This window comes from Sphingopyxis sp. JAI108 (assembly GCF_013410105.1).
GTDB lineage: Bacteria > Pseudomonadota > Alphaproteobacteria > Sphingomonadales > Sphingomonadaceae > Sphingopyxis > Sphingopyxis chilensis.
The window spans coordinates 1,801,587-2,030,999 of sequence record NZ_JACCCJ010000001.1; the positions used below are offsets into that span (position 1 = coordinate 1,801,587).

At 64.8% G+C, this 229,413-nt stretch carries 209 protein-coding genes and 2 tRNA genes (2 of these 211 running past the window's edge); 87 read left to right on the forward strand and 124 right to left on the reverse strand.

The genetic code is table 11. The features are described 5' to 3' along the window. Both HDC29_RS08745 and HDC29_RS08750 read right to left on the reverse strand, forming a co-directional pair. A protein-coding gene (locus HDC29_RS08745; RefSeq protein WP_179496241.1) for an anti-sigma factor crosses the window boundary here: on the reverse strand, positions 1–348 show its start. 366 nt of this gene lie to the left of the window's left edge; only the first 348 of its 714 coding nucleotides appear in the window; its start codon is at positions 346–348; the stop codon falls past the left edge of the window. Continuing rightward, positions 345–833: an RNA polymerase sigma factor gene (locus tag HDC29_RS08750; protein WP_179497397.1), complete on the reverse strand. Its 489-nt coding sequence runs from the start codon at positions 831–833 to the stop codon at positions 345–347. The genes HDC29_RS08745 and HDC29_RS08750 overlap by 4 nt, the downstream gene beginning before the upstream one ends. Positions 834–956: 123 nt before the next feature. Between HDC29_RS08750 and HDC29_RS08755 the strand changes: the two genes are divergently transcribed. Together HDC29_RS08755 and HDC29_RS08760 are read left to right on the forward strand one after the other, a co-directional pair. Next, the gene (locus HDC29_RS08755) at positions 957–2,225 is read left to right on the forward strand and encodes a S8 family serine peptidase (RefSeq protein ID WP_179496243.1); all 1,269 of its coding nucleotides are present in this window, start codon (positions 957–959) and stop codon (positions 2,223–2,225) included. A gap of 92 nt (positions 2,226–2,317) precedes the next feature. Next, on the forward strand, positions 2,318–3,166 hold the full coding sequence (locus HDC29_RS08760) for a hypothetical protein (RefSeq protein ID WP_179496245.1): 849 nt from the start codon (positions 2,318–2,320) through the stop codon (positions 3,164–3,166). 79 nt (positions 3,167–3,245) lie between these two features. On the opposite strand, the gene HDC29_RS08765 is transcribed toward HDC29_RS08760, so the two are convergent. The 10 genes from HDC29_RS08765 to HDC29_RS08810 all read right to left on the reverse strand — a co-directional run bounded on the left by HDC29_RS08765 (position 3,246) and on the right by HDC29_RS08810 (position 11,636). Further along, complete coding sequence (locus HDC29_RS08765; RefSeq protein WP_257018127.1) at positions 3,246–3,641, reverse strand: YciI family protein; 396 nt, start codon at positions 3,639–3,641, stop codon at positions 3,246–3,248. Beyond that, positions 3,581–3,757, reverse strand: coding sequence for a hypothetical protein (locus HDC29_RS08770; protein ID WP_179496247.1), 177 nt, complete (start codon positions 3,755–3,757; stop codon positions 3,581–3,583). The genes HDC29_RS08765 and HDC29_RS08770 overlap by 61 nt, the downstream gene beginning before the upstream one ends. Beyond that, the gene (locus HDC29_RS08775; RefSeq protein ID WP_179497400.1) at positions 3,754–4,518 is read right to left on the reverse strand and encodes an MBL fold metallo-hydrolase; all 765 of its coding nucleotides are present in this window, start codon (positions 4,516–4,518) and stop codon (positions 3,754–3,756) included. Before HDC29_RS08775 ends, HDC29_RS08770 begins: the two co-directional genes overlap by 4 nt. Positions 4,519–4,531: 13 nt before the next feature. Further along, positions 4,532–5,308, reverse strand: a complete 777-nt coding sequence (locus tag HDC29_RS08780; RefSeq protein WP_179496249.1) for a TatD family hydrolase — start codon at positions 5,306–5,308, stop codon at positions 4,532–4,534. Then, complete coding sequence (gene metG, locus HDC29_RS08785; RefSeq protein WP_179496251.1) at positions 5,308–6,891, reverse strand: methionine--tRNA ligase; 1,584 nt, start codon at positions 6,889–6,891, stop codon at positions 5,308–5,310. Before metG ends, HDC29_RS08780 begins: the two co-directional genes overlap by 1 nt. 38 nt (positions 6,892–6,929) lie before the next feature. Further along, positions 6,930–7,922, reverse strand: coding sequence for a DNA polymerase III subunit delta' (locus HDC29_RS08790; RefSeq protein WP_179496253.1), 993 nt, complete (start codon positions 7,920–7,922; stop codon positions 6,930–6,932). Then, positions 7,910–8,533 (reverse strand): dTMP kinase, encoded by a 624-nt coding sequence (gene tmk, locus HDC29_RS08795; protein WP_179496255.1) that lies wholly within the window; start codon positions 8,531–8,533, stop codon positions 7,910–7,912. Before tmk ends, HDC29_RS08790 begins: the two co-directional genes overlap by 13 nt. Positions 8,534–8,608: 75 nt before the next feature. Beyond that, positions 8,609–9,583 (reverse strand): D-alanyl-D-alanine carboxypeptidase family protein, encoded by a 975-nt coding sequence (locus HDC29_RS08800; RefSeq protein WP_179496257.1) that lies wholly within the window; start codon positions 9,581–9,583, stop codon positions 8,609–8,611. Between the two features lie 6 nt (positions 9,584–9,589). Then, positions 9,590–10,588, reverse strand: coding sequence for a septal ring lytic transglycosylase RlpA family protein (locus tag HDC29_RS08805; RefSeq protein WP_179496259.1), 999 nt, complete (start codon positions 10,586–10,588; stop codon positions 9,590–9,592). Then, positions 10,572–11,636 (reverse strand): lytic transglycosylase domain-containing protein, encoded by a 1,065-nt coding sequence (locus tag HDC29_RS08810; RefSeq protein WP_373562777.1) that lies wholly within the window; start codon positions 11,634–11,636, stop codon positions 10,572–10,574. The genes HDC29_RS08805 and HDC29_RS08810 overlap by 17 nt, the downstream gene beginning before the upstream one ends. Positions 11,637–11,780: 144 nt before the next feature. Between HDC29_RS08810 and HDC29_RS08815 the strand changes: the two genes are divergently transcribed. Then, positions 11,781–11,870, forward strand: a tRNA-Ser gene (locus HDC29_RS08815). Here the strand turns inward: HDC29_RS08815 and HDC29_RS08820 are convergent. Both HDC29_RS08820 and HDC29_RS08825 read right to left on the reverse strand, forming a co-directional pair. Then, positions 11,871–12,962 carry a flavin reductase family protein gene (locus HDC29_RS08820; protein ID WP_218844312.1) on the reverse strand — a complete coding sequence of 364 codons (1,092 nt, stop codon included), beginning with the start codon at positions 12,960–12,962 and terminating at the stop codon, positions 11,871–11,873. Positions 12,963–13,076: 114 nt separating this feature from the next. Continuing rightward, positions 13,077–14,057 carry a nitronate monooxygenase family protein gene (locus HDC29_RS08825; protein WP_179496261.1) on the reverse strand — a complete coding sequence of 327 codons (981 nt, stop codon included), beginning with the start codon at positions 14,055–14,057 and terminating at the stop codon, positions 13,077–13,079. A gap of 122 nt (positions 14,058–14,179) precedes the next feature. Between HDC29_RS08825 and HDC29_RS08830 the strand changes: the two genes are divergently transcribed. The 8 genes from HDC29_RS08830 to HDC29_RS08865 all read left to right on the forward strand — a co-directional run bounded on the left by HDC29_RS08830 (position 14,180) and on the right by HDC29_RS08865 (position 22,758). Further along, a complete protein-coding gene (locus tag HDC29_RS08830) occupies positions 14,180–15,361 on the forward strand; it encodes an acyl-CoA dehydrogenase family protein (protein ID WP_179496263.1) in 1,182 nt (393 codons plus the stop codon). Positions 15,362–15,464: 103 nt separating this feature from the next. Continuing rightward, a complete protein-coding gene (locus HDC29_RS08835) occupies positions 15,465–16,559 on the forward strand; it encodes an acyl-CoA dehydrogenase family protein (protein ID WP_179496265.1) in 1,095 nt (364 codons plus the stop codon). Then, positions 16,556–17,761: an acyl-CoA dehydrogenase family protein gene (locus HDC29_RS08840; protein ID WP_179496267.1), complete on the forward strand. Its 1,206-nt coding sequence runs from the start codon at positions 16,556–16,558 to the stop codon at positions 17,759–17,761. The genes HDC29_RS08835 and HDC29_RS08840 overlap by 4 nt, the downstream gene beginning before the upstream one ends. 12 nt (positions 17,762–17,773) lie before the next feature. Beyond that, positions 17,774–18,556: an SDR family NAD(P)-dependent oxidoreductase gene (locus HDC29_RS08845; protein ID WP_179496269.1), complete on the forward strand. Its 783-nt coding sequence runs from the start codon at positions 17,774–17,776 to the stop codon at positions 18,554–18,556. A 24-nt stretch (positions 18,557–18,580) separates the two neighbouring features. Next, positions 18,581–19,831: an acetyl-CoA C-acetyltransferase gene (locus HDC29_RS08850; protein WP_179496271.1), complete on the forward strand. Its 1,251-nt coding sequence runs from the start codon at positions 18,581–18,583 to the stop codon at positions 19,829–19,831. A gap of 118 nt (positions 19,832–19,949) precedes the next feature. Continuing rightward, the gene (locus HDC29_RS08855) at positions 19,950–21,080 is read left to right on the forward strand and encodes a CaiB/BaiF CoA-transferase family protein (RefSeq protein ID WP_179496273.1); all 1,131 of its coding nucleotides are present in this window, start codon (positions 19,950–19,952) and stop codon (positions 21,078–21,080) included. Positions 21,081–21,172: 92 nt separating this feature from the next. After that, positions 21,173–21,976: a crotonase/enoyl-CoA hydratase family protein gene (locus tag HDC29_RS08860; protein WP_179496275.1), complete on the forward strand. Its 804-nt coding sequence runs from the start codon at positions 21,173–21,175 to the stop codon at positions 21,974–21,976. A gap of 2 nt (positions 21,977–21,978) precedes the next feature. Continuing rightward, positions 21,979–22,758 carry a tyrosine-protein phosphatase gene (locus tag HDC29_RS08865; RefSeq protein ID WP_179496277.1) on the forward strand — a complete coding sequence of 260 codons (780 nt, stop codon included), beginning with the start codon at positions 21,979–21,981 and terminating at the stop codon, positions 22,756–22,758. Positions 22,759–22,762: 4 nt separating this feature from the next. Here the strand turns inward: HDC29_RS08865 and HDC29_RS08870 are convergent, their stop codons facing one another. The 4 genes from HDC29_RS08870 to HDC29_RS08885 all read right to left on the reverse strand — a co-directional run bounded on the left by HDC29_RS08870 (position 22,763) and on the right by HDC29_RS08885 (position 27,604). After that, the gene (locus HDC29_RS08870; protein ID WP_179496279.1) at positions 22,763–24,097 is read right to left on the reverse strand and encodes an amidohydrolase family protein; all 1,335 of its coding nucleotides are present in this window, start codon (positions 24,095–24,097) and stop codon (positions 22,763–22,765) included. 73 nt (positions 24,098–24,170) lie between these two features. Beyond that, positions 24,171–24,791, reverse strand: a complete 621-nt coding sequence (locus HDC29_RS08875) for a phosphatase PAP2 family protein (RefSeq protein ID WP_179496281.1) — start codon at positions 24,789–24,791, stop codon at positions 24,171–24,173. Between the two features lie 130 nt (positions 24,792–24,921). Next, the gene (gene lpdA, locus HDC29_RS08880; RefSeq protein WP_179496283.1) at positions 24,922–26,319 is read right to left on the reverse strand and encodes a dihydrolipoyl dehydrogenase; all 1,398 of its coding nucleotides are present in this window, start codon (positions 26,317–26,319) and stop codon (positions 24,922–24,924) included. A 1-nt stretch (position 26,320) separates the two neighbouring features. Then, positions 26,321–27,604, reverse strand: a complete 1,284-nt coding sequence (locus HDC29_RS08885; protein ID WP_179496285.1) for a pyruvate dehydrogenase complex dihydrolipoamide acetyltransferase — start codon at positions 27,602–27,604, stop codon at positions 26,321–26,323. 159 nt (positions 27,605–27,763) lie between these two features. On the opposite strand from HDC29_RS08885, the gene HDC29_RS08890 reads away from it, so the two are divergent. Then, positions 27,764–28,219 carry a universal stress protein gene (locus HDC29_RS08890; RefSeq protein ID WP_179496287.1) on the forward strand — a complete coding sequence of 152 codons (456 nt, stop codon included), beginning with the start codon at positions 27,764–27,766 and terminating at the stop codon, positions 28,217–28,219. Here HDC29_RS08890 and HDC29_RS08895 read toward each other — a convergent pair. Next, on the reverse strand, positions 28,216–28,608 hold the full coding sequence (locus HDC29_RS08895; protein WP_179496290.1) for a hypothetical protein: 393 nt from the start codon (positions 28,606–28,608) through the stop codon (positions 28,216–28,218). The two genes, HDC29_RS08890 and HDC29_RS08895, sit on opposite strands and share 4 nt — an antisense overlap. Positions 28,609–28,728: 120 nt before the next feature. Between HDC29_RS08895 and HDC29_RS08900 the strand changes: the two genes are divergently transcribed. Continuing rightward, positions 28,729–29,511, forward strand: coding sequence for a helix-turn-helix domain-containing protein (locus tag HDC29_RS08900; RefSeq protein ID WP_179496292.1), 783 nt, complete (start codon positions 28,729–28,731; stop codon positions 29,509–29,511). A 15-nt stretch (positions 29,512–29,526) separates the two neighbouring features. On the opposite strand, the gene HDC29_RS08905 is transcribed toward HDC29_RS08900, so the two are convergent. The 5 genes from HDC29_RS08905 to phaR all read right to left on the reverse strand — a co-directional run bounded on the left by HDC29_RS08905 (position 29,527) and on the right by phaR (position 34,930). Then, entirely contained in the window at positions 29,527–31,845 is a 2,319-nt protein-coding gene (locus HDC29_RS08905; RefSeq protein ID WP_179496294.1) for a ribonuclease R family protein, read from the reverse strand. A gap of 61 nt (positions 31,846–31,906) precedes the next feature. Then, on the reverse strand, positions 31,907–32,392 hold the full coding sequence (locus tag HDC29_RS08910) for a DUF6644 family protein (RefSeq protein ID WP_179496296.1): 486 nt from the start codon (positions 32,390–32,392) through the stop codon (positions 31,907–31,909). A gap of 10 nt (positions 32,393–32,402) precedes the next feature. Beyond that, complete coding sequence (locus HDC29_RS08915; RefSeq protein ID WP_179496298.1) at positions 32,403–32,753, reverse strand: DUF6152 family protein; 351 nt, start codon at positions 32,751–32,753, stop codon at positions 32,403–32,405. Between the two features lie 71 nt (positions 32,754–32,824). Continuing rightward, entirely contained in the window at positions 32,825–34,351 is a 1,527-nt protein-coding gene (proS, locus tag HDC29_RS08920; RefSeq protein ID WP_179496300.1) for a proline--tRNA ligase, read from the reverse strand. A 42-nt stretch (positions 34,352–34,393) separates the two neighbouring features. Further along, positions 34,394–34,930, reverse strand: a complete 537-nt coding sequence (gene phaR, locus HDC29_RS08925) for a polyhydroxyalkanoate synthesis repressor PhaR (protein ID WP_179496302.1) — start codon at positions 34,928–34,930, stop codon at positions 34,394–34,396. Between the two features lie 596 nt (positions 34,931–35,526). Between phaR and HDC29_RS08930 the strand changes: the two genes are divergently transcribed. Then, the gene (locus tag HDC29_RS08930; RefSeq protein WP_373562778.1) at positions 35,527–38,463 is read left to right on the forward strand and encodes a TonB-dependent receptor domain-containing protein; all 2,937 of its coding nucleotides are present in this window, start codon (positions 35,527–35,529) and stop codon (positions 38,461–38,463) included. An 89-nt stretch (positions 38,464–38,552) separates the two neighbouring features. Here the strand turns inward: HDC29_RS08930 and alr are convergent, their stop codons facing one another. Beyond that, positions 38,553–39,599, reverse strand: a complete 1,047-nt coding sequence (gene alr, locus HDC29_RS08935) for an alanine racemase (RefSeq protein ID WP_179496306.1) — start codon at positions 39,597–39,599, stop codon at positions 38,553–38,555. A 45-nt stretch (positions 39,600–39,644) separates the two neighbouring features. Beyond that, positions 39,645–41,270, reverse strand: a complete 1,626-nt coding sequence (locus HDC29_RS08940; RefSeq protein ID WP_179496308.1) for an MFS transporter — start codon at positions 41,268–41,270, stop codon at positions 39,645–39,647. A gap of 104 nt (positions 41,271–41,374) precedes the next feature. On the opposite strand from HDC29_RS08940, the gene HDC29_RS08945 reads away from it, so the two are divergent. Next, a complete protein-coding gene (locus HDC29_RS08945; protein WP_179496310.1) occupies positions 41,375–42,139 on the forward strand; it encodes a cyclase family protein in 765 nt (254 codons plus the stop codon). Between the two features lie 69 nt (positions 42,140–42,208). Here the strand turns inward: HDC29_RS08945 and HDC29_RS08950 are convergent, their stop codons facing one another. From HDC29_RS08950 to HDC29_RS08995, 10 genes are all read right to left on the reverse strand, one after another. Beyond that, on the reverse strand, positions 42,209–42,616 hold the full coding sequence (locus tag HDC29_RS08950; RefSeq protein ID WP_179496312.1) for an MAPEG family protein: 408 nt from the start codon (positions 42,614–42,616) through the stop codon (positions 42,209–42,211). A 110-nt stretch (positions 42,617–42,726) separates the two neighbouring features. Continuing rightward, positions 42,727–43,098: a tRNA-binding protein gene (locus tag HDC29_RS08955; RefSeq protein WP_179496314.1), complete on the reverse strand. Its 372-nt coding sequence runs from the start codon at positions 43,096–43,098 to the stop codon at positions 42,727–42,729. Positions 43,099–43,204: 106 nt separating this feature from the next. Continuing rightward, positions 43,205–45,211, reverse strand: a complete 2,007-nt coding sequence (locus HDC29_RS08960; protein ID WP_179496316.1) for an acetyl/propionyl/methylcrotonyl-CoA carboxylase subunit alpha — start codon at positions 45,209–45,211, stop codon at positions 43,205–43,207. Beyond that, on the reverse strand, positions 45,211–45,438 hold the full coding sequence (locus HDC29_RS08965) for a hypothetical protein (RefSeq protein ID WP_179496318.1): 228 nt from the start codon (positions 45,436–45,438) through the stop codon (positions 45,211–45,213). Before HDC29_RS08965 ends, HDC29_RS08960 begins: the two co-directional genes overlap by 1 nt. Further along, positions 45,438–46,478 carry a biotin synthase BioB gene (gene bioB / locus HDC29_RS08970; RefSeq protein WP_179496320.1) on the reverse strand — a complete coding sequence of 347 codons (1,041 nt, stop codon included), beginning with the start codon at positions 46,476–46,478 and terminating at the stop codon, positions 45,438–45,440. Before bioB ends, HDC29_RS08965 begins: the two co-directional genes overlap by 1 nt. Before the next feature lie 19 nt (positions 46,479–46,497). Then, positions 46,498–46,944 (reverse strand): hypothetical protein, encoded by a 447-nt coding sequence (locus HDC29_RS08975; RefSeq protein WP_179496322.1) that lies wholly within the window; start codon positions 46,942–46,944, stop codon positions 46,498–46,500. After that, a complete protein-coding gene (gene scpA / locus HDC29_RS08980) occupies positions 46,941–49,088 on the reverse strand; it encodes a methylmalonyl-CoA mutase (protein WP_179496333.1) in 2,148 nt (715 codons plus the stop codon). The genes HDC29_RS08975 and scpA overlap by 4 nt, the downstream gene beginning before the upstream one ends. Before the next feature lie 184 nt (positions 49,089–49,272). Beyond that, positions 49,273–49,710, reverse strand: coding sequence for a methylmalonyl-CoA epimerase (mce, locus tag HDC29_RS08985; RefSeq protein WP_179496343.1), 438 nt, complete (start codon positions 49,708–49,710; stop codon positions 49,273–49,275). A gap of 10 nt (positions 49,711–49,720) precedes the next feature. Beyond that, positions 49,721–50,470, reverse strand: a complete 750-nt coding sequence (locus HDC29_RS08990) for a hypothetical protein (RefSeq protein ID WP_179496345.1) — start codon at positions 50,468–50,470, stop codon at positions 49,721–49,723. A 127-nt stretch (positions 50,471–50,597) separates the two neighbouring features. Then, complete coding sequence (locus HDC29_RS08995; RefSeq protein ID WP_179496347.1) at positions 50,598–52,130, reverse strand: acyl-CoA carboxylase subunit beta; 1,533 nt, start codon at positions 52,128–52,130, stop codon at positions 50,598–50,600. 137 nt (positions 52,131–52,267) lie between these two features. Here HDC29_RS08995 and HDC29_RS09000 point away from each other — a divergent pair, with 137 nt between their 5' ends. Further along, the gene (locus HDC29_RS09000) at positions 52,268–53,677 is read left to right on the forward strand and encodes a short-chain fatty acyl-CoA regulator family protein (RefSeq protein ID WP_179496349.1); all 1,410 of its coding nucleotides are present in this window, start codon (positions 52,268–52,270) and stop codon (positions 53,675–53,677) included. On the opposite strand, the gene HDC29_RS09005 is transcribed toward HDC29_RS09000, so the two are convergent. The 3 genes from HDC29_RS09005 to pgi all read right to left on the reverse strand — a co-directional run bounded on the left by HDC29_RS09005 (position 53,674) and on the right by pgi (position 57,689). Then, positions 53,674–54,690 (reverse strand): NAD-dependent epimerase/dehydratase family protein, encoded by a 1,017-nt coding sequence (locus tag HDC29_RS09005; protein ID WP_179496351.1) that lies wholly within the window; start codon positions 54,688–54,690, stop codon positions 53,674–53,676. The genes HDC29_RS09000 and HDC29_RS09005 overlap by 4 nt on opposite strands. A gap of 39 nt (positions 54,691–54,729) precedes the next feature. After that, complete coding sequence (gene gor / locus HDC29_RS09010) at positions 54,730–56,076, reverse strand: glutathione-disulfide reductase (RefSeq protein WP_179496353.1); 1,347 nt, start codon at positions 56,074–56,076, stop codon at positions 54,730–54,732. Positions 56,077–56,183: 107 nt separating this feature from the next. Then, entirely contained in the window at positions 56,184–57,689 is a 1,506-nt protein-coding gene (gene pgi, locus HDC29_RS09015) for a glucose-6-phosphate isomerase (protein ID WP_179496355.1), read from the reverse strand. 278 nt (positions 57,690–57,967) lie between these two features. Here pgi and lepB point away from each other — a divergent pair, with 278 nt between their 5' ends. Genes lepB through era form a run of 3 tightly spaced genes read left to right on the forward strand, consistent with a single transcriptional unit; the run spans position 57,968 to position 60,353 of the window. Beyond that, a complete protein-coding gene (gene lepB / locus HDC29_RS09020) occupies positions 57,968–58,786 on the forward strand; it encodes a signal peptidase I (RefSeq protein ID WP_179497406.1) in 819 nt (272 codons plus the stop codon). After that, the gene (gene rnc, locus HDC29_RS09025) at positions 58,783–59,463 is read left to right on the forward strand and encodes a ribonuclease III (RefSeq protein ID WP_179496357.1); all 681 of its coding nucleotides are present in this window, start codon (positions 58,783–58,785) and stop codon (positions 59,461–59,463) included. The genes lepB and rnc overlap by 4 nt, the downstream gene beginning before the upstream one ends. After that, on the forward strand, positions 59,460–60,353 hold the full coding sequence (era, locus tag HDC29_RS09030; RefSeq protein WP_179496359.1) for a GTPase Era: 894 nt from the start codon (positions 59,460–59,462) through the stop codon (positions 60,351–60,353). Before rnc ends, era begins: the two co-directional genes overlap by 4 nt. Here era and HDC29_RS09035 read toward each other — a convergent pair. The 5 genes from HDC29_RS09035 to plsY form a co-directional block, all read right to left on the reverse strand. Continuing rightward, positions 60,350–61,474 carry a lipase family protein gene (locus HDC29_RS09035; RefSeq protein WP_179496361.1) on the reverse strand — a complete coding sequence of 375 codons (1,125 nt, stop codon included), beginning with the start codon at positions 61,472–61,474 and terminating at the stop codon, positions 60,350–60,352. The genes era and HDC29_RS09035 overlap by 4 nt on opposite strands. Before the next feature lie 114 nt (positions 61,475–61,588). Next, complete coding sequence (gene topA / locus HDC29_RS09040; protein ID WP_179496363.1) at positions 61,589–64,138, reverse strand: type I DNA topoisomerase; 2,550 nt, start codon at positions 64,136–64,138, stop codon at positions 61,589–61,591. Between the two features lie 80 nt (positions 64,139–64,218). Beyond that, positions 64,219–65,805, reverse strand: coding sequence for a VWA domain-containing protein (locus HDC29_RS09045; protein WP_257018129.1), 1,587 nt, complete (start codon positions 65,803–65,805; stop codon positions 64,219–64,221). Positions 65,806–65,910: 105 nt separating this feature from the next. Then, complete coding sequence (gene dprA / locus HDC29_RS09050) at positions 65,911–66,996, reverse strand: DNA-processing protein DprA (RefSeq protein WP_179496365.1); 1,086 nt, start codon at positions 66,994–66,996, stop codon at positions 65,911–65,913. Then, positions 66,993–67,595 (reverse strand): glycerol-3-phosphate 1-O-acyltransferase PlsY, encoded by a 603-nt coding sequence (gene plsY / locus HDC29_RS09055; protein ID WP_179496367.1) that lies wholly within the window; start codon positions 67,593–67,595, stop codon positions 66,993–66,995. The genes dprA and plsY overlap by 4 nt, the downstream gene beginning before the upstream one ends. 133 nt (positions 67,596–67,728) lie before the next feature. On the opposite strand from plsY, the gene murI reads away from it, so the two are divergent. The 4 genes from murI to HDC29_RS09075 all read left to right on the forward strand — a co-directional run bounded on the left by murI (position 67,729) and on the right by HDC29_RS09075 (position 71,911). Next, a complete protein-coding gene (gene murI / locus HDC29_RS09060; protein WP_179496369.1) occupies positions 67,729–68,532 on the forward strand; it encodes a glutamate racemase in 804 nt (267 codons plus the stop codon). 137 nt (positions 68,533–68,669) lie between these two features. Next, positions 68,670–69,890 (forward strand): 5-aminolevulinate synthase, encoded by a 1,221-nt coding sequence (gene hemA / locus HDC29_RS09065; RefSeq protein ID WP_179496371.1) that lies wholly within the window; start codon positions 68,670–68,672, stop codon positions 69,888–69,890. Further along, complete coding sequence (locus HDC29_RS09070; protein ID WP_179496373.1) at positions 69,887–70,576, forward strand: nitroreductase family protein; 690 nt, start codon at positions 69,887–69,889, stop codon at positions 70,574–70,576. The genes hemA and HDC29_RS09070 overlap by 4 nt, the downstream gene beginning before the upstream one ends. Positions 70,577–70,648: 72 nt before the next feature. After that, positions 70,649–71,911, forward strand: a complete 1,263-nt coding sequence (locus tag HDC29_RS09075; protein WP_179496375.1) for a YceI family protein — start codon at positions 70,649–70,651, stop codon at positions 71,909–71,911. 24 nt (positions 71,912–71,935) lie between these two features. Here the strand turns inward: HDC29_RS09075 and HDC29_RS09080 are convergent, their stop codons facing one another. The 4 genes from HDC29_RS09080 to HDC29_RS09095 form a co-directional block, all read right to left on the reverse strand. Further along, positions 71,936–72,595 (reverse strand): class I SAM-dependent methyltransferase, encoded by a 660-nt coding sequence (locus HDC29_RS09080; protein WP_179496377.1) that lies wholly within the window; start codon positions 72,593–72,595, stop codon positions 71,936–71,938. Positions 72,596–72,598: 3 nt separating this feature from the next. Beyond that, positions 72,599–73,816 (reverse strand): DUF3419 family protein, encoded by a 1,218-nt coding sequence (locus HDC29_RS09085; protein WP_179496379.1) that lies wholly within the window; start codon positions 73,814–73,816, stop codon positions 72,599–72,601. 144 nt (positions 73,817–73,960) lie between these two features. Then, a complete protein-coding gene (locus HDC29_RS09090) occupies positions 73,961–74,407 on the reverse strand; it encodes a hypothetical protein (protein ID WP_179496381.1) in 447 nt (148 codons plus the stop codon). Positions 74,408–74,453: 46 nt separating this feature from the next. After that, the gene (locus HDC29_RS09095; RefSeq protein ID WP_179496383.1) at positions 74,454–75,443 is read right to left on the reverse strand and encodes a threonine/serine dehydratase; all 990 of its coding nucleotides are present in this window, start codon (positions 75,441–75,443) and stop codon (positions 74,454–74,456) included. 63 nt (positions 75,444–75,506) lie between these two features. Between HDC29_RS09095 and HDC29_RS09100 the strand changes: the two genes are divergently transcribed. From HDC29_RS09100 to HDC29_RS09115, 4 genes are all read left to right on the forward strand, one after another. Further along, the gene (locus tag HDC29_RS09100; RefSeq protein ID WP_179496385.1) at positions 75,507–76,715 is read left to right on the forward strand and encodes a saccharopine dehydrogenase family protein; all 1,209 of its coding nucleotides are present in this window, start codon (positions 75,507–75,509) and stop codon (positions 76,713–76,715) included. A gap of 134 nt (positions 76,716–76,849) precedes the next feature. Next, on the forward strand, positions 76,850–77,935 hold the full coding sequence (locus HDC29_RS09105; RefSeq protein ID WP_179496388.1) for an alpha/beta fold hydrolase: 1,086 nt from the start codon (positions 76,850–76,852) through the stop codon (positions 77,933–77,935). Then, entirely contained in the window at positions 77,932–78,282 is a 351-nt protein-coding gene (locus HDC29_RS09110) for a DMT family protein (RefSeq protein ID WP_179496390.1), read from the forward strand. The genes HDC29_RS09105 and HDC29_RS09110 overlap by 4 nt, the downstream gene beginning before the upstream one ends. Before the next feature lie 24 nt (positions 78,283–78,306). Further along, positions 78,307–79,479, forward strand: a complete 1,173-nt coding sequence (locus HDC29_RS09115; RefSeq protein WP_179496392.1) for a carboxynorspermidine decarboxylase — start codon at positions 78,307–78,309, stop codon at positions 79,477–79,479. A gap of 27 nt (positions 79,480–79,506) precedes the next feature. On the opposite strand, the gene HDC29_RS09120 is transcribed toward HDC29_RS09115, so the two are convergent. Further along, positions 79,507–81,165 carry an FAD-dependent oxidoreductase gene (locus HDC29_RS09120; protein ID WP_179496394.1) on the reverse strand — a complete coding sequence of 553 codons (1,659 nt, stop codon included), beginning with the start codon at positions 81,163–81,165 and terminating at the stop codon, positions 79,507–79,509. A gap of 256 nt (positions 81,166–81,421) precedes the next feature. Between HDC29_RS09120 and HDC29_RS09125 the strand changes: the two genes are divergently transcribed. From HDC29_RS09125 to HDC29_RS09145, 5 genes are all read left to right on the forward strand, one after another. After that, complete coding sequence (locus tag HDC29_RS09125) at positions 81,422–82,615, forward strand: type III PLP-dependent enzyme (RefSeq protein ID WP_179496396.1); 1,194 nt, start codon at positions 81,422–81,424, stop codon at positions 82,613–82,615. Positions 82,616–82,704: 89 nt separating this feature from the next. After that, the gene (locus tag HDC29_RS09130; protein ID WP_179496398.1) at positions 82,705–84,036 is read left to right on the forward strand and encodes an MFS transporter; all 1,332 of its coding nucleotides are present in this window, start codon (positions 82,705–82,707) and stop codon (positions 84,034–84,036) included. 74 nt (positions 84,037–84,110) lie between these two features. Next, a complete protein-coding gene (locus HDC29_RS09135; RefSeq protein ID WP_179496400.1) occupies positions 84,111–85,265 on the forward strand; it encodes a CaiB/BaiF CoA-transferase family protein in 1,155 nt (384 codons plus the stop codon). A 66-nt stretch (positions 85,266–85,331) separates the two neighbouring features. Beyond that, positions 85,332–85,763 carry an MAPEG family protein gene (locus tag HDC29_RS09140; RefSeq protein ID WP_179496402.1) on the forward strand — a complete coding sequence of 144 codons (432 nt, stop codon included), beginning with the start codon at positions 85,332–85,334 and terminating at the stop codon, positions 85,761–85,763. 12 nt (positions 85,764–85,775) lie between these two features. Then, positions 85,776–86,210 carry an MAPEG family protein gene (locus HDC29_RS09145; RefSeq protein WP_179496404.1) on the forward strand — a complete coding sequence of 145 codons (435 nt, stop codon included), beginning with the start codon at positions 85,776–85,778 and terminating at the stop codon, positions 86,208–86,210. Positions 86,211–86,213: 3 nt separating this feature from the next. On the opposite strand, the gene HDC29_RS09150 is transcribed toward HDC29_RS09145, so the two are convergent. Genes HDC29_RS09150 through HDC29_RS09185 form a run of 8 tightly spaced genes read right to left on the reverse strand, consistent with a single transcriptional unit; the run spans position 86,214 to position 95,987 of the window. After that, entirely contained in the window at positions 86,214–87,413 is a 1,200-nt protein-coding gene (locus tag HDC29_RS09150) for a class I SAM-dependent RNA methyltransferase (protein ID WP_179496406.1), read from the reverse strand. A 1-nt stretch (position 87,414) separates the two neighbouring features. Continuing rightward, positions 87,415–88,767: an NAD(P)H-hydrate dehydratase gene (locus HDC29_RS09155; RefSeq protein ID WP_179496408.1), complete on the reverse strand. Its 1,353-nt coding sequence runs from the start codon at positions 88,765–88,767 to the stop codon at positions 87,415–87,417. A 32-nt stretch (positions 88,768–88,799) separates the two neighbouring features. Further along, on the reverse strand, positions 88,800–89,189 hold the full coding sequence (locus tag HDC29_RS09160) for a hypothetical protein (protein ID WP_179496410.1): 390 nt from the start codon (positions 89,187–89,189) through the stop codon (positions 88,800–88,802). Beyond that, entirely contained in the window at positions 89,186–91,045 is a 1,860-nt protein-coding gene (ilvD, locus tag HDC29_RS09165) for a dihydroxy-acid dehydratase (RefSeq protein WP_179496412.1), read from the reverse strand. Before ilvD ends, HDC29_RS09160 begins: the two co-directional genes overlap by 4 nt. A 59-nt stretch (positions 91,046–91,104) precedes the next feature. Then, positions 91,105–91,836 carry an N-formylglutamate amidohydrolase gene (locus HDC29_RS09170; RefSeq protein WP_179496414.1) on the reverse strand — a complete coding sequence of 244 codons (732 nt, stop codon included), beginning with the start codon at positions 91,834–91,836 and terminating at the stop codon, positions 91,105–91,107. Further along, entirely contained in the window at positions 91,833–92,681 is an 849-nt protein-coding gene (locus HDC29_RS09175; RefSeq protein ID WP_179496416.1) for a 4-(cytidine 5'-diphospho)-2-C-methyl-D-erythritol kinase, read from the reverse strand. Before HDC29_RS09175 ends, HDC29_RS09170 begins: the two co-directional genes overlap by 4 nt. Beyond that, positions 92,678–94,315 carry a tetratricopeptide repeat protein gene (locus tag HDC29_RS09180; protein WP_257018130.1) on the reverse strand — a complete coding sequence of 546 codons (1,638 nt, stop codon included), beginning with the start codon at positions 94,313–94,315 and terminating at the stop codon, positions 92,678–92,680. The genes HDC29_RS09175 and HDC29_RS09180 overlap by 4 nt, the downstream gene beginning before the upstream one ends. Before the next feature lie 16 nt (positions 94,316–94,331). Next, positions 94,332–95,987: an electron transfer flavoprotein-ubiquinone oxidoreductase gene (locus HDC29_RS09185; RefSeq protein WP_179496418.1), complete on the reverse strand. Its 1,656-nt coding sequence runs from the start codon at positions 95,985–95,987 to the stop codon at positions 94,332–94,334. A gap of 118 nt (positions 95,988–96,105) precedes the next feature. Between HDC29_RS09185 and HDC29_RS09190 the strand changes: the two genes are divergently transcribed. From HDC29_RS09190 to HDC29_RS09205, 4 genes are all read left to right on the forward strand, one after another. Next, positions 96,106–96,894 carry a uracil-DNA glycosylase family protein gene (locus tag HDC29_RS09190; protein WP_179496420.1) on the forward strand — a complete coding sequence of 263 codons (789 nt, stop codon included), beginning with the start codon at positions 96,106–96,108 and terminating at the stop codon, positions 96,892–96,894. A 12-nt stretch (positions 96,895–96,906) separates the two neighbouring features. Next, entirely contained in the window at positions 96,907–98,673 is a 1,767-nt protein-coding gene (locus tag HDC29_RS09195; protein WP_257018131.1) for a lytic transglycosylase domain-containing protein, read from the forward strand. Next, positions 98,663–99,187 (forward strand): molybdenum cofactor biosynthesis protein B, encoded by a 525-nt coding sequence (gene moaB / locus HDC29_RS09200; RefSeq protein WP_179496424.1) that lies wholly within the window; start codon positions 98,663–98,665, stop codon positions 99,185–99,187. The genes HDC29_RS09195 and moaB overlap by 11 nt, the downstream gene beginning before the upstream one ends. Positions 99,188–99,263: 76 nt before the next feature. After that, positions 99,264–100,322 carry a PA0069 family radical SAM protein gene (locus HDC29_RS09205; RefSeq protein ID WP_179497412.1) on the forward strand — a complete coding sequence of 353 codons (1,059 nt, stop codon included), beginning with the start codon at positions 99,264–99,266 and terminating at the stop codon, positions 100,320–100,322. On the opposite strand, the gene HDC29_RS09210 is transcribed toward HDC29_RS09205, so the two are convergent. The 10 genes from HDC29_RS09210 to tpiA all read right to left on the reverse strand — a co-directional run bounded on the left by HDC29_RS09210 (position 100,319) and on the right by tpiA (position 112,679). After that, positions 100,319–101,923 carry a long-chain fatty acid--CoA ligase gene (locus HDC29_RS09210; RefSeq protein WP_179496426.1) on the reverse strand — a complete coding sequence of 535 codons (1,605 nt, stop codon included), beginning with the start codon at positions 101,921–101,923 and terminating at the stop codon, positions 100,319–100,321. The two genes, HDC29_RS09205 and HDC29_RS09210, sit on opposite strands and share 4 nt — an antisense overlap. A gap of 77 nt (positions 101,924–102,000) precedes the next feature. Beyond that, positions 102,001–105,489 (reverse strand): DNA polymerase III subunit alpha, encoded by a 3,489-nt coding sequence (dnaE, locus tag HDC29_RS09215; protein ID WP_179496428.1) that lies wholly within the window; start codon positions 105,487–105,489, stop codon positions 102,001–102,003. A 39-nt stretch (positions 105,490–105,528) separates the two neighbouring features. Then, on the reverse strand, positions 105,529–106,005 hold the full coding sequence (locus tag HDC29_RS09220; RefSeq protein ID WP_179496430.1) for a glutathione peroxidase: 477 nt from the start codon (positions 106,003–106,005) through the stop codon (positions 105,529–105,531). A gap of 1 nt (position 106,006) precedes the next feature. After that, entirely contained in the window at positions 106,007–106,540 is a 534-nt protein-coding gene (locus HDC29_RS09225; RefSeq protein WP_257018132.1) for a hypothetical protein, read from the reverse strand. A gap of 32 nt (positions 106,541–106,572) precedes the next feature. After that, positions 106,573–107,250 (reverse strand): ABC transporter ATP-binding protein, encoded by a 678-nt coding sequence (locus HDC29_RS09230; protein ID WP_179496432.1) that lies wholly within the window; start codon positions 107,248–107,250, stop codon positions 106,573–106,575. After that, positions 107,243–108,493 (reverse strand): lipoprotein-releasing ABC transporter permease subunit, encoded by a 1,251-nt coding sequence (locus HDC29_RS09235; RefSeq protein ID WP_179496450.1) that lies wholly within the window; start codon positions 108,491–108,493, stop codon positions 107,243–107,245. Before HDC29_RS09235 ends, HDC29_RS09230 begins: the two co-directional genes overlap by 8 nt. A gap of 435 nt (positions 108,494–108,928) precedes the next feature. Beyond that, positions 108,929–109,612: a Crp/Fnr family transcriptional regulator gene (locus tag HDC29_RS09240; protein ID WP_179496452.1), complete on the reverse strand. Its 684-nt coding sequence runs from the start codon at positions 109,610–109,612 to the stop codon at positions 108,929–108,931. A gap of 27 nt (positions 109,613–109,639) precedes the next feature. Then, the gene (locus HDC29_RS09245) at positions 109,640–111,271 is read right to left on the reverse strand and encodes a CTP synthase (RefSeq protein WP_179496454.1); all 1,632 of its coding nucleotides are present in this window, start codon (positions 111,269–111,271) and stop codon (positions 109,640–109,642) included. Positions 111,272–111,376: 105 nt separating this feature from the next. After that, complete coding sequence (secG, locus tag HDC29_RS09250; protein ID WP_179496460.1) at positions 111,377–111,829, reverse strand: preprotein translocase subunit SecG; 453 nt, start codon at positions 111,827–111,829, stop codon at positions 111,377–111,379. Positions 111,830–111,929: 100 nt separating this feature from the next. Further along, positions 111,930–112,679 carry a triose-phosphate isomerase gene (tpiA, locus tag HDC29_RS09255; RefSeq protein ID WP_179496462.1) on the reverse strand — a complete coding sequence of 250 codons (750 nt, stop codon included), beginning with the start codon at positions 112,677–112,679 and terminating at the stop codon, positions 111,930–111,932. 179 nt (positions 112,680–112,858) lie between these two features. On the opposite strand from tpiA, the gene HDC29_RS09260 reads away from it, so the two are divergent. Both HDC29_RS09260 and trpE read left to right on the forward strand, forming a co-directional pair. Then, positions 112,859–114,805 (forward strand): peptidylprolyl isomerase, encoded by a 1,947-nt coding sequence (locus HDC29_RS09260; RefSeq protein ID WP_179496464.1) that lies wholly within the window; start codon positions 112,859–112,861, stop codon positions 114,803–114,805. A 2-nt stretch (positions 114,806–114,807) separates the two neighbouring features. Next, positions 114,808–116,325, forward strand: a complete 1,518-nt coding sequence (gene trpE / locus HDC29_RS09265; protein ID WP_179496466.1) for an anthranilate synthase component I — start codon at positions 114,808–114,810, stop codon at positions 116,323–116,325. A 73-nt stretch (positions 116,326–116,398) separates the two neighbouring features. On the opposite strand, the gene HDC29_RS09270 is transcribed toward trpE, so the two are convergent. Genes HDC29_RS09270 through HDC29_RS09280 form a run of 3 tightly spaced genes read right to left on the reverse strand, consistent with a single transcriptional unit; the run spans position 116,399 to position 119,962 of the window. Then, the gene (locus HDC29_RS09270) at positions 116,399–117,769 is read right to left on the reverse strand and encodes a HAMP domain-containing sensor histidine kinase (protein ID WP_179496468.1); all 1,371 of its coding nucleotides are present in this window, start codon (positions 117,767–117,769) and stop codon (positions 116,399–116,401) included. Next, the gene (locus HDC29_RS09275) at positions 117,766–118,689 is read right to left on the reverse strand and encodes a hypothetical protein (RefSeq protein WP_179496470.1); all 924 of its coding nucleotides are present in this window, start codon (positions 118,687–118,689) and stop codon (positions 117,766–117,768) included. The genes HDC29_RS09270 and HDC29_RS09275 overlap by 4 nt, the downstream gene beginning before the upstream one ends. 58 nt (positions 118,690–118,747) lie before the next feature. Next, positions 118,748–119,962, reverse strand: coding sequence for a hypothetical protein (locus HDC29_RS09280; protein WP_179496472.1), 1,215 nt, complete (start codon positions 119,960–119,962; stop codon positions 118,748–118,750). A gap of 304 nt (positions 119,963–120,266) precedes the next feature. Between HDC29_RS09280 and gyrA the strand changes: the two genes are divergently transcribed. From gyrA to HDC29_RS09295, 3 genes are all read left to right on the forward strand, one after another. After that, a complete protein-coding gene (gene gyrA / locus HDC29_RS09285) occupies positions 120,267–122,933 on the forward strand; it encodes a DNA gyrase subunit A (protein WP_373562796.1) in 2,667 nt (888 codons plus the stop codon). After that, positions 122,930–123,241 (forward strand): DUF952 domain-containing protein, encoded by a 312-nt coding sequence (locus HDC29_RS09290; RefSeq protein WP_179496474.1) that lies wholly within the window; start codon positions 122,930–122,932, stop codon positions 123,239–123,241. Before gyrA ends, HDC29_RS09290 begins: the two co-directional genes overlap by 4 nt. Positions 123,242–123,368: 127 nt before the next feature. Continuing rightward, the gene (locus HDC29_RS09295) at positions 123,369–125,441 is read left to right on the forward strand and encodes an amidohydrolase family protein (RefSeq protein ID WP_179496478.1); all 2,073 of its coding nucleotides are present in this window, start codon (positions 123,369–123,371) and stop codon (positions 125,439–125,441) included. 221 nt (positions 125,442–125,662) lie between these two features. On the opposite strand, the gene HDC29_RS09300 is transcribed toward HDC29_RS09295, so the two are convergent. From HDC29_RS09300 to nadC, 3 genes are all read right to left on the reverse strand, one after another. Further along, positions 125,663–125,827 (reverse strand): hypothetical protein, encoded by a 165-nt coding sequence (locus HDC29_RS09300; protein ID WP_257018133.1) that lies wholly within the window; start codon positions 125,825–125,827, stop codon positions 125,663–125,665. A gap of 155 nt (positions 125,828–125,982) precedes the next feature. Beyond that, on the reverse strand, positions 125,983–126,699 hold the full coding sequence (locus HDC29_RS09305; RefSeq protein ID WP_179496482.1) for a ribonuclease T(2): 717 nt from the start codon (positions 126,697–126,699) through the stop codon (positions 125,983–125,985). Continuing rightward, the gene (gene nadC / locus HDC29_RS09310) at positions 126,686–127,534 is read right to left on the reverse strand and encodes a carboxylating nicotinate-nucleotide diphosphorylase (protein WP_179496484.1); all 849 of its coding nucleotides are present in this window, start codon (positions 127,532–127,534) and stop codon (positions 126,686–126,688) included. The genes HDC29_RS09305 and nadC overlap by 14 nt, the downstream gene beginning before the upstream one ends. A gap of 91 nt (positions 127,535–127,625) precedes the next feature. On the opposite strand from nadC, the gene HDC29_RS09315 reads away from it, so the two are divergent. Then, positions 127,626–128,762, forward strand: coding sequence for a nitronate monooxygenase family protein (locus HDC29_RS09315; RefSeq protein ID WP_179496486.1), 1,137 nt, complete (start codon positions 127,626–127,628; stop codon positions 128,760–128,762). Between the two features lie 37 nt (positions 128,763–128,799). On the opposite strand, the gene HDC29_RS09320 is transcribed toward HDC29_RS09315, so the two are convergent. After that, positions 128,800–129,246: a peptidylprolyl isomerase gene (locus tag HDC29_RS09320; protein WP_179496488.1), complete on the reverse strand. Its 447-nt coding sequence runs from the start codon at positions 129,244–129,246 to the stop codon at positions 128,800–128,802. 158 nt (positions 129,247–129,404) lie between these two features. Here HDC29_RS09320 and mgtE point away from each other — a divergent pair, with 158 nt between their 5' ends. Beyond that, positions 129,405–130,850, forward strand: a complete 1,446-nt coding sequence (mgtE, locus tag HDC29_RS09325) for a magnesium transporter (protein WP_179496490.1) — start codon at positions 129,405–129,407, stop codon at positions 130,848–130,850. Between the two features lie 221 nt (positions 130,851–131,071). Then, positions 131,072–131,200, forward strand: coding sequence for an entericidin A/B family lipoprotein (locus HDC29_RS09330; protein WP_179496492.1), 129 nt, complete (start codon positions 131,072–131,074; stop codon positions 131,198–131,200). Positions 131,201–131,215: 15 nt separating this feature from the next. Here the strand turns inward: HDC29_RS09330 and tatC are convergent, their stop codons facing one another. From tatC to HDC29_RS09375, 9 genes are all read right to left on the reverse strand, one after another. After that, the gene (tatC, locus tag HDC29_RS09335; protein ID WP_179496494.1) at positions 131,216–132,022 is read right to left on the reverse strand and encodes a twin-arginine translocase subunit TatC; all 807 of its coding nucleotides are present in this window, start codon (positions 132,020–132,022) and stop codon (positions 131,216–131,218) included. Next, complete coding sequence (gene tatB, locus HDC29_RS09340) at positions 132,019–132,411, reverse strand: Sec-independent protein translocase protein TatB (RefSeq protein ID WP_179496496.1); 393 nt, start codon at positions 132,409–132,411, stop codon at positions 132,019–132,021. The genes tatC and tatB overlap by 4 nt, the downstream gene beginning before the upstream one ends. Before the next feature lie 32 nt (positions 132,412–132,443). Next, positions 132,444–132,677: a twin-arginine translocase TatA/TatE family subunit gene (locus HDC29_RS09345; protein ID WP_179496498.1), complete on the reverse strand. Its 234-nt coding sequence runs from the start codon at positions 132,675–132,677 to the stop codon at positions 132,444–132,446. A gap of 25 nt (positions 132,678–132,702) precedes the next feature. Then, positions 132,703–133,296 (reverse strand): SMC-Scp complex subunit ScpB, encoded by a 594-nt coding sequence (gene scpB / locus HDC29_RS09350; protein ID WP_179496500.1) that lies wholly within the window; start codon positions 133,294–133,296, stop codon positions 132,703–132,705. Next, entirely contained in the window at positions 133,293–134,066 is a 774-nt protein-coding gene (locus HDC29_RS09355) for a ScpA family protein (protein WP_179497416.1), read from the reverse strand. Before HDC29_RS09355 ends, scpB begins: the two co-directional genes overlap by 4 nt. Positions 134,067–134,073: 7 nt before the next feature. After that, entirely contained in the window at positions 134,074–135,081 is a 1,008-nt protein-coding gene (nagZ, locus tag HDC29_RS09360) for a beta-N-acetylhexosaminidase (RefSeq protein WP_179496502.1), read from the reverse strand. Between the two features lie 107 nt (positions 135,082–135,188). Beyond that, complete coding sequence (locus HDC29_RS09365; protein WP_179496504.1) at positions 135,189–135,938, reverse strand: SPOR domain-containing protein; 750 nt, start codon at positions 135,936–135,938, stop codon at positions 135,189–135,191. After that, positions 135,938–137,665 carry an arginine--tRNA ligase gene (argS, locus tag HDC29_RS09370; protein ID WP_179496506.1) on the reverse strand — a complete coding sequence of 576 codons (1,728 nt, stop codon included), beginning with the start codon at positions 137,663–137,665 and terminating at the stop codon, positions 135,938–135,940. Before argS ends, HDC29_RS09365 begins: the two co-directional genes overlap by 1 nt. Before the next feature lie 136 nt (positions 137,666–137,801). Continuing rightward, complete coding sequence (locus tag HDC29_RS09375) at positions 137,802–138,473, reverse strand: hypothetical protein (RefSeq protein WP_179496508.1); 672 nt, start codon at positions 138,471–138,473, stop codon at positions 137,802–137,804. A gap of 174 nt (positions 138,474–138,647) precedes the next feature. Between HDC29_RS09375 and ispH the strand changes: the two genes are divergently transcribed. From ispH to rnhA, 3 genes are read left to right on the forward strand one after another with little or no spacing between them, the layout of a single operon-like run. Beyond that, positions 138,648–139,628, forward strand: a complete 981-nt coding sequence (ispH, locus tag HDC29_RS09380; protein WP_179496510.1) for a 4-hydroxy-3-methylbut-2-enyl diphosphate reductase — start codon at positions 138,648–138,650, stop codon at positions 139,626–139,628. After that, positions 139,628–140,590 (forward strand): homoserine kinase, encoded by a 963-nt coding sequence (gene thrB, locus HDC29_RS09385; protein ID WP_179496512.1) that lies wholly within the window; start codon positions 139,628–139,630, stop codon positions 140,588–140,590. The genes ispH and thrB overlap by 1 nt, the downstream gene beginning before the upstream one ends. Beyond that, positions 140,587–141,045: a ribonuclease HI gene (gene rnhA, locus HDC29_RS09390; protein ID WP_179496514.1), complete on the forward strand. Its 459-nt coding sequence runs from the start codon at positions 140,587–140,589 to the stop codon at positions 141,043–141,045. Before thrB ends, rnhA begins: the two co-directional genes overlap by 4 nt. A 35-nt stretch (positions 141,046–141,080) precedes the next feature. On the opposite strand, the gene HDC29_RS09395 is transcribed toward rnhA, so the two are convergent. Then, positions 141,081–141,257 carry a DUF1508 domain-containing protein gene (locus HDC29_RS09395; RefSeq protein ID WP_179496516.1) on the reverse strand — a complete coding sequence of 59 codons (177 nt, stop codon included), beginning with the start codon at positions 141,255–141,257 and terminating at the stop codon, positions 141,081–141,083. An 86-nt stretch (positions 141,258–141,343) separates the two neighbouring features. Then, a complete protein-coding gene (locus tag HDC29_RS09400; protein WP_179496518.1) occupies positions 141,344–142,474 on the reverse strand; it encodes an FAD-binding oxidoreductase in 1,131 nt (376 codons plus the stop codon). A 98-nt stretch (positions 142,475–142,572) separates the two neighbouring features. Here HDC29_RS09400 and HDC29_RS09405 point away from each other — a divergent pair, with 98 nt between their 5' ends. The 7 genes from HDC29_RS09405 (at position 142,573) to HDC29_RS09435 (ending at position 149,654) form a co-directional block, all read left to right on the forward strand. After that, on the forward strand, positions 142,573–143,055 hold the full coding sequence (locus HDC29_RS09405; protein WP_179496520.1) for a prepilin peptidase: 483 nt from the start codon (positions 142,573–142,575) through the stop codon (positions 143,053–143,055). Positions 143,056–143,109: 54 nt separating this feature from the next. After that, entirely contained in the window at positions 143,110–144,150 is a 1,041-nt protein-coding gene (gene cpaB / locus HDC29_RS09410; protein WP_179496522.1) for a Flp pilus assembly protein CpaB, read from the forward strand. A gap of 1 nt (position 144,151) precedes the next feature. Beyond that, entirely contained in the window at positions 144,152–145,633 is a 1,482-nt protein-coding gene (locus HDC29_RS09415) for a type II and III secretion system protein family protein (RefSeq protein WP_179496524.1), read from the forward strand. A gap of 25 nt (positions 145,634–145,658) precedes the next feature. After that, positions 145,659–146,300: a CpaD family pilus assembly protein gene (locus HDC29_RS09420; RefSeq protein ID WP_179496526.1), complete on the forward strand. Its 642-nt coding sequence runs from the start codon at positions 145,659–145,661 to the stop codon at positions 146,298–146,300. Continuing rightward, a complete protein-coding gene (locus HDC29_RS09425; protein ID WP_179496528.1) occupies positions 146,297–147,568 on the forward strand; it encodes a pilus assembly protein CpaE in 1,272 nt (423 codons plus the stop codon). The genes HDC29_RS09420 and HDC29_RS09425 overlap by 4 nt, the downstream gene beginning before the upstream one ends. Positions 147,569–147,625: 57 nt before the next feature. After that, positions 147,626–148,594: a type II secretion system F family protein gene (locus HDC29_RS09430; RefSeq protein WP_179496530.1), complete on the forward strand. Its 969-nt coding sequence runs from the start codon at positions 147,626–147,628 to the stop codon at positions 148,592–148,594. A gap of 103 nt (positions 148,595–148,697) precedes the next feature. Continuing rightward, positions 148,698–149,654, forward strand: coding sequence for a type II secretion system F family protein (locus tag HDC29_RS09435; RefSeq protein ID WP_218844454.1), 957 nt, complete (start codon positions 148,698–148,700; stop codon positions 149,652–149,654). A 60-nt stretch (positions 149,655–149,714) separates the two neighbouring features. Here the strand turns inward: HDC29_RS09435 and HDC29_RS09440 are convergent, their stop codons facing one another. Beyond that, positions 149,715–150,716: a fumarylacetoacetate hydrolase family protein gene (locus HDC29_RS09440; protein ID WP_179496533.1), complete on the reverse strand. Its 1,002-nt coding sequence runs from the start codon at positions 150,714–150,716 to the stop codon at positions 149,715–149,717. 61 nt (positions 150,717–150,777) lie between these two features. Then, complete coding sequence (locus tag HDC29_RS09445; protein WP_179496535.1) at positions 150,778–151,191, reverse strand: hypothetical protein; 414 nt, start codon at positions 151,189–151,191, stop codon at positions 150,778–150,780. A 149-nt stretch (positions 151,192–151,340) separates the two neighbouring features. Between HDC29_RS09445 and HDC29_RS09450 the strand changes: the two genes are divergently transcribed. Then, a complete protein-coding gene (locus HDC29_RS09450; RefSeq protein ID WP_179496537.1) occupies positions 151,341–152,564 on the forward strand; it encodes an ATP-binding protein in 1,224 nt (407 codons plus the stop codon). Here HDC29_RS09450 and HDC29_RS09455 read toward each other — a convergent pair. Next, the gene (locus HDC29_RS09455) at positions 152,561–153,877 is read right to left on the reverse strand and encodes an aspartate aminotransferase family protein (RefSeq protein ID WP_179496539.1); all 1,317 of its coding nucleotides are present in this window, start codon (positions 153,875–153,877) and stop codon (positions 152,561–152,563) included. The genes HDC29_RS09450 and HDC29_RS09455 overlap by 4 nt on opposite strands. A 240-nt stretch (positions 153,878–154,117) precedes the next feature. On the opposite strand from HDC29_RS09455, the gene HDC29_RS09460 reads away from it, so the two are divergent. From HDC29_RS09460 to HDC29_RS09490, 7 genes are all read left to right on the forward strand, one after another. Further along, entirely contained in the window at positions 154,118–155,464 is a 1,347-nt protein-coding gene (locus HDC29_RS09460; protein ID WP_179496541.1) for a glutamine synthetase family protein, read from the forward strand. 14 nt (positions 155,465–155,478) lie between these two features. Further along, a complete protein-coding gene (locus HDC29_RS09465) occupies positions 155,479–156,747 on the forward strand; it encodes an FAD-binding oxidoreductase (RefSeq protein WP_179496543.1) in 1,269 nt (422 codons plus the stop codon). A gap of 14 nt (positions 156,748–156,761) precedes the next feature. Beyond that, positions 156,762–158,153, forward strand: a complete 1,392-nt coding sequence (locus HDC29_RS09470; RefSeq protein ID WP_179496544.1) for a glutamine synthetase family protein — start codon at positions 156,762–156,764, stop codon at positions 158,151–158,153. 92 nt (positions 158,154–158,245) lie between these two features. Beyond that, positions 158,246–159,352 carry a PotD/PotF family extracellular solute-binding protein gene (locus HDC29_RS09475; protein ID WP_179496546.1) on the forward strand — a complete coding sequence of 369 codons (1,107 nt, stop codon included), beginning with the start codon at positions 158,246–158,248 and terminating at the stop codon, positions 159,350–159,352. Between the two features lie 22 nt (positions 159,353–159,374). After that, positions 159,375–160,280: an ABC transporter permease gene (locus HDC29_RS09480; RefSeq protein WP_179496548.1), complete on the forward strand. Its 906-nt coding sequence runs from the start codon at positions 159,375–159,377 to the stop codon at positions 160,278–160,280. Further along, the gene (locus HDC29_RS09485; protein ID WP_179496550.1) at positions 160,280–161,122 is read left to right on the forward strand and encodes an ABC transporter permease; all 843 of its coding nucleotides are present in this window, start codon (positions 160,280–160,282) and stop codon (positions 161,120–161,122) included. Before HDC29_RS09480 ends, HDC29_RS09485 begins: the two co-directional genes overlap by 1 nt. Before the next feature lie 2 nt (positions 161,123–161,124). Continuing rightward, positions 161,125–162,255, forward strand: coding sequence for an ABC transporter ATP-binding protein (locus HDC29_RS09490; RefSeq protein ID WP_179496552.1), 1,131 nt, complete (start codon positions 161,125–161,127; stop codon positions 162,253–162,255). Positions 162,256–162,395: 140 nt separating this feature from the next. Here the strand turns inward: HDC29_RS09490 and HDC29_RS09495 are convergent, their stop codons facing one another. The 4 genes from HDC29_RS09495 to HDC29_RS09510 form a co-directional block, all read right to left on the reverse strand. Further along, positions 162,396–163,331, reverse strand: coding sequence for a DUF808 domain-containing protein (locus HDC29_RS09495; RefSeq protein ID WP_179496554.1), 936 nt, complete (start codon positions 163,329–163,331; stop codon positions 162,396–162,398). A gap of 20 nt (positions 163,332–163,351) precedes the next feature. Next, a complete protein-coding gene (locus HDC29_RS09500; protein ID WP_179496556.1) occupies positions 163,352–164,725 on the reverse strand; it encodes an aspartate aminotransferase family protein in 1,374 nt (457 codons plus the stop codon). A gap of 118 nt (positions 164,726–164,843) precedes the next feature. After that, entirely contained in the window at positions 164,844–165,584 is a 741-nt protein-coding gene (locus HDC29_RS09505) for a gamma-glutamyl-gamma-aminobutyrate hydrolase family protein (RefSeq protein WP_179496558.1), read from the reverse strand. Positions 165,585–165,628: 44 nt separating this feature from the next. Then, positions 165,629–166,600: an ROK family protein gene (locus tag HDC29_RS09510; protein ID WP_179496560.1), complete on the reverse strand. Its 972-nt coding sequence runs from the start codon at positions 166,598–166,600 to the stop codon at positions 165,629–165,631. A gap of 230 nt (positions 166,601–166,830) precedes the next feature. On the opposite strand from HDC29_RS09510, the gene HDC29_RS09515 reads away from it, so the two are divergent. From HDC29_RS09515 to HDC29_RS09530, 4 genes are all read left to right on the forward strand, one after another. Then, complete coding sequence (locus HDC29_RS09515; RefSeq protein ID WP_179496564.1) at positions 166,831–170,046, forward strand: autotransporter domain-containing protein; 3,216 nt, start codon at positions 166,831–166,833, stop codon at positions 170,044–170,046. A 236-nt stretch (positions 170,047–170,282) separates the two neighbouring features. After that, complete coding sequence (locus HDC29_RS09520; RefSeq protein WP_179496565.1) at positions 170,283–170,804, forward strand: RNA polymerase sigma factor; 522 nt, start codon at positions 170,283–170,285, stop codon at positions 170,802–170,804. Beyond that, on the forward strand, positions 170,794–171,732 hold the full coding sequence (locus tag HDC29_RS09525) for a FecR domain-containing protein (protein ID WP_179496566.1): 939 nt from the start codon (positions 170,794–170,796) through the stop codon (positions 171,730–171,732). The genes HDC29_RS09520 and HDC29_RS09525 overlap by 11 nt, the downstream gene beginning before the upstream one ends. Next, on the forward strand, positions 171,714–174,227 hold the full coding sequence (locus HDC29_RS09530; protein WP_257018134.1) for a TonB-dependent receptor: 2,514 nt from the start codon (positions 171,714–171,716) through the stop codon (positions 174,225–174,227). Before HDC29_RS09525 ends, HDC29_RS09530 begins: the two co-directional genes overlap by 19 nt. A 127-nt stretch (positions 174,228–174,354) precedes the next feature. Here the strand turns inward: HDC29_RS09530 and HDC29_RS09535 are convergent, their stop codons facing one another. The 7 genes from HDC29_RS09535 to HDC29_RS09565 form a co-directional block, all read right to left on the reverse strand. After that, positions 174,355–175,494 carry an acyl-CoA dehydrogenase family protein gene (locus tag HDC29_RS09535; protein ID WP_179496568.1) on the reverse strand — a complete coding sequence of 380 codons (1,140 nt, stop codon included), beginning with the start codon at positions 175,492–175,494 and terminating at the stop codon, positions 174,355–174,357. Between the two features lie 111 nt (positions 175,495–175,605). Further along, a complete protein-coding gene (locus tag HDC29_RS09540) occupies positions 175,606–176,799 on the reverse strand; it encodes an acyl-CoA dehydrogenase family protein (protein ID WP_179496570.1) in 1,194 nt (397 codons plus the stop codon). Positions 176,800–176,947: 148 nt separating this feature from the next. Next, on the reverse strand, positions 176,948–177,847 hold the full coding sequence (locus HDC29_RS09545) for a PAS domain-containing protein (RefSeq protein WP_179496572.1): 900 nt from the start codon (positions 177,845–177,847) through the stop codon (positions 176,948–176,950). A 97-nt stretch (positions 177,848–177,944) separates the two neighbouring features. Then, positions 177,945–179,573, reverse strand: a complete 1,629-nt coding sequence (locus HDC29_RS09550) for a TadG family pilus assembly protein (RefSeq protein ID WP_179496574.1) — start codon at positions 179,571–179,573, stop codon at positions 177,945–177,947. A gap of 2 nt (positions 179,574–179,575) precedes the next feature. Next, positions 179,576–180,019: a TadE/TadG family type IV pilus assembly protein gene (locus tag HDC29_RS09555; protein WP_179496576.1), complete on the reverse strand. Its 444-nt coding sequence runs from the start codon at positions 180,017–180,019 to the stop codon at positions 179,576–179,578. Positions 180,020–180,178: 159 nt separating this feature from the next. Then, positions 180,179–181,054, reverse strand: a complete 876-nt coding sequence (gene yghU / locus HDC29_RS09560) for a glutathione-dependent disulfide-bond oxidoreductase (RefSeq protein ID WP_179496578.1) — start codon at positions 181,052–181,054, stop codon at positions 180,179–180,181. A gap of 73 nt (positions 181,055–181,127) precedes the next feature. Then, positions 181,128–182,306: a CoA transferase gene (locus tag HDC29_RS09565; RefSeq protein ID WP_179496580.1), complete on the reverse strand. Its 1,179-nt coding sequence runs from the start codon at positions 182,304–182,306 to the stop codon at positions 181,128–181,130. Between the two features lie 143 nt (positions 182,307–182,449). On the opposite strand from HDC29_RS09565, the gene HDC29_RS09570 reads away from it, so the two are divergent. Beyond that, the gene (locus HDC29_RS09570; RefSeq protein ID WP_179496582.1) at positions 182,450–185,692 is read left to right on the forward strand and encodes an amidohydrolase family protein; all 3,243 of its coding nucleotides are present in this window, start codon (positions 182,450–182,452) and stop codon (positions 185,690–185,692) included. Between the two features lie 92 nt (positions 185,693–185,784). Continuing rightward, positions 185,785–185,874 (forward strand) — tRNA-Ser (locus HDC29_RS09575). A 65-nt stretch (positions 185,875–185,939) separates the two neighbouring features. Here the strand turns inward: HDC29_RS09575 and HDC29_RS09580 are convergent. Further along, a complete protein-coding gene (locus tag HDC29_RS09580) occupies positions 185,940–186,566 on the reverse strand; it encodes a Yip1 family protein (RefSeq protein ID WP_218844315.1) in 627 nt (208 codons plus the stop codon). A gap of 179 nt (positions 186,567–186,745) precedes the next feature. Here HDC29_RS09580 and hspQ point away from each other — a divergent pair, with 179 nt between their 5' ends. Beyond that, complete coding sequence (gene hspQ / locus HDC29_RS09585; RefSeq protein ID WP_179496584.1) at positions 186,746–187,120, forward strand: heat shock protein HspQ; 375 nt, start codon at positions 186,746–186,748, stop codon at positions 187,118–187,120. 7 nt (positions 187,121–187,127) lie between these two features. Here the strand turns inward: hspQ and HDC29_RS09590 are convergent, their stop codons facing one another. Further along, complete coding sequence (locus HDC29_RS09590; RefSeq protein WP_179496586.1) at positions 187,128–188,000, reverse strand: ABC transporter permease; 873 nt, start codon at positions 187,998–188,000, stop codon at positions 187,128–187,130. Positions 188,001–188,118: 118 nt separating this feature from the next. Here HDC29_RS09590 and HDC29_RS09595 point away from each other — a divergent pair, with 118 nt between their 5' ends. Together HDC29_RS09595 and HDC29_RS09600 are read left to right on the forward strand one after the other, a co-directional pair. Next, complete coding sequence (locus tag HDC29_RS09595; protein WP_179496588.1) at positions 188,119–188,799, forward strand: GcrA family cell cycle regulator; 681 nt, start codon at positions 188,119–188,121, stop codon at positions 188,797–188,799. Between the two features lie 10 nt (positions 188,800–188,809). Further along, on the forward strand, positions 188,810–189,208 hold the full coding sequence (locus HDC29_RS09600) for a PaaI family thioesterase (protein ID WP_179496590.1): 399 nt from the start codon (positions 188,810–188,812) through the stop codon (positions 189,206–189,208). Positions 189,209–189,265: 57 nt separating this feature from the next. On the opposite strand, the gene HDC29_RS09605 is transcribed toward HDC29_RS09600, so the two are convergent. Then, the gene (locus tag HDC29_RS09605) at positions 189,266–190,099 is read right to left on the reverse strand and encodes an outer membrane protein (protein ID WP_179496592.1); all 834 of its coding nucleotides are present in this window, start codon (positions 190,097–190,099) and stop codon (positions 189,266–189,268) included. Between the two features lie 171 nt (positions 190,100–190,270). On the opposite strand from HDC29_RS09605, the gene parE reads away from it, so the two are divergent. The 4 genes from parE (at position 190,271) to HDC29_RS09625 (ending at position 194,764) form a co-directional block, all read left to right on the forward strand. Beyond that, positions 190,271–192,250, forward strand: coding sequence for a DNA topoisomerase IV subunit B (parE, locus tag HDC29_RS09610; RefSeq protein ID WP_179496594.1), 1,980 nt, complete (start codon positions 190,271–190,273; stop codon positions 192,248–192,250). An 83-nt stretch (positions 192,251–192,333) separates the two neighbouring features. Then, complete coding sequence (locus HDC29_RS09615; protein WP_218844316.1) at positions 192,334–192,864, forward strand: sigma-70 family RNA polymerase sigma factor; 531 nt, start codon at positions 192,334–192,336, stop codon at positions 192,862–192,864. Then, positions 192,861–193,448, forward strand: coding sequence for a hypothetical protein (locus tag HDC29_RS09620; RefSeq protein WP_179496598.1), 588 nt, complete (start codon positions 192,861–192,863; stop codon positions 193,446–193,448). Before HDC29_RS09615 ends, HDC29_RS09620 begins: the two co-directional genes overlap by 4 nt. Next, positions 193,448–194,764, forward strand: coding sequence for a serine hydrolase (locus tag HDC29_RS09625; RefSeq protein WP_179496600.1), 1,317 nt, complete (start codon positions 193,448–193,450; stop codon positions 194,762–194,764). The genes HDC29_RS09620 and HDC29_RS09625 overlap by 1 nt, the downstream gene beginning before the upstream one ends. On the opposite strand, the gene HDC29_RS09630 is transcribed toward HDC29_RS09625, so the two are convergent. Genes HDC29_RS09630 through uvrC form a run of 7 tightly spaced genes read right to left on the reverse strand, consistent with a single transcriptional unit; the run spans position 194,765 to position 201,357 of the window. After that, positions 194,765–195,556 (reverse strand): LysR family transcriptional regulator, encoded by a 792-nt coding sequence (locus tag HDC29_RS09630; RefSeq protein WP_179496601.1) that lies wholly within the window; start codon positions 195,554–195,556, stop codon positions 194,765–194,767. It lies immediately after the preceding gene. Beyond that, on the reverse strand, positions 195,553–195,954 hold the full coding sequence (gene apaG / locus HDC29_RS09635; RefSeq protein WP_179497422.1) for a Co2+/Mg2+ efflux protein ApaG: 402 nt from the start codon (positions 195,952–195,954) through the stop codon (positions 195,553–195,555). Before apaG ends, HDC29_RS09630 begins: the two co-directional genes overlap by 4 nt. A 17-nt stretch (positions 195,955–195,971) precedes the next feature. Continuing rightward, positions 195,972–197,177: a PLP-dependent aspartate aminotransferase family protein gene (locus HDC29_RS09640; protein WP_179496603.1), complete on the reverse strand. Its 1,206-nt coding sequence runs from the start codon at positions 197,175–197,177 to the stop codon at positions 195,972–195,974. Positions 197,178–197,181: 4 nt separating this feature from the next. Next, on the reverse strand, positions 197,182–198,228 hold the full coding sequence (gene leuB, locus HDC29_RS09645) for a 3-isopropylmalate dehydrogenase (protein WP_179496605.1): 1,047 nt from the start codon (positions 198,226–198,228) through the stop codon (positions 197,182–197,184). 48 nt (positions 198,229–198,276) lie between these two features. Beyond that, positions 198,277–199,029, reverse strand: coding sequence for a DNA repair protein RecO (gene recO, locus HDC29_RS09650; RefSeq protein WP_179496608.1), 753 nt, complete (start codon positions 199,027–199,029; stop codon positions 198,277–198,279). Next, positions 199,017–199,409 carry a PaaI family thioesterase gene (locus HDC29_RS09655; RefSeq protein WP_179496610.1) on the reverse strand — a complete coding sequence of 131 codons (393 nt, stop codon included), beginning with the start codon at positions 199,407–199,409 and terminating at the stop codon, positions 199,017–199,019. The genes recO and HDC29_RS09655 overlap by 13 nt, the downstream gene beginning before the upstream one ends. A gap of 13 nt (positions 199,410–199,422) precedes the next feature. After that, the gene (uvrC, locus tag HDC29_RS09660) at positions 199,423–201,357 is read right to left on the reverse strand and encodes an excinuclease ABC subunit UvrC (protein ID WP_179496612.1); all 1,935 of its coding nucleotides are present in this window, start codon (positions 201,355–201,357) and stop codon (positions 199,423–199,425) included. A 71-nt stretch (positions 201,358–201,428) separates the two neighbouring features. Between uvrC and HDC29_RS09665 the strand changes: the two genes are divergently transcribed. Then, positions 201,429–202,148, forward strand: a complete 720-nt coding sequence (locus HDC29_RS09665; RefSeq protein ID WP_179496614.1) for an SDR family oxidoreductase — start codon at positions 201,429–201,431, stop codon at positions 202,146–202,148. 159 nt (positions 202,149–202,307) lie between these two features. Here HDC29_RS09665 and HDC29_RS09670 read toward each other — a convergent pair whose 3' ends face one another. From HDC29_RS09670 to HDC29_RS09690, 5 genes are all read right to left on the reverse strand, one after another. Beyond that, a complete protein-coding gene (locus tag HDC29_RS09670) occupies positions 202,308–203,447 on the reverse strand; it encodes a zinc-binding dehydrogenase (RefSeq protein ID WP_179496616.1) in 1,140 nt (379 codons plus the stop codon). Between the two features lie 74 nt (positions 203,448–203,521). Next, the gene (locus HDC29_RS09675) at positions 203,522–204,271 is read right to left on the reverse strand and encodes a 3'(2'),5'-bisphosphate nucleotidase CysQ (RefSeq protein ID WP_179496618.1); all 750 of its coding nucleotides are present in this window, start codon (positions 204,269–204,271) and stop codon (positions 203,522–203,524) included. 2 nt (positions 204,272–204,273) lie between these two features. Then, positions 204,274–206,187, reverse strand: a complete 1,914-nt coding sequence (gene cysN / locus HDC29_RS09680; RefSeq protein ID WP_179496621.1) for a sulfate adenylyltransferase subunit CysN — start codon at positions 206,185–206,187, stop codon at positions 204,274–204,276. Further along, complete coding sequence (cysD, locus tag HDC29_RS09685) at positions 206,187–207,116, reverse strand: sulfate adenylyltransferase subunit CysD (RefSeq protein ID WP_257018137.1); 930 nt, start codon at positions 207,114–207,116, stop codon at positions 206,187–206,189. The genes cysN and cysD overlap by 1 nt, the downstream gene beginning before the upstream one ends. Positions 207,117–207,174: 58 nt before the next feature. Then, positions 207,175–208,077 carry a LysR family transcriptional regulator gene (locus HDC29_RS09690; protein ID WP_179496625.1) on the reverse strand — a complete coding sequence of 301 codons (903 nt, stop codon included), beginning with the start codon at positions 208,075–208,077 and terminating at the stop codon, positions 207,175–207,177. A 101-nt stretch (positions 208,078–208,178) separates the two neighbouring features. Here HDC29_RS09690 and HDC29_RS09695 point away from each other — a divergent pair, with 101 nt between their 5' ends. From HDC29_RS09695 to HDC29_RS09710, 4 genes are read left to right on the forward strand one after another with little or no spacing between them, the layout of a single operon-like run. Next, on the forward strand, positions 208,179–209,348 hold the full coding sequence (locus tag HDC29_RS09695; RefSeq protein WP_179496627.1) for an isovaleryl-CoA dehydrogenase: 1,170 nt from the start codon (positions 208,179–208,181) through the stop codon (positions 209,346–209,348). Then, positions 209,345–209,695: a hypothetical protein gene (locus HDC29_RS09700; RefSeq protein WP_179496629.1), complete on the forward strand. Its 351-nt coding sequence runs from the start codon at positions 209,345–209,347 to the stop codon at positions 209,693–209,695. Before HDC29_RS09695 ends, HDC29_RS09700 begins: the two co-directional genes overlap by 4 nt. Continuing rightward, a complete protein-coding gene (locus tag HDC29_RS09705; RefSeq protein WP_179496631.1) occupies positions 209,692–210,111 on the forward strand; it encodes a VOC family protein in 420 nt (139 codons plus the stop codon). The genes HDC29_RS09700 and HDC29_RS09705 overlap by 4 nt, the downstream gene beginning before the upstream one ends. After that, a complete protein-coding gene (locus HDC29_RS09710; RefSeq protein WP_179496633.1) occupies positions 210,108–210,395 on the forward strand; it encodes a hypothetical protein in 288 nt (95 codons plus the stop codon). Before HDC29_RS09705 ends, HDC29_RS09710 begins: the two co-directional genes overlap by 4 nt. A 20-nt stretch (positions 210,396–210,415) precedes the next feature. Here HDC29_RS09710 and HDC29_RS09715 read toward each other — a convergent pair whose 3' ends face one another. Continuing rightward, positions 210,416–212,500, reverse strand: coding sequence for a M13 family metallopeptidase (locus HDC29_RS09715; protein ID WP_179496635.1), 2,085 nt, complete (start codon positions 212,498–212,500; stop codon positions 210,416–210,418). 146 nt (positions 212,501–212,646) lie between these two features. On the opposite strand from HDC29_RS09715, the gene HDC29_RS09720 reads away from it, so the two are divergent. Genes HDC29_RS09720 through HDC29_RS09735 form a run of 4 tightly spaced genes read left to right on the forward strand, consistent with a single transcriptional unit; the run spans position 212,647 to position 217,395 of the window. After that, a complete protein-coding gene (locus HDC29_RS09720; protein ID WP_179496637.1) occupies positions 212,647–214,245 on the forward strand; it encodes a carboxyl transferase domain-containing protein in 1,599 nt (532 codons plus the stop codon). 5 nt (positions 214,246–214,250) lie between these two features. After that, a complete protein-coding gene (locus tag HDC29_RS09725; RefSeq protein ID WP_179497424.1) occupies positions 214,251–216,092 on the forward strand; it encodes an acetyl/propionyl/methylcrotonyl-CoA carboxylase subunit alpha in 1,842 nt (613 codons plus the stop codon). Beyond that, positions 216,092–216,544: a MaoC family dehydratase gene (locus tag HDC29_RS09730; protein ID WP_179496639.1), complete on the forward strand. Its 453-nt coding sequence runs from the start codon at positions 216,092–216,094 to the stop codon at positions 216,542–216,544. The genes HDC29_RS09725 and HDC29_RS09730 overlap by 1 nt, the downstream gene beginning before the upstream one ends. After that, positions 216,544–217,395 carry a CoA ester lyase gene (locus HDC29_RS09735; RefSeq protein WP_179496641.1) on the forward strand — a complete coding sequence of 284 codons (852 nt, stop codon included), beginning with the start codon at positions 216,544–216,546 and terminating at the stop codon, positions 217,393–217,395. The genes HDC29_RS09730 and HDC29_RS09735 overlap by 1 nt, the downstream gene beginning before the upstream one ends. Here the strand turns inward: HDC29_RS09735 and HDC29_RS09740 are convergent. The 5 genes from HDC29_RS09740 to hisI all read right to left on the reverse strand — a co-directional run bounded on the left by HDC29_RS09740 (position 217,392) and on the right by hisI (position 222,203). Further along, positions 217,392–218,918 carry a phospholipase D-like domain-containing protein gene (locus tag HDC29_RS09740; RefSeq protein WP_179496643.1) on the reverse strand — a complete coding sequence of 509 codons (1,527 nt, stop codon included), beginning with the start codon at positions 218,916–218,918 and terminating at the stop codon, positions 217,392–217,394. The genes HDC29_RS09735 and HDC29_RS09740 overlap by 4 nt on opposite strands. Before the next feature lie 10 nt (positions 218,919–218,928). After that, positions 218,929–220,731, reverse strand: coding sequence for an acyl-CoA dehydrogenase C-terminal domain-containing protein (locus HDC29_RS09745; RefSeq protein WP_179496645.1), 1,803 nt, complete (start codon positions 220,729–220,731; stop codon positions 218,929–218,931). 79 nt (positions 220,732–220,810) lie between these two features. Further along, complete coding sequence (locus HDC29_RS09750) at positions 220,811–221,230, reverse strand: MerR family DNA-binding transcriptional regulator (protein WP_179496647.1); 420 nt, start codon at positions 221,228–221,230, stop codon at positions 220,811–220,813. Positions 221,231–221,296: 66 nt separating this feature from the next. Then, positions 221,297–221,836: a hypothetical protein gene (locus tag HDC29_RS09755; protein WP_179496649.1), complete on the reverse strand. Its 540-nt coding sequence runs from the start codon at positions 221,834–221,836 to the stop codon at positions 221,297–221,299. Next, positions 221,823–222,203, reverse strand: coding sequence for a phosphoribosyl-AMP cyclohydrolase (hisI, locus tag HDC29_RS09760; protein WP_179496651.1), 381 nt, complete (start codon positions 222,201–222,203; stop codon positions 221,823–221,825). Before hisI ends, HDC29_RS09755 begins: the two co-directional genes overlap by 14 nt. Positions 222,204–222,341: 138 nt before the next feature. On the opposite strand from hisI, the gene purF reads away from it, so the two are divergent. From purF to HDC29_RS09775, 3 genes are all read left to right on the forward strand, one after another. Then, a complete protein-coding gene (gene purF / locus HDC29_RS09765) occupies positions 222,342–223,799 on the forward strand; it encodes an amidophosphoribosyltransferase (protein WP_179496653.1) in 1,458 nt (485 codons plus the stop codon). Positions 223,800–223,809: 10 nt separating this feature from the next. After that, positions 223,810–224,538: an SDR family NAD(P)-dependent oxidoreductase gene (locus HDC29_RS09770; protein ID WP_179497426.1), complete on the forward strand. Its 729-nt coding sequence runs from the start codon at positions 223,810–223,812 to the stop codon at positions 224,536–224,538. A gap of 63 nt (positions 224,539–224,601) precedes the next feature. Next, positions 224,602–224,988 carry a hypothetical protein gene (locus tag HDC29_RS09775; RefSeq protein WP_179496655.1) on the forward strand — a complete coding sequence of 129 codons (387 nt, stop codon included), beginning with the start codon at positions 224,602–224,604 and terminating at the stop codon, positions 224,986–224,988. A 36-nt stretch (positions 224,989–225,024) separates the two neighbouring features. Here the strand turns inward: HDC29_RS09775 and HDC29_RS09780 are convergent, their stop codons facing one another. From HDC29_RS09780 to HDC29_RS09795, 4 genes are all read right to left on the reverse strand, one after another. After that, the gene (locus HDC29_RS09780; protein WP_179496657.1) at positions 225,025–226,200 is read right to left on the reverse strand and encodes a serine hydrolase; all 1,176 of its coding nucleotides are present in this window, start codon (positions 226,198–226,200) and stop codon (positions 225,025–225,027) included. Positions 226,201–226,219: 19 nt separating this feature from the next. Next, complete coding sequence (locus tag HDC29_RS09785; protein WP_179496659.1) at positions 226,220–227,500, reverse strand: cyclopropane-fatty-acyl-phospholipid synthase family protein; 1,281 nt, start codon at positions 227,498–227,500, stop codon at positions 226,220–226,222. Positions 227,501–227,577: 77 nt separating this feature from the next. After that, positions 227,578–228,531: a metal-dependent hydrolase gene (locus tag HDC29_RS09790; protein ID WP_179496661.1), complete on the reverse strand. Its 954-nt coding sequence runs from the start codon at positions 228,529–228,531 to the stop codon at positions 227,578–227,580. 16 nt (positions 228,532–228,547) lie between these two features. Then, positions 228,548–229,413 carry the 3' portion of a 2-oxoacid:ferredoxin oxidoreductase subunit beta gene (locus tag HDC29_RS09795; RefSeq protein ID WP_179496663.1) on the reverse strand. The gene runs 172 nt beyond the window's last position, so 866 of the gene's 1,038 nt are visible here — the last part of the coding sequence; the start codon falls outside the window, past its right edge — the gene reads right to left on this strand; its stop codon occupies positions 228,548–228,550.

A 229,413-nucleotide genomic window follows, 5' to 3' on the forward strand; every position in this document is an offset into this window, starting at 1 on the left:
CGCCCAAGGGCGCAGTCCGATTGTCAGGCCGAGCACCAGCGAAGCCGCAATGGCGCTCCAATGAACGCCGCTGAAGTATGTGAAGCGCGCGCCTCTGACGCTGCGGCGATCGGCCAAGCTCGTATCGACCTTGTCATCAACCGCGAGCAGCGACCGGAGTCGTTCGGGAACGGCCTCTTCCGCAATGGGAGCATAATGCCCGGTCAGCCGCGCTTTGAGCGCGCGATGGCGTGCGATCTCCGCCGCGAGTGCTGCATCGTTGGCTGCCTCGCGCTCAATCCGGCGTGCGGTCAGATCGTCGAGTTCGCCGTCGACAAAAGCAGCGACGGTGGCGGGATCAAAGCTCATGCCGCTTCTCCAAGATAGAACATCAGGGCTTCGCGCCCCCGCGCAAGGCGCGAGGTCACGGTACCGACCGCCACATCGAGCATCTCCGCGGCTTCGCGATAGGCATAGCCTTCGACAAGCACGAGCATCACGACTTCGCGCTGTTCGTCGGGAAGCCGGGCCATTGCGCCGTCGACATCGCCACGGAGCGCCCCTGCCTCGACCTCGGAGGCGCCCTCGCCCGCGACCTGTGTGACTGCGTCGTCGATTGGCGCATGAACACCGCGCCGGCCCGCGGCGCGGCGTTCGTCGATCCAGAGATTGCGGGTGATGCGGTACATCCAGCTGTCCAGTCTCGTTCCTTGTTGCCATTGATCGCGCGATTTCAGCGCGCGTTCGATCGCGGCCTGGCACAAATCGTCGGCATCGCTCTGATGGCGCGCCAATCCGCGCGCGAACCGGCGCAGGCGCGGCAATAATTCGACCAGTTCCTCTTCGAAGCGCATATTCGCCTTTTCGCTGTGTCTGAGGAAGAAACGACGCCACTCTATCGTTTCTTCCATGGCATGCTAAATTTTTCGGGCGCGGCTGGTTCGCCGCCTTCGCCCCCGCCGATATGAGGAGTTTCAATGCGCGCCTTGATCGCCCTGCCCATGATGCTCTCGCTTCTCTCCGCCGGGATCGCTGCGCATGCCGATGCCCAGATCGCATTGCCACCGGTCCAGCTTCCCGATGCCGCGCGCACCCTGCCCTCGCTGCCGGACATCAGCAGCGAGCCGCTCGTCGCTGTGCGCAATACGCTCGCGCAGTTGCGAATCGACCGGATCGCCGCGCTGCTCCGGGACAATCGCGACCGCATCGAACCCGACCGCGACGGCCAGCCCGCAGTGCGCGGCATAGTCGTGGCAACGGGTGTCGACGAAGCGATGATCGCGCGCGCGGCCAAGGAAGGGTTCCGGCTGATCGACCGCGAGCTTGTCGAAGGCATCGACCTCGACATAGCTCGCTTTGCGGTTCCTGAAGGGAACAGCCTCGCTCGCGCGCAAAAGAAGCTTTCCAAGCTTCTGCCCGAGGCCGAAGTCGATGCCGATCATATCTATTTCACAAGCGGTCCCGGTGGGACTCTTTCGGCCACGGCATTGGCGATGGCGGCGACGCCCGGCCAAGCCCGGCTCGGATTGATCGACGGCGGGGTTGCTGCGCATCCGTCGGTCGCCGGTCGCGTCGAGCAGCGCGGCTTCGCGGCTGGTGCGCCTTACGCCAGCCGCCACGGCACCGCCGTGGCATCGCTGCTCATCGGCAGCGGATCGGTTCGGGGGGCGGCTTCCGGGCAGCGGCTCCTGGCGGCCGACGTCTATGGCACCGATCCGGCGGGTGGGAACGCAAGCGCCATTGCGCGCGCACTGGGCTGGTTGGTACAGCGCGGCGCCGCGGTGACGACGATCAGCCTTGTCGGGCCCGACAACAAGCTGCTGGCGAGCGCCGTATCGCGCGCGCAGCAGCGCGGCATGTTGATCGTCGCCGCGGTCGGCAACGACGGCCCGGCCGCTCCGCCCGCCTATCCCGCTTCCTATAAGGGCGTGTTTGCGGTGACCGGCGTCGATGCAAGGAATCGCGTCTTGCCCGAGGCGGGCCGGACGCAACACATCGACTTCGCTGCGCCGGGCGATGCCGTGCTTGCCGCGACCGACGTCGATACGACCGACCGCCTGCGTGGCACCTCATTCGCCGCGCCGCTCGTCGGCGGACGCCTTGCCCTTCGCTACCCGGCACCGGCGATCGACCGGATCGGGCCGGCGGTATCCGCGCTGGTTTTCGAAGCCCGCGATCTCGGCAAGAAGGGCCGCGATAAGATTTACGGTCACGGGCTCATTTGCGGAGATTGCGGCCGTCGCTGACCGGTTTCGAATAATTTCGGAAGAAATTCGAACCCGCCATCGTTCTTCCTTCAGGCCCTCCCCTCCGGGCCGCAAGACGAAGGAGAAGGATAATGGCACATCGTATTTTCACGCCGGCTCTCGCGCTCGCCGTGTCGAGCATGGCATTTTCGGCCCCCGCTTCGGCGCAGTTGCTCGGCGGTAATGGCGGACTGAGTGGCGGCTTGGGCGGCACGCTCGGCGGCACGCTCGGCAATCCCACCGGGCCGATCGGCGGGACGCTTGGCACAGCGGGCGATATCACCGGATCGGGCCGCGGCGAAGCCGATGTCGATCGCCGCTCGGGTCGAGTTCAAGGCAAGGGTCGCGCCGATGCGAATGGCAAGGGTTCAGCCAATGGCGACGCGAACCTGCTTGGTCGCACGGTCGGCGGCAACGCCAGCGGCGCGGGCTCCGCATCGGGTAGCGGCAGCCTCGACGCGCAGGCCGTCGGCACCGATTTCGTCGGCCAGACGGCCCGCGGCGTTGTCGGCACCGCCCGTGACACCGCTTCGACCGCAACCGGCACCGCGCGCGGTGCGGTCGGGACTGTCCGCGATCGGACCAATGGCGCGCTGTCGGACGTCTCAGGCAGCGCCGCCGCCGCCGGTTCGATCGCGGGCAGCTTCCAGGGTAGCCTGGGCCAGCTCGCAGCCGCGGGCAGCGGCGCCGCCACCGGCAACGGCATGTTCGCCATCGCGCCGGGCATGCCCGTCACCGATCCGCGCGGCAAGGTGATCGGTTATGTCCAGGAACTGCGCCAGACCGGCAGCGGGGTCGTCCAGGCCGTGACGGTCGAGGTCGGGGACCGGGTAGCGACCCTTCCCGCCGCCAGCTTCGCCGGCTCGGGCGACGTGCTCGTGACCGGGATGACCAAGGGCCAGCTGAAGAAAGCGGCCGAGCAGCAGCAAACCGGCGAGTAAGGCAAATGGGGCGATCGGCGATGACCCCAATGACGCCGATCGACGACTGGGCGGGCCGCCGTGCGGCCCGCCCCTATTCTCAGCTCGCGGGATCGTACATGAACTCGCGAAGCTCTTGCGAACACCGGCAAGCGACCGCGATTTTCCTCGCCCATTCGACAGCCTCCCTGCGGGTCGGCAATTCGAGCACCGCGAACCCGCCCTTGATGCGACTGCCCGGATAGATTTGCGTCGATACCAATCCTTCGCTGGAGACCAGCACCGGCTCGACCTGCTCGTCGATTCCGCCGCCGAACACATATACGCCGGCCGCCTTGGCTTCCTCGATCACCGCGTGGGCGGCGGCGGACACTTCGGGCAGTTCTTCGTCGGTGACCATCATGGCCTCACTCGGGAAAGAAATCAGATATTTCGTCATGCCATCATCTGCCATGTCCGGATCACGAGAAATACAAGCCCGAAGATCGCGACCCATGCGAGCGCCATCTTGAGCCAGTCGGCCATGGGCAACCGCCGGGCGAGTAGCGAGCTTAGGACCAATGTGAACGCGCCCGCGAACCACAGCGTCTGAACGACGGTATCACCATTCATAGCTGAACCTCCAACCCGTCATAGCCCGGTTCTATCCCAGTGGGCAATTCGGCCGCAAGATCTTCATAATCCATGGTATTATCCATATGCGTGATGATCGCGCGCGGGTTGCCGACCTTCGCCAGCCCCTCCAGCGTCATCTGAAGGTGCGGATGTGTCGGGTGGGGATACCGGCGTAACGCATCAATCACGAACAGGTCGACGCCTTGAAAAAAATCGACCATCTCGTCCGTAAACTTCGAAAAATCAGTGGCATATGCGATCTTGTGCGCACCGTCGCTGAAGATCAGGCCGCTCGCCTTGATCGGCCCGTGCGGCATTTCGATGGCCGACACCTCGATCGGGCCGATCGACTGGTGGTCCTGGAGATCGATCGGATCGACCGATGCCGGATATCCCGCATTGCCGGCAAAGGCGTAGGTGAAACGCCATTTCAATATGTCGAGCACGTGATCGCGCGCATAGACCGGCACCGCCGAGCGGCGCAGGTGCATGACCTGACGCAGATCGTCGAGACCGTGAGTGTGATCGGCATGCTCGTGCGTCCAGATGACGGCGTCGATCTCCCCGACACCCGCGTCGAGCAGCTGCAGGCGCATGTCGGGGCTCGTATCGACGAGAATGCGGAAGCCGCCCAGCGATATCATGATCGATGCACGGCTGCGCAAGTTTCGCGGATTGTCGGGGTCGCACTGTCCCCAGTCGTTGCCGATCCGCGGCACGCCCGAAGAAGTCCCGCAGCCCAGGATCCTGAGCTTCATGGGTGCTTTGACGTCATGGCGCCGCCTTGTTGAAAAGCGCGTAGAAATTGGCGCTCGTGGCTGCGGCGAGGGTGTCCGTGTCTTCGCGGCGGAGGTCGGCGAGGAATGCCAGCGTGTCGGCAACGAAGGCGGGTTCGCCGGTCTTGCCGCGATGCGGGACAGGCGCAAGGAAGGGCGAGTCGGTTTCGATCAGCAGCCGGTCCCGCGGCAGCCATTTGGCGGTCGCCTGAAGGTCCGCGGCATTCTTGAAGGTCACGATCCCCGAAATTGAGATAAAGAGGCCGAGGTCGAGCGCCTTGCGCGCGAAATCGTCGCTCGCGGTGAAGCAGTGGATCACGCCGGTGAAGGCCGCGCGCGCCATCTCCTCGCCGAGCAGCGCCAGCGTGTCGGCTTCGGCATCGCGCGTATGGACGATGATCGGCAGGCCGGTCTCCTGCGACGCGTGAATGTGACGGCCGAAACTGTCCTGCTGGCGCAGGCGGTCGCTCTTGTCGTAATAATAGTCGAGCCCCGTCTCGCCGATCCCGATCACACGCGGATGCGCGGCGCGTTCGACCAGCTTCGCGGTATCGACATCGGGGTGATGGTCGGCGTCGTGGGGATGAATACCGACGCTCGCCCACACATCGTCGTTCGCCTCGGCGGCTGCGAGCACATCGTCCCATTCGCTTTCGCGCGTCGCGATGTTGAGCATCGCGGTAACGCCCCTTGTCCGCGCGCGCGCCAGCACCTCGTTCTGCTGTTCGGCGAGGCCCTTGTAATTGAGGTGGCAATGCGAATCGACGAGCATTACGCCTCTCCTTCCCCTTCTCCCTCAGGCAATTCGAGACGGGGGAAGATCGGTACAGGTTGACCGACCGCGAAACCGCTCGCGACAAGCTTCGCGAACCAGCCGGTATCGGCCAACGCCGCGAAATCGCGCTCGTCCTCGGCGATGCCCATCTGGTCGAGCAGCTTGTCGGCCGCCGTGGGCACAACCGGGCGGATCGCGATCGCGAGCGTGCGCACGGCCTGGAAAAGCGTCATTAACACGGCGCGCATGCGGTCGGGATCTGTCTTGCGCAGCGCCCATGGCGCCTGTGTGTCGACATATTGGTTGCAGGCGAAAACGGCGCGGATCCAGTCTTCGATTCCAACCGAGAATGCGAGCTGGTCGAATTCGCGCGGGAGGCGGACCGCAGCCATGTCGGCGAGGTCGGTCAACAGGTCAATATCATCTTCGGAAGGCGCATAGTCGTCCGAAAGTTTGCCATCCAGATTCTTGAAAATCATGGATAGGCTGCGTTGTGCCAGGTTCCCGAAGCTGTTCGCGAGGTCGGCGTTGGCGGTGCGCACAATCGCTTCGGCCGAATAGCTGCCGTCCTGGCCGAAGCTGACTTCGCGGAGCAGATAATAGCGCAGCGCATCGACGCCGAACCGGTCAGCGAGCGCCATCGGATCGACGACGTTACCGAGCGACTTCGACATCTTCTCTCCGCGATTGAGCAGGAAACCGTGTCCGAACACCTGCTTTGGCAGCGGCAGGTTGGCGCTCATCAGGAAGGCCGGCCAGTAAACCGTATGAAAACGGACGATATCCTTGCCGATCATATGGATATTCGCGGGCCAGAACTTCCCGAAATCGCTGGTCGGATCGGGGTATCCCAGTCCCGAAAGATAGGTCGTCAGCGCGTCGACCCAGACATACATAACGTGCCCCGGCGAGCCCGGCACCGGCACGCCCCAATCGAAGCTGGTGCGCGAAACGCTGAGATCCTTGAGCCCGCCTTCGACGAAGCGCAGCACCTCGTTCCGCCGGCTTTCGGGGCGGATGAAATCGGGCTGCTCCTGGTAGAGCGCGAGCAGCCTGTCCTGATAATTCGACAGGCGAAAGAACCAGCTTTCCTCGACGGTCCACTCGACCGGCGTCCCCTGCGGAGAAAGGCGGGTGCCCCCTTCCCCGTCGCTCAGTTCGCTTTCATCGTAAAAGGCCTCGTCGCGAACCGAGTACCAGCCTTCGTAGCGATCGAGATAAAGATCGCCGTTGGCCTCCATCGCTTTCCAGATCGCCTGCGACGCCGCGTGGTGCGCCGCGTCGGACGTGCGCATGAAATTGTCATAGCTGATATTCAGCTTGGCATACATCTCACGGAAATATCCCGACATTTCGTCGGCAAGGTCAATCGTTGCGCGGCCCTGGTCTCGCGCGGTCTGGAACATTTTAAGCCCATGCTCGTCGGTGCCGGTAATCAGCCGAACATCGCGGCCCCGCGCGCGCTGGAAACGCGCCATGACATCGGTGGCGATCGCTTCATAGGCATGGCCGATATGCGGACGACCATTGGGGTAGCTGATCGCGGTGGTGATGTAGAAAGGTTCGTTATTTTCGGACATGCGCGCGCCTTAGCGGCTGGCGCGCGCAAGGGAAAGCGTCAGCGTGTCGCCTTATCCTGTCGCGGCGCCAGTTCTGCGAGGCAGTTACCGATTTCGAAGCCAACCATCGCGCCGTCATAGGATCCGCGGATTGCGTCGCGAACCGTGCGTTGGACGCGATCCCACTGCGCGAGAACCGACGCAATCTGGTCGACGGGGCGCTCGCGCGCGATGCGCGAGAGCAGGCCCGGCACGATATCGATCACCAGTTCGAGGCGGGCGCGATTGCTGGTGCCGCTGACCTCGCGAGCGAGGGCTTCGCGCAGCCTGTTCTCAGGATCGCCGCCCGCCGCGATCGCCAGCAATTTTTTCTCCATGACCGCCACGTCGCTGTCGATGAGTGCAAGCGCCTTGCCGGGAACCCCGCCCGACGCGGCAACGATCGCGCGCACCTCCTCCATCTCGATCATCGGACGCAGATCGTGCAGCCACGATGTCATGACGTCACGAGCAGCAGGTTGAAAACGCAAGGCTCTGCATCGCGAGCGGATCGTCGGTAACAGGCGTCCCGGTGAGTGGCTGACGAGCAGGAAGAGGGTCTTCGCAGGCGGCTCTTCAAGCGTCTTGAGCAGCGCATTCGCCCCATCGGTTTCGAGGTCGTCGACCGCATCGACGATGATCACGCGCCACTCGCCGAGCGACAGCGACAGATGCAGGCGGCGGATCATTTGCCGGACCTGTTCGATCGTGATGTTTCGCGCGAGCTCCTTTGCCTTGTCCTTTGGCTGGCGCGCGAGACGCAGGATTTCGGGGTGATTGCCGGCATCGACCAGGCGTGCGGCGGCATCGTCGCCACGATCATCGAGAAGAGGAGGCGCCTTGCCTTCGCCGCTGCGCCCGTGGGTGACGAGAAAGCGCGCAATCCGCTCGGCAAAAGCTCCCTTCCCCATGCCCTGCGGCCCCGCCAACAGCCACGCGTGATGGACGCGCCCGCCCTGCCACGCTTCGAGGAACGCCTTTTCGGCCTCCTGATGGCCGATCATGGTAGCCATTCCGCGAGGTCCGCGAGGATTGCCGCGGTCACCTCTTCGGCGGCCCGGTCGGCGTCGATGATCCGCCAGCGATCAGTTTCAGCCTGGGCCATTTCGACAAAGCGCGCGGTGAGGCGCGCCTGATAGTCGAGCGGTTTGTTACCCATGCGATCGTTACCCCCCCGCTCCGCAAGTCGCCGCGCCGCCTCATCGGGGCTGACGGTGAGCAGAAATGTGCGGTGGGGCATCAATCCTTCCGAACCAAAGCCGTGCAGCGCAAGAAGGTCGGCATCGGTTATCCCGCCCCCGCCGCCCTGATAGGCCCGGCTCGAATCGACGAAACGGTCGCTTAGCACCCAGGCGCCGCGCGACAACGCCGGCCGGATCGTGCGCGCGACATGATCGGCGCGCGCGGCGGCGAAAAGCAGGGCTTCGCTTCGTGCGTTCCAGCGGTCGTCGCTGCCTTCCATCAACAGCGACCGGATCGCCTCGGCGCCGGCGCTGCCGCCCGGCTCACGCGTTGCGACGGCCTCGATGCCGCATGCCTCCAGAGCCGCGGCGACCGAACGGATTTGCGTCGACTTGCCGACGCCCTCGCCGCCTTCCAGCGTAATGAAGCGGCCGGGTGTCACGTCGTTAGCCCGTGAAAGATGAACATGGAAAGCGCATCGTGCATGGACCGGCCGTAACCCGGCAGGTCGCCTTTGTCATCTCGCCGCGGTAGCGTCTGCCCGGCCTTTCGACGTACCGCTGCGCCGGTCTTGCGTCGCAATCGGCAGATCGAGGTGAGCAAAGCCCCAATTCATGAGCCGTTCCGCCTCTTCGCGGCGCGCCTTTTCGCTGGGCATGCCGGCTACGACCATGACCAGGCGGCGACCATCGCGCTTCGCCGAGCCAAGAAAGCAATAGCCGGCTTCCGACGTATGCCCCGTTTTGAGCCCGTCCGCGCCTGCAAAGCGGCCTAGAATGGGGTTGCGGTTCGGCTGGACGATCGGCTTGCCGTCGGGCGATATCCCGTGCCGGAACTTCGGGATCGAAAAATAGCGGCCATAAGCGCCCGGATGATCGCGGATCAGCCGGTCGGCAAGGAGGACAAGATCGCCCGCGCTGACCTTGGTGACGCCGCCGTCGGGCCAGCCGCTTGCGGTACCGAATCGACTCGACTTCATGCCAATCTTGGCCGCCATGTCATTTATTCGCTTGACGAAAGCGGTCTCGCTGCCATCGATGCCAACGGCGAGAACCGATGCCGCATCATTCCCCGAAACGGTGATCAATCCCTTGAGGAGGTTGTCGACCGACACCTTTTCGCCCGCCCGCAGGAACATGGTGGAACTGCGGCTGCGCGCGCTCCACATCTTCCACGTCGCATCCTCGACGGTAAAGAGCTTGTCGCGCGATAATTCACCCTTTTCGATCAGGTCGAGTACGACATATGCGGTCATCACCTTGGCCATCGACGCCGGGGCGAAGCGCTTGTCGGCTCCACGCGAGAAGAGAATCCGGCCCGAATCGAGATCCTTGAGCATCACGATGGGCGCTTCGGTCGTATAAGGTGCGTGCGCGGCCGGCGTGCTTTTCGCTTGCGCCTTGCCCGCCGATGTCGCCGGATTCGAAAGACCCAACGCCAAGCCCGACAAGAGAATCGCAGCGGTTCGGCGGAGCAGGATTGGATTGCTCATATCCGGTCAGCGGCTACGTCGGACCATGGCATCGCCGAAGCCCTTCGCTTTCGCCGTGCCAAGCGCGCCGCGGGCCTCGGCGTCGCTCGCGAACGGGCCCATCCGCACGCGCCACAGGTTGCCGGCTTTGGTGACATGCCCGCTGACCGATTTCGCAGCGGTATTGGCGCGGCTTTCGGTGCTGAAGGCGCCTACCTGTACGAAATAATTGCCGGTAGCGGTGACCGCAGGTTTTGCCGCCGCGGTCCCGGGCTTGGCGGTCTGCGCCGGTTTTGCGGGCTCGGCCTTGGGCGCGGGCATTTTCGTTCCGGGACCTTCGACGATGAAGCGGTCTTTGCCGGGCTTGCCGGTCGCCGATACGATCGCCGGACTGGCGGGCGCCGACGCCGTTTTCGGTACCGGCAATTCCTTCGCCTTGGCGCGAAGGATCGCCAACAGCGACTGGGGTGTGGCGATCCTTTCGCGGACGGGCTTGCCGGCACGAAGCTGCGCGCGCTCGGCCACTGGCGGGTTGGTGCGGCGTACGCGGACAGCGGTGACGCCATCAACCACACCGAGCTGTTCCGCCGCGCCCCGCGACAGGTCGATCAGTCGGTCGGTGACCATCGGGCCACGGTCGTTGACGCGGACAAGGATCGTCCGTCCGGTATCGAGCGCCGTCACCTCGACATAGCTCGGCAGCGGCAGCGTCTTGTGCGCCGCGCTGATGCCGGCAGGATCGAAGGTCTCACCGTTCGCGGTCGGCTTTCCGGCGAGATCATCGCCATACCAACCCGCATAACCGACCTCGTCATAGTCGGCGACGTCGGTCGGCGTATAGGTCGCGTCGGCAATCTTGTAGGGATCGCCGATCGTGACCGGCACATCGACCACCCCGGTTTCCGCCGTCGCAGGCACCGGCTTCGTCGTCGGCCCGCTGTCGCGCGCACCGCCTAAACTACCGCAACCGGACAGCATCAGCGCCGCCCCGGCCATCAGGCCCCCGCCCCTAACGATCGATTTCATCCGCCAGCAACCCCACAGACAATGCGTAAAAATTGGAACAATTATAGTCCAGTATCGCACGATAGTTACCGGTCAGCAAATAGGCGGTCCGGCCAGGGCCGTCGGGTTCGAGCAAAGTCGCCTGCACATTGCCGTCGGGCCAGCGTCCGCTGACCGGTTGAATCCCCGCCGCACGCCATTCGGCGATCGAACGCCAGCGGCTGTGACGGTCAAAGACGCGCGGGCAACGCGTCGGTGTCAGCCGATTGGCGACCGCGCCACGGTTGAAACTCGCGGGGACGGTGACGGCGACCCCCCACGGCTGCCCCGCGCGCCAGCCGGCATTGCGGAGGTATGAGCCGATCGATTCGATCGCGTCGGCTTCGCTCGACCAGATACGGGCGACGCCGTCGCCGTCGCCGTCTTCGGCGACGCGCAAATAGACCGACGGCAGGAATTGGGGATAGCCAAAGGCGCCGGCCCAGCTGCCTTTCAGCGCGCTGCGCGGCACGCCGCGCTCGACCATGACCATCGTCGCGATCAACTCGGGTTCGAAAAGGCTGCGCCGGCGCCCTTCATAGGCGAGCGTCGCGAGTGCTTCGGGCAGGTCGAAATTACCCGTTACCTGGCCATAGGCGGTCTCGTGACCATAGATGGCGATCATGATGCTCGTCGGCACGCCGGTGCGCTGCTCGATACGAGATAATAGCGGAAGCAACCGGTCGTGGACGCGGCGCCCGCCGCCGATGCGCGCCGCATCGACATGCTTTACCCTATAGGGCGCGAAGGCGGGGATCGGGGTGTTCGGGTTCGGCGGGCTGCCCAGATTGTCGCGGTCGAGCGCAACGACGCGCGCATTGTAGAGCAGCCCCGCCGTGACGCGATCGAAAGTGGTGCGCGAGACGCCGCGCGCCTGCGCCTTGGGCCATAGCGACTGGACATAAGTATCGAATCCGGCATCGCCGCTCTGCGCGTGAAGCGGCGCCGAAGCGGTGAGCATCCATGCCGACAGGAAGGCGGCGGCGATCCCGAAAAGGCGTCCGGTTCCGAAACGTATAGCTTGCATCATGTCCCCACCCATAGGGCGTGTGTCGCACAGATGCGAGCGGCTTGGCTAGGTCGCGGCGGGACGAGGCGAGTCATTCGCGCGATGGGTCGAGCGGGCAAGGTTTCGCTTGCCGCCGGGCGCCCGCGCGCTATGGCGGCGGCGCAAGGACAGGTGGCCGAGTGGTTTAAGGCAGCGGTCTTGAAAACCGCCGTGGGTGCAAGCTCACCGTGGGTTCGAATCCCACCCTGTCCGCCATCATGCAAAATGCAGCCGGCGATATTTTCCGCGAAAATAGAGCAGCGGATCGCGGTGCGGCTCGAACTGCGCGCGGACGACGCGGCCTACAAGGATGAAATGATCGCCCGCCTCGTGCAGCGATTCGCGCTGGCACTCGAACGACACGAGCGAGCCACCGAGTAATGGCACGCCCGTTTGCCCCGGCGCCCATGGCTGGTTGGCGAAGCGATCCTCGCCCTTGGCGGCGAAGCGGTTCGACGTCGGTTGCTGGCCGATCTGGAGCACGTTGACACCGAAATGCGCCGCGTCGCGGAGCGCCGGCGCGGTTCCGGCCGTGTTGGCAATACACACAAGCAATAGTGGCGGATCGAGCGAAACCGAGGTGAAGCTGTTCGCGGTCAGGCCGACGGGCGTCCCGGCGTCGTCGAGCGCGGTGACGATCGTGATGCCGGTCGCAAAGCAGCCCATCGCGTCGCGCAGTGTGCGCGGGTCCGATCCCGCCTTGAACTCCATCGCCTCGCGCGGCTGGCGCCGTTCGAGGAATTCGAGAAGCTGTCCGAGGAGTGCTTCGTTGCGGTCGGACGCGAGCTCCAGGTCGCATTCGTTTATGTCGGCGCTCTCGCCCATGATCAGCGCGGCGTTGAACGCATCGCTGACCGCGCTGCCCTGCGCGGGTGCAAAACCGCCGCGAACGACGAGTGCGGGGATGGCCAATCGAGCGGGCACGTCGTTCGCGATCGCTTCTTCGTCGACCGGCATGTCGACCAGCACCAACCCGGCGGCCAGAAGGGCGCCATCGAGCGCCAGCGCGCGCGTCGCTATCCATCCCCCGCGCCCGGCGGTCACGACAACGGGGCGCGAACCCATTTGCGCGAGCACCGCGCGCATATCCTCGATATGCGGATCAAGTCCGTCTGCTTCGCTTGCTTCGCGTAGATCGAGATTGACGACGCGCCGCCCCGAAAGCACCAGCGCATCGGCGACGTCGCGCCACGCGGCACGGCCCTGCCCGACATCGGGTATGAGCAGCACGGCGGGATCATTTTCGTCGCCCAGCATATCGGCAAACAGGGGAACGCCGCCGAAACCCTTATATTCGATGAGGCTCAAATATCCCCCTTGCCGCGCCGGCGGGCATTGACGCCGGCGGGCTCCGATATGATCAAGTTGCGAAGAATCGGATCATATCGAAAGCCTTCGCGACGCGCCAGCACGCCGGACGAATTAGGCGCGCATCGATGCCAGCCGCTGATCGACGATCGCGTCGGCTTCGGCGATGATCCGGTCGATCAATTGCTGGCAAGTCGGGATATCGTGGATCAATCCCTGCACCATCCCGGCCCAGAACACCCCTTTGCTGAGGTCGCCGGTCTCTAGCAGTTCGCGCCCCGCCTTGCCGTTTACCAGCTCCGCGACATCGGCGAAGGTGGCGTCGGGCACCGCGAGGCGGCGCACCACCTCTTCGCTCACCGCGCTCTTGCCGACGCGCGCGGTGTTCTTGAGGCTGCGGAAGATCAGGAAGCTGCCGCGTTCGTCATTGTCGATATACGCCTGTTTCACATTGTCGTGAATCGGCGCCTCGACCGTGGCGCAAAAGCGCGTGCCCATGTTGATGCCCTCGGCGCCGAGCGCCAGCGCCGCGACCAATCCGCGACCGTCGCCGAAGCCGCCCGAGGCGAGCATCGGGATCTTCACCTTGTCGGCAGCCGCGGGGATCAGGATCAGGCCCGGAATATCGTCCTCACCGGGGTGACCCGCGCATTCAAAGCCGTCGATAGAAATGATGTCACAGCCCGCGCGTTCGGCCGACAAGGCGTGGCGCACCGCGGTGCATTTGTGGAGGATCGTGACGCCATGCGGCTTCAGCATCTCCCATATCTCGCGCACCGCCTGCGTGCCCGCGGTCTCGACGATCTTGACCCCGCCGTCGATGATCGCTTGGGCATAGGCTTTGTAATCGGGCGCGTTGATCGTCGGAAAGACCGTCATGTTCACGCCGAAAGGCTTGTCTGTCATCGCGCGGCAGCGTTCGATCTCGGCGCTGAGCGCCGCCGGCGTCGGCTGGGTCAGCGCGGTCAAAATGCCGAGACCGCCGGCGTTCGACACGGCGGCGGCGAGTTCGGCATAGCCGACGCTCTGCATCCCGCCCTGGACGATCGGATGCTCGATACCCAGCATTTCGGTGATGCGTGTCTTGAAAGCCATTCTCGATCCCTCCTTGACGGTGCTGCCCTTACGGCATCTTCGCGCCGATCCATGAAATAACTTGACGCTTACGTCAACGTCGGGTTGACTTGGGAAATAGTTAGGCAACGAAGGGAATCGGGATGGCGGCGCGTGAAGGCATATCGGATCGGGCGCTGGCGATTGCCGCAAAGGTCGAAAGCTTCGTGCGCGAAATCGTCGTTCCCTACGAGCGCGACCCGCGCCGCGACCATCATGGGGCACCGACCGACGAACTGGTGATGGAAATGCGCGAACATGCGCGCGCAGCGGGCGTGCTGACCCCGCACATCCTCGGCGACGGCGATCATTTGAACCAGCGCGAGACGGCGGTGGTGCTGATCAAGAGCGGCCTGTCGCCGCTCGGCCCGCTCGCGTGCAACACGATGGCGCCCGACGAGGGCAATATGTACCTGCTCGGCAAGGAGGGCAGCCCGGAGCTCAAGGAACGCTTCCTGAAGCCGATGGTCGAGGGCCGCGTCCGCTCGGCCTTCTTCATGACCGAGCCCGCCGAGGACGGCGGAGCGGGGTCCGACCCGTCGATGATGAAAACCACCTGCCATCTCGACGGCAATCACTGGGTCGTCAACGGCCGCAAGACCTTCATCACCGGCGCGCAGGGCGCGCGCGTGGGCATCGTCATGGCTAAGGCTGAGCAAGGCGCGTGCATGTTCCTCGTCGACCTGCCCGATCCCGCGATCCGGATCGACGATGTACCGAACACGATCGACAGTTCGATGCCGGGCGGCCATGCAACGCTGACGATCGACAATCTCCGCATCCCCGCCGACCAGATGCTGGGCGAAGCCGGCGAAGGCTTCCGCTATGCACAGGTGCGCCTCTCCCCCGCCCGCCTGTCGCACTGCATGCGCTGGCTCGGTGCGTGCATCCGGGCGCACGAGATCGCGACCGACTATGCCAACCGCCGCGAGGCTTTCGGCAAGCCGCTGATCGAGCATGAGGGCGTCGGTTTCATGCTCGCCGAAAATATGATCGACCTGAAACAGGCCGAGCTGATGATCGACTGGTGCGCGGGCATCCTCGACACCGGATCGCTTGGTACAGTCGAAAGCTCGATGGCGAAGGTCGCGGTGTCCGAAGCGCTGATGCGCATCGCCGATCGCTGCGTCCAGGTAATGGGCGGCACCGGGGTCACCGATAAGACGATCGTCGAACAGGTGTTCCGCGAAGTCCGCGCCTTCCGCATCTACGACGGCCCGACCGAGGTCCATAAATGGAGCCTCGCCAAGAAGATCAAGCGCGACTGGAAGGCAGGGCTTGCCTGACAGGGTCGCCCGTTGAGCCCATGGGCTCGCAGCGTCAAAACACTTGACGTTTACGTTAACGTTCGGATGATGACCGAAACCATAAGGGTAGAGGAACGGGCCGATGTCGATTTTGTACGACGAAGGGCAGCAGGCGATCGCGACCGAGTCGCGGCGCGCGCTTGAAGCGCGGGTCAGCAAGGACGATCTGCTGCCGCTACTCCAGACCAGCGGCAAATATCATGACGGTTTCTGGACGACGGCGAAGGAGCAGGGCTGGACCGCCCTCGCGCTTCCAGAGGTCTATGGCGGGCTTGCGCTCGGACTAGTCGAGCTTGGCCTGATCGCGCATCAGGCTGGGCGCTCGCTAAGTGGCGCGCCGTTCCTGACATCGAGCTTTGGCGCCGCCAAGGCAATCGAGCTTTATGGCAGCGACGCGCAGAAGGTGCGCTGGCTGCCTGGGCTCGCGAGCGGCGAGACGATCGGCGCGGTCGCCTTCGCGTCGGGTCCCGACCCCCTTCCCGCGCGCGCCGCTGTCACAGTGAGCGCCGGCAAGGCGAACGGCACCGCCGTCGGCGTTTCGGGCGGATTGTTTGCCGACGTTGCGGTCCTCTTCGCCGATGAAGGCGGCTTGCCTGCTCTCGCGATCGCCGACCTTGCCGGAATCGAAAGAAGGGCGGTCGAAAGCTTCGACAACAGTCGTTGCATTGCCGATCTGGTTCTGGCCAGCACGCCAGCCGAAACCCTCGTCGCCGGCGACGCGGCCCGCGCTGCGGCCCTCCACATCCTTGCATTGCAAGCCGTCGTGACTGCGCATGAACAGACGGGCGGCGCGGAGGCGCTGATGGAAATCGCACGCGACTATGCGCTGACGCGCAAGGCGTTCGGCCAGCCGATCGGGGCGTTCCAGTCGATCAAGCATCGCATCGCAGAACTCTACGGCCTGGTCGAACTCGCGCGCGCCAACGCCATCCACGCCGCGGCGCGCGAGCAGCAGGACGATTTCATCATTGCTGCGGCCGCCGCGCGCCTATCGACGACCGAGGCCTATGACACGGCGGCGCGCGACTGCATCCAGATTCACGGCGGTATCGGCGTGACGTGGGAGATCGGGCTGCACCTTCATATGCGCCGCTCGCGCACGCTCGCGCTCGAACAGGGGAGCAGCATCTTTTGGGAGGATTTGCTCGTCGACCGGCTGGCAGGAGCAGGCGCATGACCGATCTCGAAACCTATCGCGTCAAGGCTGCGGAATGGTGCGAAACGATGGTGCCGGCGTTCGGCAAGGCGGCGCGCAAAGGCCTTGGCGTCGATGACGACCTCGCGCTCGGCCGCCGCTATCAGAAGGCGAAATTCGACGCGGGCTATGCCGGCATCAACTGGCCGACCGACCTCGGGGGCCAGGGCCTCGGCCATATCGAGAAGATCACCTTCGAAGCCGAGGAGATGAAGCACGGCTTTCCGAACGTCTATTTCGGCATCTCGCTCGGTATGCCCGTCCCCGTTCTGATGCAGTTCGGCAGCGACCGGGAATTTGTGAAGGAGCGCGTCGTCAAGGCGCTGAAGGGCGAGGAAATCTGGTGCCAGCTCTTTTCCGAACCCTCGGGGGGCACCGACCTTGCGGGCCTGCGCACCCGCGCCGAAACCGATGGAAACGGCTGGAAGATCAACGGGCAAAAGGTCTGGACGAGCTGGGCGCAATATAGCGACTATGGTGTGATCGTCGTGCGGACCGATCCGACCGTCGCGAAGCACAAGGGGCTCACCTATTTTTGGGTCGATATGAAGGCGCCCGGCGTCACGGTGCGCCCGATCAAGCTCGCGGGCGGCGACAGCCATGTGAACGAGGTCTTCTTCGACGATGTGAAGGTCAGCGACGATCATCGCATGTCGCCCGTGGGCGGCGGCTTCGCGGTCGCGATGGCGACACTGATGATCGAACGCTATGTCGCTACCGACAGCGCCGGCTTCGGCCCGCATCTCGACCTGTTCGTCGACCTCGCGAAAGCCACCCGGATCAACGGCAAGCCAGCGATCGCCGACGGCCGTATCCGGCAGCAGATCGCGCGCAACTACGCGATGCGGAACGGCCTGGATTCGATCAACCGCCGCGCGCGGCTGATGATGCAGGCGGGAATGACCCCGGGTCCCGAAGGGTCGCTGAACAAGCTTGTCGCCGTCCGTTCGCGCCAGAAGCTTTCCGAACTTGCGCTCGATCTGCAGGGCACCGGCGCTTTCCCGTTCGACGAACATGCCTCGCCCAAGGACGATTGGGCGTCGAGCTGGATCAATGCGCCGACGGGGCGCATCGCGGGCGGATCGGACGAAACTTTGCTCAATACGATTGCCGAGCGCATCCTCGGCCTTCCGCAGGACCATCGGCCCGACAAGGGCATTCCCTTCAACCAGATCCCCGCCTGAGGAGCCTCCCCCATGAAAATCGATTCCAGCATATCGGCCGTCGTGACCGGCGGTGCATCGGGCCTCGGCCGCGCGACCGCGGAGGCGCTTGCTGCATCGGGCGTGAAGGTTGCCATCTTCGACATCAACGACGCGCTCGGCGAAGAGGTCGCGGCGTCGATCGGCGGATTGTTCGTCCATGTCGACATCACCGACGAGCAATCCGTGCTCGACGGCTATGCCAAGGCGCGCGCGGCGCACGGGCAGGAACGCGTCTGCGTCCATTGCGCGATGACCTCGCGCCGCGGCAAGACGCTCGCCTATGATAAGGAAAGCGGCAAGTTCCGCCGTACCCCGACCGAGGATTATGCCTATGGCGTCGCCGGCATATTGACCGCCAGCTACCGCGTCGGCTCGATCGCCGCCGAAGGCATGGCGACGCTTCCCGAGATGGAAGACGGCGAACGCGGCGCGATCATCTTCACCGCTTCGGTCGCGGCGCAGGACGCACAGATCGGGCAGGTGATTTACGGCTCGGCGAAGGCGGGCGTGAACGGCCTCGTCCTGCCGATGGCGCGCGATCTGATGGACCTCGGCATCCGCGTCAATTCGATCATGCCCGGCGTGTTCGGCACCCCGCTGCTCGGCAACATGAACCCGAAGGTGAAGGAGAGCCTCGAAGCCTCGGTTCCCTTCCCCAAGCGGCTCGGCAAGGCCGAGGAATATGCCAGCCTCGCGATGGAGATGGTGCGCAACAGCTATTTCAACGGCCAGGCGGTGCGCCTCGATGGCGCGATCCGCATGGCCCCCCGCTAACTCCCCGATCGAAAGGAATTTCCCATGAGCGAAGCCTATATCATCGACGCCGTCCGCACCCCGCGCGGTATCGGCAAGCCCGGCAAGGGCGCGCTGTCGCACCTTCACCCCCAGCATCTGGCCGCAACGGTGCTCGCCGCGATCCGCGACCGCAATAATCTCGACACCGCGACCGTCGACGACATCGTCTGGTCGACGTCGAGCCAGAATGGCAAGCAGGGCGGCGACCTCGGCCGCATGGCCGCGCTCTCGGCGGGTTACGACACCAAAGCATCGGGCACGACGCTCGACCGCTTCTGCGGCGGCGGCATCAGCTCGGTGAATTTCGCCGCCGCCAGCGTGATGAGCGGCATGGAAGATTGCGTCATCGCCGGCGGGACCGAGATGATGAGCTATACCACCGCCTTTGCCGCCGAACAGGCGAACGCCGGTTTGCCGCCGCGCCTGATGGGATCGGGGCACGAGGCGCTCGACGAACTGCACCCGCAATCGAACCAGGGCGTGTGCGGCGACGCGATCGCGACGATCGAGGGTATCAGCCGCGAGGCGCTCGACGCGCTCGCGCTGGTCAGCCAGCAGCGCGCCGACCGCGCGATCAAGGAAGGCCGCTTCGCCAAGTCGGTGGTGCCCGTACACAACCCCGACGGCAGCGTCGCGCTCGACCATGAGGAATTCCCGCGTCCGCAAACCACCGCAGAGGGGCTCGCGGCGCTCAAGCCCAGCTTCGCGGCACTCGCCGATTTCGACCTCGGCGGCGGCGTCACCTTCCGCAAGCAGGTCAACCGCCGCTATCCCGACGTCGAAATCCAGCATTTCCACCACGCCGGAAATTCGTCGGGGGTTGTCGACGGCGCCGCCGCGATCCTGCTGACCTCGAAGGAATATGCCGACAAGCACGGGCTGAAGCCACGCGCGCGCGTCGTCGCCTATGCCAATATCGGCGACGATCCGACCTTGATGCTCAACGCGCCCGTCCCGGCGGCGAAGAAGGTTCTCGAAAAGGCCGGGCTGACCAAGGACGACATCGACGTCTGGGAAATCAACGAGGCCTTTTCCGTGGTCGCCGAGAAGTTCATCCGCGACCTCGATCTCGACCGCGAGAAGGTGAACATCAACGGCGGCGCGATGGCGCTTGGCCATCCGATCGGCGCGACGGGCTCGATCCTGATCGGCACGGCGCTCGACGAACTCGAACGGTCGGGCGGACGCTACGGCCTTGTCACCATGTGCGCCGCCGGCGGCATGGCGCCCGCGATCATCATCGAACGGATTTAATCCCACCTTCGTCATTGCGAACGGAGCGAAGCAATCCAGAGCGGCTTACGTCCATGCTGGATTGCCGCGTCGCTTCGCTCCTCGCAATGACGGGGTATATTTCTATGGAGTGCGCAACATGACCGGACCATTGCAAGGTATCAGGATCATCGAATTTGCCGGCATCGGTCCCGGTCCTTTCTGCGGCATGATGCTCGCCGACCATGGCGCCGAGGTGATCCGCATTGATCGCCCCGGCGGCGTCATGGACCCGCGCGATCCGTTAAGCCGCAACCGCACCTCGATCGCGCTCGACATGAAGAACCCGCAAGCTGTCGAAATCGCGCGCGGGCTTTGCAAGAGCGCAGACGGGATCATCGAGGGCTATCGCCCGGGCGTGATGGAGCGGCTCGGCCTCGGCCCCGACGTGCTGCTCGCCGACAATCCGAAGCTTGTATATGGCCGCATGACCGGCTGGGGCCAGTTCGGCCCATATGCGCAGGCGGCGGGGCACGACATCAACTATATCTCGCTGTCGGGCGTGCTCCACGGCATCGGGCGTGCGGGCGAGAAGCCGGTCCCGCCGGTCAATTATGTCGGCGACTTCGGCGGCGGCGGCATGATGCTCGCCTTCGGCATGTCGAGCGCGCTCGTTCACGCCGCGCGCACCGGCGAAGGGCAGGTGATCGACTGCGCGATGACCGACGGCTCGGCGCTGCTGGCAGGCATGACCTGGGGTTTCCTCGCCGCGGGCCGGCTCAAGGATGAAGCCGGCGTCAACATGCTCGACGGCGCCGCGCATTTTTATGACAGCTATGCTTGCGCCGACGGTAAATATATCTCGATCGGATCGATCGAACCGCAATTCTATGCCTTGCTTCGCGAAAAGACCGGACTCACCGACGATCCCGATTTCGACGCGCAACTCGACCCGTCGAAATGGGGCGCGCTCAAGGACAAGCTGACCGCGCTGTTCAGGACGAAGACGCGCGACGAATGGTGCGCAATCATGGAAATGACCGACGTCTGCTTCGCGCCGATCCTGTCGCTGAGCGAGGCACCGCAGCATCCGCACAACGTCGAGCGCGAGACCTTCCTGACGGTGGGCGGCGCGGTCCAGCCAGCCCCTGCCCCGCGCTATTCGGCGACGGTCAACGACACGCCGCGTCCGGCCCCCGCGGTTGGCGCCGATGGCGAAGCGGTGCTGGCAGGGCTTGGCTATGATGCGGACAAGATCGCAGCGCTGCGCGAAGGAGGCGCGGTGCGCTGAGGCGCCGCGGTACTGCGGCCCTTTGCTTAGCGACCCGCTGCCAATCATGCTATGCACCGGGATGGCCAGCCGCAATGAAGGATATGAGGACAATGGGCGAATTTCTGCGTGTCGAACGGCGGGGCAAGATCGCGATCCTGACGATGATCAAGCCGGAGAGCATGAATGCGATCGGCACCCACGAAGACTGCCAGGATATCATCGACACGCTGCGCGACCTCGGCGCCGACCGCGGCGTCAGCGCGATCATCCTGACCGGCAGCGGCAAGGCGTTCAGCGCCGGCGGGAACCTGAAAGGCATGCAGGACCGAACCGGAATCGGCGTGCTCGACCAGCCCGATTCCACCCGGTCGAACTATCGCAAGGGTGTGCAGGCGGTGATCCGCGCACTGATGGATTGCGAGGTGCCGATGATCGCGGCGGTCAACGGCCATGCCATCGGTCTTGGCGCCGACCTCGCGTGCACCTGCGACATCCGCATCGCCGCCGAGAGCGCGAAATTTGCCTGCAGCTTCATCAAGGTCGGCATCGTCCCCGGCGATGGCGGGGCGTGGCTGCTCCAGAAGATACTCGGATACCCCCGCGCCGCCGAGCTGTTCCTGACCGGCGACCGCTTTGACGCGGCCCAGGCAAAGGAATATGGTCTGGTCACGGACGTCGTGCCCGATGCGGAACTGCTCGACCGTGCAATCGCCATTGCCGAGCGGATCGTCTGCAATCCGCCGCGCGCGCTGCGCCTGACCAAACGCCTGCTCCGCGAGGCGCAGCACAGCCGGATGAGCGATATTTTGGAATTGAGCGCAGCCTATCAGGCAATCGTCCACGAAACCGCGGATAACCGCGAGGCGATCAACGCGTTCGTCGAAAAGCGTCCCCCCGTGTTCACAGGAGAATGACCATGCTCGCCGAGCGTGTCCTGCCGCTGTCCGGCATTCACAATTTTCGCGACTATGGCGGTTATGCCGTCGAGGGCGGCGGGCGCCTGCGCGACGGGACGCTGTGGCGCTCGGCGCACCATGAAGGCGCGAGCGACGAGGATCTCGTCGCGCTCGACGCCTTGGGCCTCGAGACGGTGATCGATCTGCGTGGCGACGACGAGCGCGAGATGCACCCGTGCCGCCGCAGCGAGAATTTCTCGGCGCGCGTGCTGTTCGCGGGCGGGGTGACCGCGGGCCTCGCGCCGCACCTTCAGGCGGCGGGCGGGACGATCGATGTCGAGACGGCGCGCGCGCGGATGATCGATACCTATGCCGGAATGCCCTATCGCTCGGCACTCGTCGCGACGCTGCGCCTCTATCTGGCGGCGCTCGCCGAATATGACGCGCCGAGCCTCGTCCACTGCGTCGCGGGCAAGGATCGGACCGGCTTTGCCGTCGCGATCGTCCACCGGCTGCTCGGGGTCCATGAAGACGATTTGATGCACGATTATCTGCTCACCAACACCGCTGGCAAGATCGAGGAACGCATAGCGCAGGGCGCGGCGCATATCCGTTCGCGTTACGGCGCCGAAATCCACGACGATGCGATCCGCGCGCTGATGTCCGTGAACCCCGCCTACCTCGACGCCGCGCTCGCCACGGTGCGGCGCGATCATGGCGATATCCCGACCTATGCCGAGGCCGTGCTGAATTTCACCCCCGAGATGCGCGAGGCGCTGGTCGACCGGCTGGTGGTGTAGGACTTCATTCGCCCTTCACCAGCACCCCGCCCTTCACCACCGCATCGACGCTTTCGAGCTGGCCCACATCGGCCAGCGGGTCGCCGTCGACCGCGATAATGTCGGCGTAGCGGCCGACCGCGATTGCGCCCACGTCCCGTTCGCGGCCGAGCGCCTCGGCGGCGTTTTTCGTCGCGGCCTGGATCGCCTGCATCGGGGTCATTCCATATTCGACCATGACGCGAAACTGGCCGCCGACCTGTCCGTGCGGCATGACACCCGCGTCGGAGCCGAACACCATGCGCACGCCCGCCTTCACCGCTTTGCGAAAATTGTCGCGCTGGATCTGGGCGATCTCGCGGTCCTTGCGCAGATTATCCTCGAGCACGCCATTCTTTGCGCCTTCGGCCTGCGTATATTCGGTGTTGTAGATGTCCATCGAGAACCACACCGGCTGCTTGCGCGCCACCGCCATGCGGATGCCCTCGTCGTCGACAAGGCTGGCATGCTCGATCGTGTCGATCCCCGCGGCGATCGCGGCGCGGATGCCGGTCGCACCATGCGCGTGCGCGGCGACGCGCAAGCCCCATTGGTGCGCCTCGTCGGCGATGGCGGCGAGTTCCCTTTCGGAGACCTGGAGCTGGCCGGGCTCGGTGTTGCGCGAGAAGACCCCGCCGGTCGCGCAGACCTTGATCACTTCGGCGCCATATTTGCGCTGGCGGCGGACCTGGTAGCGCAGTTCCTCGGGCGTATCGCCGATCCCCTCTTCCTTGCCGTCCTTCTTCTCCATACTCGGCGGCAGGAAAGTGCTGTCGCAATGCCCGCCAGTCGCGCCGAGCGAATAGCCTGCCGGAACGATTCGCGGTCCCGTCGCATAGCCGGCGTCAATCGCCTGTTTCAGCCCGATATCGTTGCGATCGGCCGACCCGACGTTGCGCACGGTGGTGAAGCCCGCGCCGAGCATGTCGTTCGCATTCTTGACGGCGGTCATGCCCCAGAAGCTGTCGGTGAACTCCAGCCCGCGATAGCCGCCGATGTCGGCGGGGCCGTCGAGATGGACGTGCATGTCGATGAGTCCCGGCAACAGCGTCTTGCCGCCAAGATCGATATGCTTGACGTTCGATCCCCAGCGCACCGTGCGCGCATCGGCGATACCCGTGATGCGGCCATCGGCGCCGACGAAGATCGCGGGGAACTCGGCGGTCTTTCCGGTCAGGACGTCGATGTAGCGCGCGCCGGTGATGACGGTCTGCCCGCCCGCGTCTTGCGCCTGCGACGGCGCCGCCCATACCGCGAAAAGCGCGGGAGTGCCAAAAACGATTCCCCGCAGAAAACTGCCGAACTTCATTCGCGATTTCATGTTCGCCCCACCCGTTGCCGATGCCCCCAAATGTGATGGCAAACCGGCGCGAAATAGGACAGCGGAAAATGCTTCAGGCTGAAATCTTCTGCCCGCTGACCCACCAGGCGCCGAGTAGCGCGAACGCGCTGCCGAGCATCGTGCCGCCGGCAATGTCGCTCGCCCAGTGTACGCCGAGCATGATGCGTGAAAAACCGGTGAGCAGCATCATCGTTGCAGCAAGCGCCCATGCTGACGGCCGCCAGCGCGGTGGCGCGAGCCAGGCGAGGAGCAGATAGACGACCGCCGCGCTCGTCGCATGGCCGCTCGGGTAGGAAAAGCTCGTCTGACGGTCGAGATGATCGATCAGGTCAGGCCGCGCGCGGCGGAAGCCGAGCTTCAGCAGGCTGGAGGCGAGGTTCGAGAGCAGCGACGCACCGCCGAGCGCGACGGCGCAGCGCGGGCCGCACCAGTGCCAGACGAGCCCGCACAGCAGGATCACGATGGCCCATCGCGGCGTGCCGCCGCCGATCCAGCTTACCCATTGCATGAAGGATATGAAGCTCGCGCTGCTTTCATCGACGCGGATCGCAAGGCTGTGCGAGATTTGCCAGTCGGCGGCCTGTGTCCATCCTGCGCCCACCGCGAAACCGAGCAGGATAACGGCGATGAGGAGCGCCGCCGCGATGGGGGGAAAGCCTGAACGTCGAAGCAAGAAAATCCTCCCCGTCGCGCAGCCATGGGGAGGTGGCGTCCCGCAGGGGCCGACAGAAGAGGGCCCCTCCCCCACTCGCCTGCGGCGAGCGCGCCCTCCCCATGGCTGCGCGACGGGGAGGATCGAATGGTCAAATATGCAGCGGCCGCCCGAACGCCGCGAGCACGCCTTCGTGCATCGTTTCGCTGAGCGTCGGATGCGGGAAGACGGTGCCGATGAAATCATCCTCGACCAGCTCCGCGGTCTTGCCGATCGTATAGCCCTGGATCAGCTCGGTGACCTCGGCGCCGATCATGTGCGCGCCGAGCAGTTCGCCGGTCTTCGCGTCGAACACCGTCTTGGTGAAACCCTCGGATTCGCCGAGCGCAATCGCCTTGCCGTTGCCGATGAAGGGGAAGGTGCCGGCCTTCACCTCGTAGCCGAGTTCCTTGGCCTTCGCTTCGGTCAGGCCGACGCTGGCGATCTGTGGGCGGCAATAGGTACAGCCCGGGATGTTGCGCGGGTCCATCGCGTGCGGGTGGTTGCCCGCGATCGCCTCGACCGAAATCACCGATTCGTGCATCGCCTTGTGCGCGAGCCACGGCGGCGCGGTGACGTCGCCGATCGCCCAGATGCCGGGGACGTTGGTGCGGCACATCGCGTCGGTGTCGATATGGCCCTTGGTGGTCTTCACGCCCAGCGCCTCCAGCCCGATATTCTCGGTGTTCGGGACGATGCCGATGGCGACAATGGCATGGCTGAATTCGGCGCTTTCGACCTTGCCGTCCTTGGTCTTGATCTTCGCGGTGACGCCGGTCGCGGTCGCCTTTAGCTCTTCGACCCCGGCGCCGGTGAAGATCGTCATGCCCTGCTTCTTGAGCTGTTTCTCGAGGAAGGCCGACACGTCGGCATCCTCGACGGGGACGAGGCGGTCGAGCATTTCGACGACAGTAACATCGACGCCCATGTCGCTGTAGAAGCTCGCAAATTCGATCCCGATCGCGCCCGATCCGATGACGAGCAGCTTCTTCGGCATTTCGGGCGGCACGAGCGCGTGGCGATAGGTCCAGATGCGCTTGCCGTCGGCGGGGGCGAACGGCAGGTCGCGGGCGCGCGCGCCGGTCGCGACGATGACATTCTTGGCGGTGAGGGTTTCGGTGCCCTTCTCGCCCTTCACTTCCAATTTGCCGGGCGCGGTCAGCTTGCCCTCGCCCATATGGACGGTGATCTTGTGCTTCTTCATCAGGAAGGCGACGCCCTGGCTCAGCTGTTTCGCGACGCCGCGGCTACGCTTCACCACCGCGTCAATATCGGCGCTGATCTGCGCCGCGACGAGGCCGTAATCGCCCGCATGCTGCATATAATGATAGATCTCGGCCGAACGCAGAAGCGCCTTGGTCGGAATGCAGCCCCAGTTGAGGCAGATGCCGCCGAGATTCTCGCGCTCGACGATCGCGGTTTTCAGGCCCAATTGAGCCGCGCGGATCGCCGCAACATAGCCGCCGGGCCCTGAGCCGAGGACGATGAGGTCGTAGTTGGTGTCAGCCATGTTACGCCACCAGTCCCAGCGGGCTTTCAACAAGCTCCTTGAAGGTCTTCATCAGCAGCGCGCCGTCTGCGCCGTCGATCGCGCGGTGGTCGAAGCTGCCGGTCGCCGACATCACCGTCGCGATCGCGAGCGCGTCGTCGACGATGTAGGGCCGCTTCTCGCCCGCGCCGATCGCCATGATCATGGCCTGCGGCGGGTTGATGACGGCGGTGAACTGCTTGATCCCCATCATGCCCATGTTCGAGATCGAGGCGGTGCCGCCCTGATATTCGGCGGGCTGGAGCTTGCCTTCCTTGGCCTTGGCCGCGAGTTCGGACATTTCGGTCGAGATTTTCGACATCGACTTGCCGCCGGCATCGACGATGATCGGGGTGATGAGGCCGCCCGGAATGCTGACCGCGACCGAGATGTCGGCGCGGCTGTATTTGCGCATCACATCGCCGCCGAAGCTGACGTTGCACGCGGGCACGCGTTCGAGCGCGACCGCGAGCGCCTTGATCAGCATGTCGTTGACGCTGAGCTTGACGCCGCGGCTTTCGAGGCTGGCGTTGAGTTCGCCGCGCAGCTTGAGCAGCGCGTCGAGGCGGATGTCGACGGTCAGGTAGATGTGCGGCGATTGCTGCATCGACTCGGTCAGGCGGCGCGCGATCGTCTTGCGCATGCCCGACAGCTTTTCATCCTCGTGCGGGATGCCGAAATCGGGGATCGCGCCGGCGGTGGCCGGTGCGGGGGTTGCGGTCGGCGCGGCGGCGGTGGGAGCGGGCGCTGCGGTGCCAGCAGGCGCGCCTTCGAGGTCGGCCTTGACGACGCGGCCGCCGGGGCCGGTGCCGGTCAGGCTCTTGAGGTCGATGCCCTGTTCGGCGGCGAGGCGCTTGGCGAGCGGGCTGGCCTTGATGCGGTCTCCCGAAGCGGCCGGTGCGGGTGCGGGTGCGGGCGCCGGAGCCGCGGCGGAGGGTGCAGCCGGCGCCGCCGGCGCGGCTTCGGTCTTGGGTTCGGCGGCAGGGGCCGGTGCGGGCGCGGCCTTGGCTTCGCTCGCATCCTCATCTTCGCCCGCGATCACCGCGATCACGGTGCCGACCTTCACGCCATCGGTGCCTTCGGCGACGAGAATCCGGGCGACCGTGCCCTCGTCGACCGCCTCGAATTCCATCGTCGCCTTGTCGGTTTCGATTTCGGCGAGCAGGTCGCCCGACTTGACCGTGTCGCCCTCCTTCACCAGCCATTTGGCAAGGGCGCCCTCCTCCATCGTCGGCGAGAGAGCGGGCATTTTCAGTTCGATTGGCATGTTTAGGCGTGTCCCTGTCAGTCTTGCAGGCGGGGCCTGCCGCTACGGATTCTTCCTCGCCATAAGCCCTGCATCGGTCAAGGTCCAGCGGGCCAGCTTGCGTTTCATACGAATGTGACGCACTCTTGGCGCCAAGCAAAAACACGAGGGGTCGGGGCGATGCGGACATATCTGGTGGTGATCGACGACAGTCCGGAGGCGGCGCTGGCGCTGCGCTTTGCCGCGCGCCGCGCGGCGCGGACGGGCGGCGGTGTCATGGTGCTCGCGATCATCCCGCCGCAGGATTTCGTCGCCTTTGGCGGCGTGCAGGCGACGATCGAGGCCGAGGCGCGCGAACATGCCGAGGAACTGGTGGCCGCCGCCGCCGACGCGGTGGTGCAGGAAGCCGGCGTGACGCCGCAAGTCATGGTCAAATCGGGCAAGCCCGCCGAGGTGGTTTGCGAAATGATCCGCGCCAATGACGAGATTGCGGCGCTGGTGCTCGCGACGGCTGCGAGCGGCCCCCCGGGACCGCTCGTCGCCTATTTCACCGGACAGGATGCGGGGTCGCTGCCCTGCCCGGTGATGCTGGTGCCGGGCGGCATCGATATCGCCCGGCTCGACGCGCTGAGTTAGACGGTGGCGGGACGCGACAGCGCCGCAGCGCCTTTCGCTTCGTAAATTGCAAATACCAGGACGCCGATCGCCTGCACGATGACAATGGCAATGCCGAGCGCGGTCATCTGTCCGGCGAAAATCGCGAGAACGGCAAAACTGGCAGCGACCCACCCCAGATTGCCGATCGCAATCAGGTTCGCGAGTCCCTTGCTCGGCTCCTTCTGATTGGCAACGAACAGCATCAGCAGAGCCGAGGGAAGGCCGATCCAACCCGCGACGGTCACCACTTCGGAGGGGAGGCCGAGCAGCGCGGCGACCGTCGCGGTCGCAAACACACACAGGACGAACAACGCCGTGCAGGTGATGGCATCGATGATCAGCGTGTTCTTGAGATTGAAGATGGACATGATGTTCTCCTTTCGATTGCCCGTCCCATCTGGCCCAGCAAATGCAGTCAGTCGATTACGCCCAAGGTAATGGAAAAGGAGAAGGACGAGGTATAGCTCTGGCCGCAGAAGGAGACGATCATGCAAGTCGCACCGCTGGGCGAACAACTCCGCGAATGGCGCACCCGCCGCCGGATGAGCCAGATGGACCTCGCGCTCGATACCGAGATTTCAACGCGCCACCTGAGCTTTATCGAGACGGGGCGGTCGAAGCCGAGCGCCCAAATGTTGCAGCGAATCGCCGACTGCCTCGACGTGCCGCACCGTGCGCGCAATGCGATGTTGCTGGCGGCGGGTTATGCTCCCGACTATCAGGAACGGCCGCTCGACAGCGACGAAATGGCGGGAATGCGCGCGATCGTCGAGCATGTGCTGAAGGGGCACGAGCCCTACCCCGCGCTCGCGGTGGACCGGCACTGGAATATGGTCGCGGCGAACAGCGCGGTCGGAATTCTCGCAGGGCTTGCGGCACCGCATCTGTTCGAACCACCGGTCAACGTGCTGCGCATTGCGCTGCATCCCGAGGGGCTCGCGCCGCATATCGCTAATCACGGCGAATGGCGCGCGCATATTCTCGAACGGCTCGACCACCAGATCGACGCGAGCGCCGACGCCGGACTGGTCGCATTGCGCGAGGAATTGGCCGGCTATCCGGCCGCCGAAGACGAGCATCATCGCGGCTTGGCGAACGGCATCGCGGTCCCGCTGATCCTCGACACGCCGATGGGACAAATCCGCTTTGTCTCGACGGTGACGATCTTCGGAACACCCGTCGACATCACGCTGTCCGAACTCGCGATCGAGGCGTTTTTCCCAGCCGATGCGGAAAGTGCGGCGTTGTTGCAGAAGCTCGCTGGAAAATAGTTATTCGGCGAGGAGCTATCTGCGCCGGCCCTTGTGCTTGATATTCGCCGGACGACCGCGTTTGCCGACCATATGCTTGCCGCCCTTGTCCTTGCCGGTTTTCTTCACCCCATCTCGCCGCGGCGGGCGGTTCCGAAAGCCGCCCTCGGGGGCGTCGGGCAGTTCGAAGCGTAGTGCGCCGCTGATCGGATTGGCGTCCATCAGTCGAAGCTCGATCCGCTGGCCGACGGTAAAGCTCACCCGTCCATGCTCGCTGTCAAGGCTGCGTGCGGCCTCGTCGTAGAAGAAGCGCTCGCTGCCCAGCGTCGATACGGGCACCAGCCCGTCGCCGCCGAGCCCGTCGACGGTCGCGAAGAAACCGAAAGGCTGCACCCCGGTGATGCGCGCGACGACGATCTCGCCCGTCCTGGTCGCGAGATAGGCGGCGACATAGCGGTCGACCGTCTCGCGCTCGGCCTCCATCGCGCGGCGTTCGAGCGCGCTGATCGCTTCGCCGATGCGCGACAGCCCCTTGGCGTCAGCCTCCCCAAGCCCCGTGCGCGCGGGCAGGCCCTTGGGCTTGCCGGGGACTTCGAGCTTGTAGGAATCGACGAGCGCGCGGTGGACGATCAGGTCGGCGTAGCGACGGATCGGCGAAGTGAAATGCGCGTAGCTGCCAAGCGCGAGGCCGAAGTGGCCCGCGTTGGCGGGGCCGTAGTAGGCCTGCGTCTGGCTGCGCAGGATCGCCTGCATGATTTCGGGCAGCCGGTCGTCTTCGGAAAAGCCGTCGATCAGCCGGTTGAACACCGCGGGGGTGATGACCTGCCCGAGCGCAAAGCTCTGTTCGAAGGTTTCGAGATAATCCTTGAGGCTGACGAGCTTTTCGCGGCTCGGCGGCTCGTGGATGCGGTACATGACGGGTGACTTCTTAGCCTCCAGCGCCTTCGCCGCCGCGACATTCGCCGCGATCATATAATCCTCGATCAACCGCATCGAATCGAGCCGGTCGCGGACGCGGATTTCGGCGATTCCGCCTGCCTCGTCGAGGATGACCTGCCGTTCGGGCAGGTCGAGGTCGAGCGGCGCGCGGGCGGCGCGCGCCTTTGCCAGCAGCGTCCAGCACGCCCATAAATTCTTGAGCGTGGGGAGCACGTCGGCGTCCCAGTCATCGCGCGGCGCGTCGCTGTCGTAAGCCGCCTGCGCATGCTCATAGGCGATGTTCGCGCGCAGCCTGACCAGCGCGCGCGTGAACCGCCATGACGTCACCTTGCCATGCTTGTCGATGACGAGATGGCACGCCATTGCGGCGCGGTCCTGCCCGGCTTTCAGCGAGCAGACGCCGGCCGACAGCGTTTCGGGCAGCATCGGCACGACCTGGTCGGGGAAATAGACGCTGTTGCCGCGCCGCCGCGCCTCGCGATCGAGCGCCCCGTCGGGACGGACATAATAGCTGACGTCGGCGATCGCGACGATCGCGCGAAAGCCGCCCTTGTTGCCCGGCTCGTCGTCGGGGATCGCCCAGACGGCATCGTCATGGTCGCGCGCATCTATGGGATCGATCGCGACGACCGGCAGGTCGCGAAGATCCTCGCGGCCGTCGGGGGTGAGCGGCAGCTTCGCCGCATGCCCCGCCTCGGCGAGCGTTTCGGCGCCAAAGACATGCGGGATTTCATGCCGCGCAATCGCGATCATGCTGAGCGATTTGGGCGCGAAGGGATCGCCGATGCGGTCGATGACCTTCGCCTTGATCGCTGCCCCTCGCCCCGTGAGTTCGGCGCGAACCAAGTCGCCGATATCCGCGTCGCCCTTGTCAGCGACAGCGAAGTCATAGCGCGCGCGCTTGTCGGCAGGCCGCAGCCAGACCATCGGCTTGCCGCCCGGCCCGATATCCTCGACGAGCACGCCGATCACCATCTCTGCGCTCGCCTGCAGCCGCTTCATCGGGTGTGCGACATGGCCGCTGCCGCGTTCCTCGGTGCGCGCGAGTATGCGGTCGCCGACGCCCAGCGCGCCTTTCCGCCCCTGCTCCATCACGCGCAGCCGCGGAGCCGGACCGGCGCCTTCCCAACGATCGGGCACCGCCCAGAGGTTGCTTCCCTCGATCGCCGCGACGCGTAGCACCGTGACGCGCGGCAACCCACCATGCTTGTGGAATGCCCGTCCGGGCGCCAGATCGACCAACCCCTCGTCGGTCATGTCCTTGAGCAACGCTTTCAGCGCGATCTTGTCGTTGCCGTGGAGCGCAAAATGCTTGGCGATCTCGCGCTTTCCCACCGGCTGGTCGGACGCCGTGATGAAGTCGAGAATCTGTTGGCTGCTGGGCAAGCCGGGCGAGTTGTTCGAGCGCTTTTTCATTGGCGAAAGGCTATAAGCGCGCTGGCGGGCATTACCAAGCACTAGCGCGGCCTTGCCGCCGTCAGCTGTAGGCGATCCAGCGCCCCGACGCGCCCGCGGCGAGCCAGAGGAGCAGCGAAGCCGCCGCCATCGCCCGCGCTGCGGCGGGCGCCCTGCCGGACCAGCGCGCCATATCGGCGTCCCAGACCAGTCTGAAGGCGGTCGCATTGGCCAAGGCAATCGCGATGATGACCAGCTTTCGCTCGAATATGGTCGATCTCGCGAGTGCTGGGCCGTCGGCGGCGAACAAGATCACGCCGCTGATCGCCATCAGGATGAGCCCGGCGATAGCGACCGGCGTGAGCGCGCGCGAGATTTCCATTACCGGCAGGCTTCTCCACAGGCCCATGACCCTGAGGTCGACGACGCCAATCCCTCCGACCAACATGATCAAGCCCAGCAGGTGCAGCGTATTGGCGACGGGATAGACGAGCGTCGACCCGCGCGACCACGGCCCGATGCCGGTCGTATCGAGCCACTCCGCAGCGGCAGTCAGGACAGGCTCCACGCCGCTTCGCTCAGCGCAACTCGACCGTCTTCTTGCCGACCATCACGCGTTCGACCCGCATTTCGGCGGCGCCGTCGCGCCGGACATAGCCGGTCAGGCGAAAGCGCTTGCCGGGTTCGATCTCGGCGCGCGTCAGCCCGCGCGCTTCCATGCGGCCGACCGGCGCCAATATGACGTCCCAGACCTTGCCCTTCCAGCGCATCTTGGCGCTACCGTGCGGGTTGCCCCACGACAATTCGGTGAAAGACGCGGTCAAGGTTACCGGCTTGGTCTCGTCATAGGACGACCAGCCATGGTGGGCCGCGGCGGGAAGCGCAGCTAGCGCCAGCGTCGCGGCAGCGACCAGCAAGGGATATCGCATCGACAGTCTCCTTCGAGCCCCTCGGCGCGAAGGCTAGAACGCCATGCCTCCCGGCGCAAGGGCGCTAAAGCTCAGTAGGTCCGCCCGATCAGTACTCGCTCGACGGCCGGTTCGCCGGTGAAGACGCAGGGACCATCGGCCGGCGCGGCATCGAGCGGCGTGTTGCGCATCGTGAGCTTGAGAGATTTTAGCTGCTCGACGATCTTGTCCAGCGTAGCGCCGGTCGGGCGCGACCATTGGACTTCGACCCAGCCGACGAACTTGTCGTCACCGGCGAAATGCGCCGCGAGGTCGGTCACGTCGCGGCGGATACTGGCGTGAAGCCGCTCGCTTGCCTCGGCATGGAGGCTCGACTGGATATCATCGAGCGTCGCGGCCGCGTCGGCGATGAAATCGCTCTTTGCGATGAACGCCGAATTGAGCTTGCCGCTTTCCTGATAGAGCCGGTCCCGGCGGATCACCGCGACATTGCCGCCCGCGACGTCGCGCGGACCGACTTCGACGATGATTGGCGCGCCCTTCTTGACCCAGCCCCACCGCTTGGTCTGCGCCTTCGCGCCGCTGGTATCGAGCAGCACGCGCACGGGTTCGCGGAAGGCATCGAGCGCCTTGAGGCTGGCTTCGAGGTCGCGGCAATAATCGAGGATCGCGGCATCTTCCTCATTGTCGCGCAGCATCGGCACGATGACGATCTGGTGCGGCGCGATGCGCGGAGGACAGCGCAGGCCGTCATCGTCGCCGTGCGTCATGATGACGCCGCCGATCATGCGCGTCGAAGTACCCCAACTCGTCGTGTGGCAGAGGCTGTGGCCGCCGTCCTTGTCCTGGTAACGGATGTTCGCCGCCTCGGCGAAGCCGGTGCCGAGATAATGCGAAGTGCCGGCCTGCAGCGCCTTGCCATCCTGCATCATCGCTTCGATCGAATAGGTCGCGACGGCGCCCGGGAAGCGCTCATTCTCGGGCTTTTCGCCCGCGATCACGGGCATCGCGAGGACATCCTCGGCGAAGGCGCGGTACATTTCGAGCGCGCGCAGCGTTTCGGCCATCGCATCATCCCGGTCGGCGTGCGCCGTATGGCCTTCCTGCCAGAGGAATTCGCTGGTGCGCAGGAACATCCGCGTGCGCATTTCCCAACGCACGACGTTCGCCCACTGGTTGACCTTCAGCGGCAGGTCGCGCCAGCTCTGCACCCAGCGGCTCATCGCCGAGCCGATGACGGTTTCCGACGTCGGGCGGACGATCAGCGGCTCCTCGAGCTTCGCCTCGGGATCGGGGACGAGCTTGCCCTTCCCGTCCGCGATCAGGCGGTGATGGGTGACGACGGCCATTTCCTTCGCAAAACCATCGACATGGTCGGCTTCCTTCTCAAAGAAGCTCAAAGGAATGAAGAGCGGGAAATAGGCGTTTTGAACCCCCGCGTCCTTGATTGCGGCGTCCATCACCTTCTGGATGCGTTCCCAGATGCCATAGCCCCACGGTTTGATCACCATGCAGCCGCGCACCCCCGATTCCTCGGCGAGGTCGGCCTCGGCAATGACATCTTGGTACCAGGCCGCGAAGTCGGCCTGACGGGTTACGCTGAGCGCATGCTTGATCATTTGTCCTGTTTCTGTGCTTTGGTACCGCGCTGCGGTTCCGGATTATTTTTTGGCGAGCTCGGCCCTGAGTTGGGCGATTTCGGCTTTCAGCTCTGCGATTTCGGCATCTTTCGCCTTGTTCGCGCCGGCGCCTGGTATGAATGCGCCCGCGGCTTGCTGAAACATTTCCATGTTGCGGCGGGTGAGTTCGGCGAGCGGGTTCGAGCCGAGCGCCCCTTCGAACGCCGAACGGACATCCTGCTGGTTCTTGCGGAACGCCGTCATCGACGCTTCGAGATATTGCGGCACCATCGACTGCATCTTGTCGCCATACATGCCGATCAGGTGGCGCAGGAAATTGACCGGCAACAGGGTTTCGCCGCGCGTTTCCTCGTCCATGATGATTTGCGTGAGGACATTATGCGTGATGTCTTCGCCGCTTTTCGCATCGACGACGCGGAAATCGCGGCCGTCGCGGACCATCGTGCCGAGATCGTCGAGCGTAATATAGCAACTGCGTTCGGTATCGTAGAGCCGCCGGTTGGCGTATTTCTTGATCGTGACGACGTCACCTTCCGTCGTCCCCTTGGACTTCGCCATTTTTCACCCGCGCTCCCTGAATCCCGGAACTATGGCGACCGCGCCGCACCGGATAGGCCATGGCATTAGCATCAAATTATGATGCGTCGCAACATGCTGCGACCATGGCGTCCCGACCCGTTCTATGGGGCGATTCGGAATCATGCGGGATCGCGCGGAAAGAAGATCGTGCCGAGCCCGCAACGGCGCGTCCGTTCATCGCTCAAAGCCGGTCGGTTGGCCGCAGATGTTTGCATTGCGATACAGCGCAGCAAAATGGGCAAGAAATAATTTAGTTACAAATGCAACATAAATTCTGAAATTATCATCGCGCAGATACGGAACTAGCGGAAATTCATGTCGCTGGAACATAAGCATATTATCCGGACGATTTTCGGTCGTTTGCCGCCTACTGTTGCAGAAATGGCACATCCCGAGTGTCATAAACGAGCGGTGACATAAAAATGCCATGTGAGGCTTGTGCTCCCGCTTTTTTCCGCCTTTCTAGGGGGCAATCCGTTCATTCTCCAATCTTCGAACGGGCCAACCGGGGAGTTACATTGATGAATAAGTCGCACCTGCTTTTGGGTGCTACCGCTTTTGCGGTAGCGATATCCGTGAGCCAGCCTGCGTTCGCCCAAGATGCCGCAACTGCGGAAGCCGCTCCGGCGGATGAGGCCACCAGCAGCGCTGAAACCCAAGCCATCGTCGTCACCGGCTCGCGCATTCGCCGCGACGAATTTTCGGTCGCCGAACCGATCACCGTGATCACCGCCGAAGAAATCACCCAGGCGGGCTTTAACAGCGCCGCCGACGCGCTGCAGAGCAACGCCGTCACCCAGGGTTCGGGCCAGATCAACAACTTCTATGGCGGCTTCGTTACCGACGGCGGCACCGGCGCCAACACGCTCGGTCTGCGCAACCTGGGCCCCAGCCGCACGCTGGTCCTGCTCAACGGCCGCCGCCTGGCGCCGGGCGGGACGCGCGGTTCGGTCCTCGCGGCCGACCTTAACGTCCTGCCGACCGCGATCGTCAGCAGCATCGAAGTGCTGAAGGCCGGCGCGTCGTCGATTTACGGCTCGGACGCCGTTGCCGGCGTTGTCAACATCATCACCGACAACAAGCTTCGCGGCCTGCACATCGAAGGCCAGATCAACGTGCCCGAAGTCGGCGCCGGCATCGACAAGCGCGTCGCAGCCTCGTTCGGCTTCGAAAGCGATCGCCTGAACATCATCGGCTCGGTCGAGTATCGCAAGCGCAACAAGCTCGCTCGCAACGATGTATCGTGGCTCGACTGCCCCATCGGCGGCTTCCTGACCGGTGAAGGTTCGGAGTTCGGCTCGGGCGACGGCGTCGGTTTCGACGGGACCTCCTGCTTCACGCTCGACAATGGCGGCGTGACGATCAACACGCTCGGCCTTCCGACTCGTGCCGCGATCGGCCGCACCAGCGGCACGGTGGGCAATTTCAACCGCTTCATCCCCGCCCCCGGCCAGACGACGGGCCCGTTCCCCGGCTATCTGGGCGTCGGTTTCTATGATCGCGACACCTTCGATCCCGTCCAGGAAGAAGAGCCGCTGATCACCGAGGCGGAAATCTACACCGGCTATCTTTCGGGCACCTACAGCACCGACATCCTCGGCAACGCCGAAATCTATGGTGAGGCGCTCGTTACCCGCCGCAAGTCGGCTTCGCCGCTGTATCGCCAGCTCTCGCTCGATTATGTTCAGGGCAGCCCGTTGCTTCCCGCCGAACTTCGCGATGGCGCATTCCTCAACCCGAACGAAACTTCGGGCGGCCGACTCGTCGCCGCGCGCGGCTTCATCGGTTTCGGTCTTACCGATTCGAGGCAGCAGGTTGATTACGCCCGCGTGTCGGGCGGCGTTCGCGGCGATTTCTTCCTGCCGCAGTGGCGCTATGACGCCTATGTCGGCAAATCGTGGAACGACGGCACCTATGAGATCGAATCCTTCCTGATCGATCGTATGGCTCAGTCGCTCGACGTGGTCGACAACGGTGACGGCACCTTCAGCTGCGCCAGCCTCGCGACAAACCCGAACTGCGTCGCTGCGCCTGCGCTTTCAGCTGACGTAATCGGCGGTCGTTTGCCGCAGGATTGGAAAGACTGGATCCTCGTAAACACGATCGGCAAGACGAAGTTCCGCGAAACGACCTTCGCGTTCAACGTCGACGGTCCGCTGTTCGCCATGCCCGGTGGCGACGTCCAACTCGCGTTGGGCGCCGAATATCGCAAGCAGAGCATCGACGACCAGCCCGATGTAAACTCGCTCAACGGCAACCTGCTAGGCCTCACCGCCGCAACGCCGACGGTGGGCAAGGACAGCGTCAAGGAAATCTATGGCGAAATCTTCGTCCCGATCCTCGCCGACACTCCAGGCTTCTATCGCCTCAACCTGACGGCCTCGGCCCGCTATACGGACTATAAGTCCTATGGCTCGGATACGACGTTCAAGGTCGCGGCCGAATGGGAACCGATCCGCGGTTTCGGGCTGCGTGCAAGCTATGGCACCTCCTATCGTGCCCCGGCTCTCGCCGAGCAGTTCCTCGGTGCAACCAGCGGCTTCCTCGGCAGCACGCTCGATCCGTGCGACGACTTGCCGCCGGCCTCCGAGCAGAACCCGAACCAGCAGATCATCGCGGCGAACTGCGCCTCGATCGGCTTGCCCGCTGACTTCCAGCAGAACAGCGGCATCACGACCTTCCGGGTCGGCGGCGCCGAAGCGGGGCTGGAAGCCGAAACGTCGAAAAACTGGTCGGTGGGCGTCGTTGTTCGCCCGGTCCTGCCCGAATCGGTCGGGCAGCTCTCGCTGTCGCTCGACTATTTCGATATCAAGGTGAGCAACGGTGTTGCCGACCTCGATGCCGGGACGATCTTGAACCGTTGCTATGGCGATTCGAACTTCAATCCGAACGAAGGCTTCTGCCGCTTCGTCGAGCGTGATGTAAACAATGCGCTGACCGTGACGAGCAGCTTCGTCAACCTGTCGGAAGATATCCGCAAGGGCTTTGAGTTCAACGGCCGCTATGCGCGCGATTTGTTCGGCGGTCGTTTCACGCTGAACGCGCAAGTCACGAAGTTCACCGAGCAGTCGAGCCGCCTCTTCCCCGAAGAGTTCCTGACCGACTCGAATGGTACGGTTGTGAACCCCGATTGGGTCGGCAGCTTCGACGCGACCTATCGGTTCAACAACGTGACGCTGCGTTACGGCCTCGACTGGATCGATGGGGATCGCAACAAGACGTACGAATTCTTTGCCTACGACGAACTGACCGGCGTATCGGATCCGGAACTGGTTCAGCTTTATCGCGATAATTATTATCTCGAAGCGGCGAACTACTTCCTCCACTCGGCTTCGGTGCAGTTCAACATTGCAGAAAAGTACGAGCTGACGGTTGGCGTCCAGAACCTGTTCGACACTGCACCGCCGCGTATTTCGGCAGTCGGCTACACGACCATCGGCAATGCGCCGCTGTATTCGGGTTACGACTATCGCGGCCGCACGTTCTTCGCGAACGCGTCGTTCCAGTTCTGATCTTCACCGATCGAACAAAGGATTTGGGGCCCCGAACGCGAGTTCGGGGTCCTTTTTTTATCCCGCAGGGAAAAGCGACAGGGTAAGCCTCAGCCCCAACCGCGCTCGAACCGCGGCCCCAACCCCGTCAGCAGCTCATATTGCGACAATCCGCTGCGTGCCGACGCCGTCGGCAGGTCATAATCGATCGCGAGCCAGTCGCCTTCCTCGATTCCATCGGCGTCGCTCGCGTCGAAAGCGGTCAGATCCATCGATACGCGGCCGATCAGCGGCAGCGAGCACGCGTTCCACGTCGCCGAACCCGATCCGGCGTGGCAGCGTAAATAGCCGTCGGCGTAGCCCATGTTCGCGATCGCGATCCGGCTGTCGCGTGGCGCGGTCCAGGTCGCGCCGTAGCCGACGGCCTCGCCTTGGCGCACCCGACGCACCTGCAGCACGCGCGCTTCGGGGAAGGCGACCTGCCGGATGTGGCCCGTGGCTTCGCCGCGCGGCGTCCCGCCATAGAGCGCGATGCCCGGGCGGGTCAGATCGAACGCATAATCGGCGCCGAGACAGATACCGGCGCTGTTCGCCAGGCTGTAGCGCCGCGCGGGGATCGCCTGCCGAACCGCGCGAAACGCCGCGAGTTGTCCGCTGTTCTGCGCGCTGTCCTCGTCGGCCGATGCGAGGTGGCTGAGCAGGGTTTCAATATTCAGGCCGTCGAGCACCCCGGCCGCCGTTTCTTCGACGCGAAGGCCAAGCCGGTTCATCCCGGTATCGATCATCACGTCACACGGCCGCCCCTCGCACGCCTCGCGCCACAGCGCGATCTGTTCGAGGCTGCCGAGCACGGGCCGCGCGGGAAGGGTAAGCGCCGCGATCACGTCGCTCGAGCCGACGCCGTGGAGCACCGAGAGCGATACGCCCCGCGGCAAAGGCATCAGCGCGGCGGCCTCGGCCCAGGTCGCGACGAAAAAATCGCGGCATCCCGCGGCGGCGAGATGTCGCACCACCTCGCGCGCGCCAAGGCCATAAGCGTCGGCCTTGATCGCCGCGCCGCATGCCGCCGAGCCGCTCTGCTTGGCGAGCCAGCGCCAGTTGGCGACGAGGGCTTCGGATGAAAGGCGAAGGCGGAGCGGCGGCGGAATGGCGATCATTCCCCTGCCCCTATACGGCTTGGCTGCCTGCGCCAATGGGGGCGATCAGGCGGCGGGCTTGTCCCACTGTCCCTCGACCGGATCCTTCAGCATGAACGCGGTGACGAGGAAGGCGACGAGGACGACCACCCAGGTATACCAGAGCCCGGCATAGGCATTGCCGGTCTTCGCGATGATGAAGCTCGCGATCAGGGGGAGGAAACCGCCAAAATAGCCCGTCCCCAGATGATAGGGGATCGAGAGCGAAGAATAGCGGACGTGCGGCGGAAACATTTCGGACAGCAATGCCGCGACCGGACCATAGGTGAAGCCCGACAGCGCGCTCAGCCCGAGCAGCGCGAGGAATATGACGGCGATACCGCCGATTTGCGGGACCTGCTTCGCGAAGTCATAACCCATCGCTTCCAAAGCGGGCTGGAGCAGTGCCGGATCCTCGCTCGCGACCTCGCGGTTTCCGATACGGATTTTGACCCTGTCAAAGCCGCTGTCCGTCTGGACGACCGTGTAGGGCACACCGAGTTTGGTCAGTTCGCCGAGCGTGCGCCCGCACACGGTCGCCTGTTTCTGCGCGAACGGGTCGAAGCTGCATTGCGAACCGGTGACGGTCACGGGCGCGCGCTCGGCAGCAGCCGACAGTGCCGGGTTGCCGACGCTGCCCATCCACCAGAAGAGCGGGAAGAGCAGGACCAGCGTCGCGGCATAGCCCCAGACGATCGGTTTCTTGCGCCCGACGCGATCGGAGAGCTTTCCGGCCCAGATGAAGAAGCCCATGCCGAACGCGGCGGCAAAACCGACAATGATCTCGGCAGCCGTGTCCTCGACCTTCATCGGCCCTTTCAGGAACGACAGCCCGGAGAACATCGCCGTGTACCAGATGACCGTCAGGCCGGCGGCGATGCCGAATAGCGCGATGAAGATACGGCGAGGATTGCCGGGGTAGGTGAAGCTTTCCTTGAGCGGGTTCTTGGCGAGTTCGCCCTCCGCCTTCATCGCCTGGAACACCGGGCTTTCGGAAAGTTTGAGGCGCATCCACAGCGAAATGGCGAGGAGGATGAGCGAAAGCAGGAAGGGCACGCGCCAGCCCCAGCTTTCCCACACCGCGTCGGGCATCAGCGCCTTGCAGCCGAGCACGACGATCAGGCTGAGCACGAAGCCGCCGACGACGCTCGCCTGGATGAAGCTGGTGTAGAAACCGCGCTTTCCCGGCGGCGAATGTTCGGCGACATAGACCGCCGCGCCGCCATATTCGCCGCCGAGCGCCAGCCCCTGCAGCACGCGGAGCAGGATGACGATGATCGGCGCCGCGATGCCGATGGTCGCAGCCGACGGGATCATGCCGACGCCGGCTGTCGCGATGCCCATCAAGGTGACGGTGACGAGGAAGGTATATTTGCGTCCCAGCCGGTCGCCGAGGAAGCCGAAGAGTACCGCGCCCAAGGGCCGGAAACCGAATCCGACCGCGAAGCCCGCCCACACGAGCAGGATTTCCAGCGTTGCATTGTCGCTGGGGAAAAAGGCCTTGCCGATGATCGCCGCGAGCGTGCCGTAGATGAAGAAATCATACCATTCGAACACCGTACCCGCCGACGATGCGGCGATGACCATGCGAATGTCTTTGGCGCTCGGCTGATAGACCGCGCCATGGTCGGCTACGGCGGCTGCGTCGGTCATAAACTCTCCCCTGCCCCTTTCAGGCTTACCGCCATCTCTAGCGGGCGGCGAACGGCGCGCAAGCCTTCTTGGCGTGGCGTCTTTCCGGTGGCAGACTGTGCGTCATGCAGTTCATCGACCTTTCGATCCCGATCACCAACGACGTCATCTCCGATCCGCCGGTGATGCGCCCGAACATTACCTATATGACCCATGAGAATACGTGGGAGCAGATCGCGATGTTCTTCCCCGGGCTCACGAGGGACGATCTGCCCGACGGCGAAGGCTGGGCGGTCGAGATGCTGTCGCTCAGTACGCACAATGGCACGCATATGGACGCGCCGTGGCATTATCATTCGACCACCGACAGCGGCGCAACTCGTGCGCCGTCGATCGACGAAGCCCCGCTCGACCTGTTTTTTCGTCCGGGCGTGAAGCTCGACTTTTCGGATCGTCCGGACGGCCATGTCGTGAGCGGCGCCGAAGTGGAGGCCGAACTGGCGCGCATCGGGCATGAACTCCAGCCCTTCGACATCGTGCTTGTCCAGTCGGGCGCGGTCTATGGCACCGACAATTTCACCGACCAGGGCTGCGGCATGGGGGCCGAGGCGACGCTGTACCTCACCGAGCGCGGTGTGCAGGTCGTCGGCACCGACGCGTGGAGCTGGGACGCGCCGTTCAGTCACACCGCGCGGCGCTGGGCGGACACGCGCGATCCCTCGATCATCTGGGAAGGTCACAAGGCGGGACGCATCCGGCCCTATTACCAGATCGAGAAGCTCACCAACCTCGCCGCGATCCCCGCGACGGGCTTCACCTTCAGCTGCTTCCCGGTGAAGATCGAGCGCGCCAGCGCGGGCTGGATCCGTGCGGTGGCGTTGATCGATTAGCTTTGTTCGCCAATGCCCGACTTGATCCGGCCTGCCTGGTTTGCGGATTAAGTCCGGGCTGATGACGATTTAGAGATTCATTGTTGCCAGCATCCCCAGCGCCCAGCCGCCGAGCGCCAGCAGGGTCGCAAAGGTCGCGACGACGCCGATCTGGCGCGGCACCGGCGCTTTGCCGGGGGTGATCTTCGCATAAAGCCCAAAGATATGCGCCACGCGGCCGATCAGGAACACCGCGCCGATGACCATCAGCGCCATATGGTTGGCGCGTGCGCTTTCGAGCAAACCGAGCAGAATGATCGTGATCGGCGCATATTCGGCGAGATTGCCGTGGCTGCGGCTCGCGCTGATGAGCTTGGCGTCGCCATGGTCGCCGAACGCGGCCTGCACACGCAGCCGCTGGCGCACGGTATCGATCGCGGTGATGAGCAGAAGCAGCGCGCAAACCGCAGCCACGAATGCGGTTACCGGTAAAGTCATGAACCCTCTCCCCCAGCTTCTCCGTTCGCCGTCATTGCGAGCGTAGCGAAGCAATCCAGAGCGGTTTACGCTACTCTGGATTGCTTCGCTACGCTCGCAATGACGCTGAATTAAAAGAGGCGTGAGCCGTTCGGCACCGCCCTATCGGGTGCGAAGAGGATCACCGCGCCCGTCTCGTCGGCGAAACCGAGCGTCAGCACCTCCGACATGAACTTGCCGATCTGCCGGGATGGGAAGTTGACGACAGCCGCGACCTGCCGTCCTGGCAATTCTTTGAGCGCGTAACGATCGACGATCTGCGCGCTGCTTTTCTTCACCCCGATTGCGGGGCCGAAATCGATTTTCAGCTTGAAGGCCGGCTTGCGCGCCTCGGGGAAAGGCTTTGCTTCGACGATCGTGCCGATGCGGATATCGACGCGGAGGAAATCGTCGAAGGTGATCGGTTCCGCTGCGGGGGCGTGCTGGTCGTGATTGACGTGCATTTTCCAAAAACTCCGCTCGCCCTGAGCTTGTCGAAGGGCCGCTCTTCTCTGCCGGTAGAAGAAAGAGCGGTGCTTCGACAAGCTCGGCACGAACGGGCTGAGAGGATTATTCCATCTCCAAAATCACCGCGTCGACCGCCAGGCTGTCGCCCTGCGCAGCGTTCACGGTCTTCACAACGCCAGCCTTTTCCGCACGGAGTATATTTTCCATCTTCATTGCCTCGACCGTCGCGAGCGGCTGCCCCGCCTCGACCTTGTCGCCTTCGCCGACGTGCAGCGTGACGAGCAGGCCCGGCATCGGGCAGATGAGGAATTTGGATAGGTCGGGCGGGATCTTCTCGATCATATGCGCGGTCAGCGGCGCGATATGCCAAGGCAGCACGCGCACGTCGTGGATATGCCCGCGCGTCGTCATCTTCCAGCCGCTGCGCGTCTTCGCGACCTTCACCGCGAGTTCGGTCTCGTCGACCTCGGCGACGACGAGCCGGTCGCCCGGCGTATATTCGAGCGCTATGTCAATCCGGTCGCCCTCGACCTTGATATGCTTCTCCCCCACCTTGACCTTGTGCGGCGTGCCGTCGATCGTGACCCGCCATTTGGCGGGCGGTTCGAGCCGGTCGCCGAGCTGGCCGTCGGTGCGGCGCGCGCGATCGGCCTCGGCAGACGCCATGAAGCCCGCGATGGCCGCGAGCGCCCGCGCGATCTTCGCATCGGTCGGCGCGCCATGGAAGCCCTCGGGATATTCCTCGGCGATGAAGCCCGTCGTGAGTTCACCCGAGCGGAAGCGCGGATGCTGCATGATTGCCGAGACGAAATCGATATTGTGCCCCAGCCCTTCGATCTCGAAACGGTCGAGCGCCGCGATCTGCAAGTCGGCGGCCTCGTCGCGCGTTTCGCCCCAGGTGACGAGCTTGGCGATCATCGGGTCGTAGAAGATCGACACCTCGCCGCCCTCCTCGACCCCGGCATCGACGCGCACGCCATCCTCGCCGCGCGCGTTGCCCGCCCAGGCCGGAACGGGGGTGCGGTAACGCACGAGGCGCCCGGTCGAGGGCAGGAAGCCGCGATAGGGATCTTCGGCATAGACGCGGTTCTCGATCGCCCAGCCGTCGATCCCGATGTCGTCCTGCGTCATTGCGAGCTTCTCGCCCGCGGCGACGCGGATCATCTGCTCCACGAGGTCGATGCCCGTGATCGCCTCGGTCACCGGATGCTCGACCTGCAGCCGCGTGTTCATTTCGAGAAAGTAGAAGCTCTCGCCGGTCGGGTCGGCGCCCGACACGATCAGCTCAACCGTCCCTGCGCTATAGTAACCCACGGCTTTCGACAGCGCGACGCACTGCTCGCCCATCGCCTTGCGCATCTTATCGGTCACGAACGGCGAAGGTGCTTCCTCGACCACCTTCTGATGGCGCCGCTGGATGCTGCACTCGCGCTCGTTGAGATAGAGCGTATTGCCGTGCTGGTCACCGAGAATCTGGATCTCGATATGGCGCGGGTTGAGGATGAACTTCTCGATGAATACGCGGTCGTCGCCGAAGCTGTTGAGCCCCTCGCGCTTTGTCGCCTCAAAGCCCTCGCGGACGTCCTTTTCATCATAGGCGAGGCGCATGCCCTTGCCGCCGCCGCCGGCGGACGCCTTCATCATCACCGGATAGCCGATCTCGTTCGAAATCTCGACCGCATGCTCGGTGTCGCGGATTTCGCCGACGAAGCCGGGGACGACGTTGACGCCCGCTTCCTTGGCGAGTTTCTTCGACTCGATCTTGTCGCCCATCGCGGCGATCGCGTTCACCGGCGGGCCGATGAAGGCGATATTTTCCTTGGCCAGCGCCTCGGCAAAGCTGGTGCGTTCCGACAGGAAGCCATAGCCGGGATGCACCGCCTCGGCGCCGGTAGCCTTGCACGCGGCGATGATCTTGTCGGCGATCAGATAGGATTCGGACGCAGGCGACGGCCCGATATGCACCGCCTCGTCGGCCATCTGCACGAAAGGCGCGCGCGCGTCGGCATCCGAATAGACGGCGACGGTCGCGATGCCCATGCGGCGCGCGGTCTTGATGACGCGGCAGGCGATTTCGCCGCGATTGGCGATCAGGATTTTCTTGAACATTAGGTGCCCTTAAAGTTCGTCACTTCCGTCCGGCGACGCAGCCGAAAGCCGATTATGAAAAACAGCGCGCTGAATGGGCCCGTCATAAGCAGGATTACAAACACACCAAGCGGATCGAGAGGAAAGCCGAATCCCCAGACGCCCAAATACCACTTGCCCAAGATCGCAAAGGCAATCGGTAACGCGACACCAATCGCATAGAGAAGAAGTCCGACTTTCCGACGCATTACTCTGCCGCCGCCTCCATCTGGGCGCTCTGGCGCATCGGCTCTTCGCTCTCCATCGGGCGCAGCCCCAGCTTCGCGAACAACGCCGCGTCGGCATTGTCGCCCGCATTGGCCGTCGTCAGCAGCTTGTCGCCGGTAAAGATGCTGTTCGCGCCCGCCATGAAGCAAAGCGCCTGCGTCGCCTCCGACATGCTCTCGCGGCCCGCCGACAGGCGGACCATCGACTTCGGCATCGTGATGCGCGCGACCGCGACGGTGCGGACGAATTCGATATCGTCGATCTTCGCGAGCGGGGTGTCTGCCAGCATGTCGCCGAGCACGGTGCCCTTCACCGGCACCAGCGCGTTGATCGGCACGCTGCCCGGATGTTCGGGCAGGGTCGCGAGCGTGTGGATGAAGCCGACGCGATCGCTGCGGGTTTCGCCCATGCCGACGATGCCGCCCGAGCAGACGTTGATTCCCGCGCTGCGGACCTCTTCAAGCGTGTCGAGCCGATCCTGGAAGGTGCGGGTCGTGATGACATTGCCGTAATTTTCCGGCGAGGTGTCGATGTTGTGGTTATAATAGTCGAGCCCCGCAGCGCCCAGCAGTTGCGCCTGCTCCTTACTGAGCATCCCCAGCGTCATGCAGGTTTCCATGCCCATCGCGCGCACCCCTTCGACCATCTCGACGATCGCCGGCATGTCGCGGTCCCTGGGGTTGCGCCAGGCGGCGCCCATGCAGAAGCGCTGCGAGCCCGCATCCTTCGCCTGCGCCGCCGCCTGCAGCACCGCGCGCACGTCCATCAGCTTGGTCGCTTTCAGGCCGCTGTCGGCGCTCTTCGATTGCGAGCAATAGCCGCAATCCTCGACGCAGCCGCCGGTCTTGATGCTCAGCAAGGTGCAAAGCTGCACCTCGCCGCGCGCGTGATGGCGGCGGTGGACGCCCTGCGCCTCCCACATCAGTTCGTCGAACGGCAGATCGAACAGGTCGGCGATTTCCTCGCGCGTCCAGTCGGTGCGCGTCCGGTGGTCCTGATCGGCAGTTTGAGAGAGGTTCATATAGTCGACCCTTTTGATGTTATTTGCAGAAGCGTTCGCGCGCCGCGCCGTAGAATTCGATCGGCGGCGTTTCGCCGAACATCGGCTGATAATTGCCGTCCGCCCAGGCCTTGCGGTCGCCATAGGGTATGTCGACCTGCCGCATGTCATCGGTTGCTTTGCCATATTCGCCGACGCCATAGAGCGTGAAAGCGATATCCGCTTCGGGGTCGGCGCAGTCGAAGCGGATCCGGCCCTTGTTCACATATTTGTCGCTCGTCTCGAAATAGACGTCGCGCCACGATCCTTCGGACGCTTCGACGCGGCCGAACCATTCGGTGAAATAGACGCCGTCGAGATCCTGTTTGTAGATCGATTCGACGGACAGGCCGGGACGATATTCGCTTGGCCGACTTGTCGATTCCGCGGCAGCAGCTCCGCCGGAAACGACAAGACCGGCGGCGATAACAAACGCTATTATCTTCATGCGGCATCCTCCAGCGGGGGCATGTTGTGGCCAAGCAGGCGCAGCACGTCGGCGGCACATTCGACCACGTTCGAGCCGGGGCCATAGATGCCCTGCACGCCGGCGTCGCGCAGATACTGATAATCCTGGGGCGGAATGACGCCGCCCGCGATTACCTTGATATCCCCGCGCCCGGCTTCCTTCAGTTTGCCGATCAGTTCGGGGATCAGCGTCTTGTGTCCCGCGGCGAGGCTGGATGCACCGACGACGTCGACGCCGCTGTCGAGCGCAAGGACGACGGTCTCGTCGGGTGTCTGGAACAGCGGTCCCGAGACGACGTCGAAGCCCATGTCGCCGAACGCCGAGGCGATGACGTTGGCGCCGCGATCGTGACCGTCCTGCCCCATCTTGGCGACGAGCAATTTGGGTTTGCGGCCCATGCGCCGTTCGACCGCCGCGACGCCGTCAAGCACCTGCTGCCAGCGACTGTCGCCTTCATAGGGGGCGGCATAGACGCCCTTCACCGGCGTCGGCTGCGTGCCGTAGCGTTCAAAGCTCTCTTCCATCGCCGACGAAATTTCGCCGAGAGTCGCGCGGGCGCGCGCCGCTTCGACGGCGAGCGCGAGGAGATTGTTTTCGATGCTCGACGGCTTTGCCGCACCATCGCGCAGCGCCGTGAGCGCCGCCTGGCACGCCGCCTCGTCGCGGTTCGCCTTGGTCTTGTTGATGCGCGCGATCTGCCCCTCGCGCACCTTTGCGTTATCGACCTCGAGCGTTTCGAGCAGATCCTCGTCCTTCAGACGATATTTGTTCACGCCGACGATCACATCGTCGCCGCGGTCGACGCGCGCTTGCCGCGCAGCGGCGGCGGTCTCGATCATCGCCTTGGGCCAGCCCGCCGCGACGGCCTTCGCCATGCCGCCTTCCTTTTCGACGCGCTCGATAATCTCCCACGCCTTGTCGACCAGCTCCTGCGTCAGCGCCTCGACATAATAGGAACCGCCGAGCGGATCGACGACCTTGGTCATCCCCGTCTCTTCCTGGATGACGATCTGGGTGTTGCGCGCGATGCGGGCGGAGAAATCGGTCGGCAGCGCGATCGCTTCGTCGAGCGCGTTGGTGTGCAGGCTCTGCGTTCCGCCGAGCATCGCCGCCATCGCCTCGATCGTCGTGCGCATGACATTGTTGTAAGGGTCCTGCTCGGTGAGAGAGACGCCCGACGTCTGGCAATGGGTGCGCAGCATCTTCGACCGCTCGTCCTTGGCGCCGAGGCCCGTCATCACGCGGTGCCACAGCACGCGCGCGGCGCGCAATTTGGCGATCTCCATGAAGAAGTTCATGCCGATCGCGAAGAAGAAGCTAAGGCGCCCGGCGAACTTGTCGATGTCGAGCCCCGATGCGACACCATAGCGCACATATTCGGCGCCGTCGGCGATGGTGAAGGCCAGCTCCTGCACCTGCGTCGCGCCGGCTTCCTGCATATGGTAGCCGCTGATCGAGATGCTGTTGAACTTGGGCATTTCGCGCGACGTATAGCCGAAAATGTCGCTGATGATCCGCATCGAGGGTTCGGGCGGGTAGATATAGGTGTTGCGGACCATGAACTCCTTGAGGATGTCGTTCTGGATTGTCCCGTCGAGCAATTTGCGGTCGACCCCCTGCTCCTCACCCGCGACGATGAAGAAGGCGAGGATGGGTATCACCGCGCCGTTCATCGTCATGCTGACCGACATCTGATCGAGCGGGATGCCGTCGAAGAGGATTTTCATATCCTCGACGCTGTCGATCGCGACCCCCGCCTTGCCGACGTCGCCGACGACGCGCGGATGGTCGCTGTCATAACCGCGGTGGGTGGCGAGGTCGAAAGCGACCGACAGGCCCTTCTGCCCCGCGGCTAGGTTACGGCGATAGAAGGCGTTCGATTCCTCGGCGGTCGAGAAGCCCGCATATTGCCGGATTGTCCATGGCCGCCCGGCATACATCGACGCGCGCACGCCGCGCGTGAAGGGCGCGAAGCCGGGGAGGCCGGGGTCGACCGTCACATCTTCGGCCGTGTAGAGCGGCTTGACGTCGATCCCCTCCGGCGTGTGCCAGGTCAGGTCCTTGCCTTTGACTTCCTTGTCGGCGGCGGCGGCCCATTGGTCGAGGGTCGGTTTGTCGGTCATATGCAGTCTCGTTCCAAACTTCCTCTCCCACCGGGAGAGGATACGAAGCCTTGGCCGCAGGCCTAGGCGGAGTTGGTGAGGGTTGGCACGTCCTCAAACGTCGCTACCCTCACCCAGCTTCGCATAGGCAGCAAGCTGCCAAGGCTATGCAACCCTCTCCCGACGGGTGAGGCGGGTAAGCGGCTCAATGCCCCTTCGGCGTCTCCATAATCTCGGTCAGCACCCCGCCCATGTCCTTGGGGTGGAGGAAGAAGATCAGCGTCCCATGCGCCCCGATCCGCGGCTCGCCGAGCACGCGTTTTCCCAGCGCCTCGAACTCGGCCCTCGCGGCATGAATGTCGGGGACTTCGTAACACATATGATGCTGGCCGCCCGCCGGGTTCTTCGCGAGGAAACCCGCGATTGAGCTATTGCCGGGCAGCGGCTCGACTAGCTCAATCTGCGTCCCATTCAGCGCGCCATCGGCACCCGGCGTATCGACAAAACACACCTTCACCCCCTGCTCGGGCAGGTCGAACGGCTCATGGATCTTTGTCGCGCCCATCACGTCGCGGTAAAAGACAATGCTGCCGGCGATCGACGGCGTCGCAACGCCGATATGGTTGAGGCGGCCTAGTTTCATGTCATTCTCCTCAGCACCCCGGAATCTGGTCCTTGCCGACCAGTTCGTATTTGCCGTTCTTCAACAGATATTGCTGCTTGATGGCGCGCGTGCCGGTGTAGGTCACGGTGAAGCTCTTGTCCGGAACGGCCGCGGTGATCTGTCCGTCGAAGCCCTGCTCCTTCTGGTTCAGACCGGCGCCCGAGCTCATGCTGTCCATGAAGCTTGCGCGATCGACGGGGCCGTCCGGCGCCAGCTCGGTCAGCGTCGCGCTGCTGATCGCGCAGCCCTGCCACACGCCGCCGCCTGACGTGACGAGATAGGGGTTCTTGCCCAACGCATCGCTGAAGCCCCATGCGGTTGCGGCATTGCCGACCGACCCGACCGATCCGAGGTTCAACCATTCGCCCGTGCGCTGCCAGCCCGACGGGCCACCCTGCAGATAATGGATCGCATTGATTCCGCCTTCGCTGTGCCCCGCTTCTTCGAGGCTGCCGAGGCTCAGCAGCACGCCGACATTGTTCGGGAGCAGATGGATGGCAGCGGGGCGGAACTGGTAGCTGCGCCCGTCGATCTCGCGCGTCGCCGTCGGTTTAGCGTCCTTGCCAAGGCCGAAGGCGGTCTGGAACGCGAGGCCGATCGTCGTGTTCTCTTCGCTGTCCAGCGTCACCGGGAAAGCGGGTTTCGGCTCGCCCACGGGCGTGTCGGGGTCGAACGCAAACGCCGCCGGCGAAGCCAGCAGGGCGGGAACCATCAGAGCAGCTGGAAGGAATTTACGCATCTTCAAACCTCTTTCGGAATCAAGGACATGGCGGCCATGTTTTAACCGCCTCCCGCCCTTGCCTCCAGCCCGGTGATTCTCATGTGCCGGACGTCACACACACGGACAATATCCGTGCGCCTCGCGATCAGAGCGGAATATTGTCGTGCTTCTTCCACGGGTTTTCGAGTTGCTTGTTCCTGAGCTTCCGCAGCCCCAGCGCAATCCGCTTGCGCGTATTATGCGGATGAATAACCTCGTCGATATACCCCCGCGATGCCGCCACAAACGGGTTGGCAAAGCGGTCTTCATATTCCTTCGTGCGCTGCGCGATCTTTTCGGGGTCGCCGATGTCGCTGCGGAAGATGATCTCGACCGCGCCCTTCGCACCCATCACCGCGATCTCGGCGGTCGGCCAGGCATAGTTCAGGTCGCCGCGCAGATGCTTTGACGCCATCACGTCATAGGCGCCGCCATAAGCCTTGCGCGTGATCACCGTGATCTTCGGCACCGTCGCCTCGGCATAGGCGAACAGCAGCTTCGCGCCATGCTTGATGATGCCGTTATATTCCTGCGCGGTGCCCGGCAGGAAGCCGGGGACGTCGACGAAGGTGATGATCGGGATTTCGAAGGCATCACAGAAACGCACGAAGCGCGCCGCCTTTTTCGACGAGTTGATGTCGAGCACCCCCGCGAGCACCAAAGGCTGGTTCGCGACGATGCCGATCGTGCGACCTTCAATACGTCCGAAGCCGCAGATGATGTTCGCGGCATGCGCCGGCTGCACTTCGAAGAAATCGCCCTCGTCGACCGTTTTGCGGATCAGCTCGTGCATGTCGTAGGGCTGGTTCGCATTGGGCGGGATCAACGTGTCGAGGCTCATCTCGGCGCGGTCGAACGGGTCGCTCGTCGGGCGCGTGGGAACCCCGGCGCGGTTGTTTTCGGGCAGATAATCGAAGAAATCGCGCGCCGCGAGCAGCGCCTCGATATCATTTTCGAACGCGAGGTCGGCGACCGAGCTTTTGGTCGTGTGGGTGATCGCGCCGCCCAGTTCTTCCTGCGTCACCACCTCGTTGGTTACCGTCTTCACCACGTCGGGACCGGTAACGAACATGTACGACGACTCCTTCACCATGAAGATGAAGTCGGTCATCGCCGGGCTGTAAACCGCGCCGCCCGCGCAGGGGCCCATGATCAGGCTGATTTGCGGCACGACGCCCGATGCCAGCACATTCTTCTGGAACACGTCGGCATAACCGCCGAGGCTTGCGACGCCCTCCTGGATGCGCGCGCCGCCGCTGTCGTTGAGACCGATGACCGGCGCGCCGACGAGCATCGCCTTGTCCATCACCTTGCAGATCTTCTCGGCATGGCGTTTCGACAGCGATCCACCGAACACCGTGAAATCCTGGCTGAAAACATAGACGAGACGGCCATTGATCGTCCCCGACCCGGTGACGACGCCGTCGCCGGGGACCTTCTGATCCTGCATCCCGAAATCGACGCAGTCATGCTCGACATAGGTGTCGAGCTCCTCGAACGAGTCTTCGTCGAGCAGGACGTCGAGCCGTTCGCGCGCGGTCAGCTTGCCCTTGGCGTGCTGCGCGTCGATGCGCTTCTGCCCGCCGCCCAAAGCAGCGGCGGCGCGGCGGCGTTCCATTTCGGCGATATTGGCGGACATGCGGCTCTCCGGAGAAATGTGATAGGCTCCCCTGCCCGTTTGGCGGCAGCGAGGCAAATGTGAATTTGCAAAATTGCAAAGTGATAGTTTGCAAAGTAGGGGTTTCTATCGGCACGAACGGAGGAAGGAGGAGTTCCATGGTTCGACAACGCATCTTCGCCGGGGCTCGCCTGCGCCAACTCCGCAATGATCGCGGCATCAAGCAGGCGGATTTCGCCGAAACGCTTGACATCTCCACCTCCTACCTCAGCCAGATCGAGCATGACGACCGTCCGCTGACCCCCGCGCTGCTCGAACGGCTGCAACGCCTCTTCCCCCTCGAATGGGAAGAGGTGGCGCACGACGCCGGCGACCGCCGCGCCGGCGCGCTGCGCGAAGCCGCGGCCGACCCGCTGTTCGCCGCCGCGCCCCTGCCTCCCGAACAACTCGAACGCGCCGCGCTCCAGCAGCCGCAGCTCGCCGACCAGTTCGTCGCATTGCACGCGGCCTATCGTCGCGCGGGGCAGCGGCTCCAGATGATCGACGAGGCCCTGACCGGCGGAACCGCCGAGGGTAGCCGCCTGCCGTGGGAAGAGGTGCGCGATTGGTTCCACGATGCGGGCAATTATGTCGATCGCCTCGACCGCGCCGCCGAAGCGCTGGCGGCACAACTGCGCGGCAAAGACCCGTCGCCCGCGATCGAGACGATCGAGCGGCGCCTGCGCGACGCGCTCGGCATCTCGATCGTCTACCAGCAGACGCAGGCCTTGCGCGATTTCGACGCGACGATGAGACATCTGGTGATCGACCCGTCGCAGCCCCCCGAAAGCCGCCGCTTCCAGCTCGCGCACCAGCTCGCCGCGCTCGCGCTGGCGAACGAGATCGCGGCGGTCGTCGAGGCCAGTCCGCTGCGGACCGCCGCTGCACGCCAGCTCCTCCACGTGGGCCTCGCCAATTATGCGGCGGGCGCGGTGCTGATGCCCTATGCCCCCTTCCGCGCGAGCGCGCGCGCAGTGCGGCACGACATCGACCGGCTCCGGCTCGAATATGGCGTCAGCTTCGAACAGGCGTGCCACCGCCTCTCGACGCTCCAGCGTCCCGGCGCGCGCGGTATCCCGATGTTCTTCTGCCGCGTCGACATGGCGGGAAACATCACCAAGCGGCATAGCGCAACGCGGCTGCAGTTCGCGCGCTTCGGCGGCGCCTGCCCGCTGTGGATCGTCCATGAAGCCGCGGCGATCCCCGACCGCATCCTGTTCCAGCTCGCCGAGACGCCCGACGGCCTGCGCTACGTGTCGATGGCGAAGGGACTGGTGAAGCCGTCCGGCAGCTACGCCCGCTCACCGCGCCGCTACGCCGTCGCGCTGGGGTGCGAGGCGCAATATGCGGGCGATTTCGTCTATGCCGACGGGGTCGATGTCGCCGCGCCGCAAGCCGCGACACGGATCGGTCTGTCGTGCCGCATCTGCCCGCGCGACGATTGCGACCAGCGCGCCTTTCCGCCTAGTGACCGCCCGATCCTCGTCGATCCCGACCGGCGCGACGTCGTTCCCTACCGGATCGGTTAGACCTTCACGATCCCCCGCTCGATCAGGCTGTGCGCGGTCGCGAGGATCGCTTCGTCGGGCGGACGCATCGTCCAGCCGAGCGTGGTCATCGCATGGCTACTGTCGCCACCACGGACATTGCCGAGTTCGGCAACGAGTTGCTTGAGTTCGGGCCGCACCAGCGCGAACAGCTTGAGTAGCCAGTCGGGCATCCTGCGCGCCGGCACCTTCTTCGCCTTGTCGCGGAGGTTCGCCTTCAGGACGTTCGCGACGTCGATCATCTTCAGGAACGGCCCCGAGCAGACAAAGCGTTCGTCCTTGATGTCCGGCGCGGTCAGCGCGCGGTAATGCAGGTCGGCGACATCGCGCACGTCGATGATCCCGAAACCGATGTCGGGACACATCGGCACCTTGCCCTCGAGAAGCTGCTTCACGAGCTCGATCGAGGTCGAAAGATCGTCGGAGAGCAACGGCCCGAACACCGCGGCAGGATTGACCGAGGCGAATTCCATATCGTCACCCTCGGCCTTCACCCAGTCGCGCGCCGCACGCTCGGCGACGGTCTTCGAGCGCGGATAAGGCATGACTTCGGGATTATCGAGATTGGTCCAGTCCGCCTCGCTATAGAGTTCGCGGCTTTTACCATGGCCATAGGCAACCGCCGCCATCGACGATGTCAGGACGAAACGCCTGATCCCCGCCGCCCGCGCAAAGCGCAGCGCGCGCAAGGCACCCTCCCGCGCCGGGACGACGATCTCGTCGGCATGTTTGGGAACGCCCAACGGAAAGGGCGACGCGACATGCGCGACATGAGTGCATCCGGCGATGCTCTCGGCCCAGCCCGCGTCATGCTCCAGGTCGGCGGCAAAGAATTTCAGCCGGTCGTTGTCGACGCTCAGCCAGCCGCGCACCTCGGCCTCGCGCTTCAGGCTGCGCACCGTCGTGTGGACGCTCCAGCCATTGTCGAGCAGCTGCCGGATGAGGAAGCCCGCGATATAGCCGCTGCCGCCGGTAACCAATGCCGTGCCCGTCATGCGACCCTCCTCGCGATTTGAGCGCGGAAGGTAGCAGGATTATTTGAGCAGCACGAGTTCCTCCGCCATGCTCGGATGCAGCGCGACGGTGTTGTCGAAATCGGCCTTGGTCAGACCCGCCTTCACCGCGATCGCCGCCGCCTGCAGGATTTCCGGCGCGTCAGGGCCGATCATATGCAGGCCCACGACCTGATCGGTGGCGGCGTTGACGATCATCTTGTAGAGCGCGCGTTCGTTGCGACCTGCGAGGACATTTTTCATCGCGCGGAAATCGCTCGTGTAGACGCGGATCGAGCCTAGCTTGTTGCGCGCCTCGGCCTCGGTCATGCCGACGGCGCCGATCGGCGGGTGGCTGAACACCGCGCTCGGGACATTGGCATAGTCGACCACCGTCGGCTTGCCGCCGAACATGCTGTCGGCAAAGGCCTGGCCTTCGCGGATCGCGACGGGGGTGAGCTGGATGCGGTTGGTGACGTCGCCAACGGCATAGATGCTCGGCACCGACGACTGGTTTGTTTCGTCGACCTTGATCGCGCCATGGTCGTCGAGTTCGACGCCGACGTCATCGAGTCCGATGCCCTTCGTGTTGGGCGTACGGCCGGCGGCGACGAGCACCGCATCGGCCGGGATCGGGTCGCAGCCTTCGAGGTGGGCAATCAGCGATCCGTCGTCCTTCTTCTCGATCGACTGGAACGGCGCGTTGAACTTGAATTCGATGCCCTTGGTCATCGAGATCTGGAGCAGCCGGTCGCGGATCTGCTCGTCATAACCGCGCAGGATCGTGTCGCCGCGGTTGACGATCGTCACCTTGCTGCCGAATTCGTTAAAGATACCCGCAAATTCATTTGCGATATAGCCGCCGCCGGCGATCACGACGCGCTTCGGCAAGGTTTCGAGGTGGAAAACCTCATTGGAAGTGATCGCATGTTCGCTGCCCGGAAATTCCGGAATGTGCGGCCAGCCGCCGGTTGCGATCAGGATGCGTTCGGCGGAGAGTTCGGTCCCGTCCGCCAGCCGCACCTTCTGCGGGCCGATAACGGTCGCGCGGGTCTTGAAGACGGTGACTTTATGGTTGTCGAGCGTCTGACCATAGAGACCCTCGAGCCGGTCGACCTCGGCAAGCACATTGTCGCGCAGCACGTTCCAATCGAACTTGCAGTCGGGAACGTCCCAGCCGAACTTGCGCGCGTCCTTTAGGTCCTCTGCAAAATGCGCGCCGTAAACGAGCAATTTCTTGGGCACGCAGCCGCGGATGACACAGGTGCCGCCGACCCGATACTCCTCCGCAACCGCGACGCGCGCGCCGTGCGACGCCGCGATGCGCGAAGCGCGGACGCCGCCCGAACCGGCGCCGATGACGAAAAGATCATAGTCGAAATCGCTCATGGATTACCCCTGAATTGGACAGGCAGGCATTCGCGTCCGGCGCCTATGTGGTTACACGGGCGCGGCTTGCCAATCGAAATTTGCGCTCAGTGTCAGCGGTGAACGGCTCAATCGCCGAGCGCGGCCTGCATCAGCGCCTGTGTCGCAGCGTCGAACTCGACGGTACCTTCGGCAAGGCCCTTTGCCATCTCCTTGCCCAACTCTACGCCGAACTGGTCGAACGGGTTGATACCGAGCAGCACGGCATTGGCGAACACGCGATGTTCGTAGAATGCGATCAGCGCGCCGAGGCTGCGCGGTGTCACCTGGTCAAGCAGGATCGTCGTTGAGGGACGGTCGCCCGGATAGTTGCGCGCGCCATCCTCGCTCGCGCGGCCCGTCATCAGCGCCGCGCCCTGCGCGATGCAATTGGCGACGAGCGTTTCGTGATGCGCATCGTCGAGCAGATGGTCGGGCTCGCGCGCGACGACGAACTCGACCGGCGTCAGGTGCGTGCCCTGATGGAGCAGCTGGAACACCGCATGCTGCGCATCGGTGCCGACGCCGCCCCAGGTGATCGGCGCCGTCTGCTGATCGACCGGCTCGCCTTCAAAGCTTACCGACTTGCCGTTCGATTCCATTTCGAGTTGTTGCAGATAGCTTGGAAGCAAGCGCAGCCGCTCGTCATAGGCAAAGACTGCGCGCGTCTGGCAGCCGAGACGGTTGGCATAGACCTGGTCGGCAAAGGCGGCGAGCAGGCAGATATTGTCGGCGCCGTCGGCCAAGCGGAAATGGCGGTCCATCTCGGCCGCGCCTTCGAGCAAATCGGCGAAGGCGTCCCAGCCGAGCGCGAGGGCCGCCGGGAAGCCGATCGACGACCAGAGCGAATAGCGGCCGCCGACGGTCTCGTTGAATGGCAGGATGCGCGTTTCGTCGATGCCCCATTCCATCGCGCGCTCGGGCTTCGCGGTCAGCGCGATGAAGCGGCCGACGGGATCCTCGACCCCGGCCTCGTCGAGCCATTGCAGCGCAGAATTGGCGTTGAGCAGCGTCTCGGTCGTGGTGAAGGTCTTCGACGCCACGGCGACGAGCGTATGTTCGGGGCTGAATTTGGCGAAGGCTTCGTCGAGCGCGGCGCCATCGACGTTCGACACGACCGCGACGTCATAGCGGTTGCTGTGCCGGCCGAGCGCGTCGATGAGCAGGTCGGGGCCGAGCGCCGATCCGCCGATTCCGATGTGCAGCAAATGGCGGATCTCGCCGAACGCGCCGGCCTCGATCGCGTCGATCATCATCCGCATCCGCTGGTGCAGCGCCTGCGCGGCATGCACCGATTCCGGTGCGCCGTCGCCGCGCTCGGCGCTATGCTCGGCCGCCCGGCCTTCGGTCGGATTGGCGATGCCGCCGGAAAAGAGCGTCTTGCGGCGACCCGCGAAATCCTGGGCTTCGGCGAGGGCGGACAGGGTCGCAATCGCGGCGCTGTCGAGGTGTGTCTTGGCGAAATCGAAACGGATATCGGCGACGTTTCGTACCAGCGCCTGCAGCCGCCCCTGCGGATCGGCAGCGATCAGGTCGGTCAGCTTCTGCGGCTGCCAGTCGGAAAGAGCCTGCCAGGCGTCGGATGCGGTCGTCATGGAATCTTCCTTGGTTTTCCGTTCGTGTCGAGCGAAGTCGAGACACCCCGAGCGTGACGCCACGCCGATGGGCATCTCGGCTTCGCTCGATGCGAACGGTGGTGAGATGTCGGCCCTTCTCTAGGCCCGCTACCCGCATGGCGCCAGTGGCGTCCGCCGATAATCGCTTGACGTGGCAACCTATTCATCGCCAATGCCGCAGCATGACCAACGCCAGCTTTACCGCCGATATGACGCCCCCGACCGGGTCCACGCCGCCAGCCCCGACTCCCGCGCCGGTGTCCGCCAAGGAAGAGGCGGTCGATACCGTCCGCTTCCTCGCGCTACTCGCGATCGCGGTGCTGATTTTCCGCAGCTTTTTCCTGTCGCCCTTCAATATCCCGTCGGAATCGATGCAGCCGCGCCTCCTGATCGGCGATTATCTGCTCGTGAACAAGATGGCCTATGGCTATTCGAAATACAGCCTGCCATTCAGCGCGCCGCTGATCCCCGGGCGGATATTTCCCCGCACGCCCGAGCGCGGCGATGTCGTCGTGTTCAAGGCGCCGCCGGTCAACGACAACGACTATATCAAGCGCGTGATCGGCCTGCCGGGCGACAGCGTGCAAGTGAGGGGCGGCATCGTGTGGCTGAACGGCAAGCCGCTTCAGCGCGAGGCGATGTCCGATTTCGTCATCCCGGTGACCCCCAACATGATCGAGGCCTCGCGCGCGACGGGCACCCTGCCCTGTTACGCGCCCGAGTTCGAAGAGCTTGCCGCCGACGGCCAACGCCAGTGCCGCTACAAGCAGTTCAAGGAAACGCTGCCCAGCGGCAAGAGCTACGCGATCCTCGACATCACGACGATCCCGGAAGACGATACCCCGCTCGTCGTCGTGCCCGAGGGGCATCTGTTCCTGATGGGCGACAACCGCGATCGCAGCGCCGACAGCCGTTTCCCCGCGATGGAAAATCAGGGCATCGGCCTCGTCCCCGAGGAAAATCTGGTCGGCCACGCGCTGGTCGGGATGTTCTCGACCGACGGGTCGGCAAGCTGGATCAACCCGATCAGCTGGTTCACCGCCGCGCGCTGGGGACGAATCGGGGAAGGTTTTTGAGCGACCCACTCGATACCGGGGCGCTCGCCGGGATCATCGGCTGCAGCCCGGACGACCCGGCGCTTTACGACCTGGCTCTGACGCACGGCAGCACCGGGCGCGCCGATTATCAGCGGCTCGAATTTCTTGGCGACCGGGTGCTCGGGCTCGTCATCGCGTCCGAACTCTACACGCGCTTTCCCTCCGCCAGCGAAGGCGAGATGTCGTCGCGCCTGCATGTGCTCGCCTCGGGTGCGACCTGCGCCGCTATCGCGCACAAGCTCGACCTGACGGCGCTGATCCGTTTCGGCGCGCAGGCGCGCAACGACGGTGGGCGCTACAGCGACAATATTGCCGCCGACGCGATCGAGGCGCTGATCGGTGCGCTCTATCTCGATCAGGGGATGGAGGGCGCTCGCGCGTTCATCCTGGCGCATTGGAACGAGATGATCGCCGGGCAGCAGGCGGCGCCCAAACACCCCAAAGCGGCGCTGCAGGAATGGGCGCTCGCGCGAAAACGCCGCCCGCCCGAATATGAAATCGTCGCGCGCGAAGGCCCCGACCATGCCCCGCGCTTTCGCGTCGCGGTCAGCGTCGGAAAACTGGCCCGGGCAGAGGCCGAGGGCGCATCGAAACAGGCGGCCGAAAAGGCTGCGGCGGCAGCTCTGCTCGCCGAACTCGAAGGAATGAAAATATGACCCATCGTTGCGGATTTGTCGCCGTCGTCGGCGCGCCCAACGCGGGCAAATCGACGATCGTCAACGCGCTCGTCGGGCAGAAAGTGGCGATCGTCAGTCCCAAGGCGCAGACGACGCGCACCCGGCTGATGGGCGTTGCGATGGACGGCGAGACGCAGATCATCCTGATCGACACGCCGGGCATTTTCGCCCCCACCCGCAGACTCGACCGCGCAATGGTTGCCGCCGCGTGGAACAGCCTCGACCAGGCCGAGGCGATCCTCGTGATGATCGATGCAGCAGCGAAGCTCGGGGAACGTGCCGAGCGCGTATTGCAGGGCATCGAGGGGCGGCCCGAGAAGAAGTTTCTCGTCCTCAACAAGGTCGATCTGACCAAGAAGGACAAGCTGCTGACGATCGCGACGCAGCTCAACGAGCGCGTCGCCTTCGACGAAACCTTCTTCATCTCGGCGAGCACCGGCGACGGCGTTCCCGAACTCAAGGCGCACCTCGCGAAACTGATGCCCGAGGGGCACTGGCACTTCCCCGAGGACGAGGTCAGCGACGCACCCGAACGCATGCTCGCCGCAGAGATCACGCGCGAGCAGCTTTATCGCCAGCTCCACGAGGAACTGCCGTATCAATCAACCGTCGAGACCGAAAAATTCACGACGCGCCCCGACGGCAGCGCCGAAATCCACCAGCAGATCCTCGTCGCGCGCGACAACCAGCGCGCGATCATCCTTGGCCACAAGGGCGAGCGGATCAAGGAAATCGGCAGCAAGGCGCGCGCCGAACTGGCCGAACTGCTTGGTCGCAAGGTCCACCTGTTCCTGCATGTCAAGGTCAAGGCGAACTGGGATGAAGACCGCAGCGTTTATCGCGACATGGGGCTTGATTGGGTCGACTAAATCCGCCGGCAATCATTCGGCGGCGGGTTGCCGTCGAAGCGCGAGGTGATCCAGCCGATCGTTTCCTGCGCGCTCTCTTTCGCGCTCGCGCCATGATCGCCCGTCATGTCGATCCAGCGCAGCGGCGTGCCGAGCCTGCACACGGCCTTCGCGAACTTGCGCGTGACCGTGGGCGCGACGATCGTGTCGTTGCGGCTCTGTGCGATCAGCAGCGGACCCGGCACACGCGCAGGATCGACACTGTTGGCGCGCGCGAAGGAGCCGAAAGGCTCGATCTTCGCGATATCCCTATTTTTGGTCGCGCGGGCGATGGTGAGGATTCCGAGGATCGTACCGAGCTTCGGCTTCTTGTCGAAGCTCACGCAATTATTCTCGGCGAGCCGGTGAATAATGCCCTGGTTCGTGCGGTTGGCGATCGAATCGAGCGAAAATCCGTATAGCGTCGACCAGCTGTGCAGCGCGAAGGACAAGAGCAGCGCGCGCGCGTTTTTGTCACTGCCCTCGCGCAAATTGGCGGCGAGATCGGTCGGCGGGGCAGCCGCCGCGGTTGCTATCAGCCGCAAGTCGGGGGCGTAGGAACGCGCGGCCATTGCGGTCCAAAGCGCCGCATGACCGCCCTGCGATTCACCCCAGACCGCAAAGTCGCTGCCGGCAGCCGCACCGGGAATTTCGCGCGCAGCACGCAACCCGTCCAGAACCGACTGCGCGGTGTCCGGGCCGACGAGAAACGGATGCATCGTCGGGCTCGCAAGGCCGATATAATCGGGCGCGACGACCACATATCCGCGTAGCACCGCATCAATGCCCGCCGTCGCGGCAAAGAAATTCGGGCTGATCGAGGGTGCGCATTTTTCGGCGACACCCCATGCGCCGTGCGTCCAGGCGATGACGCGGCGCGGGCGCGGCGGGATCGCCTCCATCGGCGCGGCGACGATGCCGGTGACGGCAAAGCGCTGGCCGCTCCCATTGCTCGTCCAATATTGCACGCGCCATGCCTGCACGCCCGGTGGCGTGTCCTGCATCGGAGCGGCCGAGATCAGATATTGCGACGGCTGGGCGGCCGCGGGGAACGAAAGCGCCGACAGGATGACGAGCAGGACGGCGGCAAGCAGGTGGCGCATGGACAAGTCTCCCCGATGCGCCAAGATAACACGGCTTCACGCCTTCGGAAACGCCGAGCGTTAAGCCGCTCTAACCCTCGTCACTCCCGCTTTCGCGGGAATGACGAAGGAATTTCACTCGGCCGCCTTCTTGGCAGGCGCCTTCTTCGCCGCAGCTTTCTTCGCGGGCGCCTTTTTCTTCGGCGCCGCCTTCTTCTTGCCCTTCGCAGGCCCCTTTGCCGCGCGCGCATCGATCAGCGCGATCGCCTCTTCGAGCGTCAGTGTCGCGGGGTCGGCGGTCTTGGGCAAGGTCGCGTTGGTCGTGCCGTCGGTCACATAGGGGCCGAAGCGCCCCTCCATCAGCTTCATCTCACCGCCGCTCGTCGGGTGCGGGCCAAAGGTGTTGAGCGGTTCGGCCTTGGTCCGCCCGCGCCCGCCGCCTGCCGCAGCTTCGGCAATGCGGACGACTGCGGCGTTCATGCCGATGTCGAAGATTTCGGCGGTGCCCGTCAGCTTCGCATATTTGCCGTCGTGGAGCAGATAAGGACCATAGCGCCCCAGCCCCGCCATGATCGGCTTGCCGCTTTCGGGATGCACGCCGACCTCGCGCGGCAGGCTCAAAAGCCGCAGCGCATAATCAAGATCGAAATCCTCCCCCGGAATGTCCTTGGGGATCGACGAACGCTTCGCCTCCTTGCCGTCGCCGAGCTGGATATACGGCCCGAAGCGTCCGCTGCGCTTCGTCACTTCCAGCCCCGATTCCGGATCATTGCCCATCGTTTCGGGCCCGGTGTCAGCCCCGTCGCTTCCGCCGGGCTGCGCGAACTTGCGTGTATATTTGCAGTCGGGATAATTGCTGCACGCGATAAACGGCCCGAACTTGCCGCCACGCAGCGCCAGCTTGCCGGTGCCGCAATTGGGACAGATGCGCGGGTCGCTGCCGTCACCCTTGTCGGGAAAGAGATAGGGGCCGAGGAACTCATCGAGCGCCGCGGTAATCTCCGACGGCTTTTGCTCCATCACCTCGCCGGTGCGCGGCTTGAAGTCACGCCAGAAACGTTCGAGCACCGCCTGCCACTGCGCACGGCCGCCCGAGACGTCGTCGAGCTCTTCCTCGAGGCCCGCGGTGAAGTCGTAACCGACATAGCGTTCGAAAAAGCGTTCGAGGAACGCCGTCAACAGCCGTCCGCTCTCCTCGGGGATGAAGCGGTTCTTCTCGACCGTCACATAGGCGCGGTCCTTCAGCACTTGCAGGATCGACGCGTAGGTCGACGGACGCCCGATGCCGAGCTCTTCCATCTTCTTGACGAGGCTTGCTTCCGAATAACGCGGCGGCGGCTGCGTCTCATGGCTTTCGACCTCGACGCCGGTCTTCGCGGGCGCGTCGCCCTTTGCCATCGCGGGCAACAGGCGCGCGTCGTCGTCGTCCGCGCTATCGTCGCGGCCCTCGTCATAAAGCGCAAGGAAACCCGGGAATTTCACCACCTGGCCCGTCGCGCGCATCACTGTCTTGCCGGTGCCGTCGGAAAGGTCGACGCTCGTGCGTTCGAGCCGCGCCGATGCCATCTGGCTCGCGAGCGCGCGCTTCCAGATCAGTTCGTAAAGCCGCGCATGGTCGCCGCTTCCCGCCTTGTCCTTGCTGAAATCGGTCGGACGGATCGCCTCATGCGCTTCCTGCGCGTTCTTCGCCTTGGTCTGATACTGCCGCGGCTGGTCGGGGACGTAGCCGCCGTCGTAGCGCGTCGCGATGGCTTTGCGGGCAGCACTGATCGCGCTGTGGTCCATCTGGACGCCGTCGGTCCGCATATAGGTGATCGCGCCATCTTCATAGAGCGCCTGCGCGATCCGCATCGTGTGGCTGGCCGAAAAGCCGAGCTTGCGCGCCGCTTCCTGCTGCAAGGTCGACGTCGTGAAGGGCGGCGGCGGGTTGCGCGTCAGCGGCTTGGTCTCAACCGTGTCGACGGTGAAATGGCCCGCGTTCACATCGGCTTCGGCGGCGCGCGCGTCGGCTTCGTTGGTGATCGTCAGCCGCTCGATCTTGTCGCCCTTCCAACGGGAAAGCCGCGCCTTGAACGGCGTCCCGCCCATCTCGAACAAGCCCGTCACCGACCAATATTGCTGCGCAACAAAGGCCTCGATCTCGCGCTCGCGCTCGACCACCAGGCGCAGCGCGACCGACTGGACGCGTCCCGCCGATTTCGCACCGGGCAGCTTGCGCCACAGCACTGGCGACAGGGTGAAACCGACGAGATAGTCAAGTGCCCGACGCGCGCGATAGGCGTCGATCAGATCGTCGTCGAGCGCGCGCGGGTGCGCCATCGCGTCGGTCACCGCCTGCTTGGTGATCGCGTTGAAGGTTACGCGGTCGACCGATGCGGGCAGCGCCTTCTTGCTTCGCAGCAATTCCTGCACATGCCAGCTGATCGCTTCGCCCTCGCGATCAGGGTCGGTCGCCAGGATCAGGCGGTCGGCGCCCTTCGCCGCGTCCGAAATTTCCTTCAGCCGCTTCGCCTTGTCGGGATACAGCTGCCACTGCATCGCAAAACCGTCGTCGGGATCGACCGAGCCGTCCTTCGGCGGCAGATCGCGAACGTGGCCATAGGATGCCAGAACCTTGAAATCGCGACCGAGATACTTCTCGATCGTCTTCGCCTTGGCGGGCGATTCAACAATTACCAATTGCATTCAAAACTATCCCCGTCACCGGCTCTCACATGTACGCGCGAGGGTGGCGGGGATAGCTTGATTCCGTCAAGCGGGATTTTCTACCCGTCCTGCCATTTGAAATCGGCGGGCAGGATGCATTTGCCGGCGTCATATTTGCCGACGCTGCGGATGATTTCCTGATCGTCGGGCTCGATGCGGCGGCCGCTGATCTGGCTATCGATCACACGGCGGACGAGCGCGTCGAGTTTGGTCACGAGATAGCAGTCGATCGCCGGCGGCGCGTGTGGATTGCCGACGCCGCTGTCGTCGGTCAGGAACAGGTATCGCGACTGGGTCGCCGCCGCCATCGCGCGCATCGCATATTCTGCCTTGTCGGCGACACCCGAGGCAGCAACCGGCGTGACGTGGATGCGCTTGGCGCGTGCCGCCTCGGCGGCTTGCCATGTTCGCCCGAACTTGTCGTCGTGTGGCGGCGCGTCGGCGACGAGCAGCAGGGACTTCACCGCATCGGGGCGCCAGTCCTGACCGACCGCGCGGATCATCGCCTGGTCCATCGCCTCTGGATAGTCCCCACCTCCGTTGGCGTTCTGCCGCGCCAGCGCGCCCTGCACGCGCCCGATATCGCGGTCGAATGCGATGGTACGCGTCACATATTCGTCGCCGAGGTCACGATAGAAAACGAACCCGATGCGGATGTCGAGATCGCGATGCTTTGCGGTAATCGCGCCGATGATCGAGCGGAGCTCGGCCTGCAGATAGCGGATCTCGTCGCCCATGCTGCCCGTCGTGTCGACGACGAGCATCAAGTCGAGCTTCGTCACTTTCGACGCCGTTTGATTTGCGGTCAGGCCAACGAGCTGGCCTCCGGGAGCGTCGGAGACGAGCACGGGCCGGGCGTTCGCGATCGCGCGGCCGGCCTTCCGCGCCGAAACCGTGATCCGTTCGCTCAACCGGTCTAGCCCGGGAAAGAAGACCGCGCCCCCGTCGGCCTGCGTCGCCATCGTGATGCTGTTGCCGTCGCTGCACGTCACGGTGACGTCGGCGAAGGCGATCGGCTGGCCGCTGCGGTCATTGACCTTTACGGTGACCACGCGGGTCGTATCGACGCGCGGCAGGTTCCGCACCTCCTGCCCCAGATCGCCGCTGCGGTTGACGTAGGCCGCATAAAGTTCGGGGTTGAGCAGATCGTCATGTTCGCCTGCGGTCAAAATGCCCGATTGCGGCTGCGGCTGCGGATAGGGACGCGGAGGCACGATTGCCGGGACGACGCGCGAAAAGTCCGAGGATGACTCCGGCACGGCCGAAGCGGGCGGCGGCGGCAGTGCTTCGACCGAGGCATCGCCGGGTACTGCTCGCGACCCGCTCACCGCGACATCGGCGGAATCGCCGGAATAGGACGAAGGCGGCGGTGCCATCGGAGGAGGAGGAGGAGGTGACGGCGGAGCGGCTTCGACCGGCATCGCCTCCTCGCGGTCGCGCTCCGCGCTGCCCCGCGTCTTGTGGAGGCTGGCGTGCTGCTGCTGTTGCGGCCGCTCCTCGGGAGCGAGCTGCGGCAAGGGAGCGGCGTTGCGACAGAAACCTTGATCGGGTGCAGGCCGCGACTGGGCCATCGCGAGGGGGATCGGTGCCGGCGCGGAGGCCAGCATGGCAAACATCGTGACGCCTGTCAGGAACCGGCTTCGCATCCACAATCTCCCCGCATGTGATACAATATCACAAGCCTGTGGCTCGGCCGCTGAACCGTGGCTGAACCGCGACGAGACGTTGATGGCTTGGTGCGGCGGCGGCTATCACACGAGCGAGATCTTCGCCCCGGCATGACGCTCGACGCGGCCCGCGAGTTCGAGTTCGAGCAGCACGAGTTGCACCGTCGAGGCATCCTGCCCCGATTGTCGCACCAATTCGTCTACCGCGACCGGCGTCGGGCCGAGCAGGTCGATCAGCGACCGGCGCTCGCCCTCTCCCGCGTCCGCCGGTGCGGCGGCCGGCGTGAAGCGCTGCACCGGCTCGCGGACCATCCGCGCGTCGATCGGTCCGACCGCTTCGATCACGTCGTCGACTGTCTGGATCAAAGTCGCGCCTTCCCGGATCAACAGGTTGCAGCCCTGCGCGCGCGGATCGAGCGGAGAGCCCGGCACCGCCATCACCTCGCGTCCGTAATCGCCGGCGCGCCGAGCCGTGATCAGCGACCCCGATTTCGGCGCCGCCTCGATCACCACGGTCCCGTGGGCGATGCCTGCGATGACCCGGTTGCGCGCGGGAAAATGACGCGCGAGCGGCTCCGCGCCCGGCGGCTGTTCGGCGATGAGCAGCTGGTCGCTCGCGATCTTTTCCTGAAGCGCGGCATTTTCAGGCGGAAAGGCGATGTCGATGCCGCTCGCGATCACCCCCGCCGTCGCGCCGCCAAGCGCGCCGATGTGCGCGGCGGTATCGACCCCGCGCGCCAGCCCGCTGACCACCGTGACGTCGCGCGTGGCAAGATCGGCTGCGAGCTGGCGTGCGAAACGGCACGCAATCGCCGATGCATTGCGCGCACCGACGATCGCGACGCATGGTCGCCGGAGCATGGCCGTGTCGCCGCGCACGATCACGGCTGGCGGCGCGCCCTCGACCTCGCGCAGCATTGGCGAATATTCGTCCTCGTCGCTGAAAACATGGCGAGCGCCCAAGCCCGCCACACGTTCGATTTCGCGCTCGGCGACCTCGGGGGCCGCAATGCGCGCCTTGCCCGCTCCACCGCGCAGGACAAGGTCGGGCAACGCCTCGAGCGCCGCCACGCCCGACCCGAAGCGCGACATGAGCTGGTGCCAGCTGACAGGTCCGACATGCGGCGTTCGGATCAGCCGCAGCCGCGCCAGCCGCTCGGCGTGGGTCACACATGCTCCTTGCTGGCGCCGACGCGCGGTTCGGTCCCGGCGCGCAGCCGCGCAATATTCTCGCGGTGCCGCCACAGCACGACCACCGCGAGCCCCGCTAGCCCGATCGAATATACCGGATAGCCGAACGCCAGCGCAGCGACCGGTGCCGACACCGCCCCCAGCATCCCGCCGAGCGACGAGATGCGCAAAAGCAAGACCGTGCCGAGCCATACGACCGCGAACACCAACCCGATGGGCCAGGCGAGCGCCAGCGCCAGCCCCAGCAGCGTCGCCACGCCTTTCCCGCCGCGGAATTGCAGCCATACAGGATAGCAATGCCCGATCATCGCCGCGGCGCCGGCGATCATCGCGGCATGTTCGCCGAGTTCCGGAACGAAATGCCGCGCGAGCAGCACGGCAACCGCGCCTTTCGCGCCGTCGAGGATCAAGGTCGCCGCCGCCAGCTCCTTGCGTCCGGTACGCAGCACATTGGTCGCGCCGATATTGCCCGACCCGATCTGGCGCAGGTCGCCCGCACCGAAAAGGCGCGTCAGGATGACCCCGAAAGGAATCGAGCCCAGCAAATAGCCGAAGGCGACCAGCAAGAATATCGTCATGAAAACCCCGCTCCGTTTCGGCCTATGTGCCGCCGTTGGCGAAAGCAATCAACGGATTCGAACCCGATCGCTCCCAAAATGGATCGATAGCTCGCCCATTGAGCGGCGAGGGCCGCGCTGCTAGGCGCGGGACATGCTTCCCGCCGCCGACGCTCCCATCCTCTTTTTCGACAGCGGCCTCGGCGGTCTCACCGTACTCGGGCCAACGCGCGCGCTGCTGCCGACCGCACCGATCGTTTATGCCGCCGACTATGCCGGCCTGCCTTACGGCAAGAAAAGTGACGAGGAACTTGCGGCGCGGGTGCCCGCGCTGCTCGGCCGTCTGGTCGAGCGCTATCAGCCACGGCTTGCGGTGATCGCGTGCAACACAGCCTCAACGATCGCCCTTTCACACGTCCGCGCCGCGCTCGACCTGCCGATCGTCGGCACCGTGCCCGCGATCAAGCCGGCCGCCGAGTTGACGCGGAGCGGCGTCATCGGCGTACTCGGCACCGAGGCGACGGTTCGCCAGCCCTATGTCGACGATCTGAGCGCCCGCTTCGCCGCTGGAAAGATCGTACTGCGCCACGGCAGCCCCGGGCTCGTCACCGGCGCCGAAGCCAGGCTGCGCGGCGAGGCGATCGATCCCGAGGTGATTGCGCGCGCGATTGCGGGCCTGCGCGACCAACCCGGCGGCGATGCCATGGACGTCATCGTCCTCGCCTGCACGCACTTCCCGCTGCTGCGCGACGAATTGCAGGCCGCGGCGGGTCCCGCCGTTCGCCTGATCGACGGCGCGGCAGGCATCGCGCGGCGGATCGCCTGCCTGACCGAAGGGCAACGATGGCCCGATGCTCCTGCGCCCGGAATCGCGGTCTTCACGCGCAGCGACGATCGTCCACCGCCACCGCTCGTCGCGCTGGCGCCCTATGGCATCGGATCGATCGAGACGATCTGATAGGACAATTTGCCCCAATGCTGCGAATCGTTCGCACTGGCCTTTGGCGCTTTTCGGCGTTATTGGCCCGCATGTTAATAGCCGCCGGAGGGAGCGGCCCAATGGCCTGAATTGGCACCTGACTGCGGGGCTGAGACGTGAACTATAACGATATTTTCGCACGCGCCATCGACCGGTTGCACGAAGAAGGGCGCTACCGCGTCTTCATCGACATCCTGCGCAACCGCGGGTCTTTTCCCAATGCGCGCTGCTTCGCGGGGCATAACGGGCCGAAACCGATCACGGTGTGGTGCTCGAATGACTATCTGGCGATGGGCCAGCATCCGAAGGTCGTCTCCGCGATGGAAGAGGCGCTGCACGACGTCGGCGCCGGTTCGGGCGGCACGCGCAACATCGGCGGCAACACCCATTATCACATCGACCTCGAAGCCGAACTCGCCGACCTGCACGGCAAGGAAGGCGCCCTGCTCTTCACCTCGGGCTATATTTCGAACGAGGCGACGCTCGGCACGCTCGGCAAGCTGCTGCCGAACTGCATCATCTATTCGGACGAACTCAACCACGCCTCGATGATCGCGGGCATCCGCAATTCGGGCTGCGAAAAGCGCGTGTGGCGCCACAACGACCTCGCCCACCTCGAAGAGCTGATGGCCGAGGACGATCCCGAAGCGGCGAAGCTGATCGCGTTCGAGAGCGTTTATTCGATGGACGGCGACGTCGCCCCGATCCACGCGATCTGCGACCTCGCCGAAAAATACAACGCGCTCACCTATTGCGATGAAGTCCACGCCGTCGGCATGTATGGCCCGCGCGGCGGCGGCATCACCGACCGCGACGAGGCGGCGCACCGCGTCACCATCATCGAAGGCACGCTCGGCAAGGCGTTCGGTGTGATGGGCGGCTATATCGCCGCCGACAAGAATATCATCGACGTGATCCGTTCTTACGCGCCGGGCTTCATCTTCACGACCAGCCTGTCGCCGGTGCTGGTTGCGGGCGTGCTCGCCAGCGTACGCCACCTGAAATCGTCGAGCGTCGAGCGCGAGGCGCAGCAGGCGGCCGCCGCCTATCTCAAGCAGAGCTTCCGCGATGCGGGCCTGCCGGTGATGGATTCGACGACGCATATCGTCCCGCTGATGGTCGGCGACCCGGTGCGCGCGAAAAAGATCAGCGACATTTTGCTCGCCGAATATGGCGTCTATGTGCAGCCGATCAATTTCCCGACCGTGCCGCGCGGTACCGAACGCCTGCGCTTCACGCCGGGTCCGGCGCATGACGAAGCGATGATGCGCGAGTTGACCGACGCGCTTGTCGAAATCTGGGATCGGCTCGAACTGCAGCTCCAGAAGGCTGCGTGACGACCGCACCCGGTTATGACGAGGTCGTCGTCGGACGCCGCTCGATCCGCGGCTTCCTCGACAAGCCCGTTCCGAAAGCGGTAATTGCCGAAATCCTCGAGGTGGCGATGCGCGCGCCCTCGTCGTTCAACAATCAGTGCTGGAATTTCTCGGTCGTCACCGGCGATCCGCTCGCGGCGATCCGCCACGGCAACACCGAAGGAATCCTTGCGGGCAAGCCCGACAGCCGCGAGTTCCGCCGCTTCGATGGCATCGCCGACGACCATCGTGCCCGCCAGATCGAGATCGCCAAACAGCTTTTCGGCGCGATGGGCATCGCGCGCGACGACAAGGACGCGCGCCAGGATTGGGTGCTGCGCGGTTTCCGCCAGTTCGACGCACCCGTCAGCATCGTCGTGACCTATGACCGCGTGCTGCTCGGGAGCGACATCGCGCCCTTCGATTGCGGCGCCGTCACCAATGCGCTCGTCAACGCCGCCTGGTCGCGCGGGCTCGGCTGCGTCATCAACAGCCAGGGTATCATGCAAAGCCCCGTCGTCCGCGAACATGCCCGCATCCCCGACGATCAGGTCATCATGATCTGCGTCGCAATGGGCTGGCCCGATGCCGATTTCCCCGCCAATGCGGTGGTGTCGAACCGCAAGGGCGTCGACGAGGCGGTGCGGTTCGTAGGTTTCGACGATTAGGCACCCTTCGACAATATCCGCGTGACTCGATAGGGTTCCCCCGAATCCCCTCCCCGACCGCGAAAGATTGTCATGCCAACACAGCGTTATAGCTATACCGCGATCACGCTTCACTGGCTCATTGCGCTGTTGCTGGCGTTCCAGATCGCGCTCGGCTGGGCGCTCGAAGGGAACAACAGCCCCGAATTGTTTGCGCGCTACCAGCTCCACAAATCGGTCGGCATCACCATCCTGCTGCTCAGCTTTGCGCGCTTGGCCGCGCGCCTGTTCACATCGCGTCCGCCCGCCTCCGACGGCCCGGCATGGACGCGCGCGCTCGCCAGTACGGTACACTGGCTTTTCTACCTCGTGATGATCCTCGGTCCGATCACGGGATGGCTGCTCGTTTCTACCGCGCGCGTTCAGGTGCCGACGCTGCTTTATGGCATCATCCCCTGGCCGCACCTGCCCGTTGGCCGGAGCTGGCACGAACCAGCCGAATCGATCCACGGCGCGATGGCGTGGCTCGCGATCGGCCTGTTCCTGCTCCATATCGCGGGCGCGCTTCGTCACCAATGGTTGCTCGGCAAGCCCGAACTCCAGCGAATGATCCCTTTCGCGCGCGGGAAAGCTGCTGGAGCCGCGATCGGCGCGCTGGCGCTCGTCGCCGCGGTCTTTGCGGGCGGCAATATGATCTACCCCAGCAAGGATCGTCGGGTGGTGAAAGCCGAAACCGCGGCGCCCGCAGCGCCGGCTCCGAGGGCACCTGCGGCCTCACCTCGGCCCGAAGCACAAGCGATAGCGACCGAAACCAACGAAAGCGAAAAGGCCGAACCCGAAGACACCGGCCAGCCGCTCGCCGACTGGACGGTCGCGTCCGGTGGCCGGCTCGGCTTCACCGCGCACTGGAACGGCGAAGCGGTGGACGGCGCCTTCGGTCGCTGGCGCGCCGCCATCCGCTTCAGCCCCGACCAGCTCGCCAAATCGACCATTCGCGTCACCGTCGACCTTGCCTCGGCCGATACCGGCGACGGGCAGCGCGACGATTCGCTGAAAGGCAGCGACTTCTTCAACATTTCGGCCCACCCAAATGCTGTCTTCACGGCGCGCGACATCCGCCACCGCGGCGGCGACCGCTATGAAGCGCGCGGCACGCTCGACCTGCGCGGCATCAGCAAGCCCGCGACGGTTCGCTTTACGCTGCGCATCGACGGCGACCGGGCGCGTGTCGCCGGGACCGCGCGGATCGACCGCACGGCATTCGGCGTCGGCCAGGGCGAATGGGCGGCAACCGACGCGATCGCCGCCGGGGTCGACGTCGACTTTTCGTTCAGCGCGACGCGTCCGGCGTCCTGACCATCCAGTCATGGAAAATGCTGTCTAGCGCGGTCGTCGGTCGATCCTGAGCGACCAAGCATAGCCGCGATAGAGGCGCGTCACCGACATTCGCCCCCCGATATCATTCGCGATTTCGCGTGCGCCTTCGATCAGCATCGCGCGCGGTTCGACATGAAAGCGGGCGAGCCAGCCGAGCAGCGCGGCGCGCCACCAGCCGGGCAACTGCTCCTGCTGGCCGAAATCGACGATGTGAAGCGAGCCATGGGCGGACAAGTGGCGCATCGCTTCGCGCATCGCGCCCTGCCAGTCGGGAATCATCGACAGTGTATAGCTTTGGAATATCCGGTCGAACCCGTCGATCCCGAACAGCGTGTTGGGATCGAAATCCGTTGCATCACCCCTTGCCACGCTGATCCTTTTGGCAAGGCCGGCGCGCGCGATCGAGGCGCGCGCGGTTTTCAGCATCTCCTCCGAAATATCGATGCCGTGGAAGCGCGCGCCCGGCCAGCAACGGGCAGCCGCGATCAGGTTGCGCCCGGTTCCACAGCCGATTTCCAGCACCCGCCCGCCCACCGGCGGTGTCAACTCGTCGATCAACCGGTCGCGGCCGAGCAGATAATATTTGCGGGTCAGATCATAGATATGACGCTGTCCCCGATAGACGCCGTCCATCAGCGCCGCATGCCCCTCCCCCCGGCGCATGCCTCAATCCTTCAGGACATAAAGATGGACCCCGCCATAAATCGCCGACCGATCGCGACGCGTATAGTCGCGCGACGCTTGCTCGCGATAAACCCAGCGGCTGAGCAAATCCTCGGGAAGCCGTCCCGGCAGCAGGCTCGGCTCGGCGGCGGTACGGAAAAGGACGCGCGCGCCGGGCCGCGCGGTGCGCGTCACCTCGGTCCACAGCGCGGCAAGCTGCGCGTCGCTCATCCAGTCCTGCGCGTCGAGAAAGACATAGCGATCGAAACTGGCCGCATCGGCGGCGGCAAGCATGTCGGTCATGTTCGCGTGCAGCATCGTCACGCGTTCGGCGCGCGCCTTCACCGCGGCATAATTCGCCGCCTGCAGATAGGGCGGCAGCGGCATCGTGACGCCCTTCCCATATCCGCGCCCGAACGCCTGCCAGGCGAAATAATTCTCGTCGAGCGGGAAGTCGCACGCGAGCTTTTCGAGCCGCGCGCGCAGGACGTCCGCCATCGGCCTGCCGCCGGCGAGCGCGTCATATTGCGCGGGCGGGATACCGAGCCCGAAGAGCGACGACCGCTGATCGGTGACCCAGCGGATGAACTTCCTGTCGAAAAAGGGCGCGAATTTGGCTTCGAAGATCGCACGCTGTTCCGCGACCGTCTTCGCCTGCAGAAACTGTCTCGGGTCGATGCGGTGCATCCGCGCCACCAGATGCGCGAGGCCGATGAAATTTCCGAGCAGCCCGCGCTTGTAGAGCCCATGCGCGAAGCCGTTGATACGGCGGCGCCCCGCGAGGTCGCGGCCCTCCCAATAGCGGCGGCTGGTCTCGTCCAGATAGGGCCGGACGAACGCGCGATAGTCGGCGACGTTTGCGCTGCTGTCGGCGTCGGCAAAAAAGCGGCGGAAGCTGAGATAGTCAGGGAGCCGCTGAATGGCGACGCGCTTCAAATTATTCAGCGCGACATGCGCGGTGTTGAGATCGACCGCGACGATCTCGGCAGGATCGGCGGTGAGATAGGAAAAGACATTGCAACCACCGCTCGCAATCGTTGCGATCCGGTTGCCCGGCTCGATCGCAAGCGCCTCCATATCGACCACCGGATCTTCCCATATCTGGGCATAAACAAGGCCCTTGAACGCGAGCGCAAAGGCGCGGTCGAGCAGGCGCTGCTTCTGCTCGGCATCCTCTCGCACGACGGCGGCGGCGATCTTGCGATTGGGCTGGCTGGCCATGTAATGCGACTCCGGAACTGAGGGATCCGGGGCCGCGCATGGCAGGGAGAGGTGCCATTCCCGCGACGGTTCGGTGACAAATCGGCGACAGGAGCAAAAAACTCCCGTCATTCCCGCCACGGCGGCAATGACGGGCGGTTCAGATCAATCGCGGCAGTAGCCTTCGCCTTCCTTGACGATCAGGCATTCCTTCTTGCCCGCGAGATATTTGAGGCCGGTATCGCCGCCGTTACCCCGGCGCAGCGACAGCTCTTCGTCGCCGCGCTTGAACTTGATGCCATGCTCGCTGTCCCAGCCTTCATACGTGCCCTTGGTATCGAGGTCCGACTGCATCTCGAGCTTATATTTCTCGGGCGCTGCGGTCGCGATGGTGACGTACATGCCCTCCACCCCGGTCCATTTGCCGGCCCAGCTCGCGAAGCGGTGGGGCGCGGTGGCGGCGTTGCCGGTGCCGGCGGTCTCGCTCGGCATCGTCTCGACCGGCACCTCTTCGGTGGTCGTCGGCTCGGCGGGCGCCGGAGCCTCGGCCTTTTCGCAACCGGCCAGCAGCACCAATGCGGCGGTGCTCGCCAATATCATGCTCTTGTGCATCACGCGTCTCCTTCCCATTCCAAACGCTTCGGTCCCGATAAGTTTCCTATTCGGTGATGATCTCGGCGAACTTCAGCGGATCGACATTGCCGCCCGACAGGGTGACGAGCGTCGCATCGGTCACCGCGACCTTTCCCGCGAGCACCGCCGCGAGCGCCGCGGCGCCGCCGGGCTCGACCACCAGGTGCAGTTTTTCGAATACCAGCCGCATCGCGTCGCGCACTTCGCCGCGCGTCACCGCTATGCCCTTTACCCCGCGCGCCTGAAGCACCGCGAAGTTGATCGGCCATGTCTCGGGGGTCTGCAACGCATCGCATTCGGTGGGATAGGCCATGTCCTCGACCGACAGGATCCTGCCAGCAGCCAGGCTGCGCGTCACATCGTCCCAACCCTCGGGCTCGACGGCGATGATTTCGGCATCGGGGCAGGCGAGCGCGAGGCCTGCGGACAGGCCGCCGCCACCGCAGCAGGCGATAACCTTGTCGGGTCCGCCCAACCCGCGCAGCTTCATTTGCGCCGTCGCCTCGATCCCGGCGCTCCCCTGCCCCTCGATGATCCAAGGATCGCCATAGGCATGGACGAGCGTCCCGCCGTGCTGTTCGAGCAGCTTCGCCGCGACGGCATCGCGCGATTCGGTGACGCGATCGTAAAGCACGACCTCGGCGCCGAGCTTGCGCGTCGCCGCCAGCTTCATCGCGGGAGCGTTGCTCGGCATCACGATCGTCGCTTTGATCCCCAGCCGCTTCGCCGCCCAGGCGACGCCTTGCGCATGATTGCCGCTCGACACGCCGACAACGCCTGCCGCCGCCTGTTCGGGCGTCAGATCGGTCAGCCGGTGCCACGCGCCGCGGATCTTGAACGCGCCGACGGGTTGCAGGCACTCGGCCTTGCACCAGATCATTTTGCCGTCGATTTCAAGCGGGAGCAGCGGCGTTTGCGGCAGCAATGCAGCGACTTTCGCCGCGGCGCGTTCGACTCCCGCGAGCGTGGGCGCGCGGGTCGGGTCGATCAGGGTATCGGGGCTTTGCTGTGTCATGGCTTCGTCCTATAGGGCGCGGCATACAACACAAGCCGCAGCATAGCGGGCAGGAGATTTTTCATGAGCAAGGTTCTGGTGATCGGCGCAGGCGGCGTCGGATCGGTCGCGGTGCACAAGATGGCGATGAACCCCGACATCTTCCCCGACATCACGCTGGCCAGTCGCCGCAAGTTCAAGTGCGACGCGATCGCCGAATCGGTGAAGGAGCGCACGGGCGTGACGATCCAGACCGCCGAGGTCGACGCCGACCATATCGACGCGACCGCGGCGCTCATTCGCTCGATCGGCGCGACGCATGTCGTGAACCTCGCGCTCCCCTATCAGGACCTGACGATCATGGAGGCGTGCCTGTCGACCGGCGCGCATTATCTCGACACCGCCAACTATGAACCGCGCGATGAGGCGAAGTTCGAATATCATTGGCAATGGGCCTATCACGACCGCTTCAAGGAAGCCGGGCTGATGGCGCTGCTCGGCTCGGGCTTCGATCCCGGCGTGACGAGCGTCTTCACCACCTGGCTGCGCAAGCACCATTTCGACCGGATCGACACGCTCGACATCCTCGACTGCAACGGCGGCGATCATGGCCAGCATTTCGCGACCAACTTCAATCCCGAAATCAACATCCGGGAAGTCACCGCGGTCGCCCGCCACTGGGAAAACGGCGAGTGGGTCGAAACCCCGCCGATGTCGGTGAAGCAACCGTTCGATTTCGAAGCCGTCGGGCCGAAAAATATGTACCTCATGTATCATGAGGAAATCGAAAGCCTGAAAACGCACCTGCCCGAAATCAAGCGCATCCGTTTCTGGATGACCTTCGGCGACGCCTATATCCAGCACCTCACCGTGCTCCAGAATGTCGGCATGACGCGCATCGACCCGGTGATCTATGAAGGCCGCGAGATCATTCCGCTGCAGTTCCTCAAGGCCGTGCTGCCCGAACCGTCGAGCCTTGGCGAGACGACGAAGGGCAAGACCAATATCGGCGTCATCGCGACCGGCCTCGACAAGGACGGCAAGGAAAAGACGCTCTATCTCTACAATATCTGTGACCATGAGGACGCGTTCGCCGAAACCGGCAATCAGGCGGTCAGCTACACCACGGGCGTTCCCGCGATGATCGGGGCGGCGATGATGGTCACCGGGACCTGGTCGGGCGACGGCGTGTTCAACATGGAACAGATGGATCCCGATCCCTTCATGGCCATGCTCAACAAGCATGGCCTGCCGTGGCAGGTGAAGGAATTGGACGCGCCGCTCGACTTCTAGATCTGACGCCACCCTCTATGCCGTTCGTGCTGAGCTTGTCGAAGCACCGTTTTTCCCTTTAACCTGGGAAAAGCGGCCCTTCGACAAGCTCAGGGCGAGCGGTTTTTATTGGCTGGCAAGCGCAAGGACGTGCCATGAGATTTTACCTCGCCATTCTGGTGCTTCTCTCCCTTGCCACGCCCGCGCTCGCGCAAACCGAAGACTCCTACGCCCCGGCACGCGCGATCGTCGCCGACATCGGCAAGATCGTCACGCCGAACGGCGTTCAGGAAACCTTCGAGGCAACGCTCGGCGGCGCACGGCAGATCGTGAACGTCCGGGGCGCGGACCAAGACAACCCCATCCTGATCTTCGTCCACGGCGGTCCCGGCGCTGTGGAGATGCCCTTCGCCTGGGCGTTCCAGCGCCCGTGGGAGGACGTCTTCACCGTTGTGCAATATGACCAGCGCGGCGCCGGGCGATCGTACCCGCTGAACGATCCCGCCACGCTCGCGCCGACGATGACCGTCGAGCGCTACCGCGACGACGCCATTGAACTGATCGAGTTGCTCAAAAAGCGCTACGGCAAGCGCAAGGTCGTGCTGATGGGGCACAGCTGGGGTTCGATCGTCGGCCTGTCGGTCGCGGCCGAGCGCCCCGATCTGCTCTACGCCTATGTCGGCGTCGGTCAGGGCATAGATTTCCGCGAGGGCGAGAAGGCCGGCATGGCGTGGACGCGAGCGAAAGCGCTGGCGGCAGGCAACGCCGAAGCCGTCGCCGCGATCGACGCGCTCGCACCCTATCCGCAGGGCGAGTTCACCATCGCCAAAGCCGATGGCTGGCGCAAATATGCCATTCCCTATGGCTCGCTGATCTACAACAAGCCCGACCTCAAATATTATTTCCAGACCCCGCGCCTGTCGCCAGAATATACCGCGGCCGATGTGCAGGCGTGGGGCAAGGGCAGCGCATTTTCGGTGACGACGCTCTGGCCGCGGCTCGCCGACGTCAGCTTCCAGTCGGTGCGCAAGATGGACGTTCCGATCGTCTTCCTGCTCGGACGGCACGACTATACTGTACCTTCGCCGGTGGCGGCCCAGTGGTTCGGACAGGTTGAAGCACCCTCAAAGAAGCTCGTCTGGCTCGAACATTCGGCGCATATGCCGATGGTCGAGGAGCCGGGGCATTTCTTTGCCGCGCTGCTTCGCGACGTGCTGCCGCTGACGAAAGAGACCAAATGACCGCCTATCTCGCGCCGATCGGGCTGCTGTTCGTCTCGAACATCTTCATGACCTTCGCCTGGTACGGCCAGCTCGGCGCGGTGTCGCGTCCGGTCTGGCTCGCGGTGCTGATCGCGTGGGGAATCGCCTTTTTCGAATATTGCCTCGTCATCCCCGCGAACCGCATCGGCTATGGCGTCTACAGCGCCGCCGAACTCAAGACCTTGCAAGAAGTGATCACCCTGATCATATTCGCCGGGTTCGCGGTCTTCTGGCTCGGTGAGAAGCTGACGGTGAACCATCTCGTCGGCTTCGGTCTGATCGCGGCGGGGGCGTTCTTCATCTTCAAGGGACCGATTGCGGTCTGACTTAATTCAGGAATCCCAAGCGACATGGAAACCCGTGCCGGCGACCCCGGAGCCTTTGCCCGCTTCGACCTGACCCGCGTCCCCTCCCCCGCATTCGTCGTCGATGCCGCGAAGGTGCGTGCGAACCTGGCGCTGCTGCGCCATATCGGCGACGCGTCGGGCGCGCGCGTGCTTGCGGCGCTCAAGGCCTTTTCCATGTGGTCGCTCGGGCCGACCGTCGCCGAATATCTCGACGGCGTATGCGCCTCCGGCCTTTACGAAGCGAGGCTCGGCCGCGGCGAATATGGCGGCGAAGTCGCCACCTATTGCGCCGGCTACAAGGAAGCCGACCTGCCCGAGATCGCGGCGCTGTCCGACCATCTCATCTTCAACTCGCCCGGCCAGATCGCGCGATTCCGTCCGCTGCTCGACCAGCTTCGTACGCAGGGTGCGACGTTCGACATCGGCCTGCGCATCAACCCCATGCACAGCGAAGGCGAGGTCGCGAAATACGATCCTGCCGCGCCGTGCAGCCGCCTCGGCTTTCCGATCAGCCAGCTGCTCCCCGAACATATGGAGGGCGTCGACGGCGTCCATATGCACAGCCTGTGCGAACAGGACTTCCCGCCGCTCCAGCGCACCTGGAACGCGGTGCAGCCGATGCTGCGCCCCTTCTTCGGCCAGCTCAAATGGATCAATTTCGGCGGCGGCCACCATGTCACGCGCGCGGATTATCAGGTCGACGACCTGATCGCTTTCCTGAAGCAGGTGCGCGCCGCGACGGATTGCGACGTCATGATCGAGCCCGGCGAAGCGATCGCGCTCGACGCCGGCATCCTGGTCGGGGAGGTGCTCGACCTGTTCGACAATGGCATGCCGATCGGCATCACCGACGTTTCGGCGACCTGCCACATGCCTGATGTGATCGAGGCACCCTATCGCCCCGCAATGCTCGATGAAGGAAGTGAAGGCATGCCCACGCGGCTCGGCGGCCCCTCGTGCCTCGCGGGCGACATCATCGGGGACTATCGCCTGCCCGGCGGTGCGCGCATCGGCCAGCGCTTCGCCTTCCTCGACCAGGCGCATTATTCGATGGTCAAAACCAACACCTTCAACGGCGTGCCGTTGCCCTCGATCTGGCTGTGGGATAGCGAGAGCGACGCGCTGAAGCTGGTCCGCGAATTCGGTTACGAGGATTTCAAGACGCGGCTGGGGTAATCCAAACCCATTTTCACCTGGATGACGTTATTCGGCGGGAGCGCCAACCTCCGCCAAAGCCTGATGGATGTCGCTGACCACCACCGACCCCTCACCCACCGATGAAGCAACGCGCTTCACCGACCCCTTGCGGACATCGCCCACGGCATAGATGCGCGGCCAGCTCGTTTCATAGCGCGTCGGCATGCGGTCGAGTGCCCAGCCCGCCTTGACCAATTCGATAGGTGCGATGTCGGTGCCGGTCTTCACGAAGCCGCGCTCGTCGCACACCATTTCCTTGGGAAGCCAGGTCGTGTTCGGGTTCGCGCCGAGGAACAAGAACAGGAAGCCGCAATCGCAATGCCCCTCCTCGCCGGTCTCGCGGCAGCGATAGGTTAGACCGGCGAGCCGATCCTCGCCGTGGAGCGCAACGACGTCGGTCGATGCTATGATCTCGATATTCGGATGCTCTTCGAGCCGCTTGACCAGATATTCGGACATCGTCTCACGCAGGCTCGACCGGCGGAAGATGACGTAGACCTTCTTCGCCACGCTGGCGAGATAGATCGCCCCCTGCCCCGCCGAATTGCCTGCCCCGACGATCGTAACCTCGGCATCGCTGCACAGCTGTGCCTCCATCGGCGTCGCGCCATAATAGATGCCACGTCCTTCATAGACCTCAATGCCGTCGATCGGCAGGCTCTGATATTTAGCGCCGCTTGCGACGACGACCGCGCGGCTGCGCAGCTTGCGACCATCCGCCAGATGCAGGCAATAGGCGTCCTCGTCGCGGTTGATCGACGCCGCGCGGACCGGCGCCACCAGCCGCGCGCCGAATTTCTGCGCCTGCACCGTCGCGCGGCGCGCGAGTTCGTTGCCCGAAATGCCGGTCGGGAAGCCTAGGTAATTTTCGATCTTCGACGACGTCCCCGCCTGTCCGCCCGGCGCCAGCGCATCGAGCGCGATCACCGTCAGCCCTTCGGACGCGGCGTACACTGCCGCCGCCAGCCCACCGGGACCGCTGCCGACGACGATGACGTCGGCGGTCGCGCCGTCGGGAAGCAGGTCGAGCCCGAGCCCGGCCGCGAGTTGTTCGGGAGTCGGCTGGATCAGCACATCGGCGGCACCAAGGATCGCCACGGGCAGTTGATCCTCGGCCAGCCCGCGCTCGGCCAGAAGATGCCCTGCGACCGGCCCGTCGGCGGGGTCGAACCAGCGGTGCGCGACGCCATGCTTCATGAGCAGGTCGCGCATCGCATAGACGCTGCGGTCCATCGCCGCGCCGATAATGATCGTGACCGCAAAGCCGCGATGCTTGCTGAACTCGCGCCGCGCCGACAGCACGCGCACGAAGATGTCCGAATAATGCGAATTGCCCGCGATCAACCGCTGGAAATCGGGGTGCGCGATGCGCAGTATCTCGCCGTCGGCGCCCATTTCGACGCGCGACAGATGTCGCTGCCCCGTCAATACCGACAGGTCGCCGGCGAATTGCCCTCGCTCCATCCATCCGACGCGCTTGCGGCCCTCGTCGGTCGACGCGAAAATGTCGGTGTACCCCGACAAGGTCACGATGCAATCGGGAGCCATCGCCCCTTCTTCGATGAGCAGATCGCCGGCCCTGTGCGACTCGACCGTGCCATAGGCCCGCAGTTCGTCCAGTTCTGCGTCGGAGAAGTTGTGATTGACCTCGGCGCGAGAAACCATGGGAGGAGAGTCCTTTCGGGTTAGGTCTTCAACATGTTTCTAATACCGCGGCGCGCTTTTGTCTCGCCTTTGCCCGGCCCGGCGCGCGTCGCACCCGCTTCGCCGTGCATGTTACCGTGCTATTACAAAATTGCGCCCAAGGGTCTTTACAGGGGGGACCCCCGCCCATATATGCGCTCTCCGCTGCCCCAGGGGGACTTCCAATAACCGCAAGGCAGCCTTGGATGTTTAACGTTATTTTTGGGGGTCCCTTGAGTTGCACCAGCATCATAGCGCCCACGGGCTGATTCAGGCACTTTCGCCGGTCGAACCTGTTACGCTTGTCCGCCCGCATGCCGCGCGGCGCGCAGCGCGTTTCTTCATCGAGCGATTTCCCGGCACGACCATGTATGCGGTCAAGGCGAATCCATCGCCCGACCTGCTACGCGTGCTGTGGGACTCGGGCGTCACCCATTATGACGTCGCCTCGATCGCCGAGGTCCGCCTCGTCGCGCGCACGCTTCCCGACGCGACGCTATGCTTCATGCATCCGGTCAAGGCCGAGGAAGCGATTTCCGAAGCCTATTGGAAGCATGGCGTGCGCACCTTCTCGCTCGACACGCTCGACGAACTCGAAAAGATCGTCCGTGCGACCGAAGGCGCGCAGGATCTGAACCTGCTCGTCCGGCTTCGCGTCTCGTCCGACCATTCGAAGCTCAGCCTAGCCGCGAAATTCGGCGCCGAGCCCGACGAGGTCGCCGAACTGCTGATGGCGACCCGCCAAGCGGCCGACGCGCTCGGCATCTGCTTCCATGTCGGCAGCCAGGCGATGACGCCTCATGCCTATGCGCAGGCGATGGAACGCGTCCGCGCCGCCATCGTCGCGGCGTCGGTCACCGTTGACATCATCGACGTCGGAGGGGGCTTCCCCTCCTCCTATCCGGGTATGGAGCCGCCGCCGCTCGACGCCTATTTCGAGACGATCCACCGCAGCTTCGAAAGCCTGCCGATCAGCTATTCGGCCGAACTGTGGTGCGAGCCCGGCCGCGCGCTGTCAGCCGAGTATAGCTCGCTCATCGTGCGCGTCGAAAAGCGTCGCGGTGACGAACTGTACATCAACGACGGTGCCTACGGCGCGCTGTTCGATGCCGCGCATGTCGGCTGGCGCTTCCCGGTCACGCTGCAACGCGAAGACCGCAGCGAGGCCGAGATGGTGCCGTTCAGCTTCTACGGCCCGACCTGCGACGACCTCGACCATATGGCGGGGCCTTTCTTCCTGCCCGCTGATGTCAAAGCCGGCGACTTCATCGAGATCGGCATGCTCGGCGCTTATGGGTGTGCGATGCGGACCAAGTTCAACGGCTTCGGCGCGGACGAGACGCATGTCGTCAGCGACGAGCCGATGGTCAGCCTCTATACGGGCGAAGTCGAGCAGGAACGCCGCAGCGCGACGGTGACCAAGCTGTTCTGATCGCAACGGAATGCCAAAAAGCGGGGGGCCGGCGCTGCGATGCGACCGGCCCTTTTCCTTTCAGGACAAGGCGCTAGATTGCGCCGCTTATGCAACCCTTTCACCATCTTCTTGCCAACAACCTGGTCGCGAACATCACCAATTTCACGGTGTGGTTCGCGCTCACCTTCTGGACCTTTCTCGAAACCCGGTCGGTGTTCGCGACGGGGATGATCGCAGGCATTTATCTCGTCCTCACCGCCGCGCTCGGTATCTGGTTCGGCAGTCTTGTCGACCATCATGGCAAACGCAACATGATGCTCGTCTCCAGCGCCGCCTCGCTGGCGCTCTACGCCGCCGCGCTCGCGGGCTATGCGCTCGCCCCCGATATTCGCGGTGCGGATACCGGGAGCATCACGCTCTGGCTCTTCATCCTCATCACGATGCTGGCGGTGATCGCCGGCAATATCCGCATGATCGCGCTGCCCACGCTCGTCACTTTGCTCGTGGCGGAAGATCGCCGCGACAAGGCGAACGGCCTCGTCGGCATGGTCAGCGGCATCGGCTTCCTCACCACCTCTGCGATCAGCGGATTCCTCGTCGCGTGGGGCGGCATGGCAGGGACGCTAGCCTTCGCGACCGGCTTCACGCTGGTCGCGATTGTCCACCTGCTGTTCGTCCGGATCGACGAGCCGCGTGTTGGCGAAGCGCATGACGCGCCGCGCCGCATCGACCTCGCCAGGACCCTTCGCGTCGTGCTGGGCATACCCGGCCTGATCGCCCTCATCCTCTTCACGACATTCAACAATCTCCTCGGCGGCGTCTTCATGGCGTTGATGGACGCCTATGGCCTGTCGCTGATGGAGGTCGAGGAATGGGGATTGCTCTGGGCGGTCATTTCCTGCGCCTTCATCCTCAGCGGGATGGTCATCGCGCGGACCGGCCTTGGCGTGAACCCCGTACGAACGCTGCTTTTCGTTAACCTCGCGGCATGGATCGTCGCGGTCTTCTTCACGGTCCAGTCGTCGATCCTGCTGCTGGCGGCCGGCTGCTTTATATGGATGTTCCTCGGCCCCTATGCCGAGGCGGCCGAGCAGACGACGCTGCAAAAGGTCGTTCCCTATGAACGGCAAGGGCGCGTCTTCGGCTTTGCCCAATCGGTCGAGCAGTCGGCGTCGCCGCTCACCGCCTTCCTGATCGCGCCGCTGACGCAGTTCATATTCGTGCCGCTGATGACCGACGGTGCGGGCGCGGTCGCGATCGGCGACTGGTACGGCCGCGGGCCGGAACGCGGCATCGCGATCGTCTTTTCGATCGCCGGTGCGTTCGGTGTGCTTGCGACGGTCGCCGCTTTCCGGTCGAAATCCTATCGCCGGATATCGACCGCCTACGCGGTCGGTACCGGCAATGAAGCGGATAGCCTGACAGAACAGCCAGCCTGACGACGAAGCCTCTTCCGTTTTACTTTGCAATCATTCTATCGTGCGCGCGAAGCAGAGAGAGAGGATGCGCGTCGATGTTGTCAGGGATCCGGATCATCGATCTTACCACGGTTATCTTCGGTCCCTATGCGACGCAGATGCTCGCCGATCTCGGCGCCGAAGTGATCAAGGTCGAAACGCCGGGCACCGGCGACATTTCGCGCTATCTCGGGAACGGCGTCCCCGACCCGACAATGGGCTCTATCCACCTCACCGTGAACCGCGGCAAACGGTCGATCGCGCTAGACCTCAAGAAGCCCGAGGACGCCGCCGTACTCCGCGACCTGATCGCGAGTGCCGACGTCTTCTTTCACAATGTCCGAGGCAAGGCGATCGCCAAGCTGGGCTTCGACTTTGCGGCCTGCGAGGCGCTGAAGCCCGACATCATCTATGTCCATGGCACCGGCTTCGGGCAAGACGGCCCCTATGCCGATCTGCAGGCGTATGACGATGTCATCCAGGCAGCGACGGGTACGACCAGCCTGCTGCCACGTGTCGATGGCGACCCGCGCCCACGCTATTTCCCTTCGCTGATCGCCGACAAGATCGCGGGCCAGTTCGGGGCGCAGGCGATCCTTGCCGCGCTAGTCCACAAGCTCCGCACCGGCGAAGGGCAAGAGGTCGAGGTGCCGATGTTCGAATGCTTCGCGTCCTTCATGCTCGTCGAGCATTTCCGCGACGCGACGCTCGATCCGCCCATCGGTCCCGCCGGCTATCCGCGTCAACTCGACCCGACGCGCCAGCCCTTTCCGACGAGCGATGGCTATCTCGCGATCGTTCCCTACACACCCGAATCGACCGCGCGGCTGATGGCGCTGCTCGGCAGCGCCGACCTGCTCGCAACGCCGGACTATGAGGCGGCAAAGGCCGAAGGACGGCATATGTCGCTGATTTACAGCGAGATCGCACGCAAAACACCGGCGAAATCCACCGCCGAATGGCTCGCACTGTTCGCCGCAAACGATATTCCGGCGATGGCGACGCGCGACCTTCAGGACATCAAGGAAGACCCGCATTTCGCTGCAACCGGCTTTTTCCGCCACCGTACCCATCCCGATGTGGGGGCGTTCCACGAAATGCAGCCGCCGGTGAAATATGGTGCGATGCCGCCGCGCGATCTTGGCTTCGCGCCGCGCGTCGATGGCGACGGAGCCGCGATCCGTACCGAGATCGCGGTTCGGCGCGACTGAATTTTGGCAATTGCATATCGGCGCGCCGCCCCTAGCATCGCCGCCGTACGACAAAGGGGGGAGCATATGACGCCGAACATTCTCGCACCGGGCGCGGTGCTGATCCTGTGGACGCTCGTCATGCTGGTGTGGGTCGCGGTGACGCGCTTCGGCGCGCTTGCCAAATCGGGTATCGATCTCAAGGCAGCACCGCCCGGCGGTCGCGGCGGCGACCTTGAAGGGATCTTGCCGCCCGTCACCAACTGGAAATCGCACAATTACACGCATCTGCTCGAACAGCCGACGCTCTTTTACGCCGTCATTCTGATCCTGCACGCGGTCGGCGGCTATCCCGCCTATGTCGTATGGATCGCCTGGGCCTATGTCGCGCTGCGTATCGTGCACAGCTTCTGGCAGGCAACGGTGAACCGTATACCGGTGCGCTTTGCCATCTTTGCGGCGTCGACCTTGTGCCTGCTGGCGCTCGCGCTGCTAGCGGTGATCGCCACTTTGGGTTGAGGGGGAGAGATTATGGATACGAACGCTATTTTGGGACCGGTCGCGACGCTCGCGCTCTGGTCGATGGTCATGTGGGTGTGGATGTACGCGACGCGCATCCCGGCAATGCAGCGCGCGAAAATCGACGCCGCAAAAATGGTCGGCGGCACCGGCAAGGGGCTCGACGATGTGCTGCCCGCCGAGGTGCAATGGAAGGCGCATAATTACAACCATCTGATGGAACAGCCGACGGTCTTCTATGCCGTCGCGATCGCGCTCGCGGTCGGCGGCATGGGCGGCGGGCTGAACGCGCAGATCGCTTGGGCCTATGTCGCCCTGCGCATCGTGCACAGCCTGATCCAGGTGACGGTCAATCGCGTGATGTGGCGCTTCGGCGTCTTCGCGCTGGCAAGCCTTGCCCTATTCGCGCTTTGCCTGCACGCCTTCATGGGTTTCGTGCTGCATTAACAGCTATCGCGAAAACCGCGCGGCCAGTTCCACATGGGTCGACCAGCGGAACTGGCCGACGGGCTGGACCCAGTCGAGCCGGTAGCCGCTTTCGGTCAGTATTTTCGCATCGCGCGCGAAGCTCGCGGGATTGCAGCTGACATAGGCGATTGCCGGCACCGCTGAACCAGCGAGCTGCCTCACCTGCTCCTCCGCCCCCGCGCGGGGAGGGTCGAGGATGATCGCACCGAAACGGTTGAGCTCGGCAGGCACCAATGGGCGCCGGAACAGGTCGCGATGCTCGGTCGCGACCAGCGCGCGGGCGCGGTTTGCGGCGCCGGTCAACGCGGCGACCGCATCGCGCGCGCCCTCGGCAGCATAGACTTTGCGCCCCGCCTGCACCGACAGCGCGAAGGTGCCGACCCCCGCAAACAGGTCGGCAACGGCGCCGGCATCACCGATCGCTTTGGTTACCGCATCCACGAGCGCCGCCTGCCCCGTCGCGGTCGGTTGCAGAAAGGCAAAGGGCGGCACCTCGACCAATATGTCGCCAAAGCGCATCGTCGGCGGATCGGGCTGCCATAGGATTTCGAGCCCGTCGCCCTGATCGATCGCGAAACGCGCCAGATTGTGCCTGCCGGCAAAATCCTGCAACGCCATCGCGGCATCTAGCCCCTCGGCCTTGACGCCATCGAGGATCAATTCGACGCCCTGATCGAGCACTTGCAGCTTGACCTTCACCGGGCGTCGCGGCTGCGCAATCATGACCAGCAGTTCGCGCACAGGTTCGATCAACGCGAAGAGTTCGGGCAGCAACAGCGGGCACATCCGCATATCGACGATCTGGTTGCTCTGCGCCGCGTTGAATCCGATCGCGACCTGTTTGCCCGTCCTGAGCGCGGTGAGCGCGGCGCGGCGGCGACTCTGCGGCGGCGAAAGGAGCGCGGGAAGCACCTCGCCATAGAGGACGTCCTGCCCCTCCAGCCCGCCGACCACGCGATCGCGCACGAACTCGGCGAGCGCCGGTTCGGCGACATGCTGCAACTGGCAACCGCCGCATTTGCCGAAATGGCGGCACACCGGTTCGGCGCGGTTCGGTCCCGGAATGAGGATCCCGTCGTCGCGCACGCGGTCGCCCGGCACGGCGCCCGCCACATGGCGGCCGTCGCCCGTCACGCCGTCGCCGCGCGCGGCGATGCGCTCGATCAGCGCAGCTTCGCTCATGTCAGTCCCTTATCAGATCATCCGCTACAAGGCCGGGGCCTATATGCGTGGCGCGCGCAATATGCCAGCCCACCGCGGCGACCGCGGCATCGAAAGCATCGCCCCCCCTTGCCAGCATCGCGCCGCAAGCACCGGCCAGTACGTCGCCCGTCCCCGCCGTCGCCAGCCACGGGCTGCCCGGCCATGCGGCCGCAACGCGGCCGTCGGGCGCGGCGATGATCGTATCGGCGCCCTTGTAGACAACGACCGCCTGCGTGCGCGCCGCGGCCGCCTTGGCGCGATCGATCTTGCTGCCGTAAAGCTGCGGAAAGGCGCGCGCGAACTCGCCTTCATGCGGGGTCAGGATGGCTTTTCGGGGTGTTTCGGCCAGGCGCGGCAGCGCCGCGTCGATGGCCGCGGCGTCGAGCACCAGCGGCTTGCCCGAATCGAGCGCCGCCTCCACGTCGAACAACAACTCGTCGCCCGCCGGAAACCCGGGCCCGATGACGACCGCGCCGACGCGCGGATCGTCAAGCCGTTCGCCGAACTTCTCGTCACTCTCGGCGATGATCGCCGAAAAGGGCGCCCGCTCGCTGCCGTCGAGCACGACATAGCCTGCGCCCGCCCGCAGCGCCGCTGCGGCCGTCAGGCCGGCGGCGCCGCGCATCGGTCCGGCAAAGACCAGCACCATCCCGCGCGTGAACTTGTGCGCCGCCGCCTCCGGCTTCCTCCCCCGCGCGTCCGGCAGCGTCCACATCACCTTGTTCGCCGATATGCCGATCGGCGCGAGCAGGACGCGGCCGCAGGCGGGTGCGGTCGGAAGCAGGACATGCGCGGGCTTCAGCGCGCCAAGCGCCAGCGTCACATCGGCGCGAAGCGGCGGGATCCAGTCGGCCGCACCGTCGCTGTCGATCCCGCTCGGGACATCGACCGCAAGGATGCGCCGGTCGGAAAAATGGCCGAGGATGGCGGCGAGCTCGTCCGAGATCGTCCGCGACAGCCCGACACCGAAAAGCGCATCGACGATCAGTGGCGCAGGCGCCAGGCGGCCATCGACAGCCTCGACCGGTCCGCTCCACCCTGCGCGCGCCGCCTTCGCCAGCTCGGTCGAGGGTTCGGCCAGTGCGGCGACGCGCACCGCCGCTCCGCGCTCGGCGAGCATCCGCGCCGCGACATAGCCATCGCCGCCATTATTGCCAGGGCCGCAGAGGATGAGGATGGGCGCTCCCGCCGCCATCCGCCAGGCCGTATCGGCCACCGCTGCACCCGCAAGCTCCATCAATTGCGATAGCGAAGTGCCTTGGATGGCGCAGGCGGCCTCGGCTTCGCGCATCGCACTCGCGGTCAGGATCGGGGCGTCGGCAGGAACGGACATGATGCCGCCCTATCACGATCGCGCGACAGCGCCTACTTGGCGCCGCCCGTATTCGCCGGCAGGCGATAGCGGTCGTGCCCGATCGCCACCTCGATCATATTGTCGCCGATGATCGTCACCTTCGCCGGCTCGGCACCGTCCGCCGACACGACGCCGCGGCCGTCGGTCGTGACCTGCAGGCGCCGGTATCCGACATTGGCGCGCCCGACGACGAGGACCGCACCATTCTCGCCGCTCATTTCCTCGACGGTGCAGGTGCGATCGAACAGCTTCGCGCCCTCGAGCGCGCACTCGATGCGGCCATTCTCGGCAGCTTCGCGCGAACCGCGTGCCTCGGCCTCGGCAAGGTCGCCATTGTCGGGCGCGCGATTGCAGCCCGCGAGCGCGAGCAATGTCAGCGCGATCCCCCCGAGTCTTTTCATCCCTTGCCCTTCAGCTGCGACAGGTCGCGGACAGCGCCGCGCGCTGCACTCGTCGTCATCGCGGCATAGGCCTGAAGTGCTACCGAAACCTTGCGCAGGCGCGCTTTCTCGGGCTGCCAGGCGGTATCGCCCTTGGCTTCCATCGCGGCGCGGCGCTCGGCCAGCACGCTGTCTGCGACCGCAAGCGTGATCGTCCGCGACGGGATGTCGATGTTGATCAGGTCGCCATTCTCGACCAGCCCGATCGCGCCGCCCTCGGCGGCTTCGGGCGAGACATGGCCGATCGACAGGCCCGACGTGCCGCCCGAAAAGCGCCCGTCGGTGATCAGCGCGCAGGCGGCGCCGAGGCCCTTGGACTTGAGGTAGCTCGTCGGATAGAGCATTTCCTGCATGCCCGGTCCACCCTTCGGCCCTTCGTAGCGGATGACGACGACGTCGCCCGTCTCGATCTGCCCGGTAAGGATCCCCGCGACCGCCGCGTCCTGGCTTTCATAGACTTTTGCCGGACCCGAAAATTTCAGGATGCTCTCGTCGACGCCCGCGGTCTTCACGATGCAGCCGTCGAGCGCGACGTTGCCCGACAGCACCGCAAGCCCGCCATCCTTGCTGAACGCATGGTCGGCCGAACGGATCACCCCCGCCTCGCGGTCGAGGTCGAGGCTATCCCAGCGCCGGTCCTGGCTGAACGCCGTCTGCGTCGGCACCCCACCCGGCGCCGCCATGAAGAATTTCTGCACATCGGGGTCGTTCGTCCGCGAAATGTCCCATTTGTTGAGCGCATCGCCCAGCGTCGCACTGTGCACCGTCGGCAGATGCGCGTGGATCAGCCCCGCGCGCTCCAGCTGGCCGAGGATTGCCATGATCCCGCCAGCGCGGTGGACGTCCTCCATATGGACGTCGCTCTTCGCCGGCGCGACTTTTGACAGGCACGGCACGCGGCGTGACAGCCGGTCGATGTCGGTCATGGTGAAATCGACCCCTGCCTCGAACGCCGCGGCAAGCAGATGGAGCACGGTGTTCGTCGACCCGCCCATTGCGATATCGAGGCTCATCGCATTTTCGAACGCCTCGAAGGTCGCGATATTGCGCGGCAACACGCTATCGTCGCCTTCCTCATAGTGGCGCTTGCACATCTCGACGACGATCCGCCCCGCGCGCAGGAACAATTCCTTGCGATCGGCGTGCGTCGCGAGCGTCGAGCCGTTGCCCGGCAGCGACAATCCCAGCGCTTCGGTCAGGCAGTTCATCGAATTCGCCGTGAACATCCCCGAGCACGAGCCGCAAGTCGGGCACGCTGCACGTTCGATATCGGACACTTCCTCGTCGGTATATTTCTCGTCGGCGGCGGCGACCATCGCGTCGACGAGATCGAGGGCGACTTCCTTGCCCTTGATCACGACCTTGCCCGCCTCCATGGGCCCGCCGGAGACGAACACCACCGGAATGTTGATCCGCAGCGCCGCCATCAACATGCCCGGCGTGATCTTGTCGCAGTTCGAAATGCACACCATCGCGTCGGCGCAGTGCGCGTTGACCATATATTCGACGCTGTCGGCGATCAGGTCGCGGCTCGGCAGGCTGTAGAGCATGCCGTCGTGCCCCATCGCGATGCCGTCATCGACCGCGATCGTGTTGAATTCCTTGGCGACCCCGCCCGCCGCTTCGATCTCGCGCGCGACCATCTGGCCAAGGTCCTTGAGGTGGACGTGGCCGGGAACGAACTGGGTAAAGCTGTTGACCACCGCGATGATCGGCTTGCCGAAGTCGCTGTCCTTCATCCCCGTCGCGCGCCACAGGCCGCGGGCGCCGGCCATATTGCGACCGTGGGTGGTGGTACGCGAACGATAAGAAGGCATTCCCGATATTCCTAGTAATATTATTTCACAGATTGACGTCGAGATGCGCCTCTACACGCCTATGTCGCGATGTTCAACGCCACTTTCTTGCACATGCGCCCGAGACTTTCGGCAAACAGTGCCTGCCCTGCCTCATCGCCGACCAAATCCTGCCGCATCTCGATCCCGACGTAGGGAATGACATTTGCCTCGGCGTGCCGGTTCATCGTCGCGTTGAGCAATTTGCCCGAATAGGGCTGCTGGTCACCGACATTCAGCCCTTCGGCCTCCAGCGCGGCAATGGCAGCCGCAGCAAGACGATCGTCCTCATTATAGAGCACCCCGACATGCCACGGACGCGCCTGGTCGGGATGCGCAGACAGCGACGGGGTAAAGCTGTGCAGCGAGAGGATCATCGCCGGCCGATGCGCTGCAATCGTCGCGGCGATCTGGTCGTGATAAGGCCGGAAGAAGCGCGCCAGCCGCGCCTCGCGCCCTGCATCGTCGAGTGCATTGCCTGGCACTGCATGGCCGTCGCTCGCGATCGGCAGCACCTCCGGAGCATCTTCCTCGCGGTTACAGTCGACGACGAGGCGCGACACGCCGCCCAGGATCGCCGCGTCGACCGCGCCGCTTTCGACGAGCAACGCCGCGACCTCGGCGACGCCAATGTCGATGGCGATATGGTTCGACAGCAACGCGCGATCGATGCCCAGATCGACGTCGTCCGGCACATGGGCCGACGCATGATCCGCGATCAGCAGCACGCCCCCTGCCCGCGCCTCGCCGATCTGCCGCCATGCTTCGCTCACCTTAATGCTCCTGCCATCAGCCACCAGTCCGGACGCTGCTCCGCCAGCAAGGCTGCCGCCGCATCGCGCTCGGCCGTCGCGTCGAACAGCGCGAAACAGGTCGCGCCCGACCCCGACATGCGCGCCAGCCACGGCCTGAGTGCGCCGAGTTCGAGCAATATGTCGGCGATCGCGGGGCACTGTGCGGTCGCCGGGCGCTGCAGGTCGTTGCGCGCGCCCAACAATTGCGCGCGCAGGTCGGCTCCGGTGAACAAGGGCCCGCGATCGATCCCGTCCCAGGCGGCAAACACCGGCCCCGTCGCGACCGGCTGCCGCGGATTGACGAGCAGCACCGGCGTACCGCCGAGCCGCAGTTCGGGCACTGGACTGAGTTCCTCGCCGACCCCGACGCCAAGACAGGTCGTGCTCGCGACACAGGCGGCGATATCCGCGCCGAGCGGGCTCACGACCCGCGCAAGCGTCGCGTCGCCCAGCTCGGGCAGGAAATGCGCCCGGATAAGCCGCGCCATCGCCGCCGCATCGGCCGACCCGCCGCCGATCCCTGCGGCGACCGGAAGCGCCTTGGTGAGCGTCACCGCCAGCGGCGGCACGCGGTCGGCGCCGTAGCGCGCGCGGAGCAGTGCGATCGCTTTCATCACCAGATTGTCGCTGTCGGCGCGCAACCCTGCGGCGAACTCTCCCTCGATGGCGAGGCTGTCCGCTTCTGCAAGCTCCGCCGCGATAGCATCTCCCCCATCGACAAAGGCGAACAGCGTCTCGATCGCATGATAGCCGTCGGCCCGCCGCGCCCGGACGTGCAGCGCGAGGTTGATCTTGGCCCAGCCGGTCTCGCTAAACGCCGTCACGGCGCCGTCGTGGCGGGGGTCAGCCCGTCGCGCAGCTTCGCCTCCAGCCGCGTCGCCATCTCCGCCTCGGCCAGCAGCGCCGCGGCGCGCCAGTTATACCGCGCCCGGAACTTCTGGCCCGCCTTCCAATAGGCATCGCCCAGATGCTCGACGATCACCGGATTCTCGGGCTCGCCTCGCTGCGCCCGCTCCAGCAGATCGACCGCATCGTCGGTCCGTCCCGTCAGGAAATAGGCCCAGCCCAGCGAATCGCTGATGCTCGCATTCTGCGGCTCGCGATGCCAGGCGGCTTCGATCCGCGCGAGCGATTGCGGCATGTCCTTCCGCCGTTCGAGCGCGGAATAGCCGGCAAAATTCAGTATCGACGCGTCGCCGGGCCGCAACGCGACGGCCTGCTCCATCAGCACCGCCGCTTCGTCCCAACGCCCCGCCTGCAGCAGCAAGTCCGCACGCGCGATCAGCAACGTCCCGCGCAACGCCCGATCGCCTTCGTCGTCGCCCAGTGCCGCCCCGAGCCGCTCATAGGCGCTCGCGGCCGCCGCAGGGTCGCCCGAACGCCGCGCGATATCGGCGAAGCGGACAAGCAGCCCACGCGCGGGATTGGCGTTGGCGGCGGTCTCGGCAAGCGCCGCCGCGCCCGCAAGCTCGCCGGCATCGGCCATCAGTTCGGCGCGGCGCATCGTCAACACGGCCGGCAACGCCTGACGGCCGGTGTCGAGCAGCGCCATCGCGTCTTCGGACTGGCCGTTGCGGTCGAGCGCCTCGACGAGCGTCGCCCGCACCGCCCAATCTTCGTCGTTGAGCCAGTACGCCGCGCGCGCGAACAACAAGGGCAGCTTGGTGCTGCCGTTCGGAGTCCGCGCAAGGCCGTCGGCCAAAATGCCCAGCCATTGCGCCGTGCCCGCCCGCGGCGTCGAAACCGGCTGGTCGGGAAGCAGCAGCATCGGATCTTCGCGCTGCCCCGACGCGAGGGCGATCCGCCCGCGCAGCCGCTCGGCCGCCTCGCTTTCGCCCGCCTTGTCCAGCGTCGCGGCGACCCGCATGGCGACAAGTTGGCTCGTCCGGTCTGTCAGCGTGATACCGTCGGTCAGGGCTGCGGCCGAATCCGCACGTTTCGCCGCGATCTGCACAAGTGCGACCTGCAGCGTCAGCGCGGGCTCTGGCCGCGTCCGGCTGTTGACCGCCAGCAGATGCTGTTCGGGGAAATTTTCGCGCGCGCCGACGTCGATCCACGCATTCACCGTCGGCAGGATCAGCCGCGCGATGGTGTCGGCACCCGCCTTGTCGGCGCGGCCCGCCATATAGGAGCGCGCCGCCTTCCAGTCAGACCGGCGCATGGCATCGACCATCAGCACCAGTTGCGCGTCGAAACGCCGCTCGCCCGCCGCCCACAGGCGCTGCGCCGCATCGTGCGCGGAGTCGAGATCGCCCGCCTCGATCGCTTGTTCGAGCATCCGTCCGCGGATACCCGGCAGGTCCGGCGCCGCACTCGATACGGCGGACAGCGCCGACAGCGCGGCTGCCGGTTCGCCGCCCTCTTCCGCCAATCGCGCCTGCACGAGCGCGTTGAGGATCATGCCGCTATCGTCGGCGGCTTGCGCGGGCATCGCCGCCGCAAAGGCGGCAGCGATCAAAAGGAAGCGCGCGGGCTTACATGTTCGGGTAATTTGGGCCTCCGCCGCCTTCAGGGGTGACCCAGTTGATATTCTGGGTCGGGTCCTTGATATCGCACGTCTTGCAATGGACGCAATTCTGCGCGTTGATCACGAATTTCGGATCGCCTTCCTCTTTGCCGACGATCTCGTAAACCCCCGCCGGACAATAACGCTGCGCGGGCTCGTCATAAAGCGGCAGGTTATAGGCGACCGGGATCGACGGATCCTTGAGCTGGAGGTGGACCGGCTGGTCTTCCTCATGGTTGGTGTTCGAGATGAACACCGAGGACAGGCGGTCGAAGGTCAGCACGCCGTCGGGCTTGGGATAGTCCGGTTTCGGCATGATGTCGGCGCGATAGAGACTCTCGTTGTCCGGATGATGCTTCATCGTGAAAGGGACTTTGATCTTCAGCGTTTCGAGCCACATCGTGATGCCCGACAGGATCGTCCCCGCAAGGTCGCCATATTTCTCGACGAGCGGCAGCACGTTGCGCACGACGCTCAGTTCTTGTTTGACCCAGCTATCGTCATAGGCGGCCTGATAGGCATCGAGCGTGTCGCTCGACCGCCCTGCGGCCACCGCCGCGAACGCGGCCTCGGCGGCCATCATACCCGACTTCATCGAGGTGTGAGTGCCTTTAATGCGCGGGACATTGAGGAAACCCGCGCTGTCACCGATCAGCGCGCCGCCCGGGAAGGCGAGTTTCGGCACCGACTGATACCCACCATCGCTGATTGCGCGCGCGCCATAGGAAACGCGCTTTCCGCCCTTCAATATCTTCGCGATCTCGGGGTGCGTCTTCCACTTCTGCATCTCCTGGAACGGGGAGATGTGCGGGTTGCGATAGTTGAGCCAAGTCACGAAACCCAGCGCGACCTGCCCGTTCGCCTGATGATAGAGGAAACCGCCGCCGTTGGCGTTCTGATCAAGCGGCCAGCCCTGCGTGTGGATCACGCGCCCCGGCGCATGGTTCGCGGGATCGATATCCCAAAGTTCCTTGACGCCAAGACCATAGACCTGCGGTTCGCAATCGGCGTCGAGCGCGAATTGCGGCTTGAGCATCTTGGTCAGATGGCCCCGCACACCCTCGGCGAAGAAGGTATATTTGGCGTGGAGTTCGAGGCCGGGAGCATAATCGGCCTTGTGGCTGCCGTCGCGCGCGACACCCATGTCGCCCGTCGCAACGCCTTTGACCGATCCGTCCTCGTTGTAGAGGATTTCGGCGGCAGGAAAGCCGGGAAAGATTTCGACGCCCAGCGCTTCGGCCTGCTCGGCAAGCCAGCGGCAAAGATTGCCGAGGCTGCCCGTATAGGTGCCCTTGTTGTGCATGAAACCCGGCGAGATGAGCTCGGGCAGGCCGAACTTCTTGTTCTTGGTGAGAATCCAATGCTGGTTGTCGTTCACCGGCACCTCGGCGAGCGGACAGCCCTGGTCGCGCCAATCCGGCAGCAGCTCGTCGAGCGACTTCGGGTCGATCACCGCGCCCGACAGGATATGCGCGCCGACTTCGGACCCCTTTTCGAGGATGCACACCGACAATTCGCTGCCGGCTTCGTTCGCCAGTTGTTTGAGGCGGATCGCCGCCGAAAGCCCCGCCGGACCCGCGCCGACGATGACCACGTCATAGGGCATCGATTCCCGTTCGCTCACCGCAAATACCTTTCTGCCGTCCCTGCGCGGACATTCATCGTGCCCCGCGCTCATTCTGTCACGATTTGCGATGCCCGCCAATTGACGCGTCCGTCAACTGCCTGTTTGAAACAAAATCATGGGCGGGCGAAACTCTGCGTTGCTGGCGGAAAGCTATTGTGACTGGTGGTCCTTGGCGGGCGTCGATGCGCTTGTCGGTGAGGCGCCGGCGGGATGGCTGGTCGTGCCGCCCGCAAATGACCCCGCGGCCGCCAAGCCAAAACGCGTCGCCGACATCGAGCCCGAACCGCTCCCGCTGCCCGCTGTGCTCCAGCGACAGGAAGCGCCCGAGGCGTTCGAGCCGAAAGGGCCGGTCGTGTTTCCCGACGACTGGGAAGAATTCCAAGGCTGGCTGGCGACCAGCGCCGATGTGCCTGGCAGCCAGTGGGATGCGCGCCGCGTGCTCCCGGTGGGCGACGCGGGCGCGCCGCTGATGCTGCTCACCGCCTGGCCCGAACTCGACGACCAGCAGGGCGGAACGCTCTTTTCCGGCGGCGCGGGCAAGCTGCTCGATGCGATGCTGCAGGCAATCGGCATGGCGAGGGCAGACTGCTATGTCGCGAGCCTTGCCGTCACCCGCCCTGCCGGCGGCCGCTGCGACGACAAGGACGCCGCCGAACTCGACCGCCTGCTTTGGCATCATTTGCGGCTGGCACGGCCCGAACGGTTGCTGCTGATCGGTAGCGACATCGTTCGCATGGCCGCCGCGACCGCACTTCCCGACGCGCGCGGAAAGTTACTCGATATTAACCAAAGCGGCGCCACGATGGAGACGGTGGCTGTGGCGCATCCCGTGATGCTGCTCGCCCGCCCCGCGCAGAAGGCGGCGGCGTGGGATAGCCTGAAACTGTTCAACCGGGGACGTTGACAGATGCGGAATATGACCAAGATCCTTCTTTCCCGCGCCGTTCTGGCGCTTTTGCTCACCGCGGCTCCTGCATTCGCTGCCGATGCCGGGGGGCGCGATTTCGTATCGGCACCGCAGACGGTGCCCGAAATTCTTTCGTCGAAACAGAAACAGCTTTACACGCAGGTCCTTGGCGCGATCCGCGGCGAGCGCTGGGCCGACGCAAAGGCGCTGCTCGATAGCGCGGAACAGGATGCGAAGGGTGGCCCGCTTACCGATTTCCTGCGCGCCGAACTGTTGACCGCCGCGAACAGCCCGCGCGCCGAAGTCGCAGACATCATGCCGATTCTTTCGCGCTCGCCCTATTTGCCGCAAGCCGCACAGCTTGGCCGCCTCGCGACCAGGCGCGGCGCGACCGATTTGCCGACCCTTCCCTTCGAGGCGCGTCTCGCCTGGGCGGGCAGCGCGCCGCGCCGGCTCGGCGCGGACAGCGTCAGCGACCCGGCGGCGGTGCGTCTCGCGGCGACGATCCCCGACCGGATCAAGAATGACGATCCCGCGGGCGCCGAAACGCTGCTCAACGCCGTCATCGACCAGCTCAGCCCGGCGGCCCGCGCCGAATGGACGCAAAAGGTCGCCTGGTCCTATTATATCGAAAATGACGACCAGAATGCGCTGCGCCTGTCGCTCGCCTGCACCTCGGCCGGCGGCGCCTGGGCGACGCAGGGCGCGTGGGTGCAAGGCCTCGCATCGTGGCGGCTGCGCGATTACCGCACCGCGCTTGCCGCGTTCGACCGCGTCGCAAAGGAAGCACCCGACAGCGAACAGCGCGCCGCCGCTTATTACTGGGCTTCGCGCGCCGCCGTTGCGGCGGGCCAGCCCGCATTGGTGCAGCCGCGCCTGCGCGCCGCCGCCGCCAATGAGGAAACCTTCTATGGCCTGCTCGCGACCGAATCGCTCGGCGTCGAAGCGGCGAGACAGCGCGAGAATGTCCGCCCCGATCGCAGCGCCTGGCGCGCGCTCGAGGAACAGCCCAACGTCCGCATCGCGATGGCGCTCACAGAGATCGGCGAGGAGGTCTACGCGGGCCAGGCGCTGCGCCACCAGGCCCAGATCGGCAATCCCGACCAACACGCCCAGCTGATCGCTATGGCGGGCGCGCTCAGCCTGCCCGAAACGCAGCTCTATCTTGCCCACAACACCCCCCACGGCCGCAAGCCGGCTGCCTTGGCCCGCTATCCGCAGCCCAAATGGGAACCCAATGGCGGGTGGAAGGTCGATCCCGCGCTCGTGTTCGCCCACACGCTTCAGGAATCGCGTTTTCAGCGCGCCGTCGTCAGCAGCGCGGGCGCGACCGGGCTGATGCAGGTGCGCCCCGGCACCGCGCGCGACATCGTGCGCTGGGAAGGCGCGGTCGCCGCGCTCGGCGACCTCAAGACGCCCGCGGTGAACATGGATCTCGGCCAGCGCTACCTGCAATATCTGAGCCGCGAACCCGCGACGGGCGGCCAGTTGCCCAAGGTCATCGCCGCCTACAACGCCGGCCCCGCGCCGGTCGCGCGCTGGCAGTCCGAGATCCGCGATAATGGCGATCCGCTGCTCTACATGGAATCGATCCCCTATTGGGAAACGCGCGGCTATGTCGGCATCGTGCTGCGCAATTACTGGATGTACGAGGCGCAGCAGGGCAAGCCTTCGGTCAGCCGCGCAGCGCTCGCCCAAGGGAAATGGCCGCGCTTCCCGGACGGCAAGGACCGCACGCGCCTTTCCTATGCCGGCGATTTCGCGAATGCCGATTGACGACAGCCTGGCGTTCAAGCCCGTCCGCATCGCGCTCCTGACGATTTCGGACAGCCGCAGCGCAGCGGATGACCGTTCGGGCGACAAGCTTGAGGAATTGCTGACCGGCGCGGGCCATATCCTCGCCGCGCGCGCGCTGATCAAGGATGAAACCGACCTGATCGTCTCGCGCCTCCACAACTGGATCGACGATCCGGCGGTCGACGTCGTGATCACCACCGGCGGTACCGGGCTCACGGGCCGCGACGTGACGCCAGAGGCGCTGCACCGGCTCGACGGCAAAGAAATCCCCGGCTTCGGCGAATTGTTCCGCTGGCTCAGCTACCAGACGATCGGCACCTCGACGATCCAGTCGCGCGCCTGCGCCGTCGTGGCACGCGGCACCTATATCTTCGCGCTGCCCGGCTCGACCGGCGCGATCACCGACGCGTGGGAAGGCATCTTGTCGACCCAACTCGACAGCCGTCACAAGCCCTGCAATTTCGTCGAACTGATGCCGCGACTGACCGAATAACCAGTTTGTTCTTTATTTGTTCCCACCGGAGGATTATCCTCTCCCGGTGGAATCGTCCAAACCCCTCCCTCCCATCATGGGCCGCGGCGCGCCGACCAATTTGCGCCCGACGCGCACGGGGTCGGCCGCGCGAGTCCTCGACGGCGACTGGCTCGATGCGGCGGAGGACATCGACGGCGAAGCGCCCCGATTGCGCACGACGGTCACGGTCGAGCATCCCAAGACGATCATATCGCGCAATAAGTCGCCCGACATCAGCTTCGACCGCTCGATCAACCCCTATCGCGGCTGCGAACATGGCTGCATCTATTGCTTTGCGCGCCCGACGCACGCCTTCCACGACCTTTCGCCGGGGCTCGATTTCGAAAGCAGGCTCTTCGCAAAGCCCGACGCGGCAAAGCTCCTGCGCGCCGAACTAGCCAAGCGGGGCTACAAGGCGGCACCGCTCGCCATCGGCACCAACACCGACGGTTATCAGCCGATCGAACGTGAATGGGGCGTCACCCGTTCAGTCATCGAAGTGCTCGCCGAAACGCGGCATCCGCTGATCATCACCACCAAATCGGATCGCGTGCTCCGCGACATCGACCTGCTCACCGACATGGCGCGCGACAATCTGGTGGGCGTCGCGGTATCGGTGACGACGCTCGATACCGGGATTGCGCGCACGCTCGAACCGCGCGCGCCGCATCCGAAACGCCGCCTCGCCGCGATCCGCAAGCTGATCGACGCGGGCGTGCCGACGCAGGTCAATATATCGCCGATCATCCCTGCGATCACCGATCACGAGATCGAGGCGATCATGCAGGCCGCTGCCGAAGCGGGCGCGATCCGCGCCTCCTATATCCTGATGCGCCTGCCCTTCGAGGTCGCGCCGCTCTTTCGCGCTTGGCTTGCCGCCCATTATCCCGACCGCGCCGACAAGGTCATGCACATGGTGCAGGACATTCGCGGCGGGCGCGACAACGATCCCGATTTCTTCACGCGCATGCGCGGCCATGGCGTCTGGGCGCAGCTCATCCGAACCCGCGTCAAACGCGCCGCGCGCGAACATGGCATGGACTGGAGCTTCCCGGCCATCCGCAGCGACCTGTTCCGCCCTCCCGAGCGGGATGGGCAGATGGAACTATTCTAGGCCGCCGTCAGCGACCGCAGCTTGTAATCCTTGTAATCGTCGCGGATCTGGCGCTTCAAGATCTTGCCCGTCGCGGTGTGCGGCAGCTCATCGACGAAGACGATTTCGTCGGGCAACCACCATTTGGCGACCTTGTCCTTGAGGTAATCGACGATCGCCGCCTCGCTCGTCTCGGCGCCCGCCTTCTTCACGATCAGCAGGATCGGCCGCTCGTCCCATTTGGGGTGATAGACTCCGACCGCCGCCGCCTCCTGAACCCCCGGCGCGCCAACCGCGGCATTTTCCAGTTCGATCGAGCTGATCCATTCGCCGCCCGACTTGATCACATCCTTTGCGCGATCGGTGATCTGCATGACCCCGTCGGGGTGGAGCACCGCGACGTCGCCGGTGTCGAACCAGCCCTCGGCGTCGGCCGCATCGCTATCGGCTTTGAAATAGCGCTGGATGATCCACGGGCCGCGACATTGCAGGCGCCCGCTCGTCTCGCCGTCGCGTGGCAATTCGCCTCCCTCGTCATCGACGACGCGCAGCTCGACACCGAAGGGCGGGCAACCCTGTCGCGTGACAATGTCGACCCGCTCGTCGAAGCCCATCTCGTCCCAGTTCCACGGCCTCTTGCCCATCGTCCCGATCGGCGAGGTTTCGGTCATCCCCCAAGCATGGCCGACGTCGATTCCTGCCTTCATGAACCGCTCGATCATGGCACGCGGCGCCGCCGAGCCGCCGATGATGACGCGGTAAAGCTTGCCATAATCCATGCCCGTCGCGTCCATATGCGCGAACATCGCGAGCCACACTGTCGGCACGCCCGCACTGTGCGTCACGCCCTCGTCGTGCATCAGGTCGCACAATATCCGCGCATCGTTAGTCGCGGAAAAGACGAGCTTCGCGCCGACGGTCGCGGCGGCGAAAGGAATACCCCAGCTGTTCGCATGGAACATCGGCACGATCGGCAGCACGACGCTGCGGTTCGACATGTCGAACACGTCGGGCTGGATCTCGGTGATCGCGTGGATGACGTTCGAGCGATGCTCGTAGAGGACGCCCTTGGGATTGCCGGTCGTGCCACTGGTATAGCAAAGCCCGACCGGATCACGCTCGTCGAGCTCCACCCATTCGAAATTGCCATCCTCGACATCGATCAGGTCGCGGTACGACAGATAGCCCTCCCGCGCCGGCGCATCGAACAGGATGAAATGCTCGACCGTCGGCAATTGGCTCCGCAGCCGCTCGACGATCGGCAGGAACATCGCGTCGAACAACAGCACGCGGTCCTCGGCGTGGTTGATGATATAGACGAGCTGCTCGTCGAACAGCCGCGGGTTCACCGTATGCAGCACGCCGCCCATCCCGGCGGTGCCGTACCAGCTGACCAGGTGATGACCATGGTTCATCGCCAGCGTCGCGATGCGGTCGCCCTTCGTAATCCCCAGTTTCACCATCGCGGCGGCGAAACGGCGTGCATCCTTGCCGACCTCACCCCAGTTCGATCGCGTCGTGCTGCCGTCAACCCACCGCGACACGATCTCGCGTCCCGCATGTTCGCGAGCGGCATGATCGATCAGGCTGGTGACGAGCAGTGGCTGGCCCTGCATTCCCATGGTGCGGCATCCTCAATTATATCGTTGCCCCCCATGGATAGGGTCGAAAACCGCCGATATGCAAGGGGGAAGGAAGGTCAGCGCACCCTGAATTCGCGCGGCGCGACCAGCGACAGCATGGGCTCTGCCACCCCGGCGATCATGTCGAACCGCGACACCGTGTCGGGACCGAGCGCGAAACCGCGGCCGAGTTCGATGCGAATTTCGTCGTCGGTCAGCGGATCGATCGTCGTGATGACGACACGGCCCCGCGCATCGTCGCGTTTGACGAGCAACCGCGCCATATCCTCGATCGCCGCCGGCATTTCGACGCGGCACGCCAGCTGCAACGCCGCGGTCGCGGCGATATCGGCGAGCGATTGCGCACCACGCACGGTGACCCGCGGCGTTTCCTCGCCCTCGAGCAGATCGAGTTCAACCGACAGTAGGGCGCAGCCGCCATCGGCCGCCAGCGCCTCGAGCGTCTTGCCCGCCATCTCGTCGAAACAGCTCGACTGGAATTGGCCGCTGCGATCCGACAGTGTCAGGTTGAGGAAGCGATTGCCGCGCTGCGACACGCGCGGCCGCGCGCTTTCGACCATCGCCGCCATCACCATCGGGATGCGCGTGCCCGGCGTCATTTCGACATTGTCGCAGATGTCGCCATAGGATCGCGCGCCGCGCGCCGAGACGATCGCCTCATATTGCTCGACCGGGTGCGACGAGAAATAGAAACCGAAAGCGTCCTTCTCGCGCGTCATTCGTTCGGCGAGCGTCCACGGCTCGGCGGCGGGCAGTTGCAGCACCGGGGCGATCGCTATGTCGCCGCCGAACAGGCCACCCTGCCCCGTCGATCGTTCGTGCGCCGAACTGTTCGCGCAGGCGAGCAGGCTTTCGGCGCCGGCAAAGGCGCGCGGGCGGTCGGGTTCGATACAATCGAACGCCCCCGCTGCCGCCAGCGCCTCGATCTGGCGGCGGTTGAGCAGCTTGGGGTCGATGCGGTTCGCGAAATCGTCGAGGCTCCCGAAATCGCCCTTCGCCTGCCGCTCGGCGACAAGCGCCTCCATCGCCTTCTCGCCGACGCCCTTGAGCGCGCCGAGCGCGTAGCGGACCGTCAATCCTTCGTCGCTACGCCCGACCGAGAAATCGGCTTCGCTGTCGTTAACCGACGGCGGCGTGATCGCGACGTCGAGGCGGCGCATATCGTCGATGAAGATCGACAATTTGTCGGTCTGGTGGCTGTCGAACGACATCGATGCCGCGAAAAATTCGTGCGGATAATGCGCCTTCAGCCACGCCGTCTGATAGGAGAGCAGCGCATAGGCCGCAGCGTGGCTCTTGTTAAAGCCATAGCCAGCGAACTTGTCGATCAAGTCGAACAGCTCGTTCGCCGCCTTGGCGTCGATGCCATTATGCTCGCCGCAGCCCTTGACGAAGGTATCGCGCTGCGCGTCCATCTCGGCCTGGACTTTCTTGCCCATCGCGCGGCGCAGCAAGTCGGCGCCGCCGAGGCTGTAGCCGGCGAGGATCTGCGCCGCCTGCATTACCTGTTCCTGGTAGACGAAGATGCCATAGGTTTCGGCGAGGATGCCTTCGAGCAGCGGGTGCGGATAGGCGATCGGCTCGCGCCCGTTCTTACGCGCGCCAAAGAGCGGGATATTGTCCATCGGCCCTGGGCGATAGAGCGCGACGAGCGCGATGATGTCGCCGAAGTTGGTCGGTTTCACCGCCGACAGTGTGCGCCGCATTCCTTCGGATTCCAGCTGGAACACCCCGACGGTCTCGCCGCGCTGGAGCAGCGCATAGACTTCCTCATCGTCCCATGCGAGCGTGTCGAGATCGACATCGACCCCCCGCAACGCGAGCAGGCGCTTCGCCTCCTTGAGCACCGACAGGGTCTTCAAGCCGAGGAAGTCGAATTTCACCAGCCCGGCTGTTTCGACATATTTCATGTCGAACTGCGTCACCGGCATGTCCGAACGCGGGTCGCGATAGAGCGGGACGAGCTGGTCGAGCGGGCGATCGCCGATCACCACCCCGGCGGCGTGCGTCGAGCTATGCCGCGGCAGGCCTTCCAGTTGCCGCGCCATGTCGAACAGGCGCCGCACCCCGTCATCCTGCTTATACTCGGTCATCAGCTCGGCAACACCGTTCAGCGCGCGTTCGAGCGTCCAGGGATCGGTCGGATGGTTCGGGACCAGCTTGGCAAGCCGGTCGACCTGACCATAGCTCATCTGGAGCACGCGGCCGGTGTCCTTCAGAACCGCGCGCGCCTTCAGCTTACCGAAGGTGATGATCTGCGCGACGGTGTCGCGGCCATATTTTTCCTGCACATAGCGGATCACTTCGGCGCGCCGCGTTTCGCAGAAGTCGATGTCGAAGTCGGGCATCGATACGCGTTCGGGGTTGAGGAAGCGTTCGAACAGCAACCCCAGTTTCAGCGGATCCAGGTCGGTGATCGTCAGCGCCCAGGCGACGACGCTGCCGGCGCCCGAACCGCGTCCCGGCCCAACCGGAATGTCGTGGGCCTTCGCCCATTTGATGAAGTCGGCAACGATCAGGAAGTAACCCGGAAAGCCCATCTGGACGATGACCCCGACCTCGAAGTCGAGCCGCGCGACATAGGCGTTGCGCTCCTCTTCGGAGAGATCGGAATAGAGCGCCAGCCGCGCATCGAGGCCCGCGCGTGCGTCGGCGGCAAGCTGCGCCGCCTCACCCTCGCGGTCGCCCGCAAGGCTGGGCAGGATCGGCTTGCGCTTCGGCGCCATGAAGGCGCAGCGCTGCGCGATGACGAGCGTGTTGCGGATCGCCTCGGGCAGGTCCGAAAAGGCGTCTTCCATCGCCTCGGCGGGCTTCAGCCAGGCTTCGGGGCTCGACACCCGCCGGTCCTCGCTCTCGACATAGGCGGACTGGGCGATGCACAGCATCGCGTCGTGGGCCGGATGGAAGTTCGGTTCGACGAAATTGGCTGGATTGGTAGCGACGATCGGCAACGCCCGTGCATAGGCGAGATCGATCAGCCCCGCCTCCGCCGCCGTCTCGGTCGCGTCGCCGCGCCGCGACAATTCTATATAGAGCCGCCCGTTGAACAGCGCCTCCAATTGCTCGACATAATCCTCGGCCGCACTCTTCTGCTCGCCCGCGAGAAGTCGCGCCAGCGCGCCCTCGCCGCCGCCGGTCAGGCAGATGAGGCCATCGGTCTTGCCCGTGACATCCGACAGCAGGACATGCGGATCCTGTTCGACCGGACGCCCCAGGTGCGCCGCCGAGACGAGCGCGCACAGATTGTCATAACCCTTCTCGTCCTGCGCATAGAGCGCCAGCCAGTCGATCAGCGGTGCGCCGTTCGCCATCCGCTGGCCCGGTCGCGCGACGCTGAGCAGGGTCCCGACGATCGGCTGCACCCCCGCCGCCTTGCACGCATCGCCAAAGGCCATGACGCCGTAAAGCCCGTTGCGATCGGCCACCGCTATCGCCGGAAAACCGCGCTCGCGCGCGGCTTTCGCGATCAGCTTAGGCTCGATCGCCCCTTCCAGCATGGTGAAACTGGAAAAGACGCGCAGGGGAACAAAGGGGCTGTAGGCCATCACATGACGCTACAGTGACAGCGGTGATTCTGCCAAGGCTTAACCCAGCAGTTCCTCAATCTCTTTGCGCAATTGCTCGGGCTTCGTCGTCGGTGCGTGGCGCGACACCGTCCGCCCTTCGCGATCGACCAGGAACTTCGTGAAATTCCACTTGATCCCGCTGCCGAGCAAGCCGGTCTTTTCCTTCTTGAGATGCTTGAAGATCGGATCGGTATCGTCGCCATTGACATCGATCTTCGCCATCAGCGGGAAGCTCACATCATAGGTCAGCGAGCAGAAATTCTTGATCTCCTCCGCATCGCCCGGCTCCTGCGCCCCGAACTGGTTGCAGGGGAACGCCAATATCTCGAACCCGCGGTCCTTATAATCGCGATACAGCTCCTCCAGCCCCTCATATTGCGGGGTGAAGCCGCACTTCGACGCGGTGTTGACGATCAACAGCACCTTGCCCTTGTAGTCGGCAAGCGATTGTGCGCCGCCGCCGGGCAGTTTCGCCGAAAGATCATAGAGTCCCATGTTATTTCTCCCCGGATTTTTGCGGTCTATAGATGAAATCGAAACTCGTGGTCCAACTGAGTCCGTGATCGACCGACTGCTCGCCATGCTGGCGCACCGATCCGTCTTCGCGCCGCGTATAGGTCATGCGGATCAGGCCATCCTGTTCCTTGCCGGCCACATTCGCCCAGCGGCCGGTCAGCACCATCCTCCCGTCGACCGGTCCCCCGTCGAAATCGACTCGCGCGCCGCCGCTATCGACCCACGCCTGCCGCCAATGCCGGCGTTCCTTGTCATAGTGGCTGAACGAGCCGCCACCGCCCCCCTTGAACGGTTTCCACGTCTCACGGATCGCGCAGCCGTCGAACATCGCTTCGATGCTGCTTGTCGCGACCTGCGTTCCGCTGTCACCCGGATAGACGTCCCACTCACCGACCCAGAAATCGAAGGCACGGTGATCCGGCGCCGAACATGGCGGCGGCGATGGCGGCGCGACCTGCGCCGACGCGGCCGCGGCAGCCAGAATGGCGGCCAACAGCATCGAAAATCGAAGCATCCTGGTTCCCCTCTCACCCCGGCGGATAGAAGCTACGCCTCGATATGCCCCTCATGCAAGCGCAACACGCGGTCCATTTTTGCGGCCAGCCGCTCGTTGTGCGTCGCCACCAGCGCGGCCGAACCATGGTCGCGCACCAGCTTCACGAACTGGTCGAACACGCGGTCGGCGGTCGCTTCGTCGAGATTGCCCGTCGGCTCGTCGGCGAGCACCAGCAGGGGCCGGTTCGCCAGCGCGCGCGCGACCGCGACGCGCTGCTGCTCCCCGCCCGACAGCTTGCTCGGCTTGTGATGCAGCCGCTCGCCGAGCCCCAGCCTCCCGAGCAGGTCGGCGGCGCGCTCCTCCGCCTCGGCCTGCCCCGCGCCGCGTATGAGCTGCGGCAGCACGACATTCTCGATCGCGTTGAAATCGGGTAGCAGGTGATGGAACTGATAGACGAAACCGATCTTCTCACGCCGTGTCTTCGTCCGCTCGCCCTGCTGGAAGCGCGTGACGTCCTCGCCGTCGATGCGGATCGTCCCGCCGAAGCCGCCTTCGAGCAGGCCCACCGCCTGCAGCATCGTCGACTTGCCGGACCCCGACGGGCCGAGCAGCGCAACGATCTCCCCGCGGCGCAGCGACGCGTTGACGCCGCGCAGCACCTCGATCGTAACATCGGCTTGGGTGAAGCTCCGTCTCAGGTCGACCAGTTCCAGTGCGACATCATTCATAGCGCAGAACCTGCACGGGGTCGGTATTGGCCGCCTTGTACGCGGGATAGAGCGTCGCGAGGAAGCTGAAGACGATCACCATGATGACGATAGCGGTGATTTCGACCGGGTCGGGCTTCGACGGCAATTCGGTGAGAAAGCGGATCGATGGATCCCAGAGCGGCTGGCCGGTGATGAACTCGACCCCGCGCAGCACCCCTTGCCGAAAATAGAGCAACGAGAAACCGACGATCATCCCCGCAATCGTCCCCGCGATGCCGATCGACAGGCCGATCGCCATGAAGATGCGCATCACCGCGTCGCGCGGCGCGCCCATCGTGCGCAATATCGCCATGTCGCGCGTTTTCGCGCGCACCAGCATGATCAGCGACGAGATGATGTTGAACGAGGCAACAAGGATGATCAGCGACAGGATCACGAACATCGCGACGCGCTCGATCGACAATGCCTCGAACAGGCTGGCGTTCATCGACCGCCAGTCGGAAACGACGGCCCGCGCCGCGAGCTTTTCGGCGAGCGGCTGCATGATCTCGCCGACGCGGTCCGGGTCCTCGGTCTTGACCTCGATCATCTGGACCTGATCGCCGGTGAGCAACAGCAGCTGCGCATCCTCCATCGGCATGACGATATAGGCTTTGTCGAAATCATAGACCCCGATCTCGAAGATCGCCGTCACGCGATAGCTGATCTCGCGCGGCACCGTGCCAAATGGCGTCGAGCGGCCCTGCGGATTGATGATCGTCACGTTCGACCCGACCTGCGCACCCAGATTGCGCGCCAGTTCGCTACCGATCGCGACATTGCCCGAACCCCCGGTCAGGCTGTTCAGACTGCCCTGGAGCACCTTGCCGCCCAGCGTCTTGTTGCTGCGGATATCGGGCACTGTCATGCCGCGCACCAGTACGCCCTCGACCCGCCCGCTGAAGGTCGCGAGCAAAGGTTGCTCGATCAACGGAGTCGCCGACACGACTCCCGGCGTCGCCTTCGCCTGTTCCAGCACGTCACGCCAATTGTCGATCCGTCCGCCGAAACCCTGCACGACCGCATGGCCGTTCAGCCCGACGATCTTGTCGAACAAGTCGCTGCGCACGCCGTTCATCACGCTCATCACCACGACCAGCGCCGCAACGCCCAGCATCACGGCGGTGAAGCTGAACGCTGCGGCGACGAAGATGAACCCTTCGCCGCGCTGCGGAAGCAAATAGCGTTTGAAGATGGTGCGCTCGTACGGACGCAGAATCATGGGAGGACCGGCCTTTGCGGCGCTTGGAAAAGGTCACGCATGATAACTGCTTTAGGCAGGTCAAACAGTGCTGGCAATGGGCGCCTGAATGACCCCAAGTTACCAATGACTCGCATGAATGTGTTGCCCATAGGTCACAGCGGCCCGCAAAAGCGTGGCCAAATGCCCGCCAGAGGGTGACAAAGCCTGGTCCACGACCTACCCCAAGGCTTCTGGTTCAACGCGGCCCAAAGGCCCGGATCCAGGGAGTGCAGGCCTTTCGCCGGCCTGCGCACAAGGGGGATGGCGAGTGTTCGTCACAGGCGCCCGGGTCTTGGAAACAAGGCCCGGGCGTTGTGATTCCGGCTGCAGGACTAGGCCCCTGCTCTGTTCGTCGCTCCGGCGCCCGGATCAAATCCGGAATGACGATGAAGCAAAGGCCGGCGTTGCGAGCGCCTAACCCTCATTCTCGCTGATATCTTCAAGCATCTCGGCGTCGAGCACGCGCACGCGCCCTTGCTCGAGCGAAATCACGCCCGATTCCTCCCAGCTCTTGAGCTGCCGGTTGATATGCTCGCGGCTCATGCCCGCAAAATTGCCGAGTTCTGTCTGGCTGAGTTCGACGCGCTGCGACGCTTCGATATCCTTGCGAATCAAGCGCTTCAGATAGCGCGCGAGGCGCGGGCCGGAGGCATAGGCGCGGTCGCTTTCGATCGTCTGGTCGGCGGTGCGCAGCCGCCGCGCGAGCTGCTGCATCAGCGACCAAGCGAATTCGGGGTGGCTCGCGGCGAAATCCTTGAGCGCGTTGCGGCCGAGTTGAAGCGCGCTGCCGGCGCTCGTCGCGGTCACCGACGCCGTTCGCTCGCCGCCATCGAGCAGCGCGATCTCGCCCAGCACCGCACCGGGCTCGGCATAGGCGAGCACGATCTCGCGCCCGCCGGCGGTGAGCATCGATATCCGGGCCGTACCTTCGGTCAGGATCAGCATCATGTCGCCGGGATCGCCCTGAACGAGCAATTCCTTGCCCTTGACGAAGTTGACCTGCACCGCGCGGCGCGCGATCTCGGCCCAATCCTCGATCGACAGACCGGAAAAAATGCTGTCGGGGCCCTGCAACTCGGCGAGTTTCGCGTGATCCATTTGCCCCTACACCCCTTTTCGTCCGGCCTAGACCAGCCGGCTCTGCTTCACCGCCGCTTCGATGAACCCCGCGAACAAGGGATGCGGGTCGAACGGCTTCGACTTGAGTTCCGGGTGGAACTGCACGCCGATAAACCACGGATGATCGGGGCGCTCAACGATTTCCGGCAACATGCCGTCGGGCGACATGCCCGAAAAGACGAGACCGCCCTTTTCGAGTTGCTCGCGATAGGCGTTGTTGACCTCATAGCGGTGGCGGTGCCGTTCGCTGATGTCATTGGCGCCGTAGACGCTCGCAACATGGCTGTTCGGCGACAGCTTCGCCTCATAGGCACCGAGGCGCATCGTGCCGCCCAGATCGGTGTCGGCCCCACGCTTCTGCAACCCTTCGGCGCTCATCCATTCGGTGATCATGCCCACCACGGGCTCGTTCGTCGGGCCGAATTCGGTGCTCGATGCGTCCTCGATCCCGCTCGTATTCCGCGCCGCCTCGATGCACGCCATCTGCATGCCGAGGCAGATGCCGAAAAAGGGCACGCCGCGTTCGCGCGCGAAACGCACGCTCGAAATCTTGCCTTCGGACCCACGCTCGCCGAAGCCGCCGGGGACGAGGATGCCGTGCATCGGCTCGAGATTGGCGGCGAGGTCCTCGTCGCGCTCGAACATTTCGGCGTCGAGCCAGCGGATATTGACCTTGACGCGATGCGCCATGCCGCCGTGGACAAGTGCTTCGTTGAGCGATTTATAAGCGTCGGGCAGCGACACATATTTGCCGACGACGCCGATCGTGACCTCGCCTTCGGGGTGCTGCTTGCGATCCATGATATCGTACCAGGCCGTCAGGTCGGGTGCGGGCGCGTCGTGGATACCAAAGGCGTAGAGCACTTCGGCGTCGAGCCCCTCGCCATGATATTGGACGGGCACCGAATAGATGCTGTCGGCGTCGAGCGCCGGGATCACGGCCTCCTTGCGGACGTTGCAGAATTGCGCGATTTTCGCGCGCTCGGTCTCGGGCAGCGGCTTTTCGCAGCGGCAGAGCAGGATGTCGGGCTGGACGCCCAGGGAAGCGAGTTCGCGCACGCTGTGCTGCGTCGGCTTGGTCTTCAGCTCGCCCGCAGCGGCGATATAAGGCACCAGCGTAACATGGACCGAGATGGCGTTATCGCGCCCGACTTCGTTCTTGAGCTGGCGGATCGCCTCGATGAAAGGCAGCGATTCGATGTCGCCGACGGTGCCGCCGATTTCGCACAGCACGAAATCAAGGTCGTCGGTTTCGGCGCGCGCAAATTCCTTGATCGCGTCGGTGACGTGCGGGACGACCTGCACCGTCGCGCCCAGATAATCGCCGCGCCGTTCCTTGGCGATGATGCCCTGATAGATGCGGCCCGAGGTGACATTGTCGCTCTGTCGTGCCGCGACGCCGGTGAAGCGTTCATAGTGACCAAGATCAAGGTCGGTCTCGGCCCCGTCGTCGGTCACATAGACCTCGCCGTGCTGATAGGGCGACATCGTGCCCGGATCGACGTTCAGATAGGGATCGAACTTGCGAATACGGACACGATAGCCACGCGCCTGCAACAAGGCTGCCAGGCTAGCCGCCATCAGACCTTTGCCAAGCGAGGAGACCACGCCGCCGGTGATAAAAATGAACCGCGCCATGGGAGGAAAGACTTACTCAACGGGAGGGGGACGGCGCAAGCCGTCGAATCGCATCCGGCGGAAAATATTTCCGCCGGGCGGGCTGACTGGAGGCCGAAGCCGCCGTTATTTCTTGGCGGGTGGTGCCTGGGCGGGGGCCGGAGCGGCCTCCTGGCTTGCCGCCGCGGCGGCCGCGGCCGCCAGCGGGTCGTCGCCCGCCGCCGCAGGCGCGGCGCCGGCAGCAGCGCCTTGCGCCGGCTGGGCCGGACCGGTCAGCGACGAGGCGGGAGCCGCGCCGCTGGTCTGTGCCGCCTTCGACAGCGAGGTGTCGATCGTTGAACCGCTGCGGCCGACCGAAGCCATCGCCGCGAGCAGGATCGACAGCGCGACGAAGGCGGTTGCAAGAACCGTCGTCGCCCGGGTCATGAAGTCCGCCGCACCGCGCGCCGACAGCAGGCCTGCGGGGCTGCCGCCGACACCAAGGCCGCCACCTTCCGACTTCTGCATCAGGATGACGCCGATCATCACCGCAGCGACGAGCGCCTGCAGGACGAGTATGAAGGTGAAAAGGCTGGACATCGTATTTTCCCGAACTCGCGCGACCTCAAACGGACCGCGCCCGCGGCGCACATAGAGACGAAGCGGCTTCGCTTCAACCCATTGGATCAGCCGCCGAGGATCAGTGGAGCGACGCGCCCGCACCGATGATCGGCACGAACTTCGCGGCGGTCAGGCTCGCGCCGCCCACGAGCGCACCGTCGACGTCGCCCGCGCCGAGCAATTCGGCGGCGTTGTCGCCATTGACCGAGCCGCCATAGAGAATGCGCATTTCCTCCGCCGCACCGCCAAACCGGGCCGCGAGCGCGCCGCGGATCGCGCCGTGCATCGCAGCCACATCGGCCACGGTCGGGACCAGGCCGGTGCCGATCGCCCAGATCGGCTCATAGGCAATCGCCAGGCGGGCCGGATCGAATTCGCCCGGAACCGACCCCGCGACCTGCGCCAGCACATAATCGATCGCCCCGCCCGATTCGCGCACCTCGCGCGGCTCGCCAACGCAGAGGATGACCGAAAGGCCGGCGGCCAGCCCCGCTTCGGCCTTGGCGCGGACGTCGGCGTCGCTTTCGCCGAATCCTTCGCGCCGTTCGCTATGCCCGACGATCACCAGGCTCGCGCCGATGTCGGCGAGCATCGGCGCTGCAACCGACCCGGTAAAGGCTCCCGACGCCGCGCTGTGGCAATCCTGCCCCCCGATCGCCTTGCCCGGCGCCGCGACGGCCATGGGACCGATCAGCGTGAAGGGCGGGCAGATGGCGACGTCGACCGCCGGATGATCATCCGCCGCGACGAAAATAGCCCGCGCTTCGGCGACGGCATCCGACAATCCGTTCATTTTCCAGTTGCCGACCACATATTTGCGCCGCGCCATGTCTCTGCCTCTCCCGCTATTGTGGACCTCGTCAGGCCCTAGCGGCGCACGGGGGCGGGAGGCAAGGCGCGTTGGCGCGTGCGAAAAGCCCCTTTCCGGCCTTGATGCCGCTCCGCCTCGCGCCTAAAGCAGCGCGCAATCGCGCACAATTGCGCCCTGCCGGAAAGAATGCCCGCTTCATGATCACCGCCATCCGCGCCATGTTCTCCTCGACGATCGGCAAATTCCTTGCCCTCGCCTTCGTCGTGCTCGTCGGGCTCGCCTTTGCGCTCAGCGACGTCACCGGCAATTCGACCTTCGGCGGGGTCGGCGGCGCCAATGTCGCGAAAGTCGGCGACGAGAATATCGGCGTCGGCGAATTGCGCGAGCGCGTCCGTCAGACCTATAATCAGGCGCGGCAGGACCAGCCCGGCTTGACGATGGCGGCCTTCGTCGAATCGGGCGGTCTCGACCAGGTGCTCGACCAGCTTGTCGAAGGATCGGCCTTCGATCAGTTCGCGACCGAAATGGGCTTCGGCGTCAGCAAGCGGCTGATCGACGGCCGTATCGCCGACCTCCCCGCGTTCGCCGGCGTGTCGGGCAAGTTCGACCAGACGGTGTTCGAGAATTTCCTGCGCCAGAACGGTATCAGCGAGGCGCAGCTGCGCCGCGACCTGCGCCAGCAGATCCTGGTCGAACAGCTGGCCGCTCCGATCGCGCAGATGCCGCGCATCGCGCCCGGCATAGCGCAGCCCTATGCCGCGCTGCTTCTCGAACAGCGCCGCGGTCAGGCGACCTTCATCCCCGCCAGCCCCTTTGCGCCGACCGCCGATCCCGGCGACGCCGCTCTGCGGACCTTCCTGTCGCAGAACAAAACCAAATTCACCGTCCCGGAACGCCGCGTGATCCAATATGCGCTGTTCGATCGCGGCGCCGTCCCGGTTCCCGCGGTTACCGAGGCTGAAATTGCGAAGGTCTACAAGGATAATGCCGCCCAATATGCCGCGAGCGAAACGCGCCGTTTCGCGCAGGTGATCCTTCCCGATCAGGCGGCAGCGAATGCGCTTGCCGCCAAGGTTCGCGGCGGCACCTCGCTCGCTGCGGCGGCACAGGCTGCGGGCCTGTCGGCCTCGACCACCGGCGACCTGACTCAGTCGGCCTATGCCGCGACGACGACCGCCGCCGCCGCCAAGGCCGCCTTTGCCGCCAAGCGCGGCGACATCGTTGGGCCCACCCAGACCGGGCTCGGCTGGACCGTCGCACGCGTCGAGGACGTCACCGCCCGCCCCGCGCGCAGCCTTGCCGAAGCGAGCGAAGATATCCGTACCGAACTTGCCAAAAACAAGGCGAACGAAGCGATCGTCGACTATTACAACGCGATCCAGGACGCCGTGAACGGCGGCGCGTCGGTCGAGGAAGTCGCCGCCGACCGCAAGCTCCAGCTCGTCGAGACCCCCGCTCTGCTGCCGAGCGGCCGCGCCCCGGCGCAGCCCGCCTTCGTGCCCGCGCCCGAACTCGCGCCGCTCGTCGCGCAGGCCTTCCAGGCCGCGGGCGAAGGCGAGGGTCATATCGCCACGATCGTCGAGAATGAGAAATTCGCCGTCTATGCGGTGAAGTCGATCGTCGCTGCGGCGCCGCCGCCCTTCGCGCAGATCCGCTCCGACCTGCTCAGCGAATGGCGCTTTGCCGAGGGACAGAAGGTCGCCCGCGACAAGGCGCGCGCGATCGTGAAAGCTGTCGAGGGCGGAAAGAGCCTCCCCCAGGCGGTCGCCGCTGCGGGCCCGAATATCGGCAGCGTGCAGCCAATCGGCGGTCGTCGCGCCGAACTCGGCGCCGACGGCAAGCCCGTTCCGCCGGAACTCGCGTTGCTCTTCTCGATGGCCAAGGACAGCGTCAAGACGCTCGAGATTCCCGGCAACCGCGGCTGGATGGTGATTGCGCTCGACGACGTCCAGCGCCCCGATCCGAAAACGATCGAGCCGCAACGTGTCGCCGCGATCGCCCAGCCCCTCGCTCCCGCTTTCGGCAACGAACTGATCGAACAGCTCGCCGCCGAAGCGAAGCGCCGCGTCGGCGTTACCATCAACAAGGATCTCGTCGCCCAGCTGCGCGCCGAACTCACCGGCAACGCGCCGGTCGTCGAATAAGGGTGAGCCTCGAAGGGAGAGCCGCGGCGCTCGAAGCGCTGGCGCAGGGACGCGGCGCGGTCGTCTGGCAGCGGCTGATCGCCGACATCGAAACGCCCGTGTCGGCGGCGCTCAAGCTGATCGAGCCCGGGCGCGGCGACTGGGTGCTCGAATCGGTCGAAAGCGGCGAAACGCGCGGGCGTTACAGCCTGATCGGGCTCGACCCCGACCTGATGTTCGAGGTGAAGCGCGACGCCGCACGGATCAACCGCGACTGGCGCCGCGACCGTGATGCGTTCGAACCGCTCGAAACCGGCGCGCTGCACGCGCTTCGCGACCTCGTCGCCGAATGCCGCTTCGACGTGCCCGACGGTCTGCCGAAGGCGCTCGCGACGCTCGTCGGCTTCTTCGCCTATGAGACGATCGGCCTCGTCGAGCGCATTCCGCGCGCGGGGGGCACGGGCCTCGGCCTGCCCGACATGGTGTTCGTGCGCCCGACGGTCATCCTCGTCTTCGACCGCCTTGCCGACGAACTCTTCCTCATCGCGCCGATCTGGCCCGACGCCAACGGCGCGATCGACCGCATGATCGAGGATGCGCAGGAGCGGCTTGAAACGGTCGCCGCCCGCCTGTCCAGCGTCAGCGCGCACAGCGACCGTGCGACGACCGACGCACTGCCGGAAGCGATCGCGGCGAACCCTGCCACCGCGCCAGCGCATTTCGCCGAAATGGTCGCTGTCGCGAAGGATTATATCGCGGCGGGCGACATCTTTCAGGTCGTGCTGTCGCAGCGTTTCTCGACCCCGTTCGACCTGCCGCCCTTCGACCTCTATCGCGCGCTGCGCCGTGTAAACCCCTCGCCTTTCCTCTATTTCCTCGACCTGCCCGGCTTCGCGCTGATCGGCTCCTCGCCCGAGATCCTCGTGCGCGTCCGCGACGGTGAGATCACGATCCGCCCCATCGCCGGCACGCGCCCACGCGGACGCACGAGCGCCGAGGATGTCGAGAATCGCGAGAGTCTGCTTGCTGATCCCAAGGAACGCGCCGAGCATTTGATGCTGCTCGACCTCGGCCGCAACGATGTCGGTCGCGCGGCGATCGGCGGCAGCGTCACCGTCACCGACAGCTATACCGTCGAATTTTACAGCCACGTCATGCACATCGTCTCGAACGTCGTCGGCCGGATCGCGCCCGACAAGGACGCGATCGACGCGCTGTTCGCGGGCTTTCCTGCCGGCACGGTCAGCGGCGCGCCCAAGGTCCGCGCCTGCCAGATCATCGCCGAGCTCGAAGCCGATGCGCGCGGGCCCTATGCCGGCGGCGTCGGCTATTTCGCGCCCGACGGCAATATGGACAGTTGCATCGTGCTGCGCACCGCCATCGTCAAGGATGGCGAAATGCACGTTCAGGCCGGCGCCGGCATCGTCGCCGACAGCGACCCCGCCTATGAACAGCGCGAGTGCGAGGCAAAGGCCGGTGCGCTCTTCGCTGCCGCCCGCGAGGCTGTGCGGTTGGCGGGCACGCCGGGATATGGCCAATAGGGCGCGGCCGCGGCGGAGGCTTTGAAGCGTTGATTTGCAGGAAGGCGGTTTTCGGCCGCCAGCGACCCGCCCCTCAACCCTCGTCCCGCGCCGGCAGACTCAAGGTGAACCGCGCCCCCTGCCCTGGCGCGCTGTCGACCGTCAGGTCGCCATCCATCGCACGCGCCAGCCGGCGGGCGATGTAAAGCCCCAGCCCCGATCCGCCACTATCGGTCCGCCCCAGCCGTTCGAATTTCTCGAACACCACCGCCTGCTGCTCGGCGTCGATCCCCTGACCCTGATCGGCGACGGTCACTGTCGCGCGGCCCTCTTCGCGGTCGACCCGGATCCATATCTGCGATTGGTCGGGTGAATAGCGGATCGCATTGCCGAGCAGGTTGAGCAGCACCTGCAGCACCCGGCGGAACTCGCCATAGGCCGGCGCCCGGTCGTCGCTGCGCGGCGCGTCGATGCGGATGCCCTTTTCCTCGGCCTTCATGCCGAGCAACCCGACGGCGCGGCGGGCAAGGTCGCCCAGGTCGATTTCATCACGCGCCGCCTTGAACCCGGGGCGCTCGATATTCTGAAGGTCGGCGAGATCATCAACAAGGCCGAGCAGGTGGCGCCCCGCATGCGCAATATCGCCAGCGTAGCGCGCGTAGTCGGCGCGAATTGGCCCGTCGAATTGTCCCGAAATCGTCTCCGCCGTCGCAATGATGCGGCTGAGCGGTCCACGCAACGCGCCGTCGATGCGGCGGCCGAACTGCGGATCCGACAGGGGCAGCGATCCGAAGGCCGGATCGACGAGCGCGCCGGGAGTCCTTTGTTCGATCGGGGGCGGTGCCTCGGCAGCGACCGCGCTTCCGCGAAAACCGGTGAAACGTCCCGTCGCGTCGAACAACGCTTCGCCGGCGAGCGTCATCACCATCTGCTCCACCCGGACGCGCTGGCCGTCGAAGCGCGCCTGTCGCGCGAGGCCGCGCAGCACGGGAAAACGGCCGTCATCGTCGGGTTGCAGCTCGAACAACTCGGAAAGCGAGCGCCCTTCCCAGCCCGTCGGAACCGGGGGGGCATCGGGGGCCGCACGCAGCGCGACGAGGCGTAGTTGCTGGTCGCACTCCCACGTCCAGCTTTGCGGAACCGCCGCGCCCTCGGCGATCGGCGGCATTTGCGGCTGGACCAGCGGCCGCGTCCGCCAGTCGGTGATCTCGAGGCTTGCGCCATCGGCATCGGGGGTGATGCGGACGAGCGCGTGGATGTCGCTGTGATCGTCGGCGGCATAAAGCGGCCGGCTGATATCGCGGTGGAGCCGCTGTGCGAGCGCAACGAGACGCGCGAGATGCGGCAGGGCGAGCGGCTTGTCGAGACCCGCGCCCGCGCGCTGCTGCAGGCGCAACAGCGGCGCGTCGGCGCTTACCAGCGCGCCCGACCGGTCGATGCGGCCGCGGACGACGCGCTCGCTCACCGCGCACGGTCCGCGTCGTAAGATTTCATATCGTCGGCGCTGCCCACCGCGCGCGCCGGCAGCATCGCCAGCGACGCCTCGATCGGCGCCAGCGCCATATTATCGAGCCGCAGCGGCGCGAACAGCGAGGGCAGCGCCGCGCTCTCCGCCGTCAGCAGCGCAAGCGCCATGCCGTCATAGCTGCGGCGATGCGCCGCCGCCGCGAGCGCGATCAGCACCGGCCAATCGTGCCGCGCAATCGCCGCAGCTGCAGCATCGGTCGCGTCCGCGCCCAAGGCCGCGTAATATGCGCCTCCCGCGTCCTCTATCCCGCTTTCCTTCGCTTGCCGTTCGGTCGCGGCGCGGACGGCGTCGCCCAGTGCGGCGGCGCGTTTCGCGTCCTTGCTCACTTCTGCCAGCCGCCACGCGGCTATGTCGAGCAGCAGCGTGCGGAAAATTTCGCTATCAAGGTCGGCGATCGCGATCGCCGGATTGCCGAGCGCATCGAACCGCCGGCGGTCGGCGATCTGCACTGCCAGATAGGCGCGGTCGAGATCGGGTAGTGCATCCTCGACGGCCGGACCCTCGTCATTCGCTGCGGCGGGATCGGCGAGCAATGGCGGCGGGCTGCCGCGCTGTGCCGACTGTTCGCGCCAGCGATGTTCCTCGGCGCGCGCAAAGCAGATTCCGGCCAGCCGCGTGGCGGAAGGCAGTCCACCGCCCAGCCACTCGTTCCACAGTGCTGCGGGGTCGACGGACGGGTCGAGCCGCGCCGCCACCTCGGCGACCATCCGACGCGCGATCCCCAGCGACAGGGCGCGCTGCTCCTCGGTCAGCCGGCCCGCCTTGGGCGCGGCGAGATAATCCGCCAGCTCGCGCAGGCGCGCCGCCAGCGTCGGCGACGGCGGATCGATGCCGGGAGAGAAGAGCGATTCACTCATGCGCGTCCGCCAATATCAGCATGACGTTAATAGGGCTTAAACCTTCAAGGCCTTTGTTTTACCGCGCCTCGGGGCGGCGCGCGAGGCGTAGCCAGAGCAGGATCTGAAACAGCGCCAGCAGCGGCAGGATCGCGAACATCAGCGGGGCAAAGCCGAACAGCAGCGCAGGCGCCAGCAGGATCCATGCCTCGTCCGCGTCGGGCAGCAGCCAGTGAAATCGCCGCCGCTCCCCCGAATCTTCGTAAAGCGCACGCGCGAGGAGGATCGCCGCGGCAAGGCACGGCGCGAGCGCGGCTTCGGAAAACGGCGGCATCTTCTGCCCCGGCCCGGCGAGCGACAGCAACCAGGGAAAGACTGCGAGCAGCACCCACGCAAAAGTGCGGATAATGTCGCGCGCGCGGTCCTGCGCCGCGCTTTCGGCACGAAACGCTGACAGGAAACGCATCGCCGCGAGCCCCAGTCCGCCGAGGATGGCGACAAGCGCGCCCGCCGCCGCGAGGCCGCTCGCCGCCAGCAGCGCGACCGCCACCCACAAGAGAGCGGTGACATATGGCAGATAGCGCGCGGTCGCCGGCGATTTGACCAGCAGCGGGCCCGCCAGCCGGATCACCGGCATCATGATCGCCGAACGGCCAAGCCCCATGCCGCCATATTCGACTTGCTGAAGGCTCGATTGCTCGATCAGCGCGGCGGTCGGGCGATCGGCGACGATCGCGATCTCGCCCTGCTCGAACAGCGCCGGCTCGCAATAGAGGCGCCGCGCACCCGCCTGCACCGCGAGACGCAGCAGGGTCAGCATCATGTCCCATTCGCCCGGCATCGCCGCGAGTTCGGCGACCATGGGCTGCGAGATCGAGGCGAGCCCGCCCCAGCGCCGCGTCGCGTCGATCCGCTCGAATCCCTGCGTCAGCATCGTGTCGCCGGTGACCAGGATCGCCGGCGATCCGGGCTTGGCGATCGCCGCATAATGGGTGCCGCCCGCGCGAAGGCCGTCGGCGACGAGGATGATCCTGTCGTCGCCCTCCACCAGCGGGACGAGATCAGCTGCCTGGCGCACGGGCGTGACCTTGATCCCGCGGCGGCGGATGCGGTCGCAGGTGGCGAGCAATTCGCCGGGCACCGCACCGACCGCGACCGCGATATGCGTCACCCCGACGTCGGCGAGGCGCGCCGCCTGGCGCTCGATCAGCGTCTCGCCGGCGACGGTGACGAGCGCGCGCAGCGATCCGTCGGGCAACGTTTCGGAGGCGCCGACCAGCGCAATCAGGGCCATTGGCGCAAGAGTTTCTCTGCAGCGGGCATCGGCACGAAGCTTTAGGGCCGGTGAAGCGATTGGCAAGCCCCGCCATGCGCCGCGATGACGTCACGCCTTCACCTTATTTTCCTGTGCTTTCCGCGCCTTTTCGGTCCGCAAAAAAATCCCGGCGAAAGGCGCGAATCGCTGGCCTTTCCAGCCCCCATCGGCTAGGCAGAATCCATCTCCCGAAAGAGCAGAAAAAGGCCGGGTCTTGACCGAAGAAAATACGCCTGTGCAGCCGTCCGACAACGGCGTTTCGCCGATCAATATCGTCGACGAAATGAAGACATCCTACCTCGATTACGCGATGAGCGTGATTGTCAGCCGCGCGCTTCCCGATGTGCGCGACGGTCTGAAACCGGTGCATCGCCGCATTCTTTATGCGGCGCAGGAAGGCGGCTTCGTCCCGGGCCGTCCGTACAAGAAATCTGCGAAGATCGTCGGCGACGTGATGGGCAATTATCACCCGCACGGCGACAGCGCGATTTACGACGCGCTCGCGCGCATGACGCAGGACTGGTCGCTGCGCGTACCGCTGATCGACGGCCAGGGCAATTTCGGCTCGATGGACCCCGATCCGCCGGCCTCGATGCGCTATACCGAAGCGCGGCTTGCCAAGACCGCGATGGTGCTGCTGAACGACCTCGACAAGGATACGGTCGACTTCCAGCCCAACTATGACGCGAGCCGCGACGAGCCCACGGTGCTCCCGGCGCGCTTCCCCAACCTGCTGGTCAACGGCGCAGGCGGCATCGCGGTCGGCATGGCGACCAACATCCCGCCGCATAACCTCGGCGAAGTGATCGACGCGACGCTCGCGATGATCGACCGCCAGCTCGAGGGCGGGCCGCCGGTCACGCTCGAGGAATTGATGGCGATCGTTCCCGGCCCCGACTTCCCGACCGGCGCGATGATGCTCGGCCAGGGGGGCGCACGCAACGCCTATGCCACGGGCCGCGGCTCGATCATGATGCGCGCGACGCATGTGATCGAGGAAGGCAGAAACGACCGCCAATCGATTGTTCTGACGTCGATTCCCTTCCAGGTTGGCAAGTCGGGTCTGGTCGAGAAGATCGCCGAAACCGCGCGCGACAAGCGCATCGAGGGCGTCGCCGACATCCGCGACGAGTCGAACCGCGAGGGCGTGCGCGTCGTCATCGAGTTGAAGCGCGATGCGACCGCCGAGGTCGTCCTCAACCAGCTCTGGCGCCACACCCCGGCGCAATCGAGCTTCCCCGCGAACATGCTCGCGATCCGTGGCGGCCGCCCCGAAATGCTCGGCCTGCAGGATATTCTCTCGGCCTTCATCACCTTCCGCGAGGAAGTGATCACCCGCCGCTGCAAGTTCGAACTCGCCAAGGCACGCGACCGCGCACACATCTTGCTCGGCCTTGTCGTCGCGGTATCGAACCTCGACGAAGTCGTCCGCATCATCCGCGGTTCGAACTCGCCCGCCGCGGCGCGCGAAGCGCTGCTGGCGCGCGAATGGCCGATCGGCGAGATCGCCCCGTACATCCGCCTCGTCGAAGCGATCGAGGGCGAGATGGAGGAAAGCGCGACCTATCGCCTCTCCGAAATTCAGGTGAAGGCGATCCTCGACCTCCGCCTGCATCGCCTCACCGCGCTCGGCCGTGATGAAATCGGCAAGGAACTCGGTGAGTTGGCTACCGAAATTGAGGAACTGCTTTCGATCCTCGCCGACCGCGTCAAGCTTTATGGGGTGATGCGCGAGGAGCTGGTTGCGGTGCGCGAGGAATTCGCGACCCCGCGCCGCACGCTCGTCGCTCCCGCCGCCGACGGCATCGACGACGAGGATCTGATCGAACGCGAAGAGATGGTCGTTACCGTCACCCTCGACGGCTATATCAAGCGCACGCCGCTGGACACCTTCCGCGCCCAGCGCCGCGGCGGCAAGGGCCGCGCCGGCATGGCGACGAAGGACGAGGATGTCGTCACCGAATTGTTCGTCACCTCGACGCACACGCCGGTGCTCTTCTTCTCGACCGCGGGCAAAGTCTATCGCATGAAAGTGTGGCGCCTGCCCGAAGGCGGGCCCGCGACGCGCGGCCGCCCGATGATCAACCTGCTACCGCTCGCGCAGGGCGAGACCATCTCGACCGTGCTCCCGCTGCCCGAGGACGAGGCCGAATGGAGCAAGCTGCACGTCATGTTCGCAACCGCGAAGGGCAGCGTGCGCCGTAACAGCATGGACGCTTTCACCAACGTGCCCTCGAACGGCAAGATCGCGATGAAGTTCGAGGGCGAGGACGAGGACGACCGCCTGATCGGCGTCGCCTTGCTCGACGAAAGCGACGATGTGCTGCTGGCGACGCGCCAGGGCAAGGCGATCCGCTTCGCCGGCGACGACGTCCGCGAGTTCCAGAGCCGCAATTCGACCGGTGTCCGGGGGATGAGGCTGACGGGCGGCGACGCGGTGATCTCGCTCTCGATTCTCCACCGCGTCGGTACCACGATGGAGGAGCGCGAAGCCTATCTCCGCGCCGCGCCGTGGAAGGACAATGAGAACGAACCGACGCTGCCCGGCGATCGGATGGCCGAACTGGCCGCGAGCGAGCAGTTCATCCTCACCGTCTGCGCCAACGGCTATGGCAAACTCTCCTCGGCCTATGAATATCGCCGCACCGGTCGGGGCGGCCAGGGGATCACCAACATCGACAATATCGCCCGCAACGGCCCGGTCGTCGCGAGCTTCCCCGCCACCAAGGTGCATCAGCTGATGCTCGTCACCGATCAGGCGAAGCTCATCCGCATGGGACTCGATTCGATGCGCGTCATCGGCCGTGGCAGCGCGGGCGTGCGCCTGTTCGACGTCGCGAAGGACGAGCATGTCGTCTCGGCGGCGCTGATCGAGGAAGGCGATGAGGAGGAAGGCGAAATCGCGGAAGCCGTCGCCGAAACCCCGGCCACCGAGGCGCCCCCCGAATGACGACGTCCGCGACCGCCTTCAAGGTGCTGACCCAGCAGCAATGGGCAGATTTCGAGCGCGAACGCGTGTTCCGTGGCGCGCCCGTGGATATCGCCGACGGTTATATCCATCTTTCGACCGCCGGGCAGCTCGAGGCGACGATCGCCAAATATTTCGCGGGCGAAAGCTGCCTGATGATCGTCGAGGTCGATCTCAACCTCCTCGGCGACGCCATCCGCTGGGAACCCGCACGCGGCGGCGACCTCTTCCCGCACATCTATGCCGAACTGCCGATCCACGCGGTGGTTAGCCTGCAACAGCGCGGCTGAACGCGTCACTCCCGCGGAAGCGGGGTGACCGAATCTGTTGAACGAACATTTCCGACCTTTGGTCGTATCTTGCTTCGTGCATCCAAATAGTCCTACCACCGTCGCGCTTTGCGACCGGGGAGATTTGATGATGCGCCTGATTTTGATCGCCGCCCTGCTGGCCTCCGCTGCACCCGTTGCCGTCCACGCGCATGGTGAGCCTGCGCCCGCGGCCCCGTCGAAGCCCGTACCCAAGGAAGACCTGCTGAAACCCCCTGCCGACGCGGCGCGCTATGTCGTCGTCTCCGAAGCCGGACAGCACGGTAGCCAATGGCGCTGGCAGCTTCCCGACGGCCGCACCGCCTATCGCTGGTCGCAGGAACTGCGGGGCTGGATCACCGAGATGGATCAGGTCACGACCTTCGCGCCCGACGGCACGATCGCGGCGATGACCGTCCGCGGCGTGACTATGTCGGGCGACGCCGCCGAGGAATTTCGAACCGCGAACGGCCGCGCGACGTGGAAAACCGCCAATGACGCCGGCGAAGCGGCTGCAGGTGGCTGGTACATCCCCGCGGGCGGCGTCGGCATCGCCAACGCCCCGCTGATCGGCGCGCTCGCCGCGGCGGGCGACAAGGGCCTGACCTTCCTGCCCAGCGGCAAGGGCCGCATGACCTTCGGTCCGACCGAGATCATTCAGGGTCCCGCCGGCCCCAAGACGGTCCAGCTCGCCTTCATCAGCGGCATCCTGCCCTCGCCGCTCCCGGTCTGGCTCGACGAGCAGAAGCGCCATTTCGCCGACATCAGCTATATCTCGGTGATCCCCGCGGGTTATGAGGGCGCGCTCAAACAGCTTCGCGATGCGCAGGAAAAGGCGACCGCCGACACGGTCGCCGCCATCGCCAAACACTTCCTGACTCCCACCGCCAAGGCGCCGGTGCTGTTCGACAATGTCCGGCTGTTCGACGCCGATAAGGGCGAGTTCCTGCCCGCGCGCGCGGTGCTCGCGCAGGACGGAAAGATCGCCGCAGTCGGTGCTGCCGGATCGCTTGAGGCCCCTGCGGGCACGCGCATCATCGACGGGCGCGGCAAGACGCTCGTCCCCGGCATCTGGGACAGCCACCTCCACATCGGCGACGACTGGGACGTGCTCTCCAACATGGCGAACGGCATCACCAGCTTCCGCAGCCCCGGGACGACCTTCGACCGCGCGGTCGATGCGACGAAACGCCGCGCCGAGGGCAGCCTGCTCATGGGTGAACCCTTCATCTCGGTCATCATCGACCGGAAGGACCCGCTCGCCGCGCAGGGCGCCGAAGTCGTCAGTAGCGCCGAAGAGGCCATCGCCGCCGTCCGCCGCGTCAAGGATGCGGGCCTGTGGGGCGTCAAATTCTACACCTCGATGAACCCCGCCTGGATCGCCCCCGCCGCGGCCGAGGCGCACCGGCTCGGCCTCCACGTCCACGGCCACGTTCCCGCGACGATGAAGCCGAGCGAGGCCGTCGCTGCGGGGTATGACGAGCTGACCCACCTCAATTTCGTCGTGATGGAATCGATGCCGCGCGAGGTGATCGACAAGGCGAATACGCGGGCGCGGATGGAAGGACCGGCGCGCTATTTCAAGGATGTCGATCTCGACGCCCCGTTGATGAAGAATTTTGTCGCCGACCTCGCGGCGAAAAAGACGATCATCGACCCGACCATCGTCATTTTCGAGGGGATGCTGACGCAAGACGGCGGCAAACCGCACCCCGCCTATGCTCCATATATGGGCATCATCTCGCCCGTCATCGAACGCTCGGCGTTCACGAGTGGCGGCTATCCGCTCGTCGAGGGTCTGACGCGCGACGATTATCGCAAAAGCTATGCGAAGATGGTCGAACTGGTCGGCCGGCTGCACAAGGCCGGCGTCCCGATCGTCGCGGGCACCGACGGCTGGGGGATAGAGCTCATCCGCGAGCTCGAAATCTACCGGCAGGCGGGCTTCACTCCCGCCGAAGCGCTCCGGAGCGCGACGATCCTCCCGGCCCGGATCGCCGGCGCCGACCAGCGCACCGGCTCGATCGTGGTGGGCAAGGAAGCCGACATGGTCCTCGTCGATGGCGACGCCTCGACCGACCTCGGCGCGCTCCGCCGCGTCGTAACGGTGGTCAGCGACGGCTATGTCATGGACGCCGACGAGTTGCGGAAAGCGGCGGGATATAGCGGGCGGCCGAAGTAGAGGGCCTGCACGCCCAAATTTCCTTGCACCACGCCGGCCTGATCCGCGATGACACTCGACCGCTTTGGAGCGGCGAGCGGACGTTCCCACCCCAACCTCGTCATTCCCGCGAAAGCGGGAACCCAGTCTGGGGTCAGCGCACGCACACTCTGGATCCCCGCTTTCGGGGAGATGACGACGTAAGACGGCCGACGATCTCTAGTTTCGGCCGAAGCCCAGCCTCAAACCAAAAACATCATGGTCGCGGTAAAGAAAATCGCGAAGCTCTGCAGGAACAGCCGGAAATCATTGCCCGAAAAGATCGTCACCGGCTCACGATGCGCGGCCAGCGCCGCGCGCAGCTCGCCTTGCCAATCCTCGGGCGCATTCAGGCGCGCAATCGCCAATTGCCGTGCGCCGTGCGCACGCACACGCTCGCGAATGTCGATATGATCGTCCGACTCCATGCACCCAAGGCTAGGGGGATGTTAACGAGTCGATAAGGTTAAAAGAGTGTTAATGCCGCCACCGTCCCACGGCGGGACGCTTCGACGCTCACGCCTTAACCTTTGGGCATCGATCGGACGCGAAGCCGTTGCCCGTCTTTCGCGCCCGCCTGGAACGGCTTGCACCGTGCGGGCTTCATCCGCGGCCCCAGGCACAAGCGCACTTCGTTCAGCCAACCCTGCCGGTCGGCCGACACCGCAATCATCGGCACCGTCACCCCTCGATTGGCGGCGGCGAAGGCGCGTCGAATGCTCCCCGCCGTCTGCGGTTTCACGGCGAGCGCCGTCATGTCGGGAAAGCGGACGGCGCGGAACAATATATCGGCCGCGCGGAAATAGGCGGCGGGATGCGGGCTCATGCACGTCCCATGCTTTGCCCATTCATGCTGGAGCAGCTGCGCCGACGGCGTCATGCACATATGTTTCCGCAACACCGGTTGCGGCACTATCTTCGCCGGGCGGCACCATTGCGGGTAAGCGGGACCGTCGGCCTCGGGCCACAGCCCGTGCAGCACCCAGCCGAAGCGGCCATTCTCGCCCGCGCATTGGAACCGGTCGCGCGCGCCCTTGGGGTTCCGCACGTCGGCGCAATGCTGCGGCGACCAGCTCATGGCGAGCAGATAGCCCGTGATCGCGGGCTTGCGCACCGGTTCGCCGCGCTTCGGCTGTTCGAGGCGCGGGACCGGGATCCGGTCGGGAACCGAGCAGGCCAGCGATTGCGCCTGCGCCGCGACCGGCACCAACGCCAGCGCGACGGCGCTAAACCAGCGCAAAATCGAGCCCGATGTCCGCCGCCGGCGCCGACTGCGTCAGCCGCCCGACCGACACATAGGTCACGCCCGTCGCGCCGATGTCGCGGATCGTATCAAGCCGTACCCCGCCCGACGCCTCGGTCGGCACCTTGCCGCCGACCAGCGCGACGCACTGGCGCAGTTCGTCGAGGCTCATGTTGTCGAGCAGCAGGTGCGTCGCGCCGGTATTCAGCGCGGGTTCGACTTGCGCCACGCGATCGACCTCGACGATGATGTCGGCGATTCCCGCCACGACCGCGCGCCGCACCGCCTCCTCGACCGATCCCGCGACGGCGACATGATTGTCCTTGATCATCGCCGCGTCCCACAGGCCCATACGATGGTTTTTCGCGCCGCCCATCCGCGTCGCATATTTCTCGAGCACGCGCAGGCCGGGGATCGTCTTGCGCGTGTCGAGCAATGTCGCGCCGGTCCCCGCGAGCGCATCGACATATTGCCGCGTCATCGTCGCGATGCCCGACAGATGCTGCACCGTGTTGAGCGCCGACCGCTCGGCCGTCAGCATCGCGCGCGCATTGCCCGACAGGCGCATCAGGTCGCTGCCCTCGGCGGCTTCAGTGCCTTCCTCGATCAGAATCTCGATCTCCATCGCGGGTTCGAGCGCGCGAAAGAAGCGCTCGGCGATCGGCAGCCCCGCGACGATGATCGCATCGCGGCTGTCCATCACCCCGCCAAAGCGTGCATCGGCGGGGATCGTCGCCATCGAGGTAATGTCGCCCCCCGCCCCCAGATCCTCGGCCAAGGTGGCGCGAACAAAGGCATCGAGGTCGAAATCGGGAAGCGAGAATTGGGTCATGCGACCTGCGATAATCCGCCCGTCCAGCAAATCAACTTGACGTTTACGTCAACTGGCGCTGACATGGAGCAAATATGAACGGAGAGGTCCCATGCAATCCCCCATCTGCGCCCTGCTCGGCATCGAATTCCCGCTGCTTGCCTTTTCGCACTGCCGCGACGTCGTTGTCGCTGTGTCGAAAGCCGGCGGCATGGGGGTATTCGGCGCCGCCGCCCTCCCGCCCGAGCGGCTCGAGGAAGAGCTTGCATGGATCGACGCGCATATCGGCGGACGCCCCTATGGCGTCGACCTGATCGTGCCGAACAGCTTCGCGGGTAAGGGCGACGCGCCTTCGCCCGCCGCCGCGAAAGTGCCCGAAACGCATCTGCGATTCGCCGCCGACCTCCTCGGCAAATTCGACGTCGATGCCGCCGGGCTGACGGCCGCTATGGAAACCCGGCAGAGCTTCGGCGACAATATGCACGAGGATGGCGCGGCGAAGCTGCTCGAAGTGGCCTTCCGCCATCCGATCAAGCTGATCGCCAACGCGCTCGGCGTTCCGCCGCCGCTGATGCTCGAACTCGGCAAGCGTCATAATGTGCCGGTCGCCGCGCTCGTCGGCACACGCGACCACGCGCTGGCGCAAGTTCGTGCGGGTGTCGATATTCTCGTGGTCGCGGGCGGCGAGGCGGGCGGCCATTGCGGCGAGGTCGCGACGATGGTGCTCGTCCCCGAAGTCGCCGCGGCGGTCGAAGCCGTGGGCGCGAACACCCCGATCCTCGCCGCTGGCGGCATTGTCACCGGGCGCCAGATGGCGGCAGCGATGGCGATGGGCGCGCACGGCGCCTGGTGCGGCTCGGTATGGCTGACGACCGCCGAGGCCGAAACCAACCCTGTGGTGAAGGAAAAGATGCTCGCTGCCTCGGCGCGCGATACCGTGCGATCGAAAAGCCGCACCGGAAAACCCTCGCGCCAGCTCCGCTCGCCGTGGACCGACGCATGGGAAGCCGAAGGTGCGCCAAAACCCCTGCCGATGCCGCTGCAATCGCTGGTCAGCGAACCCGCGCTGCGCAAGGTCGATAAATTGTCCGAAGGCGGGCACGAGGGGGCAAAGGCGCTTGCGACCTATTGGGTCGGCCAGGGGGTCGGCCTGATGAACGAGGCGATGGGCGCCGGACAGGTCGTGCAGGCATTCAAGGAAGACTGGGTCGCCGCCTGCGAACGGCTCAACGGCTTTATCGGCGACTAGGCAAAAAAATCCCCACCGAAGTGGGGATTTTCTGAAATCAGCCGATGGTCGCCTTGACGATCTTGCCGGGTTCGCGCGGCGGCTCGCCCTTGGGCAGTGCGTCGACATTTTCCATGCCTTCGGTCACTTCGCCCCAGACCGTATACTGGTTGTCGAGGAATCGCGCGTCGTCGAAGCAGATGAAGAACTGGCTGTTCGCGCTGTTGGGGTTCTGCGCACGCGCCATCGAGCAAACGCCGCGGACGTGCGGCTCGCTATTGAATTCCTGCGGCAGGTCGGGAAGCTGGCTGCCGCCCATGCCGGTACCCGTCGGGTCGCCGCCCTGCGCCATGAATCCGGGGATCACGCGGTGGAACACGACGCCATCGTAAAAGCCTTCCTTGGCGAGGGTCGAGATTCGCTCGACGTGCTGCGGCGCGAGGTCGGGGCGCAGGCGGATGACGACATCGCCGGTCGAGAGCGAAAGCGTGAGGGTTTCGGACATATTGAAGCTCCTGATGGTCTGATTTGGCGGTGCCATAGCGGGGCACAGCCCTCAAGGCCAAGGTCTAATTGTGGAAAAGGCGTTCGCGGCGTTGCCATCGGCAGGTGGCGGCACTAGGGGAAAGCTCGGACGCCGCAAGAGACCGGGAGGACCGCGCGATGGACAAACGCGAAGAATCCCTGCCGCCCGACGATGCAGCGATCGTCGATGACCGCGAAGCCGCTCTCCGCGAACCCGAAACCGAACTCGATGAAGACGACCGGCTGAAACCCCAATTCGTCCGTGACGTGATCGAACTTGCCGAAGCCGGCGAAGCCGAAGCGGCGCGCGAACGCGTCGGCCGCCTCCATCCCGCCGACATCGCCGACCTGTTCGAACTCGCGCGCACCGACGAGCGCCCGATGCTGGCCGCCGTGCTCGGCGACATGCTTTCCGCCGACGTGCTCGCGGAGATGAACGATTATGTCCGCGAGGAGCTGATCGACCTGCTCGCGCCCGAGCAAGTCGCCGAACTCGCTTCCGAACTCGATACCGACGATGCCGTCGCGATCATCGAGGACATGGAGGAGGACGAGCAGCAGGCGGTTCTCCAGGCGATGGAGCCCGAAGATCGCGCCGCGATCGAGGACGCTCTGTCCTTCCCCGAGGAATCGGCGGGCCGTCTGATGCAGCGCGACCTCGTCGCGGTGCCCGAACATGTCACCGTGGGCGACGTGATCGACCGGCTGCGCGAAGACGCCGATCTCGCCAGCGATTTCTGGGAAATCTTTGTTGTCGATCCGATGCACAAGCCGGTCGGCACATGCCAGCTGAGCTGGATACTTCGCACCCCGCGCGACATCGCCATCAGCGATGTGATGAAACGCGAGCAAACGCTGATTCCGGTCGACATGGATCAGGAAGAAGTCGCGTTGCGCTTCCAGAAATATGCGCTGATCTCCGCCGCTGTGGTCGACAAGGCGGGGCGCCTTGTCGGCATGATCACCGTCGATGACATCGTCCATATCATTCAGGAAGAGGCCGGCGAGGACATCCTGCGCCTGTCGGGCGCCGGCGACGGCGACATCAACGAGCCGATCCGCGAAACCTATAGCGCGCGCGTCCGCTGGCTGATCGCCAATCTCGGCACCGCGCTCGTCGCCTCGACGATCGTTGGCCTGTTCGGCGGCGCGATCGAACATATGGTCGCGCTCGCGGCGCTGATGCCGATCGTCGCGGGGGTGGGCGGCAACGCCGGGACGCAGACGCTCGCGGTCACGGTCCGCGCACTTGCCATGAACCAGCTCACCGATTCGAACAGCTGGCGCGCGATCTGGCGCGAGATGAAGATCGCGCTGCTCAACGGCGGGACGATTGCCCTGATCGCGGGCACGGCCACTGCGCTCTGGTTTGCGAACCCGATGCTCGGCGGGGTCATCGCAGCGGCGATGATCGTCAATATTTTCGTCGCCGGCGTGGCAGGCGTCGCGATCCCGTTGCTGCTCGACCGGCTCGATCAGGATCCCGCGGTGGCCAGCTCGATCTTCGTCACCATGACCACCGATTCCATGGGTTTTCTGGCGTTCCTCGGGCTCGCGGTGCTCAGCGGATTGACTTCGCTCTGATCGCAAGTCCCTGGAATCCAAGCGATTCAAAAGATTCACGAAAAAAAATTTATCGCGGCGATTTTTTTCGGGAACTCTGGGCCATGTAGCTCGTTTCCCATTCGAGCAGCGGTCATCGCCCCCCCGCAGCGCTGCTCAGCAACATTGGCCCGGCCCGCATTCCCTCCCCCCCCTCGAAGCGTGCCGGGCCATTTTGCGTCCATCTTGGAGAGGTTAGAAACATGACGAGTTTCCGTGCAATTCTTCTCGCCCTTCTCGCCAGTGTTCTGGTTACGGGCTGCAACACGGTGAAGGGCGCTGGTCGCGATATCGAGTCGGTCGGACAGGCCGGCAGCGACGCTATCGACTGATTTTGACGACTTACCCTAAGCCTCTTCGAGAGGCTCGACAGGCGCCTCTTCGGCGCCTGTTTTGCGTCGGCGCTGGGTAAACCAGATCGCGAAGAGCGACATTTCATACAGAAATACCAACGGCACCGCGAGCAGCAGCTGGCTGAGGATGTCGGGCGGCGTGAAAACCGCCGCGATCGCAAAGGCCGCGACGATCATGTAGCGCCGCGCCGACACCAGCTGCTCGCGCGTAACCAGCCCCGACCGCTCGATCAGCATCAAGAGGATCGGCAGCAGGAAGGCGATGCCGAACGCCATGATAAACTGCATCGTGAAGCTCAGATAATTGCCGACCGAAGGCAGCGCCTCCTGCGTGATCCCGCCGATATCGCCCTGGTAGCCGAGCAGAAATTTGAGCGCGATCGGGATGGTGATGAAATAGGCAAAGCTCGCGCCGATCGCGAACAGCACCGGCGTCGCGAGCAGGAAAGGCAGCAGCGCACGCTTTTCCTGCTTGAAGAGGCCCGGTGCGACGAATTTCCACAGCTGGTTGGCGATGACCGGAAAGGCGATCATCATCGCCGCGAACAGCGCGACCTTGATCTCGACGAAAAAGGCTTCGAACAGCTGGGTATAGATCAGCTTCCCCTGTCCGGCGCGGACCAGCGGCTGGACGAGGATCCCGAAAATCGGCTTCGCATAATAGAGGCAGATCCCGAAAGCGAAGCCGATCGCCAGCAGCGATTTCAGCAGCCGCGAGCGCAGCTCGATAAGATGGTCGAGCAGCGGCATCTTGCCGCCGGCGCCATCTTCCTCCGCGGACGCGGATGTCTCCGCGCTCATGGCAACGGGCCGTCCTTCGGCGGCACGGCATGGGTTTCAGGCGGTCCGGCGGCGGCGGCCTGATCGACCTCGGCGTCAGTTGCCGGAGGCGCGGCTTCGTCTTGTGTTGCCGGTTCCGATGCGGCGGGCTGCGACGTGCCGACATCGTCGATGCGCGGAAATTCCCGCATGATCGCCTCATTCTGCTCGCGCCACTGCTTCTCGAGTTCCTCGAGCTCGGCCTCGCGCATCATCGTGTCGAGTCCGGCGCGGAAATGGCGGGCCATACCGCGCGCCTTCCCCATCCATTTGCCGACAAAGCGCATCGCCTTGGGGAGGTCCTTGGGGCCGATAACGACCAAGGCCACCACCACGACGAGCAGCAACTCGGTGGGCGCAACATCGAACATTTAAAAGCCCAATCCCCGCAGGCAGCCAGAATTTAGCGGTTTTCGGTTTCCGCGGTGGGCGTCGGCGTCGCGGTCAGATCGGGCGTGCGCTGGCCTTCGATCTGCTTCGGCGCGGGGGTCGGCGCGTCGTCTTCCGACATCCCCTTCTTGAAGCTTTTAATGCCCTTGGCGACATCGCCCATCATGTCGGAAAAGCGGCCCTTGCCGAACAGCAGCAGGACGAGGATCCCGACCACGAGCCAGTGCCAGATGCTGAAGCTACCCATCTCAAATTCTCCTTGAAGGGCCCATCTAAGCCTCTTCGCCGTCTTTTACTAGGTCCAGTTCGCCCATCGCTTCCTCGAAAGCGAGATCGACCGGGTCGAGGAGACCCGCCGCGCGCAAATCTTCGATTCCCGGCAGGTCCTTGCGGCTGGTGAGGCCGAAATGTTGCAGAAACGCGTCGGTCGTCTTGTAGATCAGTGGCCGCCCCGGAACTTCGCGGCGGCCGGCGGGCATGATCCATTCGGCTTCCATCAGCACATCGAGCGTGCCCTTCGAGGTCTGGACACCCCGGATCGCTTCGATTTCGGCGCGGCTGACCGGCTCGTGATAGGCGATGATCGCCAGCACCTCGGCGGCGGCACGCGACAATTTGCGCGGGTCGTCGCGTTCGCGGCGCAAAAGATGTGCCAGATCGGCCGGGGTCTGAAAATGCCAGTGCCCGCCGCGCTCTACAAGCTCGATACCGCTTCCCGAATGGCGCTGCGCGATATTTTCGATGATCGCCTTCACCTGGCCCGGCGTCATTTCGTCGCCGAGGCGCGCCGCGACCTGCCGCGCGTCAAGCGGCTCGTCGCTGGCGAACAACATCGCCTCTATCGCGCGCTCAAGATCGTCGATCATGCTTGTGCTGCTTTCAAATAGAGCGGCTCGAAGGCGCCATCCTGCCGCAATTCGACGCGGCCCTGCCTTGCCAATTCAAGCGCCGCGACGAAACTCGATGCGATGGCTGAGCGGCGCAGCGGACCGTCATAGTCACCGGGCAGGAAATCAGCGAGTTCGGCCCAGTCGAGCTTCACGCCCAGCATTCGCTGGAGATGATGCAGCGCGGCGTCGAGGGTGATTACCGGGCGACGAGACACCATGTGCACGACGGGTTCGGAGCGCAGCTTGACCTGGCCATAGGCTGCTAGGAGATCATAGAGGCTCGCGTCCCAGCGACGAACCTTGATATCGCGAAGCCCCTCCGGCTTGGCGCGCAGAAAGACATCGCGGCCGATACGATCGCGCGCCAGCAGGCGCGCGGCCGCGTCGCGCATCGCCGCGAGCCGCTGAAGGCGGAGTTGCAACCGCAGCGCCAGCTCGTCCGGCGATGGATCCTCGAGCGAATCCTTCGGCAGCAACAGCGCCGATTTGAGATAGGCGAGCCACGCCGCCATCACGAGATAATCGGCGGCCACCTCCAGCTTCAACTCGCGCGCCTCGGCGATGAAGGTCAGATATTGCTCGACAAGCGCAAGGATCGAAATCTGCTTGAGATCGACCTTCTGGCTGCGCGCGAGCGCCAGCAAGAGGTCGAGCGGCCCCTCCCAGCTTTCGAGCGATAGCTGCAAAGCGTCGTCGCGTTCGGGCGCTGCCGGTACGATCTCGAAATCGAGCGGCAAAGCCTCCATCAGCGGATCAGGCCGTTGCCAGCAGCGCGTCGCGCTGATCGACCAGTGTCGCAAACGCGCGGGCATCGCCGGTGCCCGACACCCGGTCCATCGCACCCTCCAGCCGCGCACGCGACACGGTGCTGATCGGATCGAGCGCATTCGCAATCCCGATCATGTCGTCCATCTTCGCCCAGCAATTGAGCGCAATGTCGCAGCCCGCAGCGATCGCATCGGCGGCGCGCGACGGGACGTCGCCCGACAGCGCCTTCATGTCCAGGTCGTCGGTCATCAGCAAGCCGTGAAAACCGATACGCTGGCGAATGATAGTGTCGATGACGATCGGCGACAGCGTCGCGGGTCGGTCGGGGTCCCACGCCTCGAAAATGACGTGGCAGGTCATGGCCATCGCCGCGTCGCGCAGCGCCGCGAACGGCGCGAGATCGGTCTGCAGGTCGCGATCCGGCGCGGTAACCGTGGGCAGCGCCTCGTGCGTGTCGAGCAGCGCGCGGCCGTGGCCCGGGATGTGCTTGACGATCCCGACGACGCCGCCGGCCTGCAATCCGCCGAGGATCGCACGGCCCAGCGCCGCGACGCGCATCGGTTCGCTACCGAGCGCGCGGTCGCCGATCACATCGCTTGCGCCCGGCTGGCGCACGTCGAGAAGCGGCAGGCAATCGACGGTAATGCCCACCTCGGCGAGCATGGCGGCGAGCGCCATCGCGTTGAGCCGTGCCGCCTCGATCGCGCTGGCGGGCGCCCGGTCGTACAGCGCGTCGAATGCCGCGCCACTCGGGAATAGTGGCCATTCGGGGGATTTCATGCGCGCGACGCGCCCGCCTTCCTGGTCGATCAGGATCGGCAGGTTGCCGCGGCCGTCGAGACCCCGAAGCTCGTCGGTCAGGCGCCGCAACTGCTCGCGGTTTTCGATGTTGCGGCCAAACAATATATAGCCCGCGGGGTCGCTGTCGCGGAAAAAGGCGCGCTCGTCATCGGTGAGGGTCAGGCCCGACACGCCGAAAATAGCAGGTATCATCGTCCTTCAAACTCCATCGGTCGCCGCCCCCTCAGGCAACGACCAGCACGGTAACATGCCATAGCGACGGGATTGCACCAACGGAGTCTGCGGCCAAGCGGGCCGAATCAGCGGACGACGACGCAATTTTCACCCGCAACACGCAATTTTCCGCATAAATTCGACGCGTTGGCGGCCGTTCCTGCCGACACGCGCAGGCGATAGACGGTTCCGTCGCCGACCTTGGCGGGCGAAACCGATTTATTGAGTTCGGCCAGATAGGCAAAACGCTTCGACAGGTTGGTCCATGCCTTCACGGCCGCTCCCTCGCTGCTGAACGCGCCGAGCTGGATCATCGCCGTTCCCGATGCAGGCGCCGCCGGCGTGCTCTCGTCCGCCTTGGCCGGAGCGGCCGGGCTGGACTTGCCGCCGGTAGCGGCCTTAGCGGGGGCTTTCTTTTCGGCGGCTGCCTTCTTGGCGGCCGCCTCGCGTTCCGCCGGCGTCACAGCGGGTTCTTCGGGCATCCGCGCCGGGTCGACCTTGCCCGCCGGCTGCGCGCCCTCGCTGGCGGAAAAGGCGGCATCGCCCTCTCCTTCAAAGGTTTTCGCGCCATCACTCTTGGGGGCTATCTTGTACCCCCCCTGCTCCGCGGCGATCAGTTCGCCCTTGCCGCGCGCGCCGCCGTTCTGAACCCACCAAAGGCCGCCAAGCACCGCGCCGATCAGGAGCAACCCACCAAGGACCATGACGAGCAGCCGGACTGGCGAAACCTCGCCATCTTCCTCGAACCCGTCGGCCGCTTCGAGCCAGGGCAGCCGATCCTCGTCATCGAGGCCAAGCCCCGTCTCGCCCTGCCCCGCATCCTTCCCCTCGGCCATCAATTCATCTCCTCGAGCGCCTCAACCCCCATCAGGGAGAGCCCGTTGCGGATAACCTGCCCGATTCCGTCGGCCAAATAAAGCCGCGTCGCGGTCAGTTCGGGGTCATTGTCGAGCACGATGCGCGCGGACGGGTCGTCGTTGCCCAGATTATACCAGGCGTGGAACGCCGCAGCGACGTCGGCCAGAAAGAATGCGATCCGGTGCGGCTCGCGCGCCGACGCCGACGCTTCGACCGTGCGCGGGAATTGCGCGAGCAGCTTGATCAGCCCCAACTCATGCGCGCTCAGCCGTGCGGGAGCCGGTGCCGGCAAGTCGATCCCCGCTTCGGCGGCCTTCTTGCGCAGGCGCGCAATCCGGGCGTTGGCATATTGCAGATACCAGACGGGATTGTCGCGCGACGCCTCGACGACCTTGGCGAAGTCGAAGTCCATCTGCGCGTCGGCCTTGCGCGTCAGCATGGTGAAGCGCACCGCATCCTTGCCGACCTCTTCGACGACATCGGCGAGCGTGACGAAATTGCCCGCACGCTTCGACATCTTGAACGGCTCGCCATTCTTGAGCAGGCGGACCATCTGCACCAGCTTGACGTCGAAACGGGTCTTGCCGCCGGTGAGTGCCGCGACCGCGGCCTTGATCCGCTTCACTGTGCCCGCATGGTCAGCGCCCCAGATGTCGATCAGCTCGTCGGCATTCTGGCTTTTCTGGAAATGATAGGCGAGGTCGGCGCCAAAATAGGTCCAGCTGCCGTCCGACTTCTTGATCGGGCGGTCCTGGTCGTCGCCGAACCGGGTCGAGCGGAACAGCGGCAGCTCGACCGGCTCCCAATCCTCGGGCGTTTCGCCTTTCGGGGCTTCGAGCAGGCCGTCGTAGACGAGATCATGATCGCGCAGCCATTTTTCAGCGGCGGCGGGTTTGCCCTCGGCCTGCAGCTCGGCTTCGGAGGAGAAAAGGTCGTGATGGATGCCGAGCTTGGCCAGGTCGGCGCGGATCATATCCATCATCGCGCTGACCGCTTCGGCGCGGAACAGGCCGAGCCATGCGCTTTCGGGCGCATCGACGAAGCGGTCGCCATGCTCGGCCGCCAGCTTGCCGCCGACGGGTTTCAGATAGTCGCCGGGATAGAGCCCCTCGGGAATCGCCCCGATCTCCTCGCCGAGCGCCTCGCGGTACCGCATGTGCACCGATCTTGCGAGCACATCGACCTGCGCGCCGGCGTCGTTGACATAATATTCGCGGATCACTTCGTGCCCCGCATATTCGAGCAGCGCGGCGAGCGCGTCGCCGACGACGGCGCCGCGACAATGGCCGACGTGCATCGGGCCCGTGGGATTGGCCGAGACATATTCGACGTTGACGCGCCGCCCCTGCCCCATCGTCGATCGACCGTAGTCGCCGCCTTCGCTGAAGATCAGCGCCAGTTCGTCGCGCCAGCTGTCGTCGGCAAGGCGCAGATTGATGAAGCCGGGGCCGGCGACGCTCGCCTCGGTCACCTCATCGAGCTTGCCGAGTTCACCGACGAGCAGGTCGGCAAGCGCACGCGGGTTCATTCCCGCGGGCTTCGCAAGCACCATGGCGGCATTGGTCGCGACGTCGCCGTGCGCGGGGTCGCGCGGCGGTTCGACGCTGATCGCGCCGCGGTCGAGGCCGGCGGGCAAGGCGTCGCGGGCGGCGAGCGCATCGAGCGCGGTGCCGATATGGTCGGAAAAACGGCTGAACAGGGTCACGGGGCTTGGCCTATCTTGGATCGGGAAAAGTCTTGCGCGCGCCCTATCCCAGCTTGCGGCACGCGAAAAGCCCTGCGTCACCGGGCGGCGCGCAGGGCGTGAAGAGGCGAACGGCGTGGCTACGCCGCCGCGAGGCCTATCGTCGGACGTTATATTCGAGCTGATCCTGCGTCAGCTGAAAGCCGACGAGCAGTTCAAAACTGGCGCGCTGCACCGCCGCGCGCACTTCGGGAAGGCTGAGCGGGTCAATCGCGGCGTCCTGGTCCCCCGCCTTGCGCTTGCGCGTGATGCGTTCCTGGATATCGGCGGGCAGCGTCGCCGCGGCGCGATCGACATAAGCCGAAGCCTGCCCGCGCCCGGTGCCGCGCACCTGCCCTTCCGCAAAAGTCACAGCGACATTGCCCAGGCGCTTTGCAACCACCGCAGTCCCGCCCTGCAACACCGTGGCGTAATAGGGCAGCGTCACAGTGCGCGCCGGTCCGGCATCGCGGCGCGTCGCGACAACATCGAAACTCGCGAGCTGATAGACTTTCTCACCCGTGTCGTTGCACTGCGGCGTCACATTGGTAATCGCGGCGACGACATCGACCGCGCTCGCATCGCGGCTCGTCGCGGGATCGAACAGCGTGATATCGCCGGTGTGCAGCGGCACAGCGACCGCCGGACAGGCGCTGCGCGTCGCGGTGATGCCGACGCCGCCCGAGACGTCGATTTCATTGTCCTTCGCACAGCCCGCCACCGTCACCATGGCCGCCGCGCCGCACAGCATGGCCAGGAACTTACGGGACGGAAACGAAGTGGACATCATGATAATCGGGCTTTCCAAATAAGGCGCACGGACAAGTCCGGGACGATTGATCCCGCTTCATGCGCGCCGCTTCTTATCGGTGCGATGAACGGGGCGCAACAAAGAGAACGACAAAGACACCAGGGACGAAGCGGCTTTACCCCATGGGACTTGCTGCGCTAGAGCGCGCGCATCATGAACGCACCCCATCCGACGACGCCCACGTCCGGCCACGAAGCGGCAGAACTCAAGGTTTTGATTGCCGCGCCGCGCGGTTTCTGTGCCGGCGTCGATCGCGCGATCCGCATCGTCGAACTCGCGTTGCAAAAATATGGCGAGCCCGTCTACGTCCGTCACGAGATCGTGCACAACCGCTATGTCGTTGACTCGCTTAAAGAGCAGGGAGCGATTTTCGTCGAATCGCTCGACCAGGTCCCCGATGGCGTTCCGGTGGTGTTCAGCGCGCATGGCGTCCCCAAAGCCGTGCCGGCAAAGGCCGAGATGCGCGGGCTCGATTATATAGACGCGACCTGTCCTTTGGTATCCAAGGTGCATCGGCAAGCCGAGCGCGCGCATGAATCCGGGAGGCACATCGTCTTTGTCGGACACGCGGGCCACCCCGAAGTCGTCGGCACGCTGGGCCAGCTCCCCGAGGGCGCGATGTCGCTGGTGGAATCGGTGGACGATGTCGCCGCACTGACACCGAGCGATCCCGCGATGCTGTCATACCTGACCCAGACGACACTCTCTGTCGACGACACGCGGGACATCATCGCAGCATTGCAGCACCGCTTTCCCGCGATCAGCGGCCCGCGTGGCGAGGACATCTGCTACGCCACGTCGAACCGTCAGGACGCGGTGAAGGCGATCGCGGGCGAATGCGACCGCATGATCGTGATCGGGGCGCCCAACAGCTCGAACAGCCTCCGCCTGGTCGAGGTGGCCGAACGGCTGGGGACGCCCGCGCATCTCGTCCAGCGCGGCACCGATGTCGATCGGGCCTGGCTGGAAGATATTTCGACGCTCGGCATCACCGCCGGGGCCAGCGCGCCGGAGACGCTGGTTCGCGAAGTCATCGACGCTGTCGCCGCCATTCGCCCGGTCGTCGAGGATATCGTCGTCACCGCCGAAGAGCATATGATCTTCAAGTTGCCGCGCGGACTCGAAGCGGCCTGATGGCGGTCTATACCCACGTCGAGCCCGACGATCTCGCAGCACTGGTGTCGCGCTATGACATCGGAACCGTCGTGTCGTGCAAGGGCATTGCCGAGGGCGTCGAGAACAGCAATTTCCTGCTCGAGACCACCGGCGGGCGCTTTATCCTGACGCTCTACGAAAAGCGCGTCAGCGAAGGCGACCTGCCGTTCTTTGTCGATCTGCTCGATCATCTCGCCGGCCAGAATTGCTCGGTTCCGGCCATGATCCGCGATCGAACGGGTATCGCCATCCAGCAGATTTCGGGGCGCTCCGCCTGCCTCATCCAATTTCTTCAGGGCATTTCGCTGACCCAGCCGACATCGGAACAGTGCGAAGCCGCCGGTGCGGCGCTCGGCACGATGCATCGCGCGCTCGAGTCCTATGCCGGTGGACGCGAAAACAGCATGGGTCACGATCATTGGCGCGCCGTGGCCGAAGGGGCGGGAAATCTCGATGTCGTGCTCCCGGGATTGCAGGCAATCGTCGATGAGGAGCTTGGGCATCTCGACGCGCGCTGGCCGAGCGGCTTGCCCGCGCACGTCATCCATGCCGACCTGTTCCCCGACAATGTCCTGATGCTCGGCGACCGCGTCACCGGCCTCATCGACTTCTATTTCGCGGCTAGCGATTTTCGCGCCTATGATCTGGCTATAACCCACGCGTCATGGACCTTTTCGACCGACGGCAGCCAGTGCGATCCGGCGCGCGCGCGCGCGCTGATGCGCGGCTATTTACGGGAAATATCGTTGACGGACGCAGAGATCGCCGCGCTGCCCCTGCTCGCACGCGGGGCGTCGCTCCGTTTCCTGCTGACCCGCGCGCACGATTGGGTGCACACACCCGCCGACGCGCTCGTCACGCGCAAGGATCCATCGCCTTTCCTCGCCCGTCTGCAGCGCTATCGCGCCGCCGACGCCGCCAGCCTGTTCGCGTTCGCATGACGACAAGCACCGCCAAGACCGTGATTGTCGCCACCGACGGAGCGTGCAAGGGCAATCCCGGTCCCGGCGGCTGGGGCGCGGTGCTGCGCTGGGGCGATGTCGTCAAGACGCTGTCCGGGGGCGAACCCGACACGACGAATAACCGCATGGAGCTGATGGCGGCGATCGAGGCGCTCGCCGCGCTCAAGCGCAGTTGCAACGTCGAACTCTCGACCGACAGCGTCTACGTCCGCGACGGTATCACCAAATGGATTTTCGGCTGGCAGAAAAACGGCTGGAAGACCGCCGCGAAAAAGCCCGTCGCCAATGCCGACCTGTGGCAACGGCTGATCAAGGAATCCGCGCGGCACAAGGTCGAATGGCTCTGGGTCAAGGGCCATGCCGGGCACGGCGACAATGAGCTGGCCGACCAGCTCGCCAGCGACGCCGCGCTGGAAATCGCGCGGGCGCGCTGATCTGGTTGGCCGGTGGGGCGCCCGCGCGCGCCCGTCTATTCGGTTTCGCGGACTTCGGCGCCGGGTCCGTTCTTCAGGATCGACTCGATCGCGTTTTTCGCCGAGGCCTTGCTGCTATAGCCTTCGGTCCAGAAGATCGGTTCGCTATTATATTTGAAATAGGCGACAAATTCGCCCGCCTTGTTCTTCTTGATCTCGAAATAATGGGCCATGCCATCCTCCACATTCGCGCCACGTCGGGGACGACGAGCGAAACATATGTTAATTCAATCGCTTCGCCGTGCAAGAAAAGAACGGCTCAGGCAAAGCGCGAGGGCGTAAAAGGCACGGGGTCGATCCGCCCGATCGCGCCCAATTGCGCCGGCGCGCCCAATTGCGCCGCGAGCAGCCCCGCAATCGCCGGCGCGGTCTGGATGCCGAATCCTCCCTGCCCTGCACACCAGACAAACCGGTCTTCGTGGCCATCGGGACCGAAAACGGGAAGCCGGTCGGGGGCGAAGCTGCGCAGGCCGGCCCATTTGCGCTCCACGGCGGCCACCGGCCAATCGACGACCGACTGCATCCGCTCGATCGCGATGGCGACGTCAATGTCTTCGGGCGCCACGTCGTGCGCCGTGGTCGGGGTCTCGTCGTGGGGGCTGAGCCACACACGCCCCTCGCTTTCACCCTTGAAATAGAATTGCCCGCCGACGTGGATCACCAACGGCAGTTCGGCTGGCACCGCAGCGCCGAGCCGCACTTGAAGCACCGTCCGCCGATACGGCTGGATTCCGACCGGCGCGACACCGCAAGCGGCCGCGACGTGATCGGCCCACGCGCCCGCGGCGTTCACGATCACCGCCGCCTCAATCTCGCCGTCGCCCAGCTGGACCCTCCATCCGTCGCCCGCGCGGCGGGCGCGGCGCAGCGGAGCGCGGGTCACCAGCGATGCGCCCGCACGTCTCGCGGCGCGAAGATAGGCTGTGTGGAGACCGCCGACGTCGATATCCCGGCATGCGGCTTCATAGGCCGCTTCGCTCCATTCGGGACGCAGGCCGGGAATTCGCGCGGCGAGGGCGGCCCCGGACATCCGCTCGATCTCCACGCCTCGCACCTTGAACTCAGCGGTGAAAGCATCGACCGCCGCCGCTTCGGATGTCCGTCCCACGGTCAGCGCCGAGCGCGACGACAGAAAGCCATGGTCCGAAAACGCCGGGTCGGGCCTCAGCAATGTTTCGAGCGAGGCCAGCGTCAAGGGCTGCACCCCCGCCCCGCCATAGGTTTCGTGCCAGAACGCTGCCGACCGGCCGGTGGCATGATAGCCGGGCGCGTCCTCGGATTCCGCCAGCACGACGCGTCGCCAGGGCGCAAGCGCTGCTGCCAGGCTCGCACCGGCGATACCGGCGCCGACGATCAGGACATCGGTGGCGGAAGGCGGCCTGTCGGTCATCGTCCCGCCGCATATCCCCTGGACCGCGGAATGCAAGGCCGCCGTGCCGAACGGAACATGGTTACTCTTTGGTAAGCCATGTTGCGTAGGAGGAGCCGATGGATAGCAGCGCGATCTCGCTCGGCCTGATGGTCATTCTTGGCCTGCTGATGATTGCAGCGGCAATCAGCGACGTGCGGTCGCGGACGATTTCAAACGAGCTCAACGCGGCGATGGCGCTGCTCGCGATCCCTTTCTGGATCGCGACGGGACTCGCGCTCTGGCCCGAGATCCCCGTTCAATTCGGAGCCGCCCTTCTCGTCTTTCTGATTTTCGCGGGCTTGTTCGCCGTCGGCGCGATGGGCGGCGGCGACGTGAAAATGATCGGCGCGGTGATGCTGTGGATCCCGCTTCCGCTGTTCTTGCCCATGCTGATGATCATGGCGATCGGGGGAGGCATCCTGTCCGCCCTGATGCTTATCCATATGAAATTGCGGCCATCGGACAAGCCGGTCGAGGTACCCTATGGGGTCGCCATAGCCGCTGCGGGCCTTTGGGCGCTTCACCAACAATATCTTAACCAGTTTCAGGTTATCGGATGACCTGAGGGAAAAGCACGACCGTCTCTGGTGGGTGCAGGAGGGCGACAACTCGTCATGGATACGCGAAAGATTATGCTGATCGTCGGCGCGCTGGTGATTGCCATCGGCGCGGCGTTCGGGGTCAACCAGATGATGCGCGGCGCCGCCGCCCCGTCCGCACGAGCGGCGGCTGCACCGGAAATCACTGGCCCGACGATTCTCGTCGCGACGCGGCAACTGCCGGTCGGCACGATCATCGGTCCCGACAGCTTCCGGTTCCAGCCATGGCCGAAGGAACTGGTCGAGCAAGCCTATTTCCTGAAGGACAAGACCGACGTGAACACGCTGGTCGGCACCGTCGTGCGCCATGCGATCACGGCCGGGCAGCCGCTCACGCAGGGCGCCCTGGTTCATCCCGACGACCGCGGCTTCCTCGCCGCGGCGCTCGGGCCTGGAATGCGTGCGGTCACCGTCAAGGTCTCGCGCGAACAGGGCGTCGCCGGCTTCGTCTTTCCGGGCGACCGCGTCGATGTGATGCTCGCCCAGCGGATATCGGTCGACTCCGACACCTCATCCTACCCGGACAAGGAATTGTTCACGGCGGAGACGATCATCCGCAACGTTCGCGTCCTTGCGACGGATCAGCGCTATAATGCCGAGGACGAGACGGGCAAGACGCCGGTCCGCACCTTCAGCTCGGTAACGCTCGAAGCCACGCCGGACATTGCCGAAAAGATCGCTGTTGCCCAGGATATGGGCAAATTGTCGCTCGCGCTCCGTCCGCTGGCCGAAAGCGCCGGCGAACTCGAAGCCGCGATCGCGTCGGGCGAGATCGATGTTCCCGCCGGAGCCGGAACGGCCGCGGAGAAAAAGATGCTCGCCGAAGCCGCCGCGCGACCGACGTCCAACCGCTCGTCGGCGACGACCGGCGGCGACGTCTCGCGCTTCTGGATCCCGGTACGCGGCCGCGTCACCTCGCCGCGCACGCCGCAGCCGGAAAGCCGGGGGGTTTATACCCCGTCCAATGGCGGCCGCCAGGCGGCTGTGCCGACCGGCCCGGTGGTGCGCATCACCCGCGGTGACAAGATGACCGAAGTTCCGGTTGGGGGTAAGTAACATGAAAAGCAAAGCCAATTTCAAGGCGGCGGCTCTGGCGCGCACCCTGGCCATCGGCCTTGTGGCAGCGACGCTGGTCGCGGCGCCTTCGCAGCCCGTCATCGCCCAGGCCGTCCAGGCCGCCAGCGGCAGCCTCGAACTGTCGGTCGGCCGCGGCCGTCTGGTCAGCCTTCCGGCCACGATGTCCGATGTTTTCGTCGCCAACGACGAGGTCGCCGACGTCCAGGTCCGCTCGGGCCGCCAGCTTTATGTCTTTGGCAAAAAGCCGGGCGAAACCAGCATTTACGCCACCGATGCCAGCGGCCGGGTCGTCTTTTCGACGGTCGCCCGCGTCGGCAACAATATCGAGACGATCGACCAGATGCTGTCGCTCGCCATGCCTGACGCCAGCATCGCGGCGAACCCGATGAACGGTTTCGTGCTGCTCACCGGGACGGTACAATCGCCCGACGATGCCGCCGAAGCCGAACGGCTGGTTCAGGCCTTTGTCGGCGAAGAGACCAAGGTCCTCTCCCGCCTGCGCACGGCAACGCCGCTGCAGGTTAATCTGCAGGTCCGTATCGCCGAAGTGAACCGCTCGCTCGTCAAGGAAATCAGCGGGAACCTCCTGACCCGCGACACCGACGGCCCGCTCGGCAACGGTTTCCTGGGCGGGATATTCGGCGGCCGTCAGGCGGGCACGATCACGACCGATGCCGATGGCAACACCACTTATACGATCAACACTCCCGCCGGCACGCGCAGCCTCGCCGGTGCGGGCCGCCTGTTCGGGCTCGACCTGATCGCCTCGCTCGACATCGGCGAGCGGTCGGGGCTGGTCGCGACGCTGGCGCAGCCGAACCTGACCGCGATTTCGGGCGAGACGGCCGATTTCCTGGCGGGCGGCGAATTCCCCGTGCCGATCCCCGGCAACTTTGCCGGTACGACGATCGAGTATCGCAAATATGGCGTCAGCCTGGCCTATACGCCGACCGTGTTGTCGAACGGCCGGATCAGCCTGCGCGTCCGCCCCGAAGTATCCGAACTGTCGACCGAAGGCGCGATCGAGATGCAGGGCTTTCAGGTACCCGCGCTGACGATCCGCCGCGCCGAAACGACGGTCGAGCTCGGTTCGGGCGAAAGCTTCATGATCGCCGGCCTGCTGAACAACCGCTCGATCGGCGCGATCGACAAGATGCCCGGGCTCGGCGATGTGCCGCTGCTCGGCACCTTGTTCAAATCAGACAGCTTCCGCCGTGGCGAAACCGAACTCGTCATCGTCGTGACGCCCTATCTGGTCCAGCCCGTGTCGGCGAACGACATCAAGCTGCCGACCGACGCATTTCAGGACACGCACGATCTGCAACGGCTGCTGCTCAACCAGACGAGCGATGGCGTGACGGGCGGCGATCGCCCCAAACCGCGGCTCGATACCAACGTCGGCGACGCCGACCGTCCGCAGACCGGTGGCGGCAACGCCGCGCCCGGTTTCAACATCAAGTGACGCGCCGGATTTCAGGAGCAAAGTGATGAAGAAAATCGCAACTTGGACGGTTCTGGCGCTGGCGACCTCGCTCGCCGGCTGCACCGGCGCCGCGTATAGCAACCGCAGCCTGGAATCGGTGCATCAGCCGGTGGTGCGCAACAATCTTTACCAATTCGATGTCGCGACCGCGGGCGGCGAGCTGCCACCCAGCGAGCAGAGCCGCCTGCAAGGCTGGCTCGACGCGATGGGGGTCCGCTATGGCGACCGCATCGCGGTGGAAGACCCCTCGCTTTACGGTGCCTCGTCGGCGCAGGCGACCGTCCGCGCGATGGTCGAACGCCGCGGCTTGTTGCTGAGCCGCGAAGTGCCGGTAACGACTGGCGCGGTTCCGGAAGGGTATCTGCGCGTCGTCGTGACGCGCGCGTCGGCTTCGGTTCCGGGATGCCCCAATTGGGAAAGCAAATCCTCCTTGAACCCGGTCAATGCGACCTCGTCCAACTATGGCTGCGCGGTCAACAGCAACCTCGCCGCGATGGTCGCGGATCCCAATGATCTCATCAAGGGCGCGCGCGACACGGGGCATGACCCGCTCGCAGCGACGCGCGCGATCCAGACCTATCGGACGAAACCCCAGACCGGTGCCGGCGAATTGACCAAAGCACCCACCAGCGGAGGTAGCCAGTGAACGCTCCTTTCAAATCAGCAGGACTGCGCGATCCCTTCAACGCCTTCGTCTGCGACGACGATACGCTGGAGCTGATCCGCGTTGCGGCGGGCGACATGGGCTGGCCGATCGAAAAGTGCAACAAGGGCGGTCTTCGCAACGCCGTACAGTCGCTGTCGGTGTCGGCCAGCCCGAATATCCTGTTCGTCGACATGTCGGAATCGGGCGACCCGATCAACGATATCAACGCGCTGGCGGAAGTTTGCGAGCCCGGAACGGTCGTGATTGCGGCAGGCCAGGTCAATGACGTGCGCCTGTACCGCGACCTGCTGTCGAGCGGTATTCAGGACTATCTTCTGAAGCCGCTCTCGCTCGAACAGGTCCGCGAATCGCTGACCATGGCGCAGGCCATGCTGTCGGCCCCCAAACACGCCGATATGCACGACGACAAGCCGCATCACATGATGGGTGTCGTGGGTGTCCGGGGCGGCGTCGGCGCATCGCTTGTCGCGACGTCGCTCGCCTGGGCGATCAGCGAACAGGCGGACCGTCAGACCGCGCTCCTCGATCTCGACATTCATTTCGGAACCGGGGCGCTCACGCTCGACCTCGAACCCGGGCGCGGCCTGATCGACGCGATCGACAATCCGAGCCGCATCGACGGCCTGTTCATCGAGCGCGCGATGGTGCGCGCGTCGGACAAGCTCAGCCTGCTGTCGGCCGAAGCCCCGATCCATCAGCCGGTGATGACTGACGGCTCGGCCTTTTTCCAGCTGGAGGAAGAGCTGCGCAACGCGTTTGAAATGACGATTGTCGACATCCCGCGCCAGGTGCTGATCCCCTTCCCGCATCTTGTGTCGGAAATGGGAACCATCCTGCTCGTCAGCGACGTAACGCTTGCCGCGGCGCGGGACACGATCCGCCTCCTGTCGTGGTTCAAGCAGAACATCCCGGGCGCGCGCGTGCTGCTTGTCGCCAACAAGTTCCAGAACGCGATCGGCGAGCTGTCGCGCAAGGAGTTCGAATCGTCGATCGAACGGCCGATCGACATCGTCATCCCGTTCGACCCGAAACTCGTCGCCCAGGCGGCCAAGCTCGGGAAATCCTACGCCGAAACCTGCAAGGGCACCAAGTCGGCGCAGGTGTGGAACAACCTGATGCGCATCATCCTCGACGGCGCCGATGTCGATGCCGAGGACGCGCCGGTCGTCGCCGCGAAAAGCAAGTCCGGCGGCTCGCTGCTCGGCAAGCTCGGCCTGGCCAAAAAGGGCGCGAAGCAGGCGGCGTAAGGGCGCGTCCGACGTGCCTTAACGATCCCCGTTGACAGAAGCGGACACCAACTGACCATGAACCTGCCAGTCATCCTTATCGTCGCCGGAGCCCTCCTGGCCTTTGCCCTCCTCGTGATACTGGTTGGCGGGCCTTCGGCGGGCAAGGCGAAGACGCGAAGGCTTGCGATGGTCAAGGATCGCCATGCCGCCTCGACCGAAGCGGTGGTCGCCGCGCAGATGCGCAAGACGATCCAGTCCGGCCGCAAAGGCGATTCGACGCTGACCAATTTGCTGCCGCGCCGCGAGGAGCTCGAAAAGCGCATCCGCCGGACCGGCAAGAGCTGGACGCTGACGCAATATATGTTCGCGACGATGATCGTGTTCGTCGTCGCCACCGGAGCAATGCTCATCGTTCGGGCCCCTTTTCTTATGGCGGGGCTCGTCGGTTTGCTGCTCAGTCTCGGTCTTCCCTATCTCGTTGTCGGGATGACGATCAAAAGGCGCGTTGCCGCGTTCAACAGCCGCTTTCCCGATGCGATAGACCTGCTCGTGCGCGGCCTCAAATCGGGTCTGCCGGTCACCGAGACCTTTCAGGTGGTGAGCCAGGAGCTTCCCGGCCCCGTCGGCGAGGAATTCAGGGGCGTCGTCGAACGCATCCGCATCGGTAACACCATGGAAGCCGCGCTGCAGGAATCGGCCGAAATGCTCGGCACGCCTGAATTCCAGTTCTTTTGCATCACGATCCAGATCCAGCGCGAAACCGGCGGCAATCTGGCCGAAACGCTGGCCAACCTGTCGGATGTGCTGCGCAAGCGCGCGCAGATGAAGCTCAAGATCAGGGCAATGTCGTCGGAAGCCAAGGCCTCCGCCTATATCGTCGGCGCGCTGCCCTTCTTCGTGTTCGGCGTCGTCTGGACGGTGAACCCCAGCTATCTTGCAGGCTTTTTCGTCGAAGAGCGGTTGATCATCGCCGGTATCGGCGGCCTGATATGGATGAGTATCGGCGCCGGCATCATGGCCAAAATGGTCAATTTCGAGATTTGAGAGGGCAGAGACAGTGAACAGCAGCCTCCTTCTCTCGTCCGCCTTCACGGGCGCGCAAAGCGGACCGACCCTGCTCGGCATCGACGTCGTATGGGCCGGGACCATGCTGGCGGCGGTCGGCGTCTTCGCCGTATTGTTCGCCATCTACAACGCGCTGACAGTCCGCAATCCGATGACGAAGCGCGTCAAGGCGCTCAACGACCGCCGCGAACAACTGAAAGCCGGTATCACCGCCTCGACAGCAAAGCGCCGCGCCCGGCTGGTCCGCAAGAATCAGACCGCCGACAAGATGCGTACCTTTCTGGGCAAGCTGCAGGTCCTTCAGGACAGTCAGATCAAGGAAGTCCAGCAAAAGCTTGCGCAGGCCGGCATCCGGTCAAAGGATCTCGCCGTCGCAGTGATTTTCGGCCGGATGGTCCTGCCGATCCTGTTCGGCGCGCTTGCCATCTTCCTGATTTATTGGGTCGACATGTGGCCCAGCCTGACGTCGTTCAAACGCACGGCCTACACGATGGGCGCACTGATCCTCGGCTACAAGGCGCCCGACCTGTTCGTCGACAATATGCGCCAGAAGCGGACCGACGCGATCCGCAAGGGGCTTCCCGATGCGCTTGACCTTCTGGTTATCTGCGCCGAGGCAGGCCTGACGGTCGACTCCGCCTTCTCCCGCGTCTCAAAGGAACTGGGCCGCGCCTATCCCGAACTGGGCGAGGAATTCGCGCTGACGTCGATCGAACTGGGCTTCCTGACCGAGCGCCGGCAGGCGTTCGAGAATTTCGCCTATCGCGTGAATCTGGAATCGGTGAAGGGCGTGGTCACGACCATGATCCAGACCGAAAAATACGGCACACCGCTCGCGTCCGCGCTTCGCGTCCTGTCGGCGGAGTTCCGCAACGAACGCATGATGCGCGCCGAGGAAAAGGCCGCACGCCTGCCCGCGATCATGACGGTGCCGCTGATCCTCTTCATCCTGCCCGTGCTGTTCATCGTCATTCTGGGCCCGGCGGCCTGTTCGCTGAGCGACGCGATGTCGGGCGGCAGCTTCGGCGGCAAGGGCTGACAACGGCGCCACCTGTGAACAGCTAGAAGAGGGCGGAAGCGACTTCCGCCCTCTTTGCTTTCAGCCGACCGTCTGCTCGATCGCGCCGAAAATGCTGTGGTGGCGCTCGTCATCCATCCAGATGCGAACCATATCGCCTTTTTGCATGAACGGCGTCTTGGGCTCGCCCAGCCGGATTGTCTCGACGGTCCGCACTTCCGCAAGACAGCTATAGCCCAGCCCGCCTTCGCTGATCGGTTTGCCGGGACCGCCGTCGGCATCGCGGTTGGAAACGGTTCCCGACCCGATGATCGTTCCGGCGCCAAGGTCGCGCGTCTTTGCGGCATGGGCGATCAGCGCGCCGAAGTCGAAAGTCATGTCGACCCCCGCGTCGGCACGGCCCAGCGGTTCACCGTTCAGATCGACCGACAGCGTCCCGTGCAGCTTCCCGTCCTTCCAGCGATCGCCGAGCGCCTCGGGCGTCACGAAGACGGGCGACATCGCGCTCGACGGTTTTGACTGGAAAAAGCCGAACCCCTTGGCGAGTTCCCCAGGGATCAGCCCGCGCAACGACACGTCGTTGGTCAGGCCGACGAGAAGGATCTTCTCACGCGCCGCAACGGCATCGATGCCCGCTGGCACATCGCCGGTCACGACGACCACCTCGGCCTCCATGTCGCAGCCCCACGCGGGATCGCCGAGCGGAATCGGATCGCGCGGGCTGAGGAACTGGTCGCTCCCGCCCTGATACATCAGCGGATCGTGCCAGAAACTGTCGGGCATTTCGGCGCCGCGCGTCTGCCGGACGAGCGCGACATGGTTCACATATGCGCTGCCGTCGGCCCATTGATAGGCGCGCGGCAACGGCGACGCCGCGTCGCGCTCGTGAAACCGCTCCTTCGGGATTGCATCATGGTTGAGGTCTTCGGCGAGCGCGGCAAGGCGCGGCGCCGCATAGGCCCAATTGTCGAGCGCAGTCTGCATGGTCGCCGCGATCTGGCCGGCGTCGGCATACCAGGCAAGATCGTCCGAAACGACGACCAGGCGGCCGTCGCGGCCCTTTTTGAGCGATGCTAGTTTCACGAAAACTCCCTTGTCTGACGATGCGGCCGAAAACCGTCATCGCCTGTCGGGGGAGCGATAATCAGCGCGACGTCGTGATCGATGCGAAACAGGTAAAGCCGCTCTGCCCCGCCTGCAAGCGCCGGATATACTGAAGATAGGCCTGTGACTGGTTGTAGGTCGTTCCGGGCAGCGTCTGCCCGCGGAACGCGCGCTTCACTTCCTCGCCGGTAAAGGGGCGGGGCGAACCCGGAAACGCGCCCTTCGTCCCTGCCGGTACCAACTTGCCCGCGGTGTCGATGTATTTGCCGGCCCCCGTTGGCCCAGGCACCGGTATCTCGCAGTTCATCACCGATACGGCGGTTTGTGCAAAGGCAGGCCGGATCGTCAACGCGGCAGACACACCGACGGCGCCAAGCGCCAGCATCTTGCGGCGCGACGGAACGGCTTCGCCATCCATTTCGGGCGGACCGGCGGGAATGTCGCTGTTTTCCATGGCCGGCGCATAACGCAATGATGCGCCAAGGAAAAGCAAAAGACCGCCACGGCGAACCGGCTTCCCGCTTTGGCACATCCCACGAAAAAGCGTTAACGACCGCAAAGCCGCTTGCGCTGATCCCCCGCTTCGTGCGACCCGAGCGGCGCATGTTCGACCGTCTGTCCAGCCTCGTCATCGCCCTGACTCTGGTCGTTATCGCGGCGATCTTTGCCGCGCTGACGGGAGGCGACCCCTTGTCGATCGCGATGATGGCGATCGCGGGCTTTGCGGCCGCAGCCACGGTTTACAGTGCCCTCCCCGCGCCGCTCCCCGACGTCCAGGGCGCAGCGCCGGCGGCCGAAACGCCGCCGGTTTCGCTTCTTCGCCACCCCGATTTCGCACGCTGGGTCGATCAGGAAAAGGACCCTCTGCTGGGCGTTGCCGACAATATCGTCGCGATAGCGAATGATGCAGCGATCCGCCTGCTCGGCCGCCATATCGTCGGCGCAGATATACGAACTGCGATCCGCCATCCGGCGGCGGCCGAATGGCTTTCACGGATCAACAGCGACGGCCCGCTCGAAACGGTCAATCTGATCGACTTCCCCCGCCCCGGCCAGCGCTGGACGATGCGCGTCGCCGCGCTGTCGGATGGACAACGCATCGTCATGCTTTCGGATCATTCGGCGATCGACGCCGCCGACCGGATGCGATCGGATTTCGTCGCCAACGCGAGCCACGAACTCCGCACGCCGCTCGCCGCCATCCTCGGCTATGTGGAAACGCTGCAGGACATGAACGGCGATACCGACGCGCCGACGCGCAGCCGCTTCCTGTCGATCATCCACCGCGAGGCCGGACGGATGCAACAGCTCGTCATCGACCTGCTTTCGATCTCGCGCGTCGAGGCCGATCGCTTTCGGCGCCCGACGACTCCGGTCGACCTCGCCGCGGTCGTCCGGACCTCGATCGCGCAGCTTCGCGACAGCGAACAGCCGCGCGCGAAGGATATCGTCCCGATGCTGGGCGACATGCCGCAACCCATGCTCGGCGACGGGGCGCAGCTCGGGCAGCTCGCGCACAATATCATTTCGAACGCGATGAAATATGGCCATTCGGGGACTCCGGTCACGGTGGAACTGGCGCGCGAAGGAAACCGCGTGCGGCTGTCGGTGAGCGACGAGGGCGACGGCATCGCGCCCGACCACCTGCCGCGCCTGACCGAACGCTTCTATCGCGTCGACGAGGCGCGCAGTCGCTCGGTCGGGGGCACCGGCCTCGGCCTCGCGATCGTCAAGCACATCAGCGAACGCCACCAGGGTCAACTCGACATCCAAAGCGAGCTGGGCAAGGGAACGAAGGTGTCGGTGACTTTCCCGCTCGCTGCCTAGTCGATCGCGCCGAGCAGGTCGCCAATCCGTCCGAACATCTCGTCGATCTGCGATTTTTCGACAATCAAAGGGGGCGACAATGCGATAATGTCGCCGGTCGCACGGACGAGCAGGCCGTTGTCGAAACAGGCGTGGAACAATTCCATCGCGCGCGCGGTCGGCGCGCCCGGACGCGGTTCGAGTTCGATGCCCGCGACGAGCCCGATGGTGCGGATATCGATGATATGACGCCGCCCCTTCAGCGCGTGCGCGGCATCCTCCCAATAGGCGGCCAGTTCCCCCGCGCGGTCGAACAGACCGTCGCGGGCATAAAGGTCGAGCGTCGCGAGCCCGACCGCGCTTGCGAGCGGGTGACCCGAATAGGTATAGCCATGGAACAGCTCGATTCCGCTGGCTACGCTATCGATGACCGCATCATGCAGTTCGCGCTTCACCGCCACGGCGCCCATCGGCACCGCAGCGTTGGTGAGTCCCTTCGCCATGGTGATGATGTCGGGCGTCACGCCCCATGCTCCGGACGCCGTTGCCCCGCCGACGCGGCCGAAGGCGGTGATCACCTCGTCGAAGATCAATATGATGCCGTACTCGTCGCAAATCTCGCGCAAGCGCCGGAGATAGCCGACCGGCGGCACGAGCACCCCCGTCGATCCCGCCATCGGCTCGATGATCACCGCCGCGATCGTCTCCGCACCGTGCAGATCGACGAGGCGCCCGAGGTCGTCGGCCAGCTCGGCTCCGTGCTGCGGGAATCCGCGCGTAAAGGCGTTGCGCTCGATATCGTGCGTGTGGCGGAGATGGTCTACACCGGGAAGCCCGCCGCCGAAGGCGCGACGGTTGTTGACGAGCCCGCCGACGCTGATCCCGCCGAAACCGGTGCCGTGGTAGCCGCGCTCGCGTCCGATCAGCCGCGTACGCGTGCCCTGCCCCTTCGCGCGCTGGATCGCTAGCGCGATCTTGAGCGCGGTATCGACCGACTCCGACCCGCTATTCGTGAAGAAGATGCGGTCGAGCCCTTCGGGCATCAGTGCCGCGAGCCGTTGTGCCAGTTCGAAAGGCAGCGGGTGACCGAGCTGGAAGGTCGGGGCGAAATCGAGCGTTGCGGCAGCCTTCGCGATCGCCTCGGTAATCTCGGGACGACAATGGCCGGCATTGCTGCACCACAAGCCCGAAGTGCCATCGAGGATCGTCCGCCCGTCACTCGCCCGATAGTGCATGCCCTTTGCCGAGACGAGTTGGCGCGGCTGGCTCTTGAAGGCGCGGTTTGCGGTAAAGGGCATCCAGAAGGAGGCAAGTTGGTCGTTGTCACCTCTCATCGAACCATCTCCTGCATCCACCCGTCATTGCGAGCGAAGCGAAGCAATCCAGAGCGGTTTACGCGGGCTCTGGATTGCCACGCGGCTCCGCCGCTCGCAATGACGAATATAATTGCCGGGCGCACGTCCGCCTGGCAATGTCAAAAACTGGCCGTTAACGGTCCCTATGGTGCTTTACCCAAGCTTGCGATAGGCTGGCCTTCCACAAACGGGCCGGATCCTCGGCCCAATCGGGGGCGCATGTCAGTCAATCTGGAACAATGGATCAGCGACCATAATATCGACGAAGTCGAATGTATCGTCCCCGACATCAACGGGGTTCAGCGCGGCAAGGTCCTGCCGGCCAAAAAGTTCCTCTCATCGGTCAAGGACAAGTCGCTCCGAATTCCGGGCAGCGTCTTCATCTGCACGATCGACGGCCATTATCCGGAAGATATCGACGACATCTGGGACAAGGATCCCGACAAGATATTGATCGCCGATCCCGACACGATCTGCGTCGCGCCGGGCTTCACCTCGCCGACAGCCTTCGTCATCGCCGACGCTTTCAACCGCGACGGCACCGAGGTCGACATTGCCCCGCGCACGATCCTCAAGAAGGTGCTCGGCCTTTATGAGGACAAGGGCTGGAAACCGATCATCGCGCCCGAAGTCGAATTCTACCTCGTCTCGCAGAACACCGACCCCGATTTCCCGCTGACCCCGCCGACCGGCCAGTCGGGGCGCAGCGAGAGCGCGAGCCAGCCCTATGGGCTCGAGGCGATGAACGAATATGAGGATATCATCGATCATATCTATGACGATTGCGAGCTGATGGGGCTCGATATCGACACGATGATTCACGAAATGGGCGCCGCGCAGCTTGAGGTCAATTTCATCCACGGCGACCCGCTGCGCCTCGCCGACGAAGTGTTCCTGTTCAAGCGCGTCGTGCGCAACGTCGCGAAACAGCACAATGTCTACGCGACCTTCATGGCGAACCCGATGGCGGGCCAGCCGGGCAGCGCGATGCACGTCCATCAGTCGATCGTCGATGCGGAGACCGGGCGCAACCTGTTCGCGACCGCCAACGGCCGCGACAGCGCGGCGTTCCGCAGCTATATCGCTGGCCTGATCCGCTTCATGCCACAAATTTCCCCCATGTGGGCCCCCAATGTGAACAGCTTTCGCCGCATGCGCCCCGACAGCGCGGCGCCGATCAACGTCCAGTGGGGTGAGGACAACCGGAGCTGCGGCTTCCGCGTTCCGATCGCCGACAAGCATAATCGCCGCGTCGAAAACCGGCTGCCCGGCGCCGACAGCAACCCCTATCTTGCGATCGCGGCGTCGCTGGTGTGCGGCTATATCGGCATGGTCGATCGCATGGTCCCGCCGAAACCGATCACCGGCAGCGCCTACAACCGCGCGCGCACGCTGCCGCGCACATTGGAAGCCGCGCTCGACCGCTTCGCTTCGTGCAAGAAGGTCCGCAACCTGCTCGGCGACGATTTCTTCGAAATCTTCTTCGCGGTGAAGGATTATGAACTGTTCAACTACCAATCGGTGGTGTCGAGTTGGGAACGCGAACATCTGTTGATGCGCGTCTGACGCGCGGGCGCGCCATGACTGATCCGCTGAACCACAGCTATTATGCGGCGACCGCGCATGAGCGGACGGCGCGTGGCAACGTCCGCGGTGATGCGCGATGCGATGTAGCGGTGATCGGCGGCGGGTTTACAGGCCTTAGCGCGGCGCTGGCTTGTGCCGAACGAGGCTTCTCCGTCATCCTTGTGGAGATCGCCCATATCGGCTTCGGCGCGTCGGGGCGCAACGGCGGACAACTGATCCCCGGCCTCCGCTGGGCGGCCTCGGAACTGGAAGATGAATTCGGGAGCGAGCGGACCGACTCCCTGTTCGACCTTTGCTGGCGCGACAATCGCGTGAAGTTCCGGATCGCCAAGCACGGGATCGACTGCGATCTGAAAGCCGGTCATCTGGAGGCGGCGTGGACGCCCGATGATTTCGACGCGATGCGGCGCGAGGCCGACTATGTTGCGAAACGTTTCGATTACGCCAGTGATGTCATTGCACGGGCCGATATGGCCGCCCACATTGCGACCCCGTTGTACCACGGCGGCATCCATGACTTGCAAGGCGGTCATTTCCATCCCCTGAACTACGCCATCGGGCTTGCCGCCGCCGCCGAAGCGGCGGGCGTCGATATTTGGGAAAGCCACCAAGCCTATCAGATTGAAGAGGCAACAAATCGGCTGCGTGTGATTACCGACTGGGCAGAAATTGATGCGCGATATGTCATCGACGCCACCGACAGCTGGATCGGCGACGTCGAACCCGATCTCGGCCGCTATACGGTGCCGATCATGAACTATAATATCGCGACCGAACCGCTCGCAAACGCTGACGCGTTGCTCCCCGGCGATGCGGCGGTTGCCGACAGCCGCTTCGTGCTCAACTATTTCCGCCTGTCCGCCGATAAACGCCTGATCTTCGGCGGCGGCGAGCGCTATTCGCAGACGCCGCCGCGCGACATTGCGGCGTTTGTGCGGCCCTACATGGCGCAAGTCTTCCCGCAGATCGCCGATGCCAGGATCGATTACGGCTGGGGCGGCGCGGTCGCCGTGACGCGGAACCGGCTGCCGCATATCGGGCGGCGCGGGAACGTCTTTTTCGCGCACGGATTTTCGGGGCATGGCGCGCTGGTGACGACGCTTGCGGGCGAACTCATTGCCGAGGCGATGGCGGAAACCGCCGAACGCTTCGACGTGCTGGCAGATTTGCCGTCAAAGCCTTTTCCCGGGGGAAAATGGCTTCGCCGTCCGCTCGCCACACTGGGACTCCTCTGGTATGCGCTGCGCGACCGGTTGGGGTGAAGGAGCGGATTGCCATGTCGAAGTCATCGGGCGCCATCGCGCCGCGGTCGGAGGCCGAGGCCTTTTTCAAGGCCAACCCCGACGTCGATTCGATCGAGATGATCTACACCGACATGGGCGGCGTGCCGCGCGGCAAGCGGCTGCGCCAGCACGAGGTCCTCGCGGTCTATGAAAGCGGCCGCATGTTCCCGGGTTCGATCACCGTCGTCGATATCACCGGGCAGGACACGGTCGAAACCGGCCTCGTCTGGGAGGATGGCGACGCCGACCGCTCGATGAAACCGATCCCCGGCACGCTCGTCCGCACCCCCTGGGGCGGCGACCATGCCGCGCAGTTCCTCGTCGATTTCTACGAACTCGACGGCACCCCGCACGACCTCGACCCGCGCCACGTCCTTGGCCGCGTTATCGACCGCTTCGCCGCGGACGGCCTTACGCCGGTTCTCGCAGTCGAACTGGAATTCTATCTCGTCGATCCGCGCCGCGCGCGCGACGGCCGTATCCGCCCCGCCCGCCCCGGCTACAGCCGCGACACGCCGCGCAACGTCGAAGTTTACGGCCTGCGCGAGCTCGACGATTTCCGGCCCTTTTTCGATGCGCTCTACGCCGCGACCGACGTGCAGGACCTGCCGCTCGAAAGCGCGATCTCCGAATTTGCACCCGGCCAGTTCGAGCTGACTTTGCGCCACAAGCCCGACGGCCTGCGCGCCTGCGACGATGCGATCATGTACAAGCGGCTGGTGAAGGCGGTCGCGCAAGCGCACGGTCTCGAAGCCACCTTCATGGCCAAGCCCTTCGCCGATCAGGCGGGCAGCGGCATGCACATCCACGTTTCGATGAACGATGCCGCCGGCAACAACATCTTCGCGAGCGACGATCCCGACGGCACGCCAGCACTCCGCCACGCGATCGGCGGCATGATCGGCAGCGTTGGCGACGGTTTCGCGCTCTTTGCGCCGCACGCGAACAGCTATCGCCGTTTCAAGGCAAACAGCTATGCCCCCGTCGCGCCGACCTGGGGCGTCAACAACCGCACCGTCTCGTTCCGCATCCCCGCCGGCCCGCCGGAAAGCCGCCACGTCGAACATCGCGCGTGCGGCGCCGACGCAAATCCTTATCTTGCGGTCGCCGCCGTGCTCGCCGGGATGCACCACGGCATGGCGAACAAGACCCACCCCGGAGCGGCGGTCGTCGGCAACGGCTATGACCGCGACAATAGCGGCGACGACAAACCGCCGTCGAACTGGTTCGCCGCGGTCGATCGCTTCCACGCGTCGACGCTGATGCGCGATTATCTGGGCGACCGGTTCGTTGACATGTTCAGCGTCGTGAAGCGCGTCGAGCAGGATAATTATTTCAGTGTCGTGCCGACGCTCGATTACGATTGGTATCTGCGTAACGCATGATAATTTCACAGAATCTTGGTGCGGCGCAAAAAAGCCTCTTTCCAAGCCGCCCTTATTAAGTCAGCTTGACGTCACATACAGGGAGGCTGGCCATGAATTTCGACGAACTGATCAAGCAAACGCGCGGGCGCCGCTCGCTGCTCCAGGCGCTTGGCGCCACGGCGGTCGGGATCAGTTTCGGCGGGCTCGCCGCCTGCAGCAAGGAAGGCGGCAAAACGCTCGCGAACGGCGAGGAAGCCAAGCTCAACTTCTACAATTGGGACACCTATATCGGCGAGAATACGCTCGACGATTTCAAGCAGGCGACGGGCGTCGATGTGACGATGGACCTGTTCGACAGCAACGACGTGCTGTTCGCCAAGTTCAAGGCCGGCAACCCCGGCTATGACGTGATTGTGCCGTCGAATGATTTCGTCGAGCGGATGTCAAAGGCCGACATGCTGATGCCGCTCGACCATGCCCTCATTCCCAACAAGAAGAATATCGATCCCGCCTACATCAACGTCGAATATGACCTGCAGCGCAAATTTTCGATGCCCTACACCTGGCTCGCGCTCGGCATCGGCTATCGCAAGTCGAAAGTGTCGGCGACGCCCGACAGCTGGAAAATCCTGTTCGACAGCCCCGAATATGCCGGCCGCATCGCCTGGCTGTCCGAAGCGGGCGACATGTTCCGTCTCTATGGCAAATATCTCGGCAAATCGGTCAATGCGCTGACCCCCGCGGACATTGCGACGATCGAAAAGATGATGATCAAGCAAAAGCCCAATGTGAAGAAATTCCACGAAGACGACGGGCAGGATCTGTTGCTCAAGGGCGACGTCGACGTCGTGCTCGAATATAATGGCGACATCGCGCAGGCGATGGTCGAGGACGACGACATCGACTTCGTCATTCCGAAGGAAGGCAGCCAGCTCAATTCAGACAATCTCTGTGTCCCGAAGGGCGCGCCGCACCCGAAGAATGCGCACGCCTTTATCAACTATATCCTAGACGCCAATGTCGACAAGCATATCACCGAGACGATCCTCTATCCGACGCCCAACGCGGCGGCGAAAAAACTGATGCCCGACAGCTACAAGAATAATCCGGTCATCTTCCCGCCCGCCGACGCGCTCGCGAAATGCGAATATGCGCGGTTCAACGCCGAGCTTCAGCCCTTGTTCGAGGAAGCCTTCACCAGGGTTCGGGCCGCCTGACGAACGGAAGGGGCATCGGGGGGTGGCCGAACAGGATTGGAGAACGAACAAGAGGGTCTTCGCGGCGGTGTCGCTGCCCACGCTCTTCTGGATCATTCTGTTCTTTCTCGTCCCGATGGCGATCGTCTGGCTCTACAGCTTCGGCGAGAACAGGGGCCTCACCGACATCGAGATTTCGGGCACGCTCGACAATTACAAGCGCGCCACCGAGTGGCTCTACCTCACCATTTTCGGCAAGAGTTTCGCGGTCGCGGCGCTCGTCACGCTGATCTGCCTGATCGTCGGCTTTCCGGTGGCAATGGCGATCACGTTCGCCAGCGAGAAATGGCGGCCGTGGCTGCTGCTCGGCATCATGCTGCCCTTCTGGACCAACCTCCTCATTCGCACCTATGCGCTGATGATGCTGCTCGGCACGCAGGGCTTCGCGAACAAGGGGCTGGGGGCGTTGTGGGACGGCGCGAGTTGGCTGAAATCGCTTGTCGGGCTTCAGCCGCTACCAACTTGGGAGCCGGTCGAGCTGCTCTTCAACAATTTCGCGGTCGTGTTCGGCCTCGTTTATGTCCACCTGCCCTTCATGGTGCTGCCGCTGTACGCCGCGCTCGACCGGCTCGACCGCAGCCTGATCGAAGCGAGCCTCGACCTGGGGGCCGGCCATTTCCGCACGATCATGCGCATCGTCGTGCCGCTTGCTGCGCCGGGCATCGTTGCCGGGGTGATGATCACGCTGATCCCCGCGCTCGGTGCCTATCTGACCCCCGACCTGATGGGCGGAACCGACAGCCAGATGATCGCGAACGTGATCGAGCGGCAGTTCAAGAAGGCGAATGACTGGCCCTTTGGCGCCGCCCTTTCCTTCCTGCTCATCTATGCGATGTTCATCCTGATCGCGCTGCAATCGATGCGCCGCAAAGTGCCGGAGGCGCGCTGATGGCCCTCTTCGCCCGCACGCCGATCGCACCGCTCGAATATAGCCGGACGCTGTGGATGCGCCTCTGGGTCGGCGCGGTGATGCTGTTTCTCTACGCGCCGTTGATCGTGCTGATCATCTTCAGCTTCAACGACAGCAAGCGCAACGTCGTGTGGCGCGGATTCACGACCAAATATTATGAAAAGGCGCTCGGAAACGACCAGTTGGTCGAGGCGCTCGTCAACTCGCTCACAATTGCCGCGCTGGCGACGGTTGCCAGTCTTGTCCTCGGCGCGGTCGCCGCAGTGATGCTCTGGCGTTTCCGCTTCCCGCTGAAGGGCGTGGTCGATGGCACCATATCGTTGCCGATCATCGTCCCAGAAATCTGCCTCGGCGTCGCCTTCCTGATGTTCTTCGCCGCGATCGACTGGCCGACCGATCTTGTCTGGCCGTTCAACCTCGGCGCGATCACCATCGCGCACATCACCTTCTGCTTCCCCTTCGTGACGATGGTTGTGCGCTCGCGTCTCGCGAGCTTCAACCGCGAGCAGGAAGAGGCGGCGAAGGATCTGGGCGCCAGCGAATGGCAGGTCTTCCGCGACGTGCTGATCCCGCACATCAGGCCCGCGCTGGTCGCGGGGGCGCTCTTGTCGTTCACGCTCAGCCTCGACGATTTTGTCATCACCTATTTCACCAGCGGCCCCGACACGATCACCTTTCCGGTGAAGGTCTATTCGATGGTCCGCTTTTCGGTGACGCCGGAGGTCAATGCGGCTTCGACGCTGCTCATCATCCTCACCGTCGTCCTGACCTTCGTCGCGCTCAAGCTTCAGGGCGTGAAAGCCATTGCGGAAACCCACTGACCATGACCGAACCCGCCAAACCGATCATCCAGATCAAAAATGTCTCCAAACGTTTCGGCAAGGTCACCGCAGTCGACAATGTCAGCCTCGACATCAACGCCGGGGAGTTCTTCGTGCTTTTGGGCCCGTCGGGGTGCGGCAAGACGACACTACTCCGCATGATCGCAGGTTTCGAACTGCCAACTGAAGGCAAGATATTGATCGACGGGCATGACATGGCGGGAATCCCGCCGAACAGGCGGCCGGTGAACATGGTGTTCCAGAGCTACGCCGTGTTCCCGCACATGAGCGTCGCCGACAATGTCGCTTATGGCCTCAGGATCGCAGGGGTGAAGGGCGGCGAGGTCAGCGACCGCGTTGCCGAGGCGCTCGAACTCGTCAAGCTCGGCGGGTTCGAAGGCCGGATGCCCGACCAGATGTCGGGCGGGCAGCGCCAGCGCGTCGCGCTGGCGCGCAGCCTCGTGATGCGTCCCAAGGTGCTGCTGCTCGATGAACCGCTATCGGCGCTCGACGCCAAGCTGCGGGGGCAGATGCAGTTCGAGCTTTCGGATCTCCAGGAACGGGTCGGCATCACCTTCGTCACCGTTACCCACGATCAGGACGAAGCGCTGTCGATGGCGTGCCGCATCGGCGTCATTAACAAGGGCGAAGTGGCGCAACTCGCGACGCCATCGGACCTCTACGAATATCCCGCCAACCGCTTCGTCGCCGATTTCGTCGGGTCGGTGAATATCTTCGAGGGCAAACTGACGCTCGACGACCCCGACAAGGCGGCGGTCGATTGTCCGGGGCTCGGCAAGGTCTATCTCAACCACGGCGTCACCGGCCCGCACGGCGCCGATGTCTGGATCGCGCTGCGCCCCGAGAAGATTTACCTTCACGTCCCCGGCGAAGGCAAGGCGGTCAAGGCCGCGGCGCAGGACGCCCCCGACGGCTATAATTTCGCGCGCGGCAAGATCAAAGGGATGAGCTATCTCGGCGACATAACCCTGTTCGAGATCGAGCTGGAATCGGGCGCGTGCCTCCGCGTGTCCCGCCCGAACCTGTCGCGGCATGATCAGGACGATTTCACCTGGGGCGACAAGGTCAGCATGCACTGGCGGGCGGATAGCCCGGTTGTATTGTTGGGCTGACACTGGGCCGTCCGGGCGGTGCCGGCGCAACCCACAAGATCGTCATTGCGAGGAGTCGAAGGCGACGCGGCAATCTCCGGCCATCGGCCTTTTGCAGGGCGATAGCTTGAGATTGCTTCGCTCCGCTCGCAATGACGAAATTAGTGGGCCTTCTTCCCAGGCAACAGATGCAGTGCGCCGACGATCAGCCCGCCAAGGAGCAGCCCGAAAATGCCCGCTCCGCCCGCATTGATCAGCCATTCCCAAACGCCCGCACCCGGCAGGTTCCCCGCCACGGCATGCGCGAAATCGTTGAGGCCATGGCCGATATTGCCGATATGATATTCGTCGAGGCCGTGCAGGAAAATCTGGCCACCCACCCACAGCATCGCCGCCGTGCCGATCAGCGCCAGCGCCGCCAAGAGCTTGGGCATGAAGGACACGAGCCCGCGCCCGATCGCCCGGCGCGCGCTGTTGCCTTCCTTCGCCATGTGGAGGCCGATATCGTCCATCTTCACGATCAGCCCGACGACGCCGTAAACCGCTACAGTAATCGCGACAGCGACGACCGCGAGCGTGGCTGCGCGCATCGCGAAATGCTCGTCGAGCACCTCGTTCAATGCGATCACCATAATTTCGGCGGACAGGATGAAGTCGGTGCGCACCGCGCCCTTCACCATCGTTTCTTCATGGTCCTGATCGGCGACGATCGCCGCGTCTTCGGCCAGACTCGTGTCGTGTTTCTGGAGCGAATGCAGCACCTTCTCTGCGCCCTCGAAACAGAGATAGGCGCCGCCGAGCATCAGCAGCGGCGTGATCGCCCATTGCGCGACCGCCGAGAGCAGCAATAATGCCGGCACGATGAAGAGCAGCTTGTTGCGCAGCGAGCCCTTGGTGATCCGCCAGATGATCGGCAGCTCGCGATCGGGGGTGAAGCCGGTGACATAGCGCGGCGTCACCGCGGTATCGTCGACGACGACCCCCGCCGCCTTGACTCCGGCCTTCGACGCCGCGGCGCCGATATCGTCGATGCTTGCCGCGGCGACCTTGGCGATGGTCGCAATATCATCGAGCAGGGCAAAAAGGCCGGAGGGCATAAGGGTTTGGTCTTTCCTGTTTAGAGCGCGCGGAGTTTCGGCATCACTTCATCGAGCGATTTGCGGATGATGGCAACCATCTCGTCGATCTGGTCGGTGGTGATGATCAGCGGCGGGCACATGACCAGGCTGTCGCGGATGCCGCGCACCATCAGCCCGTTCGCGATACACGCGTCGCGCGCCATCGGCCCCGCCGTGCCCTCGGCACCGCCGAAGCGCGCGCGCGTTTCCTTGTCCGCCACGATCTCGACCGCGCCGAGCAGCCCGACGGAGCGCGTCTCGCCGACGAGCGGGTGGTCGTTCAGCGTCGCGAGCGCCTTGGCGAGATGCGGACCGGTGACGCTGCCCGTGCGCTCGACGAGGCCTTCGCGCTCGATGATCTCGATATTCTTGAGCGCGACGGCGGCGCAGACCGGGTGCCCCGAATAGGTGAAGCCATGGACAAAATCGCCGCCGGTCTTCAGCATCTCGACGACATGGCTCGCGACCGCGGTCGCCGAAATCGGCAGGTAACCCGACGACAGCCCTTTCGCCATCGGCATCAGGTCGGGGGTGAAGCCCATCGTCTCATGGCCCCACATCTTGCCGGTGCGCCCGAAGCCGCAAATCACTTCGTCGGCGACGACGAGCAGGCCATATTTGCGCGCCACCGCCTCGACCTTGGGCCAATATCCCTTCGGCGGGATGATCACGCCGCCCGCGCCTTGCACCGGCTCGCCGATAAAGGCTGCGCACTTTTCGGGGCCGACCTCGATGATCTTGTCCTCGATCGCCTGCACACAGGCGTCGCAGAATTCCTCCTCGGTCATCCCCTGCCCTTCGCCATAGGCATAGGGTTGGCGGACATGCTCGACGCCGGGGATCGGCAGGTCGCCCTGCGCGTGCATGGCCTTCATGCCGCCGAGCGAAACGCCCGCGACGGTCGAGCCATGATAGGCGTTCCAGCGGCTGATGAAGACGGTGCGCTGGGGTTCGCCCTTCAGCTTCCAATAATGACGCACCATACGGAACACCGTGTCGTTCGCCTCACTGCCCGAGGCATTGAAAAAGACGTGCGGCAGGCGGTTTCCGGTAAGGCTCGCAATCTTCGCCGCCAGCGTCACCGTCGGCGGCGTCGCGGTCTTGAAGAAGGTGTTGTAGAAGGGCAGCTCGCGCATCTGCGTGGCCGCCACTTCGACCAGCTCCTCGCGGCCATAACCGACGTTGACGCACCACAGGCCGGCCATGCCGTCGAGGATGCGGTGGCCGTCGCCGTCGTGGATGTAACAGCCCTCGGCGTGGGTGATGATGCGGCTGCCGCCGAGCTTTTCGATTTCGGCCCAATCGGCCTGTGCGGGAAGATGATGCGCGACGTCGAGGCGGCGCAGTTCGGCGATGTCGTGATTGCGGGGCATGTCAAACTCCTGATCGATGAGCCGCGCGTGGCGGCGAACGGACGTGGAAGGCGTCCGGTCGATCAGGGCGAGAAGCATAGCCGTGCGAGATAGCGGTCGTATCGGGTGACGCGGCAATTCATAGCGCACCTCTTAACGCGCGTCCGAGCAGCTGAAAATAGGTCCGGCTGTCACTGTTGTCGTCGGTCGCCCATTCGGGGTGCCATTGCACCGCAAGCAGCGGCGCGCCGTTCGGCCGCGCGCTATAGGCCTCGACCAGCCCGTCGGGCGCGCGCGCCTCGACCCTCAATCCGTCGGCAAGCGCTCCGATGCCCTGATAGTGAACCGAATTCACGTCGAGCGACGGCGCGCCATAGGCCGAAGCCAGCACGCCGCCTTCGATCAGGTTGACCTTGTGCCGATGGTCGAACATCGCGTCGAACGGCACGCCATCGGGCGCGTGATGGTGCAGCAATTCACCACTCGCCGACGTGTCGCGACGCAATGTGCCGCCGAGCGCCACATTGATTTCCTGAAAGCCGCGGCAGATACCGAAGAGGGGCCGCCGCGCCGCGATGACCGCCTCGACAAGATCGGTCATCATGCGGTCGCGATCGGGGTCGAAGGGCCCCTCGCCTTCGGACGCATCGCCATAGAGCGCAGGTTCGACATTCGATGGCGTGCCGGTGAGCAGCACCCCGTCGAGGCGCCCGACGATCTCAGCGCCGCGCATATGGTCGGGCAGCGATGGAATGATCAGTGCGGCGCAGTCGGCATGGCGCATTGCCGCGGTCGCGTAGCGATTGATCACCGTCTGCGCGACCTCGGTCCCGACGGTGCGATTGCAGGCGATGATACCGAGGACGGGACGTTGCGACATGAGCGGCATGCTGCCGATTTCGCCGCCCCCGCGCCAGAGAAATCTTAGGCGTGTTGGCGCGCGAAGGCGGCTGCGGCGCCGAAAAGGCCCGGCTGCGGGTGCGTGATCAGCTTTACGGGCAGCGCCGACATAAAGCCTTCGAAGCGACCCTTTTCGATGAAGCGTTCAGGAAAGCCCGAGCGTACAAGACTGTCGCGGATGCGCAGCCCAAGACCACCGGCGATAACGACGCCGCTAGCCCCCTGCGCCAGCGCCAGGTCGCCCGCGACGCTGCCCAGCGACAGGCAGAAGCGATCAACCGCCGCCGCGGCAAGGCTGTCGCCCCCTTCCATCGCATTGGTCCAGATCGCCTTGTCGTCGAGCCGCGGGATCGCGCGCCCTTCGAGCGCCGCCAGCGTTTCATAAATATCGACGATACCTGGACCCGAGACGATCCGTTCGATCGACACGCGGCGATGGCGCTTGCGCAGCCGCGCGAGGATCGCGTCCTCGATGCTGTCGAGCGGCGCGAAGTCGATATGCCCGCCCTCGGTCGCCTGCACCCGATAGTTGGCGCCGTCGCGCCAGATATGCGCGACGCCGAGGCCGGTTCCGGGCCCGATGATCGTGATCGTACCCATCGCGGGTAGCGGCTCGTCGGGGCCGGTCAGCCGCTCGAAATAGCTTTCGTCGGCCTGCGCGACCGCATGACCGACGGCCTCGAAATCATTGACGAGGACATAGCGGTCGACGTCCATCTTCTCGTTGATCAGCGCCGGACGTATGATCCACGGATTGTTCGTGAACCGGATGATCTCGCCGCGCGTCGGCCCGGCGATCGCGATGGCCACCGCGCGAGGCAGGGTTCCGCCCTGCTGGCGCTCGAAATCCTGCCACGCGGTCTGGAAGCTCGCATGATCCTTGGTATGCAGCGTCGTCGCTTCGCCGAGCGAGAGAACCCGGCCGCCCTCGATTTCCGCAATGGCGAAGCGCGCATGGGTTCCGCCGATATCGACCGTGACGATCCGTTCGCTCATGACTCTCCCTTGCCGGTCCCGGTGCCGGTGCCATTGTGGAATGTCGCACAGCCGACAAGGATGCAACAGGGCATAGCTATGCGCGGTTCCCTGCCGCCGGGCGCGGCTCCCCATCGCCGCTGAAGCCCGGCTTTGGAACCCTGCATTTTTTTCCAAGGCCGCGCCAGCACCGCTCCGTCTTGTGGTTGTCGCCGGGAAGAGGTCCCGGTCCCGATCTCAAGAGGAACCCGATGCGCAAGACCTTGCTGGCCTCCACATGCTTGGCCACCCTCCTTTCGACCGCCGCCCATGCCGAAACGACGATCACCACCGCGACGACGGCTCCGGTACGCACCTCGACCATCAAATCCGGCGCGCCCGACGATATCAAGATCACCTCGGCGGGGTCGATCAAGCCGACCGTCACCGGGCCGGCGGTCACGATCGACAGCAACCACAAGGTCGTCAACGAAGGCACGATCGAGTTCACCAATGTCGATGGCGCGACGGGCATTCTGGCGGGTGCCGGCACGTCGGGCGGCATCACGAACAGCGCCAGCGGCAAGATCACCATCGGCGAAACCTATGCCGCGACCGACATCGACAAAGACGGCGACCTCGACGGCGCATTCGCGATCGGCAGCAACCGCGTCGGCATCGCGACCGCGGGCGCCTTTAACGGCAACATCGTCAATTCAGGCGCGATCGCGATCGAGGGCAATGACTCCGCGGGCATCCGGCTCGGCGGCCCGCTGACCGGCAATTTCACCAACGACGGAACGATCAGCGTGCTCGGCGATCGTGCGCTCGGCGTCGGCCTGCAGGATGTGACCGGCAACGTCCGGCTGGCCGGCACGATCTCGGCCACCGGCGTCGATGCGATCGGCGCCCGCCTTGGCGGCGACGTCACCGGCTCGCTCGTCGTCCAGGGCAATATCACCGCCACCGGCTACCGCTTCACGACGCCGCCGAGCGATCCGTCGAAACTGGATGCCGACGACCTGTTGATTGGCGGCAGCGCGCTGTCGGTCGAGGGCGATGTGACCGGCGGCATAATTCTGGCGGTCGCGCCCAAGGACGCCAAGCCCGACGACAAGGATGAGGACAAGGACGGGATCGAGGACGCCAAGGAAGGTAACGCCGTGGTGCGCTCCTTCGGTTCGGCGGCGGCGATCAGCATCGGTTCGGCCGACCGCGACGTCGCGATCGGCGCTGTCCCGGGCACCGGCACCGGCCTTGGCTTCATCATCGACGGCGCCGTGCTCGGTAACGGCCTTTACGCCGGCAAGGACGGCAACGCGATCCAGATCGGCGGCCTTGGCGGCGCGGTCACCATCGCCGGCGGCATCGGTATCGGCGGCACCGGAAGCGTCGCCGCGCAGTCGAAGGACAAGGCCGCCACGGCCATCCGCATCGGCAGCGGCGCGACGACCCCCGAAATCCGCAACGCGGGCAAGATCGAGGCGACGACCGGCGGCAAGGCTGCGGACGCGGTCGCGACGGCGGTGCTGATCGAAGCTGGCGGCGACGTTCCGCTGATCCGCAACAGCGGCACGATCACCGCCAAGACCGGCGGTGACGGCGGTATCGCGCGCGGCATCGTCGATCTGTCGGGCAATGTCGACACGGTCGAGAACAGCGGCACGATCAGCGCGACGGGCGCGCTCGCCTCGTCCGACCGCAACATCGCGATCGACCTGTCGGCGAACAACGGCGGTGCGACCGTGAAGCAGACCGCGGTCGCCTCGACCGCTACCGCACCCAGCATCGTCGGCGATGTCCGCTTCGGCGGAGGCAACGACGTGTTCGACATCGCCGACGGTTCGGTGAAGGGGAACAGCTTCTTCGGCACCGGCAACAACAAGCTCGCGCTGTCGGGCGATGCGACCTACGCCGGCAATGCCCGCTTCGGTGCCGGCAACGATACGATGACGCTGGCCGGAACGTCGAAGTTCACCGGGCTCGCCGATTTCGGCGGGGGCACCGACACGCTGACGATCGGCGGCACGTCGATCTTCTCGGGCACGCTCGCCAATTCGCAAGGGCTCGCGGTTTCGGTTGCCGGCGGTGCCTTCGACGTCAGCGGCGCGGCCACCATCTCCTCGCTGGCGATCACCGACGAAGGCACGCTTGCGGTGATGCTCGACAACGGCGCGACGGGGACGGCGCTCCAGGTGACGGGCAACGCCAGCTTCGGCGAAGATTCCAAACTCGCGCTCAGATTGTCGAGCATCGAGCAGGCCGAGGGCGAGCATGTCGTCCTGACCGCCGGCACGCTGACCGGCGCCGATAACCTCACCGCCTCGCAGACGCTGCTGCCCTTCCTTTACAAGGGTACGTTGACCTCGAACGCCACGCAGCTCATCGTCGATGTGTCGCGCAAGAGCACCTCAGAGCTCGGCCTCAATCGTTCGGAAAGCGGCGCGTTCGACGCGGTGCTCGACGCTGTCGTCAGCGACGAGAAGATCGAGGATGTCTTCCTCGGCATCACCGACGGCGACCAGTTCCGCAATCAACTCGGCCAGATGCTCCCCGAGCATGAGGGCGGCGTGTTCGAGACCGTCACCTCGGGCTCGCGGGCGCTGTCGCGCTATCTCCAGGACCCCAGCGCGCCCTATCAGGATGAGGGCAAATGGGGCTATTGGGTCAACCAGGCCGTCTGGGGCACCTCGAAGAGCGTCGGCGACACCGCGAGCTATGACGTCAGCGGCTGGGGCATCTCGCTTGGTGCCGAAATCGAAAGCGACGTCGGCAATTTCGGCGGTTCGGTCGCCTACCTCAGCGGCAAGGACGGCAACGGCAGCAACGCCAACGAAGTCAGCACGAGCCAGTTCGAAGGCGCGCTGCACTGGCGCCTGCGCTCAGACGGCTTCATGGCCAACGCCCGCGTCTCGGGTGCGCCGGTCAGCCTGAAGGGCACGCGCATCTTCCGCGCCGAAAGCGGCGCCGAGGACATCGAGAAGACGATGAAGGGCAAGTGGGACGCGACGCTTTGGTCGGCCTCGGGCTCGGTCGCCTACGACACTCGCGTCGGCGGCCTCACCCTCCGCCCGATGGTCGCGGTCGACTATTACAAGCTGAAGGAAGACGGTTACCAGGAAACGGGCGGTGGTGACGCGCTCGACCTCACCGTCCTGAGCCGCGATAGCGACGAACTCGCGGTGTCGGGGACGATGACACTCGGTCTCGAATTCGGCGGCGCCGACGAATATGACGGCTGGACGCGCTTCGAACTCGAAGGTGGTCGCCGTCAAATCGTCAGCGGCATGCTTGGCGCGACGACCGCATCTTTCAAGGACGGCACGCCCTTCACCCTTGTTCCCGACGATCGCACGAGCGGCTGGGTCGGCCGTTTCCGCGGCGTCGCCGGCAATTCGGCCTTCCAGTTCGCCGGCGAAGTCTCCGCGGAAGAGCAGCAAAGCCATGTCGGCTGGGCCTTCCGTGCGAGCCTGCGGGTCGGTCTCTAGCCCCCCGGGGCCGACCCTGCCCGCAAGGGGGAAGCGTTACCCCTACCCATGCTTCCCCCTTGCCTAGGCAGAAACGAATGACGAAACAGATGCTTGCACTGCCCAACTCCGTTTTCCCCGCACCGCAGTTGCGCGGTGGAGCCTGGACGCTATATGACGGCGTCATCGGGGGGACGTATGGCGCGGGGCGAAGCGGCGCTGACCGACGGAAGATGGCGTTCCAAAGCAAGCAATCCATGACCAAGTCGCGAGATCGAACCGACGCCGCCCAAGGCATCGAAGGCGTGTTGCTTGCCAACCGCGACCGCATCGTGCGCTTTCTGGAAGTTCGCGGTGCGGGCGACAGTGCCGAGGATCTGTTTCAGGACCTTTGGATGCGACTGACCGACCGGCGCACCGGACCGATTTCGGACCCCCTTCCCTATGTCATGCGCGCGGCGAACAATCTGATGCTCGACCGCTACCGTTCGGTGCGCCAGAGCGAGCTTCGCGACAAGGCATGGGGCGAAGCGTCGGCGGCGCAAAGCCCGTCGAGCGAAAGCGCGATGATTTCGCGCGAGCAGCTGGCGCTCGTTGAATCCGCGATTGCCGCGACGGGCGAGCGCCCCGCCAGGATTTTCAGGCGTTTTCGTGTCGATGGCGTTCACCAACGCGATATCGCCGGCGAAATGGGGGTCAGCCTGAGCACCGTCGAAGCCGATCTGCGCAAAGTCTATGCAAAGCTCGCCGAAATCCGGAGGCAGTTCGATGCAGGTTGACCCGACGAACGCCGAGGCGCGCGCGATCGACTGGCTGGTTCGCCAGCGTGATCCGGACTTCACCGATTGGGACGGCTTTGCCGACTGGCTGGCCGAAGACAGCGCTCACGCCGCGATTTACGACGCGGTCGCGAGTCTCGACTGCGACCTTGACGCATTGCCGCCCGCGCCCGCCCCCTCGGTCACGATGGTCCCCGACGCGCCCGCACGCCGCCACCCGTCGCGGCGGACCTGGTTCGGCGGCGCGGTCGCAGCGGCGCTGGTCGGCGCGATCAGCCTGTCGAGCCTGGGCCTGTTTGGCAATGACGGCCGGATCGAGACGCTCGCGGGCGAGCATCGCACCGTCGAACTCGCCGACGGGTCGAAGATAGAGATCAACGGCGCTTCGGTGGTCGAAATCGACGAGGATCGTCCGCGCTTCGCCCGGCTCGAATCGGGCGAGGCGATGTTCCATATCGTGCACCGCGACCAGGATCCCTTTGTGGTCGAGACAGGCGGCGCAAAGATCGTCGATCTTGGCACGGCGTTCAATGTCGTGCGCCGCGATCGCCAGACATCGGTGGCGGTGTCCGAAGGCATCGTTCTCTATAACCCCGATCGCGACAATGTCCGGCTCGTCGCGGGCAAGGGCATCGAGGCGCGCGACGGCGACAGCCGCCCGCCAGCGGTGAGGGATGTCGATGTCGCGAATGTCGGCGGCTGGCGTAGCGGCCTTCTGGTCTATAACGGCACGCCGCTCGCCATCGTCGCCGAGGATCTGAAGCGCACCGCCGGGATGCAGGTGAGCATTGCGCCGGATGCGAGCGACCTGTCGTTCCGTGGCGCGCTGATCATCGACAAGAACCGCGACCGAACGATCGCCGACCTTGCCGCGCTGTCGGGCACGAAGGCTGCTCGGCAAGGTGATGGATGGATATTGACCCGCTGACCATGCACCCGCGCCTTTCCTTTGCTGCGGCAGCAATTGCGCTGTGTCTGCCCACGCAGGCGCTGGCGGCGGAGGAACGCGCGTTCAACGTGCCGAAAGGCAGCCTGTCTGCGGCGCTTCCGTTGATCAGCCGGCAGGCGGGCGTCAGCATCAGCGTCGCCGATGCGAAGCTCTGGCGCGCGCGCGTCAAACCGGTGCGCGGGCGGATGAGCGTCGAAAGGGCGATCCAGCGCCTGCTCGACGGTTCCGATGCGCGCGCGGTGCGGGTCAGCGCGACGAGCTGGCGCATCGAACGGCGCCCCGTCCCGGCGCGCGTCACGAGAGCCGCACCTCCGCCAGGACCGGCGCCGCAGCCGCGGGCTCGCGAGCCGTCGAACCACATGATCGCAGCGGCAGCCGACGAGATCATCGTCACCGCGTCGAAGACCGACCTTCCGCATTCGCATTTCGCCGGCGTCGTCACCCAATTGGATGGCGGCGATTTGGCGTTTGGCGGCGAGCGCGGGATGGATTCGATCCTCTCGCGCACGGCGACCGTTTCTTCGACCCATCTGGGTTCGGGGCGCAACAAGCTGTTCATCCGGGGCATCGCCGATTCGAGCTTCACCGGCCCGACGCAATCGACCGTTGGCCAGTATTTCGGCGATATCCGCCTCAGTTACAATGCGCCCGACCCCGACCTGCGGCTGTACGACATCGACAATGTCGAAATCCTCGAAGGACCGCAGGGCACGCTCTATGGCGCCGGATCGCTCGGCGGCATCATCCACGTCGTGCCGAAAGCGCCCGATCCGCGCGCGATGACCGTCCAGGCTATCGCCGGCCTGTCGATCACCCAGCATGGCGATCCCGGCGGCGACATAGCGGCGATCGCCAACCTGCCGGTGGGCGAGGACGGCCATGCCCTGCGCCTCGTCGGCTATATGCTGACCGACGGCGGCTATATCGACAATCCACTGCGCGGGCAGAACGACGTCAACAGGGTCCATGTCCGCGGCGGAAGGGGCACGTTCCGCCTCGAAGCCGGCGACGGCTGGACGATCGATTTCGGCGGCATATATCAGGCGATCACCTCCGACGACGCGCAATATGCCGACAAGGACGCGCCGCCGCTGACCCGCGCCTCGATGGTCGAGCAGAACGCGACCGCGCGTTACGGCATGGGCACGATCGTCGTGATGAAGGATTGGGGCGATCTGTATTTCCAGTCGTCCAACGCGTTCATCGACCATCGACTCTTCGAACGGTTCGACGCGAGCCTTCCCGAATCCAGACGCGGCGACGGACAGGACGCCGGCGTCGCCGTGGGCGCGGTCGATGTCGAACGCCTCTTCGCGCCGATCGAGATCACGCCGATGGCCGACGTGCCGCGCGTGCTCGACCAGCATAACGACACGCGCATGTTCGTCAGCGAGAACCGCCTGTCCCGGCCCTATCATGACGGGCTCGGCTGGGTGGTGGGCGCGAGCTTCATTCGCAACCGCGCGCGGCAGGACCGCGATTATGGTTATGGTCCGCTGCGCGCGGTCCTGCCCGGCGTGACCAACCGGATCACCGAGGTCACCGGCTATGCCGAAGCGACCGTCGAAATCATGCCCGACCTGGTTGCCTCGGGGGGCCTCCGCCTGTCGCACGCCCGGCTGGGCGGCGAGGCCGAAGGCGTGTCCTTCGCTTTGGCCGAAGCGAACCGGGCGACGACCGCATCGCGCGACGAAACGGACCTCCTGCCCTCGGTCTCGCTGCTTGCGACGCCGCTCGACAATGTCAGGCTCTATGCGCGTTATCAGGAAGGTTTCCGACCCGGTGGCCTTGCCGTCGACGGGAATTTCGTCCGGCGCTTCCTGAACGACAAGGTCCGCACATGGGAAGCGGGGATGCGGTTCGGCGACAGGGGCCGAAGCCTGCTCGACGCCAGCGTTTCGATCTCGCACAGCCGATGGCACAATATCCAGGCGGACTTCATCGACAGTAGCGGCTTTCCGACGACGGCCAATATCGGCAATGGCCGCATCACCAGCCTGTCCGGCGCCGTCGCGATGCGACCGACCGCCGCGCTGACCTTTGAACTCGGCGCGGTCTACAACCACAGCCGCGTCGACGATCTTTCGCCCCAGATATTGCCCGTGTTCGCGGCAACGCCCGCGCGGCTCGGGCGGATCCCCAATGTCGCGAGCCACGCTGTGCGCGGGTCGGTGAACTACGCCACCGTGATCGGTGACGAGGATTTCCGCGTGAACGGCTGGGCGAACTATGTCGGGCCGTCGCGCCTCGGAATCGGCCCGGTGCTTGGCGAAAGCCAGGGCGACTATGTCGATACCGGGCTCGCCATGCGGGTGGGTAACGAACGCCGAGGCCTCTCGCTGACGCTCACCAATCTGTTCGATTCGCGCGGCAACCGCTTTTCGCTGGGGACGCCGTTCCTCGAAGGCAACGAAGGCTTCCTTACACCGTTGCGCCCGCGCACACTCCGGATCGCGGTGGACGTCGCATATTAGCGAATATCGGTAAGGGGTTGGTATCTGCTACAGCCCTCTCCCCTGAAGGGGAGAGGCCAAAACCCTTCAATGTCTCCGGCCGGTCGCGCTCATCGATGCCCCTCCCCGCCAGAAGAGGGACTACCGGTCAATCCGCGAGCACGATCCGCTCATAGCGCTCCATATGGAAGTCGGCGCTGCCGAACTGCCCCTCGATCATCGTAGCCCGCTTGAAATAATGGCCGATCGCCAGTTCCTGCGTGATGCCGATGCCGCCGTGGGTCTGGATCGCATTCTGTCCGACGAATTTCGCGCCGCGCGCGACCTTGTTCTTCGCCGCCGAGACCGCCGCCTTGCGCTCATCGGCAGGCAGGCCGAGCTTCAGCGTCGCCATGATCGTCATCGAACGGGCCTGTTCGACCTCCATGAACATGTCGACCATGCGGTGCTGCAGAACCTGGAACTTCGCGATCGGCACGCCGAACTGCTTGCGCTGCTGTGTATATTCGAGCGTGCCTTCGTGCAGTTTCTGCATCACGCCAGTCGCCTCGGCGCAGACCGCGACGGTCGCTTCGTCGACGATCTGTTCGATCAGCGGCAGGCCCGTCCCCTCGCCCCCGAGCAGCGCTTCGCCGGGAATAGCGACATTCTCGAAATAGATTTCCGAGGCGCGGCTGCCGTCGACGGTCGGATAATCACGGCGCACGATGCCGGGCAGGTTGGCGTCGATCAGGAACAGCGACACGCCATCCTTGTCGCGCTGACCGCCGCCGGTGCGCGCGGTGACGAGCAGGTGCGTCGCCCAGGGCGCGGCATAGACGACACCCTTGTGACCGTTCAGCACATAGCCGGCGCCGTCCTTTTTGGCGGTCGTGCGAAGGTTGGCGAGGTCGTAACGCCCCTGAGGTTCGGCATAGGCGAAAGCGACGATTACATTGCCCGCGATGATCTCCGGGATCATCGCGTCGGCCTGCGCGCCGCCGACGGCCTTCAGGGCGCCCCCCGCGATGACGACGGTCGGCAGATAGGGCTCGATCCCGATGACCTTGCCCAATTCCTCCATCACGATCGCGTTTTCAAGCGCGCCCCCGCCGAGCCCGCCATGCTCCTCGGCAAAGGGCGCGCCAAGCATGCCGAGTTCCTGCGCGAGCGCGGTCCAGATCGCGGGATCGCGGCCCGTGTCGCTGCCGGTGAACTTCTGTCGCGTCTCGAAATCATAGGTATCGCCGAGGAAGCGCGACAGCGTGTCACGGATCATGTCCTGTGTTTCGGTGTAAGTGAAATCCATTGTTCTAATCCTCGATTTCATCGTCATCCCGGCGAACGCCGGGATCTCGCCGCCGCGTCGTGGCGAGAGGCCGAGATCCCGGCGTTCGCCGGGATGACGTCAATTATGTGATCAAAGGCCGAGCACCATCTTCGCGATGATGTTGCGCTGAATCTCGTTCGACCCGCCATAGATCGTCGTCTTGCGCATGTTGAAATAGGTGGGCGCCGCGCGATGCGCATAGTCCGGCCCGATCGGATGCTCATTGTCGCCTTCGCCGAAACCGCGGAAATAGGGCGCGCCATAATGGCCGACGGCCTCGAGCGTGAGTTCGGTCAACCGCTGCTGGATCTCGCTGCCCTTGATCTTGAGCAGGCTCGATTCGGGTCCCGGCCCCTTGCCCGCATTCGCGCCGGCAAGGCTGCGGAGTTCGGTGAATTCGAGCGCGGTCAGGTCGACCTCGAGTTCGGCGAGCTTGCGCTTGAAGAAAGCGTTGGCGATCAGCGGCTTGTCGCCGTCGAGCTCGGTGCGGGCGATGTCCTTCACCTTCTCGATCCCGCGCTTCGACGCCGCGACGCCGGCGATCCCGGTGCGTTCGTGCGCGAGCAGGAATTTGGCGCAGGTCCAGCCCTTATTCTCTTCATAGACGCGCTGCGACACCGGCACGCGGACATCTTCGAGCCACACCTCGTTGACCTCATGCTCGCCGCCCAATGTGATGATCGGGCGCACGGTGATGCCGGGCGACTTCATGTCGATCAAAAGGAAGGAAATGCCCTCCTGCTGCTTGGCGTCCTTGTCGGTGCGGACGAGGAAAAAGCCCCAGTCGGCGTGCTGCGCGAGCGTCGTCCAGGTCTTTTGCCCGTTGACGATATAATCGTCGCCGTCACGGACCGCCGTGGTACGCAGCGAGGCGAGATCCGAACCCGATCCCGGCTCCGAATAGCCCTGGCACCACCAATCCTCACCCGACAGGATGCGCGGCAGGAAATGCGCCTTCTGCTCGGGCGTGCCGAAGGTGTAGATGACCGGGCCCACCATCGCGAGGCCAAAGGGCATCAAGCGGATGCAGTCGGCGCGCGCGGTCTCTTCCGACCAGATGAAACGCTGCGTCGGCGTCCAGCCGGTGCCGCCATATTCGACGGGCCAAGCGGGCGCGATCCAGCCCTTCTTGTACAGGATCTTGTGCCAGGCGAGGAAATCCTCCTTGGACAGCTCTTCGCCCTCATCCTGTTTGCCGCGCAGTTCGGCGGGGTAATTTTCGGCGATGAAGTCGCGCACTTCCTGCTGGAAGGCGAGATCTTCGGGGCTGAATTCCATGTCCATCACGAATCTCCCATCGGGCACTGGCGCCCTTATAATAAGCGCTCACCTTTACGTAAACGGCAAGTTGCGACTTGCAACGTTTCGCGGGCGATGATTGCGCGCAATGGGAGGGCTTGTCCAGCCGCGGGCTAAGGGGTGAAGGCTACGGTTAGTCGGCGCCGCGCGTGACGAGTATGACCGCGCCTTCGCTGGCATAAGGCCCGCGCACCTCGGCAATCGTCAGCGTGACGTCGACCGCTTCTCCCCCACGCGTCACCATCTGCGACGACAGCCGCGCCGGATTGCCCGAGCGGAAAACCGATTCCAGCGCCTCGACGAAGGCCGCGCGCTGCCCGACGGGCAAAATGGCGGAAAATCGAACGCGGCGGATCGCGACGGGATCGACTCCGAGCAGGGCGACGACCATCGCATTGGCCGATTCGACACTCTCGCGAACGGATATGCGGACATGGCCGATGCTGCCATCGGTCTCGATCGCATCCAGCGTCGCAGCCCGCACGTCGGTCGCCGCGAAATCCTCCATCGCCGCGCTGACATCGCGCAGCACGATCGCGCCGCCGACGGGTAGCGGAACCAGATCGACATGCAGCCACTGGCGTGGACGCAGCAGTCCGGGCACATCGGCCGAGAAGCGTTCGCGATGGTCGAGCAGGCGGGCGATGTGATGGCAGATAAGACTGTCGCTGAACGACGGCAGCGCGGTCGTCAATGCTTCGCCGATCAGGCCGGCCGCCGGCATCTCCAGCATATCGGACGCGGCAGGATTGACTGCGGCGATGCGCCGCTGCCGGTCGATCAGCATCGCCCCGTCGCGGATCGATTCGACCAGCCCGGCCAGCGAAGCCTGCAACAAATCGGACGCTTTGGCCACGTCGCGCGCCGCTCCCCCGTCGAGCCGGCGATAATCGTCGAGCGAGATCAGCACATGCGCGTCCTTGCCATGATGCGTCACGACGACCGGCTTGCGCGCCGACTGCAATCGCCAATTGGCGAAGCCGCGGATGAAATCCGCCGCCGATACGCGTTGTGGTTCTTGCGCGGCTGCCACGATTCCCCCCGAAGTCACCGATCTCTGGCTCCTTATAGGAGCCCGAACGGATGGTTGGCGGCGCATTAGGTCCCTAATGGCGCCACTCTGCGCGGGATCAGACCAGCCGCGACTTGCCGCAGCGCAGCGCGTTGACTCGCGTATCGGCCTGTCCGACCTGCAAGCCGAGCAGTCCGGTCAGATCCGACAGCACGCTATCGAGCACCGGCGCCGCAAGCGCGACGGTCTCGCCGACGATCGTGGTCAAGGCATTCAGGTTGAGAACGAGGCCGAGGACGTTGACGTCGAGTTCCATCTCGTCCGCCAGCGACTCCGCCGCGCCTGCGACCAGCCCCGTGCTCGACACCGTCTTCACCCGCCCCTCTTCGATCTCGCTGCGCGAGAAGGCGACGGGCTTTTCGCCAAGGTCGGACAGGGTCAGTTGGGCCCCCGCATTGACGCTGACCAGCGGCAGCTTCACCACCCGCGCGGGCTGCGGATCGAGCGGGCGCTGCATGTCCTGAAAATCGCCGTCGGGAACCGTACCGATCGCCACCATCGCCGGAGACGTCACGACCCCCAGCGACACCGCGGCGCTGCTGTTCGGCGCGCAGTCGATGTCGGTGATCCGCGCCGACGCCGATCCGAGCTCCGCAAGTAGCGGTACATGGACGCTGGCGAGCGGCGTGGCGACACGCGTATCGATCTTCAGGCGAACTTGCGCGGTGCGGATGATGACATCGTTGGTGTCGGTCACCGCGATCAGCGGGGAATCGGCGGGAGGCTCGCCGACCAGCAGCGCGACATCGATGCCCGATCCACCGGGCAGGCTGCTCGCAAGCGACAGATCGACCTGGCGATTCGCATTGCCGAGCAGCAGCATGGTGCGAAGCAGGCTGAGCGCATTGACCTTGACCGGATTGGCAGCATCGACGCGGATGCTCGACGAACGCGGCCCCAGGTCGATCGCCCGCGACGGCAGCAGCGCGCGCGGGAGCGCGCTGTCGGCGATATGCTCGAGGGCGCTTGCTGCCTGCCCGTCCGACGCGCGGGCCAGTGCCGACACCACCTGCGGCAGCGTCGCCTGCGTGTTCAGCGTCTGGCCGAAGGTCAGGACATCGGCGTCGAGTTCGATCCTGAGCGCGTCCGAAAAGGCGAGCAGGTCGATATCGGTGCTGGCAAGCGCATTATAATCCATCACCGACAGGCTGACCTCGCTCCCGGTCAGGCTGGACAGCAACGCATTGGGCAGGCCGCCGTTCAGCGCCGCCACGCGCGATCCGAGCGAAAAGGCGGCATAGCCTCGCCGCGCACCGGTCGCGGTCGCGCGGATGATGCTGTCCTGCCGGCCGGTCAGGAAGCTGCCGAAGAACAGCGGGCGATCGCGCGTCAGCGTGACGCGTATCGCATTCGGCGATGCCCCCCCGCCGGTGAAGCGCTGTTCCGCCGCGATCGACGGATCCGCCGTATAGGTGCCGGGCGTGAGCGCGGCGATTTCGATGCCGCAATCGCAATTGGCCGCGATGATCCGTTCCGCCGCCGTCCGCTCTTCGCCCGGCCGTCCCGCCGCCGCCATTGCCGCGGCATCGGCGATGCCCTGCAGTTTGCGGCGATCGAGATAGAGCGAGCCAAGATCGACCGCGAACGCCGCCGACCCGATCAGCATCGTCATCCCGAAAGCGGTCGTGATGCTGATGCTTGCGCGGCGGCTGTGGACAAGGCGGCACAGGAGGGAAAGCATTGCCATCGTCAGTCGACCGGCAGTTCGAAGGTCGCGCTGGCACGAATGACATGGTCCGGCGATGGCACGAAGCTCGACCGCAGGAAGCTGTCCTGTGGCGCGGTGTAGGTGACGGCGACGGTGATCGCTTCGCTCGTTTCGGACACCGCGACGCTGTGCGTGCCGCCGACGGTCTGAAGGCTGCGCGCCACCGCGCGGGTCGCGACCGCGCTACGGTCGGCGAGGTCAAGGCCGACGATCGAGGCCCGCGCTCCATCGTTGGCGGCCTGCTGCACATTATGCGCGAGCATGAAATATTGGCCGTAGACGAGCACGCCCATCAGCAGCGCGAGGAGCAGCGGCAGCACCAGCGCCATTTCGACGATGGCGGCGCCGCGCTCCCCGCGCGCCAGGGTAAGGCCAGTCCGGGCAATCTGGCGGACGCGCCGCGAAAGTCGTTGGAAGTCTGCCATGCGGTCAGAATGGCGCGAGGCAAATGAAAGCGGCGTCGAGAACACCCGACGCCGCCTTTATGTATTTTGCGCGATTTTCGGCTCGCGCCGCATAGCGGCAATCGGCGGTTGTTGCTGCGTCGTTAATCGGCGCGCCGTGCGCCTACCCGCAAAATGTGATCATTCGGCATCCTGCAGCTTGTCTTGCGTGCGCAGGTCGAAGTCCGACGCATCGTGACGCTCGCGCAGTTGGCTCGCAGGATCGCCCGTCACGCGGTTCACCATGCGACCGCGTTTGACCGGCGGGCGCGCCGCCAGCTGGTCGGTCCAGCGCTGGACATTCTTATATTCGTCGACCTGCAGGAACTCGCCCGCGTCATAGACGAGCCCCTTGGCGAGCGCGCCATACCAAGGCCAGATCGCCATGTCGGCGATCGTATAGTCGGCGCCGGCGATATATTCGCTCTCCGCAAGACGCCGGTCGAGCACATCGAGCTGGCGCTTCACTTCCATCGCATAGCGGTTGATCGGATATTCCTGCTTCGTCGGCGCATAAGCGTAAAAATGGCCAAAGCCGCCGCCAAGGAACGGCGTGCTGCCCATCTGCCACATCAGCCACGACAGCGTTTCGGCACGCTTCGCGGTATCGGTCGGCAGGAAGGCGCCGAATTTTTCGGCAAGATGGATCAGGATCGCTCCCGATTCAAAGACACGGATCGGTTCGGCGCCGCTGCGGTCGATGAGCACCGGGATCTTGCTGTTCGGATTGGCCGCGACATAGCCGCTCGAAAACTGGTCGCCCTCGCCGATGTTGATGAGCCACGCGTCATATTCGGCGCCGCTATGGCCGGCCGCGAGCAGCTCCTCGAGCATCACCGTGACCTTCACGCCATTGGGCGTGCCGAGCGAATAGAGCTGGAGCGGATGCTTGCCGATCGGCAGTTCCTTGTCGTGCGTCGGCCCCGCGACAGGGCGATTGATGTTCGCGAAACGACCGCCGCTTTCCTTGTCCCATGTCCAGATTTTCGGCGGCACATATTCGCTGTTGTCGGTCATAGAAAGCTCCTGCGCTTATTTTTATACTGACCGGTAACTTAATAGGCGATTGCCTTTTGTCCACCCCGCCCGCTCAAATAATCTTCGCTGCGCGCAAAGCCGCGATCGCTTCGGCATCATAGCCGATCCCGGCGAGGATCGCGTCGCTATGCTCCCCCACCCGCGGCGCGCGGCTTGGTGTCACCTTGTCGCTCGACGACAGGCGGATCGGCGCACGGATTACCGGCACCGCCGCCGCCGCTCCCGGATAATCGACCGGCTCGACCAGCCCCATCGCCGCGACCTGCGGCTGCGCCAGCACCTCTCCCGCGCGCAGGACCGGCGCGGCCGGGACGCGCCCTGCCGCCAGTTCCGCGATGGCATCGGCGTTCGTCCGCTCGATGCACCAACGCTGCATGATCGCACTCAGCTCCTCGCCATTATCGCCGCGAAGGATGTCGCTGGCGTAGAGCGGGTCGTCGACCAGTTCGGGACGCCCGACGAGCCCGGCCCAGCGCGCGAAGATCGGCGCGCCGACGATCTGGGTGATGATCCAACCGTCGCGGGTGCGGAAAACGTCAGTCGGCCCAGAGCTGAAGCTACGATTGCCGATCGGCTCGCGGTCGATCCCGTTCAGCGCATGGTCGATCGTCAGCGCGTTCGACAGCGCTAGCGCGGTACCGAGCAGCGATCCCGACACGCATTGCCCCTTCCCCGTCGCCTCACGCTCGCGCAGCGCCAGCATCACCCCGAAGGCACAATGGAGCGCGGTGCCGAAATCGACATAATTGACCTGCGCGCGATAGGGCTGGTCGGGCGAGCCCGTGAGATGCACCGTGCCCGACATCGCCTGCCCGACCGCATCGAACCCGACGCGGCTCGCGAGCGGCCCTTCGCTGCCGAATGCCGACGCGGTCGCGAGTATGATACGCGGATTGGTCGCAGAAAGGCTTTCATAATCGAGGCCAAGCTTGACGAGCGCATCATGCGGCAGGTTGGCGATCACGACATCCGCCGTCTCGACCAGCCGCCGGACGATCTCGCGTCCCTCGGGGCTTCCGGGTTTCAGCGTCAGGCAGCGCTTGGCGCGGTTCATCTGCATGAACATCGCGCCCGATCCATCGTCCGCGACCGGCACGGTGTAACGGTCGTCGTTGCCGCCGGGCGCCTCGATCCGGATGACATCGGCGCCATAATCGGCGAGCAGGGCCGCGCAATAGGGGCCAGCGATGTAGCGGCCGAAATCGAGTACGCGGATTCCTTGCAGCGGCACGCCTTACCCTCTCGATAGCTTTTCGTTCAAACCGGGCTAGCAGCCGCCCGTCGAGCCTGCCAGCGCCTTCGTCGAAAGCTGCCGCTTGCATGTTCGCGTCCGAACCATATGGTCGTCACATCATTTCAAACGGGGATAATTTCATGGCGCGCTTCGCTTTCGCCCTCGCGGCGACTCTGGCTTGTTCAACCTCGGTATGGGCGCAGAGCGCTCCCGCTCCGGCGCCCGCCACGGATGCGAAGGAGGGCGAGTGGGACGTCAACGCCCCGCCGGGGCTCGCGACGCGCAAGGTCCAGCTATCGGTCGACGAAGGCAGCTGGATGAACGTCGACGTCGCGCCCGACGGCCGCACGATCGCGTTCGACCTGTTGGGCGATATCTATACAATGCCGATCGAAGGCGGGACGCCGACACGCATCGCCGAGGGGCTGGCCTTTGAGCACCAGCCGCGCTTCTCACCCGACGGCAAGCGCATCGCCTTCGTCTCCGACCGTGCCGGCGGTGACAATATCTGGCTAATGAACCGTGACGGTAGCGACAAGCGCCAGATTTCGAAGGAGGATTTCCGTCTGCTCAACCAGCCGAGCTGGTCACCCGACGGCCAGTTCCTCGTCGCCAAAAAACATTTCACGACAGGCCGCTCGCTCGGCACCGGCGAAGTGTGGATGTATCATGTGTCGGGCGGCGCCGGCGTGCCGCTGGTCAAGAAGCCCAATGAGCAGCACCAGAAGGAACTGGGCGAGCCCATCTTCTCCGCCGACGGCAAGAGCGTCTTCTATACGCGCAACGTCACCCCCGGGCCGATCTTCGAATATGCGCAGGACAGCAACACCGACCTCTTCCATATCGAGCGCTACAGCCTCGACGATGGAGAGGTCAGCACCGCGGCCTCGGGGCCCGGCGGCGCGGTCCGGCCGACGCCATCGCCCGACGGCAAGCGTCTGGCCTTCGTGCGGCGCGAAGGCACGCAGTCCAAGCTCTATGTGAAGGACCTCGCCTCGGGCGCCGAAAAGAAGGTTTATGATGCACTCGATCAGGATGTGCAGGAAACCTGGGCGGTGACCGGCGTCTACCCGAACATGGCGTGGACGCCCGACAGCCGCGACATCGTCTTCTGGGCCGGCGGCAAGCTGCGCCGCGTGAACGGTGACGGTGGCGAGGGGCGCGTCATCCCGTTCAGCATCGGCGACGACCGGGTGATCGTCGACGCGACGCATCCCGCGGTCGAGGTCGCACCCGACAGCTTTGCGACGCAAATGCCGCGCTGGGCCGAAGTGTCGCCCGATGGCCGCAGCGTCGTCTTTGAAACGCTCGGCAAGCTCTGGGTCAAGCCCGCCACCGGCGGCACCGCGCGGCGGCTGACGAACGCGAAGGACGGCGCCATGGAGCTGTGGCCAAGCTGGTCGCGCGACGGCAAGTCGGTCGTGTTCGTGCGCTGGACCGACGCGGGCATGGGCGAAATCCATGTTACCGGCGCGGGCGGCGGCGCGTCGCGGAAGCTGACCGCGGCGCCCGGTCATTATGCCGAACCGCGCTTCTCGCCCGACGGCAAGACGATCGTATTCGAACGGCGCGGTAGCGGCGGGCTGACCTCGGCGCGCTGGAGCGAGGACCCCGGCGTCTATCTTGTCGCCGCGGCGGGTGGCACAGCCGAACGGATCAGCAGCGATGGCGCCAAGCCGCAATTCGGCGCGGCAAGCGACCGCGTCTTCATGGTCACGGCGGGCGGCGGCAAGAGCCAGCTCGTGAGCACCGACCTTCATGGCCAGGACAAGCGCGTCCATGCCAATGGCGAGCTCGTCAGCGATTATGAAATCTCGCCCGACGGCCGCACGCTCGCCTTCCGGCAGAATTACGACGCCTATGTCACCCCTTTGATGCCCGGCGGACAGGATGTGGCGCTCGGCATCAAGAGCGGGGCGCTGCCCGTAACCCGCGTTTCTGGAAGCGGCGCCGAATATATGCACTGGTCGGACGGTGGCCGCCGCCTGCATTGGAGCCGCGGCGCGACGCTGTTCAGCACCGATCTTGCCAGCCTCTTCACCAACGCCCCCGCCGATGAAAAGGCGCCGAAGTTCACCCCGCCGACCGACGGCGTGTCGCTGTCGATGACGCAGGCGGCGGCGAAGCATAAGGGCATCGTCGTCATCACCGGCGCCAGGATCGTGACCATGGCCGACAAGGACGGCGGCGTGATCGAAAATGGCGCGATCGTCATCGACGGCGACCGCATCACCGCGGTCGGTCCGGCGGGTGCAATCACTGTTCCCGCGGGCGCGGTGACCGTCGATGCGACGGGCAAGACGATCGTCCCCGGCTTCGTCGACGCCCACGCGCACGGGTCGCACGGCGACGACGAACTGGTGCCGCAGCAGAATTGGTCCGAAATCGTCAATCTGGCGATGGGCACAACGACGAGCCACAACCCCTCGTCGCGCGCGTCGGAGATTTTCGTCTCGTCCGAAATGCAGCGCGCGGGTCTGATCCTCGCGCCGCGTATCTTTTCGACCGGCGAGGTCATCTATGGCGCCAAGGCGGCGGGCGTCTATGCCGAGATCAACGGCTATGACGACGCGCTCGCACACGTCCGCCGGTTGAAGGCGCAGGGCGCGCACAGCGTCAAGAATTACAACCAGCCGCGCCGCGATCAGCGGCAGATGGTCGTAAAGGCCGCGCAGGTCGAAGGCCTGACCGTCGTGCCCGAGGGCGGCTCGCTGTTCACGCAGGACGTGACACTGATCCAGGACGGCAACTCGACGGTCGAGCACAATATCCCGCTCCACACCTTCTACAAGGACCTGGTGCAGCTGTGGGGGCAGACGCAGGTCGATTATACCCCGACCCTCGTCGTGACCTATGGCGGCCCCGCCGGCGACCCCTATTGGCGCGCGCATACGAACGTCTGGGAGCATCCGATCCTGACCCGGCATATCCCGCCGACCGAACTCGCCGCGAACAACAAGCGCCGCGTGATCGCGCCCGAGAGCGATTATGTCGACGATGATTCGGCGCGCGAGGCGGGCAAGATCGCAGCAGCGGGCCGCATGGTGTCGATCGGTGCGCACGGCCAGCAGTCGGGTCTCGGCGCGCATTGGGAAATCTGGTCGTTCGTGCGCGGCGGGTGGAGCAATATCGACGCGCTTCGCGCCGCGACGATCATGCCCGCAACGTCGCTGGGCTATGGCAAGGACGTCGGATCGCTCGAGGCGGGCAAGCTCGCCGACCTGCTGATTCTCGACGCCGACCCCACGCAGGACATCCGCAATACCGAGAAGATCCACCGCGTGATGCTCGGTGGGCGGCTCTACGATCCGCTCACGATGAACGAAGCCGAGACGGGCGATCACAAGCGCGCACCCTATTGGTGGGAGGCCGACAAGCCCTGATCGGCGCGCCCCGCCAGCGGCGGACCCGCGAAATTGTGACGAGAGGGTTGCAAGTCTCGCGGACCGCCGCTAGGGGCGTCTCCTCTCAGCGAGGAGAGTTGGCTGAGTGGTCGAAAGCGTCGCACTCGAAATGCGAAGTGCCGGCAACGGTACCGAGGGTTCGAATCCCTCACTCTCCTCCATTTTTCCCTGAATTCGACCATCAGGCGTGCAGCCGCCCCGACCTCTGCCGGGACGGCTGGGAGGATCAACCCCGGATGCTGAGCAGCGACGGTGCGGTCAGCGATGCGACGACCGCACCGACGATCAGGAACAGCACTATCGCGACGATGACGACGACCGCCGTATAGCCGAGCGCCTTGTCTTCGGGCGCCTTCATCAGCACCGGCAGGCCGAGGTAGAGAAGATAGAGCCCATAAAGGCCGAACAGCGCCCCGATCAGCCCCAGCGCGGGAACCAGGCCGAAAATCGCGCCGACCCAACCCGCCGTTCCCGAATAGGCCGCAACCTTCAGCGCCTGCACCTGATCCTTTTGCCCGCCGAAATTCGGCGCCAGCCCGTCGATGACGAGCGCGAGGATGAAGACCGTCGCGAGCGTGAGACCGTAAGACAGAAGCGCCGAACCCAGCGCGGTGCCGATCGGCGGATGATAGGTGACGCCAAAGGCGGTAAAACCAAAGACCTGCCCACCGATAAATTGCGCGATCGGTCCGATCGCGGCGAGCACAACGACATAGGGAACATAGATCGACTGCGTCGTCGCCGGCTCTGCCGCAATGACCGGCCACGTTTCCTTCGGCTTGAGCAGAATGTCCTTCGCGCGCTGGACGATGCCCGAAGCGGGTCCGGAGATATTGGGTGGTACGTCAGCCATGATGCTTCTCCCCTGAAGGTGCGGCCCCGCAACCCGAATGGGAAATGCACCAGCCAGAGGAGCAGCTTAGCCCCGATGGCCAATGCATCTGTAACCCTGATCACAGCCGATTCGGCGAACCGCGGCCGACTTCAATGTAACGGACTTGAAACAGGCGTAAACAGCCATAGATTGACCATATGACACCCGAATCCTCTTCCGAGCTTCCCGCAGCCGTTACCGCCCCGCTGATCGGCCGCGCGCGCTTCGCGCCGGGCGACATCGTGCGCCACCGCATGTTCGACTTTCGCGGCGTCGTGTTCGACATCGACCCGGTCTTCGCGAACACCGACGAATGGTATGAGGCGATCCCCGAGGAAATCCGCCCTGCGAAGGAACAGCCCTATTACCACCTGCTCGCCGAAAACGGCGATTCGTCCTATATCGCCTATGTCAGCCAGCAGAACCTCGTCGCCGACGGCGAAGGCGGACCGATCGACCATCCGCAGATCGAGGCGATGTTCGACGGACTTGACCACGGCCGCTACCGCGTCCGTGCGATCCACCGCCACTGAGCAGACGTCAGGCTTTCAGCTTCCAGCCTGACGCGAGCAGGCGATAAGTGACGAGGCCGAGCAGGATATTGACCGCCACAAGCACGAGCACCGCGGTCAGCACCGGATTGGCGATCGTCGAATCGACCGTGCCGATGAAGCCGTAGCGAAAGCCCATGATCGCATAATAGACGGGATTGCCGTGCGCGATCGTTTGAAACCAGGGCGCCAGCTTGTCGACCGAATAGAAGGTGCCCGACAGCAAGGCGAGCGGCGTAACGACAAAATTGGTCACGGCGGCGGCATGATCGAACTTTTCGGCCCATACCGATGTCATCAGACCGAGGAAACCGAGCATCATCGCACCCAGAATGCCGAAAACCGCCACGGCCCACAGATGATCCGCGCCGACATGGACACCGGGCCAGAGCAGCATGGCGAGCCAGAGCGCGAATCCGACGAGGAGCGCGCGGGTGATCGCCGCGCCGACCAGCGCGATGATCAGCTCGCCGACCGCGAGCGGCGGCATCAGATAGTCGACGATCGTTCCCTGGATCTTGCCTACAAGGAGCGAAAAGCTGGAATTGGCGAAGCTGTTCTGCAGCATCGCCATCATGATCAGGCCGGGCGCGATGAAATCGGCGAACGGTACGCCGATCACGGTGCGCCCCGCACCGCCGAGCGCGACGGTGAAAATGACAAGGAAAAGGAGCGTGGTGATTGCCGGGGCCCAGATTGTTTGGAGCTGGACCTTGAAAAACCGCCGCACCTCCTTGACATATAGCGCCTGCATACCCGGCACGTTCAGCGTGTGGATGTGCGGAACGCCTGGTTCGGCGAAAGCCGGACCTGGGCGGATATTCGCTGAGTCGGGGTTCGAAATTTGGGGCTGGTCGTTCATGGCGTTCTCGCCTATCGCCTCCCCGATCTTACCGCAAGCTGGGCCGTCACGACATCGATCCGAAAGGGTCGCGATACGGACGATATGGCCCGCGGCGTGGAATGATGAGGAATTTTAGATGTCATGGACTGACGAGCGCATCGAACAGCTGCGCAGCATGTGGGAAAAAGGCCTGACCGCGAGCCAGATCGCCGACGAACTCGGCGGGGTCAGCCGCAACGCGGTGATCGGCAAGGCGCACCGCCTCGGCCTGAAATCGCGCCCCTCGCCGGTCAAGGCGACCGAAAAGGTCGCCAAGCCGGTCAAGGCAGCCGCGCCGAAGCCCGCGGCGCCCGCCGCCACCCCGCGCCCCGCGGCGCCGGTTGCACCGCGCCCCGTGGCTGCGGCGCCAAGGCCCGAACCCAAACCGGCCGCCCCCGCATCCAACGAAGACGGCGTCGAAGCCGCTCCGAAACCCGACGCGCCGCGTATCGTATCGATCGGCCCCGGCGGTTTCATTCGTCAGGGCCCCGGCGACCAGCAGGCGCCGATCCCGCCCGCGCCGCCGCGCCGGCTGGTGCCAGCGAAGCCGAGCCCCGAAATCGCCGAAAAGACGAGCCTGCTCGACCTCAACGATCGCATCTGCCGCTGGCCGATGGGGCATCCCGGCGAGCCCGATTTCCATTTCTGCGGTGAAGCGGTGAACCCCGGCTTCCCCTATTGCGTCGAGCATTGCGGCCGCGCTTACCAGGCGCAGCTGCCGCGCGGCACGCGCCGTCCGCCCCCGCCCCCGCCCTTTGGCGGCCCCCGAGTTCGTTAAGACGCGTTCGGTGAGGCCCTTCGGGCAGGATTTCGAATTTGCCCGCGCGCTCGGCCTGCAAATGGTCGAGCGCGGCGACGGGCGCTGCACGATGGCGATCGACATCGAGCCGCATCGGCATTTCAGCCCACAGGGCGCGGCGCATGGCGGCGTCGCCTATTCGCTCGCGGATACGGCGATGGGGGGCGCTCTGACGAGCATGCTCGCCGAGGATCAGTGGTGCGCGACGCTGGAAATCAAGTTCAACTATCATGTCCGCGTCGGTGAGGGCCGACTGACCTGCGAAGCCGCGGTGCTCCACCGCGGCAAACGCGTCGCGAACATCGAGGCGCGCCTTTATCAGGACGGCCGGCTCGTCGGCAGCGCCAACGGCAATTTCGCGATCTTCGCGGCGCCGCACGCACGATAGGCAAAGGAAAGGCGCCGGATCGGCTGATCCGGCGCCTCCCTTTCCGCTCCCAAGAGGTCAGAAGCGGTAGCTCAAAGTCCCGCGCACGCTGTGCGTCCGGAAATGCGGATCGCTGCGACGGATATCGGTCCCGCCGCCATTCAGCAGGAACGGATTGGTGTCGGGGGCCGAGCCCGCGCCGACGTTCACGACATAATCCTTGTCCTTGACGTCGGTGTACAGATATTCGAGCCCAAGCCCGATGTTGTTGGTGACCATCACCTCGGCCCCGCCGCCAACAGCATAACCCCACGCATTGGTCTTGCCGTTATCGTCAAAGCTGTTGGCGGTGTTCGTCGTGGTGAACTTGTTGTCGAGCCGGGCATAGGCGCCGCCGCCCGTGACATAGAGGAGCGCGCCGCCGCCGGGGGTGTAACCGGCACGCAGGCGGGCGTTCGCCTGATAATCCGCTTCACGGCTCATCGTGTAGCTCGCGGGGGTCGTCGAAAAGCCGCTGACGCTGTCGCGCGCGACGCTGTGGCCGCCCTCGACCACCGCGCCGACCACGAAATTGCCCATGCGCTTGTCATAACCGAGGCGGCCGAAGAATTCCGGACCGTCCTTGTCGTTGCGGCAGCCGCGATTGGCGGTGCCGGTGGCGGCGCCGTTACAAAAGCCGGGCGAGAAGGCGTCGGTGTCGCCCACGGTGTTCACCGGGTCGCCATATGTGCCATCCTGGTCGGTATCGAAAATCAGGGTTTCGCCGCGGTCGCTTGCCTGAAGCGATGCGCCACCGCCAACCGAGATATAAGGCCCGTCGAAGTCCTGCGACGGATCACGATTGTCCTGCGCGATGGCCGGAACGGCAATCATGGAAGCCGCCGAAACGGCGAGGAGAGCTGCGAATTTCATTGTTATTACTCCACTTTTTAATGACTTTGCAGTCGCCATCGCAACCCGGGGGCGCCCACCAAAGTTCCTTGTCCGTCCTGAAATGCGACGAGCCGAGCCCGTGGCGGGATGCGCGAGCGTGGCGCAAAACCGCGCTTGCCAGCGCCCTTCCCCGCCCCTTATAGCCATCCTATGAGTCACGATTTGTTCGACGCCGCGAGCCCCGCTACCGACAGCTACAACGCTTCGCAGATCGAGGTGCTGGAGGGGCTCGAACCCGTCCGGCGGCGTCCCGGCATGTATATCGGCGGCACCGACGAACGTGCGCTCCATCACCTTGCGGCCGAGGTCATCGACAACAGCATGGACGAGGCCGTCGCGGGCCACGCGACGCGTATCGAGATCACGCTGGATGTCGGCAACCGGCTGACCGTCATCGACAACGGGCGCGGCATGCCGGTCGATCCGCACCCGAAATTCCCGGGCAAGTCGGCGCTTGAGGTCATCATGACGATGCTCCATTCGGGCGGGAAGTTCGAGGGCAAGGCCTATGCGACGTCGGGCGGCCTTCACGGCGTCGGCGTCAGTGTCGTCAATGCCCTGTCGATCGAGACGGTCATCGAGGTCGCGCGCAGCAAACTGCTCTATCGCCAGAGCTTTTCGCGCGGCACGCCGCTCGGCGGGCTCGAAGAACTGGGCCCGACACCCAACCGTCGCGGCACCAGCGTCTCCTTCGTCCCCGACCCCGAGATCTTTGGCGAGCATGGCCGGTTCAAGCCGCAGCGCCTGTATCGCATGGCGCGCTCGAAGGCCTATCTGTTCGCGGGCGTCGAAATTCGCTGGAAATGCGCCTCCGAGCTGATCGGCGACGATACACCGGCGGAAGCGGTCTTCCAGTTTCCGGGCGGCCTTGCCGATCATCTGAAAGAACAGATCGGAACGCGCGAATGCGCGACTGCCGAGCCCTTCGTCGGGCGACAGGATTTTCCGAACGACCAGGGCCGCGCCGAATGGGCGATCGCCTGGCCGCTCTGGTCCGATGGATCGTACAGCTGGTATTGCAACACGATCCCCACCCCCGCCGGCGGAACGCACGAAGCGGGGCTGCGTGCCGCGCTCACCAAGGGGCTCCGCGCGTTCGGCGAGCTGATCGGGCAGAAAAAGGCCGCTCAGATCACCGCCGAGGACGTGTTCAACGGCGGCGAGATGATGCTGTCGGTCTTCATCCGCGATCCGCAGTTCCAGAGCCAGACCAAGGACCGTCTATCGAGCCCCGAGGCGGCGCGTCTCACCGAGAACGCCGTGCGCGACCATTTCGACCATTTCCTGTCCGACAATATGGACCGCGGTCGCGCGCTTTTAGGCCTTGTCCTCGACCGGATGGACGAGCGGCTGAAGCGCAAGGCCGAGCGCGAGGTCAAACGCAAGACCGCCACCAGCGGGCGCAAGCTGCGTCTGCCCGGCAAGCTCACCGACTGTGCGAACGACGGCCCCGAAGGCACGGAATTATTTATCGTCGAAGGCGACAGCGCCGGCGGCAGCGCCAAGCAGGCGCGCGACCGCAAGACGCAGGCGATCCTGCCGATCCGCGGCAAGATATTGAACGTCGCGAGCGCCAGCGCCGACAAGATCCGCGCCAATCAGGAAATCGCCGACCTCGCGCTCGCGCTGGGCTGCGGGATGCGCAAGGATTGCGACGCCGATCGCCTTCGCTATGAAAAGATCGTGATCATGACCGATGCCGACGTCGACGGCGCGCATATCGCGACCTTGCTGATGACCTTCTTCTTCCAGGAAATGCCCGACATCGTGCGGAACGGGCATGTCTATTTGGCGCAGCCGCCGCTCTATCGCCTGACGGCGGGCAGCCTGTCGGCCTATGCCCGCGACGACGCGCACCGCGCCGAACTCGAAGCGACGATATTCAAGGGCAAGAAGGTCGAAGTCGGGCGCTTCAAGGGCCTGGGCGAAATGAATCCGAACCAGCTCAAGGAAACGACGATGGATCCCGCGACGCGCTCGATGCTCCGCGTCACGCTGCCGCAGGAATATGAGGAGCGACACTTGGTCAAGGATCTGGTCGACCGGCTGATGGGCAAGCATCCCGAGCACCGTTTCCAGTTTATCCAGGCCAATGCGGCGAGTCTTGACGAGGCGGCGATCGACGCCTGACGAAAAAAGTTTTCACTCCTCCGTCAGAAAGTCGCGGCCCTGCCGACTAAAAGGGCATGCGACACGAAAGATTGGAGAATGAAGTGGCCGAGGGGGATCAGGATCGGCTTTTTGCGGAAGCGATTGATCGCTTCGGCGGTGCGCTCGCCCGGCTTGCGCGCGGCTATGAAGCCGATACCGAGTTGCGGCGCGATCTCGAACAGGAATTGCAGGTCGCGCTGTGGCAAAGTTTCGCCACCTTCGACGGCCGCTGCTCGCTCAGCACGTGGGTATGGCGGGTCGCACACAACCGCGCGACGTCGCATATGCTCGCGAACAAGCGCCACGCGCAGCGCGGCTGGTCGTCGATCGAGGATGTCGAGATCGCCGACGCCGACGCCGACGCCACGCCCTTCGCTCGCGCCGACAGCGAACACGCCATGGCGTTGATCCTCGGGATCATCGACCGGCTCGACCCGCCCGACCGACAGATATTGCTCCTCTATCTCGAAGGCGTTGCCGCGGCGGAGATCGGCGCAGTCACGGGGGTTTCGCCCGATGGCGTGGCGACCAAGATCCATCGCTTCAAATCCATGCTGACGCGCCGCTTCGCCGGCTCCGGAGATGCAAGATGACCGACTTTCCCGAAGACAAGGAGCTTCACGCCCTCTGGCATGGCAGCCAGCCGGCTTTCGAACCGCTCGCGCTCGACGAGATCAAGCGTCAGGCGGGACGCTTTGGTGACGCGATCCGCCGTCGCAATCGACGCGAATATATCGCCACGGCTTTGGTCGTCGCCGTCTTTGCCCTCTACACAGCGATCTTCACCGAACCGCTGATCAAGATCGGCAGTCTGCTGGTCATCGCCGGCGCGCTGGTCGTCGCGTGGCAGCTCGCCCGCCGCACCTCGCGTCCCGATCCCGACGCGGAGGCAAAGGACATCAGCGGCTATTACCGCGCCCGGCTGGTGCGCGAGGAACATATGCTCGCGCGCGTCGGCCGCTGGTATCTCGCGCCGTTCATTCCCGGCCTGCTCGTCTTCCTGCTGGGACAGGCCAAGGCGAGCGGGATGGGCGGCTCGCTCGTCTTCCTGCTCGTCGTTTCGTTCCAGCTGTTGGTGTTCGGCGGCATATGGATGCTCAACCGCCGCGCCGCAGCCATGCTTCGCGCCCGAATCGCCCGGATCGATCGCGCGCGCACCATCGAAGGAGATAGGTGATGAACAAGACCCTGCTTGCGACCCTCTGCGCCGCCACGATGACGATGCCGACGGCGGCCGCGCACGCGGCCCAGTCGCCCGAAATGGCAGCCGCCAGCAACACTGCCTTCGATCGCCGTGCGGCGCAGCTGATCGATCTGCTCACGGCGCGCATCGCCTTTGCCGACTATTTCGATCCGAGCTTCCAGACCGCCATACCCGAAGCGCAGTTCAAGGCGATCAACACCAGCCTCGTCGCGCAATATGGCCAGCCGCTGTCGGTCGACAAGGCGACGACCGCCAATGGCCGTGCGGGCACGGTCCTGCTCCGCTTCGAAAAAGGCGTCGCGACGATAGCTCTGGAAGTTGGCCCCGGCACCGACGCGCGGGTCACTGGACTGCGGATCACCAACTTCGCGGCCGCCAACGACAGTTTCGACAAGGTCGCCGCCGAAATCGCCGCCTTGCCCGGCCGCACCGGTTTTCTCGTCGCCGAACTCGATGGCGACGCGATCGAACCGCTCGCCTCGGCTGGGGCCGATACGCAACTTGCGATCGGATCGACCTTCAAACTCTATATTCTCGACGAGCTGGCGGCACAGGTCGCGGCGGGCAAGCGCCGATGGTCGGATGTCGTGCCGCTATCGCACCAGAGCTTTTCGTCCGCCGGCACCGCGAACTGGCCGAAAGACACACCCGTTACCTTGCAGAGCCTCGCCAACTGGATGATTTCGGTCAGCGACAACAGTGCGACCGACACGCTGATCCACCTGCTCGGCCGCGAGAAGATCGAGGCGCGGATGCGCGCCGCCGGACACAGCGCCGCGTCGCGCAATATTCCCTTCCTGACCACCGTCGAGGCTTTCGCGCTCAAGGGCGACAATTTCGCTGCCGAACGCGCCGCCTTCGTCGCCGGCGACGACACGGCGCAACGGGCGCTCATCAACCGGAATGCTGACCGGCTGATTCTGTCCAACGTCGATGGCGTCAGCTTTTCGGGCGGCCCGCGCTTCATCGACAGTCTCGAATGGTTCGCCAGCCCGAACGACATTGCGCGCGCGATGATCGACCTGCGGGCGCGTGGTTCGGACACCGCGCTTGCCGCGATGGCAATCAACAATGGCGTCGGCGGCGCGGGCCCCGCCGAACCCTGGTCCTATCTCGGCTACAAGGGCGGCTCCGAACTCGGAGTGATATCGATGAGCCTGCTCGGGCAGCGCAAATCCGACGGCAAATGGTTCGTGGTAACCGCGAGCTGGAACAACCCCGACGCGGCGGTGGCGACCGACACGATGGTCGGGCTGGTCACGCGGTTGCTCGCGCTCGCGGCAAAGTGATCAGGCCGTCAGCGCGGCGACGAGCGCCTTGACCTTCGCCTGCCGCCATTGCGGGGTGGGGGCGACAAGCCAATAACCGCGCTTGACCGCAAACGCTTCGCGCACCAGGCGGACGCGGCCCGCAGCGATGTCGGCCTCGGCGAGCATCGCGGGAACGTTCGCCTGCCCCAGCCCGTTCGCTGCGGCGTCGATCGCAAGCCCGGCATCGCCGAGCCGCAGCGCCGGTTCGCCCTCGTCGGCGGGGCAGCCCGGCCATGCGATGCGCGTCTCGCTCTCGCTTCCCGGGCCCGCGACGGTGACCATGAGCGGGTCGGAAAGCGCCACGCCTTCATGCTCCCCCGCCCCGTCGGTCCAGAAGATCGCGAGGTCTAGGTTGGCTTCGGTGAAGTCGATCCCCCCGTCGGCCGATACCAGGGTGAAGCGAACGTCGGGCGCCTGCTGGCTATAGCGCGCGAGTCGCGGCGCGAGCCATTTGGCGGTCAGGTCGCGCGGCGCGGCGATCGTCAGCGACTGCGACGATTGTCCCGCCTGCATCGCGCGCACCGATTCCTCGAACTGCAAAAAGCCCTGACGCAGCGCATCGAGGCCGGCATTGGCCTCACCGGTCAGCTCCAACCCCTTGGGCGTGCGGCGGAACAGCACGACGCCGAGCATATCCTCCAGCGCACGGATCTGCTGCCCGACCGCGGCGGGGGTCACCGCCAGTTCGTCGGCGGCGCGCGTGAAGCTCAGGTGCCGGGCAGCGGCGTCGAAGACGCGGAGCGCGTTGAGGGGCAGGTGCGTGCGCTTCATGACGCCGTCGCGGGCGCCTGAAGCGGAAAATGCGGGATCGCGACAAGCATCTGCGACCCGTCGCCGAGTTCCATCGCATAGCTGCCGACCATCGATCCTTCGGGCGTGGGCAGCGGACAGCCCGAAACATAATCGTAGGCGCCACCTGGCACGATCAACGGCTGTTCGCCGACGACGCCCTCGCCCTCGACCTCGCTGACCTGGCCGCGCCCGTCGCTGATGCGCCAATGGCGGCTGATCAGCTGCACCGCGTCGTCGCCGTGATTCTCGACGCGGACATGATAAGCCCAGAACCAGCGGCCAAGCGCGGGGTGCGACTGTTCGGGCAGGTAGCTGACCGCGACGCGCACGGTGATCGACCCGGTGGTCGCCGCAAAGGGGAAGAAGGAGTCGATCATCTCCATGGCAAGTTCGCTCAAAGCCCCACGCGGGTCAATGCCTGGTCCAGATCGGCGATCAGGTCGCGCGGATCTTCCAGGCCTATGTTGATGCGCAGCATGCCTTCGACCACCCCCATGTCGGCGCGCGCCTCGGCGCTGACGCCATAGTGGGTGGTCGACGCCGGGTGGCAGCAAAGGCTGCGGGAATCGCCGATGTTGTTCGAAATATCAACGAGTTCGAGTGCGTTGAGCAGACCCATCGCCTGTTCGCGTCCTTCGAGCACGAAGGAGAAGATCGGGCCACATGCCTCCATCTGGCTCATCGCCAGATTATGCTGCGGATGGCTCGCGAGGCCGGGGTGCAGGATGCGTGGAACGCGGCTTTCGACGAACTTGCCGACCGCAAGGGCGTTTTCGGATTGCCGCCGCGCGCGCAGGTCGAGCGTCTCGAGCCCCTTCAGCACCACCCAGGCATTGAACGGCGAAAGGTTGGGGCCGGTGTTGCGCTGGAACGGTAGCAGCACGTCGTTGATGAACTTCTCGGTCCCGCAGACGGCGCCGGCGAGCACGCGGCCCTGCCCCTCCATCAGCTTGGTCGCCGAATAGGCGACGACATCGGCGCCGAAATCCATCGGCCGCTGGAGCACGCTGGTCGCAAAGGCGTTGTCGACGACGGTCGTGATGCCGTGCGCCTTCGCAACGCCGCAGACATGCTTCATATCGACGATATCCATCGTCGGGTTGGCTGGGGTCTCGAAGAAAAAGACCTTGGTGTTCGGCTTGATCGCCTTTTCCCACGCGTCATTATCGCGCCCGTCGACGACGGTGGTTTCGATCCCGAAACGCGGGCAGAGATGGTCAACGAGCCAGCGGCACGAGCCGAACGCCGCCTTGGCCGCGACGATGTGGTCGCCCACCGACAGCTGGCACAGCAGCGCCGTCGTCATCGCCGCCATTCCCGTCGCCTGCGTGCGACACGCCTCGGCGCCTTCCATCAGCGCGATCCGTTCTTCGAGCATCGAAACGGTGGGGTTCTGGAGACGAGAATAGGTCATGCCCTGCGCTTCACCGGCAAAGCGCGCCGCAACTTCCTCTGCGCTGTCATAGGTGTAGCCCGAGGTCAGGAAGAGCGCCTCCGACGTTTCGCCATGTTCGCTGCGCCAGGTGCCACCGCGCACCGCCTGCGTCGCCGGATGCCAGCTCTTCGTCCTGCTGCGATCGAAACCCGTGGTCTTCTTCATTCTCTTATCCGTTCAATGCGGCCACGACCGCGTCACCGAGCGCCGCCGTTCCCATGTTTCCGCCGAGGTCGGCGCCGCGCGCACCATCGGCCAGTATCTTGGCGACGGCCGCCTCGATCCGCGCCGCGCTCGCCTCATCGTCGCCCGAATGGCGCAGCAGCATCGCCAGCGACAGGATCATCGCCAGCGGATTGGCGATACCCTTACCCGCGATATCGGGCGCGCTTCCGTGGATCGGTTCGTATAGCCCCTGTTTGCCCTCGCTCAGCGAGGCCGAGGCGAGCAGCCCGATCGAGCCGACGCACATCGATGCCTGGTCGGAAAGGATATCGCCGAACAGGTTGCCGGTCACGACCACGTCGAACTGGCCGGGATTGCGCACCAGCTGCATCGCGGCATTGTCGACATACATATGGCTGAGCGCGACATCGGGATAGTCCGCCGCGACCTCGATCACGACGTCGCGCCACAGCTGCGAGGTTTCGAGCACATTCGCCTTGTCGACCGAGCAGAGCCGCTTTTGCCGACCCTGCGCCGCGCGGAAGGCGACGTGCGCGATGCGCCGTACCTCGCTTTCGCTATAGGACATGATGTCATAGCCTTCGCGCTCGCCGCTCGCCGTCGTGCGCGTGCCCTTTTCGCCGAAATAGACGTCGCCGTTGAGTTCGCGGACGATCAAGAGGTCGATCGCCGACGCGACCTCGGGACGCAGCGCCGAGCTGTCTTCCAACCCCGCGAACAGCTTGGCCGGGCGCAGGTTAGCGAACAGCCCGAGTTCGGCGCGCAGGCCGAGGATCGCCTGTTCGGGACGCAAATGGCGCTCGACATTGTCGAAACGCGGGTCGCCGACCGCGCCGAAGAGGATGGCGTCGGCCGCCTTGGCCTTCGCGAGCGTTTCGGGCGGCAGCGGATGGCCGGTCGCTTCATAGGCCGCACCGCCGACAAGCGCGCGATCGAGCGTCACGGGAAGCGCGAGCGCGGCGAGAAGCTTTTCGGCTTCCGCCATGATCTCCGGACCGATACCATCGCCAGCCAGCAGCAGGATTTTCAACGTCTCGCCCTTTCGTGTCTCGCCAGCCGCTTAGACAGCGGCGGCGCGTCACGCAACCGCCCTGCCCAGCCGGTCGATCAATCTTTCCCTTACGGTGAGCAAGTCGCGGTTTCGCCCGTCGAGGACATCGCGGGCGAGGAAGTGACCGGTGATCGCGAGGAAGTCGAGAATGTCGGTCATCGTCGGATCCGGTACGCGTTCGTCCGGATTGTCGTTCCGCATGAACGGCGGAAGGCGAAGGAGGCGTTTTTCATATCCGGCGGCGGCGGCGGCACTGACCGCGCCACCCGATTTGGGACTTACGAAAGCAATATCCCCGGTCGATCCCGTCACGACACATTCGCTGAGATCGAGGCCGAAGCCCAGCTCCGCGAGCAAAAGAAGCTCGTAACGTCCCAACGCAAGCGCCCACTGGCGCGCCGACGCGGCAACGCCGATAGCATCGAGCACCGCGAGCAGAACCGAATAAAGCGCCGGATAAGGCTGGTTTTCGGGCAGCGTCGCCGCCGTGAGGCACGTCACCCAGTCGATCGCGGCGGCCGCCAGCGGCTCGGCGAGCAGCGGCGCGCGGCTCTCCAGAAGCTCGACCGTCGCGCCCCCAAGCTGCTCCTCGGTCCGTGCGCGCAGTTCGATCGCGACGAGATTGCCCGGCATCAGGATCGGGCGGAGCCGCCGCGACCGCCCGCCGCGCACATAGCCTGCGATCAATCCGGCTTCGTGCGTCAGCGCGCGCAGGATCGCGCCATGCTCGCCATGCGCACGCACCGCGCAGACGATGGCATCGGCGGTCAGGCTGGCCAAAGCACCATCTGCGTCTGCGTCACCAGTGCGACGTCGGCGCCATCCTCGGTACGGATGCGCGTCTGCCAAACCGACAGCCGCTTGCCGACCTTCACCGGCGTCGCTTCGCCGACCAGCACCGATCCCACCGGGCCCGCGCCAAGGAAGTTGGTCTTGCTCTCGATCGTCGTCGTGCCGCTCGCCCCTTCGGGCAACGTCAGGAACGCCCCAACCGCGCCGAGGCAGTCGGCAAAGGCCATGATCGCACCGCCATGGACGATCCCGCCCGCGGTGCAGATGTCGGGCCGCACGGGCAGCTTGCCCACGACACGCTCCTTGCTGCCTTCGTCGATCGTGATGCCGAGCGTCCCTGCCAGCGGCATGGCTGCTGCAAAATCCATCTCCGTCTCTCCCTCATCGTCCCGAATGATAGAAATCATGCACCGCCTGCGCGACCGCGGCGCTGATGCCCGGCGCCTTCTGCAGATCCTCGAGGCTCGCGCCGCGCACCGCGCGCGCGGTGCCGAAGTGCATCAGCAGCGCCTTCTTGCGCGCCGGACCGATCCCAGGCACCTCGTCGAGCGGCGAGCTGCCCATCGCCTTCGCGCGTTTCTGCCGATGCGCGCCGATCGCGAAGCGGTGCGCCTCGTCGCGCAGCCGCTGGATATAGAAAAGCACGGCATTGTTCGGCGGTAGCGTGAATTCGCGCCCGTCGGGATGGTAGAAGGTCTCGCGCCCGGCGTTGCGGTCGGGGCCCTTGGCGACCCCCACATAGGTCAGATCGTCGATGCCCAGTTCGGCGAGCACCGCGCCCGCCGCTGACACCTGCCCCTTGCCGCCGTCGATCAGCACGAGGTCGGGCCATTCGCCCTTCGTCCGCTCGGGATCCTCCTCGATCGCGCGCGCGAAGCGGCGCTGGAACACTTCGCGCATCATCGCGAAATCGTCGCCCGGCATCGTCTCGGCGCGCTTGATGTTGAACTTGCGATAGGCGCCCTTGATCCAGCCCTCGGGCCCCGCGACGACCATCGCACCGAGCGCATTGGTGCCCTGGATATGGCTGTTGTCGTAGATCTCGATGCGCTGCGGCGGATTTTCGAGATCGAACAGGTCGGCAAGTTCGCGCCCGAGCTTCCCCTGGCTGCTGCTCTCCGCGAGCCGCCGGTCGAGTTCCTCGCCGGCATTGCGCACGGCCTGTTCGAGCAGGCGCCGGCGGTTGCCGCGCTGCGGCACGCTGATCTCGACCTTGCGGCTGCCGCTTTCGCTGAGCGCCTCGGCGAGCAGGGCGCATTCGTCGGGCTCGCGATCGACGAGGATAAGCTTCGGCGGCGGCACGCCTTCGTAAAATTGCATCAGGAAGCTCGCCATCACCTCGGCCTCGGGCACCCCCGACACATGCGCGGGGAAGAAGCTGCGGTGCCCCCAATTCTGCCCGCCCCGGATGAAGAAACCCGCGATGCACAGCTGCCCGCCCTTCGCGGCCAGCGCGAACACATCGGCGTCGCCCAGCCCGTCAGCGTGGACCGACTGGCTGCCCTGGATGAATGTCAGCGATTTCAGCCGGTCGCGGATCACCGCCGCCTGCTCATAATCCATCGCGTCGGCGGCCTTGGTCATCGCGTCGCCGAGCCGTTTCTGCACGGCGGTCGAACGCCCCTCTAGAAAATCCTGCGCGTCGCTCACCAGCCCCGCATAATCTTCCTTGGAGATGCGATCGACGCACGGCGCGCTGCACCGCTTGATCTGGTAGAGCAGGCACGGGCGCGAGCGATTGGCGAAAAAGCTGTCGGTGCAGCTGCGCAGCAGGAACGTCTTTTGCAGCGCGTTGAGCGTCTGGTTCACCGACCCCGCACTCGCAAAGGGGCCGTAATAGCGCCCTTTCGCGCGCCGCGCGCCCCGATGCTTCTGCACGCGTGGAAAGTCGTGATCCATGCGCAGCAGGATGAAGGGAAAGCTTTTGTCGTCGCGCAGCAGCACATTATAGGGTGGCCGATAGCGCTTGATCAGCTGCGCCTCGAGCAGCAGCGCCTCGGCCTCGCTCGTCGTCGTGACGATCTCCATCGCGCGCGTCTGTGAAACCATGCGCTGCAGCCGCTGCGGCAGGCGCGCGACTTGCGTGTAGTTGGTCACGCGATTCTTGAGCGCCCGCGCCTTGCCGACATAGAGCACGTCGCCGCGTGCATCGAGCATTCGATAGACGCCCGGCCGCGCGGGGAGTTTGCGCACGACGCTGCGGATCGCCTCGGCGCCGCGCTCGAGGTCGGGCTGGTCGCCCTCCCCCTCTCCTCCGCGGATGACATAGGTCGCTTTTTCTTCGTTGAATCGGTCGGGAGCGTTCGGGCGGGCCATGATTTTGCATGTAGGCGATGGCGATGCGAGCCGCCATAGTGCGCAAGGTAAAAGCTCATGGGAGGGGTCGCATGAATATCAAGGGAAAGCTCGCGCTGGTCACCGGCGGTAGCGACGGCATCGGGCGCGAGATCGCGCTGCAATTGCAGGGCGCGGGCGCCGAGGTCATCGTCACGGGCCGCTCGACCGAGAAATTGCAGGCGATGGCAGGGCTCGGCTTCGGGACGATCACGAGCGACATATCCACGCCGTCGGGCGTCGATGCCATCGTCGCTGGTGTGGCGGGCAAGCCGCTCGCGTTGCTCGTCAACAACGCCGGCGTCGGCAGCGAATATGAGTTGGACCGACCCGAAACACTCGCCAATGCGGCGCATTGCATCCGCACCAATCTCGACGCGCCGATCGCGCTCTGCACCCGGCTGTTGCCCGCGCTTCGCGCGCAGCCCGAAGCCGCGATCGTCAACGTCACGTCAGGCCTCGCGATCGCCCCTCGTGCGGGCGGGTCGGTCTATTGCGCGACCAAGGCGGGATTGCGCAGCTATACGCAGGCGATCCGCCACTTGCTCAAAGACAGCAATGTCCAGGTGATCGAGGCGCTGCCGCCCGTTGTCGAAACCAACATGACCGCGGGCCGCGCGGGCAAGAAGATGAGCGCGCACGATTGCGCGGCCGAAATCGTGCGCGGCATCCGAACCGGCAAGAGCGAGGTCAATGCCGGGATGGTGAAGCTTCTGCAACTGGTGCACAGCATATCGCCCGCGCTCGCGCGGCGAATCATGATCCAGTTTTGAGGGGGCGACGCGGCGAGACCCGTTTGGTGGAAGCGGATGTTCGATCGGTCCCGTGCACCCCGGCGAAAGCCGGCGCCCAAGACTACTTGGCCTAACTGGGCCCCGGCTTTCGCCGGGGATCACGGGCGGTATTACCGTCCAAGGCCGATTCGACCATCCTCACCCATGCGGTTTGATCAGGTATTTCTCGCCCGTCCGCTTCGCATTATACGCCTGCGCCGTATCGACATTCAGCGCCTCGGCCAGCGAGACTTCGTGGCTATAGTGGCTCTTGAACGTCGTCGTCAGCTCGTCGACCACGCGCTTGCGCATCCGCCCCACAACTTCCGGTCCGGCCTTCGCCATGAAGGGTGTGAGGAGGAAACCCGAGAGCGACCAGGTCAGGCCAAAGCTGCGCGCCGAAAAGGTCGTCGGCGACAGGTCAAGCGCGCCGTAGATATAGACCTGCTTGAACGTGTCGGAGCCGTAACGGCTGTAGGTCGTCATCGTCCGCACCGCCGCCGCTTCCATCGCGGTCAGGATCTGGCCCGCGAGCTTGCCGCCGCCGGTGGCGTCAAAGCCGAGCGTCGCGCCGGTTTCGGCGATCGCGTCGATCAGCCGCTCCATGAAATCATCGGCGCTGCTATTGACGATATGTTTCGCGCCGATGCCCTTCAGGATTTCGACCTGCGCGGCGCTGCGCACGATATTGACCAGCGGAATGCCGTCCTTCGCGCAAATCTTGACGAGCATCTGGCCGAGGTTCGACGCGGCGGCGGTGTGGACGATCGCGCTGTGCTTCTCCATCCGCATCGTCTCGGTAAAGGCAAGGCTGGTCAGCGGATTGACGAAGCAGGAGGCGCCATCAGCGGGGTCGGTGCCGTCGGGTAACTGCATCACCATCTGGACCGGGAGGCAGCGATATTCAGCGTACATTTCGCCGCCGAGCAGTGCGACGGTCTTGCCAAGCAGCGCCTGCGCTTCGGGCGAATCACCAGCCGCGACGACCGTGCCGCAGCCTTCGTTGCCGATCGCCAGCGCTTCGCCGATGCGCCCCGCCATCGCACGCATGCCCGCAGGCGACACGTCGGCGGTAATCATGGGCAGCCCGTCGCGCGTCGAGGCTCGCGCGGTCGACATGTCAGCGCCGCCGAACAGCAGGCCGAGGTCCGACGGGTTGATCGGCGCGGCGAGCACCTTCACCAAAACCTCATGCGGTTTCGGCGTCGGCATCGGACGGCGCTCGATCGACACTTCGAGCTGCCCTTCGGGCTTCACAAGCGTCAGCATGGTAAGATTGGTTTCAGGCAGGTCGGTCATAGCGCATCTCCCGTTTTCGGTTTTTCGATGCAACGGATTAAGGCGCGGCCGCGCCGCTGGCAATGCCCTGCCCGTCAGCCCGGTGAATATAATGCGGCGAGGCGCAGCACTTCGGCGGCAAGCCCTTTCCGGCAGATCAGCAGGTCGGGAAGATAGGTGTCGGGATTGTTATAACGGATCGGCGAACCATCCACGCGGCTGACGTGCAAACCGGCCGCCTGCGCCACCGCGACAGGCGCACAATTGTCCCATTCATACTGGCCGCCGGTGTGGAGATAGATATCCGCCTCGCCGCGCACGACCGCCATCGCCTTGGCCCCTGCCGAGCCCATTGCAACAAGCTCGGCGCCAAGTTTCTCCGCTACGAAAACGGCTTCGGCCGCAGGGCGCGTCCGGCTGACGAGCATGCGCAGCGGTTCGTTTGCCGGTTGCTGCGCGGCGGGGGCCCCCGAGGTCAGCGTGATGCCGAGCCCAGGCAGCGCGACCGCGCCGACGGTTGCGACGCCATCGAGGGCGAGCGCGACATGGACCGCCCAATCGTCTCTGCCCTCACCATATTCGCGGGTGCCGTCGAGCGGGTCGACGATCCAGACGCGGCTCTGTCCGCAGCGCGCGACATTGTCCTTCTCTTCCTCCGAAAGAAGCGCATCGGCAGGACGTGCAGCACGGATTTCCCGGCAGAGCATAGCGTTGGCCTGCTCGTCACCCGCCTTCCCTAGCGCCTTGCTTTCGAGGTCGCCGCGCGCACGCAGGTCAAGCAGGATCGCCCCCGCCTCGGTTGCCAGCCGTTCGGCCAGTTGTTCGTCCGTTTCCCCCGCAGCCATATCTATCCCAGCAAGCGATCGATGATCAGGTCGGCCGCTTCGTCGGGCGTCATTGCGGTCGTGTCGATCCGAATTTCGGGGTTCTCTGGCGCCTCGTAGGGGCTGTCGATGCCGGTGAAATTCTTGAGCTGGCCGGCGCGCGCCTTTTTATAGAGGCCCTTGACGTCGCGCCTCTCCGCCTCCGCCAGCGGGGTGTCGATGAAGATTTCGAGGAATTCACCCTCGGGCAGCATGCTACGTACCATTTCGCGCTCGACCCGAAAGGGCGAGATGAAGGCCGTGATCACAATCAGGCCCGCGTCGCTCATCAGCTTGGCGACCTCGCCGACGCGGCGGATATTCTCGATCCGGTCGGCCTCGGTGAAGCCGAGATCGCGGTTGAGCCCGTGACGGACATTGTCGCCGTCGAGCAGGAAACTGTGGCGATTCATCCGGTGCAGCTTCTTCTCGACGAGGTTCGCGATCGTCGATTTACCCGACCCCGACAGGCCGGTGAACCAGAGCAGCGCGGGCCGCTGGTTCTTGAGGCTCGCGCGCATGTCGCGGTCGATGTCGGTCGCCTGCCAATGGACATTCTGCGCGCGGCGCAGGCTGAAGTGCAGCATGCCTGCGGCCACGGTCGCATTGGTCAGCTTGTCGATCAGGATGAAACCGCCGAGCGTGCGGTTGTCTCCATAGGCCTCGAAGGTGATCGGCTTGTCGGTCGACAGTTCGACGACCCCAATGCCGTTGAGTTCGAGCGTCTTCGCCGCGAGATGGTCGAGCGTGTTGACGTTGATCTCATACTTCGGCTGCTGGATCGTCGCTGAAACGCTCTGCGTCGCAAGCTTCAGCCAATAGGCGCGGCCCGCGATCATCGCCTCGTCGGCCATCCATACCAAAGTCGCCTCGAACTGGTCGGCGGCTTCTGGCGGGGCATCGGCAGCGGCGATCACGTCGCCGCGCGAACAATCGACTTCGTCGGCGAGCGTCAGCGTCACCGACTGGCCCGCAACGGCCTCATCGAGGTCGCCGTCGAGCGTGACGATCCGGTCGACCGTCGTCGTCTTGCCACTCGGCAATATGCGAACGGCGTCGCCGGGCTTGATCTTGCCGCTCGCGAGCTGCCCCGAGAAACCGCGAAAGTCCAGGTTCGGGCGGTTGACCCATTGCACCGGCAACCGAAACGGTTTCGTCTGGTCAGCGGCAACGCCGATCTCGACATTCTCGAGATGCTCGATCAGCGCCGGCCCCTTGAACCAGGGCGTGTTCTCCGACAACGCAGTGATATTGTCGCCCTTGAAGCCCGAGATGGGGATCGCGGTAAAATTCGTGATCCCGATCTCGCTCGCGAAAGCGCGATAGCTCAGCAGGATACGTTCAAAGACGCCCTTGTCATAGCCGACAAGGTCCATCTTGTTCACCGCGAGCACGATATGCTTGATGCCGATCAGTTGCGCGAGGAAGCTGTGGCGACGTGTCTGTGTCAGCACGCCCTTGCGCGCGTCGATCAGTATGACCGCAAGATCCGCGGTCGAGGCGCCGGTGACCATGTTGCGCGTGTATTGCTCGTGCCCCGGCGTGTCGGCGACGATGAACTTGCGCTTTTCGGTCGTGAAAAAGCGGTACGCGACGTCGATCGTGATCCCCTGCTCCCGCTCGGCGGCGAGGCCGTCGACGAGCAGCGCGAAGTCGATCTCCTGTCCCTGCGTGCCCACGCGCTTGCTGTCGGCTTCGAGCGCGGCGAGCTGATCCTCGAAGATCATCTTCGAGTCATAGAGCAGGCGCCCGATCAGCGTCGACTTGCCGTCATCGACCGAACCGCAGGTGATGAACCGAAGCAGCGACTTCTTCTCATGACCCGCGAGATAGGCGTCGATATCCTCGGCGATCATCGCGTCGGTCACGTAAACAGGAGTGTCGGAGGAATTTGGCATCAGAAATACCCCTCCTGCTTCTTCTTCTCCATCGACGCATCGCCGCCATCCTTGTCGATGATGCGGCCTTGCCGTTCGCTGGTCGTCGTCAGCAGCATCTCCTGAATGACTTCGGACAGCGTCCTGGCCTCGCTCTCGACGGCTCCTGTGAGCGGATAGCAGCCGAGCGTGCGGAAACGCACCGAGCGGAGGGCCGGCACTTCGCCTTCCTTCAGCGGAAAGCGGTCGTCGTCGACCATCAGCAGCAGGCCGTCGCGCTCGACCGTCGGGCGCGGGGCGGCGAAATAGAGCGGGACGATCGGGATATTTTCGCGCGCGATATATTGCCAGATATCGAGCTCGGTCCAGTTCGAGATCGGGAAGACCCGGATGCTCTCTCCTTTCGCCTTGCGGGCGTTGTAAAGGTTCCAGAGCTCTGGCCGCTGCTTCTTCGGATCCCAGCCGTGCGTTGCAGTACGAAAAGAGAAGATACGCTCCTTCGCGCGGCTCTTTTCCTCGTCGCGCCGCGCGCCGCCAAACGCGACGTCGAAGCCATGAAGATCGAGCGCCTGCTTCAGCCCTTCGGTCTTCCACATATCGGTGTGCAATGGGCCATGATCGAAGGGGTTGATCCCGCGCGCCTTCGCTTCGGGGTTCTGGTAGACGATCAGCTCCATGCCGCTTTCTGCGGCCATGCGGTCGCGCAGCTCGTACATCGCCTGGAACTTCCACGTCGTATCGACGTGGAGCAGCGGAAACGGCGGCGGCGAGGGATAGAAAGCCTTGCGCGCGAGATGCAGCATCACGGCGCTGTCCTTGCCCACGCTGTACAGCATCACGGGCTTGGCCGCGTCGGCCATCACTTCGCGCATGATATGGATGCTCTCGGCCTCCAGCCGGTCGAGATGGGTCAGCGTATCGGTCATGCCCCGCCCTTGCCGCCCCTCCATGAAGCGATCAAGCTGTATGGCCTTTTGACGCTGCAAGCCAGACTTGTGAGGCCGGTCGTTATGTGGCGACATCGACCTTCGCCTGCCGCCACTCGGCCGCAATCGCGCCGATCGTCTCGCGCGCATGCGCCAGCCGCGGCGCGATTTCGGGCAGCGCGGCCCAGGCGGGATCGGCGATCAGTCCCAGCTCGCGGCGAAAGTCGTAGCCCGCAACCTTGAGCGGGACAATTCCGTCGATCGCCAGCGACACCGGCGCGGTGGTGATGCCGATGCCTGCGGCGACCATCCGCAGGCATCGCTCGTCGCTTTCGCTGCGCAGCGCAAAACGCGGGCGCACGCCGTGGCGCGTGAAGAATCGGCTCGTCGCGTCCAGAAATTCGCACGAGCGGCGCGCGATCATCGTTTCGGCCGCGAGTTCATCGGGCGTGACCTCGATCCGGCCGACGAGCGGATGGTCGGCGGCGATGAACATCGTCAGCGGTTCATCATAGAGCGGGGTGACGGGATGGCCGCGCTCGCCGGGCCGAAGCCCGGCAATCGCCATATGGATGCGCGCGCTGCCCAGCGCGGCGCGAAGCTCGGCATCGCTGTTTTCGACGATCTCGATTGCAAAACTCGGCCGCAGCGCCGCGACGATCGCCTGCAACAACTCGCCGGGCACCGACCGGATAACGCCCAGCTTCAGCTCGGACGCGTGCCGGTCGCTTTCGCGGCCGAAGCCGTCCGCCGCGCGGAATCCCCGGTCGAGATCGCGCGCGATCGGCAGAAAGCGCCCGCCCGCCTCGGTCAGGCGGATCTGCCGGCGATTGCGCAGGAACAGCGGCGTCCCGACAAGTCGTTCCAGCTCGGCGACGCCAGCCGATAGCGCCGGTTGGGTGACGCGGATGCGCGAGGCGGCCTGTGTAAAGCTGCCCGCATCGACGACCGCGAGGAATTGCCGGATATGCGCGCGTTTTATCATAGATTTTACTTATGCCAAACCGCGAGTGCTTTCAATTTCCATATGCTAGAATTTTGATGCACTATCCCGGGACCATCCGGCCCTCGATCGACAGGTAATCCATGCGCGCCACCCCCGATTTCGACTTCGCCCTCGGTGAAACCGCCGACATGATCCGCGAAACTACCGCCCGCTTCGCCGACGAACAGATCGCCCCGCTCGCGGCCAAGGCCGACGCGGAGGATTGGTTCCCCCGCGACGAGCTGTGGACGCAGATGGGCGAACTCGGCCTGCACGGCATCACCGTCGAGGAGGAGTTCGGCGGCCTCGGCCTCGGCTATCTCGAACATGTGATCGCGGTCGAGGAAGTGAGCCGCGCCAGCGCCGCGATCGGCCTCTCCTATGGCGCGCACTCGAACCTCTGCGTCAACCAGATCCGCCGCTGGGGGAATGCCGAGCAAAAGGCCAAATATCTGCCGAAGCTGATTTCAGGCGAGCATGTCGGCAGCCTCGCGATGTCGGAGGCGGGCGCGGGCAGCGATGTCGTGTCGATGAAGCTGAAGGCCGACAAGGTGCAGGGCGGCTATGTCCTTAACGGCACCAAATTCTGGATCACCAATGCGACCCACGCCGACACGCTCGTCGTCTATGCAAAGACGAGCCCCGAAGCCGGTTCGCGCGGCATCACCGCCTTCCTGATCGAAAAGGACATGCCGGGGTTTTCGATCGGGCAAAAGATCGACAAGGTCGGCATGCGCGGCTCCCCGACCGCCGAGCTCGTCTTCGCTGACTGCGAAGTGTCCGAAGAACAGGTCATGGGCCCCGAAAATGGCGGGGTCGGTGTGCTGATGTCGGGGCTCGATTATGAACGCGTCGTGCTCGCGGGGCTCCAGCTCGGCATCATGCAGGCGTGCCTCGACACCGTCATTCCCTATGTCCGCGAACGCAAGCAGTTCGGCAAGCCGATCGGATCGTTCCAGCTGATGCAGGCAAAGGTCGCCGACATGTATGTCATGCTCCAGTCGGCGCGTTCCTATGTCTACAATGTCGCCAAGGCGTGCGACGCGGGGCAGACGACGCGCTTCGACGCCGCGGGCTGCATCCTGCTTGCCAGCGAAAATGCGGTGAAGGTCGCGGGCGAAGCTATCCAGGCCCTCGGCGGCGCGGGCTATACCAAGGACTGGCCGGTCGAGCGTTATTGGCGCGACGCCAAGCTGCTCGACATCGGCGCGGGCACCAACGAAATCCGCCGCATGCTGATCGGCCGCGAGCTGATCGGCGCGGGGGCGTGATCTGGCTCTGGCTGTCGGCCGCCTTCATGGTGACGACGGCCGGAATTCATTCGGTTTTGGGGTATCGGCGCCTGATCGTGCCGTTGCTGCGGCGCCGCGAAGGCCCGCTGTCCGACGCGCTGACGCGCCGCATCCTTCGGTTCGCATGGCATGCCACGGCGGTGCTGATGCTGATTTCGGCGGCGGCGGTCGCATGGCCCGGAACGCCGAAGCAGCTCCTTATCGTGATCGGCCTGAGCTGGCTTGCCACGGGCCTGTTCGACGCCGCCTATACCAAAGGCCGCCATATCGCGTGGCCAGCGCTCAGCGGCGCCGGCATCCTTGCCCTGATCGGCGCGTTGGCATGAGCGTGCGCGGGCTTGTCCATCATATCGACCTGACGGTCACCGACAGGGAGCGGTCGCGCCGCTTTTATGACGCGGTGCTCGGCTTTCTCGGTTATCGGCGTTCGGCGGACCATGATCATGGCAGCGATTGGGATCGCGAAGGCGAACCCTTTCATTCGATCGGCATTATCGAGGCCCGCGGCGAGGGAGCCAAGCGGACGCATGACCGCTATTCGCCGGGTTTGCATCATCTTGCATGGACCGCGGAGAGCCGGGACGATGTCGATGCGCTTCATGTCTTGCTGCGCGACATCGATGCAGAAGTGCTCGATGCGCCCGCAGATTATCCCCGCTATGGGCCAACCTATTATGCGGTCTTCTTCGCCGATCCCGACGGGCTGAAGCTCGAATTCGCTTTCGGAGCGACCGGCCAGTGAGCGACACGCTTCTGACCGTCCTGCAATATTACGGCGCGGGCGCGGCGACGCTCGCGGCGCTGGTGGTGTCGCTCAACCTCGGGCGGCGCTGGACCGGCTGGGCATTCGTTATCTTCGTGACGAGCAGCATTGCACTGATCGCATGGGGTTTTCTGCAACCCGATAGCGAAGGCATCGGATGGCAGAATATCGCGCTGCTGATCATCAACGCGATCGGCGTCTATCGTTACCTGATCCTCAAGGAAAAGCCGGGTGCGCCAACCGGAAAGGGCAAGGCGAAATGACGCCCCGCCCCACCCGATCCTTATCCCCAGACGCGCACGCGCTTGTCGGGCGCGAGGTAGAGCTTGTCGCCTTCCTTGACGTCAAATGCCTTGTACCAGGCGTCGAGGTTGCGCACCGTCAGCGCGCGGTACATGCCCGGTGCATGGCCGTCGGTCGCGACGCGCGCGCGCAGCGCCTCGGCGCGCATCTTGGTCGCCCAGGTCTGCGCATAGGCGATGAAGAAGCGCTGGTCGCCAGTGAAGCCGTCGATCACCGGCGCTTCCTTGCCCCCGAGCGAGGCGCGATACGCATCGTACGCCGCCTGAAGCCCGGCCACGTCGGCGATATTCTCGCCCAGCGTGAGCTTGCCGTTGACCGCCAGATCGGGAAACGGCTTGTAGGTGTCGAACTGCGCGGCAAGCGCATCGCCTGCGGCGTCGAACTTCGCCAGATCCGCCGGGGTCCACCAGTTGCGCAGCGCGCCGGTCGAATCGAACGCCGCGCCATTATTGTCAAAGCTGTGGCTGATCTCATGCCCGATCACCGCGCCGATCGCGCCATAGTTGAACGCAGGGTCGGCCGTGGCATTGAAGAAGGGCGGCTGAAGGATCGCGGCGGGGAAGTTCAGCGCGTTCTGCACCGGCAGGTTCACCGCGTTGACGGTCTGCGGGACCATCCACCATTCGCCCTTGTCCATCGGCTTGCCGATCTTGGCGAGCTGGTGCGCATATTCGGCCTTCTGTCCGGCGACCTCGTTCGCATAGGCGTCGGACGCGCTGACCGTGTAGCTGCCATAGTCGCGCCAGCTGTCGGGGTAGCCGACGCCCACGGCAATGGTTTCGACCTTCTTGATCGCTTCCTTCTTGGTTTCGGGCGCCATCCAGTCGATGCCGTTCACGCGCGTCGCGAAGGCGGCCTTGATGTTCTTCACCATGTCGCCGACTTCGGCCTTGGCCGAGGCGGGGAAATATTTGTCGGCATAGGCCTTGCCCACCGCGTCGCCGAGATAGGTGTCCAGCGCGTCGAGCGCGCGCTTTTCGCGACTGCGCTGCTGCGGCGTGCCGGAGAGCGTCGTGCCATAGAAAGCGAAATGCGCGCTATCGATCGCGCTCGGCAGCACGTCGGCGTGACTGTTGATCTGGTGGAAGGCGAGCCAGTCCCTCCAGGCGTCGAGCGGTTCGGACGCCACGAGCGCCGACAGGCCGGTGATCGCTTTCGCATGATAGGCGCCGAACTTTGTGGCGCCCTCAAGCTTGGCGGCGCTCATGAACGCGGGCCAGTCGATGCCGGGCGCCTTCTTGGCGAAATCGGCCTTGGCCCAGACGTCAGCCGACTTGGTGAAATCCTCGCTCTGCTCACGCGTCGCGTGGGCCTTGGCGATCTTGACCTCGAGGTCATAGATGCGCTTCGCCTTCGCCGCGGCGTCGCTCTGCCCGGCGGCGGTCAGCAGCTTGGCGATATAGTCCTGATAGGCAGTACGAATGCTCGCCATCTTGGGATCGGCCGACAGATAATATTCGCGCTCGGGCATACCGAGCCCGCCCTGCAACAGATAGGGGATGACTTCGCCCGGCGTCGCGAGTCCCTGCGTTACGAACACGCCGAACAGATTTTCGGTCTGGAAGTCGGTGGCGTTGAGCGGATCGACGTCGGCGCGGAGCTGTTCGCCGAGCACCTTCGACAACGCGGTCTTGTCGGTAATCGCGGCGAAGCGCGCGAGGTCGGCGGCGACGGGCTTCATGCCCGCGGCGTCGATCGCCTTCACATCGGTGTAAGCCTTGTAGAATGCTGCGATGCGGCCGTCGTTGGTCCCCGGCTCGCCGCCCTGCTGGACGATCGCGCCGATCAGTTCGCGGTTGCGCTTTTCGGTCTCGAGCTGCGCGACGTAAAAAGCACCGATCGACGAGCGGTCGGCGGGAATTTCATTCGCCTTGTCCCAATTCCCGTTGGCATAGGCGTAAAAGTCGTCGCCGGGCTTGGCGCTCATGTCCATCGCTGCCTTGCTGATCCCGATATCGGTGCCGACCGTGTAAGCGGCGGAGCTATCCTTGCCGCTGCTGCAGGCGACGGGCCCCGCGAGAACGGCGGCGGTGGACAGGAGGACGGCGAAGACAGCTTTTTTCATGGAAATGACCTTGTTTTGTCACGGATAGGCAGGCGGCCGACGCGTGGGAAAATCCGGTTTCAATTCCAACCATTTTCGGCCTGCTGCGCTTTTCAATCGACGAGCGGCGGGTTAGTTCCGAACGGGCTACAGGGAGAGACGATACAGTGAGCGCACCGGTTCTCGGCACGAATATCAACGCGGACAGCGACGAATATCGCACGCGCAGCGCGCATAATCGCGCGCTGACCGACGCGCTGCGGACGGCGGTCGCCGAAGCTGCGCTCGGCGGCAATGAAAAGTCGCGAGAGCGGCACAGGAGCCGCGGCAAGCTGCTGCCGCGCGAGCGCGTCGAGCGATTGCTCGATCCGGGCTCGCCCTTCCTCGAAATCGGCCAGCTCGCGGCGAACGACCTATACGACGGCGAAGTGCCCGGCGCGGGGCTGATCTGCGGGATCGGCCGCGTGTCGGGGCGCCAGTGCATGGTCGTCTGCAACGATGCGACGGTGAAGGGCGGCACTTACTACCCGATGACGGTCAAGAAGCATCTGCGCGCGCAGGAGATTGCCGAGGCGAACCGCCTGCCCTGCATCTACCTGGTCGACAGCGGCGGCGCGAACCTGCCGCATCAGGACCAGGTCTTTCCCGACCGCGACCATTTCGGGCGCATCTTCTTCAACCAGGCGAATATGAGCGCCAAGCGCATCCCGCAGATCGCGTGCGTGATGGGGAGCTGTACCGCGGGCGGCGCCTATGTCCCCGCGATGTCGGACGAGACGGTGATCGTACGAAACCAGGGCACGATCTTCCTCGCGGGCCCGCCGCTGGTGAAGGCCGCGACGGGCGAAGAAATCAGCGCCGAGGACCTCGGCGGCGGCGACCTGCACGCGAAAAAGTCGGGCGTCGTCGACCATCTCGCCGAGAATGACGAACATGCGCTGACGATCGTTCGCGACATCGTCAGCCACCTCGGCGAGGACAAGGGTTTCGAAATTGCGCTTAAAGATCCGCGCCCGCCCAAATATGATGGCGAAGAGCTTTACGGCGTCGTCCCTGATGACGTCCGCGCCCCCTATGATGTGCATGAGGTGATCGCGCGCATCGTCGACGGCAGCGAGTTTCACGAATTCAAGGCGAATTACGGGAGCACGCTCGTCTGCGGTTTTGCGCATATCTGGGGCATTCCGGTCGCGATCCTTGCGAACAATGGCGTGCTCTTCAGCGAAAGCGCGGTCAAGGGCGCGCATTTCATCGAGCTCGCGCAGCAGCGGCGCATTCCCCTGCTCTTCCTCCAGAATATCAGCGGCTTCATGGTCGGCGGCAAATATGAGGCCGAAGGCATTGCAAAACATGGTGCAAAGCTGGTGACGGCCGTGGCAACCGCGACGGTGCCGAAGATTACCGTGCTGATCGGCGGCAGCTTCGGCGCAGGCAACTACGGCATGTGCGGACGCGCCTACAGCCCCCGCTTCCTCTTCACCTGGCCCAATGCGCGGATCAGCGTGATGGGCGGCGAACAGGCGGCATCGGTACTGGCGACCGTCCACCGCGACGCCGACAAATGGACGCCGGAAGAGGCTCAAGCCTTCAAGGCGCCGATCCGCCAGAAATATGAGGATGAGGGCAATCCCTACCACGCGACCGCTCGCCTCTGGGACGACGGCATCATCGACCCCGCCCAGACGCGCGACGTGCTTGGGCTAGCCTTCGCGGCAACGCTGAACGCCCCGGTCGAGGACCGCGGGTTCGGCGTGTTCAGGATGTAATGATGATGATCACTTCCCTCCTCATCGCCAATCGCGGCGAAATCGCCTGCCGTATCATCCGCACCGCGCGCGAGATGGGCATACGCACCGTTGCGGTCTATTCGGACGCCGATGCGAAAGCGCTGCATGTGCGCGAGGCCGACGAGGCCGTGCATATCGGGCCGTCGCCGGCGCGCGAATCCTATCTGGTTGGCGAGAAGATCATCGCCGCCGCGAAGGCGACGGACGCCGAGGCGATCCATCCGGGCTATGGCTTCCTCTCCGAGAATGCCGAGTTTGCGCAGGCGGTCGCCGATGCCGGGCTCGTTTGGGTCGGGCCGAAGCCGTCTTCGATCACCGCTATGGGGTTGAAGGACGCCGCGAAGAAGCTGATGGCTGATGCGGGCGTGCCGGTCACGCCGGGCTATATGGGCGAAAATCAGGATCCGGCCTTCCTCGCCGAACAGGCCGCGCAGATCGGCTACCCCGTCCTCATCAAGGCGGTCGCGGGCGGCGGCGGCAAAGGGATGCGCAAGGTCGACGCCCCAGCCGATTTTCTCGACGCGCTCGCCTCGTGCCAGCGCGAGGCGGCATCGTCATTCGGCAACGACCATGTGCTGATCGAGAAGTATATCCTGACTCCGCGCCATATCGAGGTGCAGGTGTTCGGCGACACGCACGGCAATGTCGTCCACCTGTTCGAACGCGACTGCTCGCTCCAGCGCCGCCACCAGAAGGTGATCGAGGAAGCCCCCGCCCCCGGTATGGACGAGGCGACGCGCGCCGACCTCTGCGCCGCGGCGGTGCGCGCCGCGAAGGCGGTCGACTATGTCGGCGCGGGGACGATCGAGTTCATCGCCGACGCATCGGAAGGCCTCCGCGCCGACCGCATCTGGTTCATGGAAATGAACACGCGCCTGCAGGTCGAGCATCCGGTCACCGAGGAGATCACCGGCGTCGATCTCGTCGAATGGCAGCTTCGCGTCGCGAGCGGCGAGCCGATCCCGCTCGCGCAGGACGAACTCGCGATCAACGGCTGGGCGATGGAAGCGCGGCTTTATGCCGAAGACCCCGCCAAGGGGTTCCTGCCGAGCATCGGCACGCTCGAACTCTTTCAGCTTCCCGAACAGATCGGCCGCGTCGATACGGGCGTCTATGAAGGCGCCGAGGTCTCGCCCTTCTACGACCCGATGATCGCCAAGGTGATCGCCTGGGGCGAGGAGCGCGAGGAAGCGCGCGAATTGCTGTCGGAGATGCTTGAGGACAGCGCGATCTGGCCGGTAAAGACCAATTCGGCCTTCCTGATCAACGCCCTCGACCATCCCGATTTCATCGCGGGCACGGTCGATACGGGCCTCATCGGCCGCGACGGCGATGCGATGACCGAGGAACCGGTGCCGAGCGCGCAAGCGCTCACCAACGCCGCGATGGCGATGGTGCCGCGCTCGCTGCAATCGGGCTTCCGCCTCAATGCATCCGATATACGCTCGTCCCCCTTCCTGCTCGACGGCAAGCGCGTCGAGGTCGAACTGCACGGCCCGGGCGCCGAAGAGCCCGCGCCCGCGATGCTCGTTGCCGAGGGCGGTTCGGTCTGGCAGCTCGCACCCTGGCGCGCCGAGGGCAGCGCCGGCGGCGCCGCGGGCGACGGCGCGATCCTGTCGCCCATGCCGGGCAAGGTCATCGCGGTCGATGTTGCCGCGGGCGACAAGGTGACCAAGGGGCAGAAATTGCTCACGCTCGAAGCGATGAAGATGGAACATAGCCTGACCGCGCCGTTCGATGGCATTGTCGCCGAGCTCAACGCAGTTGCGGGTTCGCAGGTGCAGGTCGAGGCGCTGCTCGCCCTGATCGAGAAGGACGAAGCATAATGGCCGGCAAATATTTCGACGAATGGGCAATCGGCGACACGCTGATGCACGACATCCGTCGCACGGTGACCGAGACCGACAATCTTCTCTTCACGGTGATGACCCACAATCCGCAGCCGCTCCACCTCGATATCGAGGCGGCGAAGGCGTCGGAGTTCGGGCAGATCCTCGTCAACGGCACCTTCACCTTCAGCCTGATGGTCGGGTTGTCGGTCGGCGACACGACGCTTGGCACGCTCGTCGCGAATTTGGGTTATGACAAGCTCGTCATGCCGAAGCCTGTGTTCATCGGCGATACGCTCCGCGCCGAGAGCGAAGTCATCAGCCTGAAAGAGTCGAAATCGCGCCCCAACGCGGGCATCGTGACCTTCCTCCATCGCTGTATCAACCAGCGCGATGAACTAGTGTGCCAATGCGAGCGTTCTGCCCTTGTCCAGCGGAAGGCCAACTGATGCGACTTCGTTCCCTTCTCTTCGTCCCCGGCGACCGGCCCGAACGTTTCGCCAAGGCCGCGGCGTCGGGCGCCGATGCGATCATCCTCGACCTTGAGGATTCGGTTTCGCTCGCGAACAAGGACGCGGCGCGTCACGCGGTTGCCGACTATCTTGCGGGTGAGCGGGACGTGATCACGCTGGTGCGCGTCAATCCTCTCGACGGCCACCTGACCGCCGCCGACGTTGCCGCGATCGCCGGCGCCCGTCCCGACGCGATCATGCTGCCCAAGGCCGAAGGCGCGCCGAGCATCCAGCAGCTCGACACGATCCTGCGCAGCGAAGCGGCGCGGGACGCCTCGATGCCCGCAATCCTGCCGATCGCGACCGAGACGCCCGCGGCGATCTTCACGCTCGGCAGCTACCGCGAAGTGAAGGACCGCCTGCTCGGCCTGACCTGGGGCGCCGAGGACCTACCCGCCGCGATCGGTGCGACGACGAGCCGGCACGACGACGGCAGCTACACCGCACCCTATGAAATGGCGCGCGCGCTGACCCTGTTCGCGGCGCATGGCGCGAACACCGCCGCGATCGACACCGTGTTCCCGGCGATCAAGGACGAAGAAGGCCTCGCCTCCTATGCCGCCCGCGCGCGGCGCGATGGCTTTACCGGCATGATGGCGATCCACCCGTCGCAGGTCGGGCCGATCAACGCCGCCTTCACACCCTCGGCCGACGAGGTGGCGCGAGCACAGGCGATCATCGATGCCTTTGCGGCCAACCCCGGTGTCGGCGTGCTCCAAGTCGATGGGAAGATGGTCGACGCGCCGCATTTGAAGCAGGCGCATCACATCCTGTCGCTGGCCGACTAAGCCTTCCGCCGAAAGGGCCGATGCCGCCGCATCCAGCCGCGACCGCGATGCCAGCTTTTCCTTAGCCCGCGCTCGGTCAGGCTTTCGAACATCTCGTCGGGGCTCGTCGGATCGAGCAGTTCATTCTCGGCGATGAATTCGTCGAACGGCCCCGGCTTGGTCAGGTCGAGCAGTTCGAGCGAACGGCCTTCGCCGCGAAACGCCTCGATCGTCGCGATCAATGACCCCGTCGCCTCGAAACGGCGGCTAACCTCGGCCGGGTCGATGTCCAGATGTTCGCCGATCAGCGATTCGCGCAAGCGGCGGATGACCGGCTCGACGCCGGCATTCGCGGGCAGCGCGGCGTCGATCGTCACATCGCATTCGCTGTCGAGCCCCATCGAGCGATTGTTCATATTGGCGGATCCGACGCGGATCATCCGATCGTCTACCACCGCGGTCTTGGCGTGGACATAGATGGCCTCGCCCTTCCTCGTCCGGGGGAAATAGACTTTCAGCCGATCGCCATGTTTCGCCTTCGCGATTTCGCGGACGAGTTGCACGCGCGCGGCGTCCATCGCCATCTGCTCGAGCCAGCCGTCGGCGGTTTCGGGCATCACCATCACGAATTCGGGTGGATCATCCTCGTTCAACCGCTCGGCGATCGCGGCGGCGATCTTGCCGCAGGTGAAATATTGATTTTCGAAATAGATGAAGCGCTTCGCCGCCGCGATCATGTCGAGGTAAAGCTGTTCGATCTCGCGGATTTCGCCGTAGCCGTCATATTCGGCGCGCGTGCGCGAGATGGCAACGTCGACGCCCTCGAAATCGGGTTCGAGGTCGTCGGGCCAATTCTCTCCCTTGCCTGTCAGATCGCGGAGAGGCTTTTTCGTCGCGCGCTGCCAGCGCTCGTTGCCGAGATCGGCGAGCGCACCGCCCACCGGTCCGGCCAGAATCATCGTGCTGTCGTGCCAGGGCATATAGGCCTTGCCGTCGGGCGCGGTGCGGTGCGTGTCGCCATCCTTGTGATCGCGCGTGTCCCAGCGGCGCGCGCCCACGTCGATCCCGCCGCACACGGCAAGATGGTCGTCGAACACCGCGACCTTCTGATGGTGGCTGCACCCAACCGGATGCGCGCTGTCGAGGCGGAAGCTGATCGAGCGCGTCAGTTTCCAACGCACGATCATCGACACGATGCGCGGCACCACGAACTGTTTGAGCCCACCGAAATTCCAGCGCAGGATATCGATGTCGCGCTCGGGCTTGTCCTGCGCGAGCTTCAGCAGATAGTGGCCGAGTGGTTCGCCCTTGCCGTCTTTATCGGGCTTCAGCGCGATACGCGGATCGAAATCCCAGCCGATCAGCAGGATACGCTCTTCCGCTTTCGCCATCAGCACTTCGAGCAGCGCGAAATAATCGGCGGCATCGACGATCATCCGCGCTTTGTTGGCACGTTCGATCCGCCAGCAGTTGCGGCCCTCTACAACGATCGGCGCGATATTCCCCATCGCCGCCGACACGCTTGGCGGCGGCGATGGTTGCATCGGCGGCACCTCAGGCGGCGAAGAATTGCTCGGGCGTCAGCGCCATCATCGCCTCGCTGCCCGCCTCGATCTTGCGGCGGAGCGATCCCGCATCGGGCAGGAAGCGCTCGCCGAAGTGGCGCGCGGTCACGATCTTGGCTTCGAGGAAGTCCTTGTTCCCGCGCCCTTCGTCCAACGCCACCTGCGCCGCCTCGGCCATGCGCAGCCACATCAGGCCCAATGCGACGATGCCCGTGATGTGCATATAATGGTGCGCGCCCGCGCCGACATTATTGGGGTTCGCCATACCATTCTGCATGAACCACATCGTCGCGGCCTTCAGTTCGCCATTCGCTTTTTCGAGCCGGACCGCGAAATCGGCCAATGCCGGACGATCCTTTGCCGCGGCGCATTCGGTATCGACGATAGCGAACAGTGACTGAATCGCGCGGCCGCCGTTCTGCGCGAGCTTGCGGCCGACGAGGTCCATCGCCTGGACGCCGTTGGCGCCTTCGTAGATCATCGTGATGCGGGCATCGCGGACATATTGGCTCATGCCCTGTTCCTCGATGTAGCCATGGCCACCGAACACCTGCTGCGCATTCGTCGCGACGTCATAGCCCTTGTCGGTGCCATAGCCCTTGATCACCGGGGTAAGCAGGCTGACGAGATCGTCGGCCTGTTGGCGCTCTTCCTCGGTTTCCGCGAGATGCGACAGGTCAACCTGGAGCGCGCCCCACAGGCACAGCGCGCGCAGCCCCTCCACCGTCGCCTTGCCGTCCATCAGCATGCGGCGCACATCGGGGTGGACGAACAGCGGGTCGGCCTTTTCCTGCGGGTCCTTCGGACCGGTCAGCGCACGGCCCTGGCGGCGGTCCTGCGCATATTGGACGGCGTTCTGGAAGGCGATGTCGGCCTGCCCCAGACCCTGAATGCCGACGCCGAGGCGCGCGGCGTTCATCATCACGAACATGGCGGCGAGCCCCTTGTTCTCCTCGCCGACCATCCAGCCCTTTGCCCCGTCATAATTCATCACACAGGTCGAATTGGCATGGATGCCCATCTTGTGCTCGATCGACCCGCACTGCAGCCTGTTACGCTCACCAGGCGAGCCGTCTTCGTTGACGAGGAACTTGGGCACGATGAACAGCGAGATGCCCTTGACGCTGTCGGGCGCGTCAGGGGTCTTTGCGAGGACGAGATGAATGATGTTGTCGGTCAGGTCGTGCTCACCCGACGAAATGAAAATCTTCGTGCCTGTGACGTCATAGCTGCCGTCGCCGTTCGGCACCGCGCGCGTGCGGATGAGGCCGAGGTCGGTGCCGCAATGCGGCTCGGTCAGGTTCATCGTCCCGCCCCATTCGCCCGAGATCATCTTCGGGACATAGGTCGCCTTCTGCTCCTCTGATCCCTTGACGAGGATCGCGGCGACGGCTGCCTGCGTCAGTCCGGGATACATTGCAAAGGCCTGGTTCGCCGCCATGCGATATTCCTCGACCGGGAAACCCACGACATGCGGCAGCCCCTGTCCGCCGAATTCCTCGGGCTGGGTCAGCAGCGTCCAGCCCGCTTCGCAATAGGCCTTATAGGCTTCCTTGAAGCCCTTCGGCGTCGTGACGCTGCCATCGTCGTGGCGCGTGCAACCCTCGAGGTCACCCGACTGGTTGATCGGGAACAGCACTTCCTCGCAGAATTTCCCCGCCTCGGTCAGCACCGCCTCGATCATGTCCGGTGTCGCATTGGCGAAGCCGGGGAGGTTTGCATAGCGCTCGACGCCGAGCACGTCGTTGAGGAGGAAAAGAGTGTCCTGCACAGGGGCGCGATAGACGGGCATGGGAAATCCTTCTGAAAAGCAGTTCTGGCGTGTCAAACTTGCCTGGGGAGAGGCAGAGGGTCAGCAGTCGCGCGGCCTATCAGGCCGCATCGACTTTCTTCACCATATCGATGAAGCGTGACAGCTCATCTACAGCGCTGTCAATATCGTCGCGCTGGCGGCGGAGGAGCGCGATACGCTCTTCGCACTTTTCGATCGTCACCTGCCGCTGCAATTTGCGGCCGTCGCCGACGTCGTAAAGGTCGATCATCTCGCGAATGTCGGCGAGGCTGAACCCCGTCCGCTTTGCGCGCAATATCCACGCGAGCCGGGCGCGATCGCGCTTCGAATAGATACGCGACAGGCCCTTGCGCGACGGGCTGATCAAACCCTCGTCTTCATAGAAGCGCAGCGCACGGGCGGTAACCCCGAACTCGGTCGACAAGTCGGTGATGCTGAACTGTTCGCGCCCCAGATGATCGGGCGTGTCGATATGGGCGTGGCCGTAAGGTTCGGTCATGCCGTTGAAACTAGTTTCCGTTGACGTGAACGTCAATAGCGCCGGATGGTCCGATTTCGGCGCGGGTCAGCCCGCACAGGGACGCGTGATATTGCCGTGTCGATCGCTGATCCGCAAGCCCCTGGCATCATCGGCGGACCAGCTCGCGCGCGGCAGGCGCAGGCCCGAAAGCGAGGCGCGGTTCGGGCACAGCCGCGCGCATTGCGGCGGCAGGCGTCCGGGCAGGCGCAGCTCATCCTCTTCCTCGTGGACCAGCGCCTCGCAGCCTTCCGCGCCGGCGAAACGCATCCGCCACTTGCCGCCCTCGCGCGTCATCGTTCCGGTCGCGAGGCAGGACAGGCTCGTCCCGAAGGACGCGGTGACCGCGAAGCGCCACTTCCCGGCGCTGTCGGGAGCGACGCACATCGCGTCGCGGCCAAGGTCGTGCCGGCGCTCGAACACGCCGGTCGGCGAGTCAGCATCGGGACGCACGATACCCCGCTCGCGCGCCGTGAGCTCGAGCGGATTGCTCGCGTCGACCCCCTTGCGGTCGGAATTGGGATCGGCCCGCTCGCAGCCGGCGAGCAGCATCGCCGTCAGCGCCAAAAGGATTTCAGCCCTGCGCATCGTCCACCAGAAAGGTCAGGCTGCCATCCGCCTCGATGCGGCGATAGAAGCACGAGCGGCGTCCGGTATGGCACGCCGGCCCCGCGGGCCTTACGCGCAGCAGCAGCGCGTCCTGATCGCAATCGACGCGCATCTCGACGAGCGTCAGGCCGTTACCCGAGGTTTCGCCCTTGCGCCACAGCGACGCCCGCGAGCGCGACCAGAAATGCGCCTGCCCCGTCTCGCGCGTTTTTGCGATCGCCTCTTCGTTCATATGCGCGACCATCAGCAGGACGTGTGTGTCGGCGTCGGTGACGATCGCCGTCACCAGCCCCGCGGCGTCGAAACGCGGAAGAAATCGGTCGGTCGTGTCGCGCTGGTCATCCATGAAGCGCGCTTTAGAGCAGGATCGAAGCCGCTGCCACCCCGTCCCTTGCCACGCATATGACAATATCGTGATTAGGGGGCGACATTTGTTATCGCCCTCCCTATATGCGCCGCAGTCCCCCTGCCCCCTTGGATCGACATGCTGACGACCCACCCTTTCGATGACGACAAGCTCCGCGAGGAGTGCGGCGTATTTGGTATTCATGGCGCCGATAGCGCTTCTGCGGTTGTCGCGCTGGGGCTGCACGCTCTGCAGCACCGCGGGCAGGAAGCCGCAGGCATCACCGCCTTCGACGGCAAGGATTTCCATACCCATCGCGCGATGGGCCATGTCGCGGGCAATTTCGATCGCGACGAGATCATCCGTCAGCTCGACGGCCCGTCGGCGGTCGGCCATGTCCGCTATTCGACGACGGGCGAGACCGCGCTTCGCAACGTCCAACCGCTCTATGCCGATTTGTCGACCGGCGGCTTCGCGGTGGCGCACAACGGCAACATCTCAAACGCTGCGGCTTTGAAGAAGGTGCTCGTCCGTCGCGGATCGATCTTCCAGTCGACCAGCGATACCGAGGTGATCATCCATCTGGTTGCGACGTCGAGCTACCGCTCGCTGCTGGATCGTTTCATCGACGCGCTGAAGCAGGTCGAGGGTGCTTATTCGCTGATCTGTTTGACCGCCGAAGGCATGATCGGCTGCCGCGATCCGCTCGGCATCCGCCCGCTCGTCATCGGCAAGCTCGGCGATGCGCATATCCTGGCGTCGGAAACGGTGGCGCTCGACGTGGTCGGCGCCGAATTCGTCCGCTCGGTCGAACCCGGCGAGCTCGTGATCGTCCGCGACGGCCAGCTGACCTCGCACCGCCCCTTTGCCGAGCAGTCGGCGCGCCCGTGCATCTTCGAATATGTCTATTTCTCGCGTCCCGATTCGATCGTCGACGGCACGAGCGTCTATTCGGTGCGCAAGGCGATCGGCGCCGAACTCGCGCGCGAAAATCCGGTCGACGCCGACCTCGTCATCCCCGTCCCCGATTCGGGCACGCCCGCGGCGATCGGCTATGCGCAGGAATCGGGCATTCCGTTCGAACTCGGCATCATCCGTTCGCACTATGTCGGACGCACCTTCATCCAGCCGGGCGACAAGGTCCGCCATCTGGGTGTCAAGCTGAAGCACAACGCCAACCGCGCGCTGATCGCGGGCAAGCGTATCGTGCTAATCGACGATTCGATCGTGCGCGGCACGACGAGCCTCAAGATCGTGCAGATGATGCGCGATGCCGGTGCCGCCGAAGTGCATATGCGCATCGCGAGCCCGCCGACCCAGCACAGCTGCTTCTATGGCGTCGATACGCCGGAACGCGCCAAGCTGCTCGCGGCACAAATGAGCGTCGGGCAGATGGCGAACTTCATCAATGCCGACAGCCTCGCCTTTCTGACCATCGACGGCCTTTACCGGGCACTCGGCGAAGCCGAGCGGAAGCAGAACGCGCCGCAATATTGCGACGCCTGCTTCACGGGCGACTATCCGACCACGCTGACCGATTTCGACGAGCATGGCCTGGAAGATCAATTTTCGCTGCTTGCCGAACGAGTTGTCTGACACAATGAATATGACGTCTGAAGAACTGGCGGGCCAGGTCGCGCTCGTCACCGGGGCGAGCCGTGGCATCGGCGAAGCCATCGCCGAATCGCTCGCCGCCCGAGGCTCGCATGTCGTGATCACCGCGCGCACCGCGGGCGGGCTCGAGGAGCTCGAAGATCGCATCCACGCCGCCGGCGGCAGCGCGACGATCGCGCCGCTCGACCTCACCGATGGCGACAGCATCGCGCGGCTCGCAAGCGCGATGGCCGAACGCTGGCAGCAGCTCGACATGCTCGTGCTCAACGCCGCGATGCTCGGCACGCTGACCCCGGTCGCGGCAATCGACGGCAAGGAATTCAACAAGACGCTGACGCTCAACCTGATCGCGCAACAGGCGCTGATCGCCAATTTCGACCCGCTGCTCCGCCGTGCCGCAAACGGCCGGCTGGTCGCGCTGTCGAGCGGCGTCGCGCGCGAGCCGCGCGCCTATTGGGGCGCCTATGCCGCATCGAAGGCGGCGCTCGAGACGCTGGTGACGAGCTATGGCGCCGAAATGCGCAATATCTCGGGCGTCCGCACCGCGATCCTCGACCCCGGCGGCACGCGCACCCAGATGCGCGCGCGCGCCTACCCCGGCGAGGATCCGCAGAGCATAAAGAACCCCGCCGCGGTCGGCGAATATGTCGCAAAACTGATGGTTGACGGCTTCGAAAGCACGGCGTTCCATGCCTTGCCCAAGGTCATGAAAAAAGCTTAACGCCATCTTCGCTTTCCTGCGCTAAGACGCTCGCATAAGAGGGTTTGCGAGGGCGCGGGAATAATGACGAGGACTATTTTGCGATCGGCAATTGCCGCAATCATCGGCATCGTCGTCGCTTTCGGACTGATCTGGCTCGCGCAATATGCCGGCAGCGAAATTTCCCCTGACGTTTACGATCCGGACAGCGGCGAAATCCTGATCCCCATCGGATCGACGATCTCGCTCATTGCCGGCTGGTTCATCGGCAGTTTTGCGGGCGGCTGGCTCGCGATGCGCGTGTCGGCCGGCACCGGTCCGGGCTGGATCGTCGCGGGCGCCGTCATTGGCGCGGCGCTCTATCGCGCGGTCACCCTCGCCGACAGTTGGTGGATCATGGCGCTGGCCGTCGCCGTACCGCTGGTCGCGGTCTGGCTGGCCCAGCGCGCGACGAGCATCGCCATCGACTGAACAATTGTCATCCCAGCGAAGGCCGGGATGACAAAATCAGTTTGCAGCCTCTTTATCCACCGCCGCCTGCACGCTCTTGTAGAATGCTTCGCGCGCGGCGCCGACGCCTTCGGGATCGGTCGCGGTCGGCCAGTTGCCGTTCGACGCGATCACCAGCTTTCTCTTCGGGTCGATGAAAATCCCCTGCCCGAAAATGCCCTGCGCGGCAAAACTGCCGTCGTCGTTCGTCCACCATTGATAGCCATAGCCGCGCCCCGGCACGTCGATTCCCGCCTGCTTCGTGGTCGCCGACGCAATCCAGTCGTCGGGCAGCACCTTCTCGCCCCCCGCAACACCGCCGTTCAGGATGAACTGCCCAAAACGCGCATAATCCTTGAGGCTCGCCGACATGCAGCAGCCGCTGATCTCATGTCCCGTCGGCCCGAGCATCCATACCGCATCCTGTTCCATACCGAACGGCTTCCAGATTTTTTCGGACAGATATTGTGACAGCGTCTTGCCGGTCGCGCTCGATACGAGCACGCCGATCAAATTGGTCTCGCCGGTCTTGTAAACCCACGTCGAACCTGCGGGTGCTTCGCGCGGTAAGCTCTTCATATAGCTTACAGTTATGTCTTCGCCCTCGACAGGCCTTTGCAGGTTGAACTGCGCCACGTCGGACTTGGGGTCGGTATAACCCTCGTTCCATTTGACGCCCGAAGTCATCGTCAGCAGCTCCCGCACGCTGACATCGTCATAGGCCGAGCCCTTGAGCCCCGGGATATAGGCGGTGACCTTGTCGTCGAGGCTCTTGATATAGCCGTCCTTCACCGCCGCGCCGACGAGGGTCGAGGTGAAGCTCTTTGCGACCGAGAAACTCGTCCAGCGCCCCGCGGCACCATAGCCCAACGCATATTTCTCGAGCCGGATCTTGCCGTCCTGAACGATGATCAACCCGGCGTTGCGCTGCTTCGCCATATAGGCATCGACATCGGTGCCAAGATCGATCGGCGCGCCCTGCGGCAGCGGATAGACCGCATCGCCCGCCTCTACCATATTCACGGCGACCTTTGGCACCGTCTCCATCGTGCGGAAGGCGGCGTCGCGTTGATCCTGGGTCCAGAACAGCACATTCAGATCCTTTGGCAATTGGTCGGTGGTTTGCGTGGTCGCGGGCGCGCTGCACCCCGCCGCCGCGGTGCACAGAAGCACCGCCGCCAAGAATCTTCGCATTTCGCTTCCTCCCCTGTTTTCAGGCCGTCTTTTCGAGCGTGACTTGCGCGACATCGATCCCGCCGCCACGAAAGCCGCCTTCGCAATATTGCAGATAATAGCGCCAGAGCCGGATGAATCGCTCATCGAAACCCGATGGAAGCTGATCGGCCGCGACCGCTGCGTCGAAGCGTTCGCGCCACTGGCGCAGCGTCTCGGCGTAATCGCCGCCGAAACGGCGCACGTCGCGCCATGCGAGCCCCCTCGCCTCCGCCAGCGCGCGAAAGCGGCTTTCGGAAATCAGGCAGCCGCCCGGGAAGATATAAGCCTGGATGAAGTCGCTGCTCGCCGCGTAGCGTTCGAACAGCGCATCGTTGATCGATATATACTGGATCGCCGCCTTGCCGCCGGGACGCAGCAGCCGGGCGATGGCGTCGAGATAGGCCGGCCAATAGGCTTCGCCGACCGCCTCGACCATTTCGACGCTCGCGATCGCATCATAGGGGCCCTGCACGTCGCGATAGTCGCAAAGCTCGATCCGCGAGCGTCCCGACAGATCCACCGCGTTCAGCCGCGCGTCGGCGATTTCGGCCTGCGCCGGCGACAGGGTGATGCCGGTGTAAAGTACATCATGCCGATCGACAGCGCGTTCGGCGAGCGCCCCCCACCCACAGCCGATTTCGAGCAGGCGGCTTCCCGAACGCAAGTCGAGCCGGTCGAGGATCGCATCGACTTTCGTTGCCTGCGCATCTTCGAGCGATTGCCCCGGATCGGTAAAAAGCGCACTTGAATAGTTCATGGAATGATCGAGCCACAAGCGATAGAAATCATTACCCAAATCATAATGGGCATGGATATTTCGCCGGGCTCCTCGACGGTCGTTGTGGTTCAGCGAATGGATCGCGCGGTTCAGCCAGCGCCACGGCCCCCGCGCCCGTCCGGCATTGCCCAGCGCCTCGCCATTGCGCATGAACAGATCGAACAGCGGCACCGGATCTGGCGACGACCATTCGCGCGCCTCGAACGCGCGATACCAGCCGACCGACCCCGACAGCGCAAGCCGTGCCAGCGCCGCCCAGCCGTGGAGGTGGACGACCGCCACCGGCCCCTTGCCGCGGCCGCCGAGCAAGCGCACGCTGCCGTCGGGCAGATGCCCCTCGATCGTGCCCTGCGCCAGCCCCGCGTCGATCCGGTCGAGCAGGCGGTGGAAAAGGCGCGCCGGCGCCAGGGCAATCAGCCGCGCCATGCCCCCGCCCGCGCGATAGGCGCGATCGGCGCGGAGCAGTTCCTTACCGCGGCGCGGGCTGACATGCGTGTTCATTGTCACCTTCCTGCCCCAAACACACCGCCCTGACAATCGGTTGAAGCGCGCACCGCCATGACGTCACGCGCGCGCTGTCATTCGGGATCGCTGGCGGTATCCGGCGCAGTCAGCCGCACTTGAAAACGATCCTGCGCGAGCGGGTGCATGAAGCGCTGGTCGCGCAGCAGAATCGCGTCCCTGTCTTTTTGCGCGACTGGCATCCGCGCCCAGAAGAGGAAGGCCCGAGCCGCGGGATCGGCCTTCACCCAGGTCGCGAGACGCGAATCGTCCATGCCCGTCGGACTGCCGGTCAGATCGACATGTCCGCCCACGCCGGGCACGAAACTCGCGGTGCCGAAACGATCGGCGGTGCGCCAGAAGATGTCGCGTTTCCAGAACGCCAGCGGCGGCGGGCTGGCCACGACGAGGGCGCCTTTCCGGCCGCCCGCGTCGAGCGCGATCGAGGCCATGCGTTCGGCAGCGCCGGTGATCAGGCCGTTCGCGAAAATATAGGCGCACACCACCGCAAAGCCGATCCAAGCGGGCCGCCGCCAGTCGGCCGTCGCAAGCCGCTCACGGCGGAGCGACAGCCAGACCGACACGGCGAGGGCGACCCATATCCACAGGTCGATGATGAAGATGCTGTCGCCATAGAACCAGCGATGGCTGAACGGTTCGAGCAGGCGGATGCCGTAATTGTTCAGCCAGTCGAGCGCGGGATGGCTGAGACAGCCGATATAAGCGAGCGCGAGCAGCCACCCCTTATCGATCGGCAATCGATCGGACGGCCGCTTGCCACGCCGTTCCTGCCAGCGGTCGAAAGCGAGCATAAGCGCCCACAGGAGGATCGGCAGCACGACGAGCGCGATGGGCCCATGCGTGATCCCGCGCCGCATCGATAGCGACTCGATGCCGTAAATCGCGCAGCCGGCGTCGATATCGGGCAGGTTCGCCGCGATGATCAGCGTCGGCATCGCGAGGCCGGTCTTCTTCTTGAGCCCCATCTGCCCGAGAAGTGCGCCGACAAGGCTGTGCGTCAGATTATCCATGTCGCGGAATGGATGATCAGAGTTCCGGCCCGCTTTCTGTCACGGTCCAGGTCTGCCCCTTTTTGAGCAGACCCTGCAGGTCGGCCTTCTTGCCTTCGGCCGCCGCCTGGTTTTGGCGGACGACATCGGCCTCGAAGGTCGGGCGCGGGTCATCGTAGAGGACCCCGAGCGCCATAGGGAATTCGCCAAAGCGCATTTCGACTAGCATGTGCGCGACGCTGCGGTTGGTGACGTCATGGACGATTACGCCCGCGGACTGCCAGTCGCCATCGACGACATCGACGGTCTTGAGGTGCAGCGCTTCGCCGTCGAGCGCGATGCCCTTGGTGCCTTTGGCATAGAGCATCGGTTCGCCATTCTCGAGCCAGAGCTGGCGATCCTCGGCGCCCTTCGGCGCCGCAAAATCCTCGAACACGTCTTTGTTATAGACGATACAATTCTGGAAAATCTCTATAAAGGCCGCGCCCTTGTGGGCATGGGCCGCTTTCAAAACCTCGGGCAGCTTCTTCGACACGTCGAAGCCGCGCGCTACGAAGCGCGATCCGGCACCCAACGCAAACGCGGCGGGCTGCGCGGGGCGGTCGACCGAGCCATATGGCGTCGACGGGCTGGTGGTGCCAACGCGGCTCGTCGGCGAATATTGGCCCTTGGTCAGCCCGTAAATCTCGTTGTTGAACAGCATGATCTGGCAATTGAGATTGCGGCGGATCAGGTGCATCGTGTGATTGCCGCCGATCGACAGCCCGTCGCCGTCACCGGTGACGATCCAGATGTCGAGATTGGGGTTGGCGAGCTTCAGCCCCGTCGCGAAGGCAGGTGCGCGGCCGTGGATCGTATGGAAGCCATAGGTTTCCATATAATAGGGGAAGCGCGACGAACATC

Excerpts from the sequence above, each read along its gene's own strand:
- HDC29_RS08855 (WP_179496273.1), top strand. The coding sequence starts at position 19,950 with ATGACCGGACCATTGCAAGGTATCAGGATCATCGAATTTGCCGGCATC.
- HDC29_RS08790 (WP_179496253.1), bottom strand. The coding sequence starts at position 7,922 with ATGGCTACCATGATCGGCCATCAGGAGGCCGAAAAGGCGTTCCTCGAA.
- HDC29_RS08780 (WP_179496249.1), bottom strand. The coding sequence starts at position 5,308 with ATGCTCGTCGATTCGCATTGCCACCTCAATTACAAGGGCCTCGCCGAA.
- HDC29_RS09470 (WP_179496544.1), top strand. The coding sequence starts at position 156,762 with ATGTCGAAGTCATCGGGCGCCATCGCGCCGCGGTCGGAGGCCGAGGCC.
- HDC29_RS09790 (WP_179496661.1), bottom strand. The coding sequence starts at position 228,531 with ATGGATAATCTGACGCACAGCCTTGTCGGCGCACTTCTCGGGCAGATG.
- HDC29_RS09395 (WP_179496516.1), bottom strand. The coding sequence starts at position 141,257 with ATGGCCCATTATTTCGAGATCAAGAAGAACAAGGCGGGCGAATTTGTC.
- HDC29_RS09550 (WP_179496574.1), bottom strand. The coding sequence starts at position 179,573 with ATGGCAATGCTTTCCCTCCTGTGCCGCCTTGTCCACAGCCGCCGCGCA.
- HDC29_RS09345 (WP_179496498.1), bottom strand. The coding sequence starts at position 132,677 with ATGGGTAGCTTCAGCATCTGGCACTGGCTCGTGGTCGGGATCCTCGTC.
- alr (WP_179496306.1), bottom strand. The coding sequence starts at position 39,599 with ATGATCGCCATTCCGCCGCCGCTCCGCCTTCGCCTTTCATCCGAAGCC.
- nadC (WP_179496484.1), bottom strand. The coding sequence starts at position 127,534 with ATGACCCAATTCTCGCTTCCCGATTTCGACCTCGATGCCTTTGTTCGC.
- HDC29_RS08960 (WP_179496316.1), bottom strand. The coding sequence starts at position 45,211 with ATGTTCAAGAAAATCCTGATCGCCAATCGCGGCGAAATCGCCTGCCGC.
- HDC29_RS09555 (WP_179496576.1), bottom strand. The coding sequence starts at position 180,019 with ATGGCAGACTTCCAACGACTTTCGCGGCGCGTCCGCCAGATTGCCCGG.
- HDC29_RS09665 (WP_179496614.1), top strand. The coding sequence starts at position 201,429 with ATGAATATCAAGGGAAAGCTCGCGCTGGTCACCGGCGGTAGCGACGGC.
- HDC29_RS08825 (WP_179496261.1), bottom strand. The coding sequence starts at position 14,057 with ATGGCTTTCAAGACACGCATCACCGAAATGCTGGGTATCGAGCATCCG.
- HDC29_RS09115 (WP_179496392.1), top strand. The coding sequence starts at position 78,307 with ATGGAAACCCGTGCCGGCGACCCCGGAGCCTTTGCCCGCTTCGACCTG.
- tpiA (WP_179496462.1), bottom strand. The coding sequence starts at position 112,679 with ATGGCGCGGCGCAAATATGTGGTCGGCAACTGGAAAATGAACGGATTG.
- HDC29_RS09190 (WP_179496420.1), top strand. The coding sequence starts at position 96,106 with ATGGGCGGGCGAAACTCTGCGTTGCTGGCGGAAAGCTATTGTGACTGG.
- HDC29_RS09000 (WP_179496349.1), top strand. The coding sequence starts at position 52,268 with ATGGTTCGACAACGCATCTTCGCCGGGGCTCGCCTGCGCCAACTCCGC.
- HDC29_RS09540 (WP_179496570.1), bottom strand. The coding sequence starts at position 176,799 with ATGGACATGGAATTCAGCCCCGAAGATCTCGCCTTCCAGCAGGAAGTG.
- HDC29_RS08865 (WP_179496277.1), top strand. The coding sequence starts at position 21,979 with ATGCTCGCCGAGCGTGTCCTGCCGCTGTCCGGCATTCACAATTTTCGC.
- HDC29_RS09775 (WP_179496655.1), top strand. The coding sequence starts at position 224,602 with ATGACGAGGACTATTTTGCGATCGGCAATTGCCGCAATCATCGGCATC.
- HDC29_RS08905 (WP_179496294.1), bottom strand. The coding sequence starts at position 31,845 with ATGAAAAAGCGCTCGAACAACTCGCCCGGCTTGCCCAGCAGCCAACAG.
- HDC29_RS09330 (WP_179496492.1), top strand. The coding sequence starts at position 131,072 with ATGACGAGTTTCCGTGCAATTCTTCTCGCCCTTCTCGCCAGTGTTCTG.
- HDC29_RS09160 (WP_179496410.1), bottom strand. The coding sequence starts at position 89,189 with ATGAAAAGACTCGGGGGGATCGCGCTGACATTGCTCGCGCTCGCGGGC.
- HDC29_RS09220 (WP_179496430.1), bottom strand. The coding sequence starts at position 106,005 with ATGGGACTCTATGATCTTTCGGCGAAACTGCCCGGCGGCGGCGCACAA.
- topA (WP_179496363.1), bottom strand. The coding sequence starts at position 64,138 with ATGCAATTGGTAATTGTTGAATCGCCCGCCAAGGCGAAGACGATCGAG.
- HDC29_RS09110 (WP_179496390.1), top strand. The coding sequence starts at position 77,932 with ATGACCGCCTATCTCGCGCCGATCGGGCTGCTGTTCGTCTCGAACATC.
- HDC29_RS09460 (WP_179496541.1), top strand. The coding sequence starts at position 154,118 with ATGTCAGTCAATCTGGAACAATGGATCAGCGACCATAATATCGACGAA.
- HDC29_RS08885 (WP_179496285.1), bottom strand. The coding sequence starts at position 27,604 with ATGCCAATCGAACTGAAAATGCCCGCTCTCTCGCCGACGATGGAGGAG.
- HDC29_RS09730 (WP_179496639.1), top strand. The coding sequence starts at position 216,092 with ATGGCCGGCAAATATTTCGACGAATGGGCAATCGGCGACACGCTGATG.
- cysD (WP_257018137.1), bottom strand. The coding sequence starts at position 207,116 with ATGGAGGGGCGGCAAGGGCGGGGCATGACCGATACGCTGACCCATCTC.
- HDC29_RS09075 (WP_179496375.1), top strand. The coding sequence starts at position 70,649 with ATGCCAACACAGCGTTATAGCTATACCGCGATCACGCTTCACTGGCTC.
- apaG (WP_179497422.1), bottom strand. The coding sequence starts at position 195,954 with ATGATCGACTCCTTCTTCCCCTTTGCGGCGACCACCGGGTCGATCACC.
- yghU (WP_179496578.1), bottom strand. The coding sequence starts at position 181,054 with ATGACCGACAACAGCGAATATGTGCCGCCGAAAATCTGGACATGGGAC.
- HDC29_RS09465 (WP_179496543.1), top strand. The coding sequence starts at position 155,479 with ATGACTGATCCGCTGAACCACAGCTATTATGCGGCGACCGCGCATGAG.
- HDC29_RS09750 (WP_179496647.1), bottom strand. The coding sequence starts at position 221,230 with ATGACCGAACCTTACGGCCACGCCCATATCGACACGCCCGATCATCTG.
- HDC29_RS09455 (WP_179496539.1), bottom strand. The coding sequence starts at position 153,877 with ATGAGAGGTGACAACGACCAACTTGCCTCCTTCTGGATGCCCTTTACC.
- ispH (WP_179496510.1), top strand. The coding sequence starts at position 138,648 with ATGAACGCACCCCATCCGACGACGCCCACGTCCGGCCACGAAGCGGCA.
- HDC29_RS09235 (WP_179496450.1), bottom strand. The coding sequence starts at position 108,493 with ATGATTCTGCGTCCGTACGAGCGCACCATCTTCAAACGCTATTTGCTT.
- phaR (WP_179496302.1), bottom strand. The coding sequence starts at position 34,930 with ATGGCGAAGTCCAAGGGGACGACGGAAGGTGACGTCGTCACGATCAAG.
- HDC29_RS09135 (WP_179496400.1), top strand. The coding sequence starts at position 84,111 with ATGTTGTCAGGGATCCGGATCATCGATCTTACCACGGTTATCTTCGGT.
- proS (WP_179496300.1), bottom strand. The coding sequence starts at position 34,351 with ATGATCAAGCATGCGCTCAGCGTAACCCGTCAGGCCGACTTCGCGGCC.
- HDC29_RS09080 (WP_179496377.1), bottom strand. The coding sequence starts at position 72,595 with ATGCGCCGGGGGGAGGGGCATGCGGCGCTGATGGACGGCGTCTATCGG.
- HDC29_RS09705 (WP_179496631.1), top strand. The coding sequence starts at position 209,692 with ATGAGCGTGCGCGGGCTTGTCCATCATATCGACCTGACGGTCACCGAC.
- tatB (WP_179496496.1), bottom strand. The coding sequence starts at position 132,411 with ATGTTCGATGTTGCGCCCACCGAGTTGCTGCTCGTCGTGGTGGTGGCC.
- HDC29_RS09620 (WP_179496598.1), top strand. The coding sequence starts at position 192,861 with ATGACCGACTTTCCCGAAGACAAGGAGCTTCACGCCCTCTGGCATGGC.
- HDC29_RS09500 (WP_179496556.1), bottom strand. The coding sequence starts at position 164,725 with ATGCCCCGCAATCACGACATCGCCGAACTGCGCCGCCTCGACGTCGCG.
- HDC29_RS09095 (WP_179496383.1), bottom strand. The coding sequence starts at position 75,443 with ATGACACAGCAAAGCCCCGATACCCTGATCGACCCGACCCGCGCGCCC.
- HDC29_RS08870 (WP_179496279.1), bottom strand. The coding sequence starts at position 24,097 with ATGAAATCGCGAATGAAGTTCGGCAGTTTTCTGCGGGGAATCGTTTTT.
- HDC29_RS09140 (WP_179496402.1), top strand. The coding sequence starts at position 85,332 with ATGACGCCGAACATTCTCGCACCGGGCGCGGTGCTGATCCTGTGGACG.
- HDC29_RS09595 (WP_179496588.1), top strand. The coding sequence starts at position 188,119 with ATGTCATGGACTGACGAGCGCATCGAACAGCTGCGCAGCATGTGGGAA.
- HDC29_RS09695 (WP_179496627.1), top strand. The coding sequence starts at position 208,179 with ATGCGCGCCACCCCCGATTTCGACTTCGCCCTCGGTGAAACCGCCGAC.
- HDC29_RS09045 (WP_257018129.1), bottom strand. The coding sequence starts at position 65,805 with ATGCGAAGCCGGTTCCTGACAGGCGTCACGATGTTTGCCATGCTGGCC.
- HDC29_RS09450 (WP_179496537.1), top strand. The coding sequence starts at position 151,341 with ATGTTCGACCGTCTGTCCAGCCTCGTCATCGCCCTGACTCTGGTCGTT.
- HDC29_RS09490 (WP_179496552.1), top strand. The coding sequence starts at position 161,125 with ATGACCGAACCCGCCAAACCGATCATCCAGATCAAAAATGTCTCCAAA.
- HDC29_RS09375 (WP_179496508.1), bottom strand. The coding sequence starts at position 138,473 with ATGATGTCCACTTCGTTTCCGTCCCGTAAGTTCCTGGCCATGCTGTGC.
- HDC29_RS09535 (WP_179496568.1), bottom strand. The coding sequence starts at position 175,494 with ATGGATTTCACTTACACCGAAACACAGGACATGATCCGTGACACGCTG.
- HDC29_RS09435 (WP_218844454.1), top strand. The coding sequence starts at position 148,698 with ATGCTGGCGGCGGTCGGCGTCTTCGCCGTATTGTTCGCCATCTACAAC.
- HDC29_RS08895 (WP_179496290.1), bottom strand. The coding sequence starts at position 28,608 with ATGTCCATCTTCAATCTCAAGAACACGCTGATCATCGATGCCATCACC.
- scpB (WP_179496500.1), bottom strand. The coding sequence starts at position 133,296 with ATGATCGACGATCTTGAGCGCGCGATAGAGGCGATGTTGTTCGCCAGC.
- HDC29_RS09675 (WP_179496618.1), bottom strand. The coding sequence starts at position 204,271 with ATGGCTGCGGGGGAAACGGACGAACAACTGGCCGAACGGCTGGCAACC.
- HDC29_RS08860 (WP_179496275.1), top strand. The coding sequence starts at position 21,173 with ATGGGCGAATTTCTGCGTGTCGAACGGCGGGGCAAGATCGCGATCCTG.
- thrB (WP_179496512.1), top strand. The coding sequence starts at position 139,628 with ATGGCGGTCTATACCCACGTCGAGCCCGACGATCTCGCAGCACTGGTG.
- HDC29_RS09690 (WP_179496625.1), bottom strand. The coding sequence starts at position 208,077 with ATGATAAAACGCGCGCATATCCGGCAATTCCTCGCGGTCGTCGATGCG.
- HDC29_RS09715 (WP_179496635.1), bottom strand. The coding sequence starts at position 212,500 with ATGAAAAAAGCTGTCTTCGCCGTCCTCCTGTCCACCGCCGCCGTTCTC.
- HDC29_RS08850 (WP_179496271.1), top strand. The coding sequence starts at position 18,581 with ATGAGCGAAGCCTATATCATCGACGCCGTCCGCACCCCGCGCGGTATC.
- HDC29_RS08950 (WP_179496312.1), bottom strand. The coding sequence starts at position 42,616 with ATGACTTTACCGGTAACCGCATTCGTGGCTGCGGTTTGCGCGCTGCTT.
- HDC29_RS08890 (WP_179496287.1), top strand. The coding sequence starts at position 27,764 with ATGCGGACATATCTGGTGGTGATCGACGACAGTCCGGAGGCGGCGCTG.
- HDC29_RS09210 (WP_179496426.1), bottom strand. The coding sequence starts at position 101,923 with ATGGGAATGCAGGGCCAGCCACTGCTCGTCACCAGCCTGATCGATCAT.
- HDC29_RS09625 (WP_179496600.1), top strand. The coding sequence starts at position 193,448 with ATGAACAAGACCCTGCTTGCGACCCTCTGCGCCGCCACGATGACGATG.
- HDC29_RS09785 (WP_179496659.1), bottom strand. The coding sequence starts at position 227,500 with ATGAACACGCATGTCAGCCCGCGCCGCGGTAAGGAACTGCTCCGCGCC.
- HDC29_RS09230 (WP_179496432.1), bottom strand. The coding sequence starts at position 107,250 with ATGAATGATGTCGCACTGGAACTGGTCGACCTGAGACGGAGCTTCACC.
- pgi (WP_179496355.1), bottom strand. The coding sequence starts at position 57,689 with ATGACGACCGCATCCGACGCCTGGCAGGCTCTTTCCGACTGGCAGCCG.
- HDC29_RS09580 (WP_218844315.1), bottom strand. The coding sequence starts at position 186,566 with ATGGCTGACGTACCACCCAATATCTCCGGACCCGCTTCGGGCATCGTC.
- HDC29_RS08765 (WP_257018127.1), bottom strand. The coding sequence starts at position 3,641 with ATGGGTCGCGATCTTCGGGCTTGTATTTCTCGTGATCCGGACATGGCA.
- HDC29_RS09120 (WP_179496394.1), bottom strand. The coding sequence starts at position 81,165 with ATGGTTTCTCGCGCCGAGGTCAATCACAACTTCTCCGACGCAGAACTG.
- HDC29_RS09505 (WP_179496558.1), bottom strand. The coding sequence starts at position 165,584 with ATGTCGCAACGTCCCGTCCTCGGTATCATCGCCTGCAATCGCACCGTC.
- HDC29_RS09670 (WP_179496616.1), bottom strand. The coding sequence starts at position 203,447 with ATGACCGACCTGCCTGAAACCAATCTTACCATGCTGACGCTTGTGAAG.
- dnaE (WP_179496428.1), bottom strand. The coding sequence starts at position 105,489 with ATGGCCTACAGCCCCTTTGTTCCCCTGCGCGTCTTTTCCAGTTTCACC.
- moaB (WP_179496424.1), top strand. The coding sequence starts at position 98,663 with ATGCCGATTGACGACAGCCTGGCGTTCAAGCCCGTCCGCATCGCGCTC.
- metG (WP_179496251.1), bottom strand. The coding sequence starts at position 6,891 with ATGTCCGAAAATAACGAACCTTTCTACATCACCACCGCGATCAGCTAC.
- HDC29_RS08830 (WP_179496263.1), top strand. The coding sequence starts at position 14,180 with ATGGCGGCGCGTGAAGGCATATCGGATCGGGCGCTGGCGATTGCCGCA.
- HDC29_RS09630 (WP_179496601.1), bottom strand. The coding sequence starts at position 195,556 with ATGAAGCGCACGCACCTGCCCCTCAACGCGCTCCGCGTCTTCGACGCC.
- HDC29_RS09240 (WP_179496452.1), bottom strand. The coding sequence starts at position 109,612 with ATGGATCACGCGAAACTCGCCGAGTTGCAGGGCCCCGACAGCATTTTT.
- HDC29_RS09755 (WP_179496649.1), bottom strand. The coding sequence starts at position 221,836 with ATGCGCAGGGCTGAAATCCTTTTGGCGCTGACGGCGATGCTGCTCGCC.
- hisI (WP_179496651.1), bottom strand. The coding sequence starts at position 222,203 with ATGGATGACCAGCGCGACACGACCGACCGATTTCTTCCGCGTTTCGAC.
- HDC29_RS09590 (WP_179496586.1), bottom strand. The coding sequence starts at position 188,000 with ATGAACGACCAGCCCCAAATTTCGAACCCCGACTCAGCGAATATCCGC.
- HDC29_RS08845 (WP_179496269.1), top strand. The coding sequence starts at position 17,774 with ATGAAAATCGATTCCAGCATATCGGCCGTCGTGACCGGCGGTGCATCG.
- mce (WP_179496343.1), bottom strand. The coding sequence starts at position 49,710 with ATGAAACTAGGCCGCCTCAACCATATCGGCGTTGCGACGCCGTCGATC.
- HDC29_RS09655 (WP_179496610.1), bottom strand. The coding sequence starts at position 199,409 with ATGGATTTTGCAGCAGCCATGCCGCTGGCAGGGACGCTCGGCATCACG.
- cpaB (WP_179496522.1), top strand. The coding sequence starts at position 143,110 with ATGGATACGCGAAAGATTATGCTGATCGTCGGCGCGCTGGTGATTGCC.
- purF (WP_179496653.1), top strand. The coding sequence starts at position 222,342 with ATGCTGACGACCCACCCTTTCGATGACGACAAGCTCCGCGAGGAGTGC.
- HDC29_RS09475 (WP_179496546.1), top strand. The coding sequence starts at position 158,246 with ATGAATTTCGACGAACTGATCAAGCAAACGCGCGGGCGCCGCTCGCTG.
- mgtE (WP_179496490.1), top strand. The coding sequence starts at position 129,405 with ATGGACAAACGCGAAGAATCCCTGCCGCCCGACGATGCAGCGATCGTC.
- HDC29_RS09510 (WP_179496560.1), bottom strand. The coding sequence starts at position 166,600 with ATGAGCGAACGGATCGTCACGGTCGATATCGGCGGAACCCATGCGCGC.
- HDC29_RS08940 (WP_179496308.1), bottom strand. The coding sequence starts at position 41,270 with ATGACCGACGCAGCCGCCGTAGCCGACCATGGCGCGGTCTATCAGCCG.
- HDC29_RS08975 (WP_179496322.1), bottom strand. The coding sequence starts at position 46,944 with ATGAAGATAATAGCGTTTGTTATCGCCGCCGGTCTTGTCGTTTCCGGC.
- HDC29_RS09130 (WP_179496398.1), top strand. The coding sequence starts at position 82,705 with ATGCAACCCTTTCACCATCTTCTTGCCAACAACCTGGTCGCGAACATC.
- HDC29_RS08915 (WP_179496298.1), bottom strand. The coding sequence starts at position 32,753 with ATGCGATATCCCTTGCTGGTCGCTGCCGCGACGCTGGCGCTAGCTGCG.
- HDC29_RS09780 (WP_179496657.1), bottom strand. The coding sequence starts at position 226,200 with ATGCGAAGATTCTTGGCGGCGGTGCTTCTGTGCACCGCGGCGGCGGGG.
- HDC29_RS09735 (WP_179496641.1), top strand. The coding sequence starts at position 216,544 with ATGCGACTTCGTTCCCTTCTCTTCGTCCCCGGCGACCGGCCCGAACGT.
- HDC29_RS08835 (WP_179496265.1), top strand. The coding sequence starts at position 15,465 with ATGTCGATTTTGTACGACGAAGGGCAGCAGGCGATCGCGACCGAGTCG.
- HDC29_RS09725 (WP_179497424.1), top strand. The coding sequence starts at position 214,251 with ATGATCACTTCCCTCCTCATCGCCAATCGCGGCGAAATCGCCTGCCGT.
- tatC (WP_179496494.1), bottom strand. The coding sequence starts at position 132,022 with ATGAGCGCGGAGACATCCGCGTCCGCGGAGGAAGATGGCGCCGGCGGC.
- HDC29_RS09400 (WP_179496518.1), bottom strand. The coding sequence starts at position 142,474 with ATGACCGACAGGCCGCCTTCCGCCACCGATGTCCTGATCGTCGGCGCC.
- HDC29_RS09525 (WP_179496566.1), top strand. The coding sequence starts at position 170,794 with ATGCAGGTTGACCCGACGAACGCCGAGGCGCGCGCGATCGACTGGCTG.
- HDC29_RS08770 (WP_179496247.1), bottom strand. The coding sequence starts at position 3,757 with ATGAATGGTGATACCGTCGTTCAGACGCTGTGGTTCGCGGGCGCGTTC.
- HDC29_RS09520 (WP_179496565.1), top strand. The coding sequence starts at position 170,283 with ATGACCAAGTCGCGAGATCGAACCGACGCCGCCCAAGGCATCGAAGGC.
- bioB (WP_179496320.1), bottom strand. The coding sequence starts at position 46,478 with ATGAACCTCTCTCAAACTGCCGATCAGGACCACCGGACGCGCACCGAC.
- HDC29_RS08755 (WP_179496243.1), top strand. The coding sequence starts at position 957 with ATGCGCGCCTTGATCGCCCTGCCCATGATGCTCTCGCTTCTCTCCGCC.
- HDC29_RS09640 (WP_179496603.1), bottom strand. The coding sequence starts at position 197,177 with ATGAAGAAGACCACGGGTTTCGATCGCAGCAGGACGAAGAGCTGGCAT.
- HDC29_RS08800 (WP_179496257.1), bottom strand. The coding sequence starts at position 9,583 with ATGAGCAATCCAATCCTGCTCCGCCGAACCGCTGCGATTCTCTTGTCG.
- HDC29_RS08750 (WP_179497397.1), bottom strand. The coding sequence starts at position 833 with ATGCGCTTCGAAGAGGAACTGGTCGAATTATTGCCGCGCCTGCGCCGG.
- HDC29_RS08900 (WP_179496292.1), top strand. The coding sequence starts at position 28,729 with ATGCAAGTCGCACCGCTGGGCGAACAACTCCGCGAATGGCGCACCCGC.
- HDC29_RS09515 (WP_179496564.1), top strand. The coding sequence starts at position 166,831 with ATGCGCAAGACCTTGCTGGCCTCCACATGCTTGGCCACCCTCCTTTCG.
- HDC29_RS08955 (WP_179496314.1), bottom strand. The coding sequence starts at position 43,098 with ATGCACGTCAATCACGACCAGCACGCCCCCGCAGCGGAACCGATCACC.
- HDC29_RS09090 (WP_179496381.1), bottom strand. The coding sequence starts at position 74,407 with ATGCACAAGAGCATGATATTGGCGAGCACCGCCGCATTGGTGCTGCTG.
- HDC29_RS09495 (WP_179496554.1), bottom strand. The coding sequence starts at position 163,331 with ATGCCCTCCGGCCTTTTTGCCCTGCTCGATGATATTGCGACCATCGCC.
- HDC29_RS09245 (WP_179496454.1), bottom strand. The coding sequence starts at position 111,271 with ATGGCGCGGTTCATTTTTATCACCGGCGGCGTGGTCTCCTCGCTTGGC.
- HDC29_RS09770 (WP_179497426.1), top strand. The coding sequence starts at position 223,810 with ATGACGTCTGAAGAACTGGCGGGCCAGGTCGCGCTCGTCACCGGGGCG.
- HDC29_RS09105 (WP_179496388.1), top strand. The coding sequence starts at position 76,850 with ATGAGATTTTACCTCGCCATTCTGGTGCTTCTCTCCCTTGCCACGCCC.
- HDC29_RS08990 (WP_179496345.1), bottom strand. The coding sequence starts at position 50,470 with ATGCGTAAATTCCTTCCAGCTGCTCTGATGGTTCCCGCCCTGCTGGCT.
- HDC29_RS09740 (WP_179496643.1), bottom strand. The coding sequence starts at position 218,918 with ATGCAACCATCGCCGCCGCCAAGCGTGTCGGCGGCGATGGGGAATATC.
- lpdA (WP_179496283.1), bottom strand. The coding sequence starts at position 26,319 with ATGGCTGACACCAACTACGACCTCATCGTCCTCGGCTCAGGGCCCGGC.
- HDC29_RS09205 (WP_179497412.1), top strand. The coding sequence starts at position 99,264 with ATGGGCCGCGGCGCGCCGACCAATTTGCGCCCGACGCGCACGGGGTCG.
- HDC29_RS09145 (WP_179496404.1), top strand. The coding sequence starts at position 85,776 with ATGGATACGAACGCTATTTTGGGACCGGTCGCGACGCTCGCGCTCTGG.
- gyrA (WP_373562796.1), top strand. The coding sequence starts at position 120,267 with ATGAAGACATCCTACCTCGATTACGCGATGAGCGTGATTGTCAGCCGC.
- scpA (WP_179496333.1), bottom strand. The coding sequence starts at position 49,088 with ATGACCGACAAACCGACCCTCGACCAATGGGCCGCCGCCGCCGACAAG.
- plsY (WP_179496367.1), bottom strand. The coding sequence starts at position 67,595 with ATGACGATATTCTTGCTGGTCGCCTTCGGCTATTTGCTGGGCTCGATT.
- HDC29_RS09295 (WP_179496478.1), top strand. The coding sequence starts at position 123,369 with ATGATGCGCCTGATTTTGATCGCCGCCCTGCTGGCCTCCGCTGCACCC.
- HDC29_RS08805 (WP_179496259.1), bottom strand. The coding sequence starts at position 10,588 with ATGAAATCGATCGTTAGGGGCGGGGGCCTGATGGCCGGGGCGGCGCTG.
- murI (WP_179496369.1), top strand. The coding sequence starts at position 67,729 with ATGCTTCCCGCCGCCGACGCTCCCATCCTCTTTTTCGACAGCGGCCTC.
- rnhA (WP_179496514.1), top strand. The coding sequence starts at position 140,587 with ATGACGACAAGCACCGCCAAGACCGTGATTGTCGCCACCGACGGAGCG.
- HDC29_RS09275 (WP_179496470.1), bottom strand. The coding sequence starts at position 118,689 with ATGAGTGAATCGCTCTTCTCTCCCGGCATCGATCCGCCGTCGCCGACG.
- ilvD (WP_179496412.1), bottom strand. The coding sequence starts at position 91,045 with ATGCCTTCTTATCGTTCGCGTACCACCACCCACGGTCGCAATATGGCC.
- HDC29_RS09155 (WP_179496408.1), bottom strand. The coding sequence starts at position 88,767 with ATGTCCGTTCCTGCCGACGCCCCGATCCTGACCGCGAGTGCGATGCGC.
- HDC29_RS08840 (WP_179496267.1), top strand. The coding sequence starts at position 16,556 with ATGACCGATCTCGAAACCTATCGCGTCAAGGCTGCGGAATGGTGCGAA.
- parE (WP_179496594.1), top strand. The coding sequence starts at position 190,271 with ATGAGTCACGATTTGTTCGACGCCGCGAGCCCCGCTACCGACAGCTAC.
- HDC29_RS08995 (WP_179496347.1), bottom strand. The coding sequence starts at position 52,130 with ATGTCCGCCAATATCGCCGAAATGGAACGCCGCCGCGCCGCCGCTGCT.
- HDC29_RS09320 (WP_179496488.1), bottom strand. The coding sequence starts at position 129,246 with ATGTCCGAAACCCTCACGCTTTCGCTCTCGACCGGCGATGTCGTCATC.
- HDC29_RS09085 (WP_179496379.1), bottom strand. The coding sequence starts at position 73,816 with ATGGCCAGCCAGCCCAATCGCAAGATCGCCGCCGCCGTCGTGCGAGAG.
- HDC29_RS09605 (WP_179496592.1), bottom strand. The coding sequence starts at position 190,099 with ATGAAATTCGCAGCTCTCCTCGCCGTTTCGGCGGCTTCCATGATTGCC.
- HDC29_RS09365 (WP_179496504.1), bottom strand. The coding sequence starts at position 135,938 with ATGGCCGAGGGGAAGGATGCGGGGCAGGGCGAGACGGGGCTTGGCCTC.
- HDC29_RS09445 (WP_179496535.1), bottom strand. The coding sequence starts at position 151,191 with ATGGAAAACAGCGACATTCCCGCCGGTCCGCCCGAAATGGATGGCGAA.
- HDC29_RS09290 (WP_179496474.1), top strand. The coding sequence starts at position 122,930 with ATGACGACGTCCGCGACCGCCTTCAAGGTGCTGACCCAGCAGCAATGG.
- HDC29_RS09100 (WP_179496385.1), top strand. The coding sequence starts at position 75,507 with ATGAGCAAGGTTCTGGTGATCGGCGCAGGCGGCGTCGGATCGGTCGCG.
- HDC29_RS09315 (WP_179496486.1), top strand. The coding sequence starts at position 127,626 with ATGCAATCCCCCATCTGCGCCCTGCTCGGCATCGAATTCCCGCTGCTT.
- HDC29_RS08775 (WP_179497400.1), bottom strand. The coding sequence starts at position 4,518 with ATGAAGCTCAGGATCCTGGGCTGCGGGACTTCTTCGGGCGTGCCGCGG.
- HDC29_RS09420 (WP_179496526.1), top strand. The coding sequence starts at position 145,659 with ATGAAGAAAATCGCAACTTGGACGGTTCTGGCGCTGGCGACCTCGCTC.
- HDC29_RS08810 (WP_373562777.1), bottom strand. The coding sequence starts at position 11,636 with ATGATGCAAGCTATACGTTTCGGAACCGGACGCCTTTTCGGGATCGCC.
- HDC29_RS09150 (WP_179496406.1), bottom strand. The coding sequence starts at position 87,413 with ATGAGCGAAGCTGCGCTGATCGAGCGCATCGCCGCGCGCGGCGACGGC.
- cysN (WP_179496621.1), bottom strand. The coding sequence starts at position 206,187 with ATGCCAAATTCCTCCGACACTCCTGTTTACGTGACCGACGCGATGATC.
- HDC29_RS09355 (WP_179497416.1), bottom strand. The coding sequence starts at position 134,066 with ATGGAGGCTTTGCCGCTCGATTTCGAGATCGTACCGGCAGCGCCCGAA.
- HDC29_RS08965 (WP_179496318.1), bottom strand. The coding sequence starts at position 45,438 with ATGCGTCGGAAAGTCGGACTTCTTCTCTATGCGATTGGTGTCGCGTTA.
- HDC29_RS09415 (WP_179496524.1), top strand. The coding sequence starts at position 144,152 with ATGAAAAGCAAAGCCAATTTCAAGGCGGCGGCTCTGGCGCGCACCCTG.
- HDC29_RS09280 (WP_179496472.1), bottom strand. The coding sequence starts at position 119,962 with ATGGCCCTGATTGCGCTGGTCGGCGCCTCCGAAACGTTGCCCGACGGA.
- secG (WP_179496460.1), bottom strand. The coding sequence starts at position 111,829 with ATGTCCAGCCTTTTCACCTTCATACTCGTCCTGCAGGCGCTCGTCGCT.
- HDC29_RS09570 (WP_179496582.1), top strand. The coding sequence starts at position 182,450 with ATGGCGCGCTTCGCTTTCGCCCTCGCGGCGACTCTGGCTTGTTCAACC.
- HDC29_RS09005 (WP_179496351.1), bottom strand. The coding sequence starts at position 54,690 with ATGACGGGCACGGCATTGGTTACCGGCGGCAGCGGCTATATCGCGGGC.
- HDC29_RS09405 (WP_179496520.1), top strand. The coding sequence starts at position 142,573 with ATGGATAGCAGCGCGATCTCGCTCGGCCTGATGGTCATTCTTGGCCTG.
- HDC29_RS09430 (WP_179496530.1), top strand. The coding sequence starts at position 147,626 with ATGAACCTGCCAGTCATCCTTATCGTCGCCGGAGCCCTCCTGGCCTTT.
- HDC29_RS09260 (WP_179496464.1), top strand. The coding sequence starts at position 112,859 with ATGATCACCGCCATCCGCGCCATGTTCTCCTCGACGATCGGCAAATTC.
- hspQ (WP_179496584.1), top strand. The coding sequence starts at position 186,746 with ATGACACCCGAATCCTCTTCCGAGCTTCCCGCAGCCGTTACCGCCCCG.
- HDC29_RS08760 (WP_179496245.1), top strand. The coding sequence starts at position 2,318 with ATGGCACATCGTATTTTCACGCCGGCTCTCGCGCTCGCCGTGTCGAGC.
- uvrC (WP_179496612.1), bottom strand. The coding sequence starts at position 201,357 with ATGGCCCGCCCGAACGCTCCCGACCGATTCAACGAAGAAAAAGCGACC.
- HDC29_RS09035 (WP_179496361.1), bottom strand. The coding sequence starts at position 61,474 with ATGCGCCACCTGCTTGCCGCCGTCCTGCTCGTCATCCTGTCGGCGCTT.
- HDC29_RS09485 (WP_179496550.1), top strand. The coding sequence starts at position 160,280 with ATGGCCCTCTTCGCCCGCACGCCGATCGCACCGCTCGAATATAGCCGG.
- HDC29_RS09225 (WP_257018132.1), bottom strand. The coding sequence starts at position 106,540 with ATGCTTCGATTTTCGATGCTGTTGGCCGCCATTCTGGCTGCCGCGGCC.
- HDC29_RS09530 (WP_257018134.1), top strand. The coding sequence starts at position 171,714 with ATGGATATTGACCCGCTGACCATGCACCCGCGCCTTTCCTTTGCTGCG.
- nagZ (WP_179496502.1), bottom strand. The coding sequence starts at position 135,081 with ATGATACCTGCTATTTTCGGCGTGTCGGGCCTGACCCTCACCGATGAC.
- era (WP_179496359.1), top strand. The coding sequence starts at position 59,460 with ATGACCCATCGTTGCGGATTTGTCGCCGTCGTCGGCGCGCCCAACGCG.
- HDC29_RS09195 (WP_257018131.1), top strand. The coding sequence starts at position 96,907 with ATGACCAAGATCCTTCTTTCCCGCGCCGTTCTGGCGCTTTTGCTCACC.
- HDC29_RS09745 (WP_179496645.1), bottom strand. The coding sequence starts at position 220,731 with ATGCCCGTCTATCGCGCCCCTGTGCAGGACACTCTTTTCCTCCTCAAC.
- HDC29_RS08945 (WP_179496310.1), top strand. The coding sequence starts at position 41,375 with ATGCAGTTCATCGACCTTTCGATCCCGATCACCAACGACGTCATCTCC.
- gor (WP_179496353.1), bottom strand. The coding sequence starts at position 56,076 with ATGAGCGATTTCGACTATGATCTTTTCGTCATCGGCGCCGGTTCGGGC.